Annotated in this window: 218 protein-coding genes and 2 pseudogenes (2 of these 220 cut by a window edge); 69 read left to right on the top strand and 151 right to left on the bottom strand. The window is 63.5% G+C overall.

The genetic code is table 11. The annotated features are described in order from the left end of the window. On the top strand, nt 1-247 hold the 3' portion of the coding sequence (locus tag BM046_RS08600; RefSeq protein ID WP_090538678.1) for an electron transfer flavoprotein-ubiquinone oxidoreductase. The gene continues 1418 nt to the left of window position 1, outside the view; 247 of the gene's 1665 nt are visible here — the last part of the coding sequence; its start codon lies off the left edge, out of view; its stop codon occupies nt 245-247. A gap of 63 nt (nt 248-310) precedes the next feature. On the opposite strand, the gene BM046_RS08595 is transcribed toward BM046_RS08600, so the two are convergent. Then, complete coding sequence (locus BM046_RS08595) at nt 311-688, bottom strand: YkgJ family cysteine cluster protein (RefSeq protein WP_090538677.1); 378 nt, start codon at nt 686-688, stop codon at nt 311-313. Between the two features lie 168 nt (nt 689-856). On the opposite strand from BM046_RS08595, the gene BM046_RS08590 reads away from it, so the two are divergent. After that, on the top strand, nt 857-2065 hold the full coding sequence (locus tag BM046_RS08590) for a serine hydrolase domain-containing protein (RefSeq protein WP_090538676.1): 1209 nt from the start codon (nt 857-859) through the stop codon (nt 2063-2065). Here the strand turns inward: BM046_RS08590 and arfB are convergent. Then, complete coding sequence (gene arfB, locus BM046_RS08585; RefSeq protein WP_090538675.1) at nt 2062-2475, bottom strand: alternative ribosome rescue aminoacyl-tRNA hydrolase ArfB; 414 nt, start codon at nt 2473-2475, stop codon at nt 2062-2064. The genes BM046_RS08590 and arfB overlap by 4 nt on opposite strands. 62 nt (nt 2476-2537) lie before the next feature. Between arfB and BM046_RS08580 the strand changes: the two genes are divergently transcribed. Then, nucleotides 2538-3512: a hypothetical protein gene (locus BM046_RS08580; protein ID WP_090538674.1), complete on the top strand. Its 975-nt coding sequence runs from the start codon at nt 2538-2540 to the stop codon at nt 3510-3512. Here BM046_RS08580 and BM046_RS08575 read toward each other — a convergent pair. The 10 genes from BM046_RS08575 to BM046_RS08530 form a co-directional block, all read right to left on the bottom strand. Further along, nucleotides 3502-4224: a type 1 glutamine amidotransferase gene (locus BM046_RS08575; RefSeq protein ID WP_090538673.1), complete on the bottom strand. Its 723-nt coding sequence runs from the start codon at nt 4222-4224 to the stop codon at nt 3502-3504. The genes BM046_RS08580 and BM046_RS08575 overlap by 11 nt on opposite strands. Before the next feature lie 70 nt (nt 4225-4294). After that, on the bottom strand, nt 4295-5290 hold the full coding sequence (locus tag BM046_RS08570) for an Lnb N-terminal periplasmic domain-containing protein (protein ID WP_090538672.1): 996 nt from the start codon (nt 5288-5290) through the stop codon (nt 4295-4297). Between the two features lie 64 nt (nt 5291-5354). Further along, a complete protein-coding gene (locus BM046_RS08565) occupies nt 5355-6896 on the bottom strand; it encodes a phospholipase D-like domain-containing protein (protein WP_090538671.1) in 1542 nt (513 codons plus the stop codon). A 69-nt stretch (nt 6897-6965) separates the two neighbouring features. After that, nucleotides 6966-9545, bottom strand: coding sequence for an ankyrin repeat domain-containing protein (locus BM046_RS08560; protein WP_143084171.1), 2580 nt, complete (start codon nt 9543-9545; stop codon nt 6966-6968). 19 nt (nt 9546-9564) lie between these two features. Continuing rightward, complete coding sequence (locus tag BM046_RS08555) at nt 9565-10299, bottom strand: TonB family protein (RefSeq protein ID WP_090538669.1); 735 nt, start codon at nt 10297-10299, stop codon at nt 9565-9567. Next, nucleotides 10299-10733 carry a TonB system transport protein ExbD gene (exbD, locus tag BM046_RS08550; RefSeq protein WP_090538668.1) on the bottom strand — a complete coding sequence of 145 codons (435 nt, stop codon included), beginning with the start codon at nt 10731-10733 and terminating at the stop codon, nt 10299-10301. Before exbD ends, BM046_RS08555 begins: the two co-directional genes overlap by 1 nt. Before the next feature lies 1 nt (nt 10734). Further along, the gene (locus BM046_RS08545) at nt 10735-11601 is read right to left on the bottom strand and encodes a MotA/TolQ/ExbB proton channel family protein (protein ID WP_177197824.1); all 867 of its coding nucleotides are present in this window, start codon (nt 11599-11601) and stop codon (nt 10735-10737) included. A gap of 62 nt (nt 11602-11663) precedes the next feature. After that, the gene (locus tag BM046_RS08540; RefSeq protein WP_090538666.1) at nt 11664-11987 is read right to left on the bottom strand and encodes a winged helix-turn-helix domain-containing protein; all 324 of its coding nucleotides are present in this window, start codon (nt 11985-11987) and stop codon (nt 11664-11666) included. Next, on the bottom strand, nt 11988-12533 hold the full coding sequence (locus BM046_RS08535) for a hypothetical protein (RefSeq protein WP_090538665.1): 546 nt from the start codon (nt 12531-12533) through the stop codon (nt 11988-11990). Nucleotides 12534-12648: 115 nt separating this feature from the next. Further along, a complete protein-coding gene (locus tag BM046_RS08530) occupies nt 12649-13392 on the bottom strand; it encodes a murein L,D-transpeptidase catalytic domain family protein (RefSeq protein ID WP_090538664.1) in 744 nt (247 codons plus the stop codon). 145 nt (nt 13393-13537) lie between these two features. Here BM046_RS08530 and BM046_RS08525 point away from each other — a divergent pair, with 145 nt between their 5' ends. Continuing rightward, the gene (locus BM046_RS08525; protein ID WP_177197823.1) at nt 13538-15166 is read left to right on the top strand and encodes a L,D-transpeptidase family protein; all 1629 of its coding nucleotides are present in this window, start codon (nt 13538-13540) and stop codon (nt 15164-15166) included. Between the two features lie 3 nt (nt 15167-15169). Here the strand turns inward: BM046_RS08525 and corA are convergent, their stop codons facing one another. The 7 genes from corA to BM046_RS08490 form a co-directional block, all read right to left on the bottom strand. After that, a complete protein-coding gene (gene corA, locus BM046_RS08520; RefSeq protein ID WP_090538662.1) occupies nt 15170-16234 on the bottom strand; it encodes a magnesium/cobalt transporter CorA in 1065 nt (354 codons plus the stop codon). A gap of 12 nt (nt 16235-16246) precedes the next feature. Then, a complete protein-coding gene (gene cysG, locus BM046_RS08515; RefSeq protein ID WP_090538661.1) occupies nt 16247-17635 on the bottom strand; it encodes a siroheme synthase CysG in 1389 nt (462 codons plus the stop codon). A 187-nt stretch (nt 17636-17822) separates the two neighbouring features. Then, nucleotides 17823-19106, bottom strand: coding sequence for a serine--tRNA ligase (serS, locus tag BM046_RS08510; protein ID WP_090538660.1), 1284 nt, complete (start codon nt 19104-19106; stop codon nt 17823-17825). Between the two features lie 41 nt (nt 19107-19147). Further along, nucleotides 19148-19519, bottom strand: a complete 372-nt coding sequence (crcB, locus tag BM046_RS08505) for a fluoride efflux transporter CrcB (protein ID WP_090538659.1) — start codon at nt 19517-19519, stop codon at nt 19148-19150. Continuing rightward, nucleotides 19516-20850 carry a replication-associated recombination protein A gene (locus BM046_RS08500; protein WP_090538658.1) on the bottom strand — a complete coding sequence of 445 codons (1335 nt, stop codon included), beginning with the start codon at nt 20848-20850 and terminating at the stop codon, nt 19516-19518. The genes crcB and BM046_RS08500 overlap by 4 nt, the downstream gene beginning before the upstream one ends. A gap of 1 nt (nt 20851) precedes the next feature. Then, nucleotides 20852-21487, bottom strand: coding sequence for an outer membrane lipoprotein periplasmic chaperone LolA (lolA, locus tag BM046_RS08495; protein WP_407046200.1), 636 nt, complete (start codon nt 21485-21487; stop codon nt 20852-20854). Nucleotides 21488-21496: 9 nt separating this feature from the next. Further along, nucleotides 21497-23884: a DNA translocase FtsK gene (locus BM046_RS08490; protein ID WP_235818605.1), complete on the bottom strand. Its 2388-nt coding sequence runs from the start codon at nt 23882-23884 to the stop codon at nt 21497-21499. A gap of 170 nt (nt 23885-24054) precedes the next feature. Between BM046_RS08490 and aat the strand changes: the two genes are divergently transcribed. The 3 genes from aat to infA all read left to right on the top strand — a co-directional run bounded on the left by aat (nt 24055) and on the right by infA (nt 25836). Beyond that, nucleotides 24055-24798, top strand: coding sequence for a leucyl/phenylalanyl-tRNA--protein transferase (gene aat, locus BM046_RS08485; RefSeq protein WP_090538657.1), 744 nt, complete (start codon nt 24055-24057; stop codon nt 24796-24798). After that, on the top strand, nt 24795-25502 hold the full coding sequence (locus tag BM046_RS08480) for an arginyltransferase (protein ID WP_090538656.1): 708 nt from the start codon (nt 24795-24797) through the stop codon (nt 25500-25502). The genes aat and BM046_RS08480 overlap by 4 nt, the downstream gene beginning before the upstream one ends. Nucleotides 25503-25617: 115 nt before the next feature. Further along, on the top strand, nt 25618-25836 hold the full coding sequence (infA, locus tag BM046_RS08475; protein ID WP_080050557.1) for a translation initiation factor IF-1: 219 nt from the start codon (nt 25618-25620) through the stop codon (nt 25834-25836). 142 nt (nt 25837-25978) lie between these two features. Here infA and BM046_RS08470 read toward each other — a convergent pair whose 3' ends face one another. After that, nucleotides 25979-27187: an acyl-CoA dehydrogenase gene (locus BM046_RS08470; RefSeq protein WP_090538655.1), complete on the bottom strand. Its 1209-nt coding sequence runs from the start codon at nt 27185-27187 to the stop codon at nt 25979-25981. Between the two features lie 169 nt (nt 27188-27356). Here BM046_RS08470 and BM046_RS08465 point away from each other — a divergent pair, with 169 nt between their 5' ends. Next, nucleotides 27357-28292, top strand: coding sequence for a LysR family transcriptional regulator (locus BM046_RS08465; protein ID WP_090538654.1), 936 nt, complete (start codon nt 27357-27359; stop codon nt 28290-28292). 26 nt (nt 28293-28318) lie between these two features. Here BM046_RS08465 and BM046_RS08460 read toward each other — a convergent pair whose 3' ends face one another. Both BM046_RS08460 and miaE read right to left on the bottom strand, forming a co-directional pair. Continuing rightward, the gene (locus tag BM046_RS08460) at nt 28319-29152 is read right to left on the bottom strand and encodes a substrate-binding periplasmic protein (RefSeq protein ID WP_090538653.1); all 834 of its coding nucleotides are present in this window, start codon (nt 29150-29152) and stop codon (nt 28319-28321) included. Between the two features lie 17 nt (nt 29153-29169). Further along, nucleotides 29170-29802: a MiaE family protein gene (miaE, locus tag BM046_RS08455; protein ID WP_090538652.1), complete on the bottom strand. Its 633-nt coding sequence runs from the start codon at nt 29800-29802 to the stop codon at nt 29170-29172. 154 nt (nt 29803-29956) lie between these two features. On the opposite strand from miaE, the gene BM046_RS08450 reads away from it, so the two are divergent. Together BM046_RS08450 and acnB are read left to right on the top strand one after the other, a co-directional pair. Continuing rightward, entirely contained in the window at nt 29957-30817 is an 861-nt protein-coding gene (locus tag BM046_RS08450) for a universal stress protein (protein WP_090538651.1), read from the top strand. A 246-nt stretch (nt 30818-31063) separates the two neighbouring features. Beyond that, nucleotides 31064-33658 (top strand): bifunctional aconitate hydratase 2/2-methylisocitrate dehydratase, encoded by a 2595-nt coding sequence (gene acnB, locus BM046_RS08445; protein WP_090538699.1) that lies wholly within the window; start codon nt 31064-31066, stop codon nt 33656-33658. A 459-nt stretch (nt 33659-34117) separates the two neighbouring features. Here acnB and BM046_RS08440 read toward each other — a convergent pair whose 3' ends face one another. From BM046_RS08440 to BM046_RS08430, 3 genes are all read right to left on the bottom strand, one after another. After that, a complete protein-coding gene (locus BM046_RS08440; protein WP_090538650.1) occupies nt 34118-34444 on the bottom strand; it encodes a thioredoxin family protein in 327 nt (108 codons plus the stop codon). Nucleotides 34445-34500: 56 nt separating this feature from the next. Beyond that, entirely contained in the window at nt 34501-35844 is a 1344-nt protein-coding gene (gene rimO / locus BM046_RS08435; protein ID WP_090538649.1) for a 30S ribosomal protein S12 methylthiotransferase RimO, read from the bottom strand. A gap of 461 nt (nt 35845-36305) precedes the next feature. Beyond that, on the bottom strand, nt 36306-36524 hold the full coding sequence (locus BM046_RS08430) for a YgdI/YgdR family lipoprotein (protein WP_090538648.1): 219 nt from the start codon (nt 36522-36524) through the stop codon (nt 36306-36308). 218 nt (nt 36525-36742) lie between these two features. Here BM046_RS08430 and BM046_RS08425 point away from each other — a divergent pair, with 218 nt between their 5' ends. Next, a complete protein-coding gene (locus BM046_RS08425) occupies nt 36743-37234 on the top strand; it encodes a PaaI family thioesterase (RefSeq protein ID WP_090538647.1) in 492 nt (163 codons plus the stop codon). Nucleotides 37235-37254: 20 nt separating this feature from the next. On the opposite strand, the gene BM046_RS08420 is transcribed toward BM046_RS08425, so the two are convergent. From BM046_RS08420 to BM046_RS08410, 3 genes are all read right to left on the bottom strand, one after another. After that, entirely contained in the window at nt 37255-37851 is a 597-nt protein-coding gene (locus tag BM046_RS08420) for a c-type cytochrome (RefSeq protein ID WP_235818604.1), read from the bottom strand. Nucleotides 37852-37986: 135 nt separating this feature from the next. Then, nucleotides 37987-38880: an AEC family transporter gene (locus tag BM046_RS08415; RefSeq protein ID WP_090538645.1), complete on the bottom strand. Its 894-nt coding sequence runs from the start codon at nt 38878-38880 to the stop codon at nt 37987-37989. 38 nt (nt 38881-38918) lie between these two features. Then, nucleotides 38919-39200, bottom strand: a complete 282-nt coding sequence (locus BM046_RS08410) for a hypothetical protein (RefSeq protein WP_090538644.1) — start codon at nt 39198-39200, stop codon at nt 38919-38921. 152 nt (nt 39201-39352) lie between these two features. Between BM046_RS08410 and BM046_RS08405 the strand changes: the two genes are divergently transcribed. Continuing rightward, nucleotides 39353-39556, top strand: a complete 204-nt coding sequence (locus tag BM046_RS08405) for a DUF3185 family protein (RefSeq protein WP_090538643.1) — start codon at nt 39353-39355, stop codon at nt 39554-39556. Between the two features lie 27 nt (nt 39557-39583). Beyond that, on the top strand, nt 39584-40300 hold the full coding sequence (locus BM046_RS08400) for an extensin-like domain-containing protein (protein ID WP_235818603.1): 717 nt from the start codon (nt 39584-39586) through the stop codon (nt 40298-40300). A 39-nt stretch (nt 40301-40339) separates the two neighbouring features. On the opposite strand, the gene BM046_RS08395 is transcribed toward BM046_RS08400, so the two are convergent. Then, nucleotides 40340-41254, bottom strand: a complete 915-nt coding sequence (locus BM046_RS08395; protein ID WP_090538641.1) for an alpha/beta hydrolase family protein — start codon at nt 41252-41254, stop codon at nt 40340-40342. A gap of 492 nt (nt 41255-41746) precedes the next feature. Between BM046_RS08395 and BM046_RS08390 the strand changes: the two genes are divergently transcribed. From BM046_RS08390 to BM046_RS08370, 5 genes are all read left to right on the top strand, one after another. Further along, nucleotides 41747-42649, top strand: coding sequence for a mechanosensitive ion channel domain-containing protein (locus BM046_RS08390; RefSeq protein WP_090538640.1), 903 nt, complete (start codon nt 41747-41749; stop codon nt 42647-42649). Nucleotides 42650-42652: 3 nt separating this feature from the next. Next, nucleotides 42653-43096 (top strand): CopD family protein, encoded by a 444-nt coding sequence (locus tag BM046_RS08385; RefSeq protein WP_090538639.1) that lies wholly within the window; start codon nt 42653-42655, stop codon nt 43094-43096. A 124-nt stretch (nt 43097-43220) separates the two neighbouring features. Beyond that, nucleotides 43221-43634 (top strand): MarR family winged helix-turn-helix transcriptional regulator, encoded by a 414-nt coding sequence (locus BM046_RS08380; protein ID WP_218150017.1) that lies wholly within the window; start codon nt 43221-43223, stop codon nt 43632-43634. Beyond that, the gene (locus tag BM046_RS08375; protein ID WP_090538637.1) at nt 43627-45558 is read left to right on the top strand and encodes an FUSC family protein; all 1932 of its coding nucleotides are present in this window, start codon (nt 43627-43629) and stop codon (nt 45556-45558) included. Before BM046_RS08380 ends, BM046_RS08375 begins: the two co-directional genes overlap by 8 nt. 99 nt (nt 45559-45657) lie before the next feature. Next, the gene (locus BM046_RS08370) at nt 45658-47832 is read left to right on the top strand and encodes an FUSC family protein (RefSeq protein ID WP_090538636.1); all 2175 of its coding nucleotides are present in this window, start codon (nt 45658-45660) and stop codon (nt 47830-47832) included. Nucleotides 47833-47841: 9 nt separating this feature from the next. Here BM046_RS08370 and BM046_RS16315 read toward each other — a convergent pair whose 3' ends face one another. After that, on the bottom strand, nt 47842-47973 hold the full coding sequence (locus BM046_RS16315) for a putative transporter small subunit (RefSeq protein WP_218150016.1): 132 nt from the start codon (nt 47971-47973) through the stop codon (nt 47842-47844). A gap of 53 nt (nt 47974-48026) precedes the next feature. Beyond that, the gene (locus BM046_RS08365) at nt 48027-49697 is read right to left on the bottom strand and encodes a sodium:solute symporter family protein (protein ID WP_090538635.1); all 1671 of its coding nucleotides are present in this window, start codon (nt 49695-49697) and stop codon (nt 48027-48029) included. A gap of 474 nt (nt 49698-50171) precedes the next feature. On the opposite strand from BM046_RS08365, the gene BM046_RS08360 reads away from it, so the two are divergent. Continuing rightward, nucleotides 50172-50513 (top strand): zinc ribbon domain-containing protein YjdM, encoded by a 342-nt coding sequence (locus tag BM046_RS08360; RefSeq protein WP_090538634.1) that lies wholly within the window; start codon nt 50172-50174, stop codon nt 50511-50513. Between the two features lie 49 nt (nt 50514-50562). Here the strand turns inward: BM046_RS08360 and BM046_RS08355 are convergent, their stop codons facing one another. From BM046_RS08355 to BM046_RS08335, 5 genes are read right to left on the bottom strand one after another with little or no spacing between them, the layout of a single operon-like run. Further along, nucleotides 50563-51030 (bottom strand): DUF3429 domain-containing protein, encoded by a 468-nt coding sequence (locus BM046_RS08355; protein WP_090538633.1) that lies wholly within the window; start codon nt 51028-51030, stop codon nt 50563-50565. A 37-nt stretch (nt 51031-51067) separates the two neighbouring features. Beyond that, entirely contained in the window at nt 51068-53119 is a 2052-nt protein-coding gene (locus BM046_RS08350) for a transglutaminase TgpA family protein (RefSeq protein ID WP_090538632.1), read from the bottom strand. Beyond that, nucleotides 53116-54078 carry a DUF58 domain-containing protein gene (locus BM046_RS08345; protein ID WP_235818602.1) on the bottom strand — a complete coding sequence of 321 codons (963 nt, stop codon included), beginning with the start codon at nt 54076-54078 and terminating at the stop codon, nt 53116-53118. Before BM046_RS08345 ends, BM046_RS08350 begins: the two co-directional genes overlap by 4 nt. Continuing rightward, nucleotides 54075-54992: an AAA family ATPase gene (locus tag BM046_RS08340; RefSeq protein ID WP_090538631.1), complete on the bottom strand. Its 918-nt coding sequence runs from the start codon at nt 54990-54992 to the stop codon at nt 54075-54077. Before BM046_RS08340 ends, BM046_RS08345 begins: the two co-directional genes overlap by 4 nt. Nucleotides 54993-54994: 2 nt before the next feature. Further along, complete coding sequence (locus tag BM046_RS08335; RefSeq protein WP_090538630.1) at nt 54995-56365, bottom strand: TAXI family TRAP transporter solute-binding subunit; 1371 nt, start codon at nt 56363-56365, stop codon at nt 54995-54997. A 229-nt stretch (nt 56366-56594) separates the two neighbouring features. Here BM046_RS08335 and rnk point away from each other — a divergent pair, with 229 nt between their 5' ends. Beyond that, the gene (gene rnk / locus BM046_RS08330) at nt 56595-57002 is read left to right on the top strand and encodes a nucleoside diphosphate kinase regulator (protein ID WP_090538697.1); all 408 of its coding nucleotides are present in this window, start codon (nt 56595-56597) and stop codon (nt 57000-57002) included. Between the two features lie 47 nt (nt 57003-57049). On the opposite strand, the gene rmuC is transcribed toward rnk, so the two are convergent. After that, on the bottom strand, nt 57050-58612 hold the full coding sequence (gene rmuC, locus BM046_RS08325; protein ID WP_090538629.1) for a DNA recombination protein RmuC: 1563 nt from the start codon (nt 58610-58612) through the stop codon (nt 57050-57052). A 166-nt stretch (nt 58613-58778) separates the two neighbouring features. On the opposite strand from rmuC, the gene BM046_RS08320 reads away from it, so the two are divergent. Next, a complete protein-coding gene (locus BM046_RS08320; protein ID WP_090538628.1) occupies nt 58779-60110 on the top strand; it encodes a sigma-54 dependent transcriptional regulator in 1332 nt (443 codons plus the stop codon). Between the two features lie 30 nt (nt 60111-60140). Here the strand turns inward: BM046_RS08320 and BM046_RS08315 are convergent, their stop codons facing one another. The 11 genes from BM046_RS08315 to BM046_RS08265 all read right to left on the bottom strand — a co-directional run bounded on the left by BM046_RS08315 (nt 60141) and on the right by BM046_RS08265 (nt 70427). After that, nucleotides 60141-61400, bottom strand: coding sequence for a TonB-dependent receptor (locus tag BM046_RS08315; protein ID WP_090538627.1), 1260 nt, complete (start codon nt 61398-61400; stop codon nt 60141-60143). Between the two features lie 31 nt (nt 61401-61431). After that, nucleotides 61432-62169: a hypothetical protein gene (locus BM046_RS08310; RefSeq protein WP_143084170.1), complete on the bottom strand. Its 738-nt coding sequence runs from the start codon at nt 62167-62169 to the stop codon at nt 61432-61434. 22 nt (nt 62170-62191) lie between these two features. Then, the gene (locus tag BM046_RS08305; RefSeq protein ID WP_090538696.1) at nt 62192-62875 is read right to left on the bottom strand and encodes a C39 family peptidase; all 684 of its coding nucleotides are present in this window, start codon (nt 62873-62875) and stop codon (nt 62192-62194) included. A 66-nt stretch (nt 62876-62941) separates the two neighbouring features. Then, nucleotides 62942-63736 (bottom strand): hypothetical protein, encoded by a 795-nt coding sequence (locus BM046_RS08300; RefSeq protein ID WP_090538625.1) that lies wholly within the window; start codon nt 63734-63736, stop codon nt 62942-62944. 46 nt (nt 63737-63782) lie between these two features. Beyond that, the gene (locus BM046_RS08295) at nt 63783-64361 is read right to left on the bottom strand and encodes a hypothetical protein (RefSeq protein ID WP_090538624.1); all 579 of its coding nucleotides are present in this window, start codon (nt 64359-64361) and stop codon (nt 63783-63785) included. Beyond that, nucleotides 64358-64843: a hypothetical protein gene (locus BM046_RS08290; RefSeq protein WP_090538623.1), complete on the bottom strand. Its 486-nt coding sequence runs from the start codon at nt 64841-64843 to the stop codon at nt 64358-64360. Before BM046_RS08290 ends, BM046_RS08295 begins: the two co-directional genes overlap by 4 nt. A 392-nt stretch (nt 64844-65235) precedes the next feature. Further along, nucleotides 65236-65931 (bottom strand): TSCPD domain-containing protein, encoded by a 696-nt coding sequence (locus tag BM046_RS08285; protein ID WP_090538695.1) that lies wholly within the window; start codon nt 65929-65931, stop codon nt 65236-65238. 53 nt (nt 65932-65984) lie between these two features. Next, entirely contained in the window at nt 65985-68138 is a 2154-nt protein-coding gene (locus tag BM046_RS08280) for an adenosylcobalamin-dependent ribonucleoside-diphosphate reductase (RefSeq protein WP_090538622.1), read from the bottom strand. Nucleotides 68139-68305: 167 nt separating this feature from the next. Further along, on the bottom strand, nt 68306-68896 hold the full coding sequence (locus BM046_RS08275) for a DUF1285 domain-containing protein (RefSeq protein WP_090538621.1): 591 nt from the start codon (nt 68894-68896) through the stop codon (nt 68306-68308). A 23-nt stretch (nt 68897-68919) separates the two neighbouring features. Next, a complete protein-coding gene (locus tag BM046_RS08270; protein ID WP_090538620.1) occupies nt 68920-69522 on the bottom strand; it encodes a DUF4823 domain-containing protein in 603 nt (200 codons plus the stop codon). 5 nt (nt 69523-69527) lie between these two features. Further along, entirely contained in the window at nt 69528-70427 is a 900-nt protein-coding gene (locus BM046_RS08265) for a radical SAM protein (RefSeq protein WP_090538619.1), read from the bottom strand. Between the two features lie 169 nt (nt 70428-70596). Between BM046_RS08265 and BM046_RS08260 the strand changes: the two genes are divergently transcribed. After that, nucleotides 70597-72300, top strand: a complete 1704-nt coding sequence (locus BM046_RS08260) for a carboxylesterase/lipase family protein (protein WP_090538618.1) — start codon at nt 70597-70599, stop codon at nt 72298-72300. 40 nt (nt 72301-72340) lie between these two features. On the opposite strand, the gene BM046_RS08255 is transcribed toward BM046_RS08260, so the two are convergent. Together BM046_RS08255 and BM046_RS08250 are read right to left on the bottom strand one after the other, a co-directional pair. Continuing rightward, complete coding sequence (locus tag BM046_RS08255; RefSeq protein WP_090538617.1) at nt 72341-73351, bottom strand: amidohydrolase family protein; 1011 nt, start codon at nt 73349-73351, stop codon at nt 72341-72343. A gap of 65 nt (nt 73352-73416) precedes the next feature. Continuing rightward, on the bottom strand, nt 73417-74055 hold the full coding sequence (locus BM046_RS08250) for a TetR/AcrR family transcriptional regulator (RefSeq protein WP_090538616.1): 639 nt from the start codon (nt 74053-74055) through the stop codon (nt 73417-73419). Between the two features lie 166 nt (nt 74056-74221). On the opposite strand from BM046_RS08250, the gene BM046_RS08245 reads away from it, so the two are divergent. Next, nucleotides 74222-75376: an aminotransferase class V-fold PLP-dependent enzyme gene (locus BM046_RS08245; RefSeq protein ID WP_090538615.1), complete on the top strand. Its 1155-nt coding sequence runs from the start codon at nt 74222-74224 to the stop codon at nt 75374-75376. A 229-nt stretch (nt 75377-75605) separates the two neighbouring features. Here BM046_RS08245 and BM046_RS08240 read toward each other — a convergent pair whose 3' ends face one another. Together BM046_RS08240 and BM046_RS08235 are read right to left on the bottom strand one after the other, a co-directional pair. Continuing rightward, a complete protein-coding gene (locus tag BM046_RS08240; RefSeq protein WP_090538614.1) occupies nt 75606-76049 on the bottom strand; it encodes a nuclear transport factor 2 family protein in 444 nt (147 codons plus the stop codon). Next, nucleotides 76046-76774 (bottom strand): SGNH/GDSL hydrolase family protein, encoded by a 729-nt coding sequence (locus tag BM046_RS08235; RefSeq protein ID WP_090538613.1) that lies wholly within the window; start codon nt 76772-76774, stop codon nt 76046-76048. Before BM046_RS08235 ends, BM046_RS08240 begins: the two co-directional genes overlap by 4 nt. A gap of 281 nt (nt 76775-77055) precedes the next feature. On the opposite strand from BM046_RS08235, the gene BM046_RS08230 reads away from it, so the two are divergent. Together BM046_RS08230 and BM046_RS08225 are read left to right on the top strand one after the other, a co-directional pair. Next, nucleotides 77056-77757 carry a pirin family protein gene (locus BM046_RS08230; RefSeq protein ID WP_090538612.1) on the top strand — a complete coding sequence of 234 codons (702 nt, stop codon included), beginning with the start codon at nt 77056-77058 and terminating at the stop codon, nt 77755-77757. Between the two features lie 93 nt (nt 77758-77850). Further along, nucleotides 77851-78828, top strand: coding sequence for a glutathione S-transferase family protein (locus tag BM046_RS08225; protein WP_090538611.1), 978 nt, complete (start codon nt 77851-77853; stop codon nt 78826-78828). 85 nt (nt 78829-78913) lie between these two features. Here BM046_RS08225 and BM046_RS16310 read toward each other — a convergent pair. The 3 genes and pseudogenes from BM046_RS16310 to BM046_RS08210 form a co-directional block, all read right to left on the bottom strand. Further along, nucleotides 78914-79006, bottom strand: a pseudogene (locus BM046_RS16310) (flavodoxin domain-containing protein); the annotation flags it as partial. A 91-nt stretch (nt 79007-79097) separates the two neighbouring features. Then, a complete protein-coding gene (locus tag BM046_RS08215; protein WP_090538609.1) occupies nt 79098-79697 on the bottom strand; it encodes a nitroreductase family protein in 600 nt (199 codons plus the stop codon). 49 nt (nt 79698-79746) lie between these two features. Then, nucleotides 79747-80610: a pirin family protein gene (locus BM046_RS08210; RefSeq protein WP_090538608.1), complete on the bottom strand. Its 864-nt coding sequence runs from the start codon at nt 80608-80610 to the stop codon at nt 79747-79749. A 119-nt stretch (nt 80611-80729) separates the two neighbouring features. On the opposite strand from BM046_RS08210, the gene BM046_RS08205 reads away from it, so the two are divergent. Beyond that, nucleotides 80730-81638 carry a LysR family transcriptional regulator gene (locus BM046_RS08205; RefSeq protein ID WP_090538607.1) on the top strand — a complete coding sequence of 303 codons (909 nt, stop codon included), beginning with the start codon at nt 80730-80732 and terminating at the stop codon, nt 81636-81638. 15 nt (nt 81639-81653) lie between these two features. Here the strand turns inward: BM046_RS08205 and BM046_RS08200 are convergent, their stop codons facing one another. The 13 genes from BM046_RS08200 to BM046_RS08140 form a co-directional block, all read right to left on the bottom strand. Further along, on the bottom strand, nt 81654-82436 hold the full coding sequence (locus BM046_RS08200) for a TatD family hydrolase (protein ID WP_090538694.1): 783 nt from the start codon (nt 82434-82436) through the stop codon (nt 81654-81656). A 3-nt stretch (nt 82437-82439) separates the two neighbouring features. Next, nucleotides 82440-82793 (bottom strand): PilZ domain-containing protein, encoded by a 354-nt coding sequence (locus BM046_RS08195; protein ID WP_090538606.1) that lies wholly within the window; start codon nt 82791-82793, stop codon nt 82440-82442. A 41-nt stretch (nt 82794-82834) separates the two neighbouring features. Continuing rightward, nucleotides 82835-83836, bottom strand: a complete 1002-nt coding sequence (locus tag BM046_RS08190) for a DNA polymerase III subunit delta' (RefSeq protein ID WP_235818601.1) — start codon at nt 83834-83836, stop codon at nt 82835-82837. After that, nucleotides 83823-84455 carry a dTMP kinase gene (gene tmk / locus BM046_RS08185; RefSeq protein WP_090538605.1) on the bottom strand — a complete coding sequence of 211 codons (633 nt, stop codon included), beginning with the start codon at nt 84453-84455 and terminating at the stop codon, nt 83823-83825. Before tmk ends, BM046_RS08190 begins: the two co-directional genes overlap by 14 nt. After that, a complete protein-coding gene (gene mltG, locus BM046_RS08180) occupies nt 84452-85513 on the bottom strand; it encodes an endolytic transglycosylase MltG (RefSeq protein ID WP_268875173.1) in 1062 nt (353 codons plus the stop codon). The genes tmk and mltG overlap by 4 nt, the downstream gene beginning before the upstream one ends. Before the next feature lie 14 nt (nt 85514-85527). After that, entirely contained in the window at nt 85528-86367 is an 840-nt protein-coding gene (gene pabC, locus BM046_RS08175) for an aminodeoxychorismate lyase (protein ID WP_235818599.1), read from the bottom strand. Further along, complete coding sequence (gene fabF, locus BM046_RS08170; RefSeq protein WP_090538602.1) at nt 86367-87605, bottom strand: beta-ketoacyl-ACP synthase II; 1239 nt, start codon at nt 87603-87605, stop codon at nt 86367-86369. Before fabF ends, pabC begins: the two co-directional genes overlap by 1 nt. A 230-nt stretch (nt 87606-87835) precedes the next feature. Further along, nucleotides 87836-88072 (bottom strand): acyl carrier protein, encoded by a 237-nt coding sequence (acpP, locus tag BM046_RS08165; protein ID WP_088275384.1) that lies wholly within the window; start codon nt 88070-88072, stop codon nt 87836-87838. Nucleotides 88073-88250: 178 nt separating this feature from the next. Beyond that, on the bottom strand, nt 88251-88994 hold the full coding sequence (gene fabG / locus BM046_RS08160) for a 3-oxoacyl-ACP reductase FabG (RefSeq protein WP_090538601.1): 744 nt from the start codon (nt 88992-88994) through the stop codon (nt 88251-88253). An 11-nt stretch (nt 88995-89005) separates the two neighbouring features. Next, nucleotides 89006-89944, bottom strand: a complete 939-nt coding sequence (gene fabD, locus BM046_RS08155; RefSeq protein WP_090538600.1) for an ACP S-malonyltransferase — start codon at nt 89942-89944, stop codon at nt 89006-89008. Between the two features lie 63 nt (nt 89945-90007). Then, nucleotides 90008-91030 (bottom strand): phosphate acyltransferase PlsX, encoded by a 1023-nt coding sequence (gene plsX, locus BM046_RS08150; RefSeq protein ID WP_090538599.1) that lies wholly within the window; start codon nt 91028-91030, stop codon nt 90008-90010. Nucleotides 91031-91035: 5 nt separating this feature from the next. Beyond that, nucleotides 91036-91218 (bottom strand): 50S ribosomal protein L32, encoded by a 183-nt coding sequence (gene rpmF, locus BM046_RS08145; protein ID WP_090538598.1) that lies wholly within the window; start codon nt 91216-91218, stop codon nt 91036-91038. Nucleotides 91219-91236: 18 nt separating this feature from the next. Then, complete coding sequence (locus tag BM046_RS08140) at nt 91237-91758, bottom strand: YceD family protein (protein ID WP_090538597.1); 522 nt, start codon at nt 91756-91758, stop codon at nt 91237-91239. Between the two features lie 124 nt (nt 91759-91882). On the opposite strand from BM046_RS08140, the gene BM046_RS08135 reads away from it, so the two are divergent. Continuing rightward, nucleotides 91883-92461, top strand: coding sequence for a Maf family protein (locus BM046_RS08135; protein WP_090538596.1), 579 nt, complete (start codon nt 91883-91885; stop codon nt 92459-92461). A 6-nt stretch (nt 92462-92467) separates the two neighbouring features. On the opposite strand, the gene sppA is transcribed toward BM046_RS08135, so the two are convergent. The 3 genes from sppA to rluC are packed head-to-tail and all read right to left on the bottom strand — an operon-like array spanning nt 92468 to nt 95133. Then, a complete protein-coding gene (gene sppA, locus BM046_RS08130; protein WP_090538595.1) occupies nt 92468-93442 on the bottom strand; it encodes a signal peptide peptidase SppA in 975 nt (324 codons plus the stop codon). Nucleotides 93443-93472: 30 nt separating this feature from the next. Further along, complete coding sequence (locus tag BM046_RS08125) at nt 93473-94147, bottom strand: HAD-IA family hydrolase (protein WP_177197822.1); 675 nt, start codon at nt 94145-94147, stop codon at nt 93473-93475. Further along, nucleotides 94144-95133, bottom strand: coding sequence for a 23S rRNA pseudouridine(955/2504/2580) synthase RluC (rluC, locus tag BM046_RS08120; RefSeq protein ID WP_407920440.1), 990 nt, complete (start codon nt 95131-95133; stop codon nt 94144-94146). The genes BM046_RS08125 and rluC overlap by 4 nt, the downstream gene beginning before the upstream one ends. A 530-nt stretch (nt 95134-95663) precedes the next feature. Between rluC and rne the strand changes: the two genes are divergently transcribed. Then, nucleotides 95664-98864 carry a ribonuclease E gene (rne, locus tag BM046_RS08115; RefSeq protein ID WP_090538593.1) on the top strand — a complete coding sequence of 1067 codons (3201 nt, stop codon included), beginning with the start codon at nt 95664-95666 and terminating at the stop codon, nt 98862-98864. Between the two features lie 72 nt (nt 98865-98936). Here rne and murB read toward each other — a convergent pair whose 3' ends face one another. The 7 genes and pseudogenes from murB to BM046_RS08080 all read right to left on the bottom strand — a co-directional run bounded on the left by murB (nt 98937) and on the right by BM046_RS08080 (nt 105418). Then, the gene (murB, locus tag BM046_RS08110; RefSeq protein WP_090538592.1) at nt 98937-99962 is read right to left on the bottom strand and encodes a UDP-N-acetylmuramate dehydrogenase; all 1026 of its coding nucleotides are present in this window, start codon (nt 99960-99962) and stop codon (nt 98937-98939) included. After that, nucleotides 99962-100723, bottom strand: a complete 762-nt coding sequence (gene kdsB / locus BM046_RS08105; protein ID WP_090538591.1) for a 3-deoxy-manno-octulosonate cytidylyltransferase — start codon at nt 100721-100723, stop codon at nt 99962-99964. The genes murB and kdsB overlap by 1 nt, the downstream gene beginning before the upstream one ends. Before the next feature lie 2 nt (nt 100724-100725). Beyond that, nucleotides 100726-100911 (bottom strand): Trm112 family protein, encoded by a 186-nt coding sequence (locus BM046_RS08100; RefSeq protein ID WP_090538691.1) that lies wholly within the window; start codon nt 100909-100911, stop codon nt 100726-100728. Between the two features lie 13 nt (nt 100912-100924). After that, the gene (gene lpxK / locus BM046_RS08095; protein ID WP_090538590.1) at nt 100925-101959 is read right to left on the bottom strand and encodes a tetraacyldisaccharide 4'-kinase; all 1035 of its coding nucleotides are present in this window, start codon (nt 101957-101959) and stop codon (nt 100925-100927) included. Further along, nucleotides 101956-102384, bottom strand: coding sequence for an ExbD/TolR family protein (locus tag BM046_RS08090; RefSeq protein ID WP_090538589.1), 429 nt, complete (start codon nt 102382-102384; stop codon nt 101956-101958). Before BM046_RS08090 ends, lpxK begins: the two co-directional genes overlap by 4 nt. A 74-nt stretch (nt 102385-102458) precedes the next feature. Continuing rightward, nucleotides 102459-103055 (bottom strand): annotated as a pseudogene (locus BM046_RS08085) (MotA/TolQ/ExbB proton channel family protein); the annotation flags it as partial. A gap of 92 nt (nt 103056-103147) precedes the next feature. Next, complete coding sequence (locus BM046_RS08080; protein WP_090538587.1) at nt 103148-105418, bottom strand: DNA internalization-related competence protein ComEC/Rec2; 2271 nt, start codon at nt 105416-105418, stop codon at nt 103148-103150. Nucleotides 105419-105515: 97 nt separating this feature from the next. Here BM046_RS08080 and BM046_RS08075 point away from each other — a divergent pair, with 97 nt between their 5' ends. Beyond that, nucleotides 105516-106040, top strand: coding sequence for a DUF2062 domain-containing protein (locus BM046_RS08075; protein ID WP_090538586.1), 525 nt, complete (start codon nt 105516-105518; stop codon nt 106038-106040). Between the two features lie 6 nt (nt 106041-106046). Here BM046_RS08075 and lolD read toward each other — a convergent pair whose 3' ends face one another. Beyond that, complete coding sequence (lolD, locus tag BM046_RS08070) at nt 106047-106733, bottom strand: lipoprotein-releasing ABC transporter ATP-binding protein LolD (protein WP_090538585.1); 687 nt, start codon at nt 106731-106733, stop codon at nt 106047-106049. Next, complete coding sequence (locus tag BM046_RS08065; protein WP_090538584.1) at nt 106726-107970, bottom strand: lipoprotein-releasing ABC transporter permease subunit; 1245 nt, start codon at nt 107968-107970, stop codon at nt 106726-106728. The genes lolD and BM046_RS08065 overlap by 8 nt, the downstream gene beginning before the upstream one ends. Nucleotides 107971-108069: 99 nt before the next feature. Between BM046_RS08065 and BM046_RS08060 the strand changes: the two genes are divergently transcribed. The 3 genes from BM046_RS08060 to BM046_RS08050 are packed head-to-tail and all read left to right on the top strand — an operon-like array spanning nt 108070 to nt 109706. Then, nucleotides 108070-108648 carry a PilZ domain-containing protein gene (locus BM046_RS08060; RefSeq protein WP_090538583.1) on the top strand — a complete coding sequence of 193 codons (579 nt, stop codon included), beginning with the start codon at nt 108070-108072 and terminating at the stop codon, nt 108646-108648. After that, nucleotides 108645-108941, top strand: coding sequence for a phosphodiesterase (locus BM046_RS08055; protein ID WP_407920439.1), 297 nt, complete (start codon nt 108645-108647; stop codon nt 108939-108941). The genes BM046_RS08060 and BM046_RS08055 overlap by 4 nt, the downstream gene beginning before the upstream one ends. Before the next feature lie 15 nt (nt 108942-108956). After that, nucleotides 108957-109706, top strand: a complete 750-nt coding sequence (locus tag BM046_RS08050) for a glycerophosphodiester phosphodiesterase (RefSeq protein WP_090538582.1) — start codon at nt 108957-108959, stop codon at nt 109704-109706. Between the two features lie 72 nt (nt 109707-109778). On the opposite strand, the gene sthA is transcribed toward BM046_RS08050, so the two are convergent. The 11 genes from sthA to BM046_RS07995 all read right to left on the bottom strand — a co-directional run bounded on the left by sthA (nt 109779) and on the right by BM046_RS07995 (nt 121229). Further along, nucleotides 109779-111176, bottom strand: coding sequence for a Si-specific NAD(P)(+) transhydrogenase (sthA, locus tag BM046_RS08045; RefSeq protein ID WP_090538581.1), 1398 nt, complete (start codon nt 111174-111176; stop codon nt 109779-109781). A 55-nt stretch (nt 111177-111231) separates the two neighbouring features. Beyond that, nucleotides 111232-111471, bottom strand: coding sequence for a (Na+)-NQR maturation NqrM (nqrM, locus tag BM046_RS08040; RefSeq protein ID WP_090538580.1), 240 nt, complete (start codon nt 111469-111471; stop codon nt 111232-111234). Nucleotides 111472-111474: 3 nt separating this feature from the next. After that, nucleotides 111475-112494: an FAD:protein FMN transferase gene (locus tag BM046_RS08035; RefSeq protein WP_090538579.1), complete on the bottom strand. Its 1020-nt coding sequence runs from the start codon at nt 112492-112494 to the stop codon at nt 111475-111477. 1 nt (nt 112495) lies between these two features. After that, nucleotides 112496-113722: an NADH:ubiquinone reductase (Na(+)-transporting) subunit F gene (nqrF, locus tag BM046_RS08030; protein WP_090538578.1), complete on the bottom strand. Its 1227-nt coding sequence runs from the start codon at nt 113720-113722 to the stop codon at nt 112496-112498. A gap of 9 nt (nt 113723-113731) precedes the next feature. Further along, nucleotides 113732-114340 carry an NADH:ubiquinone reductase (Na(+)-transporting) subunit E gene (gene nqrE, locus BM046_RS08025; RefSeq protein WP_090538577.1) on the bottom strand — a complete coding sequence of 203 codons (609 nt, stop codon included), beginning with the start codon at nt 114338-114340 and terminating at the stop codon, nt 113732-113734. After that, nucleotides 114340-115008: an NADH:ubiquinone reductase (Na(+)-transporting) subunit D gene (locus BM046_RS08020; protein ID WP_090538576.1), complete on the bottom strand. Its 669-nt coding sequence runs from the start codon at nt 115006-115008 to the stop codon at nt 114340-114342. The genes nqrE and BM046_RS08020 overlap by 1 nt, the downstream gene beginning before the upstream one ends. Nucleotides 115009-115010: 2 nt before the next feature. Beyond that, a complete protein-coding gene (locus tag BM046_RS08015) occupies nt 115011-115802 on the bottom strand; it encodes a Na(+)-translocating NADH-quinone reductase subunit C (protein ID WP_090538575.1) in 792 nt (263 codons plus the stop codon). Next, a complete protein-coding gene (locus tag BM046_RS08010; RefSeq protein WP_090538574.1) occupies nt 115795-117006 on the bottom strand; it encodes an NADH:ubiquinone reductase (Na(+)-transporting) subunit B in 1212 nt (403 codons plus the stop codon). The genes BM046_RS08015 and BM046_RS08010 overlap by 8 nt, the downstream gene beginning before the upstream one ends. A 2-nt stretch (nt 117007-117008) precedes the next feature. Further along, on the bottom strand, nt 117009-118346 hold the full coding sequence (locus BM046_RS08005; protein ID WP_090538573.1) for a Na(+)-translocating NADH-quinone reductase subunit A: 1338 nt from the start codon (nt 118344-118346) through the stop codon (nt 117009-117011). 326 nt (nt 118347-118672) lie between these two features. Further along, on the bottom strand, nt 118673-120115 hold the full coding sequence (locus BM046_RS08000; protein WP_090538572.1) for a glyceraldehyde-3-phosphate dehydrogenase: 1443 nt from the start codon (nt 120113-120115) through the stop codon (nt 118673-118675). 121 nt (nt 120116-120236) lie between these two features. Continuing rightward, nucleotides 120237-121229 (bottom strand): TerC family protein, encoded by a 993-nt coding sequence (locus BM046_RS07995; RefSeq protein WP_090538571.1) that lies wholly within the window; start codon nt 121227-121229, stop codon nt 120237-120239. 701 nt (nt 121230-121930) lie between these two features. Here BM046_RS07995 and mfd point away from each other — a divergent pair. Further along, nucleotides 121931-125413 (top strand): transcription-repair coupling factor, encoded by a 3483-nt coding sequence (gene mfd / locus BM046_RS07990; RefSeq protein ID WP_090538570.1) that lies wholly within the window; start codon nt 121931-121933, stop codon nt 125411-125413. After that, entirely contained in the window at nt 125413-125976 is a 564-nt protein-coding gene (locus tag BM046_RS07985) for a CsiV family protein (protein ID WP_090538569.1), read from the top strand. The genes mfd and BM046_RS07985 overlap by 1 nt, the downstream gene beginning before the upstream one ends. A 35-nt stretch (nt 125977-126011) precedes the next feature. Here BM046_RS07985 and nagZ read toward each other — a convergent pair whose 3' ends face one another. The 3 genes from nagZ to BM046_RS07970 form a co-directional block, all read right to left on the bottom strand. Then, nucleotides 126012-126995, bottom strand: a complete 984-nt coding sequence (gene nagZ, locus BM046_RS07980; RefSeq protein ID WP_090538568.1) for a beta-N-acetylhexosaminidase — start codon at nt 126993-126995, stop codon at nt 126012-126014. A gap of 45 nt (nt 126996-127040) precedes the next feature. Continuing rightward, nucleotides 127041-127523 (bottom strand): L,D-transpeptidase, encoded by a 483-nt coding sequence (locus tag BM046_RS07975; RefSeq protein ID WP_177197821.1) that lies wholly within the window; start codon nt 127521-127523, stop codon nt 127041-127043. Between the two features lie 69 nt (nt 127524-127592). Continuing rightward, nucleotides 127593-128255, bottom strand: a complete 663-nt coding sequence (locus tag BM046_RS07970; RefSeq protein ID WP_090538567.1) for a TetR/AcrR family transcriptional regulator — start codon at nt 128253-128255, stop codon at nt 127593-127595. Between the two features lie 174 nt (nt 128256-128429). Here BM046_RS07970 and lexA point away from each other — a divergent pair, with 174 nt between their 5' ends. Together lexA and BM046_RS07960 are read left to right on the top strand one after the other, a co-directional pair. Then, on the top strand, nt 128430-129038 hold the full coding sequence (lexA, locus tag BM046_RS07965) for a transcriptional repressor LexA (RefSeq protein ID WP_090538688.1): 609 nt from the start codon (nt 128430-128432) through the stop codon (nt 129036-129038). Between the two features lie 11 nt (nt 129039-129049). Then, nucleotides 129050-129538 carry a SulA-like leucine-rich domain-containing protein gene (locus tag BM046_RS07960; RefSeq protein WP_235818598.1) on the top strand — a complete coding sequence of 163 codons (489 nt, stop codon included), beginning with the start codon at nt 129050-129052 and terminating at the stop codon, nt 129536-129538. A 40-nt stretch (nt 129539-129578) separates the two neighbouring features. Here BM046_RS07960 and BM046_RS07955 read toward each other — a convergent pair whose 3' ends face one another. The 6 genes from BM046_RS07955 to BM046_RS07930 all read right to left on the bottom strand — a co-directional run bounded on the left by BM046_RS07955 (nt 129579) and on the right by BM046_RS07930 (nt 135418). After that, a complete protein-coding gene (locus BM046_RS07955) occupies nt 129579-129818 on the bottom strand; it encodes a hypothetical protein (protein ID WP_090538566.1) in 240 nt (79 codons plus the stop codon). A gap of 66 nt (nt 129819-129884) precedes the next feature. Continuing rightward, nucleotides 129885-130382: a DUF6586 family protein gene (locus BM046_RS07950; RefSeq protein ID WP_090538565.1), complete on the bottom strand. Its 498-nt coding sequence runs from the start codon at nt 130380-130382 to the stop codon at nt 129885-129887. A 4-nt stretch (nt 130383-130386) separates the two neighbouring features. Further along, nucleotides 130387-132996: a type I DNA topoisomerase gene (gene topA / locus BM046_RS07945; RefSeq protein WP_090538564.1), complete on the bottom strand. Its 2610-nt coding sequence runs from the start codon at nt 132994-132996 to the stop codon at nt 130387-130389. A gap of 92 nt (nt 132997-133088) precedes the next feature. Beyond that, entirely contained in the window at nt 133089-133307 is a 219-nt protein-coding gene (locus tag BM046_RS07940) for a DUF1653 domain-containing protein (RefSeq protein ID WP_090538686.1), read from the bottom strand. A gap of 11 nt (nt 133308-133318) precedes the next feature. Continuing rightward, nucleotides 133319-134497 carry a vWA domain-containing protein gene (locus BM046_RS07935; RefSeq protein WP_090538563.1) on the bottom strand — a complete coding sequence of 393 codons (1179 nt, stop codon included), beginning with the start codon at nt 134495-134497 and terminating at the stop codon, nt 133319-133321. 75 nt (nt 134498-134572) lie between these two features. Further along, on the bottom strand, nt 134573-135418 hold the full coding sequence (locus BM046_RS07930; RefSeq protein ID WP_090538562.1) for an AAA family ATPase: 846 nt from the start codon (nt 135416-135418) through the stop codon (nt 134573-134575). A 220-nt stretch (nt 135419-135638) separates the two neighbouring features. On the opposite strand from BM046_RS07930, the gene cysK reads away from it, so the two are divergent. The 4 genes from cysK to BM046_RS07910 all read left to right on the top strand — a co-directional run bounded on the left by cysK (nt 135639) and on the right by BM046_RS07910 (nt 139766). Then, the gene (gene cysK, locus BM046_RS07925; RefSeq protein ID WP_090538561.1) at nt 135639-136613 is read left to right on the top strand and encodes a cysteine synthase A; all 975 of its coding nucleotides are present in this window, start codon (nt 135639-135641) and stop codon (nt 136611-136613) included. Between the two features lie 109 nt (nt 136614-136722). Beyond that, the gene (gene aceK, locus BM046_RS07920; RefSeq protein ID WP_090538560.1) at nt 136723-138453 is read left to right on the top strand and encodes a bifunctional isocitrate dehydrogenase kinase/phosphatase; all 1731 of its coding nucleotides are present in this window, start codon (nt 136723-136725) and stop codon (nt 138451-138453) included. 331 nt (nt 138454-138784) lie between these two features. After that, nucleotides 138785-138991 (top strand): cold-shock protein, encoded by a 207-nt coding sequence (locus BM046_RS07915; protein WP_036989629.1) that lies wholly within the window; start codon nt 138785-138787, stop codon nt 138989-138991. A 196-nt stretch (nt 138992-139187) separates the two neighbouring features. Beyond that, the gene (locus BM046_RS07910) at nt 139188-139766 is read left to right on the top strand and encodes a TetR/AcrR family transcriptional regulator (protein ID WP_090538559.1); all 579 of its coding nucleotides are present in this window, start codon (nt 139188-139190) and stop codon (nt 139764-139766) included. Between the two features lie 9 nt (nt 139767-139775). Here BM046_RS07910 and BM046_RS07905 read toward each other — a convergent pair whose 3' ends face one another. Further along, nucleotides 139776-140135 carry a hypothetical protein gene (locus BM046_RS07905; protein ID WP_090538558.1) on the bottom strand — a complete coding sequence of 120 codons (360 nt, stop codon included), beginning with the start codon at nt 140133-140135 and terminating at the stop codon, nt 139776-139778. A 67-nt stretch (nt 140136-140202) separates the two neighbouring features. On the opposite strand from BM046_RS07905, the gene BM046_RS07900 reads away from it, so the two are divergent. Both BM046_RS07900 and lon read left to right on the top strand, forming a co-directional pair. Further along, the gene (locus BM046_RS07900; RefSeq protein WP_235818597.1) at nt 140203-142224 is read left to right on the top strand and encodes a S9 family peptidase; all 2022 of its coding nucleotides are present in this window, start codon (nt 140203-140205) and stop codon (nt 142222-142224) included. 86 nt (nt 142225-142310) lie between these two features. Then, entirely contained in the window at nt 142311-144707 is a 2397-nt protein-coding gene (gene lon / locus BM046_RS07895; protein ID WP_090538556.1) for an endopeptidase La, read from the top strand. A gap of 57 nt (nt 144708-144764) precedes the next feature. On the opposite strand, the gene BM046_RS07890 is transcribed toward lon, so the two are convergent. Beyond that, the gene (locus BM046_RS07890; protein WP_177197820.1) at nt 144765-146366 is read right to left on the bottom strand and encodes a type IV pilus assembly protein FimV; all 1602 of its coding nucleotides are present in this window, start codon (nt 146364-146366) and stop codon (nt 144765-144767) included. 243 nt (nt 146367-146609) lie between these two features. Between BM046_RS07890 and cmoA the strand changes: the two genes are divergently transcribed. Both cmoA and cmoB read left to right on the top strand, forming a co-directional pair. Then, nucleotides 146610-147350, top strand: a complete 741-nt coding sequence (cmoA, locus tag BM046_RS07885; protein WP_090538554.1) for a carboxy-S-adenosyl-L-methionine synthase CmoA — start codon at nt 146610-146612, stop codon at nt 147348-147350. Beyond that, nucleotides 147347-148318 (top strand): tRNA 5-methoxyuridine(34)/uridine 5-oxyacetic acid(34) synthase CmoB, encoded by a 972-nt coding sequence (gene cmoB, locus BM046_RS07880; protein WP_090538553.1) that lies wholly within the window; start codon nt 147347-147349, stop codon nt 148316-148318. Before cmoA ends, cmoB begins: the two co-directional genes overlap by 4 nt. Here cmoB and BM046_RS07875 read toward each other — a convergent pair whose 3' ends face one another. Genes BM046_RS07875 through BM046_RS07865 form a run of 3 tightly spaced genes read right to left on the bottom strand, consistent with a single transcriptional unit; the run spans nt 148319 to nt 151378 of the window. After that, entirely contained in the window at nt 148319-149014 is a 696-nt protein-coding gene (locus BM046_RS07875) for a hypothetical protein (protein ID WP_143084168.1), read from the bottom strand. It lies immediately after the preceding gene. Next, entirely contained in the window at nt 149001-150023 is a 1023-nt protein-coding gene (locus tag BM046_RS07870; protein ID WP_090538551.1) for a TIGR01620 family protein, read from the bottom strand. Before BM046_RS07870 ends, BM046_RS07875 begins: the two co-directional genes overlap by 14 nt. Continuing rightward, nucleotides 150020-151378, bottom strand: a complete 1359-nt coding sequence (locus BM046_RS07865) for a YcjX family protein (protein ID WP_090538550.1) — start codon at nt 151376-151378, stop codon at nt 150020-150022. Before BM046_RS07865 ends, BM046_RS07870 begins: the two co-directional genes overlap by 4 nt. A 68-nt stretch (nt 151379-151446) precedes the next feature. Between BM046_RS07865 and BM046_RS07860 the strand changes: the two genes are divergently transcribed. Next, nucleotides 151447-151848: an NINE protein gene (locus BM046_RS07860; protein ID WP_090538549.1), complete on the top strand. Its 402-nt coding sequence runs from the start codon at nt 151447-151449 to the stop codon at nt 151846-151848. Nucleotides 151849-151863: 15 nt separating this feature from the next. On the opposite strand, the gene BM046_RS07855 is transcribed toward BM046_RS07860, so the two are convergent. After that, nucleotides 151864-152157: a YcgL domain-containing protein gene (locus BM046_RS07855; RefSeq protein WP_090538548.1), complete on the bottom strand. Its 294-nt coding sequence runs from the start codon at nt 152155-152157 to the stop codon at nt 151864-151866. Beyond that, nucleotides 152154-153281, bottom strand: a complete 1128-nt coding sequence (gene rnd / locus BM046_RS07850; RefSeq protein ID WP_090538547.1) for a ribonuclease D — start codon at nt 153279-153281, stop codon at nt 152154-152156. Before rnd ends, BM046_RS07855 begins: the two co-directional genes overlap by 4 nt. Nucleotides 153282-153524: 243 nt before the next feature. Here rnd and BM046_RS07845 point away from each other — a divergent pair, with 243 nt between their 5' ends. Next, a complete protein-coding gene (locus BM046_RS07845; RefSeq protein WP_090538546.1) occupies nt 153525-154961 on the top strand; it encodes a methyl-accepting chemotaxis protein in 1437 nt (478 codons plus the stop codon). A gap of 47 nt (nt 154962-155008) precedes the next feature. On the opposite strand, the gene BM046_RS07840 is transcribed toward BM046_RS07845, so the two are convergent. Beyond that, nucleotides 155009-155293, bottom strand: a complete 285-nt coding sequence (locus BM046_RS07840; RefSeq protein ID WP_090538545.1) for a ComEA family DNA-binding protein — start codon at nt 155291-155293, stop codon at nt 155009-155011. Nucleotides 155294-155537: 244 nt separating this feature from the next. Between BM046_RS07840 and BM046_RS07835 the strand changes: the two genes are divergently transcribed. Both BM046_RS07835 and BM046_RS07830 read left to right on the top strand, forming a co-directional pair. Then, a complete protein-coding gene (locus BM046_RS07835; RefSeq protein ID WP_268875171.1) occupies nt 155538-156539 on the top strand; it encodes a response regulator in 1002 nt (333 codons plus the stop codon). A gap of 20 nt (nt 156540-156559) precedes the next feature. Further along, complete coding sequence (locus tag BM046_RS07830) at nt 156560-157528, top strand: GGDEF domain-containing protein (protein ID WP_090538685.1); 969 nt, start codon at nt 156560-156562, stop codon at nt 157526-157528. A gap of 6 nt (nt 157529-157534) precedes the next feature. Here BM046_RS07830 and BM046_RS07825 read toward each other — a convergent pair whose 3' ends face one another. From BM046_RS07825 to leuC, 16 genes are all read right to left on the bottom strand, one after another. Further along, on the bottom strand, nt 157535-158752 hold the full coding sequence (locus tag BM046_RS07825) for an O-succinylhomoserine sulfhydrylase (RefSeq protein WP_090538543.1): 1218 nt from the start codon (nt 158750-158752) through the stop codon (nt 157535-157537). Next, nucleotides 158749-160269 (bottom strand): amidophosphoribosyltransferase, encoded by a 1521-nt coding sequence (gene purF / locus BM046_RS07820; RefSeq protein WP_090538542.1) that lies wholly within the window; start codon nt 160267-160269, stop codon nt 158749-158751. The genes BM046_RS07825 and purF overlap by 4 nt, the downstream gene beginning before the upstream one ends. A 61-nt stretch (nt 160270-160330) precedes the next feature. Beyond that, the gene (locus BM046_RS07815; RefSeq protein ID WP_090538541.1) at nt 160331-160813 is read right to left on the bottom strand and encodes a CvpA family protein; all 483 of its coding nucleotides are present in this window, start codon (nt 160811-160813) and stop codon (nt 160331-160333) included. A gap of 96 nt (nt 160814-160909) precedes the next feature. Next, the gene (locus tag BM046_RS07810; RefSeq protein WP_090538540.1) at nt 160910-161533 is read right to left on the bottom strand and encodes an SPOR domain-containing protein; all 624 of its coding nucleotides are present in this window, start codon (nt 161531-161533) and stop codon (nt 160910-160912) included. Continuing rightward, nucleotides 161533-162804 carry a bifunctional tetrahydrofolate synthase/dihydrofolate synthase gene (gene folC, locus BM046_RS07805; RefSeq protein ID WP_090538539.1) on the bottom strand — a complete coding sequence of 424 codons (1272 nt, stop codon included), beginning with the start codon at nt 162802-162804 and terminating at the stop codon, nt 161533-161535. Before folC ends, BM046_RS07810 begins: the two co-directional genes overlap by 1 nt. A gap of 4 nt (nt 162805-162808) precedes the next feature. Then, nucleotides 162809-163717: an acetyl-CoA carboxylase, carboxyltransferase subunit beta gene (gene accD, locus BM046_RS07800; protein ID WP_090538538.1), complete on the bottom strand. Its 909-nt coding sequence runs from the start codon at nt 163715-163717 to the stop codon at nt 162809-162811. Between the two features lie 46 nt (nt 163718-163763). Further along, nucleotides 163764-164567 (bottom strand): tryptophan synthase subunit alpha, encoded by an 804-nt coding sequence (gene trpA, locus BM046_RS07795; protein WP_090538537.1) that lies wholly within the window; start codon nt 164565-164567, stop codon nt 163764-163766. Between the two features lie 9 nt (nt 164568-164576). Then, complete coding sequence (trpB, locus tag BM046_RS07790; protein WP_090538536.1) at nt 164577-165794, bottom strand: tryptophan synthase subunit beta; 1218 nt, start codon at nt 165792-165794, stop codon at nt 164577-164579. Continuing rightward, on the bottom strand, nt 165787-166401 hold the full coding sequence (locus BM046_RS07785) for a phosphoribosylanthranilate isomerase (protein ID WP_090538535.1): 615 nt from the start codon (nt 166399-166401) through the stop codon (nt 165787-165789). Before BM046_RS07785 ends, trpB begins: the two co-directional genes overlap by 8 nt. Nucleotides 166402-166464: 63 nt before the next feature. Next, complete coding sequence (gene truA, locus BM046_RS07780; protein ID WP_090538534.1) at nt 166465-167319, bottom strand: tRNA pseudouridine(38-40) synthase TruA; 855 nt, start codon at nt 167317-167319, stop codon at nt 166465-166467. Between the two features lie 3 nt (nt 167320-167322). Then, complete coding sequence (locus tag BM046_RS07775) at nt 167323-169980, bottom strand: FimV/HubP family polar landmark protein (RefSeq protein ID WP_177197819.1); 2658 nt, start codon at nt 169978-169980, stop codon at nt 167323-167325. 209 nt (nt 169981-170189) lie between these two features. Next, nucleotides 170190-171209: an aspartate-semialdehyde dehydrogenase gene (locus tag BM046_RS07770; RefSeq protein WP_177197818.1), complete on the bottom strand. Its 1020-nt coding sequence runs from the start codon at nt 171207-171209 to the stop codon at nt 170190-170192. 97 nt (nt 171210-171306) lie between these two features. Then, the gene (asd, locus tag BM046_RS07765) at nt 171307-172419 is read right to left on the bottom strand and encodes an aspartate-semialdehyde dehydrogenase (RefSeq protein WP_090538531.1); all 1113 of its coding nucleotides are present in this window, start codon (nt 172417-172419) and stop codon (nt 171307-171309) included. A gap of 80 nt (nt 172420-172499) precedes the next feature. Next, nucleotides 172500-173582 carry a 3-isopropylmalate dehydrogenase gene (gene leuB / locus BM046_RS07760; RefSeq protein ID WP_090538530.1) on the bottom strand — a complete coding sequence of 361 codons (1083 nt, stop codon included), beginning with the start codon at nt 173580-173582 and terminating at the stop codon, nt 172500-172502. 44 nt (nt 173583-173626) lie between these two features. Then, the gene (gene leuD, locus BM046_RS07755; RefSeq protein WP_090538529.1) at nt 173627-174274 is read right to left on the bottom strand and encodes a 3-isopropylmalate dehydratase small subunit; all 648 of its coding nucleotides are present in this window, start codon (nt 174272-174274) and stop codon (nt 173627-173629) included. Then, nucleotides 174271-175704 (bottom strand): 3-isopropylmalate dehydratase large subunit, encoded by a 1434-nt coding sequence (gene leuC / locus BM046_RS07750; RefSeq protein WP_090538528.1) that lies wholly within the window; start codon nt 175702-175704, stop codon nt 174271-174273. The genes leuD and leuC overlap by 4 nt, the downstream gene beginning before the upstream one ends. 115 nt (nt 175705-175819) lie before the next feature. On the opposite strand from leuC, the gene BM046_RS07745 reads away from it, so the two are divergent. Both BM046_RS07745 and BM046_RS07740 read left to right on the top strand, forming a co-directional pair. Further along, entirely contained in the window at nt 175820-176701 is an 882-nt protein-coding gene (locus tag BM046_RS07745; RefSeq protein WP_090538527.1) for a LysR family transcriptional regulator, read from the top strand. A gap of 81 nt (nt 176702-176782) precedes the next feature. Then, the gene (locus tag BM046_RS07740; RefSeq protein WP_090538526.1) at nt 176783-177310 is read left to right on the top strand and encodes a glycine zipper 2TM domain-containing protein; all 528 of its coding nucleotides are present in this window, start codon (nt 176783-176785) and stop codon (nt 177308-177310) included. Nucleotides 177311-177367: 57 nt separating this feature from the next. Here BM046_RS07740 and BM046_RS07735 read toward each other — a convergent pair whose 3' ends face one another. Next, nucleotides 177368-178270, bottom strand: a complete 903-nt coding sequence (locus tag BM046_RS07735) for a LysR family transcriptional regulator (RefSeq protein WP_090538525.1) — start codon at nt 178268-178270, stop codon at nt 177368-177370. A 108-nt stretch (nt 178271-178378) separates the two neighbouring features. On the opposite strand from BM046_RS07735, the gene BM046_RS07730 reads away from it, so the two are divergent. Then, a complete protein-coding gene (locus BM046_RS07730) occupies nt 178379-179152 on the top strand; it encodes a ferredoxin--NADP reductase (RefSeq protein ID WP_090538524.1) in 774 nt (257 codons plus the stop codon). 32 nt (nt 179153-179184) lie between these two features. Here the strand turns inward: BM046_RS07730 and BM046_RS07725 are convergent, their stop codons facing one another. The 4 genes from BM046_RS07725 to aroC are packed head-to-tail and all read right to left on the bottom strand — an operon-like array spanning nt 179185 to nt 182440. Continuing rightward, entirely contained in the window at nt 179185-179949 is a 765-nt protein-coding gene (locus tag BM046_RS07725; RefSeq protein WP_090538523.1) for an SDR family oxidoreductase, read from the bottom strand. Next, on the bottom strand, nt 179946-180131 hold the full coding sequence (locus BM046_RS07720) for a hypothetical protein (protein WP_090538522.1): 186 nt from the start codon (nt 180129-180131) through the stop codon (nt 179946-179948). The genes BM046_RS07725 and BM046_RS07720 overlap by 4 nt, the downstream gene beginning before the upstream one ends. A gap of 35 nt (nt 180132-180166) precedes the next feature. Further along, the gene (locus tag BM046_RS07715) at nt 180167-181309 is read right to left on the bottom strand and encodes an MFS transporter (protein ID WP_090538521.1); all 1143 of its coding nucleotides are present in this window, start codon (nt 181307-181309) and stop codon (nt 180167-180169) included. Nucleotides 181310-181348: 39 nt separating this feature from the next. Further along, entirely contained in the window at nt 181349-182440 is a 1092-nt protein-coding gene (aroC, locus tag BM046_RS07710) for a chorismate synthase (protein ID WP_090538520.1), read from the bottom strand. 98 nt (nt 182441-182538) lie between these two features. Here aroC and BM046_RS07705 point away from each other — a divergent pair, with 98 nt between their 5' ends. The 3 genes from BM046_RS07705 to BM046_RS07695 all read left to right on the top strand — a co-directional run bounded on the left by BM046_RS07705 (nt 182539) and on the right by BM046_RS07695 (nt 184801). After that, the gene (locus BM046_RS07705; protein ID WP_218150015.1) at nt 182539-183336 is read left to right on the top strand and encodes a TSUP family transporter; all 798 of its coding nucleotides are present in this window, start codon (nt 182539-182541) and stop codon (nt 183334-183336) included. A gap of 54 nt (nt 183337-183390) precedes the next feature. Beyond that, complete coding sequence (locus tag BM046_RS07700; RefSeq protein ID WP_090538519.1) at nt 183391-184164, top strand: hypothetical protein; 774 nt, start codon at nt 183391-183393, stop codon at nt 184162-184164. Nucleotides 184165-184228: 64 nt separating this feature from the next. Then, on the top strand, nt 184229-184801 hold the full coding sequence (locus tag BM046_RS07695; protein WP_090538518.1) for a Smr/MutS family protein: 573 nt from the start codon (nt 184229-184231) through the stop codon (nt 184799-184801). On the opposite strand, the gene BM046_RS07690 is transcribed toward BM046_RS07695, so the two are convergent. After that, on the bottom strand, nt 184798-185793 hold the full coding sequence (locus BM046_RS07690; protein WP_090538517.1) for a patatin-like phospholipase family protein: 996 nt from the start codon (nt 185791-185793) through the stop codon (nt 184798-184800). The two genes, BM046_RS07695 and BM046_RS07690, sit on opposite strands and share 4 nt — an antisense overlap. 93 nt (nt 185794-185886) lie before the next feature. Between BM046_RS07690 and BM046_RS07685 the strand changes: the two genes are divergently transcribed. Then, nucleotides 185887-188334, top strand: coding sequence for a penicillin acylase family protein (locus BM046_RS07685; RefSeq protein ID WP_177197817.1), 2448 nt, complete (start codon nt 185887-185889; stop codon nt 188332-188334). A 35-nt stretch (nt 188335-188369) separates the two neighbouring features. Here BM046_RS07685 and BM046_RS07680 read toward each other — a convergent pair whose 3' ends face one another. From BM046_RS07680 to BM046_RS07655, 6 genes are all read right to left on the bottom strand, one after another. Beyond that, nucleotides 188370-189203, bottom strand: a complete 834-nt coding sequence (locus tag BM046_RS07680; RefSeq protein WP_090538515.1) for a DUF4892 domain-containing protein — start codon at nt 189201-189203, stop codon at nt 188370-188372. Nucleotides 189204-189315: 112 nt separating this feature from the next. Continuing rightward, nucleotides 189316-190173 (bottom strand): alpha/beta fold hydrolase, encoded by an 858-nt coding sequence (locus tag BM046_RS07675; RefSeq protein WP_090538514.1) that lies wholly within the window; start codon nt 190171-190173, stop codon nt 189316-189318. A 116-nt stretch (nt 190174-190289) separates the two neighbouring features. Continuing rightward, on the bottom strand, nt 190290-191954 hold the full coding sequence (locus BM046_RS07670; RefSeq protein WP_090538513.1) for an AMP-binding protein: 1665 nt from the start codon (nt 191952-191954) through the stop codon (nt 190290-190292). 57 nt (nt 191955-192011) lie between these two features. Further along, complete coding sequence (sixA, locus tag BM046_RS07665) at nt 192012-192485, bottom strand: phosphohistidine phosphatase SixA (protein WP_090538512.1); 474 nt, start codon at nt 192483-192485, stop codon at nt 192012-192014. After that, a complete protein-coding gene (locus BM046_RS07660; RefSeq protein ID WP_090538511.1) occupies nt 192482-192949 on the bottom strand; it encodes a DUF4389 domain-containing protein in 468 nt (155 codons plus the stop codon). Before BM046_RS07660 ends, sixA begins: the two co-directional genes overlap by 4 nt. Beyond that, complete coding sequence (locus BM046_RS07655; protein ID WP_090538510.1) at nt 192946-193995, bottom strand: NAD(P)H-dependent glycerol-3-phosphate dehydrogenase; 1050 nt, start codon at nt 193993-193995, stop codon at nt 192946-192948. Before BM046_RS07655 ends, BM046_RS07660 begins: the two co-directional genes overlap by 4 nt. Nucleotides 193996-194123: 128 nt before the next feature. Here BM046_RS07655 and BM046_RS07650 point away from each other — a divergent pair, with 128 nt between their 5' ends. The 6 genes from BM046_RS07650 to fabB all read left to right on the top strand — a co-directional run bounded on the left by BM046_RS07650 (nt 194124) and on the right by fabB (nt 203128). After that, on the top strand, nt 194124-196313 hold the full coding sequence (locus BM046_RS07650) for a TonB-dependent receptor plug domain-containing protein (RefSeq protein ID WP_090538509.1): 2190 nt from the start codon (nt 194124-194126) through the stop codon (nt 196311-196313). 25 nt (nt 196314-196338) lie between these two features. After that, nucleotides 196339-197256 (top strand): hypothetical protein, encoded by a 918-nt coding sequence (locus BM046_RS07645; protein WP_143084167.1) that lies wholly within the window; start codon nt 196339-196341, stop codon nt 197254-197256. Further along, nucleotides 197253-199175, top strand: a complete 1923-nt coding sequence (locus BM046_RS07640) for an ATP-binding protein (RefSeq protein WP_090538507.1) — start codon at nt 197253-197255, stop codon at nt 199173-199175. The genes BM046_RS07645 and BM046_RS07640 overlap by 4 nt, the downstream gene beginning before the upstream one ends. Before the next feature lie 96 nt (nt 199176-199271). Continuing rightward, a complete protein-coding gene (locus BM046_RS07635; RefSeq protein ID WP_090538506.1) occupies nt 199272-200840 on the top strand; it encodes a class I adenylate-forming enzyme family protein in 1569 nt (522 codons plus the stop codon). 543 nt (nt 200841-201383) lie between these two features. After that, nucleotides 201384-201899, top strand: coding sequence for a 3-hydroxyacyl-[acyl-carrier-protein] dehydratase FabA (fabA, locus tag BM046_RS07630; RefSeq protein WP_090538505.1), 516 nt, complete (start codon nt 201384-201386; stop codon nt 201897-201899). 11 nt (nt 201900-201910) lie between these two features. Continuing rightward, complete coding sequence (fabB, locus tag BM046_RS07625) at nt 201911-203128, top strand: beta-ketoacyl-ACP synthase I (protein WP_090538504.1); 1218 nt, start codon at nt 201911-201913, stop codon at nt 203126-203128. A 44-nt stretch (nt 203129-203172) separates the two neighbouring features. Here fabB and BM046_RS07620 read toward each other — a convergent pair whose 3' ends face one another. Both BM046_RS07620 and BM046_RS07615 read right to left on the bottom strand, forming a co-directional pair. Beyond that, nucleotides 203173-204360 carry a multidrug effflux MFS transporter gene (locus tag BM046_RS07620; RefSeq protein WP_090538503.1) on the bottom strand — a complete coding sequence of 396 codons (1188 nt, stop codon included), beginning with the start codon at nt 204358-204360 and terminating at the stop codon, nt 203173-203175. A gap of 109 nt (nt 204361-204469) precedes the next feature. Next, a complete protein-coding gene (locus BM046_RS07615) occupies nt 204470-204703 on the bottom strand; it encodes a DUF2789 domain-containing protein (protein WP_090538502.1) in 234 nt (77 codons plus the stop codon). Between the two features lie 136 nt (nt 204704-204839). Here BM046_RS07615 and BM046_RS07610 point away from each other — a divergent pair, with 136 nt between their 5' ends. Continuing rightward, entirely contained in the window at nt 204840-205346 is a 507-nt protein-coding gene (locus BM046_RS07610; RefSeq protein ID WP_090538501.1) for an ankyrin repeat domain-containing protein, read from the top strand. Nucleotides 205347-205349: 3 nt separating this feature from the next. On the opposite strand, the gene cadR is transcribed toward BM046_RS07610, so the two are convergent. Beyond that, nucleotides 205350-205784, bottom strand: coding sequence for a Cd(II)/Pb(II)-responsive transcriptional regulator (cadR, locus tag BM046_RS07605; RefSeq protein ID WP_090538500.1), 435 nt, complete (start codon nt 205782-205784; stop codon nt 205350-205352). Nucleotides 205785-205856: 72 nt separating this feature from the next. Between cadR and BM046_RS07600 the strand changes: the two genes are divergently transcribed. From BM046_RS07600 to BM046_RS07590, 3 genes are all read left to right on the top strand, one after another. Beyond that, nucleotides 205857-208016 carry a heavy metal translocating P-type ATPase gene (locus BM046_RS07600; protein WP_090538499.1) on the top strand — a complete coding sequence of 720 codons (2160 nt, stop codon included), beginning with the start codon at nt 205857-205859 and terminating at the stop codon, nt 208014-208016. Nucleotides 208017-208085: 69 nt separating this feature from the next. Further along, complete coding sequence (locus BM046_RS07595; protein ID WP_090538498.1) at nt 208086-209735, top strand: VRR-NUC domain-containing protein; 1650 nt, start codon at nt 208086-208088, stop codon at nt 209733-209735. Further along, a complete protein-coding gene (locus BM046_RS07590; protein ID WP_090538497.1) occupies nt 209732-212041 on the top strand; it encodes an ATP-dependent DNA helicase in 2310 nt (769 codons plus the stop codon). The genes BM046_RS07595 and BM046_RS07590 overlap by 4 nt, the downstream gene beginning before the upstream one ends. A gap of 11 nt (nt 212042-212052) precedes the next feature. Here BM046_RS07590 and BM046_RS07585 read toward each other — a convergent pair whose 3' ends face one another. After that, a complete protein-coding gene (locus BM046_RS07585; protein WP_090538496.1) occupies nt 212053-212943 on the bottom strand; it encodes a DMT family transporter in 891 nt (296 codons plus the stop codon). Between the two features lie 87 nt (nt 212944-213030). On the opposite strand from BM046_RS07585, the gene BM046_RS07580 reads away from it, so the two are divergent. Together BM046_RS07580 and BM046_RS07575 are read left to right on the top strand one after the other, a co-directional pair. Continuing rightward, entirely contained in the window at nt 213031-213441 is a 411-nt protein-coding gene (locus BM046_RS07580) for a PA2817 family protein (RefSeq protein WP_273123260.1), read from the top strand. Nucleotides 213442-213541: 100 nt separating this feature from the next. After that, nucleotides 213542-216040 carry an acyl-CoA dehydrogenase gene (locus BM046_RS07575; protein WP_090538682.1) on the top strand — a complete coding sequence of 833 codons (2499 nt, stop codon included), beginning with the start codon at nt 213542-213544 and terminating at the stop codon, nt 216038-216040. A 49-nt stretch (nt 216041-216089) separates the two neighbouring features. Here the strand turns inward: BM046_RS07575 and ccmI are convergent, their stop codons facing one another. The 9 genes from ccmI to ccmA are packed head-to-tail and all read right to left on the bottom strand — an operon-like array spanning nt 216090 to nt 223018. Further along, nucleotides 216090-217286: a c-type cytochrome biogenesis protein CcmI gene (ccmI, locus tag BM046_RS07570; protein WP_090538495.1), complete on the bottom strand. Its 1197-nt coding sequence runs from the start codon at nt 217284-217286 to the stop codon at nt 216090-216092. Beyond that, nucleotides 217286-217756: a cytochrome c-type biogenesis protein gene (locus BM046_RS07565; protein WP_090538494.1), complete on the bottom strand. Its 471-nt coding sequence runs from the start codon at nt 217754-217756 to the stop codon at nt 217286-217288. The genes ccmI and BM046_RS07565 overlap by 1 nt, the downstream gene beginning before the upstream one ends. Next, nucleotides 217753-218328 (bottom strand): DsbE family thiol:disulfide interchange protein, encoded by a 576-nt coding sequence (locus tag BM046_RS07560; RefSeq protein ID WP_090538493.1) that lies wholly within the window; start codon nt 218326-218328, stop codon nt 217753-217755. Before BM046_RS07560 ends, BM046_RS07565 begins: the two co-directional genes overlap by 4 nt. Then, entirely contained in the window at nt 218328-220307 is a 1980-nt protein-coding gene (locus BM046_RS07555; RefSeq protein WP_090538492.1) for a heme lyase CcmF/NrfE family subunit, read from the bottom strand. The genes BM046_RS07560 and BM046_RS07555 overlap by 1 nt, the downstream gene beginning before the upstream one ends. 12 nt (nt 220308-220319) lie before the next feature. Next, on the bottom strand, nt 220320-220784 hold the full coding sequence (gene ccmE, locus BM046_RS07550; RefSeq protein WP_090538491.1) for a cytochrome c maturation protein CcmE: 465 nt from the start codon (nt 220782-220784) through the stop codon (nt 220320-220322). After that, on the bottom strand, nt 220785-220952 hold the full coding sequence (ccmD, locus tag BM046_RS07545; protein ID WP_090538490.1) for a heme exporter protein CcmD: 168 nt from the start codon (nt 220950-220952) through the stop codon (nt 220785-220787). Continuing rightward, nucleotides 220949-221692, bottom strand: coding sequence for a heme ABC transporter permease (locus BM046_RS07540; RefSeq protein ID WP_090538489.1), 744 nt, complete (start codon nt 221690-221692; stop codon nt 220949-220951). The genes ccmD and BM046_RS07540 overlap by 4 nt, the downstream gene beginning before the upstream one ends. A gap of 19 nt (nt 221693-221711) precedes the next feature. Further along, the gene (gene ccmB / locus BM046_RS07535; RefSeq protein ID WP_090538488.1) at nt 221712-222383 is read right to left on the bottom strand and encodes a heme exporter protein CcmB; all 672 of its coding nucleotides are present in this window, start codon (nt 222381-222383) and stop codon (nt 221712-221714) included. Further along, entirely contained in the window at nt 222383-223018 is a 636-nt protein-coding gene (gene ccmA / locus BM046_RS07530; RefSeq protein ID WP_235818596.1) for a cytochrome c biogenesis heme-transporting ATPase CcmA, read from the bottom strand. Before ccmA ends, ccmB begins: the two co-directional genes overlap by 1 nt. A 149-nt stretch (nt 223019-223167) precedes the next feature. Between ccmA and BM046_RS07525 the strand changes: the two genes are divergently transcribed. Then, the gene (locus BM046_RS07525; RefSeq protein WP_090538486.1) at nt 223168-224805 is read left to right on the top strand and encodes a flagellar hook-length control protein FliK; all 1638 of its coding nucleotides are present in this window, start codon (nt 223168-223170) and stop codon (nt 224803-224805) included. After that, nucleotides 224805-225101, top strand: coding sequence for an EscU/YscU/HrcU family type III secretion system export apparatus switch protein (locus BM046_RS07520; RefSeq protein WP_090538485.1), 297 nt, complete (start codon nt 224805-224807; stop codon nt 225099-225101). Before BM046_RS07525 ends, BM046_RS07520 begins: the two co-directional genes overlap by 1 nt. A gap of 36 nt (nt 225102-225137) precedes the next feature. Here the strand turns inward: BM046_RS07520 and htpG are convergent, their stop codons facing one another. Next, nucleotides 225138-227042: a molecular chaperone HtpG gene (gene htpG / locus BM046_RS07515; protein WP_090538484.1), complete on the bottom strand. Its 1905-nt coding sequence runs from the start codon at nt 227040-227042 to the stop codon at nt 225138-225140. Nucleotides 227043-227189: 147 nt separating this feature from the next. After that, nucleotides 227190-227300: the end of a hypothetical protein gene (locus tag BM046_RS07510; RefSeq protein ID WP_090538483.1), read on the bottom strand. Its footprint extends 882 nt past the window's final position; only the last 111 of its 993 coding nucleotides appear in the window; its start codon lies beyond the right edge, outside the window; its stop codon occupies nt 227190-227192.

Raw genomic sequence — 227300 nt, 5'->3', positions numbered from 1 at the left:
CCACCTGAAGCTGGCCGATCCGAGCATTCCGATCGAGAAGAACCTGCCGCTGTACGATGAGCCCGCCCAGCGTTACTGCCCGGCTGGCGTGTATGAAGTGGTCAGCAATGACGACGGCAGCAAGCGCTTCCAGATCAACGCTCAGAACTGCGTGCACTGCAAGACCTGCGACATCAAGGATCCGGCCCAGAACATCAACTGGGTGGCTCCGGAAGGCGCTGGTGGTCCGAACTATCCCAACATGTGATCAGCAGTCTGCTGCAAGGAAACCCGGCCCTGTGCCGGGTTTCTGCTTTTCAGGGCAGCGATGTCAGGCGGCGACAGGTGGCTCCTGCCCCGGGCCCCTTGGGTTGGACGGCAGCGGCGGCAGGCCGTGCAGGGCCCGTGCGCGCTGGCATTCAGGGCTGTCCTGGCCGTTCTCGCCGTGGAACGGAAACTCCCGGCAGGTGCTGGAACGCTGCTCGTAGATGGTGCAGCGTACCGAACAGCCCACCTCCCCCATCAGTGCCACGCAGCGCGGTTGCGGCTGGTTGGTACCCCGCATGCAGCTGAGGTGCGGAGTGACCTGCTCTATCAGACGGTCCGGCACGGTGCCGCCGGGAGCCGAGTCCGCCTCGCCCCAGTAGAAGGAGACGCGAAAGGTGGCGCAGCAGGCGCCGCAGTCAAGGCAGGGGGATATATCGCTCATCGCATGGCGTTCCTCGATCCACTCAGGTGGAGCGAATTTTTACGCCTGTCGGGTGGGATTCCACAAGGGGGCGACGCAAATTTTTCCTGTGAGGATCATCCACTGCCCGCGGCCGGCGATTTCACTGCTACCATCGGGTCTGGATCTTTCGCCGTACGGGAGTTGCTGATGTCTGATGTAATCGCTGGTCTGGACCTGAATCGCCTCAACCGCATCGCCGGGCACATGGAGGATAAGTACCTCGCCACCGGCAAACTGCCCTGCGCCGTCACCCTGGTCGCCCGTGAGGGGCGCATCGTCTGGCAGCAGGCTCAGGGGTTGATGGACGTGGAGCGCGGCAAACCCGCACAGCTGGATACCCTGTTCCGCATCTATTCGATGACCAAGCCGATTACCTCGATCGCCCTGATGCAACTGTACGAACAGGGCCGTTTCCTGCTCGACGACCCGGTACACAAGTACATACCCGCGTGGCGGGATCTGCGGGTATACAAGTCCGGCGTCTATCCGAACTTCGTCACCACCCCGGTACAACGGCCGATGACCATCCGTGATCTGCTGACCCACCAGTCCGGGCTGACCTATGGCTTCTCCTGCCAGACCAACGTGGACGCCGCCTACCGCCAGCTGAAGCTGGACGGCCACATGGGGCTGACACTGGAAAAACTGGTGGAGGAGCTGGCACACCTGCCCCTGGAGTTCTCGCCCGGCACCGCCTGGAAGTACTCCGTCGCCACCGACGTCTGCGGTTACCTGCTCCAGCTGCTGTCCGGCCTGCCCCTGGACGAGTACTTTTCCCGCTACATCCTCGGCCCGCTGGGCATGCAGGACACCTTCTTTACCGTGCCGCAGGACAAGCTGGAGCGCTTCGCCGCCTGCTACGAGTACCAGAGCGGTGACCGCTTCCGTCTGCAGGATGACCCTCAGACCTCCCACTTCACCCGCGAACACGGCTTTCTTTCCGGTGGCGGCGGGCTGATCTCGACCATCGGCGACTACTACCGCTTCACCCAGGCACTGGCCAATGGAGGAGAACTCGACGGCGCCCGTATCATCGGACGCAAGACTCTGGAGTTCATGCGCCTGAACCACCTGCCCGGGGGCACCGACCTGCCGCGGGTATCGGCCGGCGGTTTCAGCGAGACGCCCTATGAGGGCTCCGGCTTCGGTCTGGGGTTTGCCGTGAAGGTGGATATCACCAAGTCGCAGACCATCAGCTCGCCGGGGGAATACGGCTGGGGTGGCAAGGCGGGCACCACCTTTTTCATCGATCCGGTGGAAGATCTGCAGGTGATCTTCATGACCCAGCTCAGCCCCTCCTCGAGCTACATGGTTCGTCAGGAACTGCGCGCCATGGTGTATGGCGCTCTGGTCTAGAACTCGACCTTGCCGCGCAGCGCCTTGATGGTGCCGCGCTGCGTCTTGTTGTCGACCCGCTTGCGCTGGGAGCTGCGCGTGGGGCGGGTCGGCCGGCGGACTTTCTCCACCACGGTGGCGGCCTGGATCAGCTCCACCAGCCGGGCAATCGCGTCGTCCCGGTTCTGTTCCTGGGTCCGATGGCGCTGGGCCTTGATCACTATCACCCCATCCTTGCTGATACGGTGATCCCGGTACTGCAGCAGGCGCTCCTTGCAGTGCTCCGGCAGGCTCGAGGCACGGATATCGAAGCGCAGATGGATGGCGCTGGAGACCTTGTTGACGTTCTGGCCTCCGGCCCCCTGGGCACGGATGGCCATGAACTCCAGCTCCTGCTCATCCAGCTGGATATGTTCCGAGACCCTGACCATCCCCTCCTCCCGCTGCGCCTGACTGCCTATACTCGGCTCAAGGGTACAGGAGAAGAGCACGGATGAACAAAGTACTTGGGGCGCTGCTGGTGATCGCGGCTCTGCCGGTCCTCCCCGGGGAAGCGGTGGATGACTCCGACCTTCCCCAATGGACGGTCGACCGCATCGCTCCGCTGCATGACCGCGTCTCACGCTGGGTAAGCAATACCTCGCGCAACATTGATGGTTTCTTCGGCACCGACGCCCACCTGCATACCAGCAACAGGTCCTATATCCGCCTGACCCAGGAGATGGAATGGGAGGAAGGACAAGGATTGAGCGTCGATCCCGGCATCCGCTTCAAGCTGGATCTGCCGACCACCCGGGAGCGTCTGCGGTTGATCATCGAGAGTGATCCGGAGGAGACCCAGGGTACCCTGGCCGAGCAGGGCTCGCAGCGCCTGCGCGGAGACAGCCAGACAGCAGGAGACACGGTGGTCGGTCTGAGCCGACTGACGGACCGGGACTGGAAGCAGCATTGGGACACCCGTTTCAGCGCCGGGATCAAGGTACGGCTGCCGCTGGATCCCTACCTGCGCTGGGATGCCAAACGGCTCTGGGATCTGGGGGACGGTCCCTGGATGCTGGCCTCGGAAAACCGCCTGTCCTGGTTCAACAGTGATGGCTACTTCGCCCGCACCCGCTGGGATCTGGGCCGTCCACTGGATGAGCGGCGCCATCTGCGCCTGGTCACCAATGTGCAGTGGCAAGAGGATGAAGACACCCTGGAGTTCTCCGAGATGGCTGCGCTTGACCGTATTCTCGGGTCACGCAGCGCCATCCGCTACGCTGCTGTGGTGGTAGGCAACAGCGCCTCGAATCCGCGTATCAACGATTATTACCTGCAGGCCCTGTACCGGCGCAACCTGCACCGGGAGATCCTCTTTGCCGACGTCATACCGGAACTGCATTTCCACCGGGACACGGGGCATCAGCCCCGCTGGGGGCTGACGCTGCGCCTGGAGATGTTCTTCATGGGAGATGTGATCAGGCGCTGAGCCGGGCGGCCGCCATCTGCAGGAAGGAGGCGATCCATTGCATCATCAGCTGGCTGTCGGCTTCGGCGTTGAGAGAGGCCCGGCCCGCGCGGAGTCGGGCCGCCGGCAGGCTGTCCCGACGCATCTCCATCAGCGCCCTGCAGTAGTCGACACAGAACTCCGGATGCCCCTGCACGCTCAGGAAGCATTCACCATACTGGATCAGGTAGTAGGGGCAGAAGTCGCTGCTGGCCAGTACCTGAGCTTCCTCCGGCAGCACCACTACCTGATCCTGATGGCTCACCAGCAGATCCAGCTCCTCCTGCCAGGGCTGCATCCAGGGTTTGCGCTCGATCACCTGATTGAAGGACAGCCCAACACCCCAGCCCTTGTCGGACTTGACCACGGTACCGCCCAAGGCCCGCGCCATCAGCTGATGACCGAAGCAGATGCCGACCAGCGGCCGCTGCTCTGCCCACAAAGTGCGCACGAAATCGCTCAATGCCTCAATCCAGTGCAGGCCATCGTTGACACCGAACTTGCTGCCGGTGATCAGCCAGGCGTCGCATTCGGTGGTGGTCGCCGGCAGTTCGCCATCCAGTACCCGGTACACCGGCAGCTCGCAGTCCGGCAGCACCGCGCGCAATGCCTTCTCGAACATCTGCGGATAATTACCGTGTTCGGGTTGCAGAACCGGATTCACGTCATCCGCTTGCAGAATACCTATCTTCACCTTGTCACCTCTGTGCTATGGCGCCCGGGCGCCGGACCGGTTTCACAGCAAGAGCCGTGCCTGGCGGCGATCATTCCCAGCCCGGCACCCCTTCGCGGATCAGCGCCGAGAAACGCGGATCATCCCCGGCTGCCCTGGCCCGGTCGGTAATCCTGCCCCGCCGCTGCAACTCCTCCAGCTCCATTCCGGGCATCATGCCCCCGACCTCGTGCACATAGGCTGGAAGACGGCCGGTCAGCAGCAACCGGTAGTCCAGCGGCAACCCTGCCACTATCTTCTTCATCATCGAATACACAATGGTGGTGCAGTTGCCGGTTATCGTGTGATAGAAGCGCGGATGCTCGGCCAGACGGTTGGCCTGCACCACGAAGGAGCGGAACAGTTCGCGTGCATCCGCCGGGCTCAGGTTGATCCGGTACAGCCACAGATCCTCGTTCCGCACGTTGCTGCGCACCCGCACCACATCCCTTTCATCGGACGCGATGATGGCCAGCTCGAACTGCTTGAAGAATCCACCGACCTCGGAAAAGCTCTCATCCTGCTCCCGGCGGATTTCCACGGAGAACGCCAGGTACTCGCCACAATCGAAGCCGAAGGACACCAGCACGTGGGCGATGTTCTCCAGCCCCCAGTAGGAGGTGATCATGTCCACCGAGCGCAGACGCCGCAGGTCATACTCGCGGCTTTCCCAGCGGATGTCGTAATCCTCGGGAGTGCGCCAGTCGAAGTTGCGCACGTGATGCAACCGAACCCGGTTGCCCTCCAGCTCCCCGGTACTGATATACGCCAGATCATCCGCCCAGTTGCGTTCATGGCTGGGTCTGATGCCACTCCACCACAGCATCAGCAAGGCAAACATCATCAGGTAACCCAGCGTCGCCTGCCATCCGCCCTGCCCGGCCCACAGCCAGTACATGCAACCAGCCAATCCCAGCAGCCAGAGCGCACAGCACAGCATGCGCCCCGGAACGCCACCGGGCGCCTGATACCAGAGGGCGAGCACGGCCCAGATGCTGCTGAGCAGCATGATCAGGGTTGCAAGGGAAAGGAACAGAGTGCGCAGCATGGGAAGCCTGTTGAAATTTCTGCCAATCCTACGCCAAAGGCCCGAGCCTGGTACAGATCCGGGATTACAACTGGCCTTCGATCGGCAGCCAGCCAAGGAACCAGGCGGCGGAACGGCGCAGCCGGGTGGCATGAGGTTCACTTGACCAGTCCTCCTCGCCGGCTCGCCAGCGCAGACGGTCCTGCTCGTCCAGCGTCAGCTCGTAGGCAAAGTCGGCCGAGGTCCAGTGCTCGATCAACTGCACCAGAGATTCGGCCATGGCCGGCTGGTGCACCAGCACCCCCGCCTCGGTATTGAGCACTATGGAGCGGGGATCGAGGTTGACGGAACCGACGAAGAGCTTCTGGCGATCGAACACGAAGGCCTTGGCGTGCAGACTGGCAAGGGACTCGCCGGCAAAGGCACTGGCCCGCTCCTGTTCACCGGCCTGCCGGCGCAGTTCCCAGAGGCGTACCCCGCCCTCCAGCAAGGGACGGCGATAGCTCGCGTAGGCACTGTGCACCGCCAGCACGTCGGTGGTGGCCAGGGAGTTGGTCAGCACACGCACGTCCACCCCGTGTTCCGCCATGTCGATCAGAAACACCTCGCCCCGGGAGCCGGGAATGAAATACGCTGACATCAGCAGCAGCTCCTGCTCGGCGGAGCGGACGTGGCGCATCAGATGTCGGGCCAGTATCGGCTCCTGGTTGGTGGCATGCCCGGGGTCGGCCTTGGTGGGTGGGTCGGAGATCCACTCGGCCTCGCCCCAGTGCCAGTCTATCCGGTCGTCGCGCAGGGCCCGGTTGAAGGGCGACTCCTCGACCGCCTGCAGATAGGCGCTGCCCTGATGCCGCAGGCGATGCGCCCTGAGCTGGCCCCTGAGCCGCTGCTCGGCCCGCGGGCCGGGGCGGCGGACCATGTGGCTGACGGGCACCGCCTCGTTGGCATTCCAGTAGTCGTCGAAACTGCGGGTCACCTCGCGGGTGATGTGCCCCATGCCGATGATGTCGATGTCCTGGAAGTCCATGGTGCTGAGCGAGAAGTACTCGTCACCGATATTGCGTCCGCCGGTGATGAACATCTGCCCATCGACGATCATCAGCTTGTTGTGCATCCGATAGTTGATTCGGCCGAACTCGCCCAGCTTGCTGAAATAGCGGGATATGCGCCCGCGCAGGGTCAGCGGGTTGAACAGTTTTACGTGGATATTGGGGTGGTGATCCAGGGTGGCCACGTCGAAGTCGCGCAGGGCACTGCCGATATCATCCAGCAGCAGGCGGACCCGCACCCCGCGATCAGCGGCGCTGAGCAGGCGCTCGGCGATCAGCCCGCCGGTCACATCGCCGCGGTAGATGTAGTACTGCAGATCCAGACTGGCCTCGGCCCGGTCGATCATCGCCAGCCGGGCAGCCAACGCATCGGTGCCGGTCTGAACCAGCGTAAAGCCCGACAGTTCATCACTGTCGGGCGGCTGGTGAGCCCGCACGTAACGGCTGATCTCGGTTTCCTGCACGGGCTGCAGCACAAAGCTGGGTGGGATGTTCTTGGCAGGTAATGAGCTGGCACAACCGGCCAGCAGCATCATCCAGCAGAACCAGCAGAATATCTTTACCTGATCCGATTTCACCCAGCCATTTCCTCCAGAGTTGCCAGCGGCCCAGTGTAGCAGCCGGCAGGCTCGCCAGCGCGCAGATTATCACTGCCGGCCCGTCACTCCGGGTTCACTTACCACCAGCTGGTACTCCGCGACACGCTGCCCCCGGGTATGCATCATCACGTAGGCCTGGTCCCGGGGTTGCAGTCCCTGTTCCAGTGCTGCCTGATACAGCGCCCGCCAGGTGGCCGCCGGCTCATGCAGATTGCTGTCGAAGGTGATGCTCAGCACCGTGGCCGCCGGATGCTCAACCAGGCTGTAACCGCCCAGATAGGCACTGCTTGAGGCCACCGGGTAGGCCACGAACATCTGCGTGGAGTCCGCGGTCTGTGCCATCAGGTTGGGAATATGCAGTGTCAGCGGCCCTGCCAGCTGCAGCTTGGCCCGATGCGCCGCTGCAGTGCCTACACGGACCGCCATGCTGCGCATATCCCTGTCCATGCGCGTAGCGCTGGTCTGCAGTGTCCGACCGAACAGCAATGCCGGCTCCCGTTCACGCAGGGTGATACGGTAATCCACGCCTTCGCTGGTCAGCAGCAGAACCTCTCCGCCGCGCAGGTCGGTCTTCTGACGCTCCGCCGCAGGCAGCGGTGCATAGGGACCACAAAGCGGCACACGCAGGCGTTCCCGCTGGGTCTGATCCAGCCGGCCATTGCCCTCCAGTGCGCCGCAGACCTGCTGATCATAGCCGTTCCAGGCCTGACGCAGGGCGCCTGCGGCCACCAGCTGATCTATCACGTCAGGGCCGGCATGACGCGCGGCCAGCAGCAGAGCGGTGCGCCCGTCCTGATCGGCCTGCCCGGCGCTGGCATCCATGCGCGTCCGACTGTGCACGTTGGCGCCGCGATCGAGCAGCAGGCGCACGCTGTCGGCCTGATCCTGTTCCGCCGCTGCCATCAGCGCTGTCCGCCCCCAGCGATTGGGCTCGTCCACCGGCATGCCGGCATCCAGCAGCTGACGAAGGTTGTCGATACGCGCGACCGCGGCCAGGGTTGCCGGGGTATTATCCGCTCCCCGTCCCCAGCGTGCCCCCAGCGCCTCCTTCTCATAGGCGATGAAGTCGGCCACCACATGGGGCGGTGTGTTGTTGAGCACCACACTGTACAGGGTATCGAAGCGGCGATTGCGCTCCAGGTCCCCGGGCGCCGGTGCCAGGGCATACCTGGGCTGCCAGTCGGACCCGGCCGCCAACGGCATGGACACAGGTTCCGTCGGCGCCTCCAGTGCCTCGACTGCCCTGGCCAGGGTCTCATGCAGCAACAGCTCCGCAGCCGTTCGGGCATCCGCCGAATCCAGTCCCTGACCGGCGTAGAGCTGTTGCAGTTCCGTCAGTACGGGCTGCATCAGCGGCAGCAGGCGGCGGTAGATATCCTTGTTATCCTGATGTTGCTCGGACCACTGGAACAGCTGCTCCAGGGCCGCGTCATGCCGCTGGCGCAGTGCGCCTTCCCAGCCCTGGCGCTGCAGGGCATCCACGGCCAGCAGGGGCAGATTCAGCAACGTCCACTGGGTTTCCTTCCAGCCTTCGAAATTGTCCCGCCGCTCGTGCTGGGCCAGTGCCGGATGGGGTCTGCCGGCCACTTTATCCAGTTCTTCCTGCAGTTGCGGATACAGTGTCAGCCCGGCCAGGGTGTTGGTACGCGGGGGCGTCAGATAGCTCTGGTACAGACACAGCGGCTGCAGCTGTCCACCCTGCAGCGCATAGAGGCCGGCAAAGGCCGATTCCCCCCGTGCAGCGGGCGAATAGTAACCCCAGGTTTCGTTGACCAGCACCAGGTCCCGTCCATTCCGCTGGAAGACATCAATCGCCGCGTAGTCGCCGGTCTGGGACGATGCGGCGTGGGCACGCCCACCGTAATTCGGCTGTCGTGCTATCCAGTGCGCCAGGGTGGCATCATCCAGCAGAGGCTGCCCGTTGACGCTGAGACTGCGAGCGCGGTTCTGATATCCGGCATAGACTCCGGGATTGTACAGTTCCACCCCTACCCTCTGGCCGCCGACCTCGGCGCTGGCCTGCCGGGCATGAGTTCCGGCGAGCATCCGCACGCCGTCCAGTCTGGCCGGCGACGGAATTCCGTGGCGGCTCACTTCCTGGTTCAGCTCCTGCTCCAGGCTGCGGCAGGCGCTGTCCTGATCATCCACCAGCCGGTATTCGACATAACTGGTCCAGGCATTCCGTCCGGGCCTGGGCGCCACCCGTGCCGCCGCCCAGGTGTCCATCTCCCGGCTGCGCTTGCGGTAGAGACTGCCGAGGCAGGCGATGGCTTGCTCGTCCGGTCCCCGTGCATTGTCGATCCGGCATTGCTCGCCGCGGCTGAGCAGCCATTGGCGGTGATTGGCGGTCAGCAGCATGCTCCCCACCGGATCCAGCTCCTGACGCAGCCGGTGATAGTGGCTGATCAGCTGCCGATCCAGCTGCGCCAGGGTCTCGTCGGCGCAGATCTGTCGGTGCACCGCGGGCAACGCCCCACTGCAATCGAAGCTGGCAAGCCCCGGCTCCGCTGTCGCGCGCAGGCGGGGGCTGGTGTCCACCGCCGGCTTGGGAGGAACTCCCTGGCCGGCACAGCCGACCAGCAGGATACCAAGCGCCATGGCGACACTAAGAGGGGCTTTTGCAGACATGCTTCGCTTCCTGTCAGGTTCAGTTGATGAAAATGGCGGTACCGTAGATCACGTAACGCTCGGCACCCTGGTTCGGCGGCGGCGGAAAGGGTCCCGCATTGCGGACAGCCTGCTCCGCCGCCGCATCCAGCAGCTCGTCGCCGCAGCGGTCGATCTCGTAGCTGAGCATGCGCCCGCTGGCATCCACGGTGATCTCGTAGGGGATGTAGCACTGGCGCTTGAAGTCGTTGGGGTCCCCCTTGTAGCCCGGCGGCGGCTTGTACACCGCCCCCTCCGGGCGCCTGAGCCGGGCGGTGACCTGCCCCTTGACGGTATCGGCGTAGCCGGCTGGCACTGGCCTGCTGCGCACCGGCGCGCTGGCCGTCGGTGCCGGCGGCGCCGCCCATTCCTGATTGGCGCCGAAGCTGTGTACCGGCGGGCCCGACGGGCGGCTCAGTGCGGCCGGGGCCGCGGCTGCGGGACGCGGTGCCGGGCGGCTCTGGCGCTCGGGTTGCGGCGTTGGCACCGGCTCAGGCAGTGGCTCGGGTTCAGGCTCCGGCTCTGGTTCCGGTTCTGGCTCTGGCAGCGGCTCTGGTTCGGGTTCGGGCAAGGCCACCAGCTCCACGGCTATGGCCTCGCGCACCGGTGACACCGGGTGAGAAAACCGGCTGTCAAGCAGCCAGAGCACCAGGACCCCATGCAGCCCCAGGGACAGCATTACCACCAGAAGCCGGACTCCCCAGCGCCGAAGGCGGGGTTGGATGTCGGTCTTCATCAGGGCTCCAGTTCCTCGGACGCCACCAGACTGATCCGGGCATATCCGGCCTTCTGCAGGCTGTTCATCACCCGCATCAGCGTGCCGTACTCCACGCTCTGGTCACCCCGCAGGAAGAGTCGGGTCTCCCGGTTACCAGCGGTCTGGGCCTGGGTGATATCCACCAGCTGGGCAAAGGTCACCGGCTGCTCCTGGACAAAGAGCGCGCCGTCAGCCTGTACCGTGATGTACACCGGTTCCAGTGGCGGAGGCGAAGCCGTTGCGGCATTGGAAGGCAGATCCACCGGCACATCCACGGTGGCCAGCGGCGCTGCGACCATGAAGATGATCAGCAGCACCAGGATCACATCGACAAAGGGGGTGATGTTGATTTCCGCGTTCTGCTGATAGTTGTGCCGTTTGACGGTCGGGCCGGAGTCGAGCTGGATACCCATCTCAGTGGCCCTCGTCGAATTGCCTTGAAACCGACGCCAGCAGCTCTGCCGAGAAGTTGTCGAGACTGCCGACAAAGCCGTTGATGTCCCGGGCAAACTTGTTGAAGATCATCACCGCCGGGATGGCCGCGAACAGGCCCAGAGCGGTGGCCAGCAGGGCCTCGGCGATGCCCGGCGCCACCACGGCCAGACTGGTGCTCTTGGCCGTGGCGATCCCGGCAAAACTGTTGAGAATGCCCCACACGGTACCGAACAGCCCGATGAAGGGTGCCGTGGCGCCAATGGTGGCGAGCACGCCCATCATGCCGCCGAGCCTTGCCAGATCCCGCTCCTGGGCGATGCTGGCGTTCAGCGCCATGCGTTGCAGCAGCCGGTTGATCTGCTCGGCGCTGACATTGCTGCCGCGATGCTGCATGAAATGGCGCAGCTCCGTCTGGCCTGCCAGCCAGATCCGGCCCAGGGCGCTCTGACTCGCCTGCTGCTCCATGGAGGCCTTGTCACCGGCTCTAAACAGGGCAAGAAAGCGCCGGTTGCGGCTGCGGGCGCCGGCAAAGGTCATGAGCTTTTCGAACAGGATGGCCCAGGTCAGCAGCGACATCAGCACCAGCAGGATCATTACCGATTTCACCACCAGGTCGGCCTGGGTGAACATCTCCCGAACACCGAAGCGTTCGCCGGGCAACTCGGCTGCCGTGACCGGGGCCGCCATGACCGGTTCTGCACTCTGCTCGGTCGCCGTCGGCTCGGTTGTTGACTGGGCCAGCACCAGACCGGCGCTCGCCGAACTCACTGCCATCAGGCACAGCAGAGCCAACCAGCGCAATCTTGCCTGCCAGCCACGCAGGGGGGATTGAAAGCTATTTTGCATGGGTCGTTCCTTGTTGTTCTTGTTGTTCGAGTTATCGCGGGTGAAAGAGTCGATGAGCGACATCATCCGTCATCAGCATCCTCGGCCCCCAGGCTGCCGGGAGCCAGAATGGCCTGCAGGGTGCTGACATAACGGGAGAAGGCCTCGCGCCCTAGGCGACTGAGGCAGATGCGTGTACGGGGCTTGCGACCGACGAAATCCTTCTTGACCACCACATAGCCGGCCGACTCCAGCGTGCCCAGGTGCGCACCCAGATTGCCATCAGTAGCCTGGACGATGGCGCGCAGTGCGACGAACTCCAGCCACTGACCGGACTGCAGGGTGTTGAGCGCGGCCATGATTTTCAGCCGCACCGGCTGATGGATGATTTCGTCCGGCGTCTGCATCTAGTGACTCCTGAGCCAGAGCCCGGCCAGTATCAGCGTGCCGCCGCAGGCCATCGCCATCCACGGCCAGAACACCGGCAGCAGAAACAGGTAGCCGCCCAGACAGAGCGTGCCGAGAACGAGACCTATGACGGTATAACGGGGGCGCAGCTGTATGCCGCGAAGAATGTAAAGCGCAGAGACGAAGACGGGGGCAATCATGGCGCTCTGCTCGCCGCTCACCGGCCAGAACACCACGTGCACTGCCACAACGAAGGCAACCATGGTGGTGATCAGCCCCAGATAACGCAGGGCGATCCCGCCACCTGCGCCACTGTTCATCGCCAGACGGATGCCGATGGCGACCGCGCCAACCAGCAGCACACCCCACAGGGCCAGTGCCTGCGCGGGGAAGCAGAAGGTCAGTGTGAATCCGACTAGATAGAACAGACCCCAGAGGATCAACTGGCCGGATTCGGCCCGGTAGTCCTGAAAACCGGCCGCACGATGGCTGATCAGGTCAATGTCCCTGAGGGCCTGGGCGGCCTCTTCGGCGGTGGGCAGCATGGGGTGGATCCCTTTCTTATTATCAATTGCAAAGAACTCTATTACGCAGAGAAGACGATTGCAATATCTGTATCAGGAAAAATCACAACGCCCGGGCGTCCCGCCGCAGCGGACATCAATTGCGGGCCGCTACCAGGCCCTTTTCTGTCCTGTGCGGACAGTTGATCAGGGTGGAACTGGCCAGCCAGTGATCATCCGGATACCAGGAAAACATGAACTGGCCGCCTTTGAGGCTGTCAACCACCATACTGGCGACTTCCGGACGTACCGCCGGACAGCCGTGGCTGCGCCCTATGCGCCCATGACGGCTGATCCAGCTGGGATCCACATAGTCAGCCGGATGGATGACGATGGCGCGCTGACGCGCAAGATCATTGAAACCGGGCTCGAGCCCATCCATGCGCAGGGAGTATCCGTGCTGACCGATATAGCTTTCCTGGGTGCGGAACAGTCCGATACTGGACTGATGACTGCCCTCGACATTGGAAAACTGGCGGGCATAGTTGTCACCCGACCCCTGGCCGTGGGCAACCAGATCCCGCAGCAGCAGCCTGTGATGCTTCAGATCGAAGATCCACAGGCGCTGCTCGGTGGATGGCAGGGAGAAATCGATCACGGCAAGGCGCTCGGCCGGCTTCGCGCCTCCGGCCACCGCGCACTGCATGGCATCGATGGCGGTGCCCAATACCCGCCGATCCAGATCCGGGGCAGCTGCCGCCAGACGCTCGTGCAATACAGAGGATGATTCGGATTGCTGATAGGGATGAATGACAGCGACTTCCTTCGCCAGTGCCTCGCCGCCGAACAGCGTCAGGCAACAGGCGGACAAAACGCCAAGTCGGCGCAGAGCATGCAACATCAAGTAGCCCCCTCGGCCGCAGTAACCCGGGCCGTAGAAACAGAAATATAATCAAACAAGCCCCCGCCCCGGCTCAGTCGATGCTGGCCTGCATGGATACGTCTCGATGGCGGAGGCCCCCAAGAGCCTGAAGGGAGAGTACCGGTTGCTTAAAAAATGTACAGTGCTGTTCGTCAGTTGTCTGGGCAGTCTGGTTCTCAACGCCCATGCAGAATACACCGTCAATGTACCGCTGACACCCGTCCAGGACTGGCTGCAGAGCGATTCGCCGTCCGACTGCGGCCTCCCCGAGCTGCGCACGCAGAAGCTGCATGAGGCCCTTGCGGAGCTGTATCAGGCGCAGGGATATATTTTCATCTGGAAGAACCAGGGGCTGCTGCAGGACCTGCTGGAACAACTGGCCGAACTGCAATCCGATGGACTCAACCCCGCGCAGTACATGCCTGATATCCGCGAAGCCGAAGCGCTCTGCGCGGAGTTGCAGATCAGCGCCCATTACCTGCTGGCCCTGGAGCACCTGAGCCGGGGCCGGCTCAACCAGCAGGAGCACGAACCGGTATGGGAGTCGTCAGCCATGATGACACCGATACGCGAAAGCGTGGCACAGCTGGGCATACTCGGCCTGGAATCCATGCGCAATGCCTTCGAGCACGCGCGCCCTGACCTGCCACTGTACCTGCAGCTACGGGACGCGTTCATCGCCATGCCTGAGGCCGGGCCGCAGCTGCCTCCCTTCCCTGACGGCCCCCTGCTCAAGCCCGGCAATGATCGGGATCCGCGGCTGCGGGTTCTGATGCAGCACATGCAGCTGCGCGGGCTGCTCGACCCCGAGGCCACGGCCGGCCCACTGGACCGACCGCTGCTGGCTGATGACCCGGTTCAGGCGCAGCCACTGAGCTACGATCAGGTACTGCAGGAGGCAGTCCGGCAGTTCCAGCGCCAGCAGGGCCTGCAACCCGATGCGGTTGTCGGTCCGCAGACGCTCGCCGCCCTCAACATGACTCATGCCCAGCGTCTGCAGCAGGTAAGGATCAATCTGGAGCGCATGCGCTGGATGGAGGCCCGTCGCCAATATCACTCGCTGCTGGTCAACGCCGCCGGCAGCCGCGCGCTGCTGCTGGAGGGCAATGAGGTGCGCTGGCAATCCCGCGTCCAGTCCGGCAGCCCGGACCGGGCCACGCCCATGCTCGACTCACGGATCAACCGGGTGACACTCAACCCGAGCTGGACCATTCCACCCACCATTCTGAAGGAAGACAAGCTGCCTCAGATCCGCAGCAATCCGGCCTACTTCAGCGAGCGCAACATGCAGGTGCTGGATCACCAGGGCAACCAGCTGGATCCGGCGCAGATCGACTGGCATAACCCCAGAGGCATTCTCCTGCGCCAGCCGCCGGGCCCGGACAACCCCCTGGGACGCATGGTATTCCGTTTCGACAATCCCTTTGCCGTCTACCTGCATGATACGCCCAGCCAGTCGCTGTTTGCCCGGGCCGTGCGCAACGTCAGTTCCGGCTGCGTACGGGTGGAACAGGCCAGCGAGCTGGCCGATTACCTGTTCTACACCCTGGATCAACAGCAGCGGGAACGAATCGAGCAGCGCATGACCAGTGGCAGAACCCATGAAATCGCCGTGCGCAACGGGCCGCAGGTACTGCTGACCTACTGGACCGCTGAAGCCCTGGAGGACGGCAGCCTGCGCTTCAGCCCCGACCCCTATTCCATGGACGAGCCCCTGGCCCAGGCCTACCATCGGGCCATTGCACAGCAGTGAGGGCTACAGCCAGCGCCGGCGGCGGAAGTACACCAGCAGGCTGAGCACGATCACCAGCATCAGCAGCATGACCGCCGGGTAGCCCCAGGGCCAGCGCAGCTCCGGCATGACATCGAAGTTCATGCCGTAGACCCCGGCGATGAAGGTCAGCGGCATGAACAGCGAGGCAAAGATGGTCAGCACCTTCATGATCTCGTTGGTGCGCTTGCTGACATTGGACAGATACAGGTCCAGCAGGCTGACCAGCAGCTCGCGGATGGTATCTATGCTGTCCATGACGTGAATGACGTGATCGTGAACGTCCCGCAGGTACAGACGGGTCTCATCGGCGATCAACGGGCTGTCGTCCCGTGTCAGGCGGCTGAGCAGCTCGCGCAACGGCCAGATGGATTTGCGCAGCAGCAGCATCTCGCGCTTGTAGTGGTGGATCTGCGCCAGGGTATCCGGTCCGGGGCTGGCGATGATCTGGTCTTCCAGTTCCTCCACCCGCTCGCCCAGATATTCGAGCATCTCGAAGTAATGGTCCACCACCGCGTCCAGCAGCGCATAGGCCAGATAGTCGCTGCGCATGAAGCGGATGCGCCGCCCCGTGCGCAGGCGCTCGCGCACACCGTCGAACACATCCCCTGCGCGCTCCTGGAAGGAGAGTACGAAATCCCCGCCCAACACCAGGCTGACCTGCTCGGACTGGATCTGCTGGCGCTCGCGATCGAACTGCAGCATGCGCAGCACTATGTACAGGTAGCCCGGGTACTCCTCGACCTTGGGGCGCTGATCGGTATTGAGCACATCTTCCAGCACCAGCGGATGCAGCTGGAACTGACCGCCGAGCGCCTGGATCACACCGGCATCGGCCACCCCGTCCACATTCAGCCAGCTGACCTGGCCCGGCACCTGCGCCGGCCGGTAGCGGGAGGGGTCGGTGATCACCGACTCCTGCAGATCCTCGGCGTCGTAGCGGATCAGGCGTATGGCCGCATGCTCGGGCTTGTGCCGCCCTATGTGCAGCAGTGTTCCGGGCGGCGCACCCAGCTTGCCACCGCGCTTGACCACCAGCTTGCGTGCCATGCTCCTCTCCTGTCAGTGCTCCGTGTCAAACCACTGCAGCTTGTCCCTGAGGCTGACCACCTCGCCCACGATAAGCAGGGTCGGCGGCTTGATCTCGGTCTGTTGTACCAGCTCCGGCATGCTCGCCAGAGTGCCTGTGATGACCTTCTGATTCGATGTGGTGCCCTGCTGGATCAGCGCCATGGGTGTTCCCGGGTCACGACCGTGGAGGATCAGCTGCCGGCAGATTTCCGGCAGCCCCACCAGCCCCATGTAGAACACCACGGTCTGGCCCGGCGCCACCAGCTCCTGCCAGGGCAGATTGGTGCTTCCGTCCTTGAGATGGCCGGTGACAAAACGCACCGACTGGGCATGGTCGCGGTGGGTAAGCGGAATACCGGCGTAGGCCGAGCAGCCATTGGCCGCGGTGATGCCCGGCACCACCTGGAAGGGAATGCCATGGGCGGCCAGCTCCTGGATCTCCTCGCCGCCCCGGCCAAAGATGAAGGGATCGCCGCCTTTCAGCCGCAGCACCCGCTTGCCCTCCTTCGCCAGGCGCACCAGCAACTGGTTGATCTGCTCCTGGGGGACGGCGTGATCGGCGCGGGCCTTGCCCACGTAGATACGGTCGGCGTCGCGCCGGCACAGGTCGATGATGGCATCGGGTACCAGTCGATCATGCAGAACCACATCGGCCTGCTGCATCAGTCGCAGTGCACGGAAGGTCAGCAGGTCCGGATCTCCGGGGCCGGCACCGACCAGGTAGACCTCGCCACGGTAGCGCCGGCCCTGTTGCTGTTGCAGCTGCTCGATCAGCAGACGCTCGGCTTCCTGATCCTGGCCGGCGAACACGCGCTCGGCGATATCCCCCTGGAAGACATCTTCCCAGAACACCCGGCGCTGGTTGATCGAAGGAAAGGCTCCCTTGACCTGGGATCGGAAGCGCTGGGCCAGCTCGGCCAGGCGACCCCAGGCATGGGGAAACAGGGTTTCGATACGTGCCCGGGTCAGACGCGCCAACACCGGCGCATGGCCGCCGCTGGATACGGCAATCACCAGCGGTGAGCGATCGACTATGGCCGGAAAGATCACGCTGCACAGCTCCGGTGCATCCACCACATTGACCGGCAGATGGCGGGCCTGGGCATCGGCCGAGATCCGGGCGTTGAGCGCCCTGTCATCGGTTGCGGCAATCACCAGATCGACGCCCTCCAGCTGCTCCGACCCGTAGCCCTGCACCCGGGTCTCACCGCCCATCCGGTCGACCAGATCCTGCAGTTGCGGGTCAATCTCGGGTGCCACGATACGCAGCCGCGCACCGGCCTCGCTCAGCAATCGTGCCTTGCGCAAGGCAATATCCCCACCGCCGACGACCAGCACCCATCGTCCACGCAGGTTATGAAACAGCGGTAGAAATTCCATGCATACCCCTTTTTGAGGCGTGATTTCAGCACATCAGGGTTGCGCCCCGATCACCCTGTCGGCAGAAACGGCTGCTCCTGCACCACGGCAAGCCCCCTTCGCCGCAAGGGCGCGCCTTCCACAAGCGTAACGGAGGGCACGCTCGCCTCCATGCCTGTGAGAGCCACCGCCCCGAAAGCAAAGCGGATCAGTCGATCCGCTCCAGGCCACCCATATAGCCGCGCAGCGCCTCAGGTACGATGACGCTGCCATCGGCCTGTTGATAGTTTTCCAGAATGGCCACCAGGGTGCGGCCGACGGCCAGACCGCTGCCGTTGAGGGTGTGTACCAGCTCCGGCTTGCCGGTTTCCGGGTTGCGCCAGCGAGCCTGCATGCGACGCGCCTGGAAATCCCCGCAATTGGAGCAGGAGGAGATTTCCCGGTACTTGTTCTGACTCGGGATCCAGACTTCCAGGTCATAGGTCTTGACCGCACCGAAGCCCATGTCGCCGGTGCACAGGGCCATGGTCCGGTAAGGCAGCCCGAGGCGCTGCAGCACATCCTCGGCGTGCCCGGTCAGCTCCTCCAGGGCCCGCATGGAGTCATCCGGACGCACTATCTGCACCATCTCCACCTTGTCGAACTGATGCTGGCGGATCATGCCGCGGGTATCGCGGCCGGCCGAACCTGCCTCGCTGCGGAAGCACGGGGTATGGGCGGTCAGCTTCAACGGCAGGCTGTCGGCATCCAGAATGCTCTGACTGACGATATTGGTCAGGGACACTTCCGCGGTCGGAATCAGGTAGAAGTCCCGCTGCCCCTCCCCCTGGGGAATCTTGAACAGGTCTTCCTCGAACTTGGGCAGCTGCCCGGTGCCCAGCAGTGCCTCGGCCTGAACCAGATAGGGCGTGTAGACCTCCTCGTACCCGTGCTCGTTGATGTGCAGGTCGAGCATGAACTGGGCCAGCGCGCGGTGCAGCCGGGCAATCGGGCCGCGCATCAGTGCGAACCGGGCGCCGGACAGCTTGGCCGCCGTATCGAAGTCCAGATAACCGTGACGCTCACCGATGCTGACGTGATCCTGAACCTCGAAATCCATGCTGCGCGGAGTGCCCCAGCGACGTACTTCGACGTTCTCGTCCTCGCCAGCCCCCACCGGCACGCTTTCGTCCGGCAGGTTGGGAATGGCCATCAGAATGGCGTCCAGCTCGCTCTGGATGGTATCCAGCTCCTGCTTGGCCTGGTTCAGTTCTGCGCCCATGCGATCCACGTCGGCCAGCAGCGGCTGGATATCCTCACCCTTGGCCTTGGCCTGACCGATGGCCTTGGATCGACTGTTGCGCTCGGCCTGCAGGCTCTCGGTGCGGGTCTGGACCGACTTGCGGCGGGATTCGAGCTCTTCTAGCTGGGCGACATCGAGGCTGAAGCCGCGGCTGGCAAGGCGTTCGGCAATCAGTTGGGGTTGGCTACGGACCAGTTTGGGATCAAGCATCGGGTATCACTTTCGTTGGTTGCAGGTGGCAGCCAGGGCGACTAGCGAGTCAGCCACAGGCCGGCCCAGGTGGCGGTCAGACAGAGGCACACGCTGAGCAGGATATATCCGAGGGCAATCAGCCCCTGACCATTTCCCAGCAGGCGCCAGGCATCCAGGGAAAAGGTGGAAAATGTGGTGAAGGCCCCGAGAAAGCCGATCATCAGCCCCTGCTGTATCACGGGCGAGATCTCCGGGCGGTGCAGCCACAGGCCGTATAGTACACCTATCGTGAGGCAGCCGGACACATTGACCAGCAGGGTCGGCAGGGCAAAGCTGCCGGGCCACAGCCTGAGCACCAGCAACGCAACGGAATAGCGGGCCAGCGCGCCCAATGCGCCGCCAAGGGCAACCGCGCCGATAGAGGCAATCACGACTTTCTCCTGCGCTGATTCGGGCTGGCAGCATCGAGGCTGCGCAGATACTCGAGCTTCTGGGCGATCTTCAGCTCCAGTCCGCGACTGACCGGCTGGTAGTATTGTCTGGGCTCGAGCTCCTCCGGGAAGTAGTCCTCCCCCGCGGCATAGGCCTCAGGCTCATCATGGGCATAACGATAGGCCTGGCCGTAGCCCAGCTCCTTCATCAGCCGGGTCGGCGCGTTGCGCAGGTGCAGCGGCGGTTCCAGCGACGGTTGTCCGGCCACATCCTGGCGCGCGGCATTGTAGGCCTTGTACACCGCATTGCTCTTGGGCGCACAGGCCAGATAGACAATGGCCTGGGCAATCGCCAGCTCGCCCTCGGGACTGCCGAGCCGCTCCTGCACATCCCAGGCATTCAGGCACAGGGTCAGGGCCCGGGGATCGGCATTGCCGATGTCCTCGCTGGCCATGCGCACTACCCGCCTCGCGATGTACAGCGGGTCACAGCCGCCGTCGAGCATGCGCGCATACCAGTACAGGGCGCCGTCCGGATTGGAGCCGCGTACCGATTTGTGCAGCGCCGATATCTGGTCGTAGAAGGCTTCTCCACCCTTGTCGAAACGCCGCCGATTGTCGTTGAGCAGCTCACCGACCAGCTCGAGGTCGATGGTGCCACCCTCAGGCGTCAGATCAGCGGCGATCTCCAGCAGATTGAGCAGGCGCCGTCCATCGCCATCGGCGGCGCCGAGCAGAACCTGCCTGGCCTCGTTGCTGATGCTCAGCCGCTGCGCACCCAGGCCGCGCTCGCTGTCGGTCAGAGCGCGCATCAACAGCGCCTCCAGCGCCTGCTCATCCAGCGCCTTGAGCACATAGACCCGGGCCCGGGACAGCAGCGCGTTGTTCAGCTCGAAGGAAGGATTTTCGGTGGTGGCGCCAATGAACAGCAGCGTGCCGTCCTCGACGTAGGGCAGGAAGGCATCCTGCTGCCCCTTGTTGAATCTGTGTACTTCATCGACGAACAGAATGGTCTGGCGCCCGTCCCGGGCGGCGTGCTGGCGGGCCTGATCCACCGCCTGGCGTATCTCCTTGACCCCCGACAGCACAGCGGAAATGGTCACGAAATGCGCGTCGGCCAGGGTAGCCAGCAGACGGGCCAGGGTGGTCTTGCCGACCCCAGGCGGGCCCCAGAAGATCATCGAGTGCAGCGCGCCCTGCTCCAGCGCCGTACGCAGCGGGCGACCCGGTCCCAGCAGATGCTGCTGCCCTGCGTACTCGTCCAGCGTGGCCGGCCGCATGCGCGCCGCCAGCGGTTGATTGGGCGGGGTGCGCGGGGCAAACAGATCCATGTCACTCACTGATGACATCAACTCCGTCGGGAACCTCAAAACTGAATTGCGCATCATCCAGCGGCGCGTTCAGCTGCACATTGTGGAACAGGATATTGGTGCGCTGCCCCACCGGGTCGCTCATCTGCATATCGTTGATCAGCCCGTCATTGAAGGACACGCGCAGACTGTCAAACATGGAATCGGCCTCCCTGGGGGTGAGGGTGAAGTCCACCACGCTGCCGCCGTCGGTGAGTTCGATATCGAAACTCTCCTGCAGCTTGCTGACATCACCCGAGAGCAGCAATGCCGGCGTATGGCTCAGGCGTTGATCCATCTGCTGGATGGTCACCTGCTCCAGATCCGGATCATACAGCCAGATCTTCTCGCCATCGGAAATCAGCAGCTGCTCCAGCGGCGGGTCGGTGTGCCAGCGGAACTTGCCGGGACGCTTGAGGGCCAGGGTACCTGTGGTTTCCTGCAGATTGGCCCCGTTGGCACTCAGGGTCATCTGGGAGAAGCCGCCGGTCAGGGTCTGGGCCCGGGACAGCAGCTGATTGAGCCGCTCTGCAGCCTGGCTCTGATCATCTGCGCTGACCGCCAGGGGCAGCATGGCCAGGCAAAGGGCGGTAATACTGGAACGCAGCAGGGTCTTCATCAAGGTTATCTAGTCTCGTACAGGTGGGGGCGCGATGACTTCGCGCTGGTTGGTATGGTCTGCCGGGGATACGACACCGGCCATCTCCATCGATTCAATCATGCGCGCCGCCCGATTGTAACCAACCTTGAGCTTGCGCTGCAGGGAAGAAATCGACGCCTTACGCGACTCGGTGACGAAGCGCACCGCTTCGTCGTACAGCGGATCATCCTCCTCGCCATCACCGCCGCCACCGCCGTCGAACCCGCCGGAGCCGCCTTCGTCGGCGCCATCGAGAATGTCCTGGATGTAATCCGGCTCGCCGCGCTGCTTCCACTCGTCGACCAGCCGGTGCACCTCGTCATCGGAAACGAAGGCGCCATGGACCCGCACCGGCAGACTGGTGCCCGGCGGCATGTAGAGCATGTCGCCGTGGCCGAGCAGCTGTTCGGCACCGCCCTGATCGAGGATGGTGCGCGAGTCGATGCGACTGGAAACCTGGAAGGCGATCCGTGTGGGAATGTTGGCCTTGATCAGACCCGTGATCACATCCACCGAGGGGCGCTGGGTGGCTAGGATCAGGTGGATGCCCGCCGCCCTCGCCTTCTGTGCGATGCGCGCGATCAGTTCCTCGACCTTCTTGCCGACGATCATCATCATGTCGGCAAACTCGTCGATCACCACCACGATCACCGGCAGGGTATCGAGCTCCGGCGGAATGTCGTCCATGCTCTCGCGACGGAACAGCGGGTCGGTCAGCGGCTCGCCGGCCTTCTGGGCGTCCTTGACCTTGCGGTTGAAGCCCGCCAGGTTGCGCACCCCCATGGCGGCCATCAGCTTGTAGCGGCGCTCCATCTCCGCCACGCACCAGCGAAGCGCATTGGCCGCCTCCTTCATGTCGGTGACCACCGGGCACAGCAGATGGGGAATACCCTCGTAGATCGACAGTTCCAGCATCTTGGGGTCGATCATGATCAGCCGCACATCCTCGGGGTGCGACTTGAACAGGATGCTCAGCAGCATGGCGTTGACACCCACCGATTTACCCGAGCCGGTGGTACCCGCCACCAGCAGGTGCGGCATGCGTGCCAGATCGGCCAACACCGGCTTGCCGCCGATATCGTGCCCCAGCGCCAGGGTGACCGGCGATTGCGCCTCATCGAACTCCCGTGTCTGCAGCACCTCTGACAGCCGCACGATTTCCCGGTCCTCGTTGGGAATCTCGATGCCGATGGTGGTCTTGCCGGGAATGACCTCCACCACCCGCACGCTGATGACCGCCAGGGATCGGGCCAGGTCCTTGGCCAGATTGGTGATCTTGCTGACCTTGACCCCCGGCGCGGGCTGGATCTCGAAGCGGGTGATGACCGGACCCGGCTGTACCTTCTCGACCTCGGCCTCGACACCGAAGTCCTTGAGCTTGAGCTCAAGCAGGCGTGACATACCCTCCAGCGACTCCGGCGAGAAGCCCTTGTTCACCTTGCTCGGCGGATCCAGCAGGGAAATGGGCGGCAGCGAGCCGGGCACCACGGGCTCGAACTTCAGCGGCGCCTGACGTTCCTTCTGGGCCCGCACACTGGCTTCCGCCGGACGGGTTTCCAGCGGCTCTATCTTCGGCGGCGTGCGCTTCTCCTGGGCCGCAATGTGCTTCTCCAGCGCCTGCTGGCGCTGGGCACGGGCAAGCTCGGCCTGGCGTTTCTCCTCCAGACTGACCACAGGTTCGCGGCGACCCGGTGCTTCCGCCCGTGGGGCCGGCTGCGGACGGGCAGCGCGCTTCTCCCGCCAGCTGATCCAGGCGCGACGGAACAGATCCAGCAGATCCAGGGTGATGCGCCCGATCAGGTCCATGACCTTGAACCAGGACAGATTGGTAAAGACAGTCAGCCCGAACAGAAACAGGGTGAGAAACAGCAGGGTGCTGCCCTGCATGTTGAGTACCGGATAACTCATCTCGCTCAACAACTGGCCCAGTACGCCGCCGGCCCCGCCCCCTTCGGGAAAGCTGGCCGGCGCCCTGCCATGCAGCGCGGCCAGCGCGGTACCGGCCAGCAGCGTCAGTACGAAACCGATCAGACGCCAGGAGAACAGCCAGCCGTTCCAGATGAATGGCAGATGGCGGCGGCGGAACATCTGCCACACCTTGATCGCCACTATCAGGGGGAACAGATAGGCCAGATAGCCCAGCACCAACAGCAGCACATCGGCGATCCAGGCGCCCATGCGTCCACCGGCATTCTGCACCGCCAGTTCGCCGCTGCTGCGGGTCCAGCCCGGGTCGGCGGCGTTATAGCTGAACAGCGACATGCACAGATACAGGCACAGGGCGATCATGCCCAGCAATGCGCCCTCGCGCAGACGCAGACTGAGTTGCTCTCGCCAGGCGAAATGCTGGCCTTTCTGAGGTCGGGTATCCTTCAACGCTCTGACTTCCAAATTTGCTTAGCCGTGTATTGTACAGGTTCTGCACCTAACCATGTGTGGACCGGTACTCAGGGTTTCCGTTCCCGTCTGGCAGGAACTATAGTGATTACCGACAATAGCTTAACGTCGCTTCTTGATAAACCATTTGAATCAGCCGCAGGTCCGCGATGACTGAACTGAGGTGGCTTGAGCCTCACAATCTGGAATTCCCACCCGCCGAACAGGCGCTGCCCAACCCCAACGGCCTGCTTGCCGTCGGTGGTGATCTGAGCGTCGAGCGTCTGCTCATCGCCTATCGGCAGGGTATCTTCCCCTGGTACGAGGAAGGCCAGCCCTTGCTGTGGTGGTCACCTGATCCGCGGACGGTACTGGCGCCGGGAAGCATCCATGCGTCACGCAGCATGCGCCGATTTCTGCGCCGAAGCGAGCTGCGTGTCAGCTTCGACCAGGCTTTCGCCGAGGTCATTGCCGCCTGCGCCGCGCCCCGGGAATATACGGACGCGACCTGGATCACCCCGGACATGCAGCGGGCCTATATCACCCTGCACCAGCTCGGCCACGCCCATTCGGTCGAGGTCTGGGAGGGCGATCAACTGGTCGGCGGACTCTATGGCGTCGCGCTGGGCAGAATGTTCTTCGGAGAATCCATGTTCAGCCGGCGCAGCAACGCCTCCAAAACTGCCCTGCTGGCGCTGGGCGCTGTGCTGCGGCGCCTGGGCTGCGAGCTGATAGATTGCCAGATGCCCACCGAGCACCTGAGCAGCATGGGCGCCCGGGAAGTGCCCAGGGTCGAGTTCATCCGTTGCGCCAGACGCCTGACCAGCCAGCCGGATATCTGGCCGGCTGGCGGTATTGAACCCCGGATGTCCGCTTCTATACTGGAGGCATTCGCTCCCGGGGATGTGACATGACCGACCTGGCCCACCTGAAGTTCTACGCCACCCAGCCCCATGCCTGCAGCTATCTGGAGGAGGAGCAGGCGGTGACGCTGTTCCTCGACCCCCATGAGCCCATCGAGGAACCGACCTACAGCCGTCTCTCCGAGCTGGGCTTCCGCCGTAGTGGCGATCACCTGTACCGGCCCCACTGCCCCCAGTGCAAGGCATGCATTCCGGCGCGGATCCCGGTTGATTCATTCCAGCCCAACCGCCAGCAGAGCCGTATTCTCAAGCGCAACCGAGACCTGGAACTCAGGCGCACCCGACCGCGGCTCACCGATGAGATCTACGAGCTCTACTCGCGCTATATCAACGCCCGGCACGCCGACGGGGACATGTATCCGCCCAGTCGCCAGCAGTTCCAGTCCTTTCTGGTCAGCAGCAGCCCCTTCTGCGAATTCATCGAGTTCCGCGAGCAGGACAGGTTGCTGGCGGTGGCGGTGACCGACCGGCTTTCCAATGGCCTTTCTGCGGTCTATACCTTCTTCGACCCCGAGCAGACCCGCCGCAGCCTCGGCCGTTTCGCCATCCTGTGCCAGATAGAGGAGGCCCGACGCGATGGACTGCCTGCGGTGTACCTCGGGTACTGGATCCGCAACTGCCGGAAGATGAACTACAAGACGGAATACCGTCCCCTGGAAATGCTGATCAGCCAGCGCTGGGTGCGTATCAATTAGCCCAACTTTCCCTGTGGTCTTGGCTGTTGCCCGCTTTTCAGGCACAATTGCTCACCTTTTTTGCGAGACTCATCCTGATGTCCCGCACGGCAACAGATTGAGAGGCCTTTGCTTAATGGCGAAAGAAGACAGTATTGAAATGGAAGGCACTATCATTGATACGCTGCCCAACACCATGTTCCGCGTTGAACTGGAGAACGGCCACGTGGTAACTGCCCACATTTCAGGCAAGATGCGCAAGAACTACATCCGCATCCTGACCGGCGACAAGGTACGTGTTGAGCTGACCCCCTACGACCTGACCAAGGGTCGTATCACCTACCGCGCCCGCTGATTCGCAGCGTCCCCGACCAGCCCCGCCACGGTCCTCCCGTGGGGGCATTGCTGGCCATCAGGTCACCCCACCCGTACCAGCGAAAATGAAAAAGACCGGACCAGGCATGGCTGCCTGACCCGGTCCTTGTCATGCCCGCCGATCAGCGGGACATGTACTTACCCAGCTCCAGCTTGCCGATCGATGCACGATGCACTTCGTCCGGACCGTCGGCCAGGCGCAGGGTCCGCTGCATGGCATACATGTGCGCCAGCGGGGTGTCGTCCGACACGCCGGCGCCGCCGTGCATCTGGATCGCCCGGTCGATCACGCGCAGGGCCACGTTCGGCGCCACCACCTTGATCTGCGCAATCTCGCTCTTGGCCACCTTGTTACCCACGGTATCCATCATGTAGGCGGCGTTCAGGGTCAGCAGACGCGCCTGGTTGATCTCGATGCGGGACTGGGCGATCAGGTCGATGTTGCCACCCAGATGCGCCAGCTTGCGACCGAAGGCCTCGCGCTCCAGCGAGCGCTTGCACATCAGCTCCAAGGCGCGTTCAGCAGCGCCGATCGAACGCATGCAGTGGTGGATACGACCCGGCCCGAGGCGTCCCTGGGCAATCTCGAACCCCCTGCCCTCACCCAGCAGCACGTTGCTGTAGGGCACCCGCACGTTCTCCAGCACCACCTCGGCATGCCCATGGGGCGCATCGTCGTAACCGAACACCGGCAGCGGGCGGATCACCTTGACGCCGGGGGTATCCATGGGCACCAGGATCATGGAATGCTGCTGATGGCGCGGCGCATCCGGGTTGGTCAGCCCCATGAAGATCATGATCTTGCAACGGGGATCACAGGCGCCGGAGGTCCACCACTTGCGACCGTTGATAACCCACTCGTCGCCCTCGCGGCGGGCGTTGGCCTGCATGTTGGTGGCGTCAGACGAGGCCACTCCCGGCTCGGTCATGCCGAAGCAGGAGCGAATCTCACCCTCCAGCAGCGGCTTGAGCCATTGATCCTTCTGCTCCTGCGTACCGTAGCGCACCAGCACTTCCATGTTGCCGGTATCCGGCGCGCTGCAGTTGAAGGCTTCCGAGGCCAGGCCGGAGCGGCCCATGAGTTCGGCCAGCGGAGCGTATTCGAGGTTGGTCAGACCGGCGCCCAGCTCGGACTCCGGCAGGAACAGGTTCCACAGCCCGGCGGCCCGCGCCTTGACCTTGAGCTCCTCGACAATGGCTGTCGGCTGCCAGCGATCACCCTCGCTTACCTGCTTGTGAAAAATCGCCTCCGCAGGAAACACGTGTTCCTGCATGAAGGCATCCACGCGCTCGCGTAACTCTTTGACCTTGGGGGAATAACCGAAATCCATGCTAGCCACCTTGCTGATTTGTTGTTCATGTGTAACTGGTGTGGAAAAAAGGTAGATGAGGCCGGCGAATTTATCTAACCTATTTTCAGCGTGTATAAACATTCATAAGCAATATATGCAGCGCCGCGCTTATAAGAGCCTATAAACAAGCCATACGAAGGATACTGCGATGAACCTCAGTAAAGTGGATCTGAACCTGTTCATTGTATTTGACGCCATCTATACCGAGGCGAATCTCACCCGTGCCGGACAGATCGTCGGCATTACCCAGCCGGCGGTGAGCAACGCCCTGGCACGCCTGCGGGACACTTTCAATGACCCGCTGTTCGTACGTACTGCCCAGGGCATGGTGCCCACGCCCATGGCCCAGAACATCATCACTCCCGTCCGTCAGGCCTTGCAGCTGCTGCGGGTCTCGGTGCAGGAAAGCCGCAGCTTCAACCCCAGCGAAGCGAACAAGACCTACCGCATCAGCATGACCGACCTCACCGAGGCGGTGATACTGCCGCATCTGGCCGCACGCATCCGGCGCCTGGCACCCAATATCAATGTGGACAGCTTCCTCACCCGCCGCCGCGAAACCACCAAGGAACTGGCAGCCGGCCGCCTGGACTTCGCCATCGATGCCCCGCTGAACACCGACCCGCAGGTACGCCATGTACGCCTGTTCGAGGATCGCTACGTGTGCATCATGCGCAAGGGCCATCCGCTGGCCAGCAAGGAGCGCATCACCCTGGATGATTATCTGGCGCAGTCGCACATCCATATCTCCAGCCGCCGCAACGGTCTCGGCCATGTGGATCTGGCCCTGGGCAAGATGGGTATACAGCGCCGGGTGATGCTGCGCTCACAGCACTACCAGATGGCGCCCCTGGTGCTGGAGTCCACCGACATGGTGATGACGGTCAACGAGCGCTTTGCCCGCCGACACAATCTGCACTGGGTGGAGCTGCCGATCGATGATATTCCGCCGATCCAGACCCACCTGTTCTGGCACGAGAGCACGGACCAGGACCCTGCCAACCGCTGGATGCGCGAGCAGATCATAGAGTTGTCCCAGCAGCTGGAACGCAAGATGGCCAAGGAGCGCGAGGCCGAAGCCTGAGCAGGCGCCCTCCCGACGAACCGCCCCTATTCCAGGGGCGGTTCCGCTTCCGGCGCCGGGGCGAACTGCCCGGCCCAGAGATCCCGATATCGCTCGAGCAAGCGACGCGGCTCACCCTGGCGGACCAGATCGTAGAGTCCCCGGGCAAGGGCCGCGCGCAGGGTTGGCGAGTTGCACGCCGAGTGGTGGGAAATACCGTAGTGAAGCTGCTCGTTGATCAGCGAGCCCTCCAGGATATCCAGCTGATCCAGCACATTGCGCTGAGCCGCCAGCGCCAGCCCCTGATGGCGCTCATGGATCAGGTAATCCACCTGACCATCAAGCAGCAGGGAAAAGGCCTGCTCGATGCCGGGCACCGAGCGCAACTCCAGATGATCCGCCGCGTAGGTATCGAAGGCGGCTCCGAAGCTGCTTCCGGACAGGGACACGCCCCGACGACTGCGCAGGTCATCCCAGCCACTGTAGGGAAAGGCCTCGCCCCGGCGCACGAAGACCACACTGGGAATCTCCATGAACGGCGGGTAGACGTAGTCCATCTCCCCCAGCCGTTCCGGTGTCAGAAAGGCACCGGCCAGCACATCCACCCGGCCACTGCGCACCTCCTGCTGGGCCTGGCTCCAACCTCCCACGTTCAGCGCATCGACATGGATGCCAGCGGGTTCCAGCGCCTTTTCCAGCAGCTCCACGGCCGCCCCGACCAACCGCCCCGGGTCATCCGGATTCACCCACAGCAGCGGCGGGTAGTCGGGATTGCCGGTAATCACGATGCGCTCGCAGACACCGCCCGCGCCGTGAGCAACGCCGCTTGCCAGCACCACTGCCAGTGCGGCGGTGCGCGGCCAGATACGCAGTCCTGCCATCCCCTTGCTCCCTGATCTCATGAACCGCTGGCCAGTATAGCCGGCGCTGCTGCGGGTGCCCCACTGTGGAAGCGGAACTCCCGGTCATCCTCCACCACCGCGGCGGCCTCGACCTCGGCAAAAAAAGCAACCCGCTCATCTATGGGGCCATCGGCGTAGGCCCGGGCCAGTTTCAGGTAGTCCTGATAGTGCCGGGCTTCGGACTTGAGCAGGGAGCGGTAGAAATCCCCCAGTTCCGGATCAAGATGCGGAGCCAGTCTGGCAAAGCGCTCGCAGGACCGCGCCTCGATGAAGGCACCGACGATCAGGGTATCCACCAGGCGGCCGGGCTCCACGGTGCGTACATGCTGGCGCAGCCGTTGCGCGTAATGACTGGCGGACAGGCCCCGATAGGCCACACCGCGCTTGTGCATCAGTGCCGTCACCTGCTCGAAGTGACGCAACTCCTCCCGGGCCAGCCGGGACATCTTCTGCAACAGCTCAGGTTTGTCTATGTAGCGGAACATGAGATTGAGGGCGGTCGACGCAGCCTTCTTCTCACAGTTGGCATGGTCGATCAGCAACTCCTCGGGGTGCTGCAATGCCTGTTCAACCCAGGCATCCGGGGTGGGGCAGGCAAGAAAGGCAAGCAGGTCAGCGGGCAGTGTCATGGTCTTCGCATAGGGTGGCAAACAGAGTGCGGGGATTATACGTATTCCCGGGCCGGTCTGCAGAAACGCGCAAGCATTGCCCGGCGTCAACATCGGAAACGTAAAAAGCAGCTACATTGTTAGAAGATGCAGTCAGGTCCAAGAGGGAGATGTCATGCAATCGATCAAGCGTATTCTGGTGGTACTCGACCCGAGCAGGGAGGACAACGTAGCACTGGTCAGGTCACGCCTGCTGGCCGGCTATCTCGGCGCGGAGCTGCACCTGCTGGTCTGCGAGAACCGGCGCGACTACTCTGACATGCTCGATGAACTCTGCGAAAGTCTGGACACCGCCGGCATCAAGGCGAGGTACACCCAGACCTGGCAATCGAACCTGACCGACACCATCATCCGCACCCTGCTGACCGAGGGCTGCGGCCTGGTGATCAAGCAGCACACCCCGGACAATCCCCTGAAGAAGGCCCTGCTCACGCCCGAGGACTGGAAACTGCTGCGCTACTGCCCTGCCCCGGTACTGCTGGCCAAGGGCAGCGCCTTGTGGATGCACGGCAAGGTGCTGGCGGCAGTTGATCTGGGCGGCCACGATGATCAGCATCAGGGACTGCGCGATGCCATCGTCCGTCATGCGGCCGATATCGCCCGCATGACCAGCGGCGAACTGCACCTGCTCAGCGCCCATCCGGCCCCCATGCTCTCTGCGGCCAACCCGATCTACCAGCTGCGCGAGACCATACTGGAAATCTACATGGAGAAGGCCCGGCGCTATATCACCGAGTACGAAATTCCCGAGAGCCGCACCCATATCGATGAAGGCCCGGCGGATGTGCTGATCCCCAGGGTAGCTGCGCAGATCGGTGCCTGCGTCACCGTCATCGGTACCGTTGCCCGCACCGGCATCTCCGGCGCCCTGATCGGCAACACCGCCGAAGTGGTTCTGGACCAGCTCAGCGGGGACGTGCTGGTTCTCAAGCCCGACGACATGATCGATCACCTGCAGGACCTGGTGGAAAAATAACCTGTCACCCCGCCGGAGACGGCGGGGTTGCTGCTTAACTTTAGCTTCCCGTTCCTGTAGAATCCGGGGCCGCCGTGAGTGCTGTGTACAGGCGTTTGCCCGCGACCCACTTTCTGTTACCCCAGTTATCGGGTTGCCCCTCACCAGATCGGGCCTGCGCTTGCACCCATCCCTATTTCCGGCATCCTGGGTCCGTGAGGATGACCGTTCCGTTACCAACGGAACAGACTGATGAGGGTAATTATTGTGCTTGAAGCCTATCGCAAACACGTTGAAGAACGCGCCGCCCAAGGCGTCGTGCCTCAGCCGCTTAATGCCGAACAAACCGCTGGTCTGGTAGAGCTCCTGAAAAACCCGCCTGCCGGTGAAGAAGAATTCCTGCTTGATCTGCTTACCAACCGCGTACCCCCGGGAGTGGATGAAGCTGCCTACGTCAAAGCCGCCTTCCTGTCCGCGGTAGCCAAGGGTGAAGCCACCTCCCCGCTGCTGGACAAAGTCCGCGCCGTGGAACTGCTGGGCACAATGCAGGGTGGTTACAACATCGCCACTCTGGTCGAACTGCTGGATAACGAAGAGCTGGCAGCCACTGCCGCCGAGCAGCTCAAGCACACCCTGCTGATGTTTGACGCCTTCCACGACGTTGCCGAGCGCGCCAAGAAAGGCAACCCGCACGCCAAGGCCGTTCTGGAGTCCTGGGCCGCCGGCGAGTGGTTCACTGCCAAGCCCGCCGTTCCGGAAAAAATCAGCCTGACCGTGTTCAAGGTGCCCGGTGAAACCAACACCGACGACCTGTCCCCGGCCCCCGATGCCTGGTCGCGTCCGGACATCCCGCTGCACGCCCTGGCCATGCTGAAGATGCCCCGTGACGGCATCGAGCCGGTCGAGCCCGGCGTTATCGGTCCGCTCAAGCAGATCGAGGAAATGAAGGCCAAGGGCCTGCCGGTTGCCTACGTCGGTGACGTTGTCGGTACCGGTTCTTCCCGTAAGTCCGCCACCAACTCGGTCCTGTGGTTCTTCGGTGACGACATCCCCTACGTGCCGAACAAGCGCGCCGGTGGTTTCTGCTTCGGCACCAAGATCGCGCCGATCTTCTACAACACCATGGAAGACGCAGGCGCCCTGCCGATCGAGTTCGACTGCACCAACCTGAACATGGGCGACGCCATCGACGTCTACCCCTACGAAGGCAAGGTCTGCAAGCACGGCACTGACGAAGTCATCACCACCTTCGAACTGAAGACCCAGGTGCTGCTTGACGAAGTACGCGCTGGCGGCCGTATCCCGCTGATCATTGGTCGCGGTCTGACCGAGAAGGCCCGCGCCGAACTGGGTCTGGGTTCCTCCGACCTGTTCCGCAAGCCCGAAGCCCCCGCTGACAGCAACAAGGGCTTCACCCTGGCCCAGAAGATGGTCGGTCGCGCCTGTGGCGTCGAAGGCATCCGCCCCGGCACCTACTGCGAACCCAAGATGACCACCGTCGGCTCCCAGGACACCACTGGCCCGATGACCCGTGACGAGCTGAAGGACCTGGCCTGCCTGGGCTTCTCCGCCGATCTGGTCATGCAGTCGTTCTGCCACACTGCGGCCTATCCGAAGCCGATCGACGTCAACACCCACCACACCCTGCCCGACTTCATCCACAACCGTGGTGGTGTCGCGCTGCGTCCGGGTGACGGCATCATCCACAGCTGGCTGAACCGCATGCTGCTGCCCGACACCGTCGGTACCGGTGGTGACTCCCACACCCGTTTCCCGATGGGCATTTCCTTCCCGGCCGGTTCCGGTCTGGTTGCCTTCGCCGCGGCCACCGGCGTCATGCCGCTGGACATGCCGGAGTCGGTACTGGTGCGCTTCAAGGGCGAAATGCGCCCGGGCATCACCCTGCGTGACCTGGTCCATGCCATCCCCTACTACGCCATCCAGCAGGGTCTGCTGACTGTCGAGAAGAAGGGCAAGAAGAACATCTTCTCCGGCCGCATCCTCGAAATCGAAGGCCTGACCGGTCTGACCGTCGAGCAGGCATTCGAACTGTCCGACGCCTCGGCCGAGCGTTCCGCTGCCGGCTGCACCATCAAGCTGCCGGAAGACGCCATCGCCGAGTACCTGAAGTCCAACATCACCCTGCTGCGCTGGATGATCGCCAACGGCTATCAGGACGCCCGTACCCTGGAGCGCCGCGCCCGTGCCATGGAAGCCTGGCTGGAGAAGCCGGAGCTGCTGGAAGCCGACGCCGACGCCGAATACGCAGCGGTTATCGAGATCGACCTGGCCGACATCAAGGAGCCCATCCTGTGCGCGCCGAACGATCCCGACGATGCCCGTCTGCTGTCCGAGGTTCAGGGACGCCAGATCGATGAGGTATTCATCGGTTCCTGCATGACCAACATCGGCCACTTCCGCGCTGCCGGCAAGCTGCTGGAGAAGAGCAAGGCTTCCCTGCCGACTCGTCTGTGGCTGGCTCCGCCGACCCGCATGGATCAGTACCAGCTGACCGAAGAAGGCTACTACGGCATCTACGGCCGCGCCGGCGCCCGCATGGAAATGCCCGGCTGCTCGCTGTGCATGGGTAACCAGGCTCGCATCAAGCCCAACTCCACTGCGGTCTCCACCTCCACGCGGAACTTCCCGAACCGCCTGGGCGATGGTGCCGACGTGTTCCTGGCCTCCGCCGAACTGGCCGCTGTTGCTGCGATCCTCGGCCGCCTGCCGAGCGTTGAGGAATACATGAGCTATGCCGCCGACCTGGACAGCATGTCCGGCGAGGTGTATCGCTACATGAACTTCAACGAGATCGAGTCCTACCAGAAAGCTGCTGCCAGCATTCCGGTAATCGAAGTCTGATTACTCGGTAATCGGTAAAAAGCCCCGCCTGGGTGACCAGTGCGGGGCTTTTTTGTGGTTGTCACCGGAAAACGCCGCTACCACAGTGCATTAGTGCTTGTATGCCTGTGCAGGCCTCTGCGTTGGTACACCCCTGCTACGACACGCTGCAAGTACGTCCGTGTAAGCTCATTGATGACATCCATGTCATCAAACGGTCGTATCAGGGGTGTCCCAACGCAACGGCGGAAACTCCGAGGGGCTGAGGGTTTGCTTCCAGCAGCTCGCAGTTTGTTGGCGGGCTGGGGGGCAGGGTTGTGCCGACCGTCGGTTTTCAGGGATGAAAACCGCGAGCTTACAGGGACGTACTTGCAGCGTGTCGGCACAGCCCTGAACCCCAGCACGGCCTGGCACGGACGCACAACCAGGAGACCACATTGCAGTTCCTTCGCAGAGCTAAACAGCGATGATGTGCTCAGACTAGGAATATAGTCCCAGCATCGCCCGCCGAATCGACTCCGTATCCGTCGGACGCACCAGTCGCTCCACTTCCTGCCCGTCGCGCAGAAAGATCAGCGTGGGCCACAACTTGACTCGAAATGAGCGCCCGAGTTTACGGCCCGGTCCATCCTCCACCTTTATATGATGCAAACCGGGGTGCTCATCAAAGGCTTCGGCCAGATAGGGCTGGGCGGCCTGGCAGTGGCCGCACCAGTTGGTGCCGAACTCGAGCAGCACCGCCCCCTTGAGGGCATCCACTTCCTCACGGGTGGGCGGTGTGTCTGAATAGTGGGTGAGCATGGGCATAGGAAGCTCCTGGGTTGGGAATCAGGGGTATCATGCCGCTGGACAGCGCTGGCCCGTCAGACCAACTCCGCCCACAGGTCATACTCATCGGCTGCAGTCACCCGCACACTGACGATGTCCCCTGGATTCATCGGCTCGTCGGTATCGATATAGACATTGCCATCGATTTCCGGCGCATCGGCCATGGAACGGGCGATCGGACCGTCCTCGTCGACCTCGTCGATCAGTACCTGGATGGTTCTGCCGATCTTCTGCTGCAGGCGCGCAGCGGAGATAGCCTGCTGGTGCGCCATGAAACGCTCCCAGCGCTCCTGCTTGATCTCGTCCGGCACCGCCTCCAGTCCCAGCTGCTCCGCCGGAGCACCCTCCACCGGGGAATACTGGAAACAGCCGACACGGTCCAGCTGCGCTTCGGTCAGCCAGTCGAGCAGGTACTGGAAGTCCTCTTCGGTCTCGCCCGGGAAGCCGACGATGAAGGTCGAGCGGATGGTCAGATCCGGGCAGATATCCCGCCATTTGCGGATCCGCTCCAGGGTTCTGTCTTCGAAGGCCGGCCGCTTCATCGCTTTCAGCACCTTCGGACTGGCGTGCTGGAAGGGAATATCCAGGTACGGCAGGATCTTGCCCTCGGCCATCAGCGGGATCAGCTCGTCCACATGGGGATAGGGATAGACATAGTGCAGACGCACCCAGACGCCGAGTTCGCTCAGTGCCTCGCACATTTCGGTCATGCGGGACTTGACCGGACGACCGTTCCAGAAACCGGTGCGGTACTTGATATCCACGCCATAGGCGCTGGTGTCCTGGGAAATGACCAGCACTTCCTTAACTCCGGCCTTGACCAGCCGCTCCGCCTCGCTCAGCACCTCGCCCACTGGCCGGCTGACCAGCTTGCCGCGCATCGAGGGAATGATGCAGAAACTGCAGCTGTGGTTGCAGCCTTCGGAAATCTTCAGGTAGGCGTAGTGGCGCGGGGTCAGCTTGATACCCTGCGGCGGCACCAGGTCGATCAACGGATTGTGCTCGGTGCTCGGCGGCACCACCTCGTGCACAGCGCTGACCACCTGCTCGTACTGCTGGGGACCGGTTACCGCCAGTACGCTGGGGTGCACATCACGGATGGCGCCCTCCTCCACCCCCATGCAACCGGTGACTATCACCCGGCCGTTCTCGGCGATGGCCTCGCCGATGGCATCCAGTGACTCGGCCTTGGCCGAATCGATGAAACCGCAGGTATTGACCACCACCACATCGGCGCCTTCATAGGTGGGCACGATATCGTAGCCTTCGGTGCGCAGCTGGGTGAGGATTCGTTCGGAGTCAACGAGTGCCTTGGGGCAGCCAAGGGAGATGAACCCGACGCTGGGGTTCTTCCGGGAGGGGATTGGGGTTTCGGTCATCAGTCAGCCACGGCGTGTCGGGAAAAAAACGTGGCGTATTCTATCCGGCGGTCTGGAACAGCGCCATAGCGGAGACAGACCGCCGGTCACCGAATGCCGGCAGAGAACCGGATTACTTTCTCTTGCGTCGCAAACGCTCCATGAGAACCCCGCGGGCTCGCCATGAGGCAATCTGTCGTTCGAGGAAAAGCAGATAAGTGCGCCGTCTGGCGCGACGTCTCCGGGTCTTGCGGCGTAATCGGACGCGCCGTCGTCTATCCATTTTCGCTGTTGCCTTGATTACCGATTGATGTCTGCCAGCCTGCCCTCCTGGCGGCTACGGGTCATCGAGTCCCGCTGACACCGCCAGTTATATCAGATGGCGGAAAACCTGACATGGACTTCCCTGCACCAGGGCCGGGATGCCGATGGACGGAAGGCCCTGCGGCTGCCCGCAGGGATATCCGAGGCAGCGCCGGACCTCAGCGCTCCTTGATCTCGCGGACGTCACTCTGCGGGATCTGATTCATGCGACCACTGTGATCCTCGTATTCGATCATGCCGGTGTCATCGTCGATTTCCGGCTTGTTGTCCGACTCGATCAACTGACCGTCGCTGGTACGGATCAGGTGATCGTTGGAGCAGCCGACCAGGGTCAGCATACCGGTGACACAGAACATCGCCAGCAACCAGTTCTTCATGGTAATTCCCTCGTGTTTGCGACAACTTGTCTGAAAGTACGCAACTTGTGACAAGACGTTCACCGAGACGGTTCCGCCGGCAATACGTGAACCCCGCCTGCTCCCGGTCCGTCAGCGGTTCCATGAATGACCCGCAATCAATCCCGGCGAGCGCTCTGGAATAAGCCTTCAGGCGGGGGCAAACTAGCAACCGGATACGAATTCAGAGGGATGCAACCATGACAGCCATTGCTCTTCAGGACCTGATGTCGCCCCACGGCGTGTGTTTCGGCTGCGGCGGCGCCAACCCCAATGGGCTGCACATCAAGAGCTACTGGGACCAGGACCAGGTCCATGTGATCACCCGGCATCTTCCGGAGGAGAAGTACTGCGGCTGGCCTGATCTGGTGTACGGCGGCCTGCTGGCCATGCTGGTGGACTGCCATTCCAACTGGACGGCGATGGCCTATCACATGCGCGAGGCCCAGGCCCGGGGTGAGGAGCCGCGCAAGGTCAACTGCGTGACCGGCAGTCTGGGAATCAAGTACATCAAGCCGACCCCCATGGGGGTGGAGCTGACCCTGCGCGCCCGGGTCGACGGCCCGCTAGGGCGCAAGAGCCGGGTAATCTGCGAGATCTACGCGGGAGACACTTTGACCGCCATCGGCGACTCGGTGTTCGTTCGGGTCGACGCGAGCCAGCTGGCGGAGCAGGCCCACGGCCGGGCCTGATCATCCCGCTGCAGGGGCTGTCAGCGCCCCTGCAGATAGGCGGCAACCGCCGCGATATCCTCGTCCTTGAGCCCTCTGGCCACTCCCACCATCGGAGAGGTACTGGCTGCCGGATCCATCTGCCGGAAGCGCTTGAGCGCGGTCTCGACGTATTGCGCCGGCTGACCGGCCAGCCGAGGCATGTTGCTCACCCCCTGGGCATCGGCGCCATGGCAGGAAAAGCAGTAGCTCTGGAAGATCCTCTGGCCGGCCGCCGCCTTCACCGGGTCCGCCCCTTCCCGCGGCCGGGCGGTCTGCTGGCTGTAGTACACGGCAATGTCGATTCGCTCCTGCAGCGACAGAGCACGGGCCAGGGTCGACATCACATGGTCCTCCCGTCGGCCATCGCCGAACTTCTCGAACTGTTCGAACAGATACTGCGGGTGCTGGGCCGCCAGGTTGGGGATGAAATCGCGTTTGCTGTTGCCGTCCTCGCCATGGCAATAGCCGCAGAAGCGGATACGCTCATGCCCGGCATCGAAACTGGCCTGACGCCGCTGATCGTCAGCCATGATGGCCTCTAGCTGCCGCATCGCCTCGTCCGTGGTCGCCGCCTGAAGCTGCGAGGCTGCAGCCATTCCCATTGCTGATGCGATGACAAGGTTCTTCAAGAGTTTACTGCGAATCATGAGCATCCTGCCGTGAGAAAAAGCAGCAGTATAGCCTGAGGCCAGCCGCAGGAATTGAGCTGGATCAATAACCCGGCCGAATGCTCAGCCCTGCCCGCTGGCCGGCAGCCACCAGGCCAGCAGCAGCGGGATCAGCAGAAATGACAGCACCGTGGAACAGATGACCAGACTGGCCACGGTTTCCGGGGAGCGCCCGGCGCGCACCGCAAACAGGTAGTTGAAGACCGCCACCGGCATTGCCGCCTGCATCACCAATACGGCCTGGGCCAGAGGCGGAAGGTCAAGGCCGAGGGCGACCACCCAGCCAATGGCCGCGCCACAGAGCATGCGCACACCACCCAGCGCGAACCCCCGCCCTATCTGCCGCGGCCGGATACTGCCAAGGGAAACGCCCAGCGTCAGCAGCATCATCGGAATGCTCAGACTGCCGAGCAGGCTGACGGTATTATCCAGCCAGCGGGGCAGCGACAGATCCAGCAGCAGTACGCCGACCGCCACGCACAGGCTGATGATGACCGGGTTGAGCAGCAGTCGGCGCCAGGACTGGGCGGCACCGGAGAGCATGAGACCCACGCTGAAATGACCGACGGAAAGCACCACGAAGAACGCCACTGCCAGGGCCAGACCCGCCTCGCCAAACGCATAGAGACTGATCGGCAGTCCCATGTTGCCGGTATTGGGGAACATGTAGGCCGGCACCAGCACCCGCGCGTCCGTAGCCAGCAGACGGCTCAGCACCAGACCCACCATAGCCATCAGCCCCGTGATGATCACACAGGCCAGGGCGACCTGACTGAATACACCAAGGTCGACCTCCGCCCGGCTCAATGTGGACAGCACCAGGCACGGCGTACTCACGTTCAGGACCAGACGGGTAACGAAGTCGGTTGGATAGGGCTGACCGGAACGCGCCCAGCCATACCCGATTCCCGCGACTATCAGCACCGGCGCCATGACCGCCAGAAGTTCGACAAGCATCCCCATATCCTTACGCCCGCGTTGCCGCCCGATCGGTCTCAGGACCGGGAACGGATGCGGATCTGTTCATAGCCGCTGCGGGTCAGCAGTACCAGATTACGGGTAGTGGCATAGATACGCCCCTCCCGCTTGAGCTGATCAATGAAGCCGGCGTGCAGCTCTGCATTCAGCCAGTAGAAATCCCGGCCTTCCACCAGTTCCTCTTCGCAGGTCTTGAACAGGCGGAAACTGCTGCCCTTGGCCAGGCCGTTGAGTTCATCTATCTGGCGCAGGCTGAGGGTCTGCTCGCCGGCGAAGGGAATGGGATCGACGGATGCCATGTTGATAACCGTACAACTGGTAAAAGTGCGGTCACCATAGCAGAAAGCCCTCCTCCCGGGTGACCCGACCTCGGTAAAACCGCACTTTTTTCTACCGCTCCGGTCAGACCTACCAGAGACGGTGTGTCCGTCGATAACAAGAGGAAGACATCATGGGTGGGAACAAGATTCTGGGCATCGTGCTGCTGGTGGTGGGACTGATCATGCTGTATTTCGGCTGGCAGTCCTCCCAGTCACTCGGCGATCAGGTTGCCGAAACCTTTACCGGTCGATTCACTGACAGCACCATGTGGCTTCTGCTGCTCGGCGCAGCGGCAGCGGTAGGCGGCATACTTCTGGCGGTCGTTCGCCGTTAACCAGCAGACTGGCCGGGACGGACATTCATGAGGACCGTCCTGCGTCTGTTGGGCTGGACAATGCTGGCGGCCATCACCGCCTGGCTGATCTGGTGGCAGCCGTGGCGCTGGCTGCCACCCCAGTGGAATCCATGGGAGCCGCTCGCCATAGAGCATCCCATGACCTTCGTCAGCAAATGGAAGCTCGGGCGCCTGGCCGACGAACCGGAGCGCTGCCTGGACATACTGCAGCGCGCACCGGACGGCGCCATCAGTTACACCGCGCTTGAAGACTATACCCCGGTTGCCGGATGCCCCCTGTCCAACGTGGTACGCATCAGCCGCACCGGCCTGACCTACAACAGCAGCTTCACCCTCGCCTGTCCCCTGGCCGTGGCCTGGGTCATGTTCGAACGCCAGCAGCTGCAGCCGTTGGCCGAGCAGCACCTTGGTGCCCGAGTTGCGAGGGTCGATCATTTCGGCAGCTTCGCCTGCCGCAACATCTACAACCGCAACAATGCCAGGAAAAGCCAGCACGCCTCAGCCAATGCCCTGGATGTTGCCGCCTTCCGCACGGCCGATGGCAGGCGAATAAGCGTATTGGATGACTGGGACAATTCCCGGGACAAGACGCGTGAAGACTTCCTGCGTGAAGTGCACTCCCGGGCCTGCGGTTATTTCGGCACCGTATTGGGCCCGGACTACAACCAGCCGCACGAAAACCACTTCCACTTCGAGGGCGGCAGCTTCGGTATCTGCCGATAGGGGAAAAAGAAGCCGGCCCCGAAGGGCCGGCTGTCAGACTCAGTACGGGCAGTTGCCGCGGTACTCGGAGATCTTGCGATCGGAGGTGTGGTTCGGGCCGCAGAGGAACTGGCTGTAACGGGTATCCTCGTCGAGGAACCGCTTCATCCAGGAAACCCCGAAGCGGCTCAGCACATCGTTGTTCAGGCCGCCGCCATTGGCGCAGTAGTGGGTACCATTGTTGATTTCCACAAAGGCCTTCTCGATGCCGTTGGGCAGGCGATTGTAGAAGGGCGACGCATGTGCCGCCACCGGCGCGATGATGTCGGCCTGACAGGCGAAGATCAGGGTCGGTGCCTGCGAACGCCCGGCGTAGGTGCTGACGGTATCCCAGGGCGCCAGCGGAATGGCTGCCTTGATACGGCCCTCACTGGCTACGCGCAGTGTACCACCGCCGCCCATGGACCAACCGATCACACCCAGGCGATCGGTGTCGATCATCCCGCGCACCGGGCTGGTACGACTGCTGTTCTGGCTGATCAGATAGTCCAGCGCATTGTTGATCTGACGGGCGCGGCTCGGCGGCTGGTCGAAACCGGTGTTGGTGTCGATGGTCATCACCACGAAACCGTGGGATGCCAGCTTGGGACCCCACCAGTCAATGGACGACTCGGCCGAAACGAAGCCCGGGATCACCACAATCGCCGCCATGGTGCCTTCCACACCGGTCGGGTAATGAATGGTACCGCCGCCGAAGCCGCTGACCAGACCCGATACCCGGCTGGTACGGGTGCTGTAGGGACCGCTGCTTGCTTCAAGGAAAGAGACGGTCGGATCCGGACCACGGGCGTAGGGGGAATCACCACCAGGGGGCGGATCTGCCGGAGGGTTGGTGGCGAAGGCCGACGCGGACATCAGCAGTGCCCCTGCCGCGATCATGGAAAGCAGCGATTTCGGGAAGATGTTATTGATCATTGTTACTCCAGGAAGTTGCTGTTTGATTTGTTTTTGTTAACTCATCATGTTGATGTCCCGGACGAGAAATTCCATCAACAGCACCGGAGTATTGAAAGTGAGGAAGAGCCCGTCAACACCCGAATGGCAAGTTCACCCGAATGAGTTATGCGGACTGTCCACTTTCTTCATACAACCGAAAAATAAACATGTTTTTCGTTATTGCACAAATGGTTACATAGAAACAAGCTCACTCTTTCGAGTGATATGGCGAACTAACACATACCCTTTCAGCGGCGCTGTAAAGTTTGTTATTAAGAGGACAGATACAAAACTCCCAACAGCCGCTTCTGGCCGCTTACTTCAGAGAAGCTGCAGCGTAACCCATAATGTCAATGCGCCAATATACGATTCATACCCTTCGCCATCTTGATGCGCGTCCGGCTTTATCAATTGACGGCGAATTCAGGACCGCAGATCATTGGTGCTTGCAACGCCGCAGGGATACCACACATGTTTCAGAATCTGGATTGGCTGCCGGACAACTTTGTCATCTCCGATGCCGTACTGAGCCTCATCGCCAGCTCGGTGATACTCATCGTTGTGGTGATGGTGCTGCGCGCACTGACCGCCCGCTTCATTCTGCGTACCGTGCAGTCCCCCGAGCTGCGCGGCCGTTGGCTGGTGAACTCGCGCAACGGCTTCCTGCTGCTGATGCTGCTCGGGCTGGTGATGATCTGGGGTGAGGAGCTGCGCACCCTGGCCCTGTCGATCGTCGCTATTGCCGTGGCCTTCGTGGTGGCAACCAAGGAGCTGATCCTGTGCATCACCGGCTCCATTCTCAAGAGCGGATCGCGCTCCTTCGTTCTGGGGGATCGCATCCAGGTCAAGGACCTGCGCGGTGACGTGATCGACCAGACCCTTCTGGCCACGACCATCCTAGAGGTCGGCCCCGGCAAGCATCTGCACCAGCGCACGGGACGGCGGATAGTGATACCCAATGCCCTGTTCGTTTCCGAGCCGGTGGTCAACGAAAGCTTCACCACCCATTACGACTTCCATGTCTTCACGGTTCCCTTCAAGCGCGAGGACAACTGGCAGCTGGCCCAGGCGGCACTGCTGGAGTCGGCCAATCGCCACTGCCAGCCCTACCTCGAGCTGGTGCGCCGGTACATGAGCAAGATCGGCAATCAGCGCGGGCTGATGATGCCTACCGTGGAGCCGCGGGTGACGCTGCAGGTCCCTGTGGCCGGCGAGATACATCTGACCGTGCGCCTCCCGGTCAAGGTGGGGGAGCGCAATTTCATCGAGCAGAACATCCTCAATGAAGTGTTTTCGCAAAATGACTTCTCTCCGGAGAGCCGCAGAAAGCAGGCTGCTGCCACTGCGACCAGTGCCAACGCCAGCGCGGACTGACCCATGTATCCCTACCTGCTGCTGATTCACATCCTCGCCGCCACCGTATGGACCGGCGGCCACCTGGTACTGGCTCTGGGGTTGCTGCCCGGCATTCTGCGGCGGCGCGCGGTCGGTGAACTGACTGCGTTCGAAGCGGCCTACGAGAAGTGGGGCATGTCCGCGCTGATCATCCAGGTGATCACCGGCCTGTGGCTGGCCCGTATCCGCCAGCCGGATATAGCCAGCTGGTTCACTGCCGAACATTTCCCCTCACGGCTCATTCAACTCAAGCTCGCCCTGCTGGCAATGACACTGCTGGTGGCGATCGATGCACGCCTGCGCGTCATACCCCACCTCAGCGAACAGACGCTGCCCGCCATGGCCCTGCGGATACGCCTGGTGACACTGCTGGGCGTGGCATTCGTGGTGGTCGGGACCAGTTTCCGTACCGGTCCCTGGTGGTGAGCTGGCTGTACCCCGCTGGTCCATGCCGGGCATCAGTGGTATGATTTGATTCCATTCAATTGAATTCAAATCATTATCCATGCCTTCATCCTCACCCCGGGATCGTTTCGGTATCCGGTTTTCCATGTTGTCGCGCCTCTGGCGCCGAACCATCGACCAGCAGATGGCCGCCGTCGGTCTGTCCGATATCAGCTGGGCTCCCCTGATCCATCTGGCCGAATCTGGCGACGGCGTCAGTCAGAAGGAACTTGCCTCTCTGGTGGGCATTGATGGCTCCAGCCTGGTCCGTCTGCTCGATACGCTCGAAAGCCGCGGCCACATCCAGCGGCTGACCGCACCCGAAGACCGTCGCGTCAAGCTGGTCATGCTGACCGAGGCGGGCAAGGTTGCCGTAAGCCAGATCCGCGAGCAGCTGCGCCACATAGAACAGCAGATGCTGGCTGACCTGACCGATCCGCAACTGGAAGCGATGCTCGACGCTCTCGAGCTGATTCACCGCCGGATCGGTCTGCTCAACAGCGGATCAACAGATGAGTAAGGTACGGGCGATTACCCCCTGGCTGGCGCGCCGGGGCTTCGATGTAGCGCGCATGGGATTCGGCCTGCGCACTGCCCTCGCCTCCTGCCTGGCACTGGTGGTCGCCTGGCTGATGGGGCTGGAACATCCGCAGTGGGCAGCGATGACCGTATGGGCCGTGTCGCAGCCGGTACGCGGCATGCTGGTGGAAAAGAGCCTGTTCCGCGCCCTGGGTACCCTGATAGGCACCCTCTTCGGGGTAGTGCTGGTGGTGGTTGCCGGCGATAACCTGCCGCTGCTGGTACTCAGCCTGTCCCTGTGGATCGGCCTCTGCGTGGGCATCGGCAATCTGCTCAGTGGGCTGGTCTCCTACGGCGCGCTGCTGTCGGGTTATTCGGCCACCATGGTGGCACTGCTCAATACCCAGCAGCCTGCGGGGCAGATCTTCGCCCTGGGCAGTGACCGCATGCTTACCGTGATGACCGGCGTGCTGGTCGGCCTGCTGGTGGGCCTGATCTTCACCCCGCGCAATGCCGAAGATCATGCTGCGCTGCGGGTGAGACGCACCACCAGCGATATCCTGCGTGCCATGGCGGCTGCCTTTGCCGGAGATACCACGGAAACCCGCGCCGACAAGGCGCATCGATTGCTGGAACGCATTGCCAGTGCCGAGCAGCTGTTCGATATCAAAGCCGCCGGCTCCGTGCGCAGCCACCGCAGCGTCCGTGCCCTGCGCGCTCTGGTGCAGGCGCAGGTGGGCGCCGCCTACTGGATACGCAGCGCCCGCCATCTGAATCAGGACGAGCACATGGCCAGCGCCCTGTGCGAAGCTGCCCGCATCCTCGAGGAGAACGCACCGGCAGACAAGGTTCTTTGTGCCCTGGAAGCTGCACTGGCCTGCAGCACCGACCGGGCGACAGCGGATGTCCTGCGCCAGCTGCTGGACAGTCAGCGCGAACATCTGGCTACCGAAGGCGACGATACCGGCATGACCGCCATTCGCAACCGTGTGGTGTTGCACCGCGACTGGGTCGGTGCCCGTCAGGCGGCTGTGCGCGCCTTCGGTCTCTTGCTGCTGATCGGTGTGGTGTGGATTCTCAGTGGCTGGTCGGTCGGCGCCTACGTGATGCTCGGGGCCTCGGTGATGATCACCCTGTTCTCTACCTTCGAGGCGCCTTCGCGGGTCATGGGGCATATCTTCATCTGGCAGTCGATTGCCGCCCTCGCCGCGCTCAGCTGCCACTGGCTGTTATGGCCGCTGGCGACCAGTGAATGGCAACTGATCGCCCTGCTCAGCCCGTTCATTCTGTTGATAGTCCCCTTCTTCGCCCATCCCAGGCTGGCCAGCGGGTCCCTGGATTACGTGATGGCACTGTTGCTGCTGTCGCATCCCGTGCTGCCGCTGGAGCGGACCTTTGCCGACTCCCTGGTGATTGCCGCTGCGGTGGTCTCTGGTCCGTTGCTGGCCTATATCGCCTTCCGCTTTGTGTGGCCTGCTGATGCTCGGCGCCGGCGCCAGCACCTGACCGGCATGATGCTCAACGAGCTGGCCGGCATGGCACGCAACCCCATGGCACCGGCCCGGCACCAGGTCTGGCGGGTGCGCCTGCATCACCGCCTGCTGAAGCTCATCCAGAGCGTCAATCGCAGTGCCGAGCCGCTGCAACCGGCGACCAGTGCAGCCCTGGCGGTACTGGCCATCGGTGATGCCATCCAGCAACTGCACCTGCTCAAGGCCGGCACCGACCTGCCCCGCCCGCTGCAGCGCCGGGTGACCATGGCCCTGCTGCGCCTGGAGCATCTGCCGGAGAACCCCCAGGCTGCGGTACGCAGCCTGCAGAAGGTTGCCACACTGCTGCAGCAGATGGGGCACCCGGCTGCCTGGGATGTGGATAACGCCGCCCGCGGCATTGCCACCAACCTCGCGTTCTTCCAGCGACACTGAGCCGGAGCGGCCATGGGAGCGGTGTGCCCTGCCGCTTCCGTGTCCTGCTCCGCTCCCGGCCCGTCTATCCTGTTACTGAAGTCATCATGGACAGGAAACATGACAGGTCGGCTGACCCGCGCATTTCGCGTTCTTCTGAGCTCCTACGTCACCACCGGCTTCTCCGCCGGGTTTGGACTGATGCTGATCGCCGGGACAGCCTGGTTGCTGCAGGGTCAGTTTGTGGCCTCGGTGATGGCTGTGGGCGCCATCATCTGCATTCCACCGGACCATGCCGCGCCCCGCCGGGGCAAGCTCGGCAGCCTGCTGCCGGCGGCGCTGGTAGGATTGCCGCTTTTTGCCGGCGTCCAGTTGCTGCAGGATCAGCCGCTGTATCTCGGCATGCTGCTGGTACCGGCCACCTTCTTCGCCTTCCTGGCCGGTGCCTGGGGTTCCCGCGGCCTGCCGGTGGTGATATCCATCATGTTCGCCATGACCTTCTCCATGGCGGTGCCCCGGCATCTCAGCCAGGGTAACCTGTTAACCACCTGCATCTATTTCACCAGCGGCTCGCTGCTGTATGTGCTCTATGCCACCCTCGCCAACGCGCTGCTCAACAACCGCTATCGCCAGCAGTTGCTGGCCCAGTCGCTGCTGGCCCTGGGCAGCCTGATGCGCAGCCAGGCGGACCGTTTCGACCCCACTACCGATACCCCGCCGATCGGCGAACTGATGCAGAAGCAGGCGCAACTGGCCGAGCAGCTGCAGGCGGCCCGCGACCTGTTGCTGGAATCACCGCGTACACCCCGCCGCCAGCAGCTGGCGGCGATCATGATCAATGTGCTGGAGATCCGTGACCACCTGCTGGCCAGCGAGCTCGATCTGGACCTGGTCAGATCCCACCCTGAGGCAGCGCCGGTACTGGTGGAAATGCACGCCCTGCTCGACCAGATGGCCGATGAGCTGGAACGGCATGCCGATGATCTGCTGTTCTTCCGCCGCTCGGCACCGCTCAATGACTGGCGGCCGGCGCTGGCGGCGTTGAATCGCATGCCCCAGCGGCTGCCTGCCCAGGAAGCACAGGGTCCCTCGCTGACCACATTGCTGCGTGGTCTGACCAATCGTGTCGGCCTGATCAACGATGAGATTCTACGGGTCAACCGCCTGGCCAGGGGCAAGGTCGAGCCGGACCTGAAGGCAGTGCGTACGGCCTGGAAGCTGTTCGTCAGCCCCACCAGCTGGTCACTGCGCCCATTGCGGATGCTCTGGCACTGGGATGCACCACCCCTGCGCCATGCCCTGCGGGCGGCGTTGGCGATAGGTACCGGCTACCTCATTTCGCTGGCCCTGCCCTGGGCTACCCATGGCTACTGGATACTGGTCACCATAGTGGTAGTGCTGCGCGGCAGCCTGTCCCAGACACTTGAAAGGCGCAACAGCCGGGTCGCCGGCACTCTCCTGGGCTGCGCTCTGGCCGGCGCCATTCTCTCGACCCAGGCTCCCCCGCTGGTGCTTCTGGTCGTAGTGCCGCTTGCCCAGGCAATCTCCCACTCCTTTGCCGTGCGCCGCTACCTCATCACCGCCGTGGCGGCGACCGTTGTCAGCCTGGTGCAGGCCCACCTGATCAGCGCTGCCGACGGCCCCATGTTCAACATGCTGGAACGTATTGCCGACACCGTGATCGGTGTCACCATTGTCTGGGGCTTCAGTTATGTGCTGCCCTCGTGGGAATGCAATCAGATCCCTTCGCTGGTCCACCGAGCCCTGCAGGCGCAGGCCCGGCATGCGCAGATCGCGCTGAGCCTCGGCCAGTTCAATGCGGTGGATGACGAGCCCGAGCTCGAGTGGCGCCTGGCCCGCAAGGAGGCTTACGACAGCCTGTCAGCGCTGGTGATGGCCACGCGTCGGTCCCTGGTCGAGCCCCGGGCAGTACGTCCGGCACTGGAGCCCCTGGAACAATTACTCAGCCATGGCTATCAGCTGCTGGCGCAACTGACCACCGTCAAGACCATGCTGCTGATGCGGCGGGACGAGGATCAGAGCGACATCCAGCCGGTATTGCGCTCCGCCACCGAGGAAATCAGCAACAGCCTGCGCGATGGACGCAGCGGCGGGGCCAGCCCCGAGTTCGTCCGGATCGAGTGGGGAAATCAGGAGGAGTTCAGCGACCCCTTCGTGTACGACCTGAAGCCGTGGATACTGCGGCGTCTGAACATGGCTCAGGAGCTCGCCGCGAACATGGCCAGGGATGCCAGTGCGGCATTGAAACCTTCAGGGGAGCAGCGACTCCCCTGAGGCAGAAGGTCAGACCAGCTCGTTGCCGTTGCGGCGGGCTTCGCGGGTATCGCGCAGTACCGCACTGACGATCAGGCCGAGCATGACCAGGGTGAGAATGGGCCAGATGAGGATGTAACTGCCATAAATCAGGGTTTGCATGTGTAATCTCCTGTTGAATTCAGCAGCCCGCAGACGGCAGGCTGCCCGGTCGCTCAGCGGGCGGTCAGGGTGCCTTCCGGGACATCATCCTCGGCAGGCTTGTTGTAATCACTGACACGCTGCTGAATGGTGTCGAAGTCGAAGCGCTCACTGCTGGCCAGGCTGATGGCGATGCATACCAGGGTGCTGACGCCATAGGCCGTCAACGACGACAGCAGCACCGTGTACTCGCGCAGCTGGCCCGCGCCGATCCAGCCTATTACCGCTGTAGCGATGAAGAAGGCGAGCACACCCAGGCGCTTGCCGAAGAACCCGAAGGTCATGAGCCCGGCCACTACACCGGCGCCGATGGCCGCCAGCAGTTCCATACCCAGCGCCAGCGCACCGGTCATCGGCAGCAGCTCGAAACGCACCACGCTGAACGCCAGCAGCGCTGCTACTACTGCCCAGGTAAAGGCCGCATTGGTGACCCGATCCCAGAAACAGCTGGCAATCACCGGGAATACGATGGCACCCCAGAGTGCACCCACGAATACCAGCATCACCAGGATGTCGAAGGACATGCTGGCCAGGATCATGCCCAGCACAGTGGCAACTATCATGGTAGTGCGGCCGATGATGAGCATCTTGCGCGGATCGGCACGGTTCTTGGCGATATTCTTGCCATAGACGTCAGCCATCATGATCGCCGACAGCGCGGAGAGGTCGGAGTCGGCGGTGGACGACAGCGAGCCTATGACCAGGATGAAGAACAGACCGATGAAGAACGGTGGCAGGTAAGTCGACACCATCTGCGGAATCAGGTTGTTCATGTTGCCATCCAGGGGCTCTATGCCCACGGTCAGTGCCATGAGCCCGATCATGCCCAGACCGATGACGATGGCCCCGTAGCTGATGGTGGCGGTGATGAAGGTCGGCTTGATGTGCGACTCATCTACTGCAAACAGGCGCTGGGAGATGGTCTGGTTGCCGATGGCATAGGCCAGTACCGCGACGAAGTACGGCGCGCCCTGATGCAGGAAGGCCTCTTTGGAGAACAGGTTGGCCTGTTCGCTGGTCAGGTTGGACAGGTTGTCTACCACCACTGACGGGCCTCCCATCGCGAACAGCACGGCCGGAATGATTACCACGGCAATGGCCATCATCGCGATCAACTGGGCGAAGTCGGTGAATACCGAAGCGCGGAAACCCGAGTAGAAGGTATAGCTGAGCACGCCGAGCCCCGCGATCACTATGCCGGCCTGGAACGACAGCGGGGACAGAACGGACACCAGAGCGCCGGCCGCGGTGAGGTTGACCATCAGGCTGATGACAGAGCCCAGCAGGTTGGAGAATGCCAGAATCAGCTGACTGGAGGCTCCGTGCCGGGCGTGGATCAGCTCGCCCAGGGTGGCGGCGTTGGGCGCCAGCTCACGGAAGCGACGGCCGAAGGGGTAGATGAACAGAATCATCAGCGCGCCCCAGAAACCGTAGTGCAATGGCCCGGACACCCCATAGGTGTAGCCCGAGGTAGCGGCAGCGTAGAAGGAAGCGGCCCAGACCCAGGTCGCGGTCATGCTGGCCGCGCCCATGCCGAAGCCGATCCGGTGGTTGGAGACCATGAAGCCGTCGGCATCATTGGCATCGTGCTTGATACGTCGGGACAGCAGATAGGTACCGCCATAGAAGGCGACCATCAACAGCAGTACTGTCGTGGTGGAAAACTGGAACAATTCTGAGTTCACGGAATCACTCTTTTTACTTTGCGCACGAAACATCACCCGGCAATTACGGGTTCGTGCACTCTGGTTGATACGAAAGTAACGGATGGTGTGGCGCATGGGTGCCGTAGTGTCGGCGGCCGGTGCGCGCAGGCTGGATCAGGCTATGTGTAGCCTTTGTATGCAGAGTGATTGCGGGGTGGAACTTTGTAACGGTCTGAAATGCCGGAGGTGGCATTCAGATGGGTCAACGTGTGCATGACTTGGTTTCTCCGATCGTACTGATCTGCCGCTCGCCGGCGGCTGCGTACTACTCCTGCTGTACTGATTAGGGGGGAGTTTGGCTTCTCACAGGATCGACAAGGTTACAGCTCTAACCTTATTTAGGCAAATCCGCTTGTCCAAATGGACAGTTCGGGGGCTGCGTGCTATGGTCGCGGGCCTTCAGATCAGCCCCCTCGCCCTGTCTGGCGAGGCATGTTTCCACGAGGTCATATCATGAGCGCATTGCCAAATTGCCCGGCCTGCAATTCCGAATACACCTATGAAGACGGCATCCAGTACGTCTGCCCCGAGTGCGCTCACGAGTGGCCGAAGGATGGCGGTAACGAGGCAGCCGCAGACGAGTCCGTAATCAGGGACGCCCATGGCAATGTGCTGCAGGACGGCGATACCGTCACCGTGATCAAGGATCTCAAGATCAAGGGCTCCTCCCAGGTCGTCAAGGTGGGTACCAAGGTCAAGAACATCCGCCTGGTCGGCGGTGATCACGACATCGATTGCAAGATCGATGGCATCGGCGCCATGAAGCTCAAGTCGGAATTCGTCAAGAAGAGTTGATGCCGAGGGGTGCCGGGAGGGCCAGCCCCATCCCGGTTGCCCGATTGAATCAGTAGCTCAGCACCAGGGTCGCGCCCCAGGCAACGATCATCGAACTGATGATCACCAGGCTGATCGGGCGCCGCAGGGCGGTGTACCAGGCCGGTGCCAGCCCCTGCTTCACCGCCCAGATATCGGCGAAGTAGAGGGTGCCGAAGGCGAAGAAGAATACCGGAATGGCGAAGTTGATCGGCAGGCTGAGTGCGAACCAGCCGAGCAACGGCGGTATCACCGACAGTCCCAGCTGCATGGGCGCCTGTTCGCTGCCCTCCTCGGCCCGCATGGCCAGCCCCCAGTGAATCGCCCCCATGAAGGCGAGAATGACCGCAGCGAAGTTCAGGAACTCTTCCATTACCCATTCACGCCAGGCCTCGGGGGTCACCCACAGGCCTATGGCGCCGGTTACGAAGGGTACCAGCCCGGCAAAGGCAAATCCGACCGCCAATCCAGGGGGGCGCGTGGCATTGAAGGGGTGCATCGAAACTCCTTGGCTGTCATCAAGCGTGCCTGCCACATTATCCCTGCTGTTCCCCATCAGGCAAGCCCGCAAGACGCGTCGGTCGCGGTGGCCGGCGCCGGGGCAGCGCCTTGATCAGCCGCTTCAGACCGTGCTTCATCCGAGCCAGTTCAGTGGCTCTGCCGGCTTGGTCGCTCCCTGCATATCTCAGCCGGACCCAGGCATCGAAGAAGGCATCCAGCTCCGCCTGCTGTCGGGGCAGAGCCTGGCGTAGCCGCTGCTGCCAGGCTCGTGGCCCCTCGCCTGCCCCGGCCTGCAGCTGCAGCCGGGCCAGGCGCCGATTCAGTCGCCGCCAGGCTTTCAGCTCCGGGGCACTGGGACGCAGGTCGGGCCGCAGGATCCAGAACGCCAGCGGCAGCATGCACAGCACCAGTACCCCGAGGGATATCATTCCGATGCGCTGCCAGTCCGCGGTACCCAGCCAGCGCCTGAAGAAATCCATCTGACGCTCGCTCTGGTAGCCGATAACCCGCAGCTGCCACTGGTAGTTGAGGTCATCCCAGAGCAAGCGTGCATTGTTGACCCAGCCGATATTCCGGTAGCGCACCGCTGCCAGGCGAGCATCCTCGAGGAAGCTGCCCTCCCCGCGCAGAGCTGATTCCAGTCCGTCCTCGATACGCTCGGGGGCCACCTGAAAGGTCGGATCGAAGGATACCCAGCCCTGCCCCGGCAGCCAGGCCTCCACCCAGGCGTGGGCATCGAACTGGTGGACAAGAACATAGTTGCCCCTGGGATTCAGCTCTCCGCCCTGATAGCCCGCGACCACCCGCGAGGGAATGCCCGCCGCACGCAGCACGAAGGTCATGGCACCGGCGTAGTGGGCACAGAAGCCCCGACGGCTGTCGAACAGGAACTCATCGGTGCTGTGCCGCCCCAGGGTAGGCGGTCGCAGGGTGTAATGGAACGGCTCGACATTGAAGTGGCGCAGCAGTGCCTGCACCAGATCGGCATCGCGCGGATACTGCTGCCGCAGCTCGGCGGCGAAGGCTCGTGCACGGGGATCAAATCCCTCCGGCAGCTGCAGATGCAGACGCCTCTGCAAAGGCTCCAGACCCGCAGGCTCCAGCAGGCTGTCCAGCTGCGAGGAGGCGCTGTAGGCCATGGTCTGGCTGATCGGGCGCCGAGCCTGGAGCAGGAAGTCGCGATTGAGCACCAGGCGCTCATCCACGGTCTGCGCTCCGCGCAGACTGAACACCCAGGGCTGGTGGCTGGGCGGCACTATGACCTGATAGCGCACCGGCTCGCCCTCGGGCTGCCAGTTGCCATGGGCCTGACCGGCGGAAAGCGGCAGACGGCTCCAGTTGCGCCCGTCAAACCGGGCCAGTGTCATGGCCCGCCAGTAGAGCAGCGGCTGCGGTGGGGGTGCACCCTCGAAGGACGCGCGGAAGGCCAACTCGCCCGAGCGAGCCAGGTCGGCCACATCCGCCGGGCTCATGCTTTCCGCCAGCCCGGTACGGGCCTGGGAACCCGGGGCATTGACCGCCCATAACGGTCCCAGCCGGGGAAACACCATGAACAGCACCAGCATCAGGGGCAGTGCCTGCAGCAGAAGTACGGCGGCGGTGCGCATTGCCCGGGCCGGGTCGCTGCGCCCGGGTGTCTGCTGCAGGCCCACCAGCGCGGCCACCAGAATCAGCAGCGAGAAGCACTGAAACAGGGCCAGCGGTATGCCCTGATCGAACAGGAAGGCGGTGGCAACGATGAAGAACCCCAGGTAGATCACCACCAGCGCATCCCGGGGCTTGCGCATCTCCAGCAACTTGAGCATGAACAGCAGCAGCAACAGCATGACTGCCGAGTCCAGACCGATCAGGCTGCCCTGCGCCGCCCAGACGCCCGCCACCACGCCGGCCAGCGCCAGCGTCTGCACCAGTATTCCCGGGTAGCCCCAGCGCATCCGCTGGATCTGGATTCGCCAGCCGGCGCAGACCAGCCAGACCGCCGCCACCCACAGCGGCAGCCGCGGCAGGTGCGGCATCAGCGCAACCACCTGGGCGGTCAGCAGCCAGACCAGGGCGTTGCGCGGAATCAGGGCATGTGGCGCACTCATGCCGTCCGCCCGTACAGCGCCAGTGCGCGCAGGCAGTTGTCCCTATGTGCCGCTCCGGTGGCGGGGGCCAGGCGGGTGCCCGGGATGATCAGGCCATAGGGCTGCTGGCGCTGCTCCAGCTGCAATATCCATCCAGTCAGGCAGCCGAGCTGGTGCTCGAGGGTTGGTCCAGGGGCCTGTTCCAGGGTCAGCCACTGGCTCTCATGCTGCGGCTCGGCAAAGATCTTGCTGTGCAGCCCCTGCCCCCGGGACCAGGCCCGCCAGTCCAGGCGGCGGCGGGAGTCGCCCGGGCGGTAGTTCCGCAGGCCCTGGAAGTCGTCCACCCCCTCCGCCAGCCAGTGCTCGCCCAGCCCCTCTCCGGCTGCAGCCAGGCCGGGCAAGGGGGCGGCCACCGGACGCGGGTAAACCAGCACCTGCCAGTCCAGATCCACCAGACTCCAGGCCACGAACCAGCCGAGCGGAAAACGGGTTTCCACCCGCAACCGCCCCGGACGCAGCCAGCCACGCCGCTCGGTGGGATGATAGAGCGTCAGCGTGGTACTCAGTCCAGCCGGCACGTCCACCTGCCGACGCGCACTACCGGGCCAACCCAGCACGATGGCCTGATGTTCTCGTCGTGCCGATACCAGGGCGATACCCAGACTGGCCTCCTCGCCGCTGAACACCGGCTGACTGCCCGAGGCATGCAGCTCGAGCCCCGCCAGATTGCGGTAGGTGTGATGCAGGCCGACCCAGAACAGACTGCCAAGGGTGAAGACCACCACATAGATCAGGCTGTTCTGGTAGTTGATGGCGCCAATCAGCATGATCACCAGCAACAGCAGCAGCCCCATGCCGGCTCTGGTCGGCATGATGAAGATGCGCCTGTGATTCAGTACCACCTGACTGGACGCCGGAATGCGGCGTGTCAGCCAGCGCTGGAACAAGGCGCTGGATTGGCCGGCGAGACGACTGATCAAATCGCTGGCACCTCGGCAAGCAGACGCTGGGCCAGCGCTCCACCACCATGGCCGGCGGGATCATCGCTGGCCCGCAACCGATGATTGACCACCGCCGGGAACACCGCCTGCACATCCTCGGGGATGACATAGGCCCGCCCTTCCAGCATGGCCCAGGCGCGGGCCGCAGCCAGCAGCCCCAGGCTGGCCCGGGGAGACAGCCCCCAGGCACACAGATGACTTTCCCGGCTGCGGGTCACCAGCCGCAGAATGTAGTCGATCACCGCTTCGGTCGCCGTGACCCTGGGCACCATGGCCTGCAGGGTGAGCAGTTGCTGGCGGGTCATGACCGGCTCCAGACTGTCCAGGCGGACCCGCCCGGTCTCGCCCTGCAGCAGCATCTTTTCCGCCGCCGGCGCCGGATACCCCAGGGTCAGCCGCATCAGAAAGCGGTCGAGCTGGGATTCCGGCAGGTTGAAGGTGCCACCCTGACTGGCAGGGTTCTGGGTGGCAATCACGAAGAACGGCTGGGGCAGCGGGCGCGTCGCCCCGTCAATGGTTACCTGCCCCTCTTCCATCGCCTCGAGCAGCGCACTCTGGCTCTTCGGCGTCGCGCGATTGATCTCGTCCGCCAGTATCAGCTCGGCGAATATGGGCCCGGGGTGAAAGACGAAGCTGCCGCTGTCCCGATCGAATACCGAGGTACCCAGGATATCGCCAGGCAGCAGGTCACTGGTGAACTGGATGCGCTGATAGCTGAGTCCCATCACCCGCGCCAGCGCCTGGGACAGGGTAGTCTTGCCCAGACCCGGCAGATCCTCGATCAGCAGATGGCCGCGGGCGAGGATGCAGGCCACGGCCAGCTGCACCGCCTGGGGCTTGCCCAGCAGGACCTGATTGACGGCTTCCACTGCGTGTTTCAGGACATCCTTCATCATTACTCCAGAACCTTGTCGGTGGTGGGCGGAACGGCAGAGTGCGATCCGGCGGGCTGACGCATCTGCTGCAACCGGTTGATCATGTAACGAACGTGCAGGTGCAGCGTGTAGAGCTCATGGGCATAGGACAGCGGGACATCCACCAGGGTCAGCTCATCCTCCAGACGCAGCAGTGATTCGATTTCCTCGTCCAGCACCTTCCCTATGCCACCGCTGTGAATCAGTCGGTCCACCCGCCGCAGATGGGCATACCAGCGATAGACCCGGGCGCGCATGCGCCAGGCATAGAGCGGTCCCATGCTCTTGACCAGCGGCAGCATGATGGCGATGAAGGGAATCAGCAGCACCACGTAGCGGTCGACAATCGACGCGATCCAGAATGGCAGATAGCGTTGCAGCAGGGGCGCACCCCGTTCATGGTAATAGCTGGCCTCGGCGCTCAATGGCAGCTCCGCCGGCGTAGCAGAGGGAAACTGCCCCGGCGCGTCCAGCAGGCTGCCGTCACGCAGCACCTCGGCCGCGGAACTGAGAACCAGCGACGCCAGTGCGGGATGGAAGTGCTCGTTGATCACCAGGGTAGCTACCGGAGACAGCAGCTCGGAGGACCGGGGCGGGATGTCCCGTTGCAGATCCAGCAACCCCTGGGGAAGCTCCAGACGTTCCAGGAAGCTCAACCGCGCTGCGAGCGCCGCGGTCTGCTCGAGGCTGACCAGTTCCATCTCCGGATCGACCAGCAAGCGGCTGATGGTGCTGTTGTGTACCGGCAACACAAAGAAGGCCGCATCCAGCTCCCCCGCCTGCAGGGCCTCGAGCGAGGCCCCGGCGGCCAGTTGCTGCCATTGTCCGGTGGCCAGCGCCTGCTCACCGGCGTGCTCACCCAGCTGGCTGATGAGGCTGCTGACCACCGCCCAGGTACCTCCGCCCTCGGCCCCGACCGACACCCGGTGCTCGAACAGGTCGGTCAACCGGGAAATACCGGTACCCCTGCGCTGGAACAGCCACAGGGGCTCGTGATAGATGGCCCCCAGGGATTCAAGCCCCGCCAGTTGCGACGACTCCAGCAGGCGTGTGGTCCCGCTCTGTATCAGCCCCAGCTGGACCTCTGCGCTCCCCTCGGTCAGGCGCTGCAGGTTCTCCATGGAGCCACTGGTGCTGAGCACCTCCAGCGTCAGCCCCTGCTCGGCCAGTTTACCCCTGAGTGCGAGGCCGAACTGATGGTAGCCGCCGCTCTCGCTGCCGGTAACCATCACCAGGTGACGCGGCGGTGCCGGGTCGAGAAAGCGGAACAGCGCCCAGGCCAGCAGCAATGCCAGTGGCACAATCCACAGGTTGGTGCGCACGAAGAGCGCGGCTTGTCTCACTCCATTCATCGGGAATCTCCTTGGGCCTCCCCTGCAGTCTAAACGGCAGAGGGTGCCAGGGCCATGCTCGGCCGCGGATGTTTTGCGCAGGTGCCCGGCAGCGGCAGAGAGACAGGTCTTGCAAGAAGATTACTTTCTGGTACTGTCTATCCATACCGCTGTTCTGTCGGTTCCTGCTGCACATTCCGTTTCCGTTATTTTTATTTTTCTCTGTTTCAAAGGAGCAATGCTGTTCGCCATGAGCAAATCCCCCTCTATCGTGCTCACTCGTCTGGATATTCAACGACTGGATGAGATGCTGGATACCCTGGACGGGCCCGCCGATCTGCTGGACGCGCTTGAGAACGAGATCCAGCGAGCCAAGGTTGTGGGGCACGACCGCGTTGGTGCCGACATCGTCACCATGAATTCACGCGTACGCTTCGTCGACGAGACCAGCGGCCGCGAGATGGTGCTTACCCTGGTCTACCCGGACAAGGCCGGCACCGAAGGCACCATCTCCGTACTGGCACCGGTGGGTATCGCGCTGCTGGGTCTGAAGAAAGGTCAGAGCATCGACTGGACCGGCCCCAACGGACGCCCGCTGAAGCTCCGGATCATCGACATCGAGTATCAGCCCGAAGCCAACGGCGACTTCCATCTGTAACCCCGCGGCGACGGCCATCAGGTCAGCCGCCCTCTCTTCCGTTTCAGTTACACCCCCGCAGATTTTTCTATTTCAGGCGCCTCGTGGCCGAGTTCAAGCTCGGCCCGATCCGTCCAGTGTTCTCCCAGTTCGGCCTTGACCGAGACACCCAGTTCCTTGAAGTCGTTGACCTGCTTGACCAGGTTGCCGCGCCCTGCAACCAGCTGATTGCAGGCACGCTGATAGGCTTCGCTGGCCCGCTCCAGACTGCTGCCGATGCCGTCCATGCTGCCCAGAAAGGTACGCAGCTTGTCGTGGATCCGCGCCGCCCGCTCGGCCAGCTCGGCGGTATGCCGGTTCTGGTCCTCGAAACGCCACAGCTGGCGCACGATATTCAGACTGGTCAACAGGGTGGTGGGCGTGGCAACCAGCACGTTCTGTTCGATGGCACGCTGGAACAGGGTCTCGTCCGCCTTGAGCGCCTCAACGAAGGCGGATTCTATGGGTACGAACATGAAGACCATCTCCGGCGCGTTGAGCCCGGGCAGGTCGAAATAGCTGCGATCGGACAGTTCCCGGATGCGCTGACCGAAGGCCTGCACATGTTCGGCAAGCGCCAGCTGGCGTTCGCCCTCTTCCTCGCTGTTGATGTACCGGGTGTAGGCGTTCAGCGAGACCTTGGCATCGATGATCAGGTGCTTGCCCTGGGGCAGATAGACCAGCACATCAGGGCGCTTGCGCTGGCCCTCACTGCTGCGCAGGCTGACCTCCCGCCGGAAGTCCACCCCGGCACGCAGGCCCGATCGTTCGAGTACGTTTTCCAGTATCAGCTCACCCCAGTTGCCCTGGGTCTTCTTCTGTCCACGCAGCGCAGTGCTCAGGTCATGGGCCTCCTGGGTTATCTGGCGGTTAAGCTCCTTGAGCTGCACCAGCTCCTGCACCAGCGCCGCCTGCTGCTGGGTTTCCCGGTGGTGGATGTCCTCGACCTTGCTGCGGAACTGATCGATCTGTTCACGGAAGGGTTTGAGCAGGGCGTCCAGCGACTGCTGGCTGGTCTGGCTGAAGGCCTGACCCTTGGCCTCGAAGATGCGGCTGGCCAGCTGTTCGAATTCCAGCTTCAGCTGCTCGCGACTTTCCCGCAGCAGGGCCTGCTGTTCGTCAAAGTGCCTCTGGCGGTGTTCCAGACTGCTCTGCAGGGTGGAATGATCCACCCGCAGCTGTTCATGGTCACTCTGCAACGCCTGCAGGCGGGCCTGCAGCGCCTTGTGTTCCTCCGCCAACTGCTCACGCTGGCGCTGCTGTTCACTGGCCAGCGCGCCCAGGCGCTCGCTGCGCCGCTGCCATTCCTGGCTGCGCCGCTCGCTGTCCTCAAGCCGCTGCTCCAGTCGCTCCCTGTCCCTGGTCAGCGTTTGCAAGGATTGTTGCAGATGCTCGATGCGCACATCGACCGTGGCTTGCCCGGCAGTGAGTTCAGCCACCTGCTCTTCTCTGGCACGCAGCTGGCCCGACAGCGTGGCGAGCTGCTGCCTCTGGGCCTGCTCCCGCCGGCTCCACAGCCAGGTACTCACTCCCCAGCCCGCCAGCAGAATGGCGCTGAAAGCCGCCAGATAGATGTCAATGGTGAATGGCATGGGTATCTCCTTTGGGGGCATAGCATTACGCGCTTGCCTGCAGGGCGCAACCGTCGTCAAATTGACGCAAGTGACCACCCGGTCGCACAAGTGACGGAAAAACGTTGCACAAGTCCGCCGGTCTGCTAGCTTTAGCCCAACCATAACAAACTACGGAGATGTCAAGGTGGACCTCTCTGCACCCCGGGCCCGCCGGCTGCTGCTGGTGGACCCTTGCGAGGAGTGCCTGGCTCTGGGCCAACGCCTCGTCAAGGATGGCTGGGAAGTACACTCGGCCGCCCTCGAGGGCGTCGGCATGCCCGACAGCGACCTGGGCCTGCTCAGACTGCAGACCTCGCATGTGAAGAACCTGAAGAAAGTCAAGGCGCTGATCAATGCCACCGGAATGCAATGGGTGGTGGCTCTGCCCCACGCCCTGCTGGTCGAACCCGGCGTGGCGAAATTCATCGCGGAATGGTTTCTCGACTATCACACCCTGCCCTTCGACCATTCCCGGGTGGATATCGCCCTGGGACGGGCCTGTGGCATGGCCCACCTGCGTACGCGACACATGGGCAGCGGTCCGCGGGCGGAGCAGTTCGTCTTCGGCAACAGCGAGCAGGCGCGCCATCTGCAGCGTCTCATCGCACGCATCGCGCCCACCGACACACCGGTACTGATCCGCGGTGAAAGCGGGTCCGGCAAAGAGCTGATCGCCCAGGCCCTGCACAGTCAATCCCTGAGGCGAACCGGGCCCTTCATCGCGGTCAACTGCGGCGCCATTCCCGAGCAACTGATTCAGTCGGAGTTGTTCGGCCATGAAAAGGGCGCCTTCACCGGCGCCCATCAACGCAAGATCGGCCGGATCGAGGCTGCCGACGGCGGCACCCTGTTCCTCGACGAGATCGGCGACCTGCCCATGGAGCTGCAGGCCAATCTGCTGCGATTTCTCCAGGAAAAGCAGATAGAGCGCGTGGGTGGGCAGCACACCATACAAGTTGATGTGCGGGTACTGGCCGCCACTCATGTGGATCTGGAGGCGGCGATAGCCGACGGCCGTTTCCGCGAGGACCTGTACTACCGCCTGAATGTGCTCGAGATACGTACCACACCGCTGCGCGAGCGAGTAGCCGACATCCTGCCCATGGCCCGTCACTTCGCGCGCCTGTATATGGCCGAGATAGGTCGTCGCCCGAGAAACTTCAGTGCGGCCGCCATTCAGGCGATGCAGCGCCATGACTGGCCGGGCAACGGCCGTGAGCTGGCGAACCGGGTGCGCCGGGGAATGGTGCTCGCCGATGGCCGGGAGATCGAGGCAGCCGATCTGGGGTTGGCACCCACGCCGAGCCAGCCCCAGGGACAGCTCGCCAGTCTCGAGCAATGGGTCCTGCGGGCCGAGCGTCAGGCCCTGCAGACAGCCCTGGCGCATTCACCGGGCAACATGAGTCAGGTGGCCGAACACCTGAAGATTTCACGCCCTACCCTGTACCGGCTGCTGCGCAAGCACCAGATCCGTTGATCCATGGCCCGGCGGCAGCCGGACAGCCGCTCAGAAATAGTAGGGAAACTTCAGACTGAGGCTGAAGTCCGGCGCATCCGGGGTCAGTCCGATCGACAGGTTGGGCACTATGGTCAGCCGATCGCTGGCAGCCATGGTCATGCCGATATTGAAATAGGCGGCATTGGCGTCACTGCCATTCACGGTCTGCCAGCTGCTGCCCTGATAGCGGATCCGGCTGCTGCGACTGACCAGTTCGGAGAAGGACATGGACAGACTCATGCGCTCGTTGAGCGCAAAGGCCATGCCCAGCCCGAACTGGAAATAGTCTCCCAACTTGACCGAGCCAGGCACCCGAATGCCCTCCTGGGGGCTGATGTCGCTGAAATCCCGATCGAAATGATGGGTGTAGGCCAGATTGGCGAACACCACCGCAGGGTCCAGCGTTTTCACCACCGCAAGCCCGGCGGTAGCCGCCCATACACCGTTACCGGTGGGCAGCGAATCGGGAATATTCAGGTTGTCGTTGTCCGCCTGCCGCTGCAGCTTGATGCCGTAGGGGTGGCGCCCGGTGGGAGCCTTGATCCGCAGACTGGCCACCGCATCCGGCCAGGATGGTCCTTCGTCGAGAAACTTGTAGGACAGTCCGAAGCTGACATCCCCGATGTCCGGGTCCCCCTTGACCGTGGCCTCGCTGTAACTGGTACTGGCGCCGCCGGCACCCGCCGATTGGTAGGTGGTTTCGCGGTAGACAAAGGGGACGTTGATTTCGAACTGCCAGCGCTGTCGCCAGTTGTACCGTGCGGTCAGGTCGAAGGTGAAGGTGTCGGCGTTGATCTCGTCGACGCCGAGGTTGCCGAGGAAGATCGCATCCAGGGCCAGGAAGCCATTGAGGAAGAGCTGCTTGGTATCGTAGTGGCTGTAGGTGAAGCCGGGCTCGATGCTGAAACGGCCACCGCCGAAAAAGCCGCTGGCCTCCTGGTAAAGGGCTTCGACGCTGGGGGCCGGTTCGGAATCCTCCCGCAGGGCCTGCCCATAGCCTGCCCCGCTGCCGCCGGATGCCGCAGAGCCGGTCGCTCCGGCACTGGCCACCTGGGGGCGGCCGGGTGGCTGTCGAGCCGGTTGCGCGGCACTGGCAGCCCCCTCCAGCTGACGCAGCCGCTGCTCGAGAATCATCAGCGCATTCTGCTGCGCTTCATATCGCTGGCGCAGGACTTCAACCTCCCGGCGCAGCTCCTCTTCAGTCTGGGCAACCGCGGGAACACTGGCTGCCATGCACGCTAACAGCACCAACCCTGCCGATCTGCGCATGATGCATCTTCCTTGTCACGTATTGGAGTTGTCAGAATCCCATGGGCCGCAGGGCGCGGAGCTGCTCCAGGGTACAGTTGGCGAAGTCAAACCCGAGGGGCAGATCCCTGAGTCCCACATTCAGCGTAGCCATGTTTCGCACAGTATTGAAATCACCTGAGAAATTTGCCTGCTGGATCACATTGCCAGCGCCGATCTGCTGAAGCGCAGCGCCCTGGCTGCCGGCGTCCACCAGAATCTTCAATCCGCCTCCCTGCTGCGCCACCAGCACTCGGCCTGCCTCATTGGTAAAGGTGCCGGAGCCGGTCCAGGGTACGGCACCGTTGTCCGGTTCAAGTTGCCCACCCTCCCGGGAAATGACGATCTCGAGATTATTGAGGCCGTCGTTGAAGTCGCCGGCGCTGCGCACGCTCTGGGAAATGCCCTGGACATCCCGCAGGCCCGCGCCCCCCACTACCTGCCCGGTGCCCGGTGGCGGCGAGGCGACTTCCGGGTCGGATTGACCTGACAGGTCGGTGACATAGAGGCTCGGCTGGGCCTTGCTGTCGAGCTGGAAGGTCACGCCGGCACCCACGGTCTGGCCGGCACTGTTCGCCCAGACACTGCTCATGGTCACGCCGAAATGGACGATGCGGCCAGGCATGACATAGCGACCACGCAACTCGCTCAGCTCCGCATCACTGACCTCGGCGGGGCGGAACGGACTGGCGGCCTGGGCGGGAAGGCTGAACAAGAGGCATGCTCCGATGAGCCATACAAGGGTTTTCATGATCTTCTCCCGCTATCGGTTCTCAGAAAAAGTCGCTCTGCAGAAAACCAAACTCCATCAGCTCGGCATCCTTGACGGGGCGGAATCTGTTCAGGCGGTGTCGAGCGGTCAGCGGCTCAGGAGGATCCAGCAGCGCATTCTCCCTGTTGTAGCCGGGACCGATCACGGCAAACACGATGCCGTTCCAGCCACTGGCGAAGTCCTCAATGGACATCTTCTTGTGTCCCAGGACCGGATCGCCGATATATACCCAGTCGTCGCTGCTCACCTGCATCACCACAAAGTGCTTGTAGCCCCGGACATCCAGCAACACTATGACCGGTACCTTTACCTCTTCCAGCTGCTCTGGCTGAAGCCGGTAGCCCCGTGCTCTGAGTCCCAGGCTTTCGGCGTAGCGCTTCATGTCCAGCATGGAAAACCCCATGCGCTGAACCAGTTGCGGGTCTGCCTCGGCGAGCATGCCTTCGATTACCTGCTCCTCGCTGAAATTCCAGCCGTAGGCTTCATTCAGCAGGGTGGCCATGGCGGCTGCGCCGCAGCTGAAATCGGTCTGCTGCTGGACCAGATTGGCAAATCGCCGCTCGCGCATGCTTTGCACGGATTTGAAGGCCAGTCCTCCCCCGGGCAGGATGGCCAGGGGTTTGGGGGCAGCATGGGCGCCGAACTGAGCCAGGCCAAGAACCATACTGACCAGGACCACGCGCATGCAGAAACTCATATATAAATATCCCTGAAAAGGAAGCCCGGGGCTCAGCCCCGGGCTCGACAACCCTTACGGGCAGCCCTGACAGCCTGCCGCGATGGACAGGGTGTTGCTCTGCTGGTTGGCACCGCCTGCGGCGATGTTCACCCCGGCATTACCGGAGAAGCCGTTAAGCGAGCTGACCAGGTTGGCATTGTTCTCCACATCCAGGTTTCTCGACGGCTGAGTGGGCTTGGGCGGCTTGGGCTGCCAGCCAGTAGTGGTAGCACTGAGGGTGTCGGTATCCACGCCGTTGTAGGTATCGCCGGCGACGGCGACCTGCAACACCTCGATGCTGGCTTCAGCGTTGGCGGCTTCAGACGCGTTGGCAATGGCCGCGTCGTTCTTCTGCTGGTTGAAGGCGCCGGCAGCGACGTTCAGCCCCAGGTTACCGGAATAGCCATTGGCCACGGTGTCTACCCCGGCGTTGTTGGTCACGTCCTGGTTGAGCAGCGAGTTGCCCCCATTGACCTGCAGCACACCGACACTGGCCACAGCACCGAACACGAAATCGGCATCCGCGTCGGCGGTGGAAATCGCCAGTGCGTTGGCCTGCTGGTTGGTATCACCGGACACCACGTTCACTCCCGCATTACCGCTGCCCCCATCCAGAGAGCTGGCCACGCCGGCGTTGTTGGTAGTGCCCAGATTATCTACGCTGTTGCCCAGACTGATCTGTGCATCAGATACGGAGGCACTGGATACGCCCTCACGCGGCTCTACAGGAGTCGGTTTCGGGGGCTTCGTCTGGCCTGCCAGAGCACCCAGCGAGAGGGAAGCGGCAACAACAAAGGCGATCGCACTAATCTTGTGTTTGGTTTTCATGACCTGAATCCTTGTATGGCTTTCATTTTGTGTTTACTACTTCTTACTACTCCAGGATCCGGATGCCGAGGTTGTTGACCATACGGTTTCCAACCCCGGCAGCCTGATTCAGCTGAACCACCCCGCGACTGTCGGCGAACGCCTGATCATCGATCTCGACCTGACGCTCCCCCGCCCCGTGCGGCCCTGCAGCTGACGGGTAGGACGAACCCGCGGTGGCCTGTGCCAGACCGCTGTCGTCCAGGCTCTCGGGGCGCACTCCCGCACCCACCCGAAAGCTGTTGATCTGTTGATTGGCTGCTCCAGCCCCCTGGTTCACCCCCAGGACCCCTGAGCCGCCACTGAAGGCATTGCCATGAATACCGGCGCGCATGTCATCCGCACCCAGTGCCTGCGGCAGCGCACCGAGCTGCTGCTCGACGCGGATGGACGGGTCCGTCCCCGGAGAGACAGCCCTGGCATTGACCTGCTGATGCAGCTCCCCCGCCGCCTGGTTGAGCATGAGCACGCCGGAGTACCCTGCAGCGCTGGAGCCTATGGTCGCGGTGCTGTCGGCGCCCACACCGAGGGCTGCCAGCAGCGCCGAGCAGGCAATCAGGACCGCCAGCGATGACCTGCGGCTCATTTGCCCAGCCCCTGCAGGGGGCGCAACCCCTGATTCACGCTGCGATTGATTTCGCCACCGACACGCCCGACGTTACCCGTGGCACGCCCCACACTGCCGGCGCCCGCGGAGCCTGATACTCCCAGCCCGGCCCGGCCCGGTGCCTGTCGGTCGGCCTGCAGCACCGGCTGATCGAATAGGTGTACGCCATTGGCCAGGCTGCTGCCGCTGCTCACCCCGGCGAAATCGGCGTCCGACAACTCGCCGGGCAGCCGAGCACCCTGCACTGCGCTTCGCACCTGAGCCGAGTGGTTCGGGTTGGCGGTCTGCGGGTTGGGATCCGGCACCAGCTCCTGCCGGGTGGCCGAGCGGGGCTGGACATCGCGGGTAAGCACTATTTCACCGTCAGCAGCACGGACTGGCAGCTGGGTGGCGATGCAGATGAACAGGCCGATGAAACAGACCAGCAACTGTGGAATCAGCGAAGATAATTGGGTGCCCATTGTTTTGTTCCCTGATTGATCTGGAACCGATGCGTCCGCTTGTCGAAGCAAGAGAGCAACCCCTGTGCCAGATCAGGAATTCATAAGCAGATCAATGACTTGGAAGCGATGTAAGCGATCTCTTCGGATCAGGTGTTTCAGATCTGTAACAAGGATAAAAGACAGAAAACACTCAACCGTGCGCGAACCCTGGCGTTGAGCGCAATGGAGCCCAGCCAGGGGGCTGTATCAGATGTGAGAATCCGGCAGAAGACTCCGATTTCAGCCGGGTTCAGGGCAGATGAAGTGTTTCAGAAATGAGAAGGCCGGTCCCGCACAATGGAGGGACCGGCCTCGAGGAGGGACCTGAGGGTGGAGCAATCAGTACCGCTGCAGGTGTCCCGCAGACAGGTTCAGCCGCACTTGCTGTCACCGCAGGCCAGGCAGGTCAGGCAGCCATCCATCTGTACCGCCGCCTTGGTATGGCACTTGCCGCACAGCTGGGCGCCGGCGGGATATTCCTGGGTGCTGTCGTCACACTCTGCATCGGCCTGGCCCTGGGCAGCACGACCGGTGAACTCGGCGCGCTTCTGCTCCAGGTAGGCGCGCTGGTGTTCGTCGATCTCGTCCTTGATCAGCCCGATATGCTTGAGGTGCTGTTCCAGCACATCACCGATCTCGGCTACCAGCGACGGGCTCCAGCGGCCACCGCGCTTCATGTAGCCGCCCTTGGGATCGAACACGCTGCGCAGCTCCTCGACCAGGAAGGTACAGTCGCCGCCCTTGCGGAACACCGCCGAGATGATCAGCGTCAGCGCCGAGATCCACTGGTAGTGCTCCATGTTCTTCGAATTGATGAAGATCTCGAAGGGGCGACGCTCTTCGTGCTCGCTGCCCCGGTTGAGGATCACATCATTGATGGTGACGTAGATCGCGTGTTCGGAGGTAGGTGTCTTGATCTTGTAGGTGCAGCCTTCCAGATGCTCGGGACGCTTGAGCTTCTCGTGCATTTCCACGTAATCGGTCTTGGCCGGCGCTGCCGGGGCTGCCTTCTCCTCCGGTTTGACCACAGAGTATTCAACGATCTTCTTGCTTATCTTTATCGACATGCTGCTTTCCTCGCTCCGCCCGATGGCGGAGCCATTCAATGGATTCCGGTGCCTCAGAACTTGCCGTAGTAGCCTTCCTTGAGAGCGTCATAGAGGTTGGCCGCGGAGTGCATCTCCCCGTCGTACTCGACCTCCTCGTTACCCCGGGCCTCGATCACGCTGCCGTCTTCGAGCTTGAAGCGGTAGGTGGTATTGGCCAGATCCTGTTCCTTGACCAGTACGCCCTGGAAGGCTTCAGGGTTGAAACGGAAGGTGGTGCAGCCTTTCAGTCCCTTGTGGTAGGCGTACAGATAGATGTCCTTGAAGTCCTCATAGGGATAATCCGTCGGCACGTTGGCGGTCTTGGAAATCGAGGAGTCGATCCACTTCTGCGCGGCGGCCTGAACATCCACGTGCTGCTTCGGCGTGACCTCGTCCGCGGAAATGAAGTAGTCCGGCAGATTGCGGCCCTCGCCCTGGGTCTGGGGCAGCGCCTCGGGATCGATGAACTCCCGATAGGCCAGCAGTTCGAAGCTGAACACGTCGACCTTTTCCTTGGACTTCTTGCCTTCGCGGATCACGTTGCGGAAATAGTGATGGGCGAAGCTCGGCTCGATGCCGTTGGAGGCATTGTTGGCCAGGGACAGGGAAATGGTCCCGGTCGGCGCAATCGAGCTGTGGTGAGTGAAGCGTGCGCCCTTCTCGGCCAGGGCCGCTACCAGCTCCGGATCTTCCTCGGCCACCTGCTGCATGTAACGGCTGTACTTGGCCCAGAGCACCTTGCCCTTGACCTTCTGGCCGACCTTGAAGCCATCCTTCTTCATCTCCGGACGCTTGGCCAGCATGGCGCCGGTCACGGTGAATTCCTCATCCATCAGCGGCGCCGGGCCTTTCTCCTCGGCCAGCTGCAGGCCGGTACGCCAGCCCTGGAGCGCCATCTCCTTCGACACCCGCTCGGTGAACTCCAGCGACTGCTCATCGCCGTAGCGCATGCGCAGCATGGTCATGGTAGAGCCCAGGCCGAGGAAGCCCATGCCGTGACGACGCTTGCGGAAGATCTCGTTGCGTTGCTGTTCCAGCGGCAGGCCGTTGATCTCCACCACGTTGTCCAGCATGCGGGTGAAGATGTCCACCACCTTGCGGTACTCGTCCCAGTCGAAGCGCGCCTTCTCGGTGAAGGGATCACGCACGAACAGGGTCAGGTTGATCGAACCCAGCAGGCAGGCGCCATAGGGCGGCAGGGGCTGCTCGCCGCAGGGGTTGGTGGCACGGATCTCTTCGCAGAACCAGTTGTTGTTCATCTCATTCACGCGGTCGATCAGGATGAACCCCGGCTCGGCGAAATCGTAGGTCGAGGACATGATCATGTCCCAGATCCGACGTGCCTTCATGGTGCGGAAGATCCGGCAGGCAACCAGCCCGTCCTCGCGGGTCACGTAACGCTCGTTGTTCGGCCACTCACGCCAGATGACCTGGGCCGGGTCGTTGATATCGACCTTGTCCACCTCGGCTTCTGCTTCGCTCAGCGGGAAGGCCAGCTTCCACTCGCCGTCGGCCTCGACCGCCTTCATGAACTCCTCGGTAATCAGCAGAGACAGGTTGAACTGGCGCAGGCGACCACCTTCGCGCTTGGCGCGGATGAAGTCGACCACATCGGGGTGACCCACATCGAAGGTAGCCATCTGCGCACCGCGACGGCCACCGGCGGAGGACACGGTGAAGCACATCTTGTCGTAAATATCCATGAACGACAGCGGGCCGGAGGTATAGGCGCCGGCGCCGGACACGTAGGCACCGCGCGGGCGCAGGGTGGAGAACTCGTAACCGATGCCGCAGCCGGCTTTCAGGGTCAGGCCCGCCTCGTGCAGCTTGGCCAGGATGTCATCCATGGAGTCGCCGATGGTGGCGGAGACGGTGCAGTTGATGGTCGAGGTCGCCGGCTTGTGTTCCTGGGCACCGGCATTGGAGGTGATGCGTCCGGCCGGGATGGCGCCATGGCGCAGGGCCCAGAGGAACTTCTCGTACCAGGTCTCACGCAGTTCGGGGGCTTCGACTTCGGCCAGGGCGCGGGCTACCCGCTGGTAGCTGGCATCGACGGTCTGATCGATGGCCACACCATCCTTGGTCTTGAGTCGATATTTGGTATCCCAGATATCTTCCGAGGCAGGCTGCATGGGAATACTGCTGACCACATCGCGCAGACGCTGCACCTTGGCTGCTTGACTCATCATCTTCTCCTGAAATGATTGTGTTCAGCGCAGAAAAGGCGCCCGCATGGCGCCCGCACCGAATCACTACCTGTTGTGCATGGAGAAGAATCCTAGACCCACATATAGTTAATGACAACCGGAAAATTTGATCTCGCAGTCTTGACTTGCGGGGAAGCCGCAGAAGATCAGGCTTCGGCGACTTCGCCGTCAATCGGAAAGAAGTTGCCGTCGCTCCAGACACCCAGACGCGCCTGACCGTCCACCTGATGTTCGGTAGCCAGCTCGACCAGCTCATAGAACACGTTGCGGTGGATCAGCGCCCGCAGATTGTCCCGCAGCAGTACGTAGGGCGAGGGCTCGCCGGACTCCGGATCAACCGACACGGAAATGGGGTGGGCAGCGTCGGCAACCACCTCGTGTTCCAGGCTGGTGAAAAAACGCAGGCGCTGCTGCTCACCCGCGCCTTCGACCTCCAGACGCACCGCGACAAAGGGTACGTCATCCACACGGATGCCCCACTTCTCCACCGGCGTGACCAGATAGTAGCGGCCATCCTCCTCCAGGCGCAGGATGCCGGAAAACAGCTGGGCCAGCGCCAGCCGGGTGACCGGCCCACCCTCGTAATACCAGGTGCCGTCGCGGGCGATATGCATATCCAGTTCCCCGCTGAAGGCAGGGTGCCACAGGTGTACGGGAGCCGGCTCCCGGGCGGCGCTCAGCACCGACTCCGGCAGGTGCTTCAAGAGGGACTGGGCTGGTGGTTGGCGATTATCCATGGGGGCTCCTTTTTCGGCCTATGTCAGCGACTGCCCAACAGTTGACGGGTATAGGCCTGCATGGGTTCCCGCAGCAGATCTTCGGGCCGGGAGCGACTGAAATCCAGAAAACCGGTACGGCTCTCGATGGTGGTGAAATCCACCAGGCGCTCGGTGGATGCTTCCATCAGCAGCATCTGCAGGATCACATGATCCCTGCCCACATGCCCCTCCTCCGGTGCAGGCGCCGCAGTGTCGCCCTCCCCGCTTGCCCTGGCACTGGCAAAACGGGTGTACAGCAGATAGTCCATGCCCTTCTGCCTGGCTTTGCCCAGGGCCTCGTCCAACCCAAGCGGCTGTTCGGCCCGGCGCACCTGGGGAAATACCTGCACGGCGGCGGCGAAGGCTTCCTCGGCAAGGATGTTGGGCCTGGCCCCGGTATGGCCTACCGGAACGAAGTGGCTCTGGGCGATATACAGCCGCGAGTCGGCCTGCAGCCGCCAGTTGCCGCCACGCTGGATACGGTAATTGTCCAGCAGACCGGCATCGCCGAGATAATAGCGCCCCTCCTCCACCATCTGCGAGGGCATGCAGCCCCCCAGCAACAGGCCGGCCAGGCCGATCATCACCACCCGTAGTGCTCTCATCCTTTTCATAAGCCCCGCATCCATTCCGCGCGCAGTCCGGCGCGGTCGGGTTGTTCAATGGCAGTGCGAACCTGCGCCAGCATGCGCTCCTTGTCCCGTCCCAGCACGCCCTTGAGCACCAGGTAGTTGGACGCATGGTCGCTGCGGAAAACCGTATCCTCGAGCGCCAGCTCGGACAGGAACCTTTCCATCTCGACGAACAGTTCCTGCTGATCCAGCGGCTGGAAATCGGGGAACTGTTCGCGGTAGCGGTCCAGTCCCCGGGGAAAGCTGACCACCAGGGTGGACAGGTAATCGGGCTGGGTAAGGTTCATCAGGCGCGCGGAATTGATGGCATGCTGTTCGCTCAGGGAGCGTCCACCCAAGCCGTTGAGAATCATCACCGAGGTTTTCAGCCCCGCCTCCCTGGCCTTGAGCAGGGCCTCGGCGGTGGACTCGAAGGTTTCTCCCTTGTTGACCCGCTGCAGCACCTCATCGTCGCCCGACTCGGCTCCGACATACAGCATTTTCAGACCGGCCTCGCGCAACTGCCGCAGTTCGTCCACCGATTTGCGTCGCAGATTGCGCGGCAGGCAATAGGAAGTCACCCGGTGAACCTCCGGCATGTGCTCACGGATCGCCTGCAGGATGCGCAGCAGCCTGTGGGTCGGCAGCACCATGGCGTCACCATCAGCGAGAAAGACCCGCTGCACGATCAGGCGCTCACCACACTGGCGAATTTCCTCGAGCACCCTTTCTTCATCCCGGGCACGGAATTTCTTCTGCGGCGCGGTATACATGTCGCAGAAGGTGCACTTGTTCCAGGAACAGCCGTTGGTCACCGGCAGGATCAGCGAATGGGCCTCGCTCGGGGGGCGAAAAACCGGCTCTATATAGTCGATGGGAAACTGGATTCGAGCAGTCATGCCTCACTCCGGAATCTGAACAGCGCACAGTTTACAGCATTGTTCCGAGCCGTTCCCCTGTCCCCGTCGATCACCCGTATGGGTTTAGCGCAGCCGAGTGCAATTCTTTTAATGTCATCGATAGCAGCACATTGCTACTGAAGATTGCATAACAACAGGGATAACAACCATGCATTATCAGAACAGAACCGGCGCCGCACGTTTTCTCGCTACTTCGCTGGCTACCGCCGTGCTGGCGGTCAGTCTTGGCGGATGTCTGTCCAGCGGTGGCGGCGGCGGTGGCGGTGGCAGCACCACACCTGCGCCCAATCCGCTGCAGGTCAGCACCCAGCAGGGTGATTACATCGGTATCGAAGAAGCCGGCATGCGCGTGTACCGCGGCATTCGCTATGGCGTCGCCGAACGCTTTGCCAGCCCCGAGTTCCCGCCGGCCCATGAGGAGGCGGTACAGCTCAGCGAGGCCTTCGGCAGCGCCTGCCCGCAGAACGCCAGCCCCTTCGGTGAAGCCAGTGTGGATGAAGACTGCCTGTTCCTGAACGTCTACAGTCCCGAAGAACCCGGCGACTATCCGGTAATGGTCTGGATCCATGGTGGCGCCTTCATCTACGGTTCCGGTGGTGCGAGCTACGATCCCCGGCATCTGGTGGAACGCGGCGTGGTCGTGGTCACGCTGAACTACCGCCTCGGCGCCCTCGGCTTCCTGCCCCACGCTGCCCTGGGCAACGCCAACTTCGGCCTGCAGGACCAGCAACTGGCACTGCGCTGGGTGCAGGAAAACATCGCCGCGTTTGATGGCGACCCGGACAACGTCACCATCTTCGGTGAATCCGCCGGCGGTCACAGCGTCATGAGCCAGATCGCCTCCCCCGCGGCCGAGGGGCTGTTTCACAAGGCTATTATTCAAAGCGGTGCGTACAACGGAACCCAGCTGCCTCTGGCTGCGGGTCAATATGCTTTCGCCAGAGAAACTCTGGCCCAGCTCGGCTGCACCACTGCGGACGATCTGCTGAGCTGCTTGCGTAGCCAGACCGTGGAGGACATTCTGGCCGCGCAAGCCGGAAACTATCTGCCCGTGACCGGGACCCCGACCCTGCCCGTCTCCATCATTGAGGCGCTTGCTACCGGCGAGTTCAATAAAGTCCCGGTTATGTCCGGAAGCAACCTGGAAGAGGGTTCGCTATTTACCCTGCTTGCGCTCGCCGATGAGGACGACGCCCTCCGTGTCGTATTAGCTCCCGGTGTAAGCGACACAATCAAAGATGCCAGCTATGCAAGTTCGGTTGCCACCTTACTGGAAGAAAACCCGGCGCTCGATACCCAGCAGATCGCCAGTGACTATCTCGCCAGGTTCGCAACATTGCCTGCGCCGGACAAATACATCGCTGCCCACGCTGCGATCGGTACTGACTGGCGCTTCAACTGCCCCAACAGCACTCAGTGGGAACTGTTGAAGGATCAAGTGCCTACCTGGGGTTACTGGTTCACCGAGCGCAACGCACCGGCATTGCCTGGCTTAGCGGCGCCCTTCCCGCTGGGCGCCACCCACACGGCTGAAATTCAGTTTGTGCTGAGTTCCAACGAGACTTTGACGGAGCGCGGGGCTACCGAGGACCATCTTGCTCTCGCTGAGCATATGGCCTCGTACTGGACCAACTTCGCGCGCTATGGGGACGACCCAGCTATCGGCCCGAACGGCACCGATGGCAGCGGTAGCCTACCGGCATGGGATCCTGTGTCCGACGCCGGCTTTGTTAACAATCTTGTCGCGCCGACCCCCACGGCCTCATCCAAGGCTGCTTTCGACATAGCTCACCAGTGTGGCTACTGGAACGCGCCACCGGTACTGCCTGAAGAAGATGTATTACCTCAGTGAGTCCTGACAGCGGCGCTGACTAACGTCGGCGCCGCGCCTCTTACTCTCCCCGCCCGGGCAATATCGCCAGGAAGTTATCCCGGGCCACCTTGCGGGCCACACTTTCATCCAGTGCATTCAGAAACACATCGAAAGCCTGTATGTGCTTGCCCAGATTATCGAAGCGACCTACCACATCCGAGCCGATCATGAAGCGATCCGGATATCGCTCCACCAGCTTCACCCAGCCAGGCTCCGGCTTTCCGTCCTTGTCCAGCATATAGGGTTCCAGCACGGTCCAGGACAGGTCGATATACAGATTGGGGTATAGGCCGAGCATCCGCTCCAGCTCTTCGAAGAGAAAGTCCAGCTTCTGCTGATGCCGGTGTATTTCCTTGCTGGTGCCCGCGTGCGCCCAGATGAACCGCACCGAGGGGTGATCACGCAATGCCACTTCAAATTCGGGAAGATAGAGGGGGTTGCGCTCGCGCTTGGACGTTATGTTGCTATGGATCATGACCGGCAGATCATGTTCGGCGGCCAGGTGATAGATACGTATCAGCGCCTCGCTGTTGGCCCGGGGTGTTTCGCTCTGGGTGAGGGCCGTCAGGTCGTCATGGCGGGTGAAAATTTCACCTATCCCTTTCCACATGCCCGGATAGGTTTCCAGGAGTCGACGTACATGTTCATCCGAATTCTTGTCGTTGGGATTGAAACCGGTCAGAAACGGATGAAAACGCTGAGGTTGCTCCGCATCCAGCTCTTGCAGGGCATGGGCAACAATATGATCGGTGGCGCTATACCAATAGGCACCAGCATCGTCACCGGCATAGTAGCGAGGCCGGCGGGGCTCGTCCTCATGCCATTTCTTGGCTACCGGAATGCCGCTGATCATCACGTGGCGGATGTTATGGGCATCCATCTGCTCGAGCAGCTTGTCCATGCCCTCGCTTTCCTGGAAGAAGTCCACGTAATGCAGGTGGGCGTCGGTATAGACATACTCCCGGGCCTCGGCAACCAGGCCGAACAGCCCGGTGAGCAGGTACACAAAACCACGGTGAAGGCGGGGCAAGGCGGGTAACTCCTGAATGGCGGGTTACCCGATAGACCGAAGCGCTGGGGCCAAGTTCATCCGGCTCAGGCCGGATCGTCCTCCTTGCGACGCTTGAGACGATTGCCCATGCGCACACCGATATCGGTCAGGAAGCGCATGTAGCCCTCCTTGTCCTCGATGACCTCCTGCCAGAATGGCGAGTGGTACATGGACATGGCACCGTGCACCAGGGCCCAGGCCGCGCAGTAATGGAAATAGGCCGGCACGTCTTCCAGCTTGCCCTCATCGATGCGCTGCTGGATGACGCCGGTCAGATGATTGAAGTTGGAAGCCCGGATACGGTGCAGCTCCTCGATCAGCTCCGGCATCTGGTTGGCCTTGACCACCTTCTCCTCCAGCCGGTCGAACAGCCGGTAACGGTCCGGATCGCTCATGCGAAAGGCGAAGTACTCGCGGGACAGGGCTTCGCGGTCCTTCTTGATGGTTTCCGAATGCAGCAGTGCCGCCAGATCCCGCTCGTAATCGAGCATCAGGCGAAGATAGATTTCTGCCTTGGATTTGAAATGCTTGTAGATGGTGCCCTTGCCGATGCCGACTTCATCGGCAATCATCTCTACCGTGACGCTGTCTTCTCCCTGTTCGAGGAACAGCCGCAGGGCGGCGGTGAGGATTTCCTGCTCCCGGCGACGAAACTCCCGGACCTTGCGCGACTCTTTCTGCATGAGCTTTCCTGCATGTGCGTGACGATAGTGCGCATTATGCCAATTTCATGACCATTTGCCCACTTCTGGTGTTTATGTGACCAGAAATTCACTCCCGCTCTCGCACGCCAGCCGTCGCGCTCGTACTGCGCTATGATTCACAGCAGAGTATTCAAAGGACCCCGCCATGCTTCATGACTGCCAGTGGAATGATGAATTCCCCCAGGATCCCGCGATCTGCTATCTCAACCACGCGGCGGTGGCGCCCTGGCCCAAACGGGCCGCCGAGGCGGTGAAGGCCTTCGCCTGCGAGAACCTGCACCAGGGCGCCCGGGACTATCCCCGCTGGGTCCAGCTGGAACACCGCTTGCGGGGTCAACTGCAGACGCTGCTCAACGCACCCGGCAAGGGCGATATTGCTCTGGTCAAGAACACCTCCGAGGCCCTGTCCTTTGTCGCCATGGGACTGGATTGGACCGAGGGTGACGAGGTGCTGATCAGTGACGAGGAATTCCCTTCCAATCGCATCCCCTGGGAGGCGCTGGCACCCCGGGGCGTTCGGCTCAGGCAGGTCAGCCTCAACGGAGCCGATCCGGAGGGCGCCCTGATCGAGGCCATGGGCCCGGCCACGCGCCTGCTCAGTATCAGCTCGGTCCAGTACGCCAGTGGTCTGCGCATGGATCTGGCGCGCCTGGGCCGGGCCTGCCGCGAGCGGGGCATCCTGTTCTGCGTGGATGCCATCCAGTCACTTGGCGCGATCGAGCTGGACGTGCAGGCAATCCACTGTGACTTCGCCATGGCCGACGGGCACAAGTGGTTGCTGGGGCCCGAGGGCCTGGGAGTGTTCTATTGCCGACGGGAGGTGCGGGACCGTCTGCATCTGACCCAGTTCGGCTGGCACATGGTCGAAGCACTGGGCGACTATGACAGAGCCGACTGGATGCCGGCGAGCACCGCCCGACGTTTCGAGCCCGGCAGCCCGAACACCCTGGCCCAGCACGCGCTGTCGGCCAGCCTGGAATTGCTGCTGGAGGTAGGATTGGGGCGGATACAGGAAGCACTGCAACAGCGCACCGCCTATCTCATCCAGTCGATAGGCGCCCTGCCCGGCGCGCGCTTGCTCAGCCCCGCCACACCGGAGCGACGTGCGGGCATAGTGACCTTCAGCTTTGCCGGCATCGACAGTCAGTGGCTGTATCAGCGCCTGATGCAGGCCGGGGTGGTATGCGCGGCCCGCGGGGGCGGGGTGCGCTGGTCACCTCATTTCTACACCTCGCAAGAGGTACTGGACAGGGCGCTGGGGATACTTCGCGACCTGTTGCAGGAGGCGCGAGGGAGCTGACCAGTCACGATAAGCTCAGTGACCTTATTCCAAATCCGTTTAAAAATTGACGTCGGCAGACTGGCATTGTACGAAAAACCGTCAATACTTGTCACATCAGACCCCGATATCCCCCAAGCACCGGGGTCTGGCTGAACGGCTCCGTCCGTTCTGCATCACTCCTAATGGTCTTGACCCGAATTCTTCCCCCGGAATTCGGGTTTTTTTATGTAGCCAGGAAAGATCGGACTCATTCAGTCGCCGCCTGCCCCTTGAGCGCTGACAGATAAGGCGCCAGACGCCGGCCCATTTCCTCGCCCAACGCCTGCAGGCCGCTCATGGGCCGGACCATGACTTCGAAGTCGACGATCCTGCCCTGGTCGTTGAAGCGAATCAGATCAATGCCCTTCAGCTTGCGCCCTCCCACCTCGGCGCTGAATTCCAGCATGACATTGAGACCCTCGACATCGGCCAGCTGCCGATGGTAGGTGAAGCCCTCGAATACCTGAATCACCGTACTCAGAATGGTGCTGACCACCTGTACTCCCGGGTAGGGTGTGTGGGCCATCGGCGAGCGGAAGACCACCTGCTCGTCGAGCATTGACGGCAGCTCGCTGAAGTCACGTCGCTCTACCATCCCATGCCAGCGCTGCAGCGCGGCGGCTACCGCGGGCGTCAGTGTCAGATCACTCATGTTGCTTTCTCCTGTTGAAAAGCCTGTTCGGGCTGTGGTCGCAGCAAGGCGGCAACCCTGTCGGCCCATAATGTGTAGATTTCAGCGCCGGGATGGAAGCCGTCGGCTGCCATCAGCGGCCCGGCCAGGGGTAACGGACCAACCAGTTCGCAGTCCGGACGACGCCCCACCAGCTCCATGAGCCCCTGATTGAAGCGCCGTGCCCGCAGGCCCAGATACCAGCGCAGGGGTTGCGGCAAGGCGGGGAAAAGATGCATGGGGGGAACGGGAAAGACTATCAGTCGGCGCACGCCGAACCTGTTGCGGACCAGCTCCAGCAGTTGCTCGAATGCCTCGAGCCAGGCGCCGGCAGAGCGGCTGGCGGTAACATCGTTGACGCCGACCAACAGCAGCGCGGCGTCGAATTGCCGTGGGGGCTCGGCCTGCAGCAGCTCGGTCAGCTCGACGGTATCCACGCCCGAACGGGCAATCAGTTGCCAGTGCAGGTGGTAGTGGCTGGCAAGTCGCTCGGCGAGCTGACCGGCCAGAGCCTGGCTCTGCTCTGTTACCCCTACGCCGGCGGCGGATGAATCTCCGGCAAGCAGCAGTCTCAGCGGTGGCCCGCTGCCCTGCTCGCCATGTCGGTCCCCGCCGGCCTCCGGTAACCGCGGCGTTACCCGTCGGGTATGCCAGCCCTGCAGCAGAAGCAGCGGCCCCAGAATCAGCTTGAGCAAAAGATCCGCCATCACGGATACCCTAACCTGCGGGCGCACATGCCCGTCCCTGAGATGTGCCGCAATATCCCATGCAGTTCTCCTTGTTATCGGCCTGTCTGTCCGGCCAGCTGGCAGGCTCGTTGCAGGCTATAAAGGGGGTGGGTCAGTGTCAAGACTGCCCGCCGCCCCCGGGCCTCAGCGCGAGATATCGAATCATCTGATATAAACATCCCTGATTTTGCGCTTTTAACCCAGCCCCATCTGATTGATCATGGCCCTCATCAGCGAATGCCAACCTGACGGAGGTAGTCATGATCGATCTGCGACCCCATGCTCGGTTGGGAGGTGCCCGGCACGGCTGGCTGGACACCCGGCATCATTTTTCCTTCGCCCAATACCATGACCCGACGCGCATGCACTGGGGCCGCCTGCGGGTGTGGAATGACGACATCATTGCCCCGCAGTCCGGCTTTCCCCCGCACCCGCACCAGGACATGGAAATCATCACCTACGTGCGCAGCGGCGCCATCACCCACCAGGACAGCCTCGGCAATCACGGCCGCACCCTGGCCGGAGACGTGCAGGTGATGAGCGCCGGGACCGGCATCCTCCACAGTGAATACAACCTGGAGGACGAGCCGACCCGCATCTTCCAGATCTGGATCATGCCCGACCAGAGGGGCCTGCCTCCGTCCTGGGGCACCAGAGCCTTCCCCCGGGAGGACCGTGCCGGCGCCTTCATCACCCTGGCCAGCGGACTTGAGAATGATCCGGCAGAGGTGCTGCCGATCCGGGCGGATGCTCGCCTGGCCGCCGCTACCCTCATGCAGGGCCAGATTGCCGACTATCATCTGGCGCCGGGGCGCAAGGCCTACATGGTGCCGGCCACAGGCGCCATTGAGGTCAACGGCGTGCTGGCCGAGGCCGGTGATGGCCTGGCCATCCGTGACGAAACACTGCTGCAGGTCAGGGCCCACCGCGATGCCGAGGTGATTCTGGTGGATGTGGCATGAAAACCGATCTGCGGGGTCCAACTCCGCAGTGGCAGGTGTTCCGGCCCCATGGGCCGGCACCTGTTCGCATCAGACAGACAAGGGGGTATTGCCATGGGATTGCTGATCAAGGGCAAATGGGTCGACCAGTGGTACGACACCGAATCCAGCAAGGGTGAGTTCATCCGCAGCCAGTCCCAGTTCCGCAACTGGGTGACCACCGATGGCCGGGCCGGACCAACCGGGGAGGATGGCTTCCGGGCCGAGCCCGGGCGCTATCATCTGTATGTATCGCTGGCCTGCCCCTGGGCCCACCGCACCCTGATCTTCCGGGTACTCAAGGGGCTGGAGAAGATGATCTCGGTGTCGGTGGTCAACCCGCTGATGGCCGAGCACGGCTGGACCTTCAAACCCGATGACGGGGTGGTGCCCGACCCCATCCACCAGGCCGAGTACCTGCATCAGATCTATACCGCGGACACGCCCGACTACAGCGGCCGGGTGACGGTTCCGGTGCTCTGGGATCGGCAGCGCCAGCGGATCGTCAGCAATGAATCGGCCGATATCATCCGCATGTTCAACAGCGCCTTCGATGACCTCGGTGCCCGGCCGGGTGACTACTATCCACAGAGCCTGCATGGGGAGATCGACGCGCTCAATGAGCGCATCTATGACAGGGTCAACAATGGGGTCTACCGCGCGGGATTTGCTACCAGCCAGCAGGCCTATGAGCAGGCCTTCGAGGCTCTGTTCGAGACCCTGGACGAGCTGGAGCAGCGTCTGGCAACCCGGCGGTATCTGCTGGGCGACACCCTGACCGAGGCGGACTGGCGTCTGTTCACTACCCTGATCCGCTTCGATGCAGTCTACCATGGGCACTTCAAGTGCAACCTGCAGCGCATCGAGGATTACCCCAACCTCTCGGGGTATCTGCGGGAGCTCTACCAGTGGCCGGGCGTGGCCGGCACTCTCAACCTGCAGCACATCAAGCAGCACTATTACCGCAGCCACACCACCATCAACCCCACCGGCATAGTACCGGCCGGGCCGCGGCTGGAGCTGGACAGACCCCACGGGCGCGACCGGCTCTGAAACTGGCAGCGCCCTGAGTGCTGCTGCCTCTCCTCAATCCTTCAAGCGGGCCGCCAGTCTGGCGACGGTTTCCCCCTGATGCCGGTCCGGAAACCCTGCCGGCGCCTTCGGCGACCGCCTTGGCCATGGTTTCAATATGGCCGTACATCGAATGGTAGAGCACCAGAACTCGGGTCATGCCTGCTTCCTCCGGGGTGGGTGTGATGCATGCACTTCATGATAGAACATGCATCACGTCCCGGGGTGAACCCCGGGTCGCCCTGGCCTTCTCAGGCGAAGATCAGGAAGCGCTCCGTGTCATCCATGAAGCTCTTCTCGCCAAATCCGGCTTCGTTGGAGCCGAACGGCATCTGCGCACGCAGCTTCCAGGAGGCGGGAATGTTCCAGGTGCTGGCGACTGCTTCATCCACCACCGGGTTGTAGTGTTGCAGACTGGCACCGATGCCGGCGTCGGCAAAGGCTACCCATACGGCGAACTGGGCAATGCCCGAGCTCTGCTCCGACCAGATCGGGAAGTTGTCGGCATAGCTGGGGAACTGTTCCTGAAGCCCCTTGACCACGTTCTGGTCCTCGAAGAACAGCACGGTACCCACGCCCGCGGCAAAGCTGGCCAGTTTGGCCTCGGTGGTGCCGAAGGCCTCGGCCGGTACCAGCGGGCGCAGGGCCTCGCGGGTCAGCTCCCAGAACTTCTCGCTCTGCTCACCCAGCAGCACTACCGCCCGGGAGCTCTGGGAGTTGAAGGAAGAAGGTGCCTGGCGCACCGCTTCCTTAACCAGATCGATGATCTGCTCCGGGGTGGCCTGCAGATTGCGGCCCAGGGCATATTGGGTGCGACGCTGACGGAAAAGCTCGATTGCCTTGTTGGACATGCTCAGTCTCCTCGTTTACCAATGTGTATGAATGTCTGATGTATTGCCTTCAATTCGCCAGGTGCCCGAAGTGCCCGGCGCGAAAGTCCTGTATTGCCTGAAGGATCTCTTCTTCGCTGTTCATGACGAAGGGTCCCCGCCCTGCCAATGGCTCATCGATGGGTTCACCGGCCAGCCACAGCAGCGAAACGTCGCTCTGCGCGTCAAGCTGCACTCCGCTTCCCTCGCGGTCCAGGTGCACCAGCTGGCCATCGCTGACCGCAGTGCCATTGACCAGCAGCCGGCCCTGCAGCACTACCAGTGCCAGGGTAAAGCCCTCCCGGGTGGGCAGCTCCACAGCGGCGCCCTGCGCCAGACGCAGATCCAGCACGTCCATCGGCGTAAAGGTCCGGGCCGCGCCCTGAGCACCGCCGAATTCACCGGCAATGACCCGGAGCTGTCCTGCAGCCTCCGGCAGATCCACCACCGGGATACGGGATGACGCAATACTCTGGTAGCCCGGCGCCGCCATCTTGTTCCGGCGGGGCAGATTGACCCACAGCTGCACCATTTCCATGGTCCCGCCCTGCAGGCTGAATGCGGGGGAATGGAACTCCTCATGCAATATTCCCGCTCCGGCGGTCATCCACTGCACGTCACCGGGACCGATCACGCCACCGGCACCGGTGGAATCGCGATGGGCCACCTCGCCCTGATAGACAATGGTGACCGTCTCGAACCCGCGATGCGGGTGTACACCCACGCCACGCGGCTGTTCGCTCGGCTCGAAATGAGTGGGCGGCGCGTGGTCCAGCAGCAGGAAGGGACTCAGGTGCCGGCCAAGCCCCTGGTAATCGAACAGTGAACGCATGGGGAAGCCGTCACCCACCCAGTGGGGGCGCGGTGCGCTGTAGATACCCAGAATACGTTTCATATCTCCTCCCGTGATCGGCCGCCGTGGGCGCAAGTCATGGAAAAGATGCTATTACAGGACCAACCAGCCCGGTAGACCATGATATTCTGCTTCAGCGTCCCATGAATGGAACGATAAGCATGCGTGATCTCAATGATCTCTACTACTTTGTCCAGATCGTCGACCACGGCGGCCTGGCCCCGGCCGGGCGAGCGCTGGGCATTCCCAAATCCAGACTGAGTCGACGCCTGGCCCTGCTCGAGGAACGCCTGAATACGCGGCTGGTCCAACGCTCTACCCGGCAATTCATCGTTACCGAGGCCGGCCGCACCTACTACGGTCACTGCAAGGCGATGCTGGCCGAGGCCGATGCAGCGGATGAGGCCATTGCCCTGCGTCAGGCCGAGCCGCGGGGCGTGGTGCGCCTCAGTTGTCCCACGGCAATGCTGGAATCCCGGGTCGGCGACATGCTCAGCGCCTTCCTCACCCGCCACCCGCTGGTGGAGCTGCATGTGGATGCCACCAACCGGAGGGTCGACGTGCTGGGCGAAGGCATGGACCTGGCCATTCGGGTACGCCCGCCACCGCTGGAAGACAGTGATCTGGTGCTGCGGATACTCTCCGATCGGGGCCAGTGCCTGGTGGCCAGCCCCGCCCTGCTCCATGGCTGCCGTCAGCGTCCCTCATCGCCAGCGGATCTGGCGCAGATGCCGAGCATGGTGCTGGGCACACCCCAGGGCGAGCATGCCTGGCACCTGATCGGGCCCAATGCCGCCCAGGCCACAGTGCACCACTACCCGCGGCTGATCACCCGTAGCATGTCGACCCTGCGCAGCGCCGCCATCGCCGGTGTCGGCGTGGTGCAGCTGCCACGCATGATGGTGCGCGAGCAGATCGAACGGGGTGAACTGGTGTCGGTACTGCCAGAGTGGGAACCGCGCCGGGAGATAATCCACGCGGTCTATCCGTCACGCCGAGGACAGCTGCCCTCGGTACGCAGTCTGCTGGATTTTCTGACCGCCGAATTCCAGGCGCTGGATGAGGACTGAGCCGCGACCGCAGCCTCAGGCCGCTGCGGTCAGCGGGAACAGGCGGTGGAAGTTGGCCGTGGTGTTCTCCCACAGCTGCTGCAGCGACTCGCCGCGGATCTCGGCCAGCGCGGCGGCCACCTCGCAGACGAACTGGGGTTCGTTGGACTTGCCCCGGTGCGGCACCGGGGCCAGATAGGGAGAGTCGGTTTCCACCAGCAACCGATCCGCGGGAATACGCCGGGCGACGTCCCGCAGGGCGTCGGCGTTGCGGAAGGTGACTATGCCGGACAGGGAAATGTAATAGCCCATGTCCAGCGCGGCCCGGGCCATGTCCCAGTCCTCGGTAAAGCAGTGCAGCACGCCGGTATTGGGCAGATCCGCCTCCCGCAGCAGCGCCAGGGTATCGGCCCGGGCCTCGCGGGTATGAATGATCACCGGCTTGCCGGTCTGGCGGGCGGCCTCGAGATGATAGCGGAACGATTCCTGCTGCAGCGGCGCGCTCTCGGGCTCGTAGTGGTAGTCGAGCCCGGTTTCACCGATGGCCACCACCCGCGGGTGATTGAGTTCGGTCAACAGCCAGTCAAGCCCGGCCGGATCATTGCGCGACAGATCCAGCGGATGGATTCCCACGCTGCACCAGACGTCGCCGTACTGCTCGGCCAGCCCCTTTACCACAGGGGCGTTGGCGGCATCCACACCGATGCAGAGAAACTTGCCCACGCCCCTGGCACGGGCGGCGTCGAGCGCCTTGTCCAGCGAGCCCTCATGGGCAGTGAGATCGAGTCGGTCAAGATGGCAGTGGGAATCTATCAGCATCATTCACATGGTATGGGTCGGTCGGTCGGATTTCAGCGCTCCGGCCAGGTAGGTTTCGATCTTGCTGCGGGCGGTATTGTCCTGATCGCTGAACTGCACACCGATACCCGCGGCGCGGTTACCCTGGGCACCCCGGGGCGTCACCCAGACGACCTTGCCGGCCACCGGGATCTTCTCCGGCTCATCCATCAGGTTCAGGAGCATGAAGACCTCATCCCCCGGACGGTAGTTCTTGTTGGTCGGAATGAACATGCCCCCGTGCTTGATGAAGGGCATATAGGCGGCATAAAGCACCGATTTGTCCTTGATGGTCAGAGAGAGAATGCCGTTACGGGGGCCTTGTGGTGCTGTACTCATGGCTTGATCCTTGTAACTGTCTATAGACCCGGAGGGTCAGATTAGCGCTTTTCCATCAGCTGTTTCCAGCGCAGCAGCAGAGTTTCCAGCAGCAGCACCCGGTTCAGGTTGGCCTTGCCCAGCACCATGCTGCGATGCTCCAGCAGCCAGCCCTGCCACTCCATCAGGGTCGTGGTGGCCACGCGCTGCGCCATATAGGGTAACACCTTGTCCATATCGCTGTTGACCGGCGTTTCCAGTGCGCCGGTCTTCAGGCGCAGCAGATCCAGTGTCCAGTCACAGAACCAGTCCATCAGCAGTTCGAGGGGCACCGCACTCCATGCGTCAGCCAACTGGGGAGCGGACTTCTCGCTCTTGAGCAGCGCCTTGACGCCTTCGACCACCCGGGCGCGCAGCTCCGTCGCACCCAGTTCCTGCAGCTGCACTGCCCGCAGCGGTGCGCCGGCTGCCATCAGCAGAAGGGCGGCATGCTCCTCGGTACTCAGCTGCGGCAGACGCTGTGCCAGCCAGTCGAGGGCCTGCGCCGGCGCCGGCGCTGTCAGGGTCAGGACCTGACAGCGGCTGCGGATGGTCGGCAGCAGGCGGCTGGGCTGATCGGAGACCAGCAGCAGATAGGTCTCGGCGGTAGGCTCCTCGAGGGATTTGAGCAGGGCATTGGCGGCATTCAGATTCATCGCCTCGGCCGGATGCAGTATCACTACCTTGCGCCCACCCTGTTGCGCTGTCTGTGCCATGAAGTCGGCCAGTTGCCGTACCGCATCGACACGAATGGCCTTGCCTTCCTCCTCCGGCTCCACCAGCAAACGGTCCGGGTGGGTGCCGGCACGCAGCAGCTGGCAGCTGCGGCACTGACCGCAGACCGCTCCGCCCGCAGGTTGCTGACACAGCAGCCAGTCAGCGAAGGCCTCGGCGAACTGACGCTTGCCCACCCCCGGGCTGCCGGCGAACAGAAAGGCGTGAGGCTGACGCGCCCGGGTGGTCAGAGCCTGCCAGACAGGCTCATGCCAGGGACAGGGCGCAGCCCGGGGCTCATCCACGGACACGCTCGAACACCTCGTCTATGGCCGGCTGCATGGCTGCGCGCACCTGGTCCAGATCGCCGCTGGCATCTATCACCCGGTAACGCGCGGGGTCGGCGGCGGCGCGCTCGAGATAGGTCTCCCGCACCCGCTCGAAGAACGCCTGATGCTCCAGTTCGAAACGATCCAGCGCACTGCGCGCCCGGGCGCGGGCCATGCCCAGCTCCACCGGCACGTCGAATACCAGCACCAGATCCGGACGCAGGTCGCCCTGCACCCAGGTCTCCAGACTGGCAATGCGCTGCGGGTCGATACCCCGGCCTCCCCCCTGATAGGCGTAGGTGGCGTCGGTGAAGCGATCACTGATCACCACCCTGCCCTCGGCCAGAGCCGGCCGGATGAGGCGGTTCAGATGCTGGGCTCGGGCGGCAAACATCAGAAGCAGCTCCGCATCCGCGTCCATGGCTTCCTCATGCTGGCTCAGCAGCACCTCGCGGATCCGTTCGGCTACCGGGGTTCCCCCGGGCTCCCGGGTGATCAGTGGCGGACAGCCGCCCTCGGCCAGCGCCTGGGCGAAAATACCGAGATTGGTGGACTTGCCCGCCCCCTCGGGGCCTTCGAAGGTGATGAACAACCCGCTCATGGTGTTTCTCCACTGGCACTGCTTTCCGCCGGTGGCGGACTGGAGCGATAGTTGGTCGCCCGATTGAGGATCTGGTAGTGACGCACGGCGCGGTTATGCTGCTGCAGCGTCTCCGAAAACACGTGTGAACCGTCGCCCCGGGCAACGAAATACAGGCTGCGGCCCGGCTTGGGATTGACCGCGGCCAGCAGGGAGTCGCGGCCGGGCATGGCAATCGGGGTTGGCGGCAGGCCGTCGATGGTATAGGTGTTGTAGGGTGTCGGCCGGCGCAGATCATTGCGGCGGATCTTGCCCTGCCAGTTCTCGCCCATGCCATAGATCACCGTCGGGTCGGTCTGCAACCGCATGCCGATTCGCAGACGCCGGGTGAAGACCCCGGCGATTTCGCCACGCTCATGGGGTACGCCCGTCTCCTTCTCGATGATCGAAGCCAGGATCAGGGCCTCGTAGGGGGTGCTGATCGGCAGATCCTCGGCGCGCTGTTCCCAGACTTCGGCCAACACCTGCTGCATGCGCTGGTGGGCCCGGCGCAGGATATCCCTGTCGCTCATGCCCAGGGTGTAAAGGTAGGTATCGGGAAAGAACAGCCCCTCGGGATGGGGCTCGGACAGCTCAAGCTCCGCCGCCACCTGCTCGTTGCTCCAGTCCCGTGGCAGGGTTTGCTGCAGGCGCTCGGCCCGGGCCAGTGCATCACGGAACTGGCTGAAGTTCCAGCCTTCCACCAGGGTGATGCTGCGCTGGGCTACCTCTCCACGCTGCAGCGCGCCCAGCAGGCCGCGAACCTGCATACCGGGCTCCAGACGGTACTCACCAACCTGCAGTATGGTGTCGGGCATGCGCCACTGCCAGTAGCGTCGGACCCAGGCGGCCCGCTCGATCACCCCGCGATTCTCCAGTCCGGCAAATACCGAGGCCGGAGTACTGCCGGGCGGCACCTCCAGGGTATCTGCCACCGTGATGCGCAGCGGCTGGTTCAGGGTATTCTGCAGAGTGAAGTAGCCCCACCCCGCAGCAGCGAGCAGCAAGACCACTGATAAAACAACAAGATAAAACGTAATCTTTATAAGAGACTTCAACTTATAACCTGCTCCGCCAGGCGTTGGGCCTGGCGCGTATGGACACCTATGGACCAACGGTGGCCGGCCAGCTCCACCACCGGCCATACACCGTAGACACTGTTGCAACAGAATACTTCCGCGCTCATCAGCAGTTCATCCGAGCTCACCGGGCGCTCGATTACCGGTTCGCCCTCCGCTGCCAGCCTGTCCATCAGGTAATCGCGCATGACACCGCGTACGCCGCACAGGGTCAGAGATGGAGTGACCCAGCGCTCGTCCAGACGCAGAAAGAGATTGCTCATGGTGCATTCGATCGGTCGATCATGGATATCCAGCAGCAGCCCCTCAGCATAGGACGGATCCTGCCATTCACTGCGTGCCAGCACCTGCTCGAGACGGTTCAGATGCTTGATCCCAGCGAGCAGCGGTTGATGCCCCAGGCGGGTGGCGCAGGGAAAGAGGCGCACCCCTTCGGCGGCATTGGCAGCAGGATAGTCCGGCAGGCTGGACAGCTGCAGGATGCGGGTCGGCTCGACCTGCGCCGGTATGGCATAGCCCCGCCCGGCCGGCCCGCGGGTGATGGTGAGCTTCAGCAGCCCACGCTGCAGTTCGGCGGCGGCAGCTTCCAGCTCATTGCGCAGCTGCGCCAGATCCACCGGCAACGCCAGCGCCGACGCGCCGAGGGCCAGGCGTCGCAGATGCTGCTCCAGCAACCCGGCGCGGCCCTGTTCGACCCGGATGGTCTCGAACAAGCCGTCACCGTAGGCCAGCCCCCGGTCGGTCACCGACACCCGGTCGCCCGGGAGACCATTGACCAGAAAACGGGGCAGCGCAGCCATCCGCGGAGCGCTCATCAGATCCGGCGGAACACCAGACTGCCGTTGGTGCCACCGAAACCGAAGGAGTTGGACACGGCCACCTCCAGCTGGCGGGCCTGCGCCTCATGTGCCACGTAGTCCAGATTGCAACCTTCCCCGGGGTTGTCCAGGTTGATGGTCGGCGGAGCCACCTGATCACGCAGGGCCAGCACGGTGAAGATGGCCTCCACCGCGCCGGCGGCACCGAGCAGGTGCCCGGTCATGGACTTGGTCGAACTCATTGCCAGGCGACGGGCATGGTCACCGAAGACGGTTTCCACCGCCCGGCTCTCGGCCAGGTCACCTGCCAGGGTCGAGGTGCCATGGGCGTTGATGTAACCGACTTCCTCCACCGCCACACCGGCGTCGCGAAGCGCGTTGCCCATGCACATGGCCGCGCCACGCCCGTCTTCCGGGGGTGCGGTCATGTGGTAGCCATCGCCACTCATGCCGAAGCCGATCAGCTCGGCGTAGATATGTGCGCCGCGGGCTTTGGCGTGTTCGTATTCCTCCAGCACCATGGCGCCGGCACCATCGGACAGCACGAAACCATCACGATCCTGATCCCAGGGGCGGCTGGCCTTCTGCGGTTCGTCGTTGCGGGTGGACAGCGCACGGGCGGCACTGAAACCGCCCAGGCCCAGACCGCTGGTAGCCATTTCCGAACCGCCGGCGATCATCACATCCGCTTCGCCATAGGCGATGTTGCGTGCCGCCATGCCGATGCTGTGGGTACCCGTGGTACAGGCAGTGGTCAGTGCATAGTTGGGGCCGCGCAGACCGTACTGAATGGACAGGTAGCCGGCTACCATGTTGACGATGGAGCCGGGCACGAAGAAAGGAGATATGCGTCGCGGACCACTGCTCAGCAGCAGAGCGTGGTTCTGCTCGATATTGGTCAGACCGCCGATACCCGACCCCATGGAAACGCCGATACGATCACGATTGGCATCGGTGATCTCCAGCCCGGACTCGCTCAGCGCCTGCATGCAGGCGGCAATGCCGTACTGGATGAACAGGTCCAGCTTGCGGGCTTCCTTGGCGGACATGTAGGGCTCGACATCGAAATCACGGATCGAACCACCGAAGCGGGTGTTGAACGCACTGACGTCCATGTGTTCGATCGGGCCGATGCCGCTCTTGCCCGCAACGGCGGCCTGCCAGCTGCTTTCAACCGAATTGCCGAGGGGGCTCAACATGCCCAGGCCGGTTACCACGACGCGTCTACGCGACAAAGGAGACTCCTTAATTTCAACTCTTGTGACAGCGGGCTATTGTCCGCATAAAGTCAGGGCACGGCAACTGCATGATGACCATGGGTAGTTACCTGCTGTTACGTCCCTGCCCTCCCAAGCCGAACCTGATGCCGGGCGTCGCTCCCGGTGGCTGAAGCCGGCGCACAAAAAAGCCGCAGTACTGAAACCAGGACTGCGGCTTTTTTACAACCTGCAAGCAGACTGCGTGATTACTTCTGGTGAGCGTTCACGTAGTCGATGGCTTCTTGCACGGTGGTGATCTTCTCGGCTTCCTCGTCCGGGATCTCGGTCTCGAATTCTTCTTCGAGAGCCATGACCAGCTCAACGGTGTCCAGGGAGTCAGCGCCAAGATCTTCTACAAAGGAAGCACTGTTGGTTACTTCTTCTTCTTTAACGCCGAGTTGTTCGGCAACGATTTTCTTGACGCGTTCTTCGATGGTACTCATACCTTGATCTCACTCCTGATTTGCAGTTCCGATAAGCCGGACTGCGGGTAGTTTATAGAAAGCATTCCCGATTTTTCAAGCTGGAAAACACTTCTGTCCCAAAACGCCCGGCCCAGACAGCTTGCACCGGGCCGGCTCCGGGCATATCGAGCCCTCGGATCACACAGGATCCGAGAGTTCAGCCCATGAACATACCGCCGTTTACCGGGATGGTTGCCCCGGTGATGTAGCCAGCCGACTCACCGGCCAGGAAAGCCACCACAGCGGCAATTTCCTCGGCCTGACCGAGACGTCCAAGCGGAATCTGTTCGAGCATGACCGAGCGCTGATTGTCGTTCAGCGCCCGGGTCATATCGGTGTCGATGAAACCGGGAGCCACTGCGTTCACAGTGATACCCCGTGACCCCACCTCACGCGCCAGGGCACGGGTGAAGCCTTCCATCCCGGCCTTGGCGGCGGCGTAGTTGGACTGCCCGCCATTGCCCATGCCGGCGACCACCGAGCTGATGCAGATGATACGACCCCAGCGGGCCTTGGTCATGCCACGCAGGACAGCCTTGGACAAACGGTATACCGAACTGAGGTTGGTGCCGATGACATCGTCCCACTCCTCGTCCTTCATCCGCATCAGCAGGTTATCTGCGGTGATACCCGCATTGTTGACCAAGATGGCGGGAGCACCATACTCGGCGGTGATGCGGTCCAGCACCTCGCTGACCGAGGCCGGATCGCGTACGTCAAGCTTCATGCCGGTACCGGTGAAACCCGCTTCAGTCAGCTTCTCGGCAATGGAGGCGGCACCCGCATCGCTGGTGGCAGTACCTACTACGGTAGCCCCCTGGGCGGCCAGCGCATGGGCGATGGCCTGACCGATGCCACGGCTGGCACCGGTGACCAGTGCAACCTTTCCTTCAAGACTCATATTCAGATTCCTCAGGCGAACTGGGCCAGCGCGGCGGCCAGACCGGCGGCGCTGTCCAGATTGTGAGTGGCAACGCCCTTGGCGCAGCGCTTGTTCAAGCCCGACAGAACCTTGCCGGGACCGCATTCGATAAGATCCGTGACGCCCTGGGCGGCGATGTACTCGACGCTCTCCACCCAGCGTACCGGGCTGTACAGCTGCTCGACCAGCTGGGCCCGCAGGGTGGTCATATCAGGGGCCGGGCGCGCACTGACGTTCTGCACCAGGGTGATCGCCGGCTCCTGCCAGTTCAGCTGCTCGAAATCCTTTGCCAGCTGCTCGGCCGCAGGGCGCATCAGAGCGCAGTGGGAAGGCACACTGACCGGCAGCTCGATGGCGCGCTTGGCACCGGCCGCCTTGCAGGCCTCGATGGCACGCTGCACTGCGGCTTTCTGACCGGCAACGACCACCTGGCCGGGGGCATTGAAATTGACCGCACTGACCACCTCACCCTCCGCCGCCTGGGCGCACAGATCGATGATCTGCTCATCGGTCAGACCGAGAATCGCCGCCATGGCACCTTCACCGGCAGGCACCGCCTGCTGCATCAGCTGACCCCGGCGCTCGACCAGGCGCAGGGCGTCAGCCAGACCTATGACCCCGGCCACCACCAGTGCGGAATACTCGCCGAGACTGTGGCCGGCGACGAAGGCGGGACGGGCCGCGCTGTTGGCTTCCCAGACGCGCCACAGGGCCACGGAGGCGGCCAGGATGGCCGGCTGGGTACGATCGGTACGGTTCAGCTCAGCCTCGGGGCCGTTCTGGCACAGCTGCCAGAGGTCATAGCCCAGTGCCTCAGCCGCTTCGGCAAAGGTGTCTCCGATCTGCGGGTGGTCAGCGGCCAGCTCGGCCAGCATGCCTACCGCCTGGGAGCCCTGCCCCGGGAATACGAAAGCGAGGGTTTGAGTCATGCAACCTTCCTTATCTTTATCAGACAGACAGTTCGCCCTGAGATGACCGCACGGTCACCCGGGTCACAATAATTCACCTCTGCAGCGCGCCAGACGCGCGGCAATCCGCTGGGGCATGTCCGACTCACAGGCTCTGACAGCCTGTCGGATGGCCGCCTCGAAGGCCGGCTGCCCGGCGTTGCCGTGACTCTTGACCACCACACCACGCAGCCCCAGCAGCGACACGCCGTTGTACTGGTGCGGATTCAGTCGTTCGGCCATGGGTCGCAGCGCGCGACGCAGCACCGGACCCAGCAGCCGCAGCAGCAGATTGCCTGCAAAGGCCTGACGCATCTCCTGCTGCATGTATTGCACCAGACCTTCGCTGGCCTTGAGCATGACGTTGCCGACGAAACCATCACAGACCACCACATCGGCCCGATCCAGGAACAGCTCGTTGCCTTCGACATGTCCAATGTAGTTCAGCGATGGCGTATCGCGCAGCAGCTCGGACACCTCCCGCACCCGCAGGGAGCCCTTGTTGACCTCACTGCCGATGTTCAACAGTCCGACCCGCGGCTGTTCGACACCGGTGAGCTCCGATACTGCCTCGGAGCCCATCACCGCAAACTCGAACAGCTGGCGGGCGGAGCAATCCACGTTGGCCCCCAGATCCAGCACATGACAGAAGCGCCCGGCCACCGGCAAGGCGGCCATGATCGCCGGCCGCTGGATACCTTCGACGGTACCCAGCAGCGCCTTGGCCAGCACCATCAATGCCCCGGTATTGCCGGCACTCAGGCAGCCGTCGGCATGGCCGTCCCGTACCAGTTCGATGGCCACACGCATGGAGGCGTCACGCTTGCTGCGCAACACACTGGCAGGCGCGTCATCGCCATGGATGGTTTCGCTGGTATGGACAAGCCGGATACGGTCTTGGGGCAGCCGATGTTCGGCACAGAGACGGGTCATGGGCTCGGGCGAGCCGACCAGGGTAACGTGCAGGCCCGGAATCTGCTCAAGGCAGCGGGCAACAGAAGGGATAATGCAGCGGGGACCGAAGTCCCCGCCCATCACATCAACCGCAAGGCGGACTGACGTGGACAAGACACTTATTCGTCGTTGTCCTTGTTCACCACCTGACGGCCACGGTAGAAACCGTCCGGGGACACGTGGTGGCGCAGGTGGGTTTCACCAGTGGTTTGATCTACGGACAGTGCCGCGCCGGTCAGTGCATCATGCGAACGACGCATGCCACGTGCGGAACGAGACTTTTTGTTCTGCTGTACAGCCATGACTTTAAGCTCCTAAGCTCAGGTATCGCGTTTCAACTTGGCCAGCACACTAAAGGGGTTGGGCTTTTCAGCTTCTTCCTCAGGCTCCGCTTCATCAGGCTCATAGCCTGGCGGGTGCTGACATGTTCCCATCGGATGCATCGGAACCGCCGGCAGTGCCAGCAGCAGTTCATCCTCGATCAGCTCATGCAGATCGAGCGCCTCGTCATCCAGAATAACCGGTTCGTAGTGTCGGGGCAGGTTTTTCGCCGCCTCGTCACTCCCCACAAAGCCCACATCACACTCGGCGTCCAGGCCCAGCACCACCTGCTCGAGACAGCGCTGACAGATCATCGCCACGTCGATCCGGTAGTGCCCGTGCATGGTACTGACGCCCTGCTCGTCCCGGTCGAATTTCAGCTCGACCTGAGCCTCTCCCGCCGGGGCATCCAGCAGAGCGCTCAGTCGCGGCATTCTGGCGGCGGACACGGTCCCTTCGAGAACGATGCCACGGTCAACCAGACGGCGTGGTTCTATGTGTGCAGGTATGGTTCCAGACATAAGCGCGCAATTCTAGGCACCTGCCGGGTCCGTGTCAAAGCTATTTGATCAAATAACGAGATCTACCCGGCGACCGGCAGGAACAGGATAGAATCCCGCCATCATCCCTGCCGGAAAGACAAGCATGCACCCTCTGGTACTCGCCTCCAGCTCTCCCTACCGTCGACGCCTGCTGGAACAGCTTCAGCTTCCCTTCGAGTGCGCCGCACCCGACATCGACGAGACACCCCGGCCCGCCGAGACCGCCGAGCAGCTGACCCGGCGACTGGCGCTGACCAAGGCCAGGGCCCTTGCAGGACGTTACCCGCAACACCTGATCATAGGTTCGGATCAAGTGCTGCTGCTTGATGGTCAGCCGGTCAGCAAGCCGGGCAACCACGCCGCCGCCCTCGACCAGCTGCGCCGCTGCAGCGGCCGCACGGTACGCTTCAGTACCGCACTGTGCCTGCTGAACAGCGCCAGCGGCGATCATCAGCTGGCCTGCGAACCCTTCGATGTCGTATTTCGCGAGCTGGACGACGCCAGCATAGAACGCTACCTGCAGCACGAGCAGCCCTACGACTGTGCCGGCAGCTTCAGAATGGAAGGCCTGGGCATCAGTCTGTTTCAGGCCCTGCGTGGCGACGACCCCAACAGCCTGATCGGCCTGCCCTTGATCAGGCTGTGCACCATGCTGCGCAATGAGGGCGTGCAGCTGCCCTGAAACCGATCAGCGCAGCTGCGGCGCCGACAGCCCCAGATGCATCGCCAGGGTGTTGCCGATACTGGTCCCCAGCTGCCGGGAGAAGCGCTGGAACGGCGACTCCCGGTGGGTGAAATCAACCATCTCCTCCACTCCTACCAGATCCCGGGCTACTGCCGAGGCACTGGACAGGCCGTCAACCAGGCCCAGCTCCAGGGCCTGCTCACCGGACCAGACCAGTCCACTGAACAGATCCGGATGCTCCTTCAGCCGATCACCCCGCCCCTTGCGCACCTGGTCGATGAACTGACGATGGGTGGTACCCAGTACCGACTGCCAGAACTCCCGCTCATCCTCGCGCTCGGGCTGGAAGGGATCGAGGAAGGCCTTGTGCTCACCGGCGGTGTAGGTGCGACGCTCGACGCCCAGCTTGTCGAGGGTCTCGACGAAGCCGAAACCCGCCGCAGTAACGCCGATGGAGCCGACCAAGCTGGCCTTGTCGGCAAAGATCTGATCAGCCGCCGCCGCTATATAATAGGCACCGGATGCCCCCATATCGGCGATCACCGCATATACCGGAACATCAGGATGCAGGTCGCGCAGCCGGCGGATCTCGTCGTAGACATAGCCGGCCTGCACCGGGCTGCCGCCAGGGCTGTTGATGCGCAGCACCACCGCCCTGGTCTGCTCATCCTTGAACGCACGCCGCAGACTGGTCACCAGATTGTCGGCACTGGCCTCCTGGCGATCGGCGATGGTTCCCCGCACCTCGATCAGCGCAGTATGAGGCTTGTTTCCAACGGAACCCGCCCCCTCCAGCTGGCCCAAGGGCGAAACCAGAAACAGCACGCCGATCAGATAGAGAAAAGTCAGACTCTTGAAGAAGATCCCCCAGCGGCGCGCCCGGCGCTGCTCCTGAACCGAGGCCAGCAGGGTTTTCTCCAGCAGCTGCCAGGCCTTGCGATCGTCCTTCTGGTCGGCAATTTCATCGCGCCCGATCATGGGCCCCTCGGTCCATCGATCCTGTTGCATCTATAACACCTCTGTTGATTGAGTGGCCCGGAACCGGGGCAGCGCCCAGCCCTGGAATTCCTCGAATGAATGCACGCAATGCGCGGGCCGGCAGCGCCGCAGCTGCTCCTCGGTCATGGCGCCATAGGTCACCGCAATCGGAAGCACCCCGGCGTTATGCCCCATCAGGATGTCGAACTCGCTGTCACCCACCATGCAGGCGTCCGCTGCAGTCACCTCGAGCTCGGCGAGGATCTCTTCCAGCATCCGCGGGTCCGGCTTGCCGGCAGTCTCGTCGGCACAGCGGGTCACATCGAAATAGTTCTCCAGATCATGACTGGCGAGCATGCGATCCAGCCCCCGGCGGCTCTTGCCGGTGGCTACCGCCAGATTGAACCCTCCAGCCCGCAGCGCCTCAAGCGCCGCATGCACACCATCGAACAGCGCGGAGGGCTGTCGCTCCAGGTGCAGATAGTTATCGGAATAGGCCTCGACAACCTGACGAACCTCCGTGGGCCCCAGCTCCGGGTAGAGCACGGCCACCGCATCCGGCAGGGCCAGACCTATGATGTCACGCACCTCCCGGACACTGCGCACCGGCAATTGCACATCCAGGGCAGCACGCTGCATGGCGATGACGATGTTGTCGATGGAGTCGGCCAGCGTGCCATCCCAGTCGAAGATCAGGGTGTTCATTGCCCGCCCCCCGACAGACCCTGCAGGGTCCGATCCCATACCTCACCGGGCTCGGCCCGAACACTCAGCCGCTCCCCGCCCGGCAACTCACATTCCAGGGAAGCAGCATGCAAAAACAATCGCTTGCCACCCATATCTCGAATCATTCTTGAAAAGTCGTCATCCCCGTACTTGGGGTCGCCGGCAATCGGATGCCCGGCATGGCGGGCATGCACGCGAATCTGGTGGGTCCGGCCGGTGATGGGACGCGCCTCAACCAGCGTTGCCACATCACCGAAGCGCTGCACTACCCGGAATTCGGTCAGGGACTCCTTGCCTTCCGGATTGACCTCCACCATGCGCTCGCCCGAACGAAGATTGTTCTTCAGCAAGGGCGCATGCACCTTCTTCAGGTGGGACGGCCAGCGTCCGCGCACCAGCGCCAGATAGCGTTTGTCCACGCCCTTCCCCTCACCGCGCAGCGCTGCGTGCAGATGGCGCAGCATGCTGCGTCGCCGGGCTATCATCAGGCAGCCGGAGGTATCCCGATCCAGACGGTGTACCAGTTCCAGCAGCTGGGCCTCGGCCGGCAGCAGCTGGCGCATGGCCTCAATCACACCGAACTGCAGGCCGCTGCCGCCATGCACCGCCAGTCCGGCGGGCTTGTTGACCACTATCAGACCCTTGTCCTCGTAGAGAATCCCCTCTTGCAAGGCATTGAGTATGCCCTGACCAACCAGGGCCGGGGCGTCGGCTTCAGGCAGGCGAACCGGTGGGATGCGGACCAGATCCCCCGCCTGCAGGCGGTATTCGGGCTTGACCCGCCCCTTGTTCACCCGCACTTCGCCCTTGCGCAGGATGCGATAGATGAGTGTCCGGGGAGCTCCCTTCAGTCGGGTCAGCAGGTAATTGTCGATACGCTGACCGGCCTGATCATCGCTGATCTGGTCAGTCTGCACGCTGGAAGAAATAACGCAGGCATCAGTATTCATCGGGGCATGATACATTTTTTTCATTCAATTGAAGCACTTGAATAATGCTGCTATAGTCCAGCGAGCTGCGCAAAAGGCAGCTGGAGGCACGGGCATCCCCATCGGATACCGCCAGTCCTCCCAGAAATATTGATGTAGAGCCTTCGTTGAGCCCCAAAAAAAGGCAGGGCTGGCGAACCTCGAGATGAAACAGGCTGCAGGCCCAGGCTGGCAGATTATTAACCCGCTCCGCGGAAAGGCGATGGGCGGCACCGATTCGGATCGCCAAGTGATTAGGTGGAGATGCACAGCTTCAGGATGATGTGACGAGCGTTGACACTGGTTTTGGTTGTTGTCCCCGTCCGCAGTCCGGCTGATTCCTCCCTAAAGAACGTTTCTCTGTAGCGCCACAGACAGATCGAACTGCCGCTGCCCCCATGGCAGCAGCAATGTGAACTCTGAACATGGGCAAGATTGGCCCAGGCAGAAACACACCTGACACCTAACGGAAGAATCAGGTGCCGTACTCGTGTTCCGGGGAACCACTGGATACACAACGGTACTTCATGAAAAGAATGCTGATCAACGCAACTCAGCCAGAAGAGTTGCGCGTTGCGCTGGTAGATGGCCAACGACTGTACGACCTGGATATCGAATCCGGCGCACGGGAGCAGAAGAAATCCAACATCTACAAGGGCCGCATCACCCGCATCGAGCCCAGCCTCGAAGCCGCCTTCGTCGACTTCGGATCCGAACGCCACGGCTTCCTACCGCTCAAGGAAATCTCCCGCGAATACTTCTCCAAGCAGCCCGAAGGCCGGGTCAACATCAAGGAAGTTCTCAAGGAAGGCCAGGAAGTCATAGTCCAGGTCGACAAGGAAGAACGCGGCAACAAGGGCGCTGCCCTGACCACCTTCATCAGCCTGGCCGGCCGCTACCTGGTACTCATGCCCAACAACCCCCGCGCCGGGGGTATTTCCCGCCGGATCGAGGGCGAAGAGCGCAATGAGCTGCGCGAAGCACTGAACAGCCTGAACGTGCCCGCCGACATGGGCATGATCGTCCGCACCGCCGGCCTGGGCCGCAGCGCCGAGGAACTGCAGTGGGACCTGGATTATCTGCTGCAACTGTGGGAAGCCATCAAGAGTGCCGCCAGTGAACGCAGTGGCACCTTCCTGATCTATCAGGAAAGCAACGTCATCATCCGCGCCATCCGCGACTACCTGCGTCAGGATATCGGTGAAGTACTGATCGACAACCCGACCGTGCGTGACGAGGCACTCAACTTCATCAGTCAGGTGATGCCGCAGTACGCCAGCAAGGTCAAGCTGTACGAAGACAGCGTGCCCCTGTTCAACCGCTTCCAGATCGAGAGCCAGATCGAGACCGCCTTCGACCGTCAGGTCAAACTGCCCTCCGGCGGCTCCATCGTGATCGACCACACCGAGGCCCTGGTGTCCATCGACATCAACTCGGCCCGCGCGACCAAGGGTGGAGACATCGAGGAAACTGCCCTGCAGACCAACCTCGAAGCCGCCGAGGAAATTGCCCGCCAGCTGCGTCTGCGCGACATCGGCGGCCTGATCGTCATCGACTTCATCGACATGACCCCGGCCAAGAACCAGCGTGCCGTGGAAGAGCGTGTCCGCGAAAGCCTGGAAGCCGACCGCGCCCGGGTTCAGGTAGGCCGGATCTCCCGCTTCGGCCTGCTGGAGATGTCGCGCCAGCGTCTGCGTCCCTCCCTGGGTGAGACCAGCGGTATTGTCTGCCCGCGCTGTAACGGCCGCGGCACCATCCGCGACGTCGAGTCCCTGTCCCTGTCGGTACTGCGTCTGATCGAAGAAGAGGCACTGAAGGATCGTACCGCCGAAGTTCGCGCGCACGTTCCCGTGTCCGTTGCCACCTTCCTGCTCAACGAGAAGCGCGAAGCCCTGGCCAAGATGCAGGCCCGCACCGAAGTCCGCATCCTGGTGCTGCCGAACCCGCACATGGACACCCCGCACTTCGAGGTACAGCGTCTGCGCGACGACCAGGAAGCCGTCCTCAATGCCGAGTCCAGCTACACCATGAGCGCCGAGGCCGATACCGAGGAGCCGGTTCAGGTCAGCCAGACCCGGGCCATCGTTCGCCAGGAGGCGGCAGTCAAGAGCATCGCTCCGGCTCGCCCGGCCCCGGCACCGGCGCCGGCACCCGCTCCGGTTGCCGCAGCCAACCGCGCCATCCAGGAATCCCAGCCGGGCCTGATCAAGTCCCTGATCAAATCCCTGGTCGGCATGTTCTCCAGCGACAGCGGCGACGAAGCCAGCGCCCAGCCGGCCTCCCCTGCCAGCAGCAAGCCCCGTGGCGAAGGCAGCCGCAGCGGCGAGCGTCGCCCGACCCGCAACCGTCGTCAGCGCGGCGAGCGCGCTGACCGAAGCGAGCGCAGTGAACGGACTGAGAAGCCCCAGCAGCAACGTGGCGAGCGCAAGGCCGAGGTGGCGACGGACTCCCCGGCTGCCCCGTCCGGCGGCAGTAAGCCCGAGGGCAGCCCCAGCCGTCGTCGCCGCCGCAGCAGCGGTGCCGCCACCGCAGCCATCGCCAGCACCGAGGTGAGCGAGCAGCAGCGTAGCGCCGCGGCTGAGGAAGCCAACCGCCAGGAGCGGCGCCCGGCTCGCCAGGCCGAGCCTGTTGCCGCCGCGGTGGACGAGGAACAGCTGGGCGAGCAACTGCTTGACCAGGCCGATGACGACACCCGCTCCGACGAAGAGCGTCCCAAGCGTCGCTCGCGCAACAGCCAGCGTCGCCGCAACAACCGTCGCAGCCGTTCCGCCCAGGCCGACAATGCCACCGAAGCGACCAGCACCTCCGAGGCCGGAGAAGCGGCGCTGCCGGTAGCCGTCGCCGTTGCGGCCACCGAAGCCGTTGCTGCCAGCGAAGGTCAGGCACCCGCCGAGCTGGTCAGCGAGCCGGCCGTTGAGGCTGCTGCACCGGAAGTTGTGGAAGATGCGGCCCAGCCGGATGCCGCCCAGCCGAATGCGGCCCAACCGGTAGTGCAGACCCTGACCGAAGCCGCCTCGGAAATGGAGCAGTCCATCGAGAGCGCAGTGGAAACCTTCGAGGCCCAGCGCAATGACAGCGTGGCCGACGTTGAGGTCCAGGCAGAGGTCGAGGCGGAGGCCCCTGCACAGCCTGCCACCACCGAAGTGGAAGCAGCGCAGCAGCCTGAGCCCGAGGCAGCCACTGACGAGCCCGCAGTCCAGCCGCAGCCGACCGCCGAAGCCGCCATCGAGCCCGCAGAGCAGCCCGTGGAGCAGGTATCCGGCTCTTCCGAGTCTGCCGAGCAGCCGGCCGAAGAGCAGGCACCTGTTGCTGAAGCTCAGGCCGAAGCCGAAGTGCGTTCCGATCCGGTGATCCCGGCACTGACCGAGTCCGGTCGCGCCTTCAACGACCCCCGTGAAATCCGCCGTCGTCGTATGGAAGCCAAGCGCCTGGAAGAGCAACAGGCTGCCGAGGCAGCCCGTCAGGCGGAGGCAGACGCCACAGCACAGGAAGCTCCGGCCAGCGAAGAGGCCCCTGCCGACCCGGTCAGCCAGGCCATGGAACAGGCCCAGCCGGTGGCGGATGCGGTCGAGACTGCTGCCGCCGAGCAGGAAGCCGAGGTGACTACCGAGGTGGCGCAGGCCGATGTTGCCGAGCACCCTGGTACCAGCGCTCCGCAACAGCAGGAGGCTCCGCAGGAAGAGCCTGCTGCCAAGCCGGACAGCGATGAGCAGGCGCCCCGCAACTGACGGGCAGCGCCAACGAAAAAGGGATGCCATCCGGCATCCCTTTTTTTTGCTCCGGATCCGCTCCGGATCCGCTCAGTTGCCCAGCAACTGCGGCTCCATTTCCAGCTGCAACCCGAACCTGCGCTCGATATCCTGCTGAATATCCCGGGCCAGGGTCATGATGTCGCCGCCCCGGGCGCCACCCAGATTGACCAGCACCAGCGCCTGCTCCCGATGCACCCCTACCCGCTCCCGGGAATGGCCCTTCCACCCGGCCTGCTCGATCAGCCAGCCGGCGGCCAGCTTGACGCTGCCATCGACCTGCGGGTAATGCGGCATGCCCGGCCAGCGCGCCAGCATGGCCGCTGCCTGCTCGGCCGATACCAGGGGGTTCTTGAAGAAACTGCCGGCGTTGCCCAGCTGTGCCGGGTCGGGCAGCTTGCTGCGGCGGATATCGCATACCAGACGACTGATAACCCGACTGTCCGGCTGTTTCAGCCCGAGGGCCTGCCAGGCAGCAGCCAGGGGAGCGTAATCCAGTCGGGGAACAGGTCGGGTATGCAGACGCAGACGCACGCGCAATATCACGTAGCGACCGGGCTGCTGCTTGAACAGGCTGTCGCGGTAGGCGAAACGGCAGTCTTCCCGGTTCAGCCAGCACAATGATCCGGTGCGTCTGTCCAGCGCCTGCAGGCTGTCGAACAGGTCACACAGCTCGACGCCGTAGGCACCGATATTCTGCACGGGGGCAGCGCCCACGGTGCCAGGTATCAATGACAGATTCTCCAGACCGTGCAAGCCCAGATCCAGGCTCCAGCCCACCAGCCGATGCCAGTTCTCCCCGGCTTCGGCCTCGATCAGCGCGCTGTCGCCGTCGCGCCGAACGACCCGTCGGCCACGGCTGCGCATGACAACGGTCAGTCCCGATACCGGCCCGGCCAATACCAGATTGCTGCCGCCGCCGAGCAGCTGTACCGGCCAACCCCTCTGGTCGGCCAGCGCCAGCGCCTCGCGCAGCTCGGCGTCACTGTGCACCAGGCACAGCTGCTCAGCGCACTCGTCTATGCCAAAGGTATTGAGCGGTGCCAGGCTGGCACCGCGTATGCATTCGAGGCCCATCAGCCGGCAGCCAGCAGCTGCCGGACCCGCTCCAGATCCTCGGGCGTGTCAACTCCCGCCGGTGGCACCTGACAGGCGTCGGCCACATGGATACGGCAGCCGAACCACAGCGCCCGCAGCTGCTCGAGCGACTCGCAGGTTTCCAGCGGGCTGGCCGGCCAGCGCACATAGTCATGCAGAAAGCCGACCTTGTAGGCATAGAGGCCAATGTGCCGGCGGAACAGCGCGCCTTCGGGCAGTGTTTCCGGCCGCCCGTCGGCAAAGGCATCCCTGTTCCAGGGCATGGGCGCGCGACTGAAATACAGGGCAAAGCCCTGATGGTCGGTGACGACCTTGACCGCATTGGGGTTGAACAGGGTCTGCACATCATCCAGGGGTTCGGCAAGGGTGGCAATGCTGGCCTCGGGGAACGCGCGCAGATCCGCCGCCACCTGGTCGATGAGCGCCGGGGGAACCATGGGCTCGTCGCCCTGGACGTTGACCACATGCTCCTGATCGCCCAGCCCCAACAGACTGGCCACCTCCTGCAGGCGGTCGGTACCGGAGGGATGATCCTCCCGGGTCAGCACGGCGTCGGCGCCGAAGGCCCGGCAGGCATCAAGGATGCGGCGGTCGTCGGTCGCTACCGTGACTGTGGCGGCACTGCTGCGCCGGGCCTGCTCCCAGACGTGCTGGATCATGGGTTTGCCGGCGATATCCTGCAGCGGTTTGCCGGGCAGGCGGGTGGAGGCGTAACGGGCGGGAATGATGACGTGGAACATTGTCAGTGATCCAGCTTCTCGTCAGCGTCCAGCGGCCGCGCCTCGTTTTCCAGCATCACCGGTATGCCATCGCGAACCGGATAGGCCAGACCATCGGCACGACACCACAGTTCGGTCTTGTCCTGGTTCTGCACCAGCGGCCCCTTGCACAGGGGGCAGGCGAGAATGTCGAGCAGTTTCGGATCCATCATCACACTCCGATCAATGGGTAGGTTGGCTGCCGGGCTGCAGATGCCGGTCCAGCCCGGCGTCCAGTGCGGCAACGAATTCAGTGCTCAATATGGCATCGACACTCAGGTACCACCAGTTGTCGCGGGCAAAGGCCGCACACTTGACGGCGTCCTTCTCAGTCATGATCAGTGGCTCGCCCCGGTCGAAGGCCGCAAAGCTGTTTTCATTGTACTGGGCGTGATCGGCAAAGGCATGGACTTCCGGCAGGAATCCGAGACTTTCCAGGGTCTGGCGGAAGCGATCGGGATTGCCGATACCGGCGACGGCCTGAACCCGGGGCGGCGCCGACCATGCATCGGGCCTGACCCGCTCGCCGGTCTTCATATTGACCAGTTCGCCGGGTTGCAGTCCCATGGCGTAACCATCGGCGCTGTCATCGGTTGCACCGGTACGTACAACCAGGTCCACTTCCCGCAACCGGCTCGCCGGCTCGCGCAACGGGCCCTCCGGCAGACAGCGACCGTTGCCCAGTCCTCGACCATGGTCGATCATTACCAGTTCCAGCGTGCGCCCGAGGCGATAGTGTTGCAAACCGTCATCACTGACGATCACATCCACCGGGGCCTGCTCGAGCAGATGGCGCGCGGCGCGGGGCCGATCCGGATCTATCACCAGCGGCACCTGGCAACGGCTGGCGATCAGCAGCGGCTCGTCGCCCACCTGCTCGGCACTGTCCTGGGTGGGCTGCACCAGCCAGGGCCAGGTCGGCGGTCTGGCGCCGTAGCCGCGACTGACCACACCCACGCGCAATCCCCGGTTGCGCAGATGCTCCACCAGCCAGATCACCATGGGCGTCTTCCCGGTCCCGCCCAGGGTGATGTTGCCCACCACGATCAGCGGAACCGGGGGCTGCCAGCTGGCAGCGGGATCACTCAGGTAACGGCGGCGACGACGCTCGGCAATGCGCTGGTACAGCCATGACAGAGGCCTGAGCAGCCACAGCCCTCCGTGATGCCCGTACCAGGCACGCAGCAGGTTCTGCTGCAGGTCCGGTGTCCGCCTCATGGCGCTGGCTGTTCCATCTCGTTGGTGGTCAGGCGCAGGCGGCTGAAGCCCTCCTGTCCTGCGGCGTCCATGGCTGTAATGACGGCCTGGTGGGGCGTGTTTGCATCTGCGGTGATGACCACCGGCAGGCTCCGGTCACTGCCCGCTTCCCGGACCAGGGCGGCACGGATGCTGTCGAGCCCCGGATTGACCAGGGTCTTGCCGTTGATGGCCACTTCCCCGCTAACGGAAATGAGCACTTCGATCTGCTGTACCGACGCGTCGGCGTACTCGCCGGAGACCGACTCGGGCAGATCGACTTTCAACTGGGTTTCCCGGGTGAAGGTGGTCGAGACCATGAAGAAGATCAGCAACAGGAATACCACGTCGATCAGTGGTGTCAGGTTGATGTCCGTCTCGACCCGGGTCCTGCGTCGGAAATTCATGATCAGCTTCCCTTGGCCGCAGTGGTGGCGCGGCGTGCAGCGCGCCTGGGCTCGGTTGCTGCGGTCGCATTCTCGGCAGCTGCGCCGTTATTGCCCAGCTCCCGCTGGCCCTGAATGACCTCTACCAGCTTGGTGGCTTCCTGCTCCATCGCCACCACCAGCTCATCGACCCGGCGCACCAGGAAGCGGTGGAAGAACAGCGCCGGAATGGCCACCGTCAGACCGGCGGCGGTGGTGATCAGCGCCTTGGAAATACCCCCGGCCAGTACCGCGGTATTGCCGGTGCCCTGCAGCATGACCGCGTTGAACACATCGATCATGCCGATCACGGTGCCCAACAGACCGAGCAGTGGAGACACCGCGGCGATGGTACCCAGGGTACTCAGGTAGCGCTCGAGCTCGTGGATCACCTTGGTGGCTGCTTCCTGGATGCATTCCTTCATCACTTCCCGGCCATGGTGGGCATTGGCCACACCCGCGGCCAGCACCTCACCGAGGGGCGACCCGGCCCGCAGGCTCTTGAGGCGATTGGCGTCCAGCTGCCCCTCCTTCACCCAGCGCCAGACCTGGGCCACCAGGCTGGGCGGTGCCACGCGGCTTACACGCAGCGTCCACAGCCGCTCGAGGACGATGGCAGCAGCAACTACCGACGAAAGAATGATCGGCAGCATCAGCCAACCACCGGCCTGAATTATTTCCCACACGGGCGTTCCCTCCACTGTTGGTCTTTGCGGTCACGACGACGGATGCCATTGGCTTCCGCTCAATCCGCCCCCGCCTCAGTCTCATGCCAGAAGCGTTGTGCACGCTGACGCCAGGTCCATGCCTGACGGGACTTCCCTGTGTCATCCAGGACATAGCGTATCGCTCCGGCGGTGGCAGTATAAACCGGTTCCGCATCCAGTTCGCGGTATCGTGCCACAACTCCGGGATGAGGGTGACCATATTGGCTGTGGCGCCCGGCACTGAATACCACCCAGCGCGGATTGACCGCCCGGATGAAGGCGTAGGACGAGGAGCTGCGGCTGCCGTGGTGCGGTGCCAGCAGCAGATCGGCACTCAGCACCTGCCTGAGCATCTGATACTCACCACGCACGCCCACATCCCCGGGCAGCAGCACCGCCCTGTCCCCGACTACGACACGCAGCACACAGGACTGCTCGTTGGCAGATGCAGGTGGTGGCGGACTGTAGAGGATCTCGAAGCGCACCCCATCCCAGCTCCAGCCCTGCCCCGGCACACAGGCCTCGGCGCCGAGACTGGCATCCTGATCAGCTGCCTGCCCGGCGAGAACCCGGGTCACCGGCATATGGCGGACAATGAAGAGCGCACCGCCGGCGTGATCATTATCGGCGTGACTCAGCAGCAGCAGATCCAGCCGGCGCACCCCCAGCGACAGCAGCGCAGGGTGTACTACTGCTTCTCCCAGATCGAAACCGCCGCCAAGGCGTGCACCGGCATCGTAGAGCATGGCATGCTCGCGGGTCTGCAGCAGCACTGACAACCCCTGCCCCACATCCAGCACGGTGACCCACAGCTCCCCGGGCCCGGGCCGTGACTGTGGTGGCCATGCCAGTGCCAGAATGCAGGCCAGCGCCGGCATCCACAGCAGGCGAGCCAGGGGACTGAGCAGTGCGACAACCCCGGCCAGCCCCAGCAGGAAGCCCCACCACCCCGGGAATGCCAGCCGTTCGGCAGGGCGCCACTGCGCCAGCCAGTCCAGCCCGGCGAACAGCGCATTGAGCGCGGCGGCAGCCAGCTGCACCAGCCAGGGCCAGTCCAGCAGCAACTGCATCAGGGTGCCGGCCAGCGCAGCCGGCACCACCACCAGACTGACCCAGGGGATGGCGATGATATTGGCCAGCGGGGAGCTGAAACTGCCGGGCATCGACCAGAGGTACAGCCAGGGCCAGAGACCGATGAACACCACCCACTGGGCCCGCCCCCAGCGCCACCAGAGGCCCCTCGTCGCCAGACGTGACCCCATTCCGTAGAGCAGCAAGGCGACGGCCACGAAGGACAGCCAGAATCCCGCACGCAGCGGCGCCGCCGGGTTGTATGCCAATACGGCGGCAACCGCGATGAGCCACAGGGTCCAGAGCCCGGGCTGACGGTACAGCAGCTGCACCAGCAGCCCGAGGGTGATCATCAGCAGGGCTCGCTGCACCGGCACCTCGAAACCCGCGAGCAACGCATACACGGCAGCAACTGCGACAACCACCGGGATTGCGAGCCACAGCCTCGGCCAGGGCCAGTGCAGCGCGCCGGCACGCCCCAGCAGGGTGATCACGCCGAAAACCGCCGCGGCGAGCATGCCGACATGAAGACCCGAGATCACCATGAGATGCGCAGTACCTGTGGCCTGCAATACCTGCCAGTCCTCGCGGCTCAGCACGCTCCTGTCGCCCACCACCAGTGCCATGAGCCGTTCGCCGCCCGGCTGCCCGGCCAGCACCGTCGAAAGCTGGTCCCTGATGGTCTGGCGCAGCCGAACCACCGGCGAGGTGCGGACGGGCTCCTCCAGCCGTTCTCCCCTGCGGATGCTGCCCAGGGCGCCGATGCCCTGGGCGTAGAGCCAGGCTTCGTAATCGAAGCCGCCCGGATTGGCCATTCCGGCGGGACGACGCAGACTCAGTTCGAAGCGCCAGTGTTCGCCGGGATTGACCGCTTCTCCAGCGAACCAGTGCACCCGGGTCAGCGGCAGGGTCAGGCCCTCCAGACTACGCACCTGCTCGATCTCGAAGCGCCAGCCGGTGTCGGTAGGCTGTGGCAATCCGCGAATGCGCGCGGTCACTTCCATACGGCTGCCATCCAGTTCGGCCGGCAGCCGCTCTGCCAGTTGCTGGTGATGATGAAAGCAGGCCCAGAACAGGCCCGCGGCAAAAGGCAGCAGGTAGCGCAGCGGACGCAGGCGCCAGCCCAGCAGGCCCGGCAGCCAGGCCAGCGCTACCAGCCACAGGGGTGGCAGACCCGACCAGGCCAGCGGCAGCAGCAGCCCGGCAATCAGGCTCAGCAGGATCAGCGGCACGACCATGTGTAAAATCCGGTTTCCTTAAACTCCCCCTCGATGGTAGTGCTGGCCGCCGGTTGGGGTCATAATCTCCCTTCAGCCGCCAACCCGACCACCTGCGATGCCACGTGAGCTACTGAAGCGCTACATGCCCAACCCGGAATGGATCAAACGCAACAAGTCGCTGCGTTTTCTGGGGACGGTGCTGCATGATCCGAACCTCTGGCACATCACCCGCCACAGCGTGGCCCGGGCCATAGCCTGCGGGCTGTTCGTCGCCCTGCTGCCCATCCCCATGCAGATGCTGGTCTCAGCCTTCCTCGCGGTGATCGTTCGGGCCAACCTGCCGATTTCGGTGGGCCTGGTCTGGCTGACCAATCCGATCACCATGCCACCGGTATTCTTCGCCCAGTACAAGATCGGCACCCTGCTGCTCGGTGCACCCGAGCGCAGCATGCCGATGGAACTGTCGATTGCCTGGCTGACCAGTGAGATCCAGCATATCTGGCAGCCGATGCTGGTCGGCTCCCTGCTGACGGGGGTGATCGCCGCTACCCTGGGGTATTTCGGTACCCTGTTGTATTGGCGATTCTGGGTGGCGCGCAACTGGAAGCGCCGCAAACTGCGACGCCGTCGTCAGTCCTGAGGGGAACTAGAGCTCACGCTCGACAAGTCGTCCTTCGCTGAGGGTCAGCGCCCGGTCCATCTGCGCGGCCAGTCCCAGGTCGTGGGTAACAACCAGAAAGGCCGTCTGCAGTCGCTGGCTGAGCTCCAGAATCAGTTGCTGGACGCTGCGGGCGGTGTGCTGGTCAAGGTTGCCGGTGGGTTCATCAAGCAGCACACAGGCCGGCTCGTTGATCAGCGCCCGGGCGATGGCGACACGCTGACGCTCGCCGCCGGACAGCTCCGCCGGCTTGTGACCGGCACGCTGGGCCAGACCCACCCGCTCGAGCATGGCCATACCCCGCTGACGCGCCTCGCCGATGGGAGTCGAGCCGATCAGCAGCGGCATGCATACGTTCTCCAGCGCGGTGAACTCCGGCAGCAGATGATGGAACTGGTAGACGAAACCCAGCTCGCTGTTGCGCATCCGGCCACGCTCGGCCTCCCTGAGCGCGGACACCTGACGCCCGGCCAGCCAGACCTCGCCACTGGTGGGCGTATCCAGGCCGCCCAGCATGTTCAGCAGCGTGGTCTTGCCCGAGCCGGAACTGCCGACGATGGCCACCCGCTCCCCGGCGCGCAGCAGCAGGTCGACATCCTGCAGCACCTGCAGACTCTGGGGACCGACCGCGTACTCCTTGCTCAGGCTGCGGCATTCCAATACTACTTCAGTCATAACGAAGGGCCTCCGCCGGTTCAGTACGGGATGCGCGCCAGGCCGGATACAGCGTGGCAAGGAAGCTCATGCCCAGGGCCGCGCCACAGATGACGATCACGTCGGTCCAGATCAGCTGGGAAGGCAGATAGCTGATGAAGTACACATCCGAGCTGAGAAACTGGATACCCAGCAGCTTCTCCAGACCGGCGACCATCTCCGACACATTCAGCGCCGCCAGCACTCCGAGGACACCACCAACCAGAGTGCCGACCACCCCGATCACCGACCCCTGGACCATGAAGATGCCCATGATGGTCCCCGGCGAACAGCCCAGGGTGCGCAGGATGGCGATGTCCGCCTTCTTGTCGGTCACCACCATCACCAGGGTCGAGATGATATTGAACGCCGCTACCGCGATGATCAGGATCAGCAGCAGCCCGATCATGGTTTTTTCCATACGGATGGCTGCAAACAGGTTGCCATGGCTGCGGGTCCAGTCCTGGGCGTAGTAACTGCCCGACAGGGTCGTTACCAGATCCCAGGCCACGCTGGGCGCCTGGAACAGGTCATGCAGCTGCAGGCGCACGCCCTGCACCTGCCCCGGCTGCCAGCGGCTCAGACGAGCCGCATCGGCAACATGGACCATGGCCATGGAGGCATCCAGCTCGGCGCCCACCTTGAAGATGCCCACCACATGGAAGCGCTTGAGCCGCGGAAACACACCGGCCGGGGTAACCGAGGCCTCGGGCATGACGAAGGTCAGCTTGTCGCCCAGCTGCACACCGAAACGGCGAGCGATCAGCTCGCCGATGACGATGCCGAACTCCCCTTCCCGCAGCTCCTCGAGACTGCCCGCCTGCATGTGATTGCCGATGATCGACACACGCTGTTCGGCCTCGGGATCTATACCGGTCGCCAGTACCGGAGCGACGCTGCCGTTATGGGTCAGCATGCCCTGCATCTGGATGAAGGGCGCCACTCCGACCACCTGCGGGTGCTGCTCCAGCTGCGTGGCCAGCGTACGCCAGTCGTCGATCGGCTGATAACCGTTGATGCTGGCATGGGGCACCATGCCGAGGATGCGGGTACGCAACTCGCGGTCGAAGCCATTCATGACCGACAGCACCAGGATCATCACCAGTACTCCCAGTGTGAGCCCCAGCATGGATATCAGTGAAATGAAGGAAATGAAGTGGTTTCGACGCTTGGCCCGCGTGTACCGCAGACCGATGAAGAACGGTAGGGGTCTGAACATGGAATACCAGTTTACCTGTGGGATGGACCCGATGAATGGCTGTTCGGCTGCACATGTTACACTGAAACCGGTCCCGGTAAACCAGCAAGGTCAGATGTCATGCGCCCAGATAATCCGCCCGATGTACATGCCGGTTATTTCCAGCTCCAGGATCATCTGGCGATGGATTTCCGGCTGACGGAGCCACCGGGGGACACCCCCTCGGACAACCCCGACTCGCCTTTGTTCGGCATGCTCGGCGAGCTGCAGGTGCTCGAGCACGAATCCCAGCACCTGCTGCGCCAGATCGGCGAACGGGACCGGGTACTGGCCGCCTGTCTGAAGACCTTCAGCAAGCGCATCGACCTGCTTGCGCAGGCCACTGCCCTGCAGCTGACCAGCGACCTGGGCAGTCCCATGCCGGTGGTGATCAGCGAGGCCGGCCTGAGCTTCACCACCGACACCCCGCTGGAACCCGGTCAGTGGATAGCCCTGCGCCTGCTGCTGTCGAATGTGACAGGGATGGCAACCCTGGCACGGATCGCCGACTGCCGGCAGGATCCTGCTTCCGGACATTACACGATACAGGTAAGCTTCCATCACAGTGAAACCCAGCGCCAGTTGCTGGCCAGGTACATAGTGCAGCGACAGGCGCAGGACATCCGTGCCGCCAAACAGAACGAAAGGACCTCGACATGATGCGACTATTGCCCCTTGCCCTCAGTGCTGCCCTGCTCGCGGCTACACCGGCCCAGGCCGACACCCTGACCATTCCCCTCGGGGAGCAGGCCGGGTCGGTACAGCAGAGCCTGCCGAAGCGGGGCACCAGCAGGGCCCAGGTACAGCGCACCCACGGCGAGCCGACTACCCGCCATGCGGCAGTGGGCCAACCGCCCATCACCCGCTGGGATTACCCCGGCTACAGCGTCTACTTCGAATATGACCACGTGATCCACGCGGTGCGTCATCACACTCCACGCAGCAGCAACTGATCTACAGGGAGCAACATGCTCATATACGGCCACCGGGGTGCCCGCGGCGAAGCACCGGAAAACACCCTGGCCAGCTTTGCCAGTGCCCTGCAGGCCGGAGTCACCCGCGTTGAGCTGGACCTGCACCTGTCCGCCGATCACCAGTTGATGGTGATCCACGACCCGACCCTGCAACGCACTACCGGTATCCGCGGCCGCGTCGCCGCCCATACCGCCGAACAGCTGGGCCGCATGGATGCCCGTCTGGGTCTGAAAGGATGGCCCGACCCCTGCCCCATTCCGACCCTTGAGCAGCTGTTCCAGACCTTCCCGCAGTTCGAGCACTATCAGCTGGAAGTCAAGAGCGGCTCCAGAGGCCAGGCCGGTGCAGTACTCGAGGCGATCACCGATCTGGTGGGCCGCTACCAGCTGCACGACAAGGTGGTGATCACATCGGCCAGCCGCGATCTGCTGCGCCATGCCAGAAACAACCAGTGCCCCCTGCCCACCGGCCTGGTGGAGGAATACGGCATGCTCGATCCGGTGAAAAGCGCACTGCGCTACCAGTGCCGCTTTCTCGCCCTGAGCTGGAAGCTCTGCACTCCTGCCCGCGTAGCCCAGGCCCAGAGCCACGGGCTGCACGTATCGGTCTGGACGGTGAACGAGCCATCGCTGATGCTGAAATTGCGGGACATGGGCGTGGACAGTCTGATAACCGATGTACCGCACCTGGCCATGACGGTTCTGAGCGCTCGGCCCAGCCCCGCGCCCCAGCCCGCCGATTAGCTTCTGACGGCGTGTCGTGGCGGGGGCGTAGCAATGCAGAGGCCTGCAAGGAACTCACCCCCGCCAGGCAAGTCAGAACAACCGCCCCAATCCATCCAGTGCCGCTACCCGATAGGCTTCGGCCATGGTCGGATAGTTGAAGGTGGTGTTGACGAAATACTTGATGGTATTGGCCTCACCCTTCTGGTTCATGATGGCCTGACCGATGTGCACGATCTCCGAGGCCTGGTCACCGAAGCAGTGGATGCCCAGCACCTGCAGCGTCTCGCGATGGAACAGGATCTTCAGCATGCCCACCGGTTCGCCACTGATCTGCGCCCGGGCGGTGTTCTTGAAGAACGCCTGACCCACTTCGTAGGGAACCCGCTCCGCAGTCAGCTCACGCTCGGTCTTGCCCAGCGAACTGATCTCCGGAATGGTGTAGATACCGGTGGGCACGTCATCGACGAAACGCCAGCTGTCGTTCTCGACGATATTGCCCGCAGCCGAACGCCCCTGGTCGAAGGCCGCACTGGCCAGGCTCGGCCAGCCGATCACATCACCCGCCGCGTAGATGTTGGGCACCTCGGTGCGATAATGCTCATCCACCGTCAGCTGGCCTCGACTGTTGGCCTGCAGACCAACATTCTCCAAACCCAGGCCGTCGGTATTACCGGTACGACCGTTGCACCAGAGAAAGGCGTCGGCCTTGATCTTCTTCCCCGACTTCAGGTGCAGCACCACACCGCCGTCCTGAAGCCCCTCGACTTTCTCGTACTCTTCGTTATTGCGAATCAGCGCCATGTTCGCGCGCAGATGGTAGCTGAGGGCATCCGAAATCTCGTCGTCAAGGAAACTCAGCAGCCGGTCACGGTTGTGGATCAGATCGACCTTCACCCCCAGACCGCAGAAGATGGAAGCGTACTCACAACCGATCACCCCCGCACCGTAGATGATCAGGGTGCGCGGCGTGTGATTGAGCTTGAGAATGGTGTCGCTGTCATAGATCCGCGGGTGGTTGAAATCGATATCCGCCGGGCGGTAGGGCCGTGAACCGGTAGCGATGATGACTTCCTTGGCTACCAGGCGGTCCACGGCGCCATCCTGATTGACCAGCTCGATGGTGTTGCTGTCGGCAAAACTGCCCTTGCCATAGAACAGATCGATACGGTTGCGCGCGTAATAGCTGTGGCGCGACCGGACCTGCAGGTTGATCACCGCCTCGGCACTTTTCAGAACATCGGGAAAGGAAAAATCCCGGGGTTCGGCAATCACTCGGAACATGGGATTGGTATTGAACTGAATGATCTGCTTTACCGAATAACGCAACGCCTTGGAGGGGATGGTGCCCAGATGAACGCAGTTGCCGCCCACCATGTTCCGCTCCTCGACCACCGCTACCCTGCGCCCGAGCTTGGCGGCGTTGACCGCGGCGCCCTCTCCCGCCGGGCCAGCGCCCAGCACTACCACATCATAGTTGTAAACAGCCATTCACCTTCTGCCTGTATGGATTCGCTATTGGTATATAAACCGGCTCACCCTCACATTATCTGTCTTGTTCACGGGCCGACGCGTCGTAGAAACCGACGCCGCCGGACTCCGCGGGGTCCTGCTTCGATTCTTCGCATTTGGCGGGGTTACCGCCACAGATGGTGCAGCTGGTATCGATGCCTGCTGCCCCCATACCACCGCAGGATCCCGCGATGGGCTTGCGTCCGGCCATGACGCCAACCGCCATGCCCGCCACGCATAACAACATTACCGCAAAGGTAACAAGCCAAAGCATGATCTACTCCTCGCCCTGCTGCAGGGCCTTGAATCGAGGGGTGCTGCGCGAGACGAAGCCGTCCCCCTCGCGAATGACGAACAGGGCGGCCAGATCGTGCTCCAGGGCATATTTCCAACCCTCCTCGCTGCCCTTGACCAGCAACACCGTGGACAGGCCGTCCGCCCAGGCGGCGGAGGGATGCAGCACGGTCACTGCCGCCAGGTCCTGCAAAACGGGGCTGCCACTCACCGGGTCGAAGGTATGCGAATAGCGCATGCCGTCCTGCTCGAAGAAGTTGCGGTAGTCCCCGGAGGTCGACACGCTGTAGCCGCGCAATGGCAGTACCAGCTGTGCCACCCGGCTCTCGTCGCGGGGCTCTTCCACGGCAATGCGCCATGGCAGGCCACCGGGCTTGAGACCGTCCGCCCTGAGCTCTCCGGTAAGCTCTACCATATAACTTTCGATGCCCATTGCAATCAGACGTTCAGCTACCCGGTCGACCATGTAGCCAGCGGCAAGGCCGCTGATGTCGAGCTCCAGCTCCCGGTCCTTGCACAGCTGCTGCCCGCTCACATGCAGAAACTCCTGCCCGGTGCGCTCCATTGCTGCAGCAATGGCGGTCGCTTCCGGTATCCGGGGTTCTTCATCGCCATGGAAGCCCCAGAGTCGCATCAGCGGCCCCAGGGTGATGTCGAAGCTGCCTTCGCTCTGCTCATGCAGCGTATCCGCCAGTTCGACCAGCTCGAGAATGGACGTGGGCATGTCCTGACAGGTGCCGGCCGGCGCAGCGTTGAAGCGTGACAACAGGGAGTTGGGGCGCCAGGTGGAAGCGACCTCCTCGAAGTCCTCGAGCATCTCGTCCAGTTGCTGCTTCACCTCCTGCTCGGCAGGTGTGTTGGCGTCGGACACCCACTTGATCGAGTAGGTGCTGCCCATGGTGCTGCCGTAGATCTCGACAACGGACTCGCTGGAATTGAAACAGCCCATCAGGGCTGCTGCCAGGGCAGCAACACTGATGGGCTGGATGAGGCGACGCAACATGTCAGCCGCCGAAGTCATCGAGCAGGATGTTCTCCGGCTCCACACCCAGGTCCTGAAGCATCTTGATGACCGAGGCGTTCATCATCGGCGGTCCACACATGTAGTACTCGCAATCCTCCGGAGCCGGATGATCCTTGAGGTAGTTCTCGTAGAGCACGTTATGGATGAAGCCGGTCGGGCCGGTCCAGTTGTCCTCCGGCAGCGCATCGGACAGTGCCAGATGCCACTCGAAGTTCTCATGCTCGGCGGCCAGCTTGTCGTACTCCTCGACGTAGAAGGCCTCGCGCAGGGAGCGGGCGCCGTACCAGAAGGAGATCTTGCGCTTGGTCTTGATGCGCAGCAGCTGATCCATGATGTGCGAGCGCATCGGCGCCATGCCGGCACCACCACCGATGAACACCATCTCCGCGTCGGTATCCTTGGCGAAGAACTCACCGAAGGGACCGTATACGGTGATCTTGTCACCCGGCTTCAGGCTGAACACATAGGACGACATGATGCCCGGCGGGATATCGTCGCGCCCGGGCGGCGGCGTGGCCACGCGGATGTTGAACTTGACGATGCCCTTCTCTTCCGGATAGTTGGCCATCGAATAGGCGCGGATCACCGGCTCGTCTACCTTGGATACGTAGCGCCAGATATCGAACTTGTCCCAATCCGGGCGGAATTCCGGCTGGATGTCGAAATCCTTGTAGTGAACGGTGTGCGGCGGGCACTCCAGCTGGACGTAGCCGCCGGCACGGAAGTCCACGTTCTCGCCTTCGGGCAGACGCAGGGTCAGCTCCTTGATGAAGGTCGCCACGTTCGGGTTGGACTCGACCGTGCACTCCCACTTCTTGACCCCGAACACCTCCTCCGGAACCTGAATCTTCATGTCCTGCTTGACCGGGGTCTGACAGGACAGGCGCCAGCCTTCACGGGCCTCGCGCTTGTTGAAGTGGGACTCCTCGGTAGCCAGCATACCGCCGCCACCGCTCTCGACGATGCACTTGCACTGAGCACAGGTGCCGCCGCCGCCACAGGCGGAAGAGAGGAAGATGCCATTGTCGGCGAGGGTACCCAGCAACTTGCCGCCAGCCGGCACCGTGATGGTCCGCTCACCGTTGATTTCGATACTCACATCACCGCTGGAGACCAGGCGGGAACGTGCGAGAAGGATGATCACCACCAGCGCCAGCACGATGCCGGTGAACATTCCGATGGGTAACAGTAGATCTACTATCGACATGTCCATTCCTTACAGTTGTACGCCGGAGAAGGACATGAAGCCCAGCGACATCAGGCCCACAGTGATAAAGGTGATACCCAGACCGCGCAGCCCCTCGGGAACATCACTGTACTTCAGCTTTTCACGGATAGCGGCCAGCAGAACGATGGCCAGCGCCCAGGACAGACCGGAGCCGACACCGTAGACCACGCTCTCGCTGAAGTTGTAATCGCGCTCGACCATGAACAGGGTGCCACCCATGATGGCGCAGTTCACGGTGATCAGCGGCAGGAAGATACCCAGAGCGCCGTAGAGGGCCGGAATATACTTGTCCATGACCATTTCCATGATCTGCACCAGCGCAGCGATCAGGCCGATGTAGCACAGCAGACCGAGGAAGCTCAGATCCGCCTCGGGCAGACCGGCCCAGGCCAGGGCGCCATCACGCAGTACATAGGTATACAGCAGGTTGTTCGCCGGGACGGTGACCACCTGCACCACCACCACGGCGATACCCAGCATCAGCGCCGTTTCCACCTTCTTGGAAATCGCCAGGAAGGTACACATGCCGAGGAAGAAAGCCAGGGCCATGTTCTCGACGAACACCGCCTTGACGAAGAGACTGATGTAATGCTCCATCAGTAGGCCTCCTTGTTGGATACCTGAGGTGCCATCTTGTATTCCGGAACTTCGATCTGTTCACGCTTCCAGGAGCGCAGAGCCCAGATGAAGAGACCGATCAGGAAGAACGCCGAGGGTGGCAGCAACAGCATGCCGTTGGGCAGATACCAGCCGCCGTTGTTGACGGTCGGCAGTATGGTGTAGCCGAACAGCGAACCGGCACCGAGCAGCTCCCGGACGAAGCCCAGAGCCAGCAGCATCACACTGTAGCCCAGACCATTGCCGATACCGTCGAAGAACGACAGCACCGGCGGGTTCTGCATGGCAAAACCTTCGGCACGGCCCATGACGATACAGTTGGTGATGATCAGACCGACGAACACCGACAGCTGCTTGCTCAGTGCGTAGGCAAAGGCCTTGAGCACCTGGTCGACCACGATCACCAGCGAAGCGATGATGACCACCTGTACGATCATCCGGATGGCGCTCGGAATCTGGCTGCGGATCAGTGAGATGAACATGCTGGAGAAACCGGCTACCAGCGTCAGTGCAATACACATGACCAGCGAGGTCTTGAGGTTGGAGGTGACCGCCAGAGCCGAACAGATACCCAGGATCTGCAGACCGATCGGGTTATTCTTGAAAACGGGATCCAGCAGGACACCGCTGATTGTGTGCTTGGACATGATCAGACCTCCCCTGCGCGAAGATTGTTGATGAAGGCACCGAAGCCGTTCTCACCCAGCCAGAAGTGCAGCAGATTGTTGACGCCATTGGCGGTCAGGGTCGCGCCCGCCAGACCATCGACCTGATGCGAGGCATCCGGGCCGGTGGAATCGGCACCGCCCTTTACCAGGCGGATGGCGACGTTGCCATTCTCGTCGTAGACCTGCTTGCCGGGCCACTGCCCGCGCCAGCGCGGGTTGTCCACCTCACCACCCAGACCGGGGGTTTCGGCGTGCTGGTAGAAGCCCAGGCCCTGCACCGTGGTCAGGTCGCTCTCCAGTGCAAGGAAGCCATGCAGAGTGGACCACAGACCGTAGCCGCGAATCGGAAGTACCAGGGTTTCCATGTCACCGCTGGCGTCTTCCACGATGTAGACCACGCTGAACTTCTCAAGGCGCTTGATCGAGGCAATATCCTCGGCGCCAGTCAGCACACGACTGGTGCTCGGCTCCCGGGCAGCGGCCAGCGGATCGAAGGTCGTGGGGTCATGTTCGTCACTGAACTGCCCCGTTTCCAGATTCACCAGACGAGCCACGATGCGCTCGTCGAACAGACGCTGCACGTCCGCGGCGGACATGCTGGGATCGCCCAGACCGGCAATCGCCAGGATGTTGCGCTGCTTGTCCAGCTGGCTGTTGACCACCTGAATGGGCTTGAGTGCGACGGCCGCACCGGCCACCAGCACCGAACACACCAGGCAGACCAGAAGTGCGACCAGCAGCGTGCGAGCGGTAGATTCTTTCTGATTAGACATTGCGCGCCAGCCTCCGCTTGATGTTCGCCTTGACTACAAAATGATCAATCAGAGGAGCACAGAGGTTGGCGAACAGGATCGCCAGCATCATGCCCTCGGGGAACGCCGGGTTGACCACGCGGATGAGCACCACCATGACGCCGATCAGAATGCCGAATACCCACTTGCCGGTATTGGTCATTGATGCGGATACCGGGTCGGTCGCCATGAAGATCATGCCGAAGGCAAAGCCGCCGGTGACCATGTGCCAGTACCAGGGCATGGAGAACATCGGGTTGGTGTCCGAACCGATGAAGTTGAACAGGGTGCTCAGCGCAACCATGCCGATCATCACGCCGGCGACAATGCGCCAGGAGGCGATCTTGGTCAGCAGCAGCACGGCGCCACCAATGAAGATGGCCAGGGTGCTGGTCTCCCCGATCGAGCCGTGCATGGTACCGATGAAGGCATCCATCCAGCTCAGACCGCCCTCGACGATGGCGTCGATACCGCCCGCACCCGCCACGCTCAGGGCGGTCGCACCGGCGAAGCCGTCCACCGCGGTCCATACAGCGTCACCGGAAATCTGTGCCGGATAGGCAAAGAACAGGAAGGCGCGTCCGGTCAGGGCCGGGTTGAGGAAGTTCTTGCCGGTACCACCGAACACTTCCTTGCCGATCACCACACCGAAGCTGATACCCAGCGCTACCTGCCAGAGCGGAATGCTCGGCGGCACGATCAGGGCGAACAGCACGGAAGTAACGAAGAAACCTTCGTTGACCTCATGCCGGCGGATGCTGGCGAAGAGCACTTCCCAGAAACCGCCGACCACGAAGGTCACCAGGTAGATCGGCAGGAACCAGGTGGCGCCATAGACCAGGTTGTCCCACACGCTGCCGGGGTCGAAGCCGGCCAGCATGGCGGTGACAGCCAGCCGCCAGCCGTCCTGAGCGGCCAGCAGGTCGGGGTTGGCTGCAAAGATGGTATTGGCCTGATAGCCAACGTTCCACATGCCGAAGAACATCGCCGGGAAGGTGCACAGCCAGACGGTGATCATCATGCGCTTGAGGTCGATACCGTCACGCACGTGGGCCGTGGTCCGGGTCACACTGCTCGGCTTGTACAGGAAGGTATCCACGGCTTCGTAGAGCGGATACCACTTCTCGTAGCGACCACCGGGTTCGAAGTGGTGCTCGATCTTGTCAAGATAGTTTCGCAAGCCCATGGTTACCCCTCTATCTCGATGCGCGTGAGGTTGTCACGCAGGATCGGGCCATATTCATACTTGCCGGCGCAGACATAGCTGCACAGCGCCAGGTCTTCCTCGTCCAGCTCCAGACAGCCGAGCTTCTGGGCCATGTCGGTGTCACCGACGATGAGTGCCCGCAGCAGCTGGGTCGGCAGGATATCCAGAGGCATGACCTCCTCGTAGTTGCCGACCGGCACCATGGCACGCGCACTTCCGTTGGTGCTGGTGGTGAAGTCGAACAGTCTGGAGGGGGTCAGCTTCGAAATGAAGATGTTCAGTACCGAGTGCTTGTTGACGCCAGCACGCAGGTAGTGGAACAGCTCACGCTGGGTACCCTCCTGCAGCACGGACACCTGCAGATGGTAGCGCCCCAGGTAGTTGGCAGCGCCACGGGCAACCCGGCCACCCAGCACCGAGCCGGAGATGACGCGGTTATTGCCCGGCTTCATTTCACCGGCGGTGAGTTCGGCCAGGTTCACGCCCAGACGCGTACGCACCAGACGCGGCCGCTCGACCTGCGGCCCGGCAAGGGCAACCACACGCTCGGTGGACAGCTGACCGCTGGTGAACAGGCGACCCACAGCCACCACATCCTGATAATTGATGTGCCACACCCGGCGCTGTTCGCTGACCGGCTCCAGCATATGGATATGGGTGCCGACCAGGCCCGCCGGATGGGGGCCCGCGAAGCTCTCGGTGCGCACCCCGGCCAGCCCCTCGCCCGGCACGGTCGCGCCATGGGCCTTGCACAGCCAGATACCGGCCAGACGAGCCAGTACCCGCAGACCGTTCTCGAAGTCGGGCGCACAGCCCTGGAGGATAACGGCCGGATCTGCAGCAAGAGGATGGGTGTCGATTGCAGTAACAAAGATCGAGGACGGCGTGGCGTCCACTGCCGGCACCTTGCTGTAGGGACGGGTGCGCAGTGCAGTCCACAGGCCGGAAGCAATGAGTTTGTCGCGCACCTGCTGGGCGTCAAGCGTATCGAGGGATTCGGGCGAATGTGCGCCGAAATCGACAGCCTCATCCCCCTCGACGTCTATCACCACCGACTGCAGGACGCGCTTCTCACCACGATTGATGGCGCTGACCACCCCACTGGCCGGCGCGGTATAGATCACCCCTGGATTCTTCTTGTCGCTGAACAGGATCTGACCCACCTTCACCCGGTCACCGACCTGGACCTCCATGGTAGGTTTCATACCATGGTAGTCGAATCCCACCAGCGCCACGCTGCGCGCCGGACGGGCGTCTTCGATGCGCTGCTCTGGTGAGCCGGTGATTGGCAGGTCCAAGCCCCGTTTGATCTTTATCATACGAATAGCCTAATCACATTTTATAATGGGTAGAGCGCAATGGGCCGGCCCGGGACATAGGAACGCCCCGCTGAAATTGACAGGTGAAAGTCAGGCAAGACCCGCCATGGCGCCGCTCAAAAAATCTGGTCAAGTATAAAGACCATGCTCCTTCAAAGCTACACAACTGCAGGTTTTTTCAGATTTTCCCGGGGCTTGCGAGCGGAGCGGCGAAAAATCCCCTGTTGGCCCTGATCGCCCCCGAACCATGCCCCCGCGGGGGAAATCAGGAGCCCGCGGGAGGCCAATAAAAAAGGCGCCGAAGCGCCTTTTTTATTTACCACTTGTTACAGCGCCGGGAACGCCGGCGGGTTGACCCCAGCCATATCCTCGAGCACGCGGATCACCTGACAGCTGTAGCCGAACTCGTTGTCGTACCACACGTACAGGATCACCCGGTCGTCATTGCAGATGGTGGCCTCGGCGTCCACCACACCGGCGTGGCGGGAACCGACGAAGTCGGTGGAAACCACTTCCTGACTGTTGGTGAAATCGATCTGCTTGTGCAGGTCGGAGTGCAGCGCCATGTAGCGCAGGTACTCGTTGACTTCCTCGCGATTGGTGGCGGTCTTGAGGTTCAGGTTCAGGATCGCCATGGACACGTTCGGTGTCGGTACGCGGATGGCATTGCCGCTCAGCTTGCCGGCCAGCTCCGGCAGCGCCTTGGCCACGGCCTTGGCGGCACCGGTCTCGGTGATGACCATGTTCAGCGCCGCACTGCGGCCACGACGGTTGCCCTTGTGGAAGTTGTCGATCAGGTTCTGGTCGTTGGTGTAGGAGTGCACGGTCTCCACGTGACCATTGTTGATGCCGAACTTGTCGTTCATTGCCTTGAGCACCGGCACGATGGCGTTGGTGGTGCAGGAAGCGGCAGAGACGATCTTGTCGTCATCGGTGATCCAGCTGTGGTTGATGCCGTGAACGATGTTCTTCAGATCGCCCTTGCCCGGGGCAGTCAGCACCACACGACTGATGCCTTCGCACTTGAGGTGCTGGGACAGGCCGGCCTCATCGCGCCAGACACCGGTGTTATCCACCAGGATGGCATCCTTGATGCCATAGGCGGCATAGTTCACCGTGCTCGGATCGCTGGCGTAGATGAACTGGATGCGAGTGCCGTTGGCGGTAAGGGTGTTGTTCTCTTCGTCGATGGTGATGGTGCCCTGGAAGGAGCCGTGTACGGAGTCCCGACGCAGCAGGCTGGCGCGCTTGGCCAGGTCATTGGCCGCACCCTTGCGCACCACCACTGCCCGCAGACGCAGACCGTCACCGGCCCCGGCCTTCTCGACCAGAATGCGCGCCAGCAGACGACCAATGCGGCCGAAGCCGTAAAGCACCACGTCACGCCCTTCGCGCTTTTCACCCTTGCGGCCGATGATGCTGGCCAGTTCGCGACGCAGGAAACTGTCGAGATCCTCACCGCCTTCCTTCTGGAACTTGACCGCCAGGCGCGCGACATCAATCGAGGCCGGCCCCAGATCCAGATCCACCAGCGCCTTGATCACCGGGAAGGTGTCATGCACCGACAGTTCGTTATCGTCGATCTGGCGGGCAAAGCGATGGGACTTGAGCAGGCTGATCACCGACCGGTTGACCAGTGCTCGGCCATAGATGGATGTGACCACATTGTGTTCACGGTACAGGCGCCCGATCAGGGGGATCATCGCCTCGGCAGTTGCTTCCCGATCAGTCCAATTGTCCAGGCATTGCTCATATTGGGCTTGAGTCACAGTTCTTCCTTCCAGGTCATGGGAGCCAAAGGGCCAACAAAGGGCCGATATTATGCGTCCCCCTGCCCGGAGAGGCAATCACCGGGCGACAGGGTACGGGCACGCGGCCGCGCAATTGCCGCTAGCGTACAGAGCGACTGCCGCTATCCCGTGTGCTGTAGAGCGAAACCAGAACGCCGCCCGCCAGCAGTGCAAAGGTCACGCCAAGCGAAATACCCGCATGGATCTTGATATCCAGCCCATGGAGCAGGATCTTGCAGCCGATGAAGATCAGCACCAGGGACAGGGCGTACTTGAGATAGACGAACCTGTGCATCAGCGCGGCAAGGGCAAAATACAGCGAACGCAAACCCAGAATGGCGAAGATGTTCGAGGTATAGACGATGAAGGGATCCTGAGTGATGGCAAAGATCGCCGGCACGCTGTCCACGGCAAACACCAGATCAGCCAGCTCGATCAGCACCAGCGCCAGAAACAGCGGAGTGGCAAACAGCACGACCTTGCCAGTCCTGTCCGGCAGGCGCACGAAGAAGTGCGAGCCATGCAGTTCATCGGTCACCCGGAAGCGCTTGCGGATGAAGCGCACCACGGGATTCTGCGAGAAGTCCTGATGCTCCTCCTGATCCTTGCTGAAGAACATCTTCACCCCGGAAAACAGCAGGAACACGCCGAAGATGTACAGAATCCACTCGAACTCCTGCACCAGCGCCGCGCCCAGGCCGATCATGATGGCGCGCAGCACTATCACCCCGAGAATCCCCCAGAACAGGACCCGGTGCTGATACAGACGCGGAATACCGAAGAAGCCGAGAATCATCGCCATGACGAAGACGTTGTCCATCGACAAGGACTGCTCGATCAGGAAACCGGTATAGAACTCCAGCCCGCTGGCCGCCCCCCGGTCGAACCAGACCCACAGACCGAAAAGTATGCCGACGGTGAAATAGCCGCTGTACAGCAGCAGACTCTCGCGCACCTCGATCTCGTGCTCATCACGGTGCAGCACGCCGAGGTCAAAAGCGAGAATACCCAGCACTATGGCCAGGAAAGCGAACCACTGCCAGGCGGCAGTGCCAAGAAAAGGTGTGGTTAAAAAGGCAAGCAACGAGTCCATCGGCCCCTCCAGTCAAGGTATGTAATCAACTCATGACTCCGACATCACGGTGGCCGCAACCACCGCCAGAGGGGCCCGGCGTCATGCGGCACTCATGATATAGCCGCCCCTTTTCTCTGACAAGCAGAGCGGCGACGAGGTCCCTTGAAAAATAGTTCTTCGTTACTTACAGCCTGTCCCTCCTCCTTGACCGAATCTCTTCGCATATATGTACCAGCCTCCGCGTTGGTACGCCCCTGCTGCGAACCCCTGCCAGGTCGTGCTGGGGTGCAGGGCCATGCCGACACGCTGCAAGTACATCCCTGTAAGCTCGCGGTTTTCATCCGACCGCCATGGACGGCGGAAGTGTCGGAAATGCAGGAGCAATTTCCGACCCTGAAAACCGACGGTCGGCACAACCCTGCCCCCCAGCCCCCCAATAACTCCGCAGCGGCTGGAAGTAAAACCATCAGCCACTCGGAGTTTCCGCCGTTGGGTTGGGACGCCCCTGATGCGACCGTTTGATGTCAGGGATGACATCAACGAGCCTACAGGGGCGTATTCACGGCGTGTCGCAGCAGGGGCGTACCAACGCAGAGGCCGGCACGAAGCATGCAGCATTAATAACGCCGCAACCTCCGGCAGAGTACGACAATCTAAGCAGGGAACGCCCCAAGGGGTTAAAATGAGCGTTTTGCTCAAACCGGAACATCCATATCCGCATGTCTGACACCCCGATTCTGTTCTCCGCCCCCCTGCGCAACAACCTCGGCAGCCGTACTGCCTGGGGTAACCTGCCGGCGGCGGCGCGGGCGCTGGCGATTGCCGAGGCCGCCCTGCAGCACAAGGGCCTGAGCCTGGTCATCACCCGGGACACCGCCGAGGCCGACCGGCTGGAGCAGGAGCTGCGCTTCTTCGCCCCGCAACTGCCGATCACCAGCTTCCCCGACTGGGAAACCCTGCCCTACGACAGGTTCTCGCCGCACCAGGACATCATCTCCCAGCGACTGGAAACCCTGTATCGCCTGCCGCAGATAGAACAGGGCATTCTCGTGGTGCCCATGATCACCCTGCTCCACCGCCTGCCCCCGCGCAACTTCCTCCGCGGCTCGGTGCTGATGATGAAAGTCGGACAGCGGCTTGACATCGACCGCATGCGGCAGAACCTCGATGCCGCCGGCTACCGCTGCGTGGATACCGTCTACGAGCATGGCGACTACGCCGTGCGCGGCGCGCTGCTGGATCTCTACCCCATGGGCAGCCGCCTGCCCTACCGCATCGACCTGTTCGATGACGAGATCGAAACCCTGCGCACCTTCGATCCGGAGACCCAGCGTTCAATCGACAAGGTTGACAGCATTCACCTGCTGCCTGCCCGGGAATTCCCCCTGGACAAGAGCGCCCTGACGGGCTTTCGCGCGCGTTTCCGTGAGCGCTTCGAGGTCGACCACCGGCGCTGCCCGCTGTATCAGGATTTGAGCGACGGTGTGGTGCCGCCCGGCATCGAGTACTACATGCCGCTGTTCTTCGAGGAACTGGGCAGCCTGTTCGATTACCTGCCGGACAGTACCCAGCTGTTCAGCCTGCCCGGCATCGAGGACAGTGCCAGTCAGTTCTGGGTGGATGTTCGCAACCGCTTCGAGGAACACGGCATAGACCCGACCCGGCCACTGCTGCCGCCGGCGGAGCTGTTCATGGCGGTGGAGGAATGCTTTGCCCGGATCAAGGTCTACCCGCGCATCGTCTGCCACGACAGCCCTCTGCCCGCCGCAGCGGGCGTGGTCAATTTCGATTGCAGCCCCCCGCCGGAACTGCCGCTGGACAATAAGCTGGAACGGCCGCTGCATCTGCTCGAGCAGTTCACTGCCGAGTTCAAGGGGCGCACCCTGTTTGTCGCCGAAACCGCCGGACGGCGTGAGGTGCTGCTGGAGATGCTGGCCCGCATCCCGCTCAAGCCGGAACCGGTGGACAGCTGGGCCGAGTTTGTCAAAGGCGAGCTGCCCTGCGCCATCACCATAGCGCCGGTGGACGAGGGCCTGCTGTGCAACGATCCGGCCATTGCCCTGATTGCCGAAAGCCAGCTGTTCGGCCAACGCGTCATGCAGCGCCGGCGGCGTGGCAAGGCCACGGATCTGGGCGACGCCATCATCCGCAACCTCACCGAGCTGCGCGAGGGCTCGCCCGTGGTGCATATAGACCATGGTGTGGGTCGCTACCGCGGCCTGGTCAACCTCAGCGTCGAGGGCCAGGAAGCAGAGTTTCTCAAGCTGGAGTATGCGGACGAGGCCACCCTCTATGTGCCGGTCGCCAACCTGCACATGATCGCCCGCTACAGCGGTGCCGACACCGACAGCGCACCGCTGCACCGTCTGGGCTCGGATCAATGGCAGAAGGCCCGGCGCAAGGCCGCCGAGAAGGTCCGGGACGTGGCCGCCGAACTGCTCGATGTCTATGCCCGCCGCGCTGCCCGCAAGGGCTACAGCTTCAACGATCCGGATCAGGACTACCAGACCTTTGCCGAGGCCTTCCCCTTCGAGGAGACCGCGGACCAGCAGGCAGCCATCGATGCAGTGATCAAGGACATGACCAGCCCCCTGCCGATGGACCGGCTGGTGTGCGGCGATGTCGGCTTCGGCAAGACCGAGGTGGCCATGCGCGCGGCCTTCCTGGCGGTGCACAGCGGCCGCCAGGTCGCGGTACTGGTACCCACTACCCTGCTGGCCCAGCAGCACTACAACAGCTTCAAGGACCGCTTCGCTGACTGGCCGGTGAAGGTCGAGGTGCTGTCACGCTTCAAGTCGGCCAAGGAAATCAAGGCCGCTACCGAAGCGCTGGCCGAGGGCAAGGTGGACATCATGATCGGCACCCACAAGCTGCTGCAGAGCGATGTGCGCTTCAGCGATCTGGGGCTGGTGATCATCGACGAGGAGCACCGCTTCGGGGTGCGCCAGAAGGAGCGGCTCAAGGCCCTGCGCAGCGAGGTGGACATTCTCAACCTGACCGCCACGCCGATCCCGCGGACCCTGAACATGGCCATGACCGGCATGCGCGACCTGTCGATCATCGCCACGCCGCCGGCACGGCGACTGTCGGTCAAGACCTTCGTCATGCAGCAGCAACCGGCGGTGATCAAGGAGGCCATCCTGCGCGAGCTGCTGCGTGGCGGCCAGGTGTACTTCCTGCACAACGAGGTGGAAACCATCGAGAAGTGCGCGGCGGATCTGGCCGAGCTGGTGCCCGAGGCGCGCATCGGTATCAGCCACGGTCAGATGCCCGAACGCCAGCTGGAGCAGGTAATGCGCGATTTCTACCATCGCCGCTTCAATATCCTGGTGACCTCGACCATCATCGAGACCGGCATCGACGTGCCCAGCGCCAACACCATCATCATCGAACGGGCCGACAAGTTCGGCCTGGCCCAGTTGCACCAGCTGCGTGGACGGGTCGGCCGCAGCCACCACCAGGCCTATGCCTACCTGCTGACCCCGGCCGGACGCAAGCTCACCGGTGATGCGGAGAAGCGCCTGGAGGCCATTGCTGCCGCCCAGGATCTCGGCGCCGGCTTTACCCTGGCCACCCACGACCTGGAGATCCGGGGCGCAGGTGAACTGCTCGGCGAGGGCCAGAGCGGCCAGATCCAGGCGGTGGGCTTCAGCATGTACATGGATATGCTCGAGCGCGCGATCAAGGCGATCCAGCAGGGCAAGGAGCCGGAGCTGGAGAATCCGCTGGGCGATGTGCTGGATATCAACCTGCGCCTGCCGGCATTGATCCCCGACGACTACCTGCCGGATGTACATGCACGCCTGACCCTGTACAAGCGGATCGCCAATGCCGCCAACGACGACGAGCTGAAGGATCTGCAGGTGGAAATGATCGACCGCTTCGGGCTGCTGCCGGAGCAGGTCAAGACCCTGTTCCGCATCACCTCGCTGAAGCTGCGCTGCGCACCGCTGGGGATCACCCGCATCGACGTCGGACCCGAGCACGGCCGCATCGAATTCGGTGCCGACACCAGTGTCGATCCCATGGTGCTGATCCGACTGATTCAGGAAAGCTCGCAGCGCTACCGGCTGGAAGGTGGCAACATACTGCGTTTCAGTGCCCCCATGGGCCAGGCCGCGCTGCGCCTGAATACCGTTGAAGCGCTGATCGAACGGCTGCAGCAACCCGCTGCCGCAGCCCCCGGCAAAGGAAAACGCTGATGAAAACGATAACCCGCAACCTGCTGCAACCGCTGCTCGCCACCGCCCTGCTGACCGGCAGCCTGCTGGCCGAGGCCCAGGAATATCTGGTCGAACTGCTGGTGTTCAGCCAGCCCGGCGCACAGCTGACCCCCGCCGCCGGCCCCGGAATGGACTGGGATGAGCGCGCCACCGCGCTGGACGACACGGTGCGCGGTGATATCCGCAGCATAGATCCGACCCGTCACCGGCTGGACAGTGATGCACGCAAGCTGGAAAGCAACGGCTACGAGATCCGCTTTCACCGGGCCTGGACCCAGCCGGCGGACCCGCACCTGAGCGTAGCCGTACGGGAGGGCCAGCCCATGACCGACGCCGGTGGTGACTTACTGTATCCGGTACAGGGTCTGGTCAGCCTGGATACCGATCCGCTGAGCGCTCGGGTCACCCTGTGGCTGAACCATGCCACCGCGGCGGAGCCGGTGAGCGAACGATTGCAGACCACCCGCCGCCTGCGCCTGGATGAGACCCACTATCTCGACCATCGCAGCCTCGGTGCCCTGATCCGCATCAGTCAGCCCTGAGCTGACCGAGCGGCGGGGCCGCCCGGTACCGTCTCTCAGAGCAGATCCGCCCGCCGCAGCAGCTCGACCGACCGCGCCCAGCGCGGATCGGCCTTGTAGTCGACGCCGACCACGCGCCGGGCCAGCATCCGCGCCGGCCGCTCGGAGGGTCGCATGCCGACCTGCTGGGCATGCACCAGCGCCTGCTCCGCCGCCGCCCGATCGTTGCACACCAGCAGCATGTCGCAGCCCGATGCCAGTGCCGCATCCACCCGCTGGGTCATGTCACCGGCGGCGTGGGCGCCGGCCATGGTCAGATCGTCACTGAAGATCACCCCATCAAAGCCCAGCTCTCCACGCAGGATGTCCTGCAGCCAGCGCCCGGAGAAACCGGCGGGCAGACTGTCCACCGCCGGATAGACCACATGCGCCGGCATGATCCCGTCCAGTTCACCGGCCAGGGCCGCGAACGGACGCAGATCGCTGTTGCGGATCTCCTCTTCGCTGCGCTCGTCCACCGGCAGGGCGAAATGGGAGTCGGCCTCGGCCCAGCCATGGCCGGGAAAATGCTTGCCGGTGGCGGCCATGCCTGCCCCGTGCAGCCCCTGGATGTAGGCCCGTCCCAGGGTTGTCACCTGTTGCGGATCACCACCCAGGGAACGATCACCGATGACCTGACTGCGCAGGTAATCCAGATCCAGCACCGGAGCGAAACTGATATCAATCCCGCAGGCGAGCATCTCCGTTGCCATCAGCCAGCCGGCAGCCTCGGCCAGCGCAGGCGCCGCATCTCCGCAACGGGCAATACGGCCCAGCGCCGGCAGACGCAGCACCTCGCGGCGCAGCCGCTGGACCCGGCCACCCTCCTGATCAATGGCGATCAGCATGTCCGGACGCAGTGCACGGATGCTGTGCACCAGCTCGCGCACCTGGGCCGGTGACTCGGTATTGCGGGCAAAGAGAATGAGGCCGCCGACCTCGGGCTGCCGGAGCAGCTGGCGGTCTTCCGGTGTCAGCCAGTGACCTGCCAGATCCAGCATCAATGAGCCATGGGTCAAGGGAGTGCTCCTGATTTCAATGAAAGATTATTCGATAACGACTGCACAGCCGGCCGGGGTCATGTCGAACAGCGCCAGCATGTCGCTGTTGCGCAGGCGAATGCAGCCGTGGGACAGGGGGATGCCCATGGGCTGGTCATCCCCGGTGCCATGCAGGTAGATGTAACGGCGCTGGGAGTCGCAATTGCCGCCCCGATTGAAGCCGGGCTCCTCGCCACACAGCCAGAGGATCCGCGTCAGTATCCAGTCCCGCTCGGGGTGGGCGGCAGCGAGTTCGGCGGACCAGACCTCACCGGTCGGCCGGCGACCGATGAACACCGCGCCCAGGGGCTGGCCTTCACCGATACGGGCGCGCACCCGGTGGCGGCCACGGGGCGTGCAGCCACTGCCCTGCTGCTCGCCGGGACCGGCCTGTGCCGTGGATACCGGAAAGCGGCAGACCTGCTGCCCTCCGGCATAGCCGGTGAGGCACTGGTGCTCAATGGATATGTGGATCAGATCCAGGGACATGCGCAGCTCCGCGGGAAAACCCACACGATAGCGGATCGGCGCCGGCGAGGTAAGCCCCGGCCGGCAGCTTCACTCCGCCGGCGCGGGCTCGGCGGTGTTCACCAGCTCGGCGCGCATGCCGGCAGCGAAGAACGGAACCATCTGGCGCAGGATCTCATCGGTACTGGCCCGGTCGCCGTACTCGGCCTCACCCATGGCCTTGAGCGCCTTCATGCTGGAAAGGGTGAAGGCGGCGCTGCCGAGCATGAAGTGCACCCGCCAGAACAGCACGTCCACCGGCAACTCCGGCGCACTGCGCAATACCAGGGTCATGTAGCGCTTGAACACCTTGCCGTAGACCTCACCGAGATACTTGCGCAGGTGTCCCTGGCTCTGACTGAAGGCCAGACCGAGCAGGCGCATGAAGGTGGACAGATCGTTGCCGCTGCGCGGCTTGACCGCCAGCACCAGGCGCACCAGCATCTCCAGCAGTTCTTCCAGTGACGGATCCGTGATGCCGGCCTGCTGCTGCCGATCCAGCTCCTGCTCCAGACTGGTAACGAAGGGATTGAGGAAACGGGTGAAAACCGCCTGGATCAGCGACTTCTTCGAACCGAAGTGATAGTTGACTGCTGCGAGGTTGACCCCGGCCTTGCTGGTGATGAGCCGCAGGGAGGTCTCCGCGAACCCTTTTTCGGCGAACAGTTGCTCTGCAGCATCCAGAATACGCTCGACTGTTTCAGACTGTGCCACAGACCACTCCATTGCCAAAACGAATGTTTGAAACATACGTTTCAAACGGACTCAATGTCAACCAGAGGCTTTTTACCACAGTCCGCCGCCAGTGCAAAATTCACCACGGGGTTGCAGAGCCCGGAATGCTGTATATAATCACAGCCACTGTATAGAAAAACAGGCATGGACGAGATGCAGAAACTCACCGCACGGCAACAGCAGGTACTGGCTTTCATCCGCGAGTACATGGCCACCAACGGCTATCCCCCCACCCGCGTGGATATCGCCCGCGAACTGGGCTTCCGCTCCCCCAATGCCGCCGAGGACCACCTCAAGGCCCTGGCACGCAAGGGTGCCATCGAGATGATTCCCGGCGCATCGCGGGGCATCCGCCTGCCCAGTGATGCCGAGGCCGCCGATGAGCACAGCCTGCCGGTCGTTGGCCAGGTAGCCGCCGGCGCTCCGATCCTGGCACTGGAGAATATCGAGAACCACTGCCGCATCGATCCTGATTTCTTCAGCCCCCGCGCCGATTACCTGCTGCGGGTCCGCGGCATGAGCATGAAGGACATCGGCATCCTGGACGGCGACCTGCTGGCGGTGCATCGCACCAGCGAGGCACGCAATGGCCAGGTGGTGGTAGCCCGCATCGACGATGAGGTCACCGTCAAGCGCTTCCACAAGCAGGGGCGCAAGGTGTCACTGATCGCGGAAAACCCTGAATTTGCCCCCATCGAGATCGACCTGGGCGAACAGGAACTCATCATCGAAGGTTTGAGCGTCGGCGTGATTCGCCACTGAAGGAGTAGACCATGCGGTATGCACGAAACGAAGGTTCAGCAGTACAACCGGATCTGTTGCATAACGCCCTGCTGGCCTCCCAGTCGGGTATGCAGTCACTGACGCAGGCACCCAGCTACGACGACGGACTGGATGAAGCCCCCGGCTCCAGCGAGATCGGCCTGCACGGCTCACCCCGTCAGTGCCTGCAGCTGCTGGCCCCCATCCTGCGGGACCTGAGCCAGGCCAACAGCCCGGGATGGCTGAGCCTGATTGATCCGCCGCTGCCCATCAGCCAGAAGTGGCTGCGGGCCTCGGGACTGGACCCGCAACGCATCCTGATCATCCGCTCCCGGCGAGGAATGGATTCACTCAGGCTGTGCTGCGAGATTCTGGAACTGGGTTACAGTCACACCGTGGTCAGCTGGTTGTCGGATCCAGACCATGGGGAGCGACTGGACCGGGCCGCTCGCGCCGGACACTGTGCCAGCCTGAACATCCGCATGGAAATTACCGCCTGACACCAACCCGATCGGTATGACAGCTACCGGGCAATGCTGCTCAGTGCAGCACCCGGTGCTCATCCAGATCCAGATCCGGATCATCCTCGAGAATCTGCCCGGCAACCTGCATGCCGGCGCCGATCATGACCTTGGCCACCTCGACATAGTTGCCCTGCAGAAATTCCCTGGCTTCCTCGGAAAACTCAATGATCAACAGCGGCTTGCCCTCTTCGTCCGGACGGCGCAGGGCAACCGTCCCGTCGGCAAGCTCAATGATCTCGAGAAAGGGTGAAGGCATTCGATGTCTCCTGTCAGTCAAGCCTGGCATTGTACCACACCCCAGCGGGGGAGCCTGACGCCCGCCCTACCACTCCTGAAGGTTCTGACGATAACGCTCGACCTGGGCGCGCAGTGACGCCAGCGCCGCATCGGCCTCCGCCAATCCCCAGGATGGCGTCGCAGCACCACCGACGATAAGGGCACCTGCGGCGGCGCCCGCCCTGGCCGGTGGCGCCTGCAGCTGCTGCCAGGCGGACAGGATACCCGCGACCCAGCTGTCAGAACGCTGCATCAGCTGCGCCAGCTCGGCCAGTTCAGGCCCAGGAAAACGCTCGATCTGTTCTGCGCGCAGCAACTGTTCGACGCTCTGGGTCCCGGTCAGGGTCCAGCGGTAGCCTTCGGCAACCTCCTGGATAAGCCACAGCAGGCCGCGGTACAGATGAAAGACGGTGTGCTCGCGATGATAGGCAACCCGGGTAGCCGCGCCGATCTCCGTCGCAGCGGCAGCCTGCTGCCATTCACCCAGCGCCAGCCGGGCAAAGGCCAGCGCCTGATTGGTACGGGTATACAGCTCATCCGCCACGGGATTACCCCTTGACCTTGCGGCCGTCCTCGATCACCCAGTTCTTGCCATCATGGAAGGCACGCCAACCGGTCGGCTTGCCCTCGATCTCACTCTGCACGTACTGCTCCTTGCTCTTGCGACTGTAGCGCACCACGGTGGGATTCCCATCCGGATCGGCGACCGGTGCCTCGAGCAGGAAATGGTACTTGGGATCTATCGCCTCGGCGTGGGGCAACAGCTCGCGCACCAGAGGCGCGCGGGTCTCGCGATTCTTGGGAAACTGGCTGGCGGCCAGGAACAGACCAGAGGCCCCATCGCGCAGAACGTAGACGTCATCCACCTTCTCGCAGCGCAGCTCCGGCATCAGCACCGGATCCATCTTGGGCGGTGCCGCCTCGCCGTTGCGCAGCAGCTTGCGGGTGTTCTTGCACTGCGCATTGGTGCAGCCGAAGTACTTGCCGAACCGGCCGGTCTTGAGCTGCATGTCGCTGCCGCACTTGTCGCATTCGATCACCGGACCATCATAGCCCTTGATCTTGAACTGCCCCTGCTCCACCTCGAAGCCGCTGCAGTCGGGATTGTTGCCGCACACATGCAGCTTGCGGCGCTCGTCGACCAGGTAGCTGTCCATTGCCGTCGAGCAGATCGGGCAGCGGCGCTTGGCCCGCAGTACCCGGGATTCACCCTCATCGTCATCCGCTGCCACCTCGTTACCGGGTACCAGATTGACGGTCGCCTTGCAGCGCTCCTTGGGCGGCAGGGCATAACCGGAACAACCGAGGAACACCCCGGTGGAAGCAGTCCGTATCATCATCGGCCGACCGCACTCGACGCAGGGGATATCTGTCGGTGTGGGCTGGTTGGCGCGCATGCCCTTGCCTTCCTCGCTGGAACCGGCTGCCTCGAGCTTCTGCTTGAAATCGGCATAGAAACGGTCGAGCACCTCCTTCCAGGGCACCTCACCTTCGGCCACGTCATCCAGCGACTCCTCCATGCGGGCGGTGAAGTCGTAGCCCATCAGGTTGGGGAAGCTCTCGTTGAGGCGCTCGGTCACGATGTCACCCATCTTCTCCGCGTAGAAACGGCGGTTGTTCAGGGTGACATAGCCACGCTCCTGAATGGTCGAGATGATGGACGCGTAGGTCGACGGACGGCCGATACCGCGCTTCTCCAGCTCCTTGACCAGACTGGCTTCGGAATAGCGTGCCGGGGGCTTGGTGAAGTGCTGCTTGGGGTCCAGACGGACCAGACCCAGCTCGTTATCCACCTGCATGTCCGGCAGCACCTCATCTTCGCCACCCTTGCCCTGGGGCGGCAGCACCCGGGTGAAACCGTCGAACTGCAGGATGCGGCCACGGGCACGCAGCTCGAAATTGCCGGCCTGGGCGGTGATGGTGGTCGACAGGTAGCGCGCCGGCGGCATCTGGCAGGCCACGAACTGGCGCCAGATCAGCTCGTAGAGGCGCTCGGCGTCACGCTCCATGCCCTTGAGATCGGTGGCCTTGAGCTTCACATCCGAGGGACGGATGGCTTCGTGAGCTTCCTGGGCGTTGGCCTTGCTGCCATAGACATTAGGTGTCTCGGGCAGGTACTGGGCGCCGAAATTCTTCTCGATATATCCCCGCGCCATGCTCACGGCATCGGCTGACAGGTTGGTCGAGTCGGTACGCATGTAGGTGATGTAACCCGCTTCGTACAGCCGCTGGGCCATCATCATGGTCTTCTTCACGCTGAAGCCCAGCCGCGTGCTGGCGGCCTGCTGCAGGGTGGAGGTAATGAAGGGCGCACTCGGCTTGGTAGTGGTCGGCCGCGCATCCCGCTTGGTGACGCGGTAACTGGCCGCCCTGAGCTGGGCCAGTGCCTTGTCAGTCTGCTCCTTGTTCAGCGGACGGAAGGCCTCGCCATTCTCCTTGACCACCTCGAAGCGCACGGACTCGCTCTTGGGTGTGGTCAGGTCAGCGTGCACTTCCCAGAATTCTTCCGGCACGAAGGCGCGGATTTCACGCTCGCGGTCGACGATCAGCTTGACCGCCACCGACTGCACGCGGCCGGCGGACAGACCGCGGGCGATCTTCTGCCACAACAGCGGTGACACCATGTAGCCGACCACCCGGTCCAGAAAACGCCGCGCCTGCTGGGCGTTGACCCGGTTCATGTCCAGCTCGCCCGGCTGGGAGAAGGCCTCCTGGATGGCCTTCTTGGTAATCTCGTTGAACACCACCCGACGGTAGCGGGATTCATCACCGCCGATGGACTCGCGCAGGTGCCAGGCAATCGCCTCCCCCTCGCGGTCCAAGTCCGTTGCCAGATAGATAGTGTCGGCTTCCCGGGCCAGACGACGCAGTTCGTCGATGACCTTTTCCTTGCCGGGCAGTATCTCGTAGCGGGCCTTCCAGCCGTTCTCGGGGTCAACGCCCATGCGGCTGACCAGCTGCATCTTTGCCTTGGTCGCCTTGTCGATGTCCGAAGCCGCCTTGGCACCCTTGGGTTTGCTCTCGGTCTTGCTGCTGCCACTGGTGGGCAGATCGCGGATATGTCCGATGCTCGACTTCACCACAAAGTCATTGCCAAGATACTTGTTGATCGTCTTCGCCTTGGCTGGTGACTCCACAATGACCAGTGCTTTTCCCATGGGTATTGGTGTTCCTCAATCAATGAATGCGGTGGCCCGCGCCGCCGGAGCCGACGACCCGCCGACGAACGGCAGGTCCGGAGGGCCAGAGCCTACACGTCTTCGCTGATAAAGGTAAAGCGTGGAGATGACTCGCCGTCGACCTCGACCTCTTCGGTGAACATTCCAACGGGGCGTACCCAGAGGTCGAAGTCGCCATAGAGTGTGCGGTAGACCACCAGCTGCTCGCCGGTCTCCGAATGCCGGGCGATGCCGATGACCTGATAGTCCTTTCCTTTATAGTGGCGATAGCGCCCGGGCTTGAGTGGCATGATCTGTTTCACTATTTGGCCAGATACCGCATACCCTGCTCCAGCCCTTCCAGCGTCAGCGGGTACATCTGATCTTCCATCAGATCCTGGATGATGCGGGTCGAGGTGGTGTAGCCCCAGGCGTCCTTCGGGTAGGGGTTGATCCAGATCATCTTGGGGAATTTCTCCCGCAGGCGGGTGATCCAGACGTGCCCCGCTTCCTCGTTCCAGTGTTCCACGCTGCCGCCGGGCTGGGTGATCTCGTAGGGCGCCATGGCCGCGTCACCGACAATCACCACCTTGTAGTCGGAACCGTACTTGTGGATCACATCCATGGTCGGAATCCGCTCCTGGGTCCGGCGCATGTTGTCCTTCCACACCGATTCGTAGATGCAGTTGTGGAAATAATAGTACTCCAGATGCTTGAACTCGGTACGGCAGGCCGAGAACAGTTCCTCGCAGACCTTGATGTGCGAGTCCATCGAGCCGCCGATATCGAACAGCAGCAGCAGCTTGACCGCATTGTGCCGCTCGGGGCGCATCTGGATGTTCAGCAGCCCGCCATCCCGGGCGGTGTGGTCGATGGTGCTGTCGATGTCCAGCTCCTCGGCCGCACCGGTTCGGGCGAACTTGCGCAGCCGGCGCAGGGCCACCTTGATGTTGCGCGTACCCAGCTCCACCTGATCGTCGAGGTTCTTGTACTCGCGCATCTCCCAGACCTTGGCCGCTCGCCCCTGACGCTGCCCGGCATCACCGACCCGGATGCCCATGGGGTTGTAGCCGCCGGAACCGAAGGGACTGGTACCACCGGTGCCTATCCACTTGTTGCCACCGGCGTGGCGCTCCTTCTGCTCCTCGAGGCGCTTCTTGAACTCCTCGATCAGCTTGTCGAGCCCACCCAGGGACTGGATCTGGGCCTTTTCCTCGTCGGTGAGCAGGCGCTCGAACTCCTTGCGCAGCCAGTCCTCCGGGATCAGCGCCTGGAGCAGCTCGTCGAGGTTCTGCAGGCCATTGAAATAGGCGGCGAAGGCGCGGTCGAACTTGTCGAAATGACGCTCGTCCTTGACCATCACGGTGCGGGCCAGATAGTAGAACTCGTCCATATCGGCAAACACCACGTGGTGTTTCAGTGCATTGATCAGGTCCAGCAGCTCACGCACCGAAACCGGCACCTTGGCTGCGCGCATCTCATTGAATAGATTGAGTAGCATCTATCGCCCCTCAGTGATACTCGGAACAACCCCCTCTCCCTTGACGGGAGAGGGCTGGGGAGAGGGTGAAAGCACTCAGCGGTTCTGACGCCGCGTCATGAAGGCCAGCCGCTCGAGCAGTTGCACATCCTGCTCATTCTTCACCAGCGCACCGTACAGCGGTGGAATGGCCTTGGTCGGGTCCCGGTCACGCAGCACAGCCTCGGGAATGTCATCGGCCATCAGCAGTTTGAGCCAGTCGACCAGCTCCGAGGTTGAAGGCTTCTTCTTCAGCCCGGGCACCTTGCGCACGTCGAAGAAGATGTCCAGCGCCTCGGCGAGCAGCTCCTTCTTGATGTTCGGGTAGTGCACATCCACGATCCGCTGCATGGTCTCGCGATCGGGGAAGGCGATGTAGTGGAAGAAGCAGCGGCGCAGGAAGGCGTCCGGCAGCTCCTTCTCGTTGTTCGAGGTGATGATGATGATCGGGCGCTGCCTGGCCTTGATGGTCTCGTTGGTCTCGTAAACGAAGAATTCCATCTTGTCGAGTTCCTGCAACAGGTCGTTGGGGAACTCGATATCGGCCTTGTCGATCTCGTCGATCAGCAGAATGGCACGCTCTTCGGACTCGAAAGCCTCCCACAGCTTGCCCTTCTTGATGTAGTTGCGCACATCGTGGACCTTGTCCACACCCAGCTGGGAATCACGCAGGCGGCTCACCGCATCATATTCATAGAGCCCCTGGTGGGCCTTGGTGGTGGACTTGATATGCCAGGTGATCAGCTTGGCGCCCATGGATTCGGCGAGCTGCTCGGCGAGCATGGTCTTGCCCGTACCGGGCTCACCCTTGATCAGCAGGGGGCGCTCCAGGGTGATGGCGGCGTTGACAGCGAGCTTGAGATCGTCTGTGGCGACGTAGGACTGGGTACCTTCGAACTTCATGAAAAATTCCTTGAGCCAGGCCCGGCGCTGGCCGGGGATCAACCGATGGACAGCCCCGGACTATATCCCGGGCCCGGAATGGGTGTAAACGCAGGCAAGGTATTCACGATATCATTCCGTCTCCGCTATCGCGTCCTCGCAACGGGGCGCGCCTCCCCGATTGACGCCTTCCCGGTCGGGGCATAGGCTGTTCCCAGCAAAGATATTCAAGGAGCAGATCATGAGTCATGTTTTCGCGGACTACTCCCAGTCCATCGGTAATACTCCCCTGGTTCGCATCAACCGGCTCGGCCCCAAGGGCGTCACCATTCTGGCCAAGGTCGAGGGGCGCAATCCGTCCCACTCGGTCAAGTGCCGGATCGGCGCCAACATGATCTGGAACGCGGAATCCCGTGGCCTGCTCAAGCCCGGCATGACCATAGTCGAGCCCACCTCGGGCAACACCGGCATCGGTCTGGCTTTCGTCGCCGCCGCTCGGGGTTACCGGCTGATACTGACCATGCCCTCCTCCATGAGTCTGGAGCGGCGCAAGGTACTCAAGGCGCTCGGTGCCGAGCTGGTGCTGACCGAACCGGCCAAGGGCATGAAGGGCGCTATCGAGAAGGCCCAGGAAATCACCAACAGCGACCCGGACAGGCACATACTGCTGCAGCAGTTCGAGAACCCGGCCAACCCGGAGATCCACGAGAAGACCACGGGCCCGGAAATCTGGAAGGACACCGATGGCAATGTGGATGTTCTGGTCTCGGGCGTGGGCACCGGCGGCACCCTGACCGGCGTCTCCCGCTATATCAAGCAGACCCAGGGCAAGGCCATCATCACCGTGGCAGTGGAACCGACCCTGTCGCCGGTCATTTCCCAGGCCAAGGCGGGCGAGGAACTCAAGCCCTCGCCGCACAAGATCCAGGGCATCGGCGCCGGCTTCATCCCCGGCAACCTCGACCTGAGCCTGGTTGACCGCGTGGAGCAGGTCAGCGACGAGGAAGCCAAGGACATGGCCCTGCGCATCATGCGCGAGGAAGGCATTCTCTGCGGCATCTCCTCCGGGGCGGCCATGGCTGCCGCCGTACGCCTGGCCGAGGAGCCGGCCATGCAGAACCGCACCATAGTGGTGATCCTGCCCGATTCCGGCGAGCGCTACCTGTCGACCATGCTGTTCAGCGACCTGTTCACCGAGCAGGAACTGGAACCCTGATCCCGGCTTCGGTACCGGCTACGGCCGGTACCGAATTTTTCCCCCGCCCCGCTTCCGTCCACCCCGGCGACTGGCTATCCTGAGCACTTTACAGGTTACAGGAGCCTACATGTCAGACTCTGCTGCCCACATTGCCCGTCGTCTGCTGGACGCTTTCGATGACTACCGCACGGCTTTCCGCGAGCTGACCATGGGCGCCCGCGCCCGATTCGAACAGGCCCAGTGGGCCGAGATACAGGAAGCTTCGACGGCGCGGATCAACCTCTATGACGAACGCATATTTGAGACCCGTGACCGCCTATCGGCCGATCCGGCCTGCAAGGACATTCTCGATGCCGACCGCTGGCCCGAGATCAAGGCAGCCTTCATCGAGCTGATCGACGGCCGGTTCGATGATGACCTGGCGGAAACCTGGTTCAACTCGGTCTTCTTCAAGATGCACCGCCATGACCAGATCAGCGACCGGACCATGTTCGTTCACAGTACCCGTCCGGCGGTGCGCCCACCGTCGCGCATCCCCCTGACCCGGGGCTTCATCTCTGGCGGCTGTCTGATGGGCCTGGCGCGGCAGATTCTCGACGAATACAGCTTCGATGTCCCCTGGGCCGACTACGAGCGTGATTGCCAGCTCATGGTGCACTGCCTGCGCCAGGGCCTGCCGGACTGGGCCCAGCTCGATCACGGCCTGACCGTGGAGCTGATCCAGCCGGTGTTCTATCGCAACAAAGGCGCCTATCTGGTGGGGCGCATCCTGAGCCAGGGGGAGAAATGGCCCTTCGTACTGGCCCTGGTTCACCGCGACAATGAAGGCATCAGTGTCGATACCCTGATCACCGACGAATCGGAGGTGTCGATCATCTTCTCCTTCACCCGCTCCTACTTCATGGTGGATGTGGCGGTACCAGTGGAAATGGTGAACTTCCTCAAGCGCCTGATGCCGAGCAAGCAGGTTGCCGAGCTGTACACCGCGCTGGGCTTCTACAAGCAGGGCAAATCCGAGTTCTACCGCGCCCTGATCGACTATATGGCACGCAATCCCGAGGACAGGTTCGTCATGGCCGAGGGTGTCCGCGGCATGGTGATGACCGTCTTCACCCTGACCGGCTTCAATACCGTGTTCAAGATAATCAAGGACAGGTTCTCCCCCTCCAAGCATGTCAACCGCGCCACCGTGATCGAGAAGTACCGACTGGTGAAGCGCCATGACCGGGTCGGCCGCATGGCTGATACCCAGGATTTTGCCGACTTCCGCTTCCACCGGGACAGTTTCGAGCCCGAGTGCCTGGCCGAATTGCTGGAGGTCGCCCCTTCCATGGTGGTGCTGGAGGGCGATACCGTGCTGATCCGCCAGTGCTGGACGGAGCGGCGCATGATCCCGCTGAACATCTATCTGGAAACCGCCAGCGAAAGCCAGACCCGCGAGGCGCTGATGGATTACGGGCTGGCGATCAAGCAGCTGGCGGCGGCCAACATCTTCCCCGGCGACATGCTGTTGAAGAACTTCGGCGTCACCCGTCATGGGCGGGTGGTGTTCTACGACTATGACGAGATCTGCTACCTCACCGAGGTGAATTTCCGGCATATTCCCGAGCCACTGTATCCGGAACAGGAGATGTCTTCCGAGCCCTGGTATTCGGTCGGTCCCAATGATGTGTTTCCGGAGGAATTCCCGGTATTCCTGTTTGCCGATGTACGCCTGCGCAGGATGTTCGCCCAGATGCACGGGGAGCTGTTTGACGCCGATTACTGGAAAGGCCTCCAGCAGCAGATCCGCGAGGGAAAAGTGATTGACGTCTACCCCTATCACCGGCCCGAGGAAAAGGACCTGGAGCGGGTCTGATCAAGGGCAGATTCCGCCCTGCGAGAACGCCCGTAGACCCCGTGGAACGGGGTCTGCAAGCTTTATTGAAAAATTCCGACGAAAGGCGTGCTATTTCTGGAAACTGACGTATACTGAAAATCGTTTGCTTGCCCCCAACTCGACAAAACTAATTTCTTGACTTGATCGGTGCAAAGGGGCAAAGTGAGCGCGTAGGTTTTCAAGAGATAGAGTAGTAGGCTGCAAGCGCACTTTCAGTACGTAAGTTTGTCATTCTCGCGATCTTTGATTCCCACGCTATTAATTGAGCAATCTTTGCTCAAGTATTTCAATTTGATAGGAATTATCTGAAATGGCAACTGGTACAGTTAAGTGGTTCAACGACACCAAAGGCTTCGGCTTCATTACTCCGGACGGCGGCGGTGACGATCTGTTCGCCCACTTCTCCGAAATCAAGGTTCAAGGCTTCAAGTCCCTGGCGGAAAACCAGAAGGTGTCCTTCGACATCACTACTGGCCCCAAGGGCAAGCAAGCTGCAAACATTCAGATCATCGGCTAATCCCCGACTCTGAAGAGGAAAACCCGGCCACGGCCGGGTTTTTCCGTTTCTGGCCCGCTATACTATCCGGCAGGTAAAAATCACTCGCCTGTGCCGCCCCGAAGTCGTACCCTATGCGGCAATGATACGAGGGCGACAGACACCCGCCATTCTGTTGCCGCCTCGCTCCAGACGTCCTAACCAAGAGGTTTCCGCAGTGGACAGCAGCAACCAGAAACAGACCCAATCACTTCACCTGAGCCTGTTCCGCGCGGCGGAAGCCATTGTCAGTGAACTCGGCGCCTCCCAGCTGACCTTTGCCACCCTGAGCGAACGCACCGGTGTGGATGAGGCCACCCTGAGCACCCTGTTCCCGAATCGCGAAGCCCTGCTGACAGCCATGATCGAACACCGCCTGGAGCGCTTCCGGGTGCGCTGGAACGCCTATGAGAGCGTGCTGCCGGACGAACCCATGCGCGAACTCAAGGCATTGCTGCTGAGCAACATGAGCGAGTCCACCGAGGAAAAGAACCTGGATTCGGCTATCTTCGCCGCCGCCGCGAGCAACCCTGCCCTGCTGCAGACGACCTCCGACGATGTCCAGGGACTGTTCAACATTCTCGAGAAGTCCCCGCTGGGCCTGGCCCAGGCCGCCGTGCTGTTCTTCTCCGTGCGCGGTTACCGCCTGTTCGAGCAGATCGGCATCTGCCCCATGACCGACAGCCAGCGCACCGAATTCCAGGAACAGATCATGCGCCTGGCGCGCCTGATGTACGAGCAGAAGAGCGAAGAGTAACCCAGCTGATCAGGCGGCAGTTCTGCCGCCCCGCCAGTGTCGCCAGCCCAGCCGCAGGCAGACAAAGCCCAGATAGGCCACCATCGCCAGGGACCCCACCAGCGCCAGCTGCGCCAGCAGCGCCGCCGTATCTCCACCGGTACCCAGCAGGGTCTCCAGCAGCCAGCCGATGAACGCCGGTGCCTGCCAGGGTTCCATAGGGTTCACCCTGGACGGGGTGAACAGGATCACCGCCATCAGGATCCAGAGCGGTTCGCGAATGAACCACCAGCCGATCCAGCGGGTCAACTGTGTCCAGGCCAGCCAGCAACAGACTGCTGCCGCCAGATAAATCATCCACACTGTCTGGTATTCCGCTTCGTTGAACATGCTGGCAACCGATAGTGAAAGAACGAACAGCTATAATATCTTTTTTTGTCCCTGGAGTCTTAAACCCATGCCCCTGTCAGCTCGCCGTGATGCCACGCCCGATCCCTACGCCTGGATGGAGCAGCGCGACAGCGACGAAGTGATCCAGCACCTGCACGCGGAAAACCGGCATACCGAGCAATGGCTTGCCGCGCACAATGATCAGCGGGGGCAACTGTTCGAGGAGATCCGCGGCCGTATCCGCGAGACCGATCTGTCCCTGCCGGCGGTCTGGGGCCCCTGGTTGTACTACCAGCGCACCGAAGCCGGTGCCGAGTACCCGCGCTACTTTCGCAGCCCGCGCCCCGCCGATGGCAGCCTGGAAACCGATCCCCAGCGCGAGCAGCTGCTGCTGGACCTCAACCTGCTGGCCGGGGATGGCTTTCTGCAGCTGGGCGATTTCGCGGTCAGTCCTGACCACCAGTGGCTGGCCTACAGTCTGGATCGTCAGGGCAATGAGGAATACCAGCTGTATCTAAAGCACCTGGCCAGCGGCAATATCAGCGAGCTGCCGCTGGACCGCGCCGATGGCAGTCTGGTCTGGGCCAACGACAGTACTACCCTGTTCGCCATCAGCATGGACGAATCCTCGCGCCCGGCCACCCTCTGGCGCATGCAGCGCGGCACACCGGCGGTGCGCGTCTACCATGAGACCGATCAGCGCTTCTACCTGCATGCCTATCGCAGCAGCTCCGAGCAGTGGCTGATCCTTGCCAGCGACAGCAAGAACACCAGCGAAGTGCGGATAGTACCCGCCGATGAGCCCGCGGCCGACTGGCAGCTGCTGTCACGCCGCCACAGCGGCCATGAATACCATGTGGATCATGGGCCCCAGGGTCTGCTGATCCGCAGCAATGATCGGGGCGAGAATTTCGCCCTCTACCGGGCCGACCCCCTGCGACCACTGCGCCCCTACTGGGAGCTGCTGGTGGATGTGGACCCCGGTCGCACTCTGGAGGATTTCAGTGTCCAGCAGCACGGACTGGTGCTGCACTACCGCGAACAGGGGTTGCCCCGGCTCGAGGTCATGCCGACAGCGGGTGAAAGCTACCGGGTGGAAATGCCCGATACGGTCTACAGCCTCCATGTGCAGGGCGGTGAGGAGTACAGCAGCCCGCGCATCCGCCTGCGTTACGAGTCGCTCAATCGCCCGGCGCAGATTCGCGCCCTGGAGCTTGCCGGCGGCAGCCAGCAGATCCTCAAGCAGACGCCGGTGGAAGGCCCCTTCAGCCCCGACGACTACGAAGTGCGCCGGGAGTGGGCCATCGCGCCCGATGGCACCCGCATCCCCATCAGTCTGGTCGGCCGCCCCGCGGCCATGGCCGCCCCCTCCCCGCTCTACCTCTACGGTTATGGGGCCTATGGCGCCAGCATGGATCCCTGGTTCTCCCATGCCCGCCTGTCCCTGCTGGACCGCGGCTGGGTCTTTGCGATAGCCCATATCCGGGGCGGTGCAGACATGGGCGAGGCCTGGTACCAGAACGGCAAGCTGGAGCATAAGCACAACACCTTCAGCGACTTCATCGCCTGTGCCGAGCACCTGATCGATGAGGGCTACACCGACTCAGGCAAGCTGGTCATCGCCGGCGGCAGCGCCGGTGGTCTGCTGATCGGCAATGTACTCAACCAACGCCCTGAGCTGTTTGCCGCCGCCGTGGCCGACGTGCCCTTTGTTGATGTCTGGAACACCATGAACAATCCCGAGCTGCCCCTGACCGTTGGCGAGTACGAGGAATGGGGCGACCCCAACGATCCCGAGGTAGCAGAGCGCATTCGCAGCTATGCGCCCTACGAACAGGTCCGCGAACAGGCCTACCCGGCCCTGTTTGTCACCGCCGGCTTCCATGACATGCGGGTACAGTACTGGGAGGCTGCCAAATGGGTGGCCAAGCTCAGGCACCATCGCACCAACGATGCCCCGCTGCTGCTGCGGGTGCAGATGAGTGCCGGGCATGGCGGCGCGAGCGGCCGCTACCAGTCGATGAAGGAGCTGGCCGAGGAATACAGCTTCCTGCTGGCCGTGGCAGGCGAGGGTTCGAACCAGGCGTGATATCCGTCACGCCTCGTGCTGCCATTGAAATCGGCGTAACAGGCACCACCTTTACCCTAACGACAGTTGACTGATAAAGGTGCTGCATGACTGATCACGAAGGCCGGGTGGACAATATCGAGCGCGATGACAGCTCCCCGAGCACTGGCCTGGTTATTCCCAACCAGCGTCTGCCGGACAGACTCTATCTGCTGCCCATTACCAACCGGCCGTTCTTTCCCGCCCAGGTGATGCCGGTTGTCATCGATGAGCAGCCCTGGGCGGAAACCATAGAGCGGGTGGCCAATACCCCCCATCACGCCATATCGCTGTTCTGGATGGATGGCCCCTTGCCGCCCTCAGGCGAGGTGGACCCGGATCTGCTGCCCAGCACCGGCTGCGCGGTAAAGATCCATCACGCGGTAAAGGAAGACGGCAAGATCCAGTTCATCGCCCAGGGCCTGACCCGGGTGCGCATCACCCACTGGCTCAGCCGCAAGCCGCCCTATCTGGTCGAGGTGGAATACCCCGAAGCGCCGATCGACGAGCGTGACGAAGTGCGCGCCTACGCCATGGCACTGATCAATTCGATCAAGGAGCTGCTGCCGCTCAACCCGCTCTACAGCGAGGAACTGAAAAACTACCTGAACCGTTTCAGCCCCAACGAACCCTCACCTCTGGCGGACTTTGCCGCAGCCCTGACCTCGGCAAAGGGCACCGAACTGCAGGACGCCCTGGATACCATTCCGGTGCTGCGCCGCATGCAGAAGGTCCTGGTACTGCTCAAGCAGGAAATCGAGGTAGCGCGCCTGCAGGGCGAGATCAGCGCCGAGGTCAACCGCACCATCAGCGAGCAGCAGCGCAAGTTCTTCCTCAAGGAGCAGCTCAAGGTCATCCAGAAGGAGCTGGGCCTGTCCAAGGATGACCGCACCGCGGATATCGAACAGTTCCGCGAGCGTCTGGCAGGCAAGCAGCTGCCCGAGGCCGCCGAGCAGAAGATCGAGGAGGAACTGACCAAGCTGTCGATTCTGGAAACCGGTTCGCCGGAGTATGCCGTCACGCGCAACTATCTGGACTGGGCGACGTCCATCCCCTGGGGCGTGAGCCATGCCGACCGGCTCGATATCAAGCGCGCCCGGCGCGTGCTCGATCGCGATCACGATGGGCTGGAGGATGTGAAGCAGCGCATTCTCGAATTCCTCGCGCTGGGCACCTTCAAGGGCTCGGTCGGCGGCTCCATCATCCTGCTGGTCGGACCGCCCGGTGTCGGCAAGACCAGTATCGGGCGCTCCATCGCCGAAAGTCTGGGCCGCCCCTTCTACCGCTTCAGCGTCGGCGGCATGCGCGACGAGGCGGAAATCAAGGGGCACCGCCGGACCTATATCGGCGCCATGCCGGGCAAGTTCGTTCAGGCCTTCAAGGAGGTCAAGGTGATGAACCCGGTGATCATGCTCGACGAGATCGACAAGCTCGGCAGCAGTCACCAGGGCGACCCGGCCTCGGCCCTGCTGGAAACCCTGGATCCGGAGCAGAACAGCCAGTTCCTCGACCACTATCTGGATCTGCGCCTGGATCTGTCGAAGGTGCTGTTCATCTGTACCGCCAATACCCTGGACAGCATTCCGGGCCCGCTGCTCGACCGCATGGATGTGATACGACTGTCCGGCTATATCGCCGAGGAAAAGCTGGCCATAGCCAAGAACCACCTGTGGCCGCGGCAGCTCGAGCGCGCCGGCCTCAAGCGCAGCCAGCTGCGTATTACCGACAAGGCGCTGCGCCTGGTGATCGAGGGCTATGCACGGGAATCCGGCGTGCGCAACCTGGAAAAGCAGCTGGCCAAGCTGGTGCGCAAATCGGTCATCCGCCTGCTGGATGACCCGGACCAGAAGATCAGCATACGTCCGGCGGACCTGAGGGATCTGCTCGGAACGCCGGTGTTCCGGCCGGAGAAGGTACTCAAGGGTGTCGGGGTGATCACCGGCCTGGCCTGGACCTCCATGGGCGGCGCTACCCTGCCGATCGAGGCCAACCGGGTGCACAGTCTCAATCGGGGCTTCAAGATCACCGGCCAGCTCGGGGAAGTGATGCGTGAGTCGGCGGAGATCGCCTACAGCTACGTTTGCGCCCACCTGAAGCAGTACAAAGCCGATCCGAAATTCTTCGACGAGGCCTTCGTGCACATGCATGTCCCCGAAGGCGCCACGCCGAAGGACGGCCCCAGCGCCGGCATTACGATGACCAGCGCCCTGCTCTCCCTGGCACGCAATCAGGCACCCAGAACGGGCGTGGCCATGACCGGGGAGATAACCCTCACCGGTCAGGTGTTGCCGGTAGGCGGCATCCGCGAGAAGGTGATTGCTGCCCGACGGCAGTCGATCTTCGAGCTGATCCTGCCCGAAGCCAACCGGGGAGACTACGAGGAACTGCCGACCTATCTCAAGGAAGGCATGACCCTGCACTTTGCCTCGCGCTACGAGGATGTGGCCAGGGTCCTGTTCGATTGAACGAAGGGGGCGGCAATGCCGCCCCCTCTCTGTTTCGCTACCGCCTCCCGGGCAACCTCAGGCCGGCTGCAACTGCGGATAACGTGCTTTCAGCTGCGCAATGCGGTCGGCATCGCCACCCAGCTCCAGCGCGACTTGCTCCTGCTCGGCGAAGGCCGCCCCCTCACCCAGTTCTGCCAGTACCCGCAGCATGCGCAGCCGCAGCTCCAGACGTTCGGGTTCATCGGCAATCGCCCGTTCCAGCATTATCCGGGCATCGGCAAAGCGCCCATAGGTCAGATACAGATCCACCCCGGTCAGGGGATCCACTTCCCGACTGCCCGGGACGATGATCGGCTGGTGTACCGGCTGCAGCGCAGGCTCTGCAAGTGCCTCTGGTTGCTCGTGCTCCTGCTCTCGACGGGGACGCAGCATCCACACCCCCGCCAGCACCGCCAGCAGCGAGGTCGGCAGCGGCCACCAGCGTGCCAGCCAGCCCGATTCTTCTGCCTGCTCCTGCGCCGCCAGCTGGTCCTGAGGTGCAGCGGACTCCAGCTCCTCGGCCGGCGCGGTCGTGGACTCAATCGCGCCGGAGAGGGGCTCGGCCCCTGCGTTCGCGGTCAGCGGCTGCGCCTCTCCCGCGGTGCCCGACAAGCCCGACTGCTCTGCGGAGGCGGACTGCGCGATCTCCTTGCCGTTATCCCGGTGGAGGTTTCGCTGTTCCAGCTCGGCCTGCAGGCGAGCGATCTGGGCGTCGCGCTTTTCCAGTTCGGCCATCAGACCACGGAAGCGCAGTTCCAGGCTGTGCAGGCGCTCCTCGAGTTCCACATCAACCGGTAACGGCGACGGCTCTTCGATTCTCAACCGATCCCCGGCCACCCTTTCCGATGCCGGGGCTGCGGCAGGTGCACTGGGCGCTGGCTCAGCCACCGCGGTGGCTACCCGGGCCCGGTACTCCCGGGAGCCAGCCGGCAGCGTCAGCACCTGATCACTGCGCAAGCGGGTCGGGTCGCCGTTGACGAAGGCCTGGGGATTGAGGGCGAGGATGGCGTCCATCTGCTGCTGCAGGGACACGGCTTCACTGCTGCGCGTCGTCCGGGCAATGCTCCACAGGCTGTCGCCCGGGCGGGTCCGGTAGCGCTCGCTCCCCGCTTCAGGGGCAACGGCAGCAGGCGCCACTCCTCGCGCTGGGGCCCTCGCCGGGGCCGGTACCGGCGCGGCGGCAGACTGCACAGCTGCCCGGGGTGCAGCGACGCTGTCGATGGTCACCGGGGACGGAGCGTACAGCGGCGGATCCAGCAGCACGGTGTATTCGCGCAGCAACGCGCCATCGGGGCGATCCAGCTGAACCAGGAAGTTCAGATAGGGCTCGCGCACGGGTCGACTGGATTCAACCCTGATCACCAGCCGACTGTCGATGACGGTCGGTACGAAGCGCAGGTCGGTGAGGAAGAAGGGACGCTCTATCCCGGCGCGCTCGAAAGCCTCGGCACTGGCCAGGCTGGCGCGGATATCCCCCGGCCCGATGCCGGCAACATCGCTCAGTTCAATGGTGGCTGCCAGGGGCTGATTGAGGGCCGACTGCAGGTGCAGGTCCCCCAACCCCAGCGCCAGTCCGTATCCGCTGTGCAGGGCGGCCAGCGATGCCACCCACAGTATCAGTCGGCGTTGAATTTTCATTGTGAGTCGTCCCTGAGTTGGTTGGAGCATCGCCCAGGTCTGGCAAGACGGGCCGCAGATAGCCACTAGTATGGCATTACTTCGACAGTAAGCGAATACAACTGGTCGACAATACCGTCAAATTTCCGAAGCCTGTCGCCCTCGCCAAGCCCGATTCGCCACCTGCTTGACGCCACGCCGAGCCGTCGCAGCGCCCCGGGTTTGAGGTAGAATGGTGTCCTTTGCGCAACCACCGGACACACCATGAGTGATGTAGACCGCCTCTTTGCCACCCCCCTGGCGCAGGTAAGCGATTTCGTCTTCGACGAGAACGTGGCGCGGGTGTTTCCCGACATGATCAAGCGCTCGGTTCCCGGTTATCCGACCATAGTCGAGAACATCGGTGTGATTGCCGCACACTATGCCCAGCCGGGTACCCTGATCTATGATCTGGGCTGCTCCCTGGGCGCCGCCACCCAGTCCATGCGCCGCCATCTTCGTCAGGAAGGCTGTCGCATCCTCGCGGTGGATAACGCCGCCGCCATGGTGCAGCGCTGCGCCGAGTACTTGAGCGCACAGGATTCCATGATCGAGGAACTGGTGCCGGCCACGGTCATGCAGGCGGACATTCTCGATCTGGATTTCGAGCCCTGCTCGGTGGTGGTGCTCAACTTCACCCTGCAGTTCATTGCTCCTCCCCAGCGTCTGGCATTGTTGCAGCGCATCCGGCAGGCCCTGCTGCCCGGCGGCATTCTGATCCTCTCGGAGAAATTCCGTTTCGCCGATGATCAGGAGCAGGAGCGTCTGGAGCAGGTGCATTACGCCTTCAAGCGGGCCAATGGCTACAGCGACCTGGAGATCGCCCAGAAGCGCAGCGCCATCGAGAATGTCATGCTGCTGGACACCCCGCAGATTCACCTGTCGCGCCTGGAGCAGGCAGGGTTCAGTCAGGCCTACAGCTGGTTCCAGTGTTTCAACTTCGGCTCGATAGTGGCGCACGCGTGATCGATTATTCCCCGCTTTTCCGCACCCTCGAAAATACCCTGCTGGATCACTGGCTGGACGATCTGCCACAGGCGCTGGATCAGCGACTGGAGGATGCCCGTCGCCACGGCGATCTGCCCCGCTGGCAGGCCAGCCTTGCCCTGCTTCCCGAGCACCGTCCGGCCAGGGTGGAGTTGGATCCCTGCGTGAGGATCGGCAGCGCCGACGAACTCGACGAGCAGCAGCAGGGTCGTCTGCTCGAGGGACTGAAGGGTCTGCACCCATGGCGCAAGGGCCCCTTCGAGCTGTTCGGCGTGCACATAGATACCGAGTGGCGCTCGGACTGGAAGTGGGAGCGCATAGCCGCGCATCTGGACCTGACCGGCAAACGGGTGCTGGACGTCGGCTGCGGCAACGGCTATCACATGTGGCGCATGTGGCAGGCTGGGGCAGCGCTGGTCATCGGCGTGGATCCCAATCTGCTGTTCCTCACGCAGTTCCAGGCGGTGCGGCGCTATGTGCCTGAAGCGCCGGTGTGGCAGCTGCCTTTCACCCTCGAGGAGCTGCCCGAACCCACCGCCGGCTTCGACACCCTGTTCTCCATGGGCGTGCTCTACCACCGCCGCTCGCCCATGGACCACCTGCTGCAGCTCAAGGCCTGTCTCAGACCCGGTGGTGAGCTGGTGCTGGAAACCCTGGTGATCGAGGGGGATGATCAGCAGTGCCTGTTGCCCGAGGACAGGTATGCGCAGATGCGCAATGTCTGGTTTCTGCCCTCGGTCCCGCTGCTGGAGCGTTTCCTGCGCCGCTGTGGTTATGATCAGGTGCGCTGCATCAACCTGAACCGCACCTCGACCCAGGAGCAGCGCAGCACCGAGTGGATGCGCTTCCAGTCCCTCCCGGACTTCCTTGACCCGCAGGACCCGCTGCGCACCCGTGAAGGCTACCCGGCTCCCCTGCGGGCCACCCTGGTCGCCCGGCGCCCCTGATCAGCGGTCGCGATCGCCGGTCTGACGCAGGCCGGCGATCCAGCCAAGGGCGAACCAGGCGGGCGGCATATCCGGCCAGTCCTCCTCCCCCAGCCCCTCGACCCCATACCCCGGCACGCCGGCCCTGGCCAGCAGTTGGCTGTGCCACCAGCGCATCAGGCCGCCCTCGCCCGCCACGAAGCGGTTGGCCAGCTCACCCCGCAGGCGCAGCGGCAGGGATTCCAGCAGCAGACTGTCCAGCTCGCGGAACAGGCGCAGCTCGTTCTCCAGATAGGCCGAACGGGCCGCCACCGGCAACCCCAGCAAGGAGACCAGAGTCTCCAGCTGCGCGGCATATTCCCGATGGCTGTGCAGTGGATCCAGGCGCTGGCGCCAGTCCAGCTGCAGCCGCTCGACCGCCTCCACCAAAGCTCGTACACCGGCACTGGGCGCGTCCAGCAGGCTGGCCAACAGCTGACGTTCAACCAGCGGCAGATCGGCCAGCAGCAAGGCCAGCTCCGCAGAACTGGAGCTGGGTCGCGGCTGCCAGCGGCTGGCATGGCCGTCGGGGATCGCACCGAGGCGCTGGCTGCGTTCCGGCCAGGGTACCGGCGACAGCTGCTCCTGCAGGCGCTCCAGCCCCTGTTTCAGCTGCCCCTTGCCCTGCTCCAGCCAGCGCTGCAAGCGCGCCCGGTACTCGGCACTACGCCTTGTCATCGGTCACCCGCCCCAGCCGTTCGCGGATGCTCCGCACAATTCCCCGGTTGTCCTCGACCAGCCCCTGCTGATCCTGCAGGGGCACCGCACGGCACAGATCCAGCGTGAAGTGCCCCAGGCGCGCGCTGTACAGGCCCACCCCCACACCCTGGCCAACCCGGGCGGCGAGCTTTTCCAGCACCCCGGACAGCAGACTGTCGGTCAGCGCACCTATGGCGACCTCGGTCCCCCCGGCCAGGGCAATGTTGCGCAGCACATGGCGGGCCAGCCGCCAGCTGCTCACCTGACTGACCGGCAGGCCGTAGCAAAGGGCGATCCGGCGCATCATGCGCAGGTTGCGCCAGAGCACCAACAGGATATCCACTGCCACCCAGGGGCTGGTCGCCACCAGCAGCCCGGTGGCCACGGCGTCACGCTGCAGCATCTGTCGCGCCTGGACATCCAGCGGCTGATAGAACTGCCGGCCCAGTCGGCGACTGATCTCGTCGGCACTGTAGGACTGGTCCAGATCGGCGCAGGCCGCATTCATCTGCGCCGCCAGGGGCGTGTCCTCATACAGCGCCTGGAGCCGATCCAGCCAGTCCAGCGCCAGGCGCTCGCGCGGATCGGCCAGCGCCGCCTGCATTTCCAGCCGCAGCTGTTCCACTTCGGTAAGTCGGGCACGCTGGCGCCGGACATCTGCCCAGGCCTTGAGACCGGTGCCGGCGAGCACAGCACCCAGCCCGCCGAGCATTGCTCCGGCCACGGGATGCCACTGCCAGGCCGCCCAGCTCCACTGCCCCCACTCCCACAGGGCCACCCCCAGTACCGTGACCAGCACCAGGCGCAGCAGCCGACCGGGCCAGCGGCTGCGCGGCGGTGCGTTGTCCAGCCCGGGAGGCGTGGCGCCGATCGGCTCGCGAACCTCGGGCGGGGGCTGCATACCCGCCTCGCCGAGGATGCGGGTGGCCTGCGGTCCGGGTGCAACGGACTCATTCAGGGTTTCGAGTATGCGCGTCTTGTTGCTCACAGTGCGGCTCCTTCGAGCATCCAGCCCAGCAGCTCATCCATGCGGTAATGGGGAAAGGGCTCGTTGCGATGCAGACCCGGCGGCGGGCGCAGCTCCAGCAGCTCGGGGCCATCGACCTGCAGATCCAGCGGCAGGTGGGTCGGAATGCTGCCGGGCTGATAACGCACCCAGCCGGTCTGGCCCTGCAGACCGGCCACCAGCGCATCGCCCTCCTGGCGCGTGGCGCGGACCGCCGCCAGCGGAAAGCCGCGCACTTCCACGCCGCCGTGGCGTACATCGGAGAGGCTGTCGGTCAGCAGATCCTCCAGACACTGCTGCACCGCGCGCTGCTGCTCCGCAGAGACCTGATCCACCTTGGTCGCACACACCGCCAGGCGGCTGATGCGCGGCTGCCAGAACCGTCGCCAGAGGCTGTTGCGCCCGTAACGGAAGCTCTGCAGCACTGCCTCCAGCGCCCCCTTGAGATCGGACAGCGCCGCCTGCCCGGCGTCCATGGGGCTGAGCATGTCGACCAGCAGTATCTGCCGGTCCAGGCGGCTGAAGTGTTCGTCATAGAAGCCCTTGACCACGAAGTCCCGGTAATAGCGGAACCGCGCTTCACACTCGGCCCACCAGCTGCCCGCCCCGGTGGCGGTATGCCGGTTGCCTGCCAGCAGCGGAACGAACAGCAGCATCTCCGCTGCGATGCCGGATCCCGGCAGCAGAAAGCGACCGGGCTGATTGCGCGACAGTCCCGCCTCGCTGCGGCTGCGCTGGAGAAAATCCGTCCAATCCCGGCGCAGCTGCTGCAGCAGGGACGCATCCAGCGGTGCCTGCGGATCGATCGCCAGCAACCGGTCACGCAGCGGGCCGGCCAGGCCGCGGCGGGGCTCGAGTTCGAGCCAGTCTCGCATCTGCTCGCACCACTGGCCGTAATCCAGCTCCAGCAACGGCAGGTCCAGGAGCCACTCCCCCGGGTAATCGAGAATCTCGATACGCAGAGACCGGCTGGGTTGCACCCGCCGCAACAGCCCCGTCTGACGAAAGCGCAGGTCGATCACCACCCGTGACAGATCGGTGGTGGAGGACGGCCAGCGCGCGGGGTTGTCCGACAGCGCCTGCAGAGCGTCCAGATAGGCGAAGGCCTGCTCTACCCCGTCACGCTGCCAGCGTACCGCCTCCAGCCGGTCAAAGGGGGGCCTGCGCGCCAGCAGTCCCCGCTGGTGGTTCTCCAGCTGGTTGATCAGGCTGGTGATGAAGGTGGTCTTGCCCGCCCGGCTCAGCCCGGTCACCCCCACCCGCAACCGCGCGTTGCCCAGCGCCGGGGCGTGCTGTTTCCAGTCCGTGATCCAGTGCGGCTTCTTCAACGCAGCCATGCAGGCACCCCCGAAGTCATGTATGGTCTAGGGGCCCAGTATCGCACAACCAGCAACGGGGAGATTCAATGGCGTATACAGACACCCACAGCAAGGCCATCGGCTATCTGTTATGGATTTTCGGCTTCATGGGGGCCCACCGTTTCTATTACGGCAAACCCTGGACGGGGACCCTGTACTTCTTCACCCTGGGCCTGTTCTTCATTGGCTGGATCATTGACCTGTTTCTGATCCCGTCCATGGACCGGCAGGCGGATTCGCGCTTCCGCGCCGGGCGGATCAACTTCAACCTGACCTGGATACTGCTGACCTTCCTCGGCGTGTTCGGCGCCCACCGCCTGTACATGGGCAAGTGGGTCACCGCCATCATCTACTTCTTCACCGGCGGCCTGTTCCTGCTCGGCGTGCTCTACGACTACTGGACGCTGAACGAGCAGATCTCGCAGAAGAACATAGAGAAGGCCTGGTAGCCAGGCCCTTCCCGCTCAGACCGGATCGTTGCGGGTCAGCAACTCATCCGGCAGATGCATCACCCAGTCTTCCTGCCTGGGCGGCATCTGCAGGTGGTACCCCTGCCCCTGCAGATTCTCCAGCACCTGATGAATATCCTCCCTGGCCAGCTTGCGCTCGGGGCTGAGGATCAGGTCCATGGAGTGCTCGGGCTTGCCGAACAGACGCAGCAGGTCCTCAGGCACGCCGGCGAGCCCCTTGTCCCTGGGGACATACAGGTACATGCCGTCCTTGCGCGGACTGCGATAGATAGAGCACAGCACTTTCATGCCTTGATTCCCTCGTTGACGGATGGATTGGCCAGGGCCAGCAGCTCTGCGCCCATCAGCTCGCGACGCCAGCCGGTGAGCTCATCCGGCAGACGATAGGGTCCACAGGGGTAACCGGTGCGGACCATGGCCTCCAGGGTCTTCTTGCGCAGCATCAACTCTGCGGCCATGCCCAGACGCTCGGCGTGGCGCTGCCCCACCTTGCGCAGCGCCTTGAGCAGGCGGTTGGCGTCCGCCGGCAAGGGTTCAGGCAGGGGTTCGGGCCATTGCTGCTCCGGCACCTGCTGGCCTTCGGCGATCAGTCGCAATATGGTCTCGCCGTCCTGACGTACGGTCCGCGGATGCATGTCCTCCATCCGCGACAGCTGCGACAGGGTTGAAGGCTGACGCTGGGCCAGCGGACAGAGCACAGACTCGCGCAGCAGGCGGTTGCGCGCCACATCACGCTGACGGGCGGTCCGTTCACGCCAGGCGCAGAGCACCCTGAGCACCGCCAGTTCAGACGGCTTCAGACGCCAGGCCTGCTTGATCTTGCGCCAGGCCTGATCCGGGTCAGGCAGCTGCCGGGCATTGGCCACCAGCTCGGCGGTGTCCTCGAGCAGCCAACTGGTCAGCCCGGCTTGATCCAGCCGGGGAGCCAGCACCTTGTAGATCTCTGCCAGATGCTGGGTATCGTCCACCGCATACTGCAGCTGCCGGGGGCTCAGGGGACGCTGCAACCAGTCGGAGCGCGTCTCTTCCTTGGGCAGATCCACGTTCAGCAGGCCGCTGACCAGGCGCGAGTAGGACATGGAGAAATCCATGCCCAGATAGGCTGCGGCGATCTGGGTGTCGAACAGGGGCGCCGGCAGGGCACCACACAGGTGCTGGAACACCTCCAGATCCTCGCTGCAGGCGTGGAACACCTTCACCACGCCCGGCGCTTGCAGCAGCGCTATCAGGGGTGACCAGTCACTGATTGCCAGCGGATCGATCAGCGAGGAAGTGCAGCCGTCGCCGACCTGGATCAACCCGGCGATGGGAAAGTAGGTTTCGGTGCGAACGAACTCGGTGTCCATCGCCACGAAGGGCAGCGTCAGCCAGCGCTCGCAGCAGGCGGCGAGGTCGGCATTGCAGGTGATCATGTGAGGGGGAGCCTCGGTTGACGTCATAAGCTATCCAGTTCCGTAACGGGCCATGCGGCCCCGGCGCGAAGTATACCCGAGCCGCCTGCCCCGGCGGGCGACGACTTGGCGAGAAGTTGTAACCGACTCCCATCTCTGCCTGTATCAATGATGACAACAGGGTTCAAGATTGATCGCCATCAACCGATAAAGAGACTGACAACATATAATCTGCACTGCAGAAAATGCCATCCGGGAGTCGAAATGGATTTTTTTCAGAACCTACAGCTCAAGTACAAGTTCTGGGCTGTCAACAGCGTAACCTTCATCAGCACCCTGATTCTGGTACTGGTTGCCCTGGGGGTCGAACAGGATCGAATCCATACCGAACGCAAGCGCCTGGCTGCTGAACTGGTCATCCCCGGTGGTGCCGCCAGCGCTCCGGACGGGCTGCGCTGGCTGGATGCGTCCTTCGCGGGCAACCGCCTTTCCGGCAGCCCGGTGTGGATCCCCGCCGAGGATCTGCGGGTAACGATTTCAGCCCCTCTGCTGGGCGCCTGGGCCGTGGACAAGGACGGCCAGGGCCGGTTGCTGGGCGTAGAAAAGCAGAACTACCTGGCGCTGCTCATCGAGCGGGCTCCCTTGTACGCGGTGGTGGTACTGGTGCTGATGCTCGCGGTGCTGACCGTGTCGCAGATCCTGATCTCCTTCATCACATCCAATATCCGTGCCCTGCGTGATGTCATGCTCACTGTGCAGAGCACCGGGGACCTCACCCTGCGCGCCGATGCCGCCAGCCGTGATGAGGTCGGGGCCATGGCCCGGGCCTTCAACGCCATGCAGAGTGCTCAGCAGGAAGTCGTCGGCACCGTGCGCCTTGCCGCAAGCCAGCTGGAACAGGGCACCAACGAAATGGCCCGGCTGATGGCCGGCGTCAAGGACGGTATGGTTACCCAGCAGGGCGAGACTGACATGGTTGCCGCCGCCGTCAATGAAATGAGCGCAACCGTCCAGGACATTGCCGGCAACACCGCCGTGACCCGTGACCAGTCCACCCAGGCCGATGCCCTCGCCCGCCATGGCCGGGACCAGGTGCTGCGGGTGAGCCAGACCATCACCGGCCTGGCCACCAGCATAGAGCGCTGCACCCAGCACATGCAGAAGCTGGAAGGCCACAGCCAGGAGATCAGTGGCGTGGTGCGGGTGATCCGCGATATCGCCGAACAGACCAATCTGCTGGCGCTGAACGCCGCCATCGAAGCGGCCCGTGCCGGCGAATCGGGCCGCGGCTTTGCCGTGGTGGCTGACGAAGTGCGCGCCCTGGCCCAGCGGGTGCAGAGCTCCACCGACGAGATCCAGCGTATGATCGAGGCCCTGCAGACCGGCACCCATGCAGCGGTTGGCGATATGGAAGACAGCGCCCGCCTCACCCACGAATCGGTACAGCAGGTGGAAGAGGCCGGTCAGTCACTGGCCGAGATCACTTCCTCGGTCAGCCAGATCAGCGGTGGCAACAGCGAAATTGCCTCCGCCGTGGAGCAGCAGAGCATCGCCGCAGAATCGATTACCCAGAGCGTGATCCAGATCCGCGATGTCACCGAACAGACGGTGATGCAGACAGTGCAGAGTGCCGCCACCAGCGAGCAGCTGGCCACCCTCGCCCACCAGCTCAATGCCGCCGTGGGCCGGCTGAAGACCTGACCTGCAGACCTTCCTCCGCGACAGCCGCGGAGGAAGACCTCGGTGAGTTACTGCAGAGCGATGCGGTCGCGGTTACGCTCGACGGTCGCCGGCCCTATGCCCTTGACCATGGCCAGCTCCTCGACGTCGGCAAAATTGCCGTTTTCCTCGCGGTAACTGACGATGGCCTCGGCCTTGGCCAGACCGATCCCGCTCAGGGTCTCGGCGATTTCCGCAGCACTGGCTTGGTTGATGTTGACCGTAACCAGAGGCGCTTCGCTCACTTCCGCCAGAACGGGATGGGCGAGCAGGACGCTCAGACTCAGCATGATGGCGCTTATCAGTGATTTCATGAACTTTCTCCTTAGTGGAAATGGACCCGCAACAGAGGGAGAAAACCTGAACCGATGCACATCGATGACGCTGAGCTTCCCTGCGGCACAGGCAAGCTACCTGCAACCGGCGCCAGGCTGAAGCCCGAGAGCGTGGATCTGTGAAGAACGTCCCACTCGCGACGCGTCTGGTCTGTGGTCTCTATAGCGTGCCGCCGCATTTGATGCCAAAATGCCTCTACACACCCGAACCCAAGGAAGCGCCGTGCCCGATGCGATCCCCCTGCTGATCTGCGACGACTCCGGCATGGCCCGCAAGCAGCTCATGCGGGCCATGCCCAGGGGCTGGCCGTTCCGCATCACCCAGGCCGACAACGGCCAGGCCGGTCTGGAGGCGATTCGCGCAGGCCTCGGCGAGATAGTTCTGCTCGATCTGACCATGCCCGAACTGGACGGCTTCGAGGTCCTGCGCCGGATGCGCGAGGAACGGCTGCAGGCTCAGGTGATCGTCATCTCCGGCGACGTGCAGGAGGAAGCCATCCGCCGCGCCCTTGAGCTGGGTGCGCGCAGCTTCATCAGAAAGCCTGCCGATGCAGGCCAGTTGGAACAGGCGCTGCTGGCCCTGGGGGTGCACGCCCCGACAATCGACCCGAGCCTACCGGCAGCGGAGCTGGATCTGCCCAGCGTGGGCTTCAGGGATGCTTTCCGTGAGGTGGCCAATATCGCCATGGGCCGGGCAGCCGAGCTGCTGGCCCGCGTTCTTGGCGTCTTCATCAAGCTGCCCGTCCCCAACGTCAACATTCTCGAGGTAGCCGAGCTGCACATGGCCCTGGCTGACGCCCAGGGCAACCGCCAGGTCTCGGCCATCTGCCAGGGCTATATCGGTAGCGGCATTGCCGGCGAGGCCCTGCTGATATTCCACGACTCCCAGATCAGTGATGTTGCCCGGTTGCTGAAGCACCAGTCCGGCAACAGCTCGCCGCTGGAGCTGCAGCTGGACCTGGCCGCCATTGTCATCGGTGCCTGCCTCAATGGCATCTGTGAACAGCTGGATCTGCAGCTGTCATCGGGCCACCCCATGGTACTGGGGCAGCACTGCACCATCGAGGAGCTGATCCGGGTCAACCGCAATCGCTGGAAGCGCACCCTGGCGGTGGAAATCAGCTACGCGCTGGAGGACCATGACATCAAGTTCGACCTGCTGTTGCTGTTCACCGAGGCATCGGTACAGGTACTGCAACGCAAGACCGCTCTGTTGATCAACTGAGAATGCAAGCGGAGACCGGCATGTCCACCTTACTTGATGTCAGTGAATTGCACTGGTTGCTGGACATAGTCCAGAGCATCGATGTCGGTGTCGTGGTGCTGGACCGGGAGTACCGCATCCAGGTATGGAACAGTTTCATGGAAAACCATTCGGGCAGGCCGGCCAGCCAGGTCAGCCAGCGCTCGATGCTGGAGCTGTTTCCGGAGATAGATCAGGCCTGGTTCACCAGCAAGGTGGAAACCGCGCGCATGCTCGGCACCCGGGTGTTCACCATCTGGGAGCAACGCCCCTACCTGCTGAGGTTCAGCAACTATCAGCCGATCACCGGCCTGGCGGACCACATGTACCAGAACGTCACCATACTGCCCCTGCGCACGGTCAACACGAGCACCGGGCATGTGTGTCTGATCATCTATGACGTGACCAATGTAGCGGTGAACAAGCTGCAACTGGAGGCTGCCAACGCGCAGCTGCAGCAGCTGGCTCTGCATGACGGTCTGACCGGCCTGCTCAATCGCCGGCACTGGGAAAGCTGTCTGGAGAGGGAGTTTTCCAGGCATACCCGCCACAACAACCCGGCCAGCCTGGTGATCTTCGACATCGACCACTTCAAGCAGTTGAATGACACCTACGGCCATCAGGCCGGGGACGAGGTCATCCGCCAGGTGGCGGCGCTGACGCGGGGCATGGTGCGGGAAACCGACTACGCCGGTCGCTACGGGGGTGAGGAATTCGCCATACTGCTGACCGATACCTCACTGGAGGGAGCAGCGCTCTTTGCCGAGCGCCTGCGTCAGGCCGTCGAACGGCTGGAGATTGCCTATGACAAGTACCTGCTGCGCTGTTCCATCAGCCTGGGTGTGGCCTGCATCCATGGCAGCATGACCGGCTACCCGCTGTTGATCGAGGCAGCCGACAAGGCGCTTTACCGCTCCAAGCAGGCCGGCCGCAACCGCGTGACCCTGAGCGGCGCGGCGACAGCCCACTGACGCGGATCAGCCGCGAACGGCCTCCAGACCTCGCTGCAGGTCCGCACGCAGGTCTTCCACATCCTCCAGCCCCACTGCCAGCCGTATCAGGCCGTCGCGGATGCCTGCGGCTTCACGGGTCTCGGCGGGAAGCCGACCGTGGGTGGTGCTGGCCGGATGGGTGATGGTGGTCTTGGCATCACCGAGGTTGGCGGTAATGGAAACCACCCGGGTCGCATCAATGAAGCGCCAGGCCGCCTCGCGTCCACCCCGCACCTCGAAGCTCACCACAGCACCGAAGGCCGACTGCTGACTGCAGGCCAGCGCATGCTGGGGATGACTCGGCAGACCGGCGTAATAGACCTTCTCCACCTCCGGCTGCTGCGCCAGCCAGCGGGCCAGTTCCAGCGCCGAGGCGCAATGGGCAGCCATGCGCAGGCGCAGGGTCTCCAGGCCCTTGAGGAACACCCAGGCGTTGAACGGGCTCAGCGAAGGCCCTGCGGTACGCAGGAAACCGACGACCTCCTGCATGTGCTCGTGCCGACCAGCGACCACACCACCCAGGCAGCGGCCCTGACCATCGATGTACTTGGTCGCCGAATGGATGACGATGTCCGCGCCCAGCGCCAGGGGCTTCTGCAGCGCCGGGGTACAGAAGCAATTGTCCACCGCCAGCAGTGCACCCTGCTCCTGCGCCACCCGGGCCAGGGCTCGGATGTCCACCAGCTCCGCCAGCGGGTTCGACGGGGACTCGACGAAGAACAGTCGGGTATTGGGCTTGCAGGCGGCTCGCCAGCGGTCGATATCCGACAGACCGACGTAGTCGACCTCGACACCGAAACGCTTGAAGTACTTGTCGAACAGGCTGACCGTGGCGCCGAACACGCTGCGCGACACCAGTATGTGATCACCTGCACTGCACAGGCTCATCACCGTGGCCAGAATGGCGGCCATGCCCGAGGCCGTGGCGACCGCCTGCTCGGCACCCTCCATGGCCGCGATGCGCTCCTCGAAGGTACGCACCGTGGGGTTCATGTAACGGGAATAGACGTTGCCCGGCTGCTCACCGGCAAAGCAGGCGGCAGCTTCGGCCGCACTGCGGAACACATAACTGGAGGTGAGGAACAGGGCTTCACCGTGCTCCCCTTCCGGCCCTCGGGTCTGCCCGGCACGCACCGCCAGGGTATCGAATCCGGCTCCATCCAGATCGCTGTTCAGCCGGCCCGGCTGCCATTGGGAATTCATTTCGGCTCTCCACCGTCGTTGTGCAGGCCCATGACCTCGTTGTCGACATTGACCATGGAGCGGGCCGCATCGTTGCGCGAGCGCTCGATCTGTCCCAGGTAGAACTCGTTGACGTCACCGGTCACGTAGTTGCCGTCAAATACCGAGCAGTCAAACTGGGTGATGGCCGGGTTGCCTTCGCGGACCGCATCGACCAGATCTCCCAGGTCCTGATAGATCAGCCAGTCGGCGCCGATCAGCTCCGCCACCTCGTCCACAGTGCGGTTGTGAGCGATCAGTTCGTGGGCCGAGGGCATGTCGATGCCGTACACGTTGGGATAACGCACTTCCGGTGCCGCAGAGCAGAAGTAGACGTTCTTCGCCCCTGCTTCGCGGGCCATCTGGATGATCTGACGGCAGGTGGTGCCCCGTACGATGGAGTCGTCCACCAGCAGTACGTTCTTGCCGCGGAACTCCAGCTCGATGGCGTTGAGCTTCTGGCGCACGGACTTCTTGCGCGCCGCCTGCCCCGGCATGATGAAGGTACGGCCGATATAACGGTTCTTGACGAAGCCCTCACGGAACTTGACACCCAGCCGGTTGGCCAGCTCCACCGCCGAGGTGCGGCTGGTATCCGGGATCGGGATGACCACGTCGATGCCATGGTCCGGCCGTTCGCGCAGGATCTTTTCCGCCAGCTTCTCGCCCATGCGCAGGCGGGCCTTGTATACCAGGATGCCATCAATGATGGAGTCCGGGCGGGCCAGGTAGACGTGCTCGAAGATGCAGGGGGCATACTTCGGGTTGTCGGCGCACTGGCGGGTGAAGATGCGGCCATCCTCGGTGATGTAAACCGCCTCACCCGGTGCCAGGTCGCGGATCACCTCGAAGCCCAGGGCATCCAGTGCCACACTCTCGGAGGCAACCATGTATTCGGTGCCCTCGTCGGTCTCGCGCTTGCCATAGACGATGGGGCGGATGCCGTTGGGGTCGCGGAAGCCGACCAGGCCGTAGCCGGTGACCATGGCCAGCGCGGCGTAACCGCCCCGGCAGCGCTCATGCACCCCTCGCACGGCCTTGAAGATGTCCTCTTCGGTGGGGCGCAGCTTGCGCTCACGGGCCAGCTCATGGGCAAACACGTTGAGCAGCACTTCGGAATCAGAGTTGGTATTGACGTGCCGCAGGTCCGCCTCGTACAGCTCCTTGGACAGCTGCTCGACATTGGTCAGGTTGCCGTTGTGCGCCAGGGTGATGCCGTAGGGGGAGTTCACGTAGAACGGCTGGGCCTCGGCCGAGGTCGAGGAGCCGGCGGTGGGATAACGTACATGGCCCAGCCCCATGGTGCCGACCAGGCGCTGCATGTGCCGCTGGTGGAACACATCGCGAACCAGACCGTTTTCCTTGCGCAGGAACAGCCTGTCCCGGTCGCAGGTCACTATGCCGGCGGCGTCCTGGCCGCGATGCTGCAGGACGGTCAGAGCATCGTAGAGCGCCTGGTTGACGTTCGACTTGCCCACTATGCCAACAATGCCACACATGGCTGAATACCTTCTTTCGTTGAAAAATTGGACACACCGGAAGCGATTCAACGCTCCGACATCAGCGACCGAAGAGCCCCAGAATGAAATTCTTTGACCAATCTGCCACCAGCAGAAAATGAGGAATGAGTGTTGACTCGCGCCACCAGGCATCACCCTCGACAGGCGCCAGGCTCAGCAGCCCTACCGCCACCACCACCAGCAGCGCACCGCGGGCGGCACCGAACACCATGCCGAGAAAGCGGTCCGTGCCGGTGAGGCCGGTTACCAGTACCAGCTGGCCGATCAGGTAATTGATCAGCCCGCCCAGAATAAGGGTCAGGACAAACAGGATGGCGCAGGCAGTGATCACCCGGATGGATGGGGTAGCGATATAGTCCACCAGCAGGTCGGCCAGAGCTCCGCCGAACAACCAGGCCACCAACCCGGCAACAACCCAGGTCAGCAGGGAGAGCGCTTCCTTGACGAAGCCACGGGCCAGGCTGATCAAGGCGGAAATCGCAATTATGGCAACAATGGCCCAGTCAACGCCGACGAGTGTCACGGTCAGGCACCAAGAAACGAAAAACGCATTCTACCAGAGCGACCCTGCACATCGGAACAGGCAATCCACCACCTGGCATTCGCCTCGACCCCCGGCTCAGGGAGCCCGGGTCGACTCATCGTGCGCCACCACCAGTCCCTTGCTGCTGTGTCGGCGCTCGAGCTCGTCACGCACCCGCACTGCGGCTTCCCGGGAATTGAGCGGACCGACATAGACACGGACGATTTCCTTGCCCGCCGATTGCCCCACCCGGGTGTAGGCGTTGTAGCCCTGTCCAGCCAGGGTCTGGCGGAAGCTTTCGGCATTGGCGGCGCTGGAAAAACTGCCCTGCTGCACGACCCAGCCACCGATGGCAGGGGCGGAAGAGGCTGTCGGGGTTGTCGGTGCCGTCACTTCGGCTGCCGGAGGGGCTGTGGGAGGCTCGGGCACGGGAGCGGGCTCCGCCGGCGGCGCGACCGGCGCCGGCGCTTCGACCACGGGAGGCGAAACCGGCTCGGCTTGGACGGGCGGCGCTGGGATCTCCGGCACCGGCGCAGGTTCGGGCAGTGTCGGGGGCAGCGCACTCAGCATGTCGCTGTCGTCCATGACCGGCGCCGCAGGCACCTCGACCTCCACCTGAACGGTCTCATCCTGCTCGGACAGCAGCATGGGTAGAAAGATGACTGCCGCGATAACCAGTACCACAGCGCCGATGATGCGCTGCTTGAGCCCCTGTTCCATCAATTGCCTCCGCCGGGTTGTCTGTCCAACCAGAGTATGGCTTCGGCCACGCAGAAAAACGACCCGAAAATGATGATTTTCGTATCAACGGGTGTGTGGTCCAGCTGCCAGGCTATCGCCTCGCCGATATCGGCAAAGGTCATGGCCCGCTCCCCTGCCCGTTCCAGCTCGGCCGCCAGCTCCGCGGCAGGACGGCTGCGCGGGGTCGGCAACGGAGCCACTGCCCAGCTCGAAAAGCGTCCGCGCAGCGGCAGCAGGATACCGGCCAGGTCCTTGTCCGAGAGCAGACCGAAGACCGCGGCCTGACCTGACGCCAGATCCTGTGCCAGGTGCCCGGCCAGGAACTCCGCCGCCTGGGGGTTGTGCCCCACATCCAGCAGCAGCTGCCGGGACTGGCCGCGCCAGTCGATGCGACGGGCATCCAGCCGACCGGCCACCGAGGTTTCGGCAATGGCCCGGGCAATCCCGGCATCGGGCATGTCCAGCCCCGCGGCCCAGAATGCCTGAACCGCCGTCGCCAGGTTGTCCCGCGGCAGACTGACCGGCGGCAGGCCCACCCGCCCCGGGGCACCGCCGCGCTGGCCGGTCAGCTCCCAGCTGCCATCCTGCTGCTGCCAGGTGTAATCACGGCCGCGCTGCCACATCTGCACCTGCAGACGCGCGACCTCGGCGGCAAAGCGCGGCGGCAGATCGGTCTCGGAACACACCAGCAAACCGGAGGGGCGCATGATCCCGGCCTTCTCGTAACCGACCGAGTCACGGGTATCACCCAGATAATCCGCATGGTCCAGGCCTATGCTGGTCACTACCGCCACATCGGCGTCGACTATGTTGACCGCATCCAGGCGGCCACCCAGTCCGACCTCCAGAACGACCGCGTCCAGCCCCGCACGCTGGAACAGCCAGAAGGCCGCCAGTGTGCCGAATTCGAAGTAGGTCAGGGAGATATCGCCCCGGGCCTGGTCGATGGCCTCGAACGCCTCACACAGCGCCTCATCGGCAACCGGTCGGCCATCGATGCAAACCCGTTCGTTGTAGCGCACCAGGTGGGGCGAGCTGTAGCAGCCGCTGCGGCGACCCGACATGCGCAGCAGGCTGTCCAGCGCCGCGCAGGTCGAACCCTTGCCATTGGTGCCGGTGACGGTGAATACCAGCGGGGCCGGCTTGCCGATACCGAGACGGGCAGCCACGTCGGCTACCCGTCCCAGGCCCATGTCTATCTCGACAGGGTGCAGACCCTCGAGCCGCCTGAGCCAGGCGGCCAGATCCATGGCGTCACTCACCGAGTGATGCCACCGCGCTCGCCTCAGCCGGACCGGATACCGGCGACGGCTGATTGGTCAGCATGGCCAGGATGCCGGCCAGACGATCGCGCATCTCGTTGCGCGGGATGATCATGTCCAGCGCACCATGCTCGAGCAGGAACTCGCTGCGCTGGAAGCCAGCCGGCAGCTTCTCGCGTACCGTCTGCTCGATCACCCGAGGCCCGGCGAAGCCGATCAGCGCGTTGGGCTCGGCCACGTTGAGGTCACCGAGCATGGCCAGACTCGCGGAAACACCACCGTAGACAGGGTCGGTCATCACGGAGATGAAGGGGATGCCCTCCTCCTTGAGACGGGCCAGCACCGCACTGGTCTTGGCCATCTGCATCAGGGAGAACAGGGCCTCCTGCATGCGGGCGCCGCCCGAGGCCGGGAAGCAGACATAGGGAATGCGCTCGCGCAGGGCCACTTCGGCACCACGCACGAAGCGCGCACCCACAACGCTGCCCATGGAGCCGCCCATGAAGTTGAACTCGAAGGCACTGGCGACCAGCGGCATGCCCTTGAGGTATCCCTGCATGACCACCAGGGCGTCCTTCTCACCGGTTTCCTTCTGGGCCGCGGTCAGGCGGTCCTTGTACTTCTTGGTGTCACGGAACTTGAGCTTGTCCACCGGCTCCAGTTCAGCAGCAATCTCGCTGCGGCCATCGGCATCCAGGAAGATGTCCAGGCGACGGCGTGCATTGATGCGCAGGTGATGACTGCACTTGGGGCAGACATCCAGATTCTTTTCCAGCTCGGGTCGATACAGCACCGCGTCACAGGAGGGGCACTTGCGCCACAGTCCTTCCGGCACGCTGCTTTTCTGTGCCTCGGAACGCACGATGGAGGGAATCAGCTTGTCCACCAGCCAGTTGCTCATTGCCAATCCTTATCTGTTGTCTGGGTTGATCACATTGCCCGATCGCTCAGCGATCCATGGCTGCCCGCATATCGCGAATGATCGCCGCGATACCGGCGCGGGCCTGCTCCGGGTCGCCCAGGTTGGCGGCGATCTGACTGACCAGCACCGAACCCACCACTACCCCGTCAGCCACACTGGCGATCGCGGCGGCGGAGGCGCCGTCACGAATACCAAAACCGACACCGATCGGCAGATCGGTGATGGTGCGCAGCTGCTTGAGCTTTTCTGCTACCTCGGTGACGTTCAGAGTAGCCGATCCGGTCACACCCTTGAGTGAAACATAGTAGACATAACCGCTGGCGTTCTCGCAGATCCGCCGCGCACGCTCCAGCGTGGTAGTCGGGGCCAGCAGGAAAATACTGTCCAGACCATGACTGCGGAACAGCGGCGCGACCTCCTCGGCCTCCTCCGGAGGCAGGTCGACCAGCAGTACGCCGTCGACACCGGCAGCAGCGGCCTGCTCGGCAAAGGCCTCGTAACCCATGTGCTCGACCGGGTTGAGATAGCCCATCAGTGCCACGGGGGTGGTCTGATTGGTCTTGCGGAACTCACGCACCATGTCCAGCACATCGCGCAGACCGACGTTGTGGGCAAGTGCCCGCTCCATCGCCAGCTGGATGACCGGGCCATCCGCCATGGGGTCGGAGAACGGCACGCCCAGCTCGATCACGTCGACGCCGGCTTCCACCAGCTCGTGCATCAGCGGCAGCATCATCTGCGGGTTCGGGTCACCGGCGGTGATGTAGGGAATGAGTGCCTTGCGGCCTTCGGCGCGCAGCCGGTCGAAACACTGCTTGATTCGGCTCATGTCAGATCCTTAAATGCTGATGCCATCAATAGCGGCGACAGTATGGATGTCCTTGTCGCCACGGCCGGACAGGTTGACCACGATGATCTGGTCCGGACGCATGGTGGCGGCCAGTTTCATTGCATAAGCCACGGCATGGCTGGACTCCAGCGCAGGCATGATGCCTTCGACGCGGGTCAGCTCGCGGAATGCTGCCAGGGCCTCCTCATCCGTTGCCCCCATGTACTGGACCCGTCCGATGTCCTTGAGCCAGCTGTGCTCGGGCCCCACACCGGGATAGTCGAGACCGGCGGAGACTGAGTGGGTCTCGATGATCTGGCCGTTCTCGTCGGCCATCAGGTAGGTACGGTTACCGTGCAGCACGCCCGGCTTGCCACGGTTCAGCGGCGCGGCATGGCGCTCGGTATCCAGCCCGTCACCGGCCGCTTCCACGCCGTACATGGCGACCCCTTCGTCCTGCAGGAAGGGGTGGAACAGACCGATGGCATTGGACCCACCACCAACGCAGGCGACCAGTGCGTCGGGCAGGCGGCCGGCCTGCTTCAGGCACTGTTCCCGCGCCTCGCGACCTATCACGCACTGGAAGTCACGGACCATCTGCGGATAGGGATGCGGGCCGGCCACGGTGCCGATGATGTAGAAGGTGTCATCGATGTTGGTAACCCAGTCGCGCATGGCTTCGTTCATCGCGTCCTTGAGCGTCTGGGAGCCGGAGGTGACCGGAATGACCTCGGCACCGAGCAGCTTCATGCGATACACGTTCAGCGCCTGACGCTTGACGTCCTCGGCGCCCATGTAGACCTGGCACTTGAGGCCGAGGCGCGCCGCTACGGTTGCGGTGGCCACGCCGTGCTGACCGGCACCGGTCTCGGCGATCACCCGCGGCTTGCCCATGTGCTTGGCCAGCAGAGCCTGACCAATGGTGTTGTTCACCTTGTGCGCGCCGGTGTGGTTCAGGTCCTCGCGCTTGAGCCAGATCTGTGCGCCACCGATCTTGCTGGTCAGCCGCTCGGCAAAGTACAGCGGTGAGGGCCGGCCGACGTAGTGCGCCAGATCCCGGTCGAACTCGGCCTGGAACTCGGGGTCGTCCTTGAGCTTCCTGTAGAGCTGATCGAGCTCATCCAGTGCATCCATCAGCGTCTCGGATACGAAGCGGCCACCGTAGGGACCAAAGTGACCGCGCTGATCAGGCACGCTTGCGAAATCGATCGATTTTGAATCAGACACGCTTCACCTCTTGAATAAAAGCGTTGATTTTCGAGACATCCTTGATGCCCTTGGCGGCTTCCACGCCACCGCTGACGTCCACTGCCCAGGGCTGGGTCAAATCCACCGCCTCGCGCACATTGCCGGCACTCAGGCCGCCGGCCAGCACAAGGTTCCAGTTGCGCTGCGCCGGGATCAGCCCCCAGTCGAAGGTCTCGCCGGTGCCGCCGGGCACACCCGGTTTGTAACTGTCCAGCAGAATGCCGCTGGCCCCCGGCCAGTTGCCCGCCAGGCTGTCCAGGTCGACGCAGGGGCGCACTCGTACTGCCTTGAGATAAGGCCTCGCAAAGCGCCGGCAGAAGTCGTCAGGCTCATCACCATGGAACTGCAGCATGTCCAGCGGCACCCGCTCGAGCACCTGACAGATTCGCGCCTCCTCGGCATCGACGAACAGACCGACACTGGTCACGAAGGGCGGCAGCGCCCGGACAATGAGGCTCGCCCGCTGGATATCGACAGCCCGCGGGCTGGCTTCGTGGAACACCAGACCAATGGCATCGGCGCCTGCCCTCGCCGCAGCAAGGGCATCTTCAACACGGGTGATGCCACAGATTTTGATACGCACCATGAATTCAGCCGGGTACTCTGTATAACGGAAGCCAAGGATAGTAGCAGATCAATCCGCGACCCGTCAGTCCAGCTCATTGAGCGCGGAAAGGAAGTGCGGCCCTATATAGCGGCTGGGCAGCTCGAAATGTTCGGGGTAGGTCACATCCACCAGGTACAGACCGTAGGCCGGCGCAGTGAGACCACCGGTATGCCGGTTGCGTGCCGCCAGTATCTCCGCGGCCCATTCCACCGGCCGCTCGCCACAGCCGATCTGCATCAGTACGCCGGCGATGTTGCGCACCATGTGGTGCAAAAAGGCGTTGGCGCGGATATCCAGCACGATGAAGCGGCCGAAGCGGATCAGTTTCAGATGGTGCACCGTCTTGACCGGTGACTTGGCCTGACAGGCGGTAGCCCGGTAGGAGGTGAAATCGTGCTCGCCGATCAGCACCTGAGCCGCTTCCTGCATGCGCTCCACATCCAGCGGGCGGTAATTCCAGGTCACCTCCCGGCCGAGGTGCGCCGGGCGTACCGGATCATTGTAGATCACATAGCGATAGCGGCGGGCCATCGCCGAAAAGCGGGCATGGAAGTCCAGCCCCACCGGCTTGGCCCAGACCAGGCTGATATCGTGCGGCAGGTTGGCGTTGGCACCGTGGAACCAGTTCTCCGGCGTCCGCCGCGCGCTGGTATCGAAGTGAATGATCTGGCAGGCCGCATGCACTCCGGCATCGGTTCGCCCGGCGCAGAACAGTTGCACCGGGTGGTTGGCGACCCTGGAAAGGGCCTTCTCGACCTCCTCCTGAACGCTCTTCACGCCGGGCTGCTGGCGTTGCCAGCCGCGATAGGCCGTCCCGCTGTATTCAACACAGGCGGCAACCCTTGAAAAAGCAGCGGCCGCCCCTTGGGCGGCCGCTTCATCAGTCGTACTACTCATGTATCAGCCAAGTTGCTCCATTATTTCCCGAGCGTCCTGCCGTTGCTGTTCGTTTCCTTCCTCGACCACTTCGGCAAGGATATCACGGGCCCCCTCCTCGTCGCCCATGTCGATGTAGGCGCGGGCCAGATCCAGCTTGGTGGCACACTCGTCGGTGTCGGAGAGGAAGGCGAAGTCCTCGTCGAGCTCCCCGTCGATCAGGTCATCGCCCAGACCTTCGTCGAGCAGGGCCGGGGTCTCGAACAGGGGTTCTTCCTGGTCCTGCGGTGCGCCTGCGCCAACCTGCTCTTCACCCTGCATGGCCGATTGCAACTGGGCCTCGAAGCTGGCCAGATCCTCGTCACTCAGGCTGAACTCATCCTCAGCGGGCGTTTCCGGTTGCTCCACAGCAGTCGAGTCCGGCTCGGCATCGCTGAGGGCATCGAACTCGGCCAGCAGGTTGTCCACCTGAAGCTCGTCATCCAGGGTCAGATCGAAATCATCCGCCGCCGGCTCGGCCAGGGGAGATTCCACTTCCGGCTCCTGGAACACCAGCGGCTCTTCTGCCACCGGCTCGACCGAGGCCTCCGCACCTTCTGCCGGGATCTCATCCAGATCGAAATCCAGATCGAAGCCCGGCTCGGACTCGTTGCTGTCAGCCAGCGATGCGGCGGATTCCTCTTCCAGCCCGAAGTCGGCGAAATCGAAATCCATGGCTTCAGTGGCGGCCTGATCGGACTCGGCCAGCTCCTCCAGGCTGCTTTCCACCTCGAACGCTTCCAGACCGTCCTCGGCATGCTCTGCCGGCAGCTCTGCATCACGCTGATCGCCGTCCTCCAGCCCGCCGCCCAGGAGCTCGTCCCGGGAATCGTCGATCTCGGCCAGCGCCGCATCCAGCTCGGCATCCGGAGAAATGTCAGCGGTTTCGTCCTGAACCGGCTCCTGCTGCGCTTCGGCCAGGGCCACATTGAACTCATCACCTTCGGCGCTCTCGGCTGCAGCTGCTGCGCCAGCAGCTGCACCGGAAGCCAGGCCAGACCGTGCATAATCCTCGGCCAGCTCCGCCTCACGACGTGCGTTGCGGCGGGCAACGGACATCAGAATCAGCAGCAATATCAGCAGTGCCACCGCGCCAGTGCTCAGGACCAGGGTCTGGTTCTGCATGAAGCGCTGCAGCAGAGCCTGGGGACTGGAGTCGGTCTGGGCAGCGGGGGGCGCAGCACCGGTTACCGGCGCGCTGGGTTCAGGGGTCGCCGCAGCGCCACCCTGGGGATCGTTACCGGCCTGGGTATCCACCGCGCCAGGGGCAACCAGAGCCACCTGTTCGTCGTCGGCGGCGTCCGCCGACTCGCCCGCATCGCCATCGTCCGCATCGGCAGGCTCGGCCTCGGCCAGAGCGGCCGACGCTTCGCCAGCGGCCTCAGGGCCCTCGGCCACGGTGGCAGCGGACGGCTCTACGCCTTCCGCCTCGGTAATCTCGGTGTCGGGAGCGACATCACCGGGCTCCTGCCCTGCCGCATCCTCCGCAGACAGCTCGGCGACCTGCTCAGCCTCGGGCACCGGCAGGATGTCCGGCAGCTGCCCGTCGGCAGCCAGCTCCTGCTGAAGGGCAGCGAGCTGTGCGTCCTTCAGCGTCAGCAGCCGCTGCAGGGTTTCCACCTGGCTTTCCAGATCGCTCAGACGACTGGCCAGTTCATTGCGGGCCTGTTCGGAGGTATCCAGCTGCTCACGGGTCTGATCCAGCGCGTCGCGCAGATCACCGCTGCCGCCGGAGGAAGAAGTGTCTTTCGCGCTGTCACCCGCCGCGACCAGTCGCAGCGAATCCTCACCACGGGACTGGGCGGGGGCAGCACCGGCAACGCTGCGCTCACGTGCGTCGAGCTGGCGCTGGGCGGGCTCGGCAGCCGGCCGCTGGCGATTGCGCCAGGCGGCATTCTGGTTGCCGACCTCGGCAATGGCTTCGGCGTTGCTGCGGGCAGCGGCCTGCTCGGCGGTAGGCAGCGTCAGCGTCTGGCCGGCCCTGAGCGCGTTGATGTTGTTGTCGATAAAGGCATTCGGGTTCAGGTCCTGAATGGCCAGCATGGTCTGGTGCACGCTGGCGCCCTGGGGACGGGTCTCCATGGCAATGGCCCAGAGGGTGTCATCCCGGGTGGTGCGCCGCTGACCGTCACGGGCAGCAGATCCAGCCTGGGACGGAGCAGCCGCTGCGCGGAGCGCAGCGGCAGGCGCCGGCTGGCGTACCACCGGGGCGGCCGACGACCGGGGCGCCGGCGCGCTGGCGGCAGCTGGCGGCGTCACAGGCGCACTGAAGGTGACCGGCGTCGGGTCGTACATGGGCGGATCAAGCAGCAGGGTGAACTCGCGCAATACGCGCCCCGAGGGCCAGCGGACTTCCATCAGGAAGTTGAGATAGGGCTCCCGGACCGGGCGACTGGAGGTCACCCGGATATAGGATCTGCCGTTGGGCTGCACGACCGGAGTAAAGGTCAGGTCGGTAAGAAAGAAGGCGCGATCAATACCGGCTTTGCCGAAGTCATCCGGAGAAGCCAGCACCGAGCGGATCTCGGCACTGCTCAGATCCCGAACCTGCAACAACTCGATTTCGGCGTCCAGTGGCTGATTCAGCGCCGACCGCAGATTGATTTCCCCAACCCCCAGCGCCTGCACCATATTGGAAGACATCAGAGCGCTAGCTGCGGCGACAGCCAAAACCAGTTTGCGAACCATAGCGAAGATCCTTTGCTTTTATCGTTTACACGCGTCCATGAACCCATCACCGCAGCAGCGGCCGCATAACCGTACCAGCTGCCGGCAACCCGAGCCACCTCAATTCAAAACCGGTGAGTGTCAGGGTCTTGTCTGAAGCGATACAAATCAGCAGCAAGTATCGATTACAAATAGTCTTTTATCAATAACTGTGCAACAGCAAGACCGTTAAGTGCGACACCTTTCCGAAGATTATCAGAGACAACCCACATGCCGATACCGGCAGGATCCAGGTCGTCCTGACGTACCCGACCGACCCACACGTGATCACTGCCGGTGGCGTCGGATACCGGCGTGGGATAACCGCCCGCGGCGGGCTTGTCCAGCAGCTTGATACCCGGTGCGCGGCGCAGCAGGGTCAGGGCCCGGGCCTTTGCCAGGGGCTGATCCGTGCGGCACTGCATGACCTGGGCGGTGCCGAAGAAGGTCGGCACCAGAACGCAGGTGACCGACACCGGCAACTGGGGCATACCCAGGATTCGCCTCACATCCTCTGCCAGATGCTGTTCCAGCTGACTGTTGCCCGCCTCGTCCAGCTCGCCGACCCGGGGAATGAGGTTGAAGGCCGCCTGCTTGTCGAAGGCACCCTTCTCCGCCGGCTGCCCATTGAGCAGCCGCCCGGTCTGCAGCGCCAGTGCTTCCACTTCATCATTGCCCAGGGTGGACATCGACTGGTAGGTGGCGATGGTCAGCGACTGCAGCCCGGCCTCGGCGACCAGTGGTTGCAGGGCGATCAGGGTCTGCACCACCTGGGCGTCGGGACAGGACACGATCCGGCGCGACCCCATGTCCGCCAGGGCCTGCGGGTTGACCTCGGCAACCACCAGGGGCACATCCCGCCGGTGCCGGAAGGCACCGCAGGCATCCACCACGACGCAGCCCGCAGCTACCACCCGGTCGGCCCAGTCCGACGCCAGCCAGGCATCGGCGAACAGCACCACCGCCACTTGGGAGAAGTCGAAGCGCTCCAGCACTTCCACTCGCTGACTGTGGCCCTTGACCATGTGCCGGCCGCCAGCCTGCTCCTCGGTATCCACCAGGTGAATCTGCTCGAAATCGAACTCGTGCTCGTCCAGCAGGTTGAGCAGAGCTTCACCTGCCAGACCGGTAAGGCCTATCAGGGCGATATTGCGGGTGTTGGGCATAGGGGAGTTTCTCGAATTCATATAAAGCCTGAAAAGCAAAGGGCATCCCCGTCAGCCGGGAATGCCCTCCTCACTCGGATTGTACTGCCGGCCGGCCTCAGCCTTCGAGCAGGATCCGCAGCATGCGACGCAGCGGTTCGGCCGCACCCCACAGCAGCTGGTCGCCCACGGTGAAGGCGGACAGGTACTGGGAGCCCATGTTGAGCTTGCGCAGACGACCCACCGGCACCTTCAGGGTACCGGTCACCGCGGTCGGGGTCAGCTCGCGGACTGTGGCCTCTTTCTCGTTCGGCACCACCTTGGACCAGGGGTTGTGGGCATCGAGCATCGCTTCGATGTCCGCCAGCGGTACATCCTTGTTCAGCTTGATGGTCAGCGCCTGACTGTGGCACCGCATGGCACCGATGCGCACACAGATGCCGTCCACCGGAATCGGGCGACCGCTGCGGCCGATGATCTTGTTGGTTTCGGCCTGGGCCTTCCACTCTTCACGACTCTGACCGTTGGGCAGCTGCTTGTCGATCCAGGGGATCAGGCTGCCGGCCAGCGGCACGCCGAAGTTGTCCACCGGGAAGGAGGCGTCGCGCATGGTGGCGGCGACCTGGCGATCGATGTCGAGGATGGCACTGGCCGGGTCGGCCAGCTGGTCGGCGACACTGGCGTGCAGGCCACCCATCTGGCTGATCAGCTCACGCATGTTCTGGGCACCGGCACCACTGGCGGCCTGATAGGTCATGGCGGTCATCCACTCGACCAGACCGTTCTCGAACAGGCCACCGAGGCCCATCAGCATCAGACTGACGGTACAGTTGCCGCCGACGTAGGTCTTGATGCCGTCACGCAGGGCCTGATCGATGCTGCGCCGGTTGACCGGGTCCAGCACGATGACGGACTCGTCTTCCATGCGCAGGGCCGAGGCCGCGTCGATCCAGTAACCCTTCCAGCCGTCCGCGCGCAGCTTGGGATAGACCTCGTTGGTGTAATCACCACCCTGGCAGGTAATGATGATGTCCATTGGCTTGAGAGCATCGAGATCGTAGGCATCTTTCAGTGCCGGGATATCCTTGCCGATATCCGGACCGGCACCACCCACGTTGGACGTGGTGAAGAACACCGGGTCGATGGAAGCGAAATCATTTTCCTCGCGCATCCGCTGCATGAGCACAGAGCCCACCATACCGCGCCAGCCAATCAAACCAACTTGTTTCATAACAGCAAGACCCCCATGGGGTGAAGATTCTCGACAACAGCACCCGGCAGATGCCGGGTGCATATGGGAAACACAACAGGTTACAGGGTTTTCAGCGCAGCTACCACGGCGTCACCCATTTCCGCGGTACCAACCTGGCGGCAGCCCGGCGCCATGATATCACCAGTACGCAGCCCCTGATCCAGCACCTGACTGACGGCCCGTTCGATGGCGTCGGCCACGGCGGCTTCGCCGAAGCTGTAACGCAGCATCATGGATACCGACAGAATGGTTGCCAGAGGGTTGGCAATGCCCTGTCCGGCGATATCAGGAGCGCTGCCGTGGCAGGGCTCGTACATGCCCTTGTTCTGCTCGTTGAGAGACGCCGAGGGCAGCATGCCGATGGAGCCGGTGAGCATTGAGGCCTGGTCGGAGAGGATATCGCCGAACATGTTATCGGTGACTATCACATCGAACTGCTTGGGTGCGCGCACCAGCTGCATCGCGGCGTTGTCCACATACATGTGCGACAGCTCGACATCCGGGTAGTCCCGGGCCACCTCTTCCACCACCTCACGCCACAACTGGCTGGAGGCGAGCACGTTGGCCTTGTCCACCGAGCACAGCTTGCGGTTGCGCAGGCGAGCCATGTCGAAGCCGACGGTAGCGATGCGACGGATCTCGCTCTCGCTGTAGGGCAGCGTGTCGTATGCCTGACGCTCGCCGTTGTCCAGCACACGGCGCTCACGGGGCTGACCGAAATAGATGCCGCCGGTCAGCTCGCGCACGATCAGGATGTCCAGACCGGCAACCACCTCGGGCTTGAGGGTGGAGGCTTCGGCCAGCTGCGGGTACAACAGCGCCGGACGCAGGTTGGCGAACAGCCCCAGCTGGGAGCGGATCTTCAGCAGGCCGCGCTCCGGGCGCAGGGCGGGGTCTATGGTGTCCCACTTGGGCCCGCCCACCGCGCCGAGCAGAACCGCGTCGGCCTGGCGGGCACGTTCGAGTGTTTCATCGGCCAGCGGCGTGCCGTAGCGATCGTAGGCGGCGCCGCCCAGATCGTCATAGCTCAGCTCCAGCGACAACTGGTACTTCTCGCCGACCAGCTGAAGCACCTTGACCGCTTCGGCAACGATTTCCGGGCCGATACCGTCACCCGGGAGAACCAGAATCTTCTTGCTCATGTATGCATATTCCTCAAACGGGCCGGTGCCCCCGGCCCCTGATCTCACTTGATGGCGCCAAACAGCCAGGGCTGGGCCTGACGGTGCCGCTCCTCGAAGGCGCGGATCGCATCCGCGTCCTGCAAGGTCAGACCGATGTCATCCAGGCCATTGAGCAGGCAATGCTTGCGGAACTCGTCGATCTCGAAGCTGTACTGCACGCCATCGGGGCGGGTGACGGTCTGCTGCTGCAAGTCCACGGTCAGCTGATAACCTTCCTGAGCGTCGACCTGGGCAAAGAGCTCGTCGATCTCTTCTTCTTTCAAAACAATGGGTAACAGACCATTCTTGAAGCTGTTATTGAAGAAGATATCAGCAAAGCTCGGCGCCAGTACCGCGCGGAAGCCGTATTCATCCAGCGCCCAGGGCGCATGCTCGCGACTGGAGCCGCAGCCGAAGTTCTCCCGGGCCAGCAGCACGCTGGCACCCTGGTAGCGGGGCTGGTTGAGCACGAAGTCGGGGTTCAGCGGACGCAGGCTGTTGTCCTGCCCCGGATAGCCCTCATCCAGATAGCGCCACTCATCGAACAGGTTGGCACCAAAACCGGTGCGCTTGATCGACTTCAGAAACTGCTTGGGAATGATCTGGTCGGTATCGACGTTGGCCCGATCCAGCGGCGCTACCAGGCCGGTATGTGTGGTAAAGGCCTTCATGCGGTCGCCTCCTCTCTGAGCATCTCGCGAACATCAACAAAATGGCCGGCAATCGCCGCAGCGGCAGCCATGGCCGGGCTGACCAGATGGGTACGCCCACCATTGCCCTGACGACCCTCGAAGTTGCGGTTGGAGGTCGAGGCGCAGTGCTCGCCCGGCTGCAGACGATCGGGGTTCATGGCCAGACACATGGAGCAACCCGGATCGCGCCACTCGAAGCCGGCTGCCTTGAAGATCAGATCCAGACCTTCACGCTCGGCCTGCTCCTTGACCAGACCGGAACCCGGCACCACCATTGCCTGCTTGACGCTGGCGGCGACCTTGCGACCCTTGGCTACCACGGCTGCGGCGCGCAGATCCTCGATGCGCGAGTTGGTGCAGGAGCCGATGAATACCCGGTCGACCGCAATCGAGGTGATCGGCTGGTTGGGCTGCAGGCCCATGTACTGCAGGGCTCGCTGATAACCACTGCGCTTGACCGGATCGGCCTGCTGTTCGGGGTCCGGAACATTGGCATCCACCGGCACCACCATCTCCGGTGACGTGCCCCAGGACACCTGTGGCTTGATCTGCGCCGCGTCCAGCTCGACCACGGTGTCGAAGTGGGCGTCGGGATCGGATACCAGATCCTGCCAGGCCTCGACGGCCCGGTCCCAGTCCTCGCCCTTGGGCGCGTAGGGACGGTCCTTGACGTAGGCGATGGTTTTCTCGTCGCAGGCCACCAGACCTACCCGGGCACCGGCTTCGATCGCCATGTTGCATACGGTCATGCGACCTTCGATGGACAGGCTGCGGATCGCCGAGCCGGCGAACTCGATGGCATGGCCGTTGCCGCCGGCGGTACCTATCTTGCCGATCACCGCCAGCACGATGTCCTTGGCGGTCACGCCGAAGCCGAGCTCGCCTTCGACCTTGACCAGCATGTTCTTCATCTTCTTGGCCACCAGGCACTGGGTGGCCAGCACGTGCTCGACCTCGGAGGTGCCGATACCATGGGCCAGCGCGGCGAACGCGCCGTGGGTGGCAGTATGGGAGTCGCCGCAGACGATGGTCATGCCCGGCAGGGTCGCACCCTGCTCCGGCCCGACCACGTGCACGATGCCCTGACGCCGGTCGGTCATCTTGAATTCGAGGATGCCGAAGTCATCGCAGTTCTGGTCCAGGGTTACCACCTGCAGCTTGGAGACCTCATCCTCGATCCCGGCGACGCCCGCGGCGCGGTTGTCGGTAGGCACGTTGTGGTCGGGAGTTGCCAGGTTGGCATCGATGCGCCAGGGCTTGCGACCGGCCAGACGCAGCCCTTCGAAGGCTTGCGGCGAGGTCACCTCATGCAGCAGGTGGCGGTCGATGTACAACAGGGCGGAACCGTCATCCCGTTGCTTGACCAGGTGGTTGTCCCACAACTTGTCGTAGAGCGTCTTGGCGGACATGGGTGTCTCCTGAAAGGCTCATGGCTGATAAATCACCCCACGGATGGTACGGGCAGGTATAGAATAAAACAAATTCATTATATTCATGCCTTGGATAACCAGCAGGAATGATGTTATGGACACCGCCAACCTGGATGCCTTTTTAGCCGTGGCCGACACCGGGTCATTCTCCCGCGCCGCCGAGCGCCTGCACCTGACCCAGCCGGCCATCAGCAAGCGCATCGCCACGCTGGAACAGCAGCTGGATGCCCGTCTGTTCGATCGCATCGGCAAGCGGGTGGACCTGACCGAAGCAGGCCGAGCCCTGCGACCGCGTGCGGAGCTGATCATCAATACGCTCAAGGACACGGCGCGGGCACTGGGCAACCTGTCGGCGACGGTACAGGGGCGGCTGCAGCTGGGCACCAGTCACCACATCGGGCTGCACCGCCTGCCCCCGGTGTTGCGCCGTTTCACCAAAGCCTACCCGGGCGTGTCACTCGACATCCAGTTCCTCGACTCGGAGGTGGCCTATGAAAAGGTGCTGCAGGGCGAGATCGAACTGGCGGTGATTACCCTGGCACCCCAGATAGCCCCGCCGGTGGTGGCGACCCGCATCTGGCGCGACCCTCTGGAGTTCGTTGTCGCTCCGGATCATCCGCTGGGACAGACCCGAGAGCTGGAGCTGCGCCAGCTGGCGCAGTATCCGGCCGTGTTTCCCGGCTCCAATACCTTCACCCATCAGGTGGTGGGCAGACTGTTCGAACAGCACAACCTGCAGCCGCGCATCGGCATGAGCACCAACTATATGGAGACCATCAAGATGCTGGTATCCATCGGTCTGGCCTGGAGCGTGCTGCCACGCAGCATGCTGGACTCCCAGGTTCGCGTACTGCAGCTGCCCGGCGTGCAGCTGGAGCGCCAGCTGGGTTGCATCCATCACAGCGGCCGCACCCTGTCCAATGCCGGACAGGCCCTGATGTCGCTGCTGCAGGAATCGGCGATGCAGTCGGGGTGAACTTGATGCAATGACCATGGTCATAGAGGCATCAGGTGGGAATCCCCCTGCTGAATTGTCAATCGATGTCAGGAAATCAGTATGAACAAGTCAATGTTGTCAGGCATAGTCATTGGCGCGGTCGTGGCCACCGCAGGCGGCGCCATCGCCGGATACAACGCGCTGTCGGACCGAGCCCCCACCCATGCGGAAGTGCTCAACGTGGTCGAGCTCACGGAGAATGAGCGCATTCCCCGCCAGGTCTGCCAGGATGTCACCGTTACCCGGCAGCGCCCGGTACAGGACCAGCACCAGGTGCTTGGCAGTGTCGCCGGTGCCGTGATCGGTGGTGTGCTGGGTAACCAGGTCGGCGGCGGCTCCGGCAAGAAGATCGCCACGGTGGCAGGTGCTGCAGCAGGCGGTTATGCGGGCAACAAGACCCAGGAGCGCATGCAGCAGAACAACACCTACACCACCACCGAACAGCGCTGCGAAACCGTGTACGACAGCAAGGAAAATGTGGTCGGCTATCAGGTCGAATATCGCATTGGCGAGCGTACCGGCTCGGTACGCATGGATCGCCACCCCGGGGACCGCATCCCGCTGCAGGACGGTGAGCTGGTGCTCTGATGCCTCCTGCGCCACCCGGTTCTACCGGGTGGCGCAACCTCCCTGCTCTCGCCCCTGTCAGACACCCGCCTCGAAATCCGGCTGCGACTCCCGACACAGTTCCAGCCAGCGACGCATGCCCGCGCTGATGAACTTGTTGCGGTGACGCACGAAGTACAATCCCCGCTTGAAATCACGGTGCGGCACCGGGAGGGGCACCAGGGTCCCCCGGCGAAAGGCATCGCCCAGGGTGATGGCTGACAGGCACCCCACCCCGAGCCCGGCCTCGACTGCACGCTTGATGGCCTCGGTGTGCTGCAGCTCCAGTTTGATATTGAGCTGCGGCAGGATGCCGTGCAGCGCCCATTCAAAATTCTGCCGCGTTCCCGACCCCGGCTCGCGAACTATCCATTCGGCCTGCAGCAGGTCCTCGTCGGTCAGCCAGGGCTTGCCCGCCAGCTCGTGATCCGGCGCGCAGAACACCACCAGCTCGTCCTCCTTCCAGTAGAGCATCTTCAGATCCGGGTGCAGGTTCTCCCCCTCGATCATCCCCAGATCCAGTTCGAAGTTGGCCAGCTTGCGCACTATGGTGGAGGTATTGGCGACTTCCAGTTCGACCCGGGCGCCGGGTTGCTCGAGCATGTAGCGGGTCATGATGCCCACCGCAATGTAGTTGCCGATGCTCATGGTCGCCCCTACCCGCAGGTGCCCGATCTCCTCGCCCCCCGCCAGAGCCGCCTCGAGCCCCTGGGCCTGCTCCAACAGCGCCTGAGCCCTCGGTCGGATGCTGCGGCCCAGCTCGTTGAGCTGCAGTCTCTTCCCGATACGATCGAACAGCTGAACGTTGAACTGCCCCTCCAGATCGCGCAGCGCGCTGCTGGCTGCGGACTGGGACATCGCCAGGCTCTCTGCCGCGCGGGTGAGGTTCTCGTGGTAAGCCGTTGCGAGAAAGACTTCCAGCTGGCGGAGCGTGTATTTCATTATCGGTTTTCCCGGATAAGCAAATTAAAATAAATCACTTAACCGGTAGATTAGCCCGGCAGTAGAATGCCGGCAAATCCCGATTCATCCCTGGAGAGCCTTGTCGCGATGTCCAAATTCAGAACCGAAACTGTCCTCAGCGTACATCACTGGACCGACACCCTGTTCACCTTCAAGACCACCCGTGATCCGGGTCTGCGCTTCAAGAACGGCCATTTCATCATGATAGGTCTGGAAGTCGAGGGTCGCCCGCTGATGCGCGCCTACAGTATCGCGAGCCCGAATTACGAGGACACCATGGAGTTCTACAGCATCAAGGTGCCGGACGGCCCGCTGACCTCGCGCCTGCAGCACATCCAGGTAGGTGACAACATCATCGTCAGCAGCAAACCCACCGGCACCCTGGTTCTGGACAACGTGCTGTCGGGCCGCAACCTGTACCTGCTGAGCACCGGCACCGGTCTGGCGCCCTTCATCAGCATCATCCAGGACCCGGAAACCTACGAGCGCTTCGACAAGGTGATCCTGACCCACGGTTGCCGCTGGGTGCGCGAGCTGGCCTATCAGGATCTGATTACCCAGCAGCTGCCGAACAACGAGTACTTCGGCGAGCAGGTGCGTGAACAGCTGATCTACTACCCGACCGTGACCCGCGAGCCCTACCGCAACGAGGGGCGCCTGTCCGATCTGATGACCAGCGGCAAGCTGTTCGAGGACATCGGCCTGCCGAAGCCGAACCTGGAAGACGACCGCTTCATGCTCTGCGGCAGCCCGGCCATGCTCAAGGACCTGACCGCCATCCTGGATGGCTGGGGCTTCGAGGAATCCCGTCAGGGCATTCAGGGCCACTATGCCATCGAGCGCGCCTTCGTCGAGAAGTAACTCCCCCGGCGCCGCTTCATCCGGAGCGGCGCCTACTCCCGATAGAGCATCTGCCGACTCATGCCACCGTCGGCCACCAGATTCTGCCCGGTAATGAAACCCGCCGCCGGACTCAGCAGAAAAGCCACCAGCTCCCCGATATCCGCCGGTTGACCAACCCTCCCCACCGCATGCTGCTCGTGGTCGATCCGCCGCAGCGGATCACTGCGTTGCAGGACGCTGTCGCGGGTATCTATCCAACCGGGACTGACCGCATTGACCCGGATATCCGGCCCCAGGCTGATGGCCATGGCATGGGTCAGGGCCACCAGCCCACCCTTGGCCGCCGCGTAAGCCTCGGTATTCACTTCCGACTGCAGCGCCCGGGTCGAGGCGATATTGACAATGGCCCCACGGCTCTCGCGCAGCAGCGGGATGCTGGCCCGGGAGACCAGAAATGCCCCGGTGAGATTGACCGCCAGCATGCGGTTCCAGTCGGCCAGACTCAGCTGTTCCAGCGGGCCGGTATCCGGATCGGACAGCCCGGCGTTGTTGACCACGGCGTCCAGCCGGCCGAAGTCTTCCTCGATCTGCTCCAGCGCCGCCTGCACACTGGCCTCATCGGCCACATCCAGTGCGACGAACTCGACATTGCCCAGCCGCGCCAGCTCCTCGGCGGTGGCCAGCCCGGTCGCCTCATCCACATCCCCCAGCACCAGATCCCAGCCCGCGCGCAGCAGGCTGACGGCAACTCCCTTGCCGATTCCCCGGGCGGCACCGGTCACCAGCGCCACCCGGGTCTGCTCCAGTTCACTCATGATCGTTTCGGCCCCCGTAGCCACCAGATTCCCAAGCCGAGCAGCGGTACCAGCGCCACCAGCACTATCCAGCGCACCTTGGCCCTGCGCCCGATATCGCTGGCCGCGACGCTGCTGATTGCTGACAGGACAAGCAGCAGAAGCACCATGAACGCAGCCACCAGCATGAAGTTGGTATTCATTACGCCACCTCCGTGCTCACCACTATAGCCCAGCCTCAGACCCTGGCTGGCAGACGCCGCCACAGCAGCAGCGCCGCCGCAGCCGCGGCCAGACTGGCCAGGGTGAAGGTCCAGCCGGCGCCCAGCGAGTTCCAGCTGTAACCGGCGTAGAGCGCCCCCAGCGCACCGCCGCAGCCGGACAGGGTGGCATACAGCGCCTGTCCCTGCCCCTGGTGTTCACTGCCGAAGCTGCGCTGCACCAGGTGCACTGCAGTGACATGGAAGCAGCCGAAAGTAGCAGCGTGCAGCAGTTGGGCAGACAGCAGCAGTGGCAGATCCGCCGCCAACCAGCCGAGCAGCAGCCAGCGCAGCGCCGCCAGGACAAAGCTGGCCACCAGCAGCTGCTTCAGGGAAAAGCGCGCCAGCAGCCGAGCCATCAGCAGAAACAACACAATCTCGGCGATCACCCCCAGCGCCCACAGGGCCCCGATCCAGCCGCGGGCATAGCCCAGCGCTTCCAGGTGCAGGGTCAGGAAGGTGTAGTAAGGCCCGTGGGACAGCTGCATCAGGGCTGCGCTGAGGAAGAACACGGATACGCCGGGCTGGCGCAGCTGATGGACAAAGCCGGCCAGCGAACCGCCCGCCCCCGGCGCCGATCCTGTCGGCACCGGGGGCACCAGCAGGCTGCACACAAAGATGCCGCACATGATGCCCAGCATGGCCGGCGGATAGGCTGCCAGCGAATAGTGCTCAAGCAGCATACCCAGCAGCACCACCGCGAGAATGAAGCCCACCGAGCCCCACAGCCGCACCTGGCTGTAGCGCGCCGATTGGGCACCCAGGTGGGCCAGCGTGATGGTCTCGAACTGGGGCAGGATGGCGTGCCAGAAGAAGCTGTGCAGCGCCATCACCAGCGCCAGCCACAGGTAGTCCTGACGCCAGAGAATGGCACTGAAGCTCAGCGCCGTGAGCAACGCACCCAGGCGCACGATCAGCAGCCGCCGGCCGCTGCGGTCGCCCAGCCAACCCCAGAGGTTGGGCGCCAGGCAGCGCATCAGCAGCGGGATGGCCACCAGCTCGCCGATTCTGGCGGCGCTGAAACCCAGGTAATGGAAGTACAGGGAAAGGAACGGCGCTACTCCGCCGAGCAGGGCGAAGTAGCAGAAATAGAAACCCGACAGCCGCCAGTACGGCAGCATCTCAGCGCTCCCGCCGCCGCTGTCGGATCACGGACGCGGTCAGAGCTGACCCAGTACCGGGGTATACACCTGCACATCGGCATTCTGTGCCCGATGGCGCAGCAGGTGATCCATCAGCACCAGCGCCATCATCGCCTCGGCAATGGGCGTAGCGCGGATACCGACGCAAGGGTCGTGGCGCCCCTTGGTCACCACCTCCACCGGATTGCCATGCAGATCGATGGAACGGCCCGGGGTGGTGATGCTCGAAGTGGGCTTGAGCGCCAGATGGGCGACAATCGGCTGACCGGAGGAGATACCGCCCAGCACGCCGCCGGCGTTGTTGCTGGTAAAGCCCTCCAGGGTCAGCTCGTCACGGTGTTCGGTACCGCGCTGGGCGACAGAGGCAAAGCCGGCGCCGATCTCCACACCCTTGACCGCGTTGATGCTCATCAGCGCGTAGGCCAGCTCGGCATCCAGCCGATCGAATACCGGCTCGCCCAACCCCGGCGGCACGCCCTCGGCAATCACGGTGATCTTCGCCCCGACCGAGTCCTGATCACGGCGCAGCTGATCCATGTAGGCTTCCAGCTCCGGCACCTTGTCCGGGTCGGGGCTGAAGAAGGCATTCTGCTCCACCGCTTCCCAGCTGCGGAACGGGATCTCGATCGGTCCCAGCTGGCTCATGTAACCGCGCACCTGAATGCCCTGGGTAGCCAGATACTTGCGGGCAATGGCACCGGCCGCCACCCGCATGGCGGTTTCCCGGGCCGAGGAGCGGCCGCCGCCACGATAGTCGCGGATGCCGTATTTGTGGTGGTAGGTGTAATCCGCGTGGGCCGGACGGAACAGGTTCTGGATGGCCGAGTAGTCCTTGGACTTCTGGTCGGTATTGCGGATCAGCAGACCGATCGGGCAGCCGGTGGTGCGCCCCTCGAACACGCCGGAGAGGATCTCGACCTCGTCCGGCTCCTGACGCTGGGTGGTGTGTCGGCTGGTGCCCGGCTTGCGCCGGTCCAGATCCTTCTGCAGATCCGCTGCCGACAGCTCCAGCCCAGGGGGGCAGCCATCGACGATGGCAACCAGCGCCGGCCCATGGCTCTCGCCAGCGGTAGTAACGGTAAAGAGTGTGCCCAGAGTATTGCCGGCCATGCGCGCCTTCCATCCCGGAATCAGTGAAAAGACCGATTATAGCCCCCCGTCCGTTCCGGTGACAGTGCGGACTGCGCGCAGGAATCGGCTCCTGTACAATGCCGCTACCACTGGCCAACGAACATCAGCTGATGCCGCTACTGACCGATGTGCTGCCCGCCGACCTGCCTGCGCTGACCAGCCTGATGCTGATTGCCGTATCGGCGCTGACCTCGGCCGTCACCGCTTCGCTGGGTATCGGCGGCGGCGTCTTGCTGCTGGCGGTGATGGCAGTGGCCCTGCCGCCGGCAGCGATCATCCCGGTACACGGGATGGTCCAGCTGGGCTCGAACATCAGTCGCGCCAGCATGACGCTGCGACACATCAACCTGCGACTCATTCTCTGGTTCGCCCCCGGCGCCCTGCTCGGCGCCTGGCTGGGCAGCCTGTTTCTGGTCGAATTGCCGCTGGCCCTGGTTCAGCTGTGCATCGCCGCCTTCATTCTGCTGCTGTGCTGGGGTCCGCCGATCCCCCGCATTGCCACCAGCGCCGTCGGCACCCTTGTGGCGGCGGCGATCACCACCTTCATCAGTCTGTTCGTGGGGGCCACGGGGCCGCTGGTGGCCGCCTTCGTCAAGCAGCAGCAGAAAGGCGAACGCTTCTCCACGGTGGCCACCTTCGCTGCCGCCATGTGCCTGCAGCATGCGCCCAAGGCGATCATCTATGGTGCCGCCGGCTTCGTCTTCGCCGACTGGCTGGGACTGATAGTATTGATGATCCTCTCCGGTGCGGTCGGCACCTGGCTGGGGCTGCGGTTGCTGCGGCGTCTGAATGATCGGCGTTTCACCCTGATCTTCAACCTGCTGCTGACCCTGCTGGCGTTGCGGCTGGTGTGGCAGGCGCTGCTGGCAGGATAAGATTCAAGATCTGCACCAGACTACCGATACAGCAGGTATTCAGGAAGGAAAACCATGTCCGACGATCAGCCTCACAGCCCGGCCCAGGAACCCGCTCCCCCGCGGGACCCCTTCGCCCACGCGCGCCCCTCGGAGTATTACTGGATTCAGCTCAAGCCGGTGTACAAGGGGCGGCTGATGCTGCATGGCGAACGGCTGGCGCAGGTCGCCGTGACCCATGAGCGGGTTGCCAGCCTGGAGTTGCTGCGTCTGGAGCTGCGCATCGAGGAAGACAGCGTGCCGCCGGGCACCAATTATATGGAAATGCTGGTGGACCACCGCCACCAGCGGGTGCGTTTCGGCCCCCTTCAGGGCCTGCGCATCTTCCCGGCGCAGCGGGGCGTGGGCGGTTTCCTGCTGGCACAGCTGATCGACTGGGCACAGCGCAAGTACGCCGACTATGCCGTTACGCCCATCACCCTGCATGCCGCCGAGGTTGCCGATGGTGAAGCCCGCCAGATTCGTGAACGTCTGCTCAAGCGCGCCGGATTCCATCAGTCCTACAATGACGAGGGTCGCACCCAGGGCAAGGCTCAGGCCAACCGGGTCGGCGATCTGGTCGCCAGCTGGAATGTCGAGCGCGTCCAGCGCCTGCATGTCGGTGAGCTGCTGCAGCAGTTGCGCGAGCAGGAAACCCAGAACCGCCAGCAGCTGGCACAGATCACCACCCTGCAGGCACGCCTGGAAGAATACCAGCGCAACGACCTGGGACACCGCTTCGCCATCGGCTGCCTGATCGTGTTTTCCATCTTCCAGGCACTGATGCTGCTGTGGGTGGTACTGCGCTGAGCAGCACGGAACATCAACTGGTAAACTGCCTGCCTCGATTCCGTTGCACAGGGCAGATCTTTCCATGAACCAGGATCAGGACGACGCCGACGAACTGGAGCTGTTCCGCCAGGCTACCCAGGGCGTCAGACCCATTCAGGTCGATCAGGCCGATACCGGCAAACCCCGCGTGGACCCTGCCCAGCTGCAGAGCCGTCGAGCGCGTGCCGTCGAGGGCAAGCAGGCCATTCGGGTGGACGGGTTGTCCGACCAGTTCGTTATCGATGTCCATCCCGAAGAGGAGCTGGCCTGGGCCGCCAACGGAGTGCAGGACAGCCAGCTGCGCCGGCTGAAATCGGGGCAGATCCCCTTTGACGGCAGCATCGACCTGCACGGCATGACGGTGGACCGGGCCCGGGACCTGCTCTGGGAATTCATCGATGAGGCGACCCGCATCGAGGTGCGCTGCGTGCGCATCACCCACGGCAAGGCCCAGCGCAAGGACGGTCGCAAGCCCATTCTCAAGAGCCATGTGAACACCTGGCTGCGCCAGCACCCCAAGGTACTGGCCTTCACCTCGTGCCTGCCCCGCCATGGCGGTACGGGTTCGGTATACGTATTGCTGCGCCGGGAAATGCTGGAAGGCCGCGACGACTAGTGCTCGCCGGCCTCGAAGCGGTCCAGGGTGTCCCGGGCGACGATGCGTCCGAGTTCGATCAGCTCCGGCGCCCGCTGGAATTCGAAGAAGCGGCACAGGCGCTTGGGCACGTCGAAAACCACATCCGGAGGATACCCGGCGATCTTGTAGCGCGTCAGTGAGGTCTGCATGGTCTCGAATGACAGGTTGATCAGCTCCAGCATGCTCGCCGGACCGACCTGGATGTCCGTGCGCACCGGTTTGCCCTCGTCTTCGCTGCGCCGCTCGACCGCCCTGGCCACCGGTTCGTCCTCGGCCTGATACTCGAGCTTCTGCAGCGTCTCACCCTCTTCTTCCTCGCTGTGCCAGCTGAGCAGATTGCGCAGACGCAGGGAGTCCATCCAGCCCTCAAGCTGCTGGCGGATCGGCGCCGGTCGGGGGATGACCGGCAGCGTGTAACCGTTGGAGCTGGCGTTGAGATTGACCGCCATGATCAGGTCGCAGTGCGCCGACACCACCGGGTTGATCGGCAGGGGGTTGAGCAGGCCCCCGTCCACCAGCACCCGGCTACCCTGGCGCACCGGCGCAAACAGACTGGGAATGGCCGCCGAGGCGCGCATTGCCTGGTGCAGACAGCCCTGCTGGAACCATACCTCCTGCTGGTTGGTCAGGTCCGTGGCCACTGCGGTGAAGGGAATGCGCAGATCCTCGATATCGATCTCCCCGAGCATCTCGTGGATGCGACCGAAAATTCGCTCGCCGCGGATGGCGCCCAGATTGCCGAAGCCGAAATCCAGCAACCGCAGCACATCCAGATAGGCCAGTCCGGACACCCAGTCGCGGTAGGCCGGCAGCCCGCCGGCAGCGTAGATACCGCCGACCACGGCGCCCATGGAACAGCCGGCGATGCACTCGATGGAGTAGCCGCGCCGTTCGATCTCCTCGATGACGCCGATATGGGCATAGCCCCTGGCTCCTCCGCTGCCCAGCACCAGCGCAACGCTTTTCGTCATTTCCTGCCTCCCGGCTTCAATCCCGATTGACGACGGATCAGTCTCTCAGCATGATCTCCCGTTCCGTTGTCATTCTCTGCTACAAGGCCCATCGTGATCCAGCGTCGCACCCTGTTCCGTTTGAAAATCATTGCAGCCCTGCTCATTATCGCCATCGCCGTGGTGGCTGTGGGCCACTGGGTAGTGCATACCGCAGAAGTCCAGCGCAGCGGCAGTCTGCGCCTGAAGCATCTGCAGCATGAGGTGCAGGTGTACTTCGACGCCTGGGGCGTTCCTCACATCGACGCGCGCACTGATCTGGACGCCTATCGGGCACTGGGTTATCTGCACGCCCAGGACCGGCTGTTCCAGATGGACCTGCTGCGCCGCGTGGGCGGTGGCCGCCTGTCCGAGCTGTTCGGCCAGGAAAGCTACGCCACCGACAAGTTCTTCCGCACCCTGGGCATCAGCCGTCACGCACGGCAGTACGCCCAGTATCTGCGGGAGAACGCGGACAAGCCCCATGTGCAGCTCATCCTCGCCTACCAGGACGGCATCAATCAGTACATCGATCAGGGCCGCATTCCGGTGGAATACCGTCTGCTGCTGACCCGCCCCGATCATTTCAGCCCCGAGGATATCGCCCATGTAATGGGCTACATGGCCTACTCCTTCGCCGAGGCCTTCCGTACCGACGCGCTCATCGATCATGTACGCGGCACCCTGGGCGAGCGCCACGCCCAGGAGCTGTTGCCCGGACTTCCGGACACCTCCCCCAGCCGTTCGGCACGGATCCTTCCGGGCCAGACCGATACCCCGCTGGCCCCACTGCTGGACCAGCTGGCACAGGTGCAGTCCTACCTGCCTGTGGGCCAGTTCCACGGCAGCAATGCCTGGGCGGTGAGCGGACAGCTGAGCGCCAGCGGCAAGCCGCTGCTGGCCAACGACCCGCATATCGGCTTTGCGGTACCGGCAGTGTGGTACGAAGCCCACATCCGCACCCCGGAACATGAGGTGTACGGTCACTTCCTTGCGGGCCTGCCCTTCCCCCTGCTGGGACATACGCCGCACCACGCCTGGGGCCTGACCATGCTGATGAATGACGAGATCGACTTCTATCGCGAACAGGTCAATCCGGACAACCCGATGCAGGTGCGCGTCGGCAATCGCTGGCAGGATCTGGAGGTGCACGAGGAGGTCATCAAGGTGCGCAACAAGGAGGACCGGCTCATCCGTCTGCGCAGTTCCCGGCATGGCCCCATCATCAACGATGACCTGGTCCTGGCATCCCAGGCCGAAGGTGCCACGCCGACACCGCCGGTCAGCCTGTTCTGGACCTTCCTGACCCCGGGCAGCGATTCCACCGAAGCCTTCTACCGGTACTCCCGGGCCACCAGCATCGCGGAGTTCGAAGCCGCCGCCGCCCTGCACTGGTCACCGGGGCTCAACGTGATCTATGCCGACGTCGATGACAACATTGCCATGTGGGCCACCGGGCGCCTGAAGCGCTGGCCGTTGAGCAACAACAGCTTCACCCTGCTCGATGGGGCCAATCGGCAGCATGACTTTCTCGGTTATCAGCCTTTTGCCTCCAACCCCAGGCTGGTCAACCCGCCCAGTGGCTATCTGTACAACGCCAACAGCCCCTACCCGGGCAACAACCCGCGCCGCGCCCTGCCCGGTTACTATGCCCCGGCGGAGCGTGCCGAGCGTCTGGAAGCGCTGCTGGCCGGCGGTGAAAAGTTCGATTTCTCCCGTTTCAAGGCAATGCAGCTGGACAGTCACCGTGCCCACGCCCTGGCGATGATCAAGGATGCCCTGCCCCTGCTCGACAACGGCCTGTTTGCGGAGAAGCAGCGCACCCTGGCGGATGCCGCCCGACAACTGCTCACGGACTGGGATGGAAATTTCCAGGCGGGCAGCGCCGCCGCGCTCATCTACCAGCGCTGGGAAGACAACCTGATGGAAGCCCTGTTCGCCGACGAACTGGGTGAGCATTACAGCCACTTCCGCGACACCTTCATGGCCCGCAAGTCGCTCGCCAGCCTCTACTGGAAGCCCGCCTCTCCCTGGTGGGACAACCGGCAGCAGCCGAGCATGGACGGCCGTCAGGCTTCCATCGAGCAGGCCTGGGTACGGACACTGGAGTCCCTGAGCGACGCCCTGGGCAACGACCCGCAGAAATGGACCTGGGACCAGCTGGCCAGCCTGCAGCACAAGCACCCGCTGGCGGACAAGCTGCCCCTGGGCGGTCGACTGAACAGCGAACGGGTAGCCATCAACGGCACCACGGGCAGCCTGAACAACATGGTATTCAATCTCGGCGGGGCGCAGTACGACGTCATCGCCGGCCCCTCGACCCGCCGCCTGATCGACCTGGCCGAGCCGGCCGCCTCGCTGGGCATCAGCCCCATGGGCCAGTCCGGCAACCCGCTGGACCGCCACTATGCCGATCAGGCGCAGCTGTTTGCCCAGGGCAACTACCGCGCGCAGCTGTTCGACTGGCTGGGCATTCAGGCTCTACCCGATCGACTGGTGCTGAAGCCGCGCCGACGCAAGTAGGCGCGGCCTGACGGGGGCAGGGATCGCCCGAGGAGTCAGCGCTTCTCCAGGCGAATGCTGTCAGCCGGCTCGGGCTTGCCGATGTCCAGGCGCTGGCTGCTGATACCCCTTTCCACCAGCCCCTCGACGAACTCCGGGGCCCGCGCGCCATCTACCTGAACCCGCAGCCGGATATCCGAGCGCAGCATGCGGGTCACCAGATCCAGCCAGGCCGCGGCCTGCTCGTCGTCCCCGACGGAGGCATCCGGCAGCAGCAGTTCATTCTCCGCATTGAGTATCTTGCCCAGGGTCGCTGCCGTGGGATAGAGCACCTCGGTCACCGGCTGCTCGGGGGTCAGCTGATCCATGTGCAGGTAGACCTGCTGGTTGCCCCGGGTAATGGCATAGAGGCTGATGAAGCGCTGGGGCTGATCATCCAGGCGCAGGGCCAGATACAGCTGGTTGTCCTCCGGCCCGTAGAGCCGGGAATAATCCAGCACCTGATTGGCCCAGAGACTGCTGCTGCCGCACTCCCTGCCCTCGCAGAAGAACAGCGTGGTGTGCGGATGCTGCTGCAGCTGCTCAACCGCATATCCCAGTGCCTCACGGGCACTGTGACCGGCGGGGATGCGCCAGGACACGCGGATCAGCTCGCCAACCACCTGCAGCTCCCGCTCGGCGCGCACCTGATTGTTGATCCTGCGGATATTGCCGATGACCACCCGGTGTTCGCTGGCCTGCTGCACGCGCTCCCGAGCCACTTCGGCGCGGGGGAAAGGTTCGATCGCCAGGCCTTCGGCGGCACCGGCGCCGGTCGCGGCGACAGCCAGCAGCGCTCCAGTGACCAGTGAACGGCGCCACCATCGGCGATTCCTGTTAGACAAATGCATCAAATTTCCTCATCCAGGGGGCTCGGGTATGCAGCGGTCCCGATCGTGATCCATGTGCTGTGGGGACCGGGTTTGTCCCGCTCCCCCAGACTTGCCCAGCCGCCTGCGAGGGTCAAGTGAGACTGCGGAAAAAGGTGTCGATAATTGTTGCAACCGCCGGCGCCGCTTCCTCCAGGTGCAGATGGTGCCCGCCCTCAAGGCGATGGGTCTGGATATGCTCGAAACTGTCGATCCGCTCCAGCAGCAGCTCGCGCCTTGCCATCACCCCCTCGCTGGCCAGGACCAGGCAGGTAGGTGTCGTGATGGCCTCGGCAAAGGCCACCGCGTGCTCGGCAGTCAGACGCATGGGTGAGGGCAGCATCAGCTGGGGGTCGGTGCGCCAGGTCCAGCCGCCCTGCTCCGGCATCAACCCCCGTTCCGCCAGGCAGGCGGCGGCATCGCGGGAGATGCGCGAGGCGCCCCCCAGCACCCGGGCCGTGACCGCCTTATCCAGGCTGTCGTAGATCGGCTTGCGCTTGTGCGCCAGCGCCTGGCTGGCCTTGAAGAATCGCGCCATCTGCGCCGGCGCATCCCGGGCCTCGCCGGTGACCGGCAGAATGCCGTCGATCATGGCCGCGCCTATGACCCGGTCCGGCAGGCTGCCGGAGAGGATGCAGCTGATGATGCCGCCCATGGAATGGCCGAGCAGCGCAAAGCGTTTCCAGCCCAGCTCATCCGCCACCTGCAGCACCGTCGCCGCCTGCTGCCAGAGGCTGTAGCCGCCAGCGGGCAGATGCCCCGACAGCCCATGGCCGGGCAGATCCAGCGCCACCAGATGCACGTTGTTGAGCTGTGGCCCTATGCGGTCGAAGGTGGCGGCATTATCCAGCCAGCCATGCAGGCCGATGACCGGAAGCTCCCCCGGCTTTCCCCACACCTTGCCCGCGATTTCGATGGCGGGCAGGCTGAAGCGTATTTCATGACTTCCCATGATGTCCGTTCTGCGTCAGTGATGTCGGTTGCGAATGTACGAGGCGCCGCAGGCCAGCTACAAGCGTCCGGCGCGACGTGAATGGCCGCACATAATGCCCCCGCACCGGAGACCTGTCACTGCCAGACGATGGTACTGCCGCTGACCAGCCAGTCCCCCAGAAACTCGTGGTAGCGCGCACGGATCACCCCGCGGCGCAGCAACATGGTAGCCGTGGTCGCCTCCGCATCCCGGTGCCAGGCATCACTGATCACGACCATGCAGGCCAGCTGTTCGTGACGCGATATCTCCCGATTGACCCTCTGCAGCAGGGCTTCCAGCTCGCGCTCCACCTCGTGATGGGGCAGCTGGCGGGCCTGCTCGGTCAGCGTCAGCAGGGCCAGGGGCTGGGGCAGCCCCTGGCCGACCACACAGGCATACTCGACCAGCGGATGCGTGAGCAGTTCCTGTTCGATGGGCTGCGGGACCACCAGACGACCATCGGAGGTATGGAACAGATCGGTCATGCGCCCGCTCAGCCGCAGAAACCCCTCCTGGTCGATCTCGCCCCGGTCACCGGTCTGCAGGAATCCGTCCGCATCCAGCACCGCGGCGGTGCGCGCCGGATTCTTGAAGTAGCCCAGCATGGTGGCCCGACTGCGCACCAGCAGCTGGCCCTGTTCATCGATGCGGCATTCAACCCCCGGGTTGGGCAGGCCGCACCAGCCGGGTCGGAACCGGCCGGGGCGCCCCACATGGGAATAGCCGCAGTTTTCGGTCAGGCCGTAGATCTCGAACAAGCGGACCCCGATACGGTGATACCAGTCCATGGTCTGGGTCGGCGTGGTGTCGCCACACACCACGGCAAAACGCACCTGATTCAGCCCGGTCTGATCGAGCATCCTCAACGCTGCGCGCTTGCGTATCAGGGGGATGACCAGGGCGCGGTTGAGCATGCGCTGCTGCATCTGCTGCTGCACACCCTGACGGATCTGGTGCCAGGTGGCCGGGGTGCCGAGAAACAGCGTGGGACGGGCGCGGCGGATGTCGCGGATGAAACTCGCACGGCTGTGGGCGAAATACACCGTCATTCCCGACAGCAGTGACTGCATTTCGATGAACTGGCGCTCGGCTATGTGTGACAGCAGCAGCCAGGACAGCACGCGATCCGTCTCCGTCGTCAGAAACAGCCGCAGATAGTTCTTCGCCGCAAAATACATGCTGTCGAAACTCAGCATGCAGCCCTTGGGCAGTCCCGTGGTGCCGCTGCTGTACATGATGGTGGCCAGCTCCCCGCGATCACGCGGTACCGCCTCCTGCAGCGGCGCGGACTCCTCCTGCAACCGCGCCCAGGGAATCAGCTCCGGGTCCGGCGGGGCCAGCGGCAGGCCCACCCAGGGCAGACTGACGGGAAGGCCGCTGCGCAGCTCCTGCCAGTCATCCAGCTTGCCGACGATGACCATGCGCGTTTGCGCATGCTCGACGATCTGCCGCAGAGCGGGAGGTGACAGTGTCGGTTGCAGGGGCACGGACACGTGCCCGGCCATCCAGATGGCCAGGTCGGCAATGATCCAGTGGGCACAGTTCTTGGAAAGAATGGCGATGTGGCTGCGCGGCGGCAATTTCTGCTGCAACAGCCAGCCGGCGAAGCGCCGCACCTGGTCGCCCACCTCGGCCCAGCTCAGCTCCTGCTTGCGGCCTTCGGCCAGCGGCTGTACCAGATAGATGCGATCAGGCTGCTCACGCTCATGGCGGAAGAAGTCCTCGAGCACGGGCAGCACTCCCCTACTCTCTTGTCCCATGCGCTGCCCCCCTGTCCTTTTCTCTGTCTTGTTATCGGACCGAAGCGCCTCGGCGCTTCACTGACCAGCCAGGCTGGTCGGGTTGGTCAATTCCAGCATCGTCGCCACCCCCTGCGCGGGTAGCGGCATCTCCAGGCAGGCCAGCCCCGCTGTCGGCATCGGATAATGGCCCCGGCGATGCCCGTCCACCGCCAGGCTCAGCAGCGTCCCGACCAGGGGCTGATGGCTGACCAGCAGGATATTGCTCTCGGAACGCTCGGCCAGGCGGTCCAGAACCGCCAGCGGATCATCATCGGGAGTGGCCCAGTCCACGGTGACCACAGCCCGGCGCAGACCGATACACTGGCGTACCAGCTCGGCCGTCTGCTGCGCCCGCAGGTAGGGACTGGCCAGTATCACCTCCAGCGTCTCACCCTGCAGATGCTCGCCCATCCGCAGGGCTTCCTGGCGACCGGTTTCGGTCAGCGGGCGCTGGGCATCGGTGACCGCGCGGGCTTCAGCCTGGCCATGGCGCAGAACCCAGAGCTTCATGATGCGGGCCTGTCCTCCGCGCCGGGCTCGTCCTGCTCATCCTCCGGCAGGGGGTGCACCAGCGGTGGCTCTGGCTGAACTACCTCAGCCACGGGATCGGCCTGGGTCGGCGCTGCGGTCTGGGGTGCAGTTGCAGGCGCCACCGGCTCCACAGTGACCGGACCGGCGGGCGGGCGTGGTTGCCATTCCGCATCGGCCGCCGGCCACTCGAGGAAGGGCCAGGGCTTCACTTCACTGGCGCCGGTGACGTAGCGGCCCATCTGCCAGGCATACTGCGACAGGCTGTTGCCGAACCCGGCCAGCTCCGGATTGGCCCGGCCGGAGAACAGCCGGAAACCGATCTGCAATACCAGGATGACGGCCAACAGCAGCTCGACCACCTGCCAGGCGAGCGCAAACAGCAGCGTGTAGACCAGCCGCAGCCAGAAGTCGGGATCGGTGAGGTTATCGGTGAAACGATTCATTGCTGCTCCTTGTCGGTTGCACGACGGGGCATGAAGGCGGAAAACTCCACATCATGTTTCTGCTCGGCACTCATCAGGCGGCCGATGACTTCCTGCAGTGGCTGCTGCTCGAAGATGATGGCATGCAGCCCGGCCACCAGCGGCATGTACACGCCCTCCTCCTCGGATTTCTGACGCAGCACCCGCAGGGTATTCACCCCTTCGGCCACCTGGCCGAGGCGCGCCACGCTTTCCTCAAGGCTGTGCCCCTGCCCCAGGGCGTAGCCTACCTGATAGTTGCGTGACATCGACGAGGTGCAGGTCACTATCAGGTCGCCCACACCGGCCAGACCGAGGAAGGTCATGGGGTTGGCACCCATGTGCACCGCGAAGCGGGTCATTTCCGCCAGTGCCCGGGTAATCAGCATGCTGCGGGTGTTCTCCCCCACGCCCATGGCGGCGGCCATGCCGGAGATGATGGCGTAGACATTCTTCAGCGCGCCGCCGAGCTCTACCCCGTAGCGGTCGGCACTGGCATAGACCCGCAGGCTGGGACAGCCGAGCACCGCCTGCACCCGGGCATTGAGCTGCGGGTCATCACTGGCGATCACGGTGGCGGTCAGGGCGCCGGCGGCCATTTCCCGCGCCAGATTGGGGCCGGACAGAACGGCCACCGGCGCCCCGGGCACTTCCTGCTCGACGATCTGACTCATCATCAGGAAACCGGGCTGCTCAATGCCCTTGGTAGTGCTGATCAGCCCCTTGCCGCTGAGCAGGGGAGCCAGCTGCTGCAGCACACTGCGGAATGCACCGCTGGGAATGGCCAGGAATACCAGCTGTGCATCCTTCAGGGCCTCCTCGGCATCACTGGTGATGACCAGCCGCGGATCCAGCCGGACGCCCGGAAGATAGCGCGCGTTCTCGCCCTTGGCGCGCATGGAGGCAGCCTGTTCCTCGTCACGCAGCCAGAGTCTGGTGGGCACGTCGTTACCCGCCAACAGATTCGCCAGGGTGGTACCAAAACTGCCTCCACCCAGGACAGTCACGGGTACCTTTAGGTCGCTCATGCAAATTCCTTTGAGACTGTTGAACAGCCAACAGTATATGTTCGTCAACGATAACAGCGAAGCGATGATGAAAAAACCGGAGCGTGCCGTTACCATGCCAGCATTGTGAAACCAACCCAGAAACTCCCATGCCAACACCCTCCTCGCCAACTGCCGCCGCGCTGCTGACCCTGTGTCTGGGACTGACAGCCCACCCCCTCTGTGCTGACAGCCTGGATCCGCTGGAGCTGCCGACGGTACTCAGCGCGACACGCCTGAAACAGGCGCCGGCGGATGTCCCCGGCAGCATGACGGTGCTGGACAGGGAACTGATCCGTGCCAGCGGCGCACGCAATATCCCGGAAATTCTCCGGCTGGTACCGGGCATGCATGTCGGCTATCGCCGGGGCAACCAGATGAACGTCAACCTGCACGGCACCAACGTTACCGAGGCGCGGCGCCTGCAGGTGCTGGTCGATGGCCGCTCGGTTTATCGGCCGGGCCTGGCCACCGTGGACTGGAGCGAACTGGCGCTGGCCATCGAGGACATCGATCGCATCGAGGTCTTTCGCGGCCCCAACACGGCCGCCTACGGGGCCAATGCCCTGATGGGCGTGATCAATATCGTCACCCGTCTGCCGATGGAAAACCACGGCACCACCCTCAAGTACACCCAGGGTACCCGTGGCGTACGCGATGTGTATGCCAGCCACAGTGGTGGATCGCTGCAGCACAACTGGCGCATGAGCCTGTCAACTCAGCAGGACAACGGCTTCGATCATGATAAGGGCGGCAACGACTACCGTGACGGCATGCGCGCCACCCGCTTCAATCTGCGCCATGCCTGGCAGCTGGCCCCGAACCAGACCCTGGACTGGCAGATGGCGGCCAGCGAGGCCAGCCGCCAGAGTTATTACGAATTCAGTACCTACTTCAATCACAACAAGTTCGACAAACCCCTGGACCAAGCCATCGCCGCCCATCAGCCCGATGCGGATATACGGGGACGGGACTTCTCTACCCTCGGCCTGTGGAAGCTGGATATCAATCCCGACCATCAATTGCAGGTGCAGGCCTACGCCCAGCATGCCGGGCGCCTGCGCGACTGGCGGGTCTGCGAGTCGCCGGTCGCCTTCTCGCCTGCTCTGCTTGAGCTCAGCGGCCTGAGCCAGCTCGCCGCGCGCCGGGTCAGAAGCTATCTGGAGAGCACCCAGACCGAGAGCATGGACTCCTATATCGATTACTACATGGGTATCGAAGGCGAGGCCTACACGCCGCAGATGGCCGAACTGGCCGCACGGGTACGGGACCAGGTCCCGCTCTACAACAACGGTGACCCGGTCTGTGGGCGGATCAACGAGAACATCCGCGAGACCCGAACCCATGTGGAGATACAGGATGTCCTGCGGCTGACCCCGGAACTGCGTCTGCTCAGCGGCGCCAGCTATCGCCACGACCGGGCCAGCTCCGAGACCTTTTTCAACGGCACCGTGGACAATCAGGTCACCCAGCTGTTCGGCAATCTGGAGTATCGCCCGAATCAGCGCTGGCTGTTCCAGGCCGGCGGCATGTACGAGTACGAGCAGCTGATCGGCGACTCCTTCTCGCCACGCCTGGCCACCCATTTCTTCCTGGCGCCGCTGCACAGTCTGCGACTGGTCTATGCCGAAGCGGTGCGCTCGCCCGACATGTACGAGAATCATGCCAACTGGCACTACCGGCTGCGCGAGGTGACCGGTCCGTTGAGCGGCCCGGTGACCCATTACGGCTGGGCCCGCGGCCCCGGGGATCTGCACCAGGAACGCATGCGCTCCCACGAGGTCGGTTACAACGGCCACTTTCCCCTGCTGGGACTGCAACTGGATGTGCGCGCCTTCCAGGAACGCGTCACCGGCATGAACAGCGAGCCGCTGAAAGTAGACGATTTCCGGCCCGACAACCGCTCCAGCATCCGCTTCAAGGGCGCCGAGGGTGAACTGGACTGGGCGTTCAGCAGCATGGATCGGCTGCGTCTGACCTATGCTTATATCGCCTTCGATGCCAGCAATAAGCGCGATTCACGACTGACGGCCCGACACTCCGGCAGTGCCGCCTGGCTGCGGGAATGGCCGGGGCAGATACGCACCAGCCTGATCTACTATGGTGCCGACCATCTGAACGAGCTGCGCTTCGAGCGCCTGGACTCGCGTATAGAGAAGCAGTTTGCCCTCGCCGACCGCAGCAGCCTGGCGCTGGCACTGACCTGGCAGTACCGACTGGACGACGAGGCGCTGACCTGGGAGGAGAACCGATTTGACAGTCGCAGCCACTATTACCTCAGCGCCGAGCTGAATTTCTGAACCATGCCTGCACGGGGACAAGGGAATGTCGCCAGCCTTCACTCACAGGCATGACCGGGCCATGACGCCGTGGCGGCTGTGCCTGCTGGTACTGCTGTGCCTGCTCTGCATGCAGGTCCGGGCCGAGGGGCTGCTGGTCATCAAGCCCCGGGAAACCGAGCTGACCCGCACTTTCATCGCCACACTTCAGGAGCAGCACCCGGAGCTGGAGGTGCTCAGCCGGCAGATCGACCAGTTGCCGGATCTGGATTCCACGCCCCTGGCCGTCACCATGGGGGTGGAGGCACTGCAATGGCGCCTGACCCAGACCTCGCGGACGCCGACCATCGCCACCTACGTCACCCTCGATCAACTCGAGCCCGGCGCCAGCTACCCGGACCATGTGCAGATATTGCTTGCCAGTGCCAGGCCGGAACGCCAGCTGCTGCTGGCGCAACTGCTGATTCCGCGCCTGCAGACCGTCGGCCTGCTGCACAGCAGTGGCCAGCAATGGCAGCTGCCGCTCTGGCACCAGGCCGCACGCCAGCAGGGGCTGGGGCTGGTTGCCAGCGAAGTACACCAGCAGCGAGAGCTGCTGCGCGGTCTGTCCCGGGTCCTCGACAGCAGTGAAGTGCTCATCGGCATCGACGACCCCGACATTTACAATGCCACCACCATCAAGTCCCTGCTGCTGACCAGTTACAACCGCAACCGGGTGCTGATCGGACCATCTGCTCCCTTCATCGCCGCCGGCAGTCTCAGCACTACCTACAGCTCGCCGCGCGACATGGCCATGAGCGTACACCAGCTGTTCCAGCAACCCTGGCAGAACGGCGCACTGAACTACCCCCAACATTACTCGGTACTCAGCAATCCGCAGGTCGCACGCTCACTCGGCCTGCCGCCGCCCGATGACGCACAGCTGCTGAGACTCATCCGGATGAGGGAGAGCCAGACACCATGAATTTCCTGCAACGCGGTGGCATACAGCGCCGCCTGATCCTGATCACCCTGATCCCGGCCGCCCTGCTCGGCGTGCTGCTGGTGACCTTCTTCACCCACGTTCGGCTGGACGCGCTGGATCAGGAAATGCAGACCACCGGCCAGCTGATTGCCGACCAGCTGGCACCGGCCACCGAATATGCGGTGCTCACCGGCAACCTGGCACTGCTGGAGAACCTGGTAGCCAGCTCGCTGAGCATTGCCAACGTGCAGCGGATCGAGGTCTTCGACCAGCACGGCCAATCCCTGGCCATGCTGCACCAGGGGGACCTTGACGAAAGACACCTGCGCACCTTCACCGCCGAGATTCGGCGGCAGCAGGTGCCGGTGTACTACGACCTTTTCCTGCTCAACAGCGACTCGGTCACGACCGCACCACAACAGGTGGGCAGCGTGGCGGTCAGCCTCAGCTATCAGCATTTCATCGAGCGTCAACGCGGCATCCTCATGCGCAGTCTGCTGTTCAGTGCCGTCGCCCTGCTTGCGGCTTTGCTGCTGTCCACGCGTCTGGCCCGCGCCCTGGCCCGCCCCCTGGTGGACATGCGCAATGCGGTCAGGGCCTTGCAGGAGGGGCATCTGGACACCCGCCTGCAGGTGCGGGAGGACAGCGAGATCGGCGAGCTGATGAGCAACCTCAATCACCTTGCAGCGACCCTGCAGGCCGCTGAGGCACGCCAGTCGGAAACCGTGACACAACTGGTCAGCGCGCGGGAGCAGGCGGAACAGGCCAGCCGGGCGAAATCGGACTTCCTCGCCATGATGAGCCACGAGTTGCGTACGCCACTCAACGGCGTCATGGGCATGCTGCAACTGCTGGACACCACGGAGCTCAGCGGGGAGCAGCGCGAGTACGTCAGCGTCGCCAGCGAATCGACCGATCACCTGCTGAAGATCATCAACGACATCCTCGACCTGTCCCGTATCGAGCGCGATGCCTTCGAGCTCGAGCACATCCGCTTCGAGCTGGCACGTCTGCTGCTGCGTACCACCCAGGCCTTCGACTATGCCGCCGGCCAGCGTGGACTGACGCTGTCGCTGGACATCGAAGGCACCCCCGAGGCCCCGGTAGTCATCGGCGATCCCACTCGACTGCGCCAGGTGCTGGTCAACCTGCTGGGCAACGCGCTCAAGTTCACCGAGCAGGGCAGCGTCTGCCTCAGGGCACGCTGGCAGAGCACCGAGGAACGGCGCCTGCAACTGGTATGCGAGGTCATGGACACCGGGATAGGCATCGACAGCGCCCGCCTGGAACAGATGTTCGACGCCTTCCAGCAGGAAGACAGCAGCACCTCCCGTCGTTTCGGTGGCACCGGCCTGGGCCTGGCCATCGCCCGCAATCTGGCCCACAAGATGGGCGGACACCTGCGGGCCAGCAGCCAGCCCGGAGTGGGCTCCTGCTTCACCCTGTCCATCCCGCTGGAGCTTGCCGCGGAAGCCGGCGTGGCTGGCAACGATGGCGAGCCGGTCATACCGGCCGCCGCCCTGCCGGTATTGCTGGTGGAGGACAACCCGGTCAACCAGATGGTCATGGAAGGCATGCTGCGCAACCTGCACTGGCCGGTGGTCATGGTCAGCGAGGGGCAGCAGGCCCTGCAGCTGCTGCAGGAACAGCGTCAGCAGTTCTCGCTGATCCTCATGGACCTGCAGCTGCCCGATGTGGACGGCGACGAGGTCTACCTCCGGTATGTAGAGCACTGTCGCCAACTGGGCCTGCGGCCCCTGCCCTGCGTCGCCGTGACCGCCAGCACCTCGGCTGAAGCGCGCCAGCGTGCCGAGCAGGCCGGAATGCAGGGCTTCCTCGCCAAACCCGTTACCCGCAAGGCCCTGCAGCAGGTGCTGGCCCGTTTCGACGGCTCCGAATCGCAGCATCAGTCTGATTGATCAGGGATTATTCCGCCGGCACCGGGGCATGGATTCCATTGCCCCGAAGCGAGACACTTGAGGCCCACTGAAACTGCTTACGGAAGTACTCTCGCCATGACTGCGACAGCCGTTTATCCGATCACTCTGGAGTCCCCCTTCACCACCCTGCCGCAACTGCTGGCGCTGCATGCGCAGCACCGGGCCGAGCATCCGGCGGTCATCCAGGATGGACAGCAGCTCAACTACGCCCAGTTGAACAGCCAGGTAGACCGCGCCGTCGCCGCCCTGCAGCGTGACGGCCTGCGCCCCGGTGACGCCATCGCCATCTGCGCGGCCAACTCCATTGCCTATGTGGTCATGTTTCTGGCCGCGCTGCGCGCCGGCGTGGTGGTCGCCCCCCTGGCGCCTTCCTCCACCAACGACAGCCTGCTGACCATGCTGCGCGACTCCGCCGCCCGGCTGTTCTTCGTCGACACCGCGGTGGCCCGCGCCCTGGAGCCGGTGACCCCGCGCATCGACATTCCGCTGCTGAGCCTGGATGACGGCCCCGCCCACCCGGCCCTGAGCCAGTGGCTGGCCGACACCCCGCCGGCCCCGGTCGAACTGACCCCGCAGACCCTGTTCAACGTCATCTATTCCTCGGGGACCACCGGCGAGCCCAAGGGCATCGTCCACGACCACCTGATGCGCTGGTCCCACATCCAGCGCGGCATTGCCTTCGGCTACGGCCCGGACTGCGTGACCCTGATGTCCACCCCGCTGTACTCCAACACCACCCTGGTGTCCTTCCTGCCGACCATCGGTCTGGGCGGCACTCTGGTGCTGATGGCCAGGTTCGACGCCCAGCGCTACCTCGAGCTGGCCCAGGAGCACCGCGCCACCCATACCATGCTGGTGCCGGTGCAGTACCAGCGCATCATGGCCCGCCCGGACTTCGACAAGTACGATCTGTCCAGCTTCCAGATGAAGTTCAGCACCAGCGCGCCCTTCCACGGCGAACTCAAGGCCGACGTGCTGGCCCGGTGGCCGGGCGGTCTGGTGGAGTTCTACGGCATGACCGAAGGTGGCGGCTCCTGCATGCTGGTAGCCCACCAGCACCCGGACAAGCTGCATACCGTCGGCCACCCCCTCGACGGCCACGACATGCGGGTGATCGACGAGGATGGCAATGAACTGCCCCGCGGCGAGATCGGCGAGGTGGTAGGTCATTCCGTCGCCATGATGACCGGTTATCTGAACAAACCGGAGAAGACCGCCGAAGCCGAGTGGTACGACAGCACCGGCAAGCGCTTCATCCGCACCGGCGACGTCGGCCGCTTCGACGAGGACGGTTTCCTGACGCTGATGGACAGACGCAAGGACATGATCATCAGCGGCGGCTTCAACATCTACCCCAGCGACCTGGAAGCGGTGCTGCGCCAGCACCCCGACCTGCTGGAAGTGACCGTGATAGGCGTGCAGTCCACCAGCTGGGGCGAGACCCCGGTGGGCTACGTGGTCCCCAAACCGGGCACCAGCATCAGCGCCGATGACATTCTGCAGTGGTTCAACGCCCAGGTCGGCAAGACCCAGCGCCTTAACCGCGTGATCATCACCGACGAACTGCCCCGCAGCGCCATCGGCAAGGTGCTCAAGCGGGAGCTGCGTGATCAGTTTCAGGCGCAATATGGGGTGCTCGACTGAGCCCCCGGCTGGCCGCTGCAGGATCTGATGGGGCCGGCGTCAGTGCAAGCCTCCGCGCTGGCACGCCTCCGCTACGACACGCCGTGAACACGTCCATGTGGGCTCGTTGATGTCATCCCTGACATCAAACGGTCGTACCGGAGGCGTCCCAACGCTCCGGCGGAAACATCTGAGCAGCTGTTGGTTTTCAGGGACGAAAACCGCGAGCCTACAGGGAAGTATTCACGGCGTGTCGGCGCGGCGCTGCACCCCAGCAAGCCTTGCACCCAAGCAACAGCTCGAATCAGTGAACGAGGTCTTTCCCTGAGAACCATCATGCCCGTACATGTGAACAACCACGAGTCGCCGCGTATTTTGAATCACCCGCAATGAACCTTTTTTTGTTCTCAGCCCCCATCACAGGTATCCTCAACGCCTGTCGTGCAGGTGTGACTTTCATCATCGCCTGATAGTCTGAGCTAACGCTGGCGGTTTCATCCTCAATCAACCCCCGCCATGCCGAAACAATAGCGCCCCGCCGAACGGGGTAGAGCAGGAGCCTCTATGTCAAAACAGAATGCGTATACCCGGGAAGAACTGCTCAAATGCAGTCGTGGCGAACTATTCGGCCCCGGTAACGCACAGTTGCCCGCCCCCAACATGCTGATGATCGATCGCATCACCCACATCAGCGACACTGGCGGCCGCTTCGGCAAGGGCGAGATCGTTGCCGAGCTCGATATCCATCCAGACCTGTGGTTCTTCCAGTGCCATTTCGAAGGCGACCCGGTCATGCCCGGCTGCCTCGGCCTGGACGCCATGTGGCAGCTGGTCGGCTTCCACCTGGGCTGGCTCGGCTATCAGGGCCGCGGCCGCGCACTGGGCTCCGGCGAGGTGAAATTCTTCGGTCAGGTACTGCCGGATGCGAAGAAGGTCACCTACACCATTCATATCAAGCGCACCATCAACCGGGCCCTCACGCTGGGTATCGCCGATGGCAGCGTAGCGGTTGACGGCCGCGAGATCTACACGGCAGAAGGTCTGCGGGTGGGTCTGTTCACTTCCACTGATAGTTTCTGAGGATCATCACTATGCGTCGCGTCGTGATTACCGGTATGGGCATCGTCTCCTGCCTCGGCCAGGATCTGGAAAGCGTTGCTGCCAGCCTGAAAGAGGGCAAGTCGGGCATTACCCACAACCCCGAATACGCGGAAATGGGCCTGCGCAGCCAGGTCTCCGGCAGCGTGAAGATTGACCTGGACGCCGCCATCGACCGCAAGATCAAGCGTTTCATGGGCGATGCCGCCGCCTTCGCCTATCTGTCCATGCAGCAGGCCATCGCCGACGCCGGCCTGAGCGAGGAGCAGGTCAGCAACGTACGCACCGGCCTGATCGCCGGCAGCGGTGGCGCCTCCACCCTGAACCAGATGGAGTCCGTGGACATCCTGCGTGACAAGGGCGTGAAGAAGATCGGGCCCTATCGCGTACCGCGTACCATGGGCAGCACCGTCTCCGCCTGTCTGGCTACCCCGTTCAAGATCAAGGGCGTCAACTATTCCATCTCCTCCGCCTGTGCCACCAGCGCGCACTGCATCGGCGCGGCCATGGAGCAGATCCAGATGGGCAAGCAGGACGTGATCTTTGCCGGTGGCGGTGAAGAGGAGCACTGGAGCCAGTCCATGCTGTTCGACGCCATGGGCGCGCTGTCCACCCAGTACAACGACACCCCGGAAAAGGCCTCCCGTGCCTACGACGCCAAGCGTGACGGCTTCGTCATCGCCGGCGGCGGCGGCATGGTCGTGGTCGAGGAGCTGGAACACGCCCTGGCCCGCGGCGCCAAGATCTACGCCGAAGTGGTTGGCTACGGCGCCACCTCCGACGGCTACGACATGGTAGCCCCGAGCGGCGAAGGCGCAGTACGCTGCATGCAGCAGGCCCTGGCCACCGTTGACGGCACCATCGACTACCTCAACACCCACGGCACTTCCACCCCGGTGGGTGACGTGGCCGAGCTCAAGGCCATCCGTGAAGTGTTCGGCGACAAGGCACCGAAGATCAGCTCGACCAAGAGCCTCTCCGGCCACTCCCTGGGCGCCGCCGGTGTGCAGGAAGCCATCTATTGCCTGCTGATGATGCGTGACAACTTCCTTGCCGCCTCGGCCAACATCGAGGAGCTGGACGAGAACGCCGCCGGCCTGCCGATCCTGCGCGAGCGCCTGGATCAGGCGGTGGATCTGATCATGTCCAACAGCTTCGGCTTCGGTGGCACCAACGCCACTCTGGTACTCAAGCGCTGGACCGGGGCCTGATAAGCCCCTGCCCCCTCTCCCTGCGGGAGAGGGGGACGCCCCTTCTACCTCACGCCAAACTCGACGCTTCCAACCCGCCTGGCCATCAGCGCCATTCCCGCCGACCCGACACCACAGGCCGCGATGATCGCCGTCATCGGTACCGCCGTGCCGTCATGCAACGCCCCCACCAGTGCCGACATCACCCCGGCAATGGCAAACTGCATGGTGCCCATCAGCGCCGAGGCGACGCCGGCCTGATGGCCCTGCCCGGCCAGCGCACAGGCCGAGGAGTTGGGCACCACCAGCGCCAGCGAGGCCATGCAGAAGAACAGCGGCAGCATCAGCGGCCACAGGGAGTCGGTCCGCAACAGCGCAATGACCGGCAGCAGCAGAGTGCCGGCCATGAAACAGAGGGTGGTGGTGCGCAGCAGCTGCAGGGGTGTACGCCGGCGCAGAAAGCGCCCATTGAACTGCGCGGCAAGAATGAAGCCGGCGGAGTTGATGCCGAACAGCCAGCCGTAATGTTCCGCCGGCACGCCATACAGCTGGATGAACACGAAGGGCGAACCGGCGATGTAGGCGAACATGCCGGCCATGGCCAACCCACCGGTCAGTGCATGGAACATGAATTCCGGGGCGCGCAGCAGTCTTGCGTAGCTGCCCAGTGCGCCGGACAGCCGGCTGCGCGGCGCATCGGCGGGCAGCGTCTCAGGCAGACGCAGCCACACCAGCACCCAGAAGGCGGCGGAAAACAGGGTCAGGAAGCCGAAGATGCTGTGCCAGCCCCCGACCAGCATCAACCAGCCACCGGCCAGCGGCGCCAGGATGGGGGCAATGCCCATGACCAGCATCAGCTTGGAGAACACCCGCGCCGACTCGATCGGCGAGCACAGATCGCGCACCACCGCCCGGTTGACCACCATGCCACCGCAGCCACCGAGCGCCTGGGCAAAGCGCGCCACCAGCAGCCACTCCAGGGTCGGCGCCAGGGCGCAGCCCAGCGAAGCCAGGGTAAACAGGCCGATACCGAACAGCAGCGGCTTGCGCCGTCCGAAGCGATCCGCCACGGGACCGTAGAACACCTGCCCCAGCGCCAGACCGACAAAATAGACCGACAGGCTCAGCTGTACATGCTCGGTGTCGGTGGCAAAACTCCGCGCCATGGCCGGAAAGGCGGGCAGATACAGGTCGATGGCCAGTGGGCCGAAGGCACTCAACCCACCGAGAATCAGTAACAGGCGAAACGGCATGGGATATCCCGGCAAGAGCATGGGCCGCCAGCACGGGCAGCGGAATCGGCATCATGCCAGATTCCGCTGCCGCTGAAAAACGCGCCAGGCTCGGGGATGGGGGGGGACGCTATTGCTCGTGCAGACGCGTATTGAGCTCATCCACCACGGGCGCCCACTCCGCATCCCGCTGGAACTGCTCGCGCAGGAAGGCCGACTGAGCCGGCGTCCAGAAGGGAGCATCCACCAGCTTCACGTCCTGGGGCAGAGCGTGGGTGGCGAAGAAGCGCTCGATCGCCTCGTGGTCCGAGGGCAACCCGAGCTGGTCGAACAGGGCGGGCAGGTCCTGATTGGGTAGTTCCATGCTGATAACCTCCTGGGTCAGTTTACAGGTCTACCTGCTGTGACCATCGAGCCGGGGGCTGTGTTCAAGGAACCGGGATGACCACAGACCCTGTTCCATGCACAATGGCTCTTCACCCCGCCGCTGGAGCAGACCGATGGCCGAGCAACCCCCACTGGATGACGCAACCCTGGCCTTTGCCGAGCGGGTCTTCGATATGGCCCGCCATGGCGCCGCAGAGGACCTGCAACCACTGCTGGAGGCCGGTCTGCCGGCCAACCTGTGCAACAGCAAGGGCGACAGCCTGCTGATGCTCGCCTGCTACAACGGTCATCCGGATACTGCGCGCCTGATACTGCAGCACGGCGGCGACCCGGAGCTGGCCAATCTGCGCTTCCAGACGCCGCTTGCCGGAGTCATCTTCAAGGGTGATCAGGCCATGGTCGAGCTGCTGCTCGAATACGGCGCCGACGCCAGCAGCTGCACACCGGGCGGCAAGACGCCGCTGATGTATGCAGCGATGTTCGAGCGTACCGAGATACTGCAGCGTCTGCTGCAGGTCGGGGCCGACCCCACTGTAACCGATGCCGAAGGCAATACCGCCCTGAAGCTGGCCATGGCCATGGGCGCCGCAGATGCAGCCAGACTGCTGGGCGGACAATAGTCGTCAGTGGCTGTGGCCGACGTGGGAATCGCTGTCCTGGCTGACATGCGGCTCCCCCGCAGTCAGCTCCTGCAGTATGCTGCAGCTCGGTTCCGCCCCGGTGCAGCGCTGACGCAGGGCAACCAGCTTGTCCTGCAACTGTTGCAGCACCTTGATGCGGCTCGACACATGCTCTATGTGTGCCTCCACCAGCGCATTGATCTCGCTGCAATCACCGCTGGGGTTGTCCTGGTAGTCCAGCAGCTGCCGAATCTCTTCCAGGGACATGTCCAGCGCCCGGCAATTGCGGATGAACAACAGGCGTTCTTCATGGGCGCGGGTATAGACCCGGTAGTTACCTTCGCTGCGCGGCGGCACCGGCAGCAGCCCCGCCTGTTCGTAGTAGCGGATGGTCACCGGCTGACAACCGGTACGTGCCGCCAGCTCGCCTATCTTCATGCCCGGCTCCTCGACCCTTGACTCTATAGCCACTATAGGGTGTTTATTGAAGGGCAGCAAAAGGAGAGTCCCATGAAAGATTGCTGTAGCTGCACTGCGCGGAACAATGATCCGGCGACCACCGCCGACCGCCCTGTCGACCTCGGCGACAGTCTCAGTACCACGGTGCGTATCACCCAGATGGACTGCCCCACGGAGCAGCGGCTGATCACCGACCGGCTCAGCGGCATGAACGGCGTCGGGCAACTGAGTTTCAACCTGCTGGAGCGCACCCTGACCCTGCAGCACAGCCCTGAGGCGCTGGAGCCGGCGCTGCAGGCGATACGCCGGCTGGGCTTCACTCCCCTGCCCGTCACCGAACCGGAGCCCGCCGCCCCACCCAGGCGCTGGCTATACGCCCGGCTGGCGCTGGCCGGCCTGCTGACCCTGGCTGCCGAGCTGCTGCATTTCACCGCAGCCGCCGCCGACTGGACGGTGGCTGCCCTGGCCCTGCTGTCGGTACTGCTCTGCGGGCTGGGCACCTATGCCCGGGGCTGGATAGCCCTGCGCCAGCTGGATCTGAACATCAACGCGCTGATGAGCATTGCGGTAACCGGCGCTCTGCTGATCGGCCAGTGGCCGGAGGCTGCCATGGTGATGTTCCTGTTCAGTGTGGCCGAGCTGATCGAGGCGCGCTCGCTCGACCGGGCCCGCAATGCCATTCGCGGCCTGCTGGAAATGACGCCGGAAACCGCCCTGGTGCAGCAGGCCGACGGCAGCTGGCAATCCCTGCCGCTGAAGGAGGTCCCGCTGGACAGCCGGGTGCGGGTACGACCGGGCGAGCGCATCGGGCTGGATGGCGAGGTGCTTGCCGGCCAGTCCGCCGTCGACCAGTCGCCGATCACCGGGGAAAGCCTGCCGGTGGACAAGCAACCCGGCGACCGGGTGTTTGCCGGCAGCATCAACCAGCACAGCGAGCTGGAATACCGGGTGACCACCCTGGCCGGGCACAGCACCCTGGCGCGCATCATCCACGCGGTGGAGCAGGCCCAGGGCAGCCGCGCACCGACCCAGCGCTTCGTCGACCGCTTCGCCCGCCTCTATACCCCGCTGGTGTTTGCCCTGGCTCTGCTGGTCGCCATCCTGCCACCGCTGCTCGGAGGGGCCTGGCCGGAGTGGATCTACCGCGCGCTGGTGTTGCTGGTGGTCGCCTGCCCCTGCGCGCTGGTCATCTCCACCCCGGTCAGCATCGTCAGCGGTCTGGCCGCCGCCGCACGCCGCGGCATCCTGGTCAAGGGCGGCAGCTATCTGGAACAGGCGGCCGGCCTCACCCATCTGGCACTGGACAAGACCGGCACCCTGACCCGCGGCCGTCCGGAGCAGACCGACTTCCATACCCTGGTCCCTGACGTACCGGCGGAGGCTATCCAGCGCCTTGCCGCCAGCCTCGCCAGCCGCTCAGACCATCCGGTATCCCGCGCCGTTGCCGAGGCAGCGATGCAGCCGCCGCTGGATGTCAGCGACTTCCGCGCCCTGCCTGGTCTGGGCAGCTGCGGGCTGATCGGGGGCCGCCTGTACCATCTGGGCAACCACCGCCTGCTGGAACAGCAGGGACTCTGCTCCCCGGCGCTGGAGAAGCAACTGGGACAGCTGGAACGGCTCGGCCGCAGCGTGATCATCCTCTGTGACGAGCAGCGTGCCCTGGGCCTGTTCGCCGTGGCCGACCAGCTCAAGGAGAGCAGCCGCGAGGCCATCGCCGAACTGCACCGGCTGGGTGTGCGCACCCTGATGCTCAGTGGTGACAACCCGCACACGGCCGCCGCCATCGGTGCCGAGGCAGGCATCGACGAGGTGCGTGGCAACCTGCTGCCAACCGACAAGCTGGCCGAGATCGACGCCCTGGCCCGGCCGCCGGCGCGGGTCGGCATGGTCGGTGACGGCATCAACGATGCCCCGGCGCTGGCACGGGCCGACATCGGCTTCGCCATGGGGGCGATCGGCACCGACACCGCGATCGAAACCGCCGATGTGGCGATCATGGACGACGATCTGCGGCGCATTCCCGCCTTCATCCGCCTGTCCCGGCGCACCCGGCGCATACTGGTGCAGAACATCGTCCTGGCACTGGGTATCAAGGCCGTTTTCGTCGCCCTGACCCTGGCCGGTGAGGCGACCATGTGGATGGCGGTATTTGCCGATATGGGCGTGAGCCTGCTGGTGATCTTCAACGGCCTGCGGCTGCTGCGCTCCTGACCGGGCCGCAGGACGTGCGTTCGTCGCCAGCGGCTTGCGCCGGAACAGCCGCCCCGGCCACAATACTGTATGCCCAACCAGCCCATTACCACTGACCCGCCGCCACTGTACTACCTGGACAATTTCCAGCAGGCACTGGACTGGCTGCAGACCCGCTACGCCGATCTGCTGACGGCGCAGGAGCGGGATTTCATGCGCCAGTTTGTGCTGTTGCCGGTGTCCAGCCGTGCCCTGCTGGTGCGTCTGATCATGCGCAAGGGGCCACATTTTCGCAGTGACCGGCTGCGTTATCCGGAGATCGGCTGCATCCCCACCGCCGCCGGCCCCCTGCTCGAACTGGATTGGCTGAGTGACAGCCAACCGCTGGATGCCGAGCAGCTCGGGCAACTGCTGCGCCGGGAGGAGCTGGCCGCCCTGCTGCCCGCCGCCACTGTCCGCTCCGGCCGGCGCAAGCCAGAGCTGATTGCCAAGCTGGCCGCCACGCAGCCACAGCCGCGCCCCTTCAGGCAGTGGTGTCCCGGGCATACCGCCAGCCTGTTCACCCTGCTGGTCGGCGAGCTGTGCGAAACGCTGCGGCTGATGTTCTTCGGCAATCTGGGTCAGGGCTGGGAGGAGTTCGTGCTCGCCCAGCTGGGGATTTTCCGTTACGAGCAGGTGGAGCTGGGCCCCGACTCCCGGGGTTTTCACTGCCGGGAGGACATCGAGTGCTACCGGCATCTGCACCGCTGCCGCCAGGCACTGGATGAGGGCATGGCGGCAGGCGAGGTGGCCGAGCTGCTCGACGAACAGCGCCCGGACAACCCCTGGCTGGCCAGTCGCCTGGCGCGACTGCAGTTCAATCTGGCCCGCCAGCTCGAGCGCGAGGAGCAACTGGAGGCCGCCCTTGCCCTGTACCAGCGCAGCGGCTGGCGTGGTGCCCGCCAGCGGCAGATCCGCATCCTGGAAAAGCGCCGCGACCACGTCCGGGCCCATGCCCTGGTGCAGCAGGCACTGGCCGAGCCCGAGGACGATGCGGAAATGCAACTGGTGCTGCGCGCCGAGCGCCGGCTCGCCCGCCAGCTGGGTCTGCCGCCGAGGGCGGTGGCCGGCAAGGCTGACAGCCCCCGGTTCGACCTGGTGCTGCCCGGGCCCCACCCGCTGGGCGTGGAGCTGGCAGTCCGCGAGCACCTGAGCAGCGATCAGGCACCGGTCTACTACGTGGAGAACAGTCTGATCACCGGCCTGTTCGGTCTGTTGTGCTGGGAGGCAATCTTTGCCCCCCTGCCCGGCGCCTTCTTCCATCCGTTCCACAGTGCCCCCGCCGACCTGCACAGCCCGGATTTCCACAGCCGCCGGCCGCAGGCCTTCGACCGTTGCCTGGCCCGTCTGGAATCGGACAGCTACCGTCAGCACCTGCGCCATATCTGGCGACATAAACAGGGTATCCAGACGCCCTTCGTCAACTGGGCGCTGCTGTCCGAGGAGCTGCTGGAAATGGCCCTGCATTGCCTGCCCGCCCGCCACCTGCAGCTGTGGTGTCAGCGCCTGCTGGCCGATCTGCGCGCCCACCGCACCGGCATGCCGGATCTCATCCAGTTCTGGCCGCAGCAGCAGCGCTACCGGATGATCGAGGTCAAGGGTCCCGGCGATCGCCTGCAGGACAACCAGCGCCGCTGGCTGGACTACTGTGCCCGCCACCAGATGCCGGTGGAGGTCTGTTACGTCCAATGGACTCGATGAACTATCGCGTAGCCGTCCGCGCTTTGTGCGCCTTCACCGCCCGCGAGGGCGACCTGGATCTGCGCTTCACGCCGGCGCCCAGCCCGCAGGAAGGCATTGCCGGGCATCAGGTGGTGACCGGCCGACGTGGCACGCATTACCTCAGCGAGCTGGCCCTGAGCGGTGAGTACCGCGGACTGCTGGTCAGCGGCCGCGCCGATGGCTATGACCCGGTACTGAACCGGCTGGAAGAGATCAAGACCCACCGCGGCAAGGTCGAACGCATTGCCGACAACCAGCGTCGCCTGCACTGGGCCCAGGTCAAGGTCTATGGCTGGCTGCTGTGCGCCAGTCGTCAGTTGCCGGAGATCGAGCTGGCGGTGATCTACTACAACATCAACACCCAGAAGGAAACGGCCTGCCGGGAGCAGTTCCGGGCCGGGGAACTGCGCGACTTCTTCGAACTGCAGTGCGAACGCTTCCTCGACTGGGCGCAGCAGGAGCTCGAGCACCGCCAGGCCCGGGACGCCAGCCTGGAGCAACTGGAGTTTCCCTGGCCGAGTTTCCGCACCGGACAGCGCCAGCTGGCTGCCGAGGTCTACCGTGCCACCCGTGACGGCAAGACCCTGCTGGCCCAGGCCACCACTGGCATCGGCAAGACCCTGGGCACCCTGTTTCCCCAGCTCAAGGCCTTCCCCGGCCAGCGATTGGACCGGTTGTTCTACCTTACCGCCCGCACCCCCGGTCGGCAGCTGGCGCTGGACGCGCTGGCCACCCTGCACGCCCGGCAGCCGCAGATGCCCCTGCGGGTGCTGGAGCACATCGCCCGGGACAAGGCCTGCGAACATCCGCAGCGCGCCTGCCATGGTGAATCCTGCCCGCTGGCACGGGGCTTCCACGATCGTCTGCCCGCCGCCCGGCAGGTGGCGGTGGCGGCGCGCTGGCTGACCCGGGAGCGGGTGCGGGAGATCGCCCTGACCCATGACATCTGCCCCTATTACCTGAGCCAGGAGCTGTGCCACTGGGCCGATGTGGTGGTGGCCGACTACAACTACTACTTCGACAGCAGCGCCCTGCTGCACGCCCTGACCCTGGTCAACGACTGGCGGGTGACGCTGCTGGTGGACGAGGCGCACAATCTGGTCGAGCGCGGACGCAGCATGTACAGCGCCGAGCTGGACCAGCAGCGCCTGCACGGCCTGCGCAGTACCGCGCCAGCCGCCCTGGGCCCGGCGCTGGACCGACTGGAGCGCCACTGGCGTCAGCTGGTGCGCGATCAGCAGCAGGACTATCAGGTGCAGCCGCAGCTGCCGGACCTGTTCATGCTCAGCCTGCAGAAACTGGTCGGTGCCATCACCGACCATCTGGCCGAGCAGCCCGAGGGCAATGACGCCGCCCTGTTGCGCTTCTATCTGGACGCTTTGCTGTTCTGCCGCCTGGCCGAGCATTTTGCCGAGCATTCGATCTTCGATATCAGCCTGCGGCGACATGGACGCCGCAGGCTGTCCACCCTGTGCCTGCGCAACCTGCTGCCGGCCCCCTTCCTGCGGGGGCGTTTTGCCGCCGCGCACAGCAGCACCCTGTTCTCCGCCACCCTGACTCCGGCCCGGTATCAGCAGGACATGCTCGGCCTGCCCGAGGGCACCCGCTGGCTGGATGTGGCGTCACCTTTCAGCCCAGAGCAGTTACAGGTCCGCTATGTCAGCAACCTGTCCACCCGCTACCAGCACCGGGCCGACAGCCTGCTGCCGATCTGCCAGTTGATTGCCGAGCAGTACCGTCAGCGGCCGGGCAACTACCTGGCCTTTTTCAGCAGCTACCGCTACCTCGAGCAGGTGGTCGAGCTGCTGCAGTCACACTGGCCCGGCATTCCGCTGCAGGTGCAGTCCGCGGGCATGGACGAGGCGGCGCGCAGGGCCTTTCTCGACAGTTTCACCGGGGACAGCCGGCAGGTGGGGTTCGCCATGCTCGGCGGGGCCTTCGGTGAGGGCATTGACCTTCCCGGCGAGCGGCTGATCGGCGCCTTCATTGCCACCCTGGGGTTGCCCCAGGTCAACCCGGTTACCGAACAGATCCGCGCCCGCATGGACCAGCTGTTCGGCCACGGTCACGACTATGCCTACCTGTTTCCCGGTTTGCAGAAGGTGGTGCAGGCCGCCGGCCGGGTGATCCGCAGCCCGGAGGATCAGGGAATGCTCTGGCTGCTGGATGACCGCTTCGGTCAACCGCGGGTGCGCCAGTTGCTGCCGGGGTGGTGGCAGGTGGAACGGCACCATCTGGCGCCGCCGATGCTGCCCGGCAGGATGGCCGATCTGTTCAGCGAATAGCTGCTGCCGATTCAGGCGGTGGCCGACGCCCTGGCGGCGGGCCGGTAGAACATGACCAGATTGCCGATCAGGATCAGCCCCAGCCCGAACACCGCCGCGCCGCTCCAGCGATAGCCTTCGAACAGGGTGGACATGCCCAGTGCAATCAGCGGAAACATCACCGTGGTATAGGCCGCCGGCCCGGCGCCGATGCGCCCGACCAGGGAGAAGTAGGTGGCAAAGCCGACGATGGAGCCGATCAGCGCCAGATACAGCAGCGAGCCCAGATAGGCGGGCGTCTGCTCCACGGCAAAGGTAGCGCCGGTCAGCAGCGCCAGGCTGAGCATGATCAGCGCACCGTAACCCATGGCCCAGGCATTGGTCGTCAGCAGATTCTGCTGCTGACGCTGAAAGCGCACGCTGATCATGTTGCCCAGGGAGAAGCCGTAGGTCCCCAGCAGACTCAGACCTATGCCCAGCAGGGTACCGCTGGATACCTGCTCATCGGTGATGTCGTGCCAGAACAGGCTGATGATGCCCGCCAGCCCCAGCAGGTTGGCCAGCAGCAGCCGCAGGGTGATGCGCTGACCGAAGAAGATCACCCCGTTGATGGCGTTGAACAGGATCGCCAGGGAGAAGATCACCGACTCCAGCCCGCTGTTGATATAGGCGTTGGCCGTATAGAAGCAGACGAAGTTGAAGCCGAACACGCAGGCGCCCTGCAGCAGGCAGAAGCCGTGGGTCGGGCCGCTCAGTTTCTGCAGACGGCCACTCAGGCGCAGGGCCAGCAGCATCACCGCAGCGGCGATGGCGAAGCGGTAGAACACCGAAACCAGTACCGGGACGGTGCCTGTCTGCATGCTGATGGCGATCCATGTGGTACCCCAGATCAGCACCGTGGCAGCATACAGCAGTACGTTCATTGATCGCCTCGGGGTGGTTTGGGGTCGCGAGGTACCGTCGGGACACGGGCGGTGCTAGACTCCCGCCCTCAGTTGCAGGAGTCTACCATGAATACCAAGTTGCCCTATCACCGCTACCACCTCGCCCTGTTGACCAGCCTGTTCGACACCCTGCGGGCCCAGACCGTGCTCATGGCCCAGGTACCGGAGGAAAGCAACGAGCTGTTTCTGGAACGCTTCGAAGAGCTGATCACGCAGCTGGAGGCGGGTGATCAGGACGCCCTGTACAGTGGCCAGGAGATCATCTGCCAGGTCATCAGCCGCTACCCCCAGGTCGCCCACCTGATCCCCCGCGACCTGCTCTGGTACTTCGGCGGTGACTGCCTGCACTTCATGCCCGATGAGGAGATAGCCCAGTACCAGCTGCTGGATGAACACATGGCCGAAGCCACCGCCCGGGGCGAGGAATTCAACTGGGAGCAGGCCCGCCAGCTGCTGATGTCCCAGGCCCGCAGCTGAGCCACGCAACCGGCAGCGAAATCCTGTACTGACAGGCGCACCCCCGGCCCAGCGACTATCCTTGAGGTTGTTTCAATAATGACCCAAGGAGTGCTTCATGCTGACCCTGCTCTGGCTGCTGGGCCTGGTTCTGATTGTCGCTGTGCTTGCCTGGAAGCGCAGCAGTCTGCTGAATGCCTGTGTCGTTGTAGCCGCCTATCTGCTGGCCATGACCCTGGTCGGTCCGGTGCACTGGCTGCTGGACCTGATACTCTGGGCGCTGTTTCTGGGGGTCGCCATTCCCCTGAACATGACGGACTGGCGCCGCCGCAGCATCACCACCCCCCTGTTCCACTGGTTCCGCAAGGTACTGCCACCCATCTCCGACACCGAGCGCGAAGCATTGGAAGCAGGGACCGTCTGGTGGGATGGTGAGCTGTTCAGCGGGCGTCCGGACTGGGACAGGCTGCTCAGTTATCCGCAGCCTCGGCTGACCGAGGAGGAGCAGGCCTTTCTCGACGGGCCGGTGGAGGAACTCTGCCGCATGACCAACGAATGGCAGATCACCACCGAATTGCAGGATCTGCCGCCGCAGGTCTGGGACTTCATCAAGAGCAACGGCTTTTTCGGCCTGATCATTCCCAAAGAGTATGGCGGCAAGGGCTTTTCCGCCTACGCCCACTCGCAGATCGCGATGAAGCTGGCCAGTCGCAGCGGCGATGTCGGCTCCACGGTCATGGTACCCAACTCCCTGGGGCCGGCCGAGCTGCTCATGCAGTACGGCACCGATGAACAGAAACAGTACTATCTGCCCCGTCTGGCCGCCGGCCAGGAAGTACCCTGCTTTGCCCTCACCTCGCCGGAAGCCGGATCGGACGCCGGCTCCATGCCCGACCGGGGCATCGTCTGCCGTGGTCAGTGGCAGGGCCAGGAGGTACTCGGGCTGCGGGTCACCTGGGAGAAGCGTTACATCACCCTGGGGCCGGTAGCCACCCTGCTCGGTCTGGCCTTCAAGGTGTACGACCCCGAGGGTCTGCTCGGCGGCGAGGAGGAGCTGGGTATCAGTCTGGCGCTGATCCCGACCGACACCCCCGGCGTGAACATAGGCCGCCGGCATTTCCCGCTGAACGCCGCCTTCATGAACGGCCCCAACTCGGGCACCGATGTCTTCATCCCCATGGACTACCTGATCGGCGGCCAGAGCATGATCGGCCATGGCTGGAAGATGCTGATGAACTGCCTGGCGGTGGGTCGTTCCATCTCCCTGCCGGCCGGAGGCACCGGTGCAGCCAAGATGGCCAGCATGACCACCGGCGCCTATGCCCGCATCCGGCGCCAGTTCAACCTGCCGATCGGGGAGTTCGAAGGGGTGCAGGAGGCGCTGGCCCGCATTGGCGGCAACACCTATGTGATGGATGCGGCCCGGCGCATGACCGCCGGCGCGGTGGATCTCGGCGAGAAACCGGCGGTGCTGTCCGGCGTGGTCAAGTACCACATCACCGAACGGATGCGCCAGTGCCTGAACGATGCCATGGACGTGCACGGCGGCAAGGGCATCTGCATGGGCCCGAAGAATTATCTGGGTCGGGGTTATCAGTCCATTCCCATTTCCATCACCGTCGAGGGGGCCAACATTCTCACCCGGAGCATGATGATCTTCGGTCAGGGCGCCATCCGCAGCCATCCCTATGTGCTGCGCGAGATGATGGCTACCCAGCTGCCCGATGAGCAGCAGGCGATCGCCGAGTTCGACCGCCTGCTCTACCAGCATATCGGGCACGCCCTGGGCAATGCCGCAGGCAGCCTCCTGCTGGGGCTGACCGGGGGCCTGCTGGCTGACACGCCGGAGCATCTGGGCCGTCGGCGTCGGGACCGGGCGGGTGGCGGCCGCGCCTCCCGGTATGCCGAACAGGTTGATCTGGCCGGGTACTACCGCCAGCTCAGCCGACTGTCAGCAGCCTTCGCCACCCTGACCGATGTCAGCATGCTGATGCTCGGTGGCGAGCTCAAGCGCCGGGAGCGCCTGTCCGCCCGGCTCGGCGACATGCTCAGCTTTCTCTATCTGGCCAGCGCCTGTCTCAAGCATTTCCATGACCAGGGCGAGCCGGAGGAGGACCTGCCCCTGCTCTGCTGGGGCGTGGAGGACCTGCTGGTACGCATAGAACAGGCGATGCACGAAGTGCTGCTGAACTTCCCCGACCGGGGTGTGGGGATGCTCCTGCGGGTACTCATCTTCCCGTTGGGCCGACGCCTCAAGCCGCCGAGCGATCGCACCGGGCGACATGTTGCCCGACTGCTGATGACGCCCGGACCGGCCCGAGACCGCCTGCTGGAAGGTTGCCATGTCAACCGGGACCCGGAGGATGTCACCGGCCTGCTCAACGACACCCTGGAAAAAATCCTCCTCGCCGACCCGGTCGAACAGCGACTGGCCAAGGCCCTGCGCTCCGGCGAGCTGGAGGACGCCGAAGGCATCGATTATCTGGCGGTCGCCGCGGAAAGTGGCGTGATCAGTCCGGAAGAGGCCAAGCTGGTGCGCGACGCGCGGGAGGCACGCCGGGCGGTAATCGAGGTGGATGATTTCTCCAAAGAGGAAATGCGCCCGGCGCCGGCGGCATGACGCGCCGGGGCCGGGGATCAGGGGGCCGGATTCCGGCCCCTGATCCCGATCACAGCTTGCGGTCGATGACCAGGGTCACCCTGCCCTCTATCTCGCCCACGGTTACATCGAGGCTGTCCGCCGCATGGGCTGCGTTGCGCACATCGCTGTCTGGGGATATGCGTGCACTCAGTTGCAGCTGCTGACCGTTCTCCATCTGCACCCCGGGCATCAGGGCGTAACGACTGTCCAGCACCAGTTCAGCCGGCAGGCTGCCACGCTCCAGTCGCTGGGCGAACAGCGGCATGGGTGGGCCATCGGGGTCGCGGGCGGAGACGAATACCACGGCCTCGTCGCCGTAGCTGTCGGCCAGCTCCTCGGCCAGTTCGATGCGCAGGCTGATACCGGCCTGGGCTTGCGAGACTGTCTCCGAACCCTGTCCCAGCCGCTCGCGGGCGCGATCAATGCCGCCCTGAATGGCCCTGTAGCCCTCGCTGTCCGGCGGCATGCCGGCCTGCAGACGTTCCCAGTAGCCGATGGCCTCCGGGTACAGGCCCTCCTCGAAGGCGGAAATACCCAGCAGGCCCAGCGCGGTGGGCTCGCGCGGGTTCATCTCCAGGGCCCGGTTCAGCGCAGTCCGTGCTTCGCTGTCCAGCTGATTGCCATTGGCAAAGAAGCGCGCCTGGCCCAGCTGGGCCAGCAGTTCGGGGCTTTCCCCGAGACGGGCCAGACTGTTGCCGAAGGCCCGCTCCGCCTCGGCCGGACGCTGCTGCATCAGATAGGCGCGGCCCAGCATGTACCAGACCTCGCCATTCTGCGGCTGCACCCGGGTCACCCGTTCCATGCGGTCGATGTAGGCGACGATGTCGGCCGGCGCCGGCTCGTTTTCCATCTCCCGCAGCAGCTGCAGTCCGTCCGGGTTGCCCCAGCTCATGTACAGCGCAATGACCACCAGCGGCATGGCGCCGGCCCCCAGAATGATCGGCCAGGGGCTGCCCCTGTGGGTCGGACGCCGCTCCTGATCCGCCCGGGCGGTGTCCTCCAGCAACAGCTTGCCGGCTTCCTCCAGGGCGATATCGTGCAGTTCCGGGGTGATCTCACCGGCGGCCTTCTGTGCCGCCAGCTCCGCCACTCGCTCCTCGTAGAGGGCCACGTTCAGGGCGGTACGATCCACCGTGTTCTGGCGGCGCATTTTCCACACCGGCCAGAGTACAAAAAGCATGCCCGCCAGAATCAGCAGCGCACCATACAACCAGAAATCAGTCATCAGCTGTCTTCTTCTCTTTCCAGCAGGGATTGCAGACGTCGTTGCTCGTCCTGGCTCAGGCTCTTGCCAGCCGCCTCACGCAGTGCCTTCTGGCGCCGGCGGAGCATGACCAGCAGCACGATGAAACCGGCCAGCAGCATGGCCGCCGGACCGAACCAGAGGATCGCCGTGGCCGGCGTCAGCGCGGGCTTGTAGCGCACGAACTCGCCGTAGCGCGCCACCAGAAAATCGACGATCTCCTCGTTGTCCTTGCCCTCATTGAGCATCCGGTAGACTTCCCGGCGCAGGTCCATGGCAATGGGCGCATCGGAGTCGGCGATGTTCTGGTTCTGACACTTGGGGCAGCGCAGCTCGCTGCTCAACTGATAGAAGCGCTGACGCTGCTCCTCGGTGTCGAACTCGTAGGTATCTATCGCAGCCAGTGCCAGGGGCGCCATCAGCGCCAGTACCAGCAACCAGAGCCATCTCATGGTTGACCTCCGGAGGCCTGCTCGAGCAGGGCCTGATAGCGAGGACCGAGCTGATCGGCCCAGACCCGCTCATCCACCGCACCTATGTACTTGTAGTGGATGACCCCGTCGGCATCGATCAGGAAGGTCTCGGGGGCGCCATACACGCCGAGGTTGATGCCCAGACTGCCCTGCGGGTCCTCGACATTGAGCTGGTAGGGATTGCCCAGCTCCTCCAGCCAGCGCCGAGCCGCCTCGCTGTTGTCCTTGTAGTTGACCCCGTGAATGGTCACCCCCTGGCTGGCCAGCTTGTTGAACATCGCATGCTCGGCGCGACAGGTGGGGCACCAGGTGGCCCAGACGTTGACCAGAGCCACCTCACCCCGGAAGTCCTGCTCGGTCAGGGTGCGTCCCGGCTCGTCCAGGGATGGCAAGGCGAAGGCCGGTACCGGCTTGTCGATCAGCGCCGATGGCAGGGCGCTGGGATCGATCGCCAGATCCTGCAGGTTCTTCTTGTCGTACAGGGTCTTGAGAAACAGCCCGGCGAGCCCGAGGAACAGGATCAGCGGAATCAACATCCAGGGTCGACGCATCAGACAGCCTCCACTCTTGCCGCCTGCGGCGCGGTGCGACGCTGGCGTGCCCGCAGGCGGTAACGTTTGTCGGTGGCAGCCAGCAGGCCGCCGAGGGTCATCATCAGACCGCCCCCCCAGATCCAGCGCACGAAGGGCTTGATATGCACACGGATGGCCCAGGCCCTGTTCTCCGCATCCAGCGGCTCGCCCATTGCCACGAACAGGTCGCGGGTCAGGCCGGGATGGATGCCCGCCTCGGTCATCGGCATGTTCTGTACGGTATACAGACGCTTCTCCGGCCGCAGCGTGGTGATACGGCGCTCGCCGCGGTAGACCTCGATGATGCCCTGATCGGAAATCCAGTTCGGGCCTTCGCGGTGGGTCGAGCCCTGGAACAGGAAGCGGTAGCCGCCCAGCTCCAGACTGTCACCGGGAACCATGCGCAGGTCGCGCTGACTGTCGAACAGGCTGGCGCCTACCACGCCCACGGCGCAGACCGCGATGCCCACGTGGGCCAGCACCATGCCCCAGTAGCTGCGCGGCAGAGCCCGCACGCCACGCAGCAGACCCTTGTTACGGGTCTTGTCGAGGATGTCGCGCAGGGCGCTGCCGGTAACCCAGAGCACCAGAAACAGCATGCTGCCCACCGCCAGATGGTGATCACCGACCCAGATGGCCAGCCCCACCGCGCCGAGGGCGGCAAGCACCAGCACCCATTTCAGCATGCTGACCAGCCACTTGACCGGCGTGTCCTTCCAGCGGCTGATGCCACCGACACCCAGGGCCAGCATGAGCACCACCATCAGCGGCACGAACAGCGCATTGAAGTACGGGGGCCCGACCGAGACCATGGTATCGGTCAGCGCATCCAGCACCATGGGGTACAGGGTCCCGAGCAGCACCATCAGGGTGGCCACCACCAGGATCACGTTGTTGATCAGCAGGAAGGTTTCCCGCGACCAGAGGGCGAACCCGATTTTGCTCTTGACCACGGGCGCACGGACCGCGTACAGGGTCAGGGAACCGCCGACCACCACCAGCAGGAAGGCGAGAATGAACACGCCGCGCTCGGGATCCGTGGCGAAGGCATGCACCGAGGTCAGCACCCCGGAGCGCACCAGGAAGGTGCCGAGCAGGCTCAGGGAAAAGGCCGCGATGGCCAGCAATACCGTCCAGCTCTTGAACACGCCGCGTTTCTCGGTCACCGCCAGCGAATGGATCAGCGCGGTGCCGACCAGCCAGGGCATGAAGGAGGCGTTCTCCACCGGATCCCAGAACCACCAGCCGCCCCAGCCCAGCTCATAGTAGGCCCACCAGGAGCCCAGCACTATGCCCAGACCGAGGAAGGCCCAGGCGACTATGGTCCAGGGCCGCGACCAGCGCGCCCAGGCGGCATCCAGTCGGCCGCCGAGCAGTGCGGCGATGGCAAACGCGAAGGCCACCGAGAAGCCGACGTAGCCCATGTACAGCATCGGCGGATGGACGATCAGACCGAAATCCTGCAGCAGCGGGTTGAGGTCGCGGCCGTCCTCGGGGAAGAACGGCAGCTGCCGATCAAAGGGGTTGGAGGTCATCAGCATGAACAGCAGGAAGCCGATGCTGATCATGCCCATCACCGCCAGCACCCGGCTGAACATCTCCTCCGGCAGATCGCGGGAGAAGATCGCCACGGCGAAGGTCCAGGCCGCCAGGATCATCGCCCACAGCAGCAGCGACCCCTCGTGCCCGCCCCATACGGCACTGACCTTGTAGTACCAGGGCAGCGCCGAGTTGGAGTTCAGCGCCACGTAGGTCACACTGAAATCATCGGCCAGGAAGGCCTGTATCAGACACAGGAAGGCAAACAGCACGAACATGAACTGTGCCAGCGCCGCCGGGCGGGCAAAGCTCATGGCCAGGGTGTCACCCTTCCAGGCCCCGTACAGGGGAATGGTCGCCTGCAGTACTGCCACCGCCAGGGCGATGATCAGCGCGACCTGTCCAAGTTCGGGAATCATTCGGCCTCCGGATCAGTTGGCGGGCGGCGTATAGACGCCATCCACTTTCATGTGTTCGACCTTGTCCAGGGCCTGGGCCACCTCGGGCGGCATGTATTCCTCATCGTGCTTGGCCAGCACTTCATCGGCGACCAGCACGCGGTCCTCGTTCAGGCGCCCCAGGGCGACAATGCCCTGCCCTTCACGGAACAGGTCCGGCAGTATGCCGCTGTAGGTGATGGTCACCTGCTCGGCGCCGTCGGTGACATCGAAGACCACATCAAGGGAATCGGCCGAGCGCTTCAGGCTGCCGGCCACCACCATGCCGCCGGCACGGATGCGTGCATCCTGCGGCGCGACGCCGCTGGCGATCTCGGTGGGCGTGTAGAACAGGTTGATGTTCTGGCGCAGGGCGCCCAGGGCCAGCGCCACGGCCACCCCCACTCCGAGCAGGACCAGCAGGACGAGTATCAGGCGTTTCTTGCGCTGCGGATGCATTTACATCACCTCCCGACGGCGACGACGCGCCTCTTGATTGACCAGGCGCCGGCGGGCCAGCCAGGGCTGCACCACGTTCAGCGCCAGTACCACCAGGGTAATGGCGTAGCAGGACCAGACGTAGACGCCATGCCCGCCCATACCCAGAATTTCACTCAGACCGCTCATGACATCTTCTCCAGCGCCTCGCGAACCCAGCGCGTCTTGTGTTCACGCTGCAGCACTTCCAGGCGCATGCGCATGAACAGGCTGACGGTGAACAGGGCATAGAAGCCCAGCACCATCAGCAGCAGCGGCAGCCACATCTCCACGGGCATGGCCGGCTTCTCGGTGAGCTTGAAGGTGGCCGGCTGGTGCAGGGTGTTCCACCAGTTCACCGAGTACTTGATGATCGGAATGTTCACCGTGCCGACTATCGCCAGCACCGCGGTGGCCTTGGCCGCCGTATCCCGGTTGCTGATCGCCTGCCCCAGGGCAATGACCCCGAAGTACAGGAACAGCAGGATCAGCATGGAGGTCAGGCGCGCGTCCCAGACCCAGTAGGTACCCCAGGTCGGCTTGCCCCAGATGGCGCCGGTAAGCAGCGCCACGAAGGTCATCCAGGCGCCGATAGGCGCAGCGCACTTGAGCGCCACGTCAGCCAGTTTCATCCGCCAGACCAGACTGACCACCCCGGCCACCGCCAGCATGATGTAACAGGACTGGGCGACGAAGGCCGCCGGCACATGGATGTAGATGATCCGGAAGCTGTTGCCCTGCTGGTAATCCTGGGGCGCGAAGAACAGCCCCCAGACCGAGCCCACCGCCAGCAGCAGCACGGACGCCGCGGCAAACCACGGCAGCCAGCGCCCGCTGATGTCATAGAACCACTTGGGCGAACCCAGTTTATGGAAGAAGGTCCACTTCATGCCTTACCCGCCTGAGCATTCATTCACTTACTCCAATACGCAATCCGGCTGCGATGGCAAAGGGTGCCAGAGTTATCGCCAGCACCGCCAGACAGCCAAGCCACAGCATGAACCCGATCACCGGCATGCCCTGCAGGGCCGCATCCATGGCGCCGGTACCGAGGATCAGTACCGGTATATACAGCGGCAGAATCAGCAGCGCCAGCAGAACCCCGCCACTCTTCAGACCGACGGTGAGTGCCGCGCCCACCGCGCCGAGCAGGCTGAGTATCGGGGTACCCAGCAGCAGGGTCAGGACCAGCACCGGCAATACCGACGCCGGCAGCGCCAGCATCATGCCGAACAGCGGCGCCAGCAGCACCATTGCCAGACCCGAAACCATCCAGTGGTGCAGCACCTTGACCAGCACCATGAGTTCCAGCGGATGCGGCGACAGCACCCACTGTTCCAGGGACCCGTCCTCGTAATCACTGCGAAACAGGCCATCCAGAGACAGCAGGGTTGCCAGCAGGGCCGCCACCCAGATTACCCCGGGGGCCATGGCCCTCAGCATGGAGGGTTCCGGTCCGACCGCCAGGGGGAACAGGCTCACCACCAGGGCAAAGAACACCAGCGGATTGAGCAGGTCGCCGGGACGCCGCCAGGCCAGCCGCCATTCGCGGCAGAACAACAACCAGATGATGCGCCGCATCAGTTCGCCTGCCCCAGATCCAGACAACGCACGCCGGGCAGATGGTCGAGGCCATGGTGGGTGGTCATGATCACCATCCCACCCTGCTGTGCGTGCGCCATGATGTGATTTTCCAGTGCCGTCACCCCGGCCTTGTCGATGGCGGTGAAGGGCTCGTCCAGAATCCAGACCGGATGCTGTTCAAGATACAGACGGGCCAGTGCAACGCGGCGCTTCTGGCCGGCGGACAGATTATGACAGGGAACGTCCTCGAATCCCCGCAGGCCGACCTGCTCCAGCGCCTGCCAGATCTGCTCGGTGCCGACCGGGGAGCTCAGGGCGCAGAGCCAGGCCAGGTTCTCTTCGGCGGTCAGCGCGCCCTTGATGGCAGGTGCATGGCCGATATAGAGCCGCTGCCGGCGCCAGTCTTCCCGGCCTGCGCCATGGTAGACCGAATTGCCGCCGTAGCGCATGTCACCCGCCGAGGGTGGCAGCAGCCCGGCCATGATCCGCAGCAGGCTGGTCTTGCCCGACCCGTTGGGGCCGGCGACCTGCAGCACCTCGCCGGGCTCCAGGCGCAGGGACAGGGAGGCGAAGAGTTCGCGCTCGTCACGCTCGCACGCCAGACCATCCAGCTCAACAGGCAGTGGCTTCACCTTCACTCCAGACCGCCGGGGCGGATGACTCATGTTTACCGGTGTTCTGCCGCTATACTCAGGTACATCGAACACCCGTATCAATCTGGCGCCATTATACATTGGCCCCCTGCCCATATGGGTCTGATTTACATCAATATGTGACATACATGACGCCGGACATAAAGCTGTCATCCATCCCGCTCAACAGTCTCAGGACCGGGCCTTCCAGCGCACCGGCCACGGCCGCGGCAGTGCCCCTGGAGCTTCTGCGTCCGATTGCCGCAGCGACCCTGGCGCCCGGTGAAAGCGCCAGCGCCGAGGTACTCCAGAACAGGCCGCGGGACGGTCAGTTCGAGCTGCTGCTGCGCCTGGCCCGAGCCAACGCGGCACCGGTTGAGGTCAGCGTCCGCAGCCCGCAGCCGCTGCCGGCCGGGACCGAACTCAGGGTCCAGGCACTGAGCCCGGTGCGCCTGCTGGCGGTACTGGCACCCCCGGCCGAATCAGGCGCAGCGCCGCCTACCCTGACCCGGCTCGATCCCCAGCTGTTTCCCAACGGCACCCTGCTTCAGGCCCGGGTGATGGAAAGCCAGCCAGTGACCGGCGAGCAGAACCGCTTTGCCCTGCTCGCCCGACTGCTGCAGGGGCCGGCTGCCGGCGCCCTGCTCAGTCTGGACAGCAGCCGTCCGCAACCCCCGGGCACCCTGCTCACCGCTGCGGTGGAGAATGGCGCCCTGCGCCTGAGCAGTGCCAGCGAGCAGGTACGCCAGCTCGATCTGCTCCAGGGCATGCGCCTGACCCTGCCTGACCAGGCACCTGCCACTCCCATGCTGCGTACCCTGGAGAGACTGGCCAGCCTGCCCGATCTGCCGCCGCTGCTGCAGGCCAGCATGCAGCAGGTGCTCAAGCATGTAGCCACACCGGAGCATCTGGCGACCCCGGCCGGAGTCGCCCAGGCGATCCGCCAGAGCGGCATATTCCTGGAGGCCAGCCTGCAGCAGTTGCAGCAGGCGCTGTCGACAGGCAATGCGGCTCCCAGTCAGGGCACTGCCGAGAACACGCCGGCAGCAGTCAACCTGCCACCTCTGACCCGATTGCTGCCCCTGCTGGCCAGTCTGGCCACCCCGCCGGGCACCGAACCGCTGCCCGGCGCCGATTTCAAGGCCAGCGTACTCAACCTGCTGATTACCCTGCAGCAGCATCTGCCAGCGGACCCCGGTCGCAGCCTGGCCATGCCTCCGGGACCATGGCAGCCATCACTTCAGGTGCGGCCGGGACTCTTTCCGCTGCCCACCAGGACCGTACAGGCGCTGACCGAAAACGCCGACCTGGGCGGTCTCCTGCGGCTCACTGCGGCCCTGCTGTCGCGCATCCAGCATCACCAGTTCCAGAGCCTGGGCCAGACCCAGACCTTCGCCGATGGCAGCAGCCAGACCGTCTGGCAACTGGACCTGCCCCTGCGCGATGGCCAGCAGTTCACCCAGGTGCAGCTGCGCATCCAGCGCGAACAGCAGGCACCGGATCAGCGCCAGTCTGAGCAGACACCGCAGTGGGAGATACGCCTGGCCTTCAATCTCGACCATCTGGGGCCGCTGCAGGTGGTCGCCCGACTGTACAAGGGGCGGGTCAGCAGCGAGTTCTGGGCCGAACAGGCCAGCACCCTGAGGCTGGTCAACAGCCAGCTGGAGCAGCTGCGCGACCGTCTTCTGACCCGCGGGCTGGAAGTGGGCGAACTCAGCTGCCACCGGGGCAGCCCACCGCAACCGCAGCAGGCAGTGCAACAACGCTGGATCGACGAGGTGACCTGATGAGCCAACCCCGAGAAGCCATTGCCCTGCTCTACGACGGCGGCCCGGAAGCCCCGCGCATCACCGCCAAGGGTGAAGGCGCACTGGCCGAGCAGATAGTCCAGCTGGCGCTGGAGTACGAAGTGCCCATCTACGAGAACGCCGATCTGGCGAGCATGCTCACGCGCATGGAGCTGGGTGACCAGATACCCGAGGCGCTGTACCGGACGATTGCGGAGATCATTGCCTTTGCCTGGCACCTGAAGGGGAAGGTGCCGGAAGGGTTTGTGTGGCCGGATGGGGACGAGATGGAGTGAGGGGAAGGCGAGCTAAGCCCGCCCCTCCCTGCTCCATTACTTGCTCAATTCCACCAGCAGCGCATTCAACCGCCGCACATAACTGGCAGGATCCTGCAGTGCCTCGCCGGCGGCCAGGGCGGCCTGGTCGAAGAGGATGCGGGTCAGGTCGGCGAAGCGGTCTTCGTCGGGCTCCTGGTCCAGCTTCTCCAGCAGCGGGTGGCCGGGGTTGATTTCGAGTATCGGCTTGCTGTCCGGCGCTTTCTGGCCGGTGGCTTCGAGGATCTTGCGCATCTGCAGACCCATGCCGTCCTCGTTGATCACCAGCACCGCCGGGGAGTCGGTCAGGCGGTGGGAGACCTTGACGTCGTCGACCTCGTCGCCCAGCACCTTCTTGACCCGCTCGATCAGATCGGCCTTGGCCTTGGCCACTTCCTCCTGAGCCTTCTTGTCCTCCTCACCTTCCAGCTTACCCAGATCCAGATCACCCCGGGCCACGTCGACAAATTCCTTGCCCTTGTATTCGCTCAGGTGGCTCATCAGCCATTCGTCGATACGGTCGGTCAGCAGCAGTACCTCGATGCCCTTCTTGCGGAAGATTTCCAGGTGCGGGCTGTTCTTGACCTGGTTGTAACGCTCACCGGTCAGGTAGTAGATCTTGTCCTGACCTTCCTGCATGCGCTCGATGTAGGCGTCAAGGCTGACCACTTCGCTGTCGTCGTTCTGCGCGGTGGAGGCAAAACGCAGCAGGCCGGCGATCTTCTCGCGGTTGGCGAAGTCCTCGGCCGGGCCTTCCTTCATCACGCTGCCGAAGGCCTTCCAGAAGGTGCTGTATTTCTCCGGGTCGTTCCTGGACATCTTCTCCAGCATGTCGAGCACGCGCTTGGTCAGTGCGGACTTCATGCTGTCGATGGCCGGATCCTTCTGCAGGATCTCCCGGGAGACGTTCAGTGACAGGTCGTTGGAGTCGACCACGCCCTTGATGAAGCGCAGGTACAGCGGCAGGAACTGCTCGGCGTCGTCCATGATGAACACGCGCTGCACATAGAGTTTCAGGCCACGGGGCGCCTCGCGGTGATACAGGTCGAAGGGCGCGCGGCCGGGCACGTACAGCAGGCTGGTGTATTCCAGCTTGCCTTCCACCTTGTTGTGGCTCCAGGTCAGCGGGTTCTCGAAGTCATGGGATACGTGCTTGTAGAACTCCTGGTATTCCTCGTCCTTGATGTCGGTACGCGGGCGGGTCCACAGGGCGCTGGCGCGATTGACGCTTTCCCATTCGATCTCTTTCGGCTTGTCCTTCTCGTCGCCGAAGTGCTGCTTGGGCAGCTCGATCGGCAGGGAGATATGATCGGAATATTTCTTGATGATGTTGCGCAGCCGCCAGCCGTCGGCAAACTCCTTCTCGTCGGCCTTCAGGTGCAGGACGATGCGAGTGCCGCGCTCGGGCTTGTTGATGTTCTCGATGGTGAACTCGCCCTGCCCGGCCGATTCCCAGCGCACACCCTCATCGGCGCCCAGACCGGCGCGACGGGTGAACACCTCGACCCGGTCGGCGACGATGAAGGCACTGTAGAAACCCACACCGAACTGGCCGATCAGCTGGGCATCCTTCTTCTGGTCACCGGTGAGCTGCTGCATGAAGGCAGCGGTACCGGACTTGGCGATGGTGCCCAGGTGGCTGATGACCTCGTCCCGGGACATGCCGATGCCGTTGTCCTCGATGGTCAGGGTATTGGCCGTTTCGTCTGCGCTGATTCGAATGCGCAGGTTGGGGTCGCTTTCCAGCAGTTCCGGCTTGGCAATGGCTTCGAAACGCAGTTTGTCCGAGGCATCCGAGGCGTTGGAAATCAGCTCGCGGAGAAAGATCTCCTTGTTCGAGTACATCGAATGGATCATCAGGTGCAGCAGCTGCTTCACCTCGGTCTGGAATCCGAGCGTTTCCTTCTGGGCTTCCACGGTCATCTTGGCAGTATCTCCTGTGCTCACGATAGAGGGTCGCCCGGCATCGGGCAGATGACTGTGTGGATGGGGACGGGGGGAGGAAATTTCAAGGCCCGGGCCGGGCATCCGCTCGGGAGTGAGCGGCCGCCGGGGGCCCGGCGGGAGCTGTCAGCGTGGAGTGATCCGCTCTTCGATCTGGCGGATGTCCAGCGGGTGAAAGTGCAGCTCGACCTGATCCGCTCCCCGCGGCAGGGCCAGAACCAGTCGCTTGTCCTCGCT

This window comes from Halopseudomonas formosensis (assembly GCF_900115905.1).
In the GTDB taxonomy this organism is placed as follows: Bacteria; Pseudomonadota; Gammaproteobacteria; order Pseudomonadales; family Pseudomonadaceae; genus Halopseudomonas; species Halopseudomonas formosensis.
The sequence above is the reverse complement of the archived record's forward strand: the minus strand, read 5'-3'. Positions and strand labels throughout refer to the sequence as shown.

What these genes read in the sequence shown, in the direction of transcription:
- BM046_RS08595 (WP_090538677.1), bottom strand. Translation starts at nt 688, where the DNA reads ATGAGCGATATATCCCCCTGCCTTGACTGCGGCGCCTGCTGCGCCACC.
- BM046_RS08590 (WP_090538676.1), top strand. Translation starts at nt 857, where the DNA reads ATGTCTGATGTAATCGCTGGTCTGGACCTGAATCGCCTCAACCGCATC.
- arfB (WP_090538675.1), bottom strand. Translation starts at nt 2,475, where the DNA reads ATGGTCAGGGTCTCGGAACATATCCAGCTGGATGAGCAGGAGCTGGAG.
- BM046_RS08580 (WP_090538674.1), top strand. Translation starts at nt 2,538, where the DNA reads ATGAACAAAGTACTTGGGGCGCTGCTGGTGATCGCGGCTCTGCCGGTC.
- BM046_RS08570 (WP_090538672.1), bottom strand. Translation starts at nt 5,290, where the DNA reads ATGCTGCGCACTCTGTTCCTTTCCCTTGCAACCCTGATCATGCTGCTC.
- BM046_RS08560 (WP_143084171.1), bottom strand. Translation starts at nt 9,545, where the DNA reads ATGTCTGCAAAAGCCCCTCTTAGTGTCGCCATGGCGCTTGGTATCCTG.
- BM046_RS08555 (WP_090538669.1), bottom strand. Translation starts at nt 10,299, where the DNA reads ATGAAGACCGACATCCAACCCCGCCTTCGGCGCTGGGGAGTCCGGCTT.
- exbD (WP_090538668.1), bottom strand. Translation starts at nt 10,733, where the DNA reads ATGGGTATCCAGCTCGACTCCGGCCCGACCGTCAAACGGCACAACTAT.
- BM046_RS08545 (WP_177197824.1), bottom strand. Translation starts at nt 11,601, where the DNA reads ATGCAAAATAGCTTTCAATCCCCCCTGCGTGGCTGGCAGGCAAGATTG.
- BM046_RS08540 (WP_090538666.1), bottom strand. Translation starts at nt 11,987, where the DNA reads ATGCAGACGCCGGACGAAATCATCCATCAGCCGGTGCGGCTGAAAATC.
- BM046_RS08535 (WP_090538665.1), bottom strand. Translation starts at nt 12,533, where the DNA reads ATGCTGCCCACCGCCGAAGAGGCCGCCCAGGCCCTCAGGGACATTGAC.
- BM046_RS08530 (WP_090538664.1), bottom strand. Translation starts at nt 13,392, where the DNA reads ATGTTGCATGCTCTGCGCCGACTTGGCGTTTTGTCCGCCTGTTGCCTG.
- corA (WP_090538662.1), bottom strand. Translation starts at nt 16,234, where the DNA reads ATGGCACGCAAGCTGGTGGTCAAGCGCGGTGGCAAGCTGGGTGCGCCG.
- cysG (WP_090538661.1), bottom strand. Translation starts at nt 17,635, where the DNA reads ATGGAATTTCTACCGCTGTTTCATAACCTGCGTGGACGATGGGTGCTG.
- serS (WP_090538660.1), bottom strand. Translation starts at nt 19,106, where the DNA reads ATGCTTGATCCCAAACTGGTCCGTAGCCAACCCCAACTGATTGCCGAA.
- BM046_RS08500 (WP_090538658.1), bottom strand. Translation starts at nt 20,850, where the DNA reads ATGGATCTGTTTGCCCCGCGCACCCCGCCCAATCAACCGCTGGCGGCG.
- lolA (WP_407046200.1), bottom strand. Translation starts at nt 21,487, where the DNA reads ATGAAGACCCTGCTGCGTTCCAGTATTACCGCCCTTTGCCTGGCCATG.
- aat (WP_090538657.1), top strand. Translation starts at nt 24,055, where the DNA reads ATGACTGAACTGAGGTGGCTTGAGCCTCACAATCTGGAATTCCCACCC.
- BM046_RS08480 (WP_090538656.1), top strand. Translation starts at nt 24,795, where the DNA reads ATGACCGACCTGGCCCACCTGAAGTTCTACGCCACCCAGCCCCATGCC.
- infA (WP_080050557.1), top strand. Translation starts at nt 25,618, where the DNA reads ATGGCGAAAGAAGACAGTATTGAAATGGAAGGCACTATCATTGATACG.
- BM046_RS08470 (WP_090538655.1), bottom strand. Translation starts at nt 27,187, where the DNA reads ATGGATTTCGGTTATTCCCCCAAGGTCAAAGAGTTACGCGAGCGCGTG.
- BM046_RS08465 (WP_090538654.1), top strand. Translation starts at nt 27,357, where the DNA reads ATGAACCTCAGTAAAGTGGATCTGAACCTGTTCATTGTATTTGACGCC.
- BM046_RS08460 (WP_090538653.1), bottom strand. Translation starts at nt 29,152, where the DNA reads ATGGCAGGACTGCGTATCTGGCCGCGCACCGCCGCACTGGCAGTGGTG.
- miaE (WP_090538652.1), bottom strand. Translation starts at nt 29,802, where the DNA reads ATGACACTGCCCGCTGACCTGCTTGCCTTTCTTGCCTGCCCCACCCCG.
- BM046_RS08450 (WP_090538651.1), top strand. Translation starts at nt 29,957, where the DNA reads ATGCAATCGATCAAGCGTATTCTGGTGGTACTCGACCCGAGCAGGGAG.
- BM046_RS08440 (WP_090538650.1), bottom strand. Translation starts at nt 34,444, where the DNA reads ATGCCCATGCTCACCCACTATTCAGACACACCGCCCACCCGTGAGGAA.
- rimO (WP_090538649.1), bottom strand. Translation starts at nt 35,844, where the DNA reads ATGACCGAAACCCCAATCCCCTCCCGGAAGAACCCCAGCGTCGGGTTC.
- BM046_RS08430 (WP_090538648.1), bottom strand. Translation starts at nt 36,524, where the DNA reads ATGAAGAACTGGTTGCTGGCGATGTTCTGTGTCACCGGTATGCTGACC.
- BM046_RS08425 (WP_090538647.1), top strand. Translation starts at nt 36,743, where the DNA reads ATGACAGCCATTGCTCTTCAGGACCTGATGTCGCCCCACGGCGTGTGT.
- BM046_RS08420 (WP_235818604.1), bottom strand. Translation starts at nt 37,851, where the DNA reads ATGGCTGCAGCCTCGCAGCTTCAGGCGGCGACCACGGACGAGGCGATG.
- BM046_RS08415 (WP_090538645.1), bottom strand. Translation starts at nt 38,880, where the DNA reads ATGCTTGTCGAACTTCTGGCGGTCATGGCGCCGGTGCTGATAGTCGCG.
- BM046_RS08410 (WP_090538644.1), bottom strand. Translation starts at nt 39,200, where the DNA reads ATGGCATCCGTCGATCCCATTCCCTTCGCCGGCGAGCAGACCCTCAGC.
- BM046_RS08405 (WP_090538643.1), top strand. Translation starts at nt 39,353, where the DNA reads ATGGGTGGGAACAAGATTCTGGGCATCGTGCTGCTGGTGGTGGGACTG.
- BM046_RS08400 (WP_235818603.1), top strand. Translation starts at nt 39,584, where the DNA reads ATGAGGACCGTCCTGCGTCTGTTGGGCTGGACAATGCTGGCGGCCATC.
- BM046_RS08395 (WP_090538641.1), bottom strand. Translation starts at nt 41,254, where the DNA reads ATGATCAATAACATCTTCCCGAAATCGCTGCTTTCCATGATCGCGGCA.
- BM046_RS08390 (WP_090538640.1), top strand. Translation starts at nt 41,747, where the DNA reads ATGTTTCAGAATCTGGATTGGCTGCCGGACAACTTTGTCATCTCCGAT.
- BM046_RS08385 (WP_090538639.1), top strand. Translation starts at nt 42,653, where the DNA reads ATGTATCCCTACCTGCTGCTGATTCACATCCTCGCCGCCACCGTATGG.
- BM046_RS08380 (WP_218150017.1), top strand. Translation starts at nt 43,221, where the DNA reads ATGTTGTCGCGCCTCTGGCGCCGAACCATCGACCAGCAGATGGCCGCC.
- BM046_RS08375 (WP_090538637.1), top strand. Translation starts at nt 43,627, where the DNA reads ATGAGTAAGGTACGGGCGATTACCCCCTGGCTGGCGCGCCGGGGCTTC.
- BM046_RS08370 (WP_090538636.1), top strand. Translation starts at nt 45,658, where the DNA reads ATGACAGGTCGGCTGACCCGCGCATTTCGCGTTCTTCTGAGCTCCTAC.
- BM046_RS16315 (WP_218150016.1), bottom strand. Translation starts at nt 47,973, where the DNA reads ATGCAAACCCTGATTTATGGCAGTTACATCCTCATCTGGCCCATTCTC.
- BM046_RS08360 (WP_090538634.1), top strand. Translation starts at nt 50,172, where the DNA reads ATGAGCGCATTGCCAAATTGCCCGGCCTGCAATTCCGAATACACCTAT.
- BM046_RS08355 (WP_090538633.1), bottom strand. Translation starts at nt 51,030, where the DNA reads ATGCACCCCTTCAATGCCACGCGCCCCCCTGGATTGGCGGTCGGATTT.
- BM046_RS08350 (WP_090538632.1), bottom strand. Translation starts at nt 53,119, where the DNA reads ATGAGTGCGCCACATGCCCTGATTCCGCGCAACGCCCTGGTCTGGCTG.
- BM046_RS08340 (WP_090538631.1), bottom strand. Translation starts at nt 54,992, where the DNA reads ATGAAGGATGTCCTGAAACACGCAGTGGAAGCCGTCAATCAGGTCCTG.
- BM046_RS08335 (WP_090538630.1), bottom strand. Translation starts at nt 56,365, where the DNA reads ATGAATGGAGTGAGACAAGCCGCGCTCTTCGTGCGCACCAACCTGTGG.
- rnk (WP_090538697.1), top strand. Translation starts at nt 56,595, where the DNA reads ATGAGCAAATCCCCCTCTATCGTGCTCACTCGTCTGGATATTCAACGA.
- rmuC (WP_090538629.1), bottom strand. Translation starts at nt 58,612, where the DNA reads ATGCCATTCACCATTGACATCTATCTGGCGGCTTTCAGCGCCATTCTG.
- BM046_RS08315 (WP_090538627.1), bottom strand. Translation starts at nt 61,400, where the DNA reads ATGCGCAGATCGGCAGGGTTGGTGCTGTTAGCGTGCATGGCAGCCAGT.
- BM046_RS08310 (WP_143084170.1), bottom strand. Translation starts at nt 62,169, where the DNA reads ATGAAAACCCTTGTATGGCTCATCGGAGCATGCCTCTTGTTCAGCCTT.
- BM046_RS08305 (WP_090538696.1), bottom strand. Translation starts at nt 62,875, where the DNA reads ATGCGCGTGGTCCTGGTCAGTATGGTTCTTGGCCTGGCTCAGTTCGGC.
- BM046_RS08300 (WP_090538625.1), bottom strand. Translation starts at nt 63,736, where the DNA reads ATGAAAACCAAACACAAGATTAGTGCGATCGCCTTTGTTGTTGCCGCT.
- BM046_RS08295 (WP_090538624.1), bottom strand. Translation starts at nt 64,361, where the DNA reads ATGAGCCGCAGGTCATCGCTGGCGGTCCTGATTGCCTGCTCGGCGCTG.
- BM046_RS08290 (WP_090538623.1), bottom strand. Translation starts at nt 64,843, where the DNA reads ATGGGCACCCAATTATCTTCGCTGATTCCACAGTTGCTGGTCTGTTTC.
- BM046_RS08285 (WP_090538695.1), bottom strand. Translation starts at nt 65,931, where the DNA reads ATGTCGATAAAGATAAGCAAGAAGATCGTTGAATACTCTGTGGTCAAA.
- BM046_RS08280 (WP_090538622.1), bottom strand. Translation starts at nt 68,138, where the DNA reads ATGAGTCAAGCAGCCAAGGTGCAGCGTCTGCGCGATGTGGTCAGCAGT.
- BM046_RS08275 (WP_090538621.1), bottom strand. Translation starts at nt 68,896, where the DNA reads ATGGATAATCGCCAACCACCAGCCCAGTCCCTCTTGAAGCACCTGCCG.
- BM046_RS08270 (WP_090538620.1), bottom strand. Translation starts at nt 69,522, where the DNA reads ATGAGAGCACTACGGGTGGTGATGATCGGCCTGGCCGGCCTGTTGCTG.
- BM046_RS08265 (WP_090538619.1), bottom strand. Translation starts at nt 70,427, where the DNA reads ATGACTGCTCGAATCCAGTTTCCCATCGACTATATAGAGCCGGTTTTT.
- BM046_RS08260 (WP_090538618.1), top strand. Translation starts at nt 70,597, where the DNA reads ATGCATTATCAGAACAGAACCGGCGCCGCACGTTTTCTCGCTACTTCG.
- BM046_RS08250 (WP_090538616.1), bottom strand. Translation starts at nt 74,055, where the DNA reads ATGCAGAAAGAGTCGCGCAAGGTCCGGGAGTTTCGTCGCCGGGAGCAG.
- BM046_RS08245 (WP_090538615.1), top strand. Translation starts at nt 74,222, where the DNA reads ATGCTTCATGACTGCCAGTGGAATGATGAATTCCCCCAGGATCCCGCG.
- BM046_RS08240 (WP_090538614.1), bottom strand. Translation starts at nt 76,049, where the DNA reads ATGAGTGATCTGACACTGACGCCCGCGGTAGCCGCCGCGCTGCAGCGC.
- BM046_RS08235 (WP_090538613.1), bottom strand. Translation starts at nt 76,774, where the DNA reads ATGGCGGATCTTTTGCTCAAGCTGATTCTGGGGCCGCTGCTTCTGCTG.
- BM046_RS08230 (WP_090538612.1), top strand. Translation starts at nt 77,056, where the DNA reads ATGATCGATCTGCGACCCCATGCTCGGTTGGGAGGTGCCCGGCACGGC.
- BM046_RS08225 (WP_090538611.1), top strand. Translation starts at nt 77,851, where the DNA reads ATGGGATTGCTGATCAAGGGCAAATGGGTCGACCAGTGGTACGACACC.
- BM046_RS08215 (WP_090538609.1), bottom strand. Translation starts at nt 79,697, where the DNA reads ATGTCCAACAAGGCAATCGAGCTTTTCCGTCAGCGTCGCACCCAATAT.
- BM046_RS08210 (WP_090538608.1), bottom strand. Translation starts at nt 80,610, where the DNA reads ATGAAACGTATTCTGGGTATCTACAGCGCACCGCGCCCCCACTGGGTG.
- BM046_RS08205 (WP_090538607.1), top strand. Translation starts at nt 80,730, where the DNA reads ATGCGTGATCTCAATGATCTCTACTACTTTGTCCAGATCGTCGACCAC.
- BM046_RS08200 (WP_090538694.1), bottom strand. Translation starts at nt 82,436, where the DNA reads ATGCTGATAGATTCCCACTGCCATCTTGACCGACTCGATCTCACTGCC.
- BM046_RS08195 (WP_090538606.1), bottom strand. Translation starts at nt 82,793, where the DNA reads ATGAGTACAGCACCACAAGGCCCCCGTAACGGCATTCTCTCTCTGACC.
- tmk (WP_090538605.1), bottom strand. Translation starts at nt 84,455, where the DNA reads ATGAGCGGGTTGTTCATCACCTTCGAAGGCCCCGAGGGGGCGGGCAAG.
- pabC (WP_235818599.1), bottom strand. Translation starts at nt 86,367, where the DNA reads ATGAGCGCTCCGCGGATGGCTGCGCTGCCCCGTTTTCTGGTCAATGGT.
- acpP (WP_088275384.1), bottom strand. Translation starts at nt 88,072, where the DNA reads ATGAGTACCATCGAAGAACGCGTCAAGAAAATCGTTGCCGAACAACTC.
- fabG (WP_090538601.1), bottom strand. Translation starts at nt 88,994, where the DNA reads ATGAGTCTTGAAGGAAAGGTTGCACTGGTCACCGGTGCCAGCCGTGGC.
- fabD (WP_090538600.1), bottom strand. Translation starts at nt 89,944, where the DNA reads ATGACTCAAACCCTCGCTTTCGTATTCCCGGGGCAGGGCTCCCAGGCG.
- rpmF (WP_090538598.1), bottom strand. Translation starts at nt 91,218, where the DNA reads ATGGCTGTACAGCAGAACAAAAAGTCTCGTTCCGCACGTGGCATGCGT.
- BM046_RS08140 (WP_090538597.1), bottom strand. Translation starts at nt 91,758, where the DNA reads ATGTCTGGAACCATACCTGCACACATAGAACCACGCCGTCTGGTTGAC.
- BM046_RS08135 (WP_090538596.1), top strand. Translation starts at nt 91,883, where the DNA reads ATGCACCCTCTGGTACTCGCCTCCAGCTCTCCCTACCGTCGACGCCTG.
- sppA (WP_090538595.1), bottom strand. Translation starts at nt 93,442, where the DNA reads ATGATCGGGCGCGATGAAATTGCCGACCAGAAGGACGATCGCAAGGCC.
- BM046_RS08125 (WP_177197822.1), bottom strand. Translation starts at nt 94,147, where the DNA reads ATGAACACCCTGATCTTCGACTGGGATGGCACGCTGGCCGACTCCATC.
- rluC (WP_407920440.1), bottom strand. Translation starts at nt 95,133, where the DNA reads ATGTATCATGCCCCGATGAATACTGATGCCTGCGTTATTTCTTCCAGC.
- rne (WP_090538593.1), top strand. Translation starts at nt 95,664, where the DNA reads ATGAAAAGAATGCTGATCAACGCAACTCAGCCAGAAGAGTTGCGCGTT.
- murB (WP_090538592.1), bottom strand. Translation starts at nt 99,962, where the DNA reads ATGGGCCTCGAATGCATACGCGGTGCCAGCCTGGCACCGCTCAATACC.
- kdsB (WP_090538591.1), bottom strand. Translation starts at nt 100,723, where the DNA reads ATGTTCCACGTCATCATTCCCGCCCGTTACGCCTCCACCCGCCTGCCC.
- BM046_RS08100 (WP_090538691.1), bottom strand. Translation starts at nt 100,911, where the DNA reads ATGGATCCGAAACTGCTCGACATTCTCGCCTGCCCCCTGTGCAAGGGG.
- lpxK (WP_090538590.1), bottom strand. Translation starts at nt 101,959, where the DNA reads ATGAGGCGGACACCGGACCTGCAGCAGAACCTGCTGCGTGCCTGGTAC.
- BM046_RS08090 (WP_090538589.1), bottom strand. Translation starts at nt 102,384, where the DNA reads ATGAATTTCCGACGCAGGACCCGGGTCGAGACGGACATCAACCTGACA.
- BM046_RS08080 (WP_090538587.1), bottom strand. Translation starts at nt 105,418, where the DNA reads ATGGTCGTGCCGCTGATCCTGCTGAGCCTGATTGCCGGGCTGCTGCTG.
- BM046_RS08075 (WP_090538586.1), top strand. Translation starts at nt 105,516, where the DNA reads ATGCCACGTGAGCTACTGAAGCGCTACATGCCCAACCCGGAATGGATC.
- lolD (WP_090538585.1), bottom strand. Translation starts at nt 106,733, where the DNA reads ATGACTGAAGTAGTATTGGAATGCCGCAGCCTGAGCAAGGAGTACGCG.
- BM046_RS08065 (WP_090538584.1), bottom strand. Translation starts at nt 107,970, where the DNA reads ATGTTCAGACCCCTACCGTTCTTCATCGGTCTGCGGTACACGCGGGCC.
- BM046_RS08060 (WP_090538583.1), top strand. Translation starts at nt 108,070, where the DNA reads ATGCGCCCAGATAATCCGCCCGATGTACATGCCGGTTATTTCCAGCTC.
- BM046_RS08055 (WP_407920439.1), top strand. Translation starts at nt 108,645, where the DNA reads ATGATGCGACTATTGCCCCTTGCCCTCAGTGCTGCCCTGCTCGCGGCT.
- BM046_RS08050 (WP_090538582.1), top strand. Translation starts at nt 108,957, where the DNA reads ATGCTCATATACGGCCACCGGGGTGCCCGCGGCGAAGCACCGGAAAAC.
- sthA (WP_090538581.1), bottom strand. Translation starts at nt 111,176, where the DNA reads ATGGCTGTTTACAACTATGATGTGGTAGTGCTGGGCGCTGGCCCGGCG.
- nqrM (WP_090538580.1), bottom strand. Translation starts at nt 111,471, where the DNA reads ATGCTTTGGCTTGTTACCTTTGCGGTAATGTTGTTATGCGTGGCGGGC.
- BM046_RS08035 (WP_090538579.1), bottom strand. Translation starts at nt 112,494, where the DNA reads ATGTTGCGTCGCCTCATCCAGCCCATCAGTGTTGCTGCCCTGGCAGCA.
- nqrF (WP_090538578.1), bottom strand. Translation starts at nt 113,722, where the DNA reads ATGTCGATAGTAGATCTACTGTTACCCATCGGAATGTTCACCGGCATC.
- nqrE (WP_090538577.1), bottom strand. Translation starts at nt 114,340, where the DNA reads ATGGAGCATTACATCAGTCTCTTCGTCAAGGCGGTGTTCGTCGAGAAC.
- BM046_RS08020 (WP_090538576.1), bottom strand. Translation starts at nt 115,008, where the DNA reads ATGTCCAAGCACACAATCAGCGGTGTCCTGCTGGATCCCGTTTTCAAG.
- BM046_RS08015 (WP_090538575.1), bottom strand. Translation starts at nt 115,802, where the DNA reads ATGTCTAATCAGAAAGAATCTACCGCTCGCACGCTGCTGGTCGCACTT.
- BM046_RS08010 (WP_090538574.1), bottom strand. Translation starts at nt 117,006, where the DNA reads ATGGGCTTGCGAAACTATCTTGACAAGATCGAGCACCACTTCGAACCC.
- BM046_RS08005 (WP_090538573.1), bottom strand. Translation starts at nt 118,346, where the DNA reads ATGATAAAGATCAAACGGGGCTTGGACCTGCCAATCACCGGCTCACCA.
- BM046_RS07995 (WP_090538571.1), bottom strand. Translation starts at nt 121,229, where the DNA reads ATGGACTCGTTGCTTGCCTTTTTAACCACACCTTTTCTTGGCACTGCC.
- mfd (WP_090538570.1), top strand. Translation starts at nt 121,931, where the DNA reads ATGTCTGACACCCCGATTCTGTTCTCCGCCCCCCTGCGCAACAACCTC.
- BM046_RS07985 (WP_090538569.1), top strand. Translation starts at nt 125,413, where the DNA reads ATGAAAACGATAACCCGCAACCTGCTGCAACCGCTGCTCGCCACCGCC.
- nagZ (WP_090538568.1), bottom strand. Translation starts at nt 126,995, where the DNA reads ATGCTGGATCTGGCAGGTCACTGGCTGACACCGGAAGACCGCCAGCTG.
- BM046_RS07975 (WP_177197821.1), bottom strand. Translation starts at nt 127,523, where the DNA reads ATGTCCCTGGATCTGATCCACATATCCATTGAGCACCAGTGCCTCACC.
- lexA (WP_090538688.1), top strand. Translation starts at nt 128,430, where the DNA reads ATGCAGAAACTCACCGCACGGCAACAGCAGGTACTGGCTTTCATCCGC.
- BM046_RS07960 (WP_235818598.1), top strand. Translation starts at nt 129,050, where the DNA reads ATGCGGTATGCACGAAACGAAGGTTCAGCAGTACAACCGGATCTGTTG.
- BM046_RS07955 (WP_090538566.1), bottom strand. Translation starts at nt 129,818, where the DNA reads ATGCCTTCACCCTTTCTCGAGATCATTGAGCTTGCCGACGGGACGGTT.
- topA (WP_090538564.1), bottom strand. Translation starts at nt 132,996, where the DNA reads ATGGGAAAAGCACTGGTCATTGTGGAGTCACCAGCCAAGGCGAAGACG.
- BM046_RS07940 (WP_090538686.1), bottom strand. Translation starts at nt 133,307, where the DNA reads ATGCCACTCAAGCCCGGGCGCTATCGCCACTATAAAGGAAAGGACTAT.
- BM046_RS07935 (WP_090538563.1), bottom strand. Translation starts at nt 134,497, where the DNA reads ATGCTACTCAATCTATTCAATGAGATGCGCGCAGCCAAGGTGCCGGTT.
- BM046_RS07930 (WP_090538562.1), bottom strand. Translation starts at nt 135,418, where the DNA reads ATGAAGTTCGAAGGTACCCAGTCCTACGTCGCCACAGACGATCTCAAG.
- cysK (WP_090538561.1), top strand. Translation starts at nt 135,639, where the DNA reads ATGAGTCATGTTTTCGCGGACTACTCCCAGTCCATCGGTAATACTCCC.
- aceK (WP_090538560.1), top strand. Translation starts at nt 136,723, where the DNA reads ATGTCAGACTCTGCTGCCCACATTGCCCGTCGTCTGCTGGACGCTTTC.
- BM046_RS07915 (WP_036989629.1), top strand. Translation starts at nt 138,785, where the DNA reads ATGGCAACTGGTACAGTTAAGTGGTTCAACGACACCAAAGGCTTCGGC.
- BM046_RS07905 (WP_090538558.1), bottom strand. Translation starts at nt 140,135, where the DNA reads ATGTTCAACGAAGCGGAATACCAGACAGTGTGGATGATTTATCTGGCG.
- BM046_RS07900 (WP_235818597.1), top strand. Translation starts at nt 140,203, where the DNA reads ATGCCCCTGTCAGCTCGCCGTGATGCCACGCCCGATCCCTACGCCTGG.
- lon (WP_090538556.1), top strand. Translation starts at nt 142,311, where the DNA reads ATGACTGATCACGAAGGCCGGGTGGACAATATCGAGCGCGATGACAGC.
- BM046_RS07890 (WP_177197820.1), bottom strand. Translation starts at nt 146,366, where the DNA reads ATGAAAATTCAACGCCGACTGATACTGTGGGTGGCATCGCTGGCCGCC.
- cmoA (WP_090538554.1), top strand. Translation starts at nt 146,610, where the DNA reads ATGAGTGATGTAGACCGCCTCTTTGCCACCCCCCTGGCGCAGGTAAGC.
- BM046_RS07875 (WP_143084168.1), bottom strand. Translation starts at nt 149,014, where the DNA reads ATGACAAGGCGTAGTGCCGAGTACCGGGCGCGCTTGCAGCGCTGGCTG.
- BM046_RS07865 (WP_090538550.1), bottom strand. Translation starts at nt 151,378, where the DNA reads ATGGCTGCGTTGAAGAAGCCGCACTGGATCACGGACTGGAAACAGCAC.
- BM046_RS07860 (WP_090538549.1), top strand. Translation starts at nt 151,447, where the DNA reads ATGGCGTATACAGACACCCACAGCAAGGCCATCGGCTATCTGTTATGG.
- BM046_RS07855 (WP_090538548.1), bottom strand. Translation starts at nt 152,157, where the DNA reads ATGAAAGTGCTGTGCTCTATCTATCGCAGTCCGCGCAAGGACGGCATG.
- rnd (WP_090538547.1), bottom strand. Translation starts at nt 153,281, where the DNA reads ATGATCACCTGCAATGCCGACCTCGCCGCCTGCTGCGAGCGCTGGCTG.
- BM046_RS07845 (WP_090538546.1), top strand. Translation starts at nt 153,525, where the DNA reads ATGGATTTTTTTCAGAACCTACAGCTCAAGTACAAGTTCTGGGCTGTC.
- BM046_RS07840 (WP_090538545.1), bottom strand. Translation starts at nt 155,293, where the DNA reads ATGAAATCACTGATAAGCGCCATCATGCTGAGTCTGAGCGTCCTGCTC.
- BM046_RS07830 (WP_090538685.1), top strand. Translation starts at nt 156,560, where the DNA reads ATGTCCACCTTACTTGATGTCAGTGAATTGCACTGGTTGCTGGACATA.
- BM046_RS07825 (WP_090538543.1), bottom strand. Translation starts at nt 158,752, where the DNA reads ATGAATTCCCAATGGCAGCCGGGCCGGCTGAACAGCGATCTGGATGGA.
- purF (WP_090538542.1), bottom strand. Translation starts at nt 160,269, where the DNA reads ATGTGTGGCATTGTTGGCATAGTGGGCAAGTCGAACGTCAACCAGGCG.
- BM046_RS07810 (WP_090538540.1), bottom strand. Translation starts at nt 161,533, where the DNA reads ATGGAACAGGGGCTCAAGCAGCGCATCATCGGCGCTGTGGTACTGGTT.
- folC (WP_090538539.1), bottom strand. Translation starts at nt 162,804, where the DNA reads ATGGATCTGGCCGCCTGGCTCAGGCGGCTCGAGGGTCTGCACCCTGTC.
- accD (WP_090538538.1), bottom strand. Translation starts at nt 163,717, where the DNA reads ATGAGCAACTGGCTGGTGGACAAGCTGATTCCCTCCATCGTGCGTTCC.
- trpA (WP_090538537.1), bottom strand. Translation starts at nt 164,567, where the DNA reads ATGAGCCGAATCAAGCAGTGTTTCGACCGGCTGCGCGCCGAAGGCCGC.
- BM046_RS07785 (WP_090538535.1), bottom strand. Translation starts at nt 166,401, where the DNA reads ATGGTGCGTATCAAAATCTGTGGCATCACCCGTGTTGAAGATGCCCTT.
- truA (WP_090538534.1), bottom strand. Translation starts at nt 167,319, where the DNA reads ATGAGTAGTACGACTGATGAAGCGGCCGCCCAAGGGGCGGCCGCTGCT.
- BM046_RS07775 (WP_177197819.1), bottom strand. Translation starts at nt 169,980, where the DNA reads ATGTCTTCCAATATGGTGCAGGCGCTGGGGGTTGGGGAAATCAATCTG.
- BM046_RS07770 (WP_177197818.1), bottom strand. Translation starts at nt 171,209, where the DNA reads ATGCCCAACACCCGCAATATCGCCCTGATAGGCCTTACCGGTCTGGCA.
- asd (WP_090538531.1), bottom strand. Translation starts at nt 172,419, where the DNA reads ATGAAACAAGTTGGTTTGATTGGCTGGCGCGGTATGGTGGGCTCTGTG.
- leuB (WP_090538530.1), bottom strand. Translation starts at nt 173,582, where the DNA reads ATGAGCAAGAAGATTCTGGTTCTCCCGGGTGACGGTATCGGCCCGGAA.
- leuD (WP_090538529.1), bottom strand. Translation starts at nt 174,274, where the DNA reads ATGAAGGCCTTTACCACACATACCGGCCTGGTAGCGCCGCTGGATCGG.
- leuC (WP_090538528.1), bottom strand. Translation starts at nt 175,704, where the DNA reads ATGTCCGCCAAGACGCTCTACGACAAGTTGTGGGACAACCACCTGGTC.
- BM046_RS07745 (WP_090538527.1), top strand. Translation starts at nt 175,820, where the DNA reads ATGGACACCGCCAACCTGGATGCCTTTTTAGCCGTGGCCGACACCGGG.
- BM046_RS07740 (WP_090538526.1), top strand. Translation starts at nt 176,783, where the DNA reads ATGAACAAGTCAATGTTGTCAGGCATAGTCATTGGCGCGGTCGTGGCC.
- BM046_RS07735 (WP_090538525.1), bottom strand. Translation starts at nt 178,270, where the DNA reads ATGAAATACACGCTCCGCCAGCTGGAAGTCTTTCTCGCAACGGCTTAC.
- BM046_RS07730 (WP_090538524.1), top strand. Translation starts at nt 178,379, where the DNA reads ATGTCCAAATTCAGAACCGAAACTGTCCTCAGCGTACATCACTGGACC.
- BM046_RS07725 (WP_090538523.1), bottom strand. Translation starts at nt 179,949, where the DNA reads ATGAGTGAACTGGAGCAGACCCGGGTGGCGCTGGTGACCGGTGCCGCC.
- BM046_RS07720 (WP_090538522.1), bottom strand. Translation starts at nt 180,131, where the DNA reads ATGAATACCAACTTCATGCTGGTGGCTGCGTTCATGGTGCTTCTGCTG.
- BM046_RS07715 (WP_090538521.1), bottom strand. Translation starts at nt 181,309, where the DNA reads ATGCTGCCGTACTGGCGGCTGTCGGGTTTCTATTTCTGCTACTTCGCC.
- aroC (WP_090538520.1), bottom strand. Translation starts at nt 182,440, where the DNA reads ATGGCCGGCAATACTCTGGGCACACTCTTTACCGTTACTACCGCTGGC.
- BM046_RS07705 (WP_218150015.1), top strand. Translation starts at nt 182,539, where the DNA reads ATGCCGCTACCACTGGCCAACGAACATCAGCTGATGCCGCTACTGACC.
- BM046_RS07700 (WP_090538519.1), top strand. Translation starts at nt 183,391, where the DNA reads ATGTCCGACGATCAGCCTCACAGCCCGGCCCAGGAACCCGCTCCCCCG.
- BM046_RS07695 (WP_090538518.1), top strand. Translation starts at nt 184,229, where the DNA reads ATGAACCAGGATCAGGACGACGCCGACGAACTGGAGCTGTTCCGCCAG.
- BM046_RS07690 (WP_090538517.1), bottom strand. Translation starts at nt 185,793, where the DNA reads ATGACGAAAAGCGTTGCGCTGGTGCTGGGCAGCGGAGGAGCCAGGGGC.
- BM046_RS07680 (WP_090538515.1), bottom strand. Translation starts at nt 189,203, where the DNA reads ATGCATTTGTCTAACAGGAATCGCCGATGGTGGCGCCGTTCACTGGTC.
- BM046_RS07675 (WP_090538514.1), bottom strand. Translation starts at nt 190,173, where the DNA reads ATGGGAAGTCATGAAATACGCTTCAGCCTGCCCGCCATCGAAATCGCG.
- BM046_RS07670 (WP_090538513.1), bottom strand. Translation starts at nt 191,954, where the DNA reads ATGGGACAAGAGAGTAGGGGAGTGCTGCCCGTGCTCGAGGACTTCTTC.
- sixA (WP_090538512.1), bottom strand. Translation starts at nt 192,485, where the DNA reads ATGAAGCTCTGGGTTCTGCGCCATGGCCAGGCTGAAGCCCGCGCGGTC.
- BM046_RS07660 (WP_090538511.1), bottom strand. Translation starts at nt 192,949, where the DNA reads ATGAATCGTTTCACCGATAACCTCACCGATCCCGACTTCTGGCTGCGG.
- BM046_RS07655 (WP_090538510.1), bottom strand. Translation starts at nt 193,995, where the DNA reads ATGAGCGACCTAAAGGTACCCGTGACTGTCCTGGGTGGAGGCAGTTTT.
- BM046_RS07650 (WP_090538509.1), top strand. Translation starts at nt 194,124, where the DNA reads ATGCCAACACCCTCCTCGCCAACTGCCGCCGCGCTGCTGACCCTGTGT.
- BM046_RS07645 (WP_143084167.1), top strand. Translation starts at nt 196,339, where the DNA reads ATGTCGCCAGCCTTCACTCACAGGCATGACCGGGCCATGACGCCGTGG.
- BM046_RS07640 (WP_090538507.1), top strand. Translation starts at nt 197,253, where the DNA reads ATGAATTTCCTGCAACGCGGTGGCATACAGCGCCGCCTGATCCTGATC.
- BM046_RS07635 (WP_090538506.1), top strand. Translation starts at nt 199,272, where the DNA reads ATGACTGCGACAGCCGTTTATCCGATCACTCTGGAGTCCCCCTTCACC.
- fabA (WP_090538505.1), top strand. Translation starts at nt 201,384, where the DNA reads ATGTCAAAACAGAATGCGTATACCCGGGAAGAACTGCTCAAATGCAGT.
- fabB (WP_090538504.1), top strand. Translation starts at nt 201,911, where the DNA reads ATGCGTCGCGTCGTGATTACCGGTATGGGCATCGTCTCCTGCCTCGGC.
- BM046_RS07620 (WP_090538503.1), bottom strand. Translation starts at nt 204,360, where the DNA reads ATGCCGTTTCGCCTGTTACTGATTCTCGGTGGGTTGAGTGCCTTCGGC.
- BM046_RS07615 (WP_090538502.1), bottom strand. Translation starts at nt 204,703, where the DNA reads ATGGAACTACCCAATCAGGACCTGCCCGCCCTGTTCGACCAGCTCGGG.
- BM046_RS07610 (WP_090538501.1), top strand. Translation starts at nt 204,840, where the DNA reads ATGGCCGAGCAACCCCCACTGGATGACGCAACCCTGGCCTTTGCCGAG.
- cadR (WP_090538500.1), bottom strand. Translation starts at nt 205,784, where the DNA reads ATGAAGATAGGCGAGCTGGCGGCACGTACCGGTTGTCAGCCGGTGACC.
- BM046_RS07600 (WP_090538499.1), top strand. Translation starts at nt 205,857, where the DNA reads ATGAAAGATTGCTGTAGCTGCACTGCGCGGAACAATGATCCGGCGACC.
- BM046_RS07595 (WP_090538498.1), top strand. Translation starts at nt 208,086, where the DNA reads ATGCCCAACCAGCCCATTACCACTGACCCGCCGCCACTGTACTACCTG.
- BM046_RS07590 (WP_090538497.1), top strand. Translation starts at nt 209,732, where the DNA reads ATGAACTATCGCGTAGCCGTCCGCGCTTTGTGCGCCTTCACCGCCCGC.
- BM046_RS07585 (WP_090538496.1), bottom strand. Translation starts at nt 212,943, where the DNA reads ATGAACGTACTGCTGTATGCTGCCACGGTGCTGATCTGGGGTACCACA.
- BM046_RS07580 (WP_273123260.1), top strand. Translation starts at nt 213,031, where the DNA reads ATGAATACCAAGTTGCCCTATCACCGCTACCACCTCGCCCTGTTGACC.
- ccmI (WP_090538495.1), bottom strand. Translation starts at nt 217,286, where the DNA reads ATGACTGATTTCTGGTTGTATGGTGCGCTGCTGATTCTGGCGGGCATG.
- BM046_RS07565 (WP_090538494.1), bottom strand. Translation starts at nt 217,756, where the DNA reads ATGAGATGGCTCTGGTTGCTGGTACTGGCGCTGATGGCGCCCCTGGCA.
- BM046_RS07560 (WP_090538493.1), bottom strand. Translation starts at nt 218,328, where the DNA reads ATGCGTCGACCCTGGATGTTGATTCCGCTGATCCTGTTCCTCGGGCTC.
- BM046_RS07555 (WP_090538492.1), bottom strand. Translation starts at nt 220,307, where the DNA reads ATGATTCCCGAACTTGGACAGGTCGCGCTGATCATCGCCCTGGCGGTG.
- ccmE (WP_090538491.1), bottom strand. Translation starts at nt 220,784, where the DNA reads ATGCATCCGCAGCGCAAGAAACGCCTGATACTCGTCCTGCTGGTCCTG.
- ccmD (WP_090538490.1), bottom strand. Translation starts at nt 220,952, where the DNA reads ATGAGCGGTCTGAGTGAAATTCTGGGTATGGGCGGGCATGGCGTCTAC.
- BM046_RS07540 (WP_090538489.1), bottom strand. Translation starts at nt 221,692, where the DNA reads ATGAAGTGGACCTTCTTCCATAAACTGGGTTCGCCCAAGTGGTTCTAT.
- ccmB (WP_090538488.1), bottom strand. Translation starts at nt 222,383, where the DNA reads ATGCGGCGCATCATCTGGTTGTTGTTCTGCCGCGAATGGCGGCTGGCC.
- BM046_RS07525 (WP_090538486.1), top strand. Translation starts at nt 223,168, where the DNA reads ATGACGCCGGACATAAAGCTGTCATCCATCCCGCTCAACAGTCTCAGG.
- BM046_RS07520 (WP_090538485.1), top strand. Translation starts at nt 224,805, where the DNA reads ATGAGCCAACCCCGAGAAGCCATTGCCCTGCTCTACGACGGCGGCCCG.
- htpG (WP_090538484.1), bottom strand. Translation starts at nt 227,042, where the DNA reads ATGACCGTGGAAGCCCAGAAGGAAACGCTCGGATTCCAGACCGAGGTG.